246 protein-coding genes, 2 tRNA genes and 3 pseudogenes (1 of these 251 only partly in view) are annotated in these 225,395 nt (G+C 57.2%); 80 read left to right on the top strand and 171 right to left on the bottom strand.

What is annotated here, in order from left to right:
- The first annotated feature begins 132 nt into the window (after nt 1–132).
- On the top strand, nt 133–552 hold the full coding sequence (locus C1J05_RS03210) for a VOC family protein (protein WP_205389045.1): 420 nt from the start codon (nt 133–135) through the stop codon (nt 550–552).
- A 146-nt stretch (nt 553–698) separates the two neighbouring features.
- On the opposite strand, the gene C1J05_RS03205 is transcribed toward C1J05_RS03210, so the two are convergent.
- Complete coding sequence (locus tag C1J05_RS03205) at nt 699–923, bottom strand: hypothetical protein (RefSeq protein WP_114869006.1); 225 nt, start codon at nt 921–923, stop codon at nt 699–701.
- A 112-nt stretch (nt 924–1,035) separates the two neighbouring features.
- Between C1J05_RS03205 and C1J05_RS03200 the strand changes: the two genes are divergently transcribed.
- Nucleotides 1,036–1,899, top strand: coding sequence for a LysR substrate-binding domain-containing protein (locus tag C1J05_RS03200; protein ID WP_205389043.1), 864 nt, complete (start codon nt 1,036–1,038; stop codon nt 1,897–1,899).
- Nucleotides 1,900–2,269: 370 nt separating this feature from the next.
- Here C1J05_RS03200 and C1J05_RS03195 read toward each other — a convergent pair whose 3' ends face one another.
- A complete protein-coding gene (locus C1J05_RS03195; protein WP_114869004.1) occupies nt 2,270–3,220 on the bottom strand; it encodes a homocysteine S-methyltransferase family protein in 951 nt (316 codons plus the stop codon).
- Between the two features lie 210 nt (nt 3,221–3,430).
- Between C1J05_RS03195 and C1J05_RS03190 the strand changes: the two genes are divergently transcribed.
- From C1J05_RS03190 to C1J05_RS03180, 3 genes are all read left to right on the top strand, one after another.
- Nucleotides 3,431–4,021 (top strand): 2-hydroxychromene-2-carboxylate isomerase, encoded by a 591-nt coding sequence (locus tag C1J05_RS03190; protein WP_114869003.1) that lies wholly within the window; start codon nt 3,431–3,433, stop codon nt 4,019–4,021.
- Between the two features lie 444 nt (nt 4,022–4,465).
- Nucleotides 4,466–5,377 carry a hypothetical protein gene (locus C1J05_RS03185; protein WP_162797899.1) on the top strand — a complete coding sequence of 304 codons (912 nt, stop codon included), beginning with the start codon at nt 4,466–4,468 and terminating at the stop codon, nt 5,375–5,377.
- Nucleotides 5,374–6,138, top strand: a complete 765-nt coding sequence (locus C1J05_RS03180; protein WP_114869001.1) for a hypothetical protein — start codon at nt 5,374–5,376, stop codon at nt 6,136–6,138. The genes C1J05_RS03185 and C1J05_RS03180 overlap by 4 nt, the downstream gene beginning before the upstream one ends.
- Before the next feature lie 255 nt (nt 6,139–6,393).
- Here C1J05_RS03180 and C1J05_RS03175 read toward each other — a convergent pair whose 3' ends face one another.
- Nucleotides 6,394–7,236: an SDR family NAD(P)-dependent oxidoreductase gene (locus tag C1J05_RS03175; protein WP_114869000.1), complete on the bottom strand. Its 843-nt coding sequence runs from the start codon at nt 7,234–7,236 to the stop codon at nt 6,394–6,396.
- Between the two features lie 38 nt (nt 7,237–7,274).
- Entirely contained in the window at nt 7,275–8,087 is an 813-nt protein-coding gene (locus C1J05_RS03170; protein WP_114868999.1) for an SDR family oxidoreductase, read from the bottom strand.
- Nucleotides 8,088–8,248: 161 nt separating this feature from the next.
- Between C1J05_RS03170 and C1J05_RS03165 the strand changes: the two genes are divergently transcribed.
- Nucleotides 8,249–9,139: an AraC family transcriptional regulator gene (locus C1J05_RS03165; protein WP_114868998.1), complete on the top strand. Its 891-nt coding sequence runs from the start codon at nt 8,249–8,251 to the stop codon at nt 9,137–9,139.
- A gap of 95 nt (nt 9,140–9,234) precedes the next feature.
- Here C1J05_RS03165 and C1J05_RS03160 read toward each other — a convergent pair whose 3' ends face one another.
- From C1J05_RS03160 to C1J05_RS03150, 3 genes are read right to left on the bottom strand one after another with little or no spacing between them, the layout of a single operon-like run.
- Nucleotides 9,235–9,819, bottom strand: coding sequence for a peptidyl-prolyl cis-trans isomerase (locus tag C1J05_RS03160; protein ID WP_205389040.1), 585 nt, complete (start codon nt 9,817–9,819; stop codon nt 9,235–9,237).
- 35 nt (nt 9,820–9,854) lie between these two features.
- Nucleotides 9,855–10,268 (bottom strand): hypothetical protein, encoded by a 414-nt coding sequence (locus C1J05_RS03155; RefSeq protein WP_162797897.1) that lies wholly within the window; start codon nt 10,266–10,268, stop codon nt 9,855–9,857.
- 19 nt (nt 10,269–10,287) lie between these two features.
- Nucleotides 10,288–11,511: a carbohydrate porin gene (locus C1J05_RS03150; RefSeq protein ID WP_162797896.1), complete on the bottom strand. Its 1,224-nt coding sequence runs from the start codon at nt 11,509–11,511 to the stop codon at nt 10,288–10,290.
- A 140-nt stretch (nt 11,512–11,651) separates the two neighbouring features.
- On the opposite strand from C1J05_RS03150, the gene C1J05_RS03145 reads away from it, so the two are divergent.
- The 3 genes and pseudogenes from C1J05_RS03145 to C1J05_RS03135 all read left to right on the top strand — a co-directional run bounded on the left by C1J05_RS03145 (nt 11,652) and on the right by C1J05_RS03135 (nt 15,340).
- Nucleotides 11,652–13,157 (top strand): hypothetical protein, encoded by a 1,506-nt coding sequence (locus tag C1J05_RS03145; protein WP_114868994.1) that lies wholly within the window; start codon nt 11,652–11,654, stop codon nt 13,155–13,157.
- A gap of 192 nt (nt 13,158–13,349) precedes the next feature.
- Nucleotides 13,350–13,489, top strand: a pseudogene (locus C1J05_RS22210) (IS3 family transposase); the annotation flags it as partial.
- 96 nt (nt 13,490–13,585) lie between these two features.
- Nucleotides 13,586–15,340, top strand: a complete 1,755-nt coding sequence (locus tag C1J05_RS03135; protein WP_114868993.1) for an adenylate/guanylate cyclase domain-containing protein — start codon at nt 13,586–13,588, stop codon at nt 15,338–15,340.
- Between the two features lie 336 nt (nt 15,341–15,676).
- Here the strand turns inward: C1J05_RS03135 and C1J05_RS03130 are convergent, their stop codons facing one another.
- The 15 genes from C1J05_RS03130 to C1J05_RS03060 all read right to left on the bottom strand — a co-directional run bounded on the left by C1J05_RS03130 (nt 15,677) and on the right by C1J05_RS03060 (nt 31,880).
- A complete protein-coding gene (locus tag C1J05_RS03130; RefSeq protein WP_114868992.1) occupies nt 15,677–16,666 on the bottom strand; it encodes a glucokinase in 990 nt (329 codons plus the stop codon).
- A 112-nt stretch (nt 16,667–16,778) separates the two neighbouring features.
- The gene (locus tag C1J05_RS03125; RefSeq protein ID WP_114868991.1) at nt 16,779–17,552 is read right to left on the bottom strand and encodes an MOSC domain-containing protein; all 774 of its coding nucleotides are present in this window, start codon (nt 17,550–17,552) and stop codon (nt 16,779–16,781) included.
- Nucleotides 17,553–17,602: 50 nt separating this feature from the next.
- Nucleotides 17,603–18,904, bottom strand: coding sequence for a xylose isomerase (gene xylA / locus C1J05_RS03120; protein ID WP_114868990.1), 1,302 nt, complete (start codon nt 18,902–18,904; stop codon nt 17,603–17,605).
- On the bottom strand, nt 18,901–20,340 hold the full coding sequence (gene xylB, locus C1J05_RS03115) for a xylulokinase (protein WP_114868989.1): 1,440 nt from the start codon (nt 20,338–20,340) through the stop codon (nt 18,901–18,903). Before xylB ends, xylA begins: the two co-directional genes overlap by 4 nt.
- Nucleotides 20,340–21,473, bottom strand: coding sequence for a Gfo/Idh/MocA family protein (locus tag C1J05_RS03110; protein ID WP_114868988.1), 1,134 nt, complete (start codon nt 21,471–21,473; stop codon nt 20,340–20,342). The genes xylB and C1J05_RS03110 overlap by 1 nt, the downstream gene beginning before the upstream one ends.
- Before the next feature lie 12 nt (nt 21,474–21,485).
- Nucleotides 21,486–22,334, bottom strand: coding sequence for a sugar phosphate isomerase/epimerase family protein (locus tag C1J05_RS03105; RefSeq protein WP_114868987.1), 849 nt, complete (start codon nt 22,332–22,334; stop codon nt 21,486–21,488).
- Nucleotides 22,334–23,389, bottom strand: coding sequence for a sugar phosphate isomerase/epimerase family protein (locus tag C1J05_RS03100; protein WP_114868986.1), 1,056 nt, complete (start codon nt 23,387–23,389; stop codon nt 22,334–22,336). The genes C1J05_RS03105 and C1J05_RS03100 overlap by 1 nt, the downstream gene beginning before the upstream one ends.
- An 18-nt stretch (nt 23,390–23,407) precedes the next feature.
- A complete protein-coding gene (locus C1J05_RS03095) occupies nt 23,408–24,469 on the bottom strand; it encodes a LacI family DNA-binding transcriptional regulator (protein WP_254684689.1) in 1,062 nt (353 codons plus the stop codon).
- A gap of 6 nt (nt 24,470–24,475) precedes the next feature.
- Complete coding sequence (locus C1J05_RS03090; protein WP_114868985.1) at nt 24,476–26,098, bottom strand: dihydroxyacetone kinase subunit DhaK; 1,623 nt, start codon at nt 26,096–26,098, stop codon at nt 24,476–24,478.
- Between the two features lie 13 nt (nt 26,099–26,111).
- Entirely contained in the window at nt 26,112–27,110 is a 999-nt protein-coding gene (locus C1J05_RS03085) for an ABC transporter ATP-binding protein (RefSeq protein WP_114868984.1), read from the bottom strand.
- On the bottom strand, nt 27,103–28,200 hold the full coding sequence (locus tag C1J05_RS03080) for an ABC transporter ATP-binding protein (protein ID WP_114868983.1): 1,098 nt from the start codon (nt 28,198–28,200) through the stop codon (nt 27,103–27,105). The genes C1J05_RS03085 and C1J05_RS03080 overlap by 8 nt, the downstream gene beginning before the upstream one ends.
- A 4-nt stretch (nt 28,201–28,204) precedes the next feature.
- Nucleotides 28,205–28,393 carry a hypothetical protein gene (locus tag C1J05_RS03075; protein ID WP_114868982.1) on the bottom strand — a complete coding sequence of 63 codons (189 nt, stop codon included), beginning with the start codon at nt 28,391–28,393 and terminating at the stop codon, nt 28,205–28,207.
- Between the two features lie 100 nt (nt 28,394–28,493).
- A complete protein-coding gene (locus tag C1J05_RS03070; RefSeq protein WP_114868981.1) occupies nt 28,494–29,432 on the bottom strand; it encodes a carbohydrate ABC transporter permease in 939 nt (312 codons plus the stop codon).
- Nucleotides 29,433–29,517: 85 nt separating this feature from the next.
- Nucleotides 29,518–30,465, bottom strand: a complete 948-nt coding sequence (locus C1J05_RS03065) for a carbohydrate ABC transporter permease (RefSeq protein ID WP_114868980.1) — start codon at nt 30,463–30,465, stop codon at nt 29,518–29,520.
- Between the two features lie 95 nt (nt 30,466–30,560).
- A complete protein-coding gene (locus C1J05_RS03060) occupies nt 30,561–31,880 on the bottom strand; it encodes an ABC transporter substrate-binding protein (protein WP_114868979.1) in 1,320 nt (439 codons plus the stop codon).
- Between the two features lie 697 nt (nt 31,881–32,577).
- Here C1J05_RS03060 and C1J05_RS03055 point away from each other — a divergent pair.
- Nucleotides 32,578–33,069 carry a biotin/lipoyl-binding protein gene (locus C1J05_RS03055; RefSeq protein ID WP_114868978.1) on the top strand — a complete coding sequence of 164 codons (492 nt, stop codon included), beginning with the start codon at nt 32,578–32,580 and terminating at the stop codon, nt 33,067–33,069.
- Between the two features lie 3 nt (nt 33,070–33,072).
- On the opposite strand, the pseudogene C1J05_RS22205 reads toward C1J05_RS03055, so the two are convergent.
- Nucleotides 33,073–34,182, bottom strand: a pseudogene (locus C1J05_RS22205) (IS3 family transposase).
- A gap of 179 nt (nt 34,183–34,361) precedes the next feature.
- Between C1J05_RS22205 and C1J05_RS03045 the strand changes: the two are divergent.
- A complete protein-coding gene (locus C1J05_RS03045) occupies nt 34,362–35,162 on the top strand; it encodes a PRC-barrel domain-containing protein (RefSeq protein WP_114868977.1) in 801 nt (266 codons plus the stop codon).
- Between the two features lie 156 nt (nt 35,163–35,318).
- Here the strand turns inward: C1J05_RS03045 and C1J05_RS03040 are convergent, their stop codons facing one another.
- The 6 genes from C1J05_RS03040 to C1J05_RS21250 form a co-directional block, all read right to left on the bottom strand.
- The gene (locus C1J05_RS03040; protein ID WP_114868976.1) at nt 35,319–35,816 is read right to left on the bottom strand and encodes a pyridoxamine 5'-phosphate oxidase family protein; all 498 of its coding nucleotides are present in this window, start codon (nt 35,814–35,816) and stop codon (nt 35,319–35,321) included.
- Nucleotides 35,817–35,820: 4 nt separating this feature from the next.
- Complete coding sequence (locus tag C1J05_RS03035; protein WP_114868975.1) at nt 35,821–36,021, bottom strand: CsbD family protein; 201 nt, start codon at nt 36,019–36,021, stop codon at nt 35,821–35,823.
- A gap of 106 nt (nt 36,022–36,127) precedes the next feature.
- Entirely contained in the window at nt 36,128–37,690 is a 1,563-nt protein-coding gene (locus tag C1J05_RS03030; RefSeq protein WP_114868974.1) for a phospholipase D family protein, read from the bottom strand.
- A gap of 63 nt (nt 37,691–37,753) precedes the next feature.
- Nucleotides 37,754–39,541, bottom strand: coding sequence for a sensor histidine kinase (locus C1J05_RS03025; RefSeq protein WP_114868973.1), 1,788 nt, complete (start codon nt 39,539–39,541; stop codon nt 37,754–37,756).
- A complete protein-coding gene (locus C1J05_RS03020) occupies nt 39,538–40,119 on the bottom strand; it encodes an RNA polymerase sigma factor (protein WP_114868972.1) in 582 nt (193 codons plus the stop codon). Before C1J05_RS03020 ends, C1J05_RS03025 begins: the two co-directional genes overlap by 4 nt.
- Nucleotides 40,116–40,334, bottom strand: coding sequence for a NepR family anti-sigma factor (locus C1J05_RS21250; protein ID WP_254684688.1), 219 nt, complete (start codon nt 40,332–40,334; stop codon nt 40,116–40,118). The genes C1J05_RS03020 and C1J05_RS21250 overlap by 4 nt, the downstream gene beginning before the upstream one ends.
- 45 nt (nt 40,335–40,379) lie before the next feature.
- Between C1J05_RS21250 and C1J05_RS03015 the strand changes: the two genes are divergently transcribed.
- Nucleotides 40,380–41,195 (top strand): response regulator, encoded by an 816-nt coding sequence (locus C1J05_RS03015; protein WP_114868971.1) that lies wholly within the window; start codon nt 40,380–40,382, stop codon nt 41,193–41,195.
- Between the two features lie 85 nt (nt 41,196–41,280).
- Here the strand turns inward: C1J05_RS03015 and C1J05_RS03010 are convergent, their stop codons facing one another.
- Both C1J05_RS03010 and C1J05_RS03005 read right to left on the bottom strand, forming a co-directional pair.
- Nucleotides 41,281–41,778 (bottom strand): Dps family protein, encoded by a 498-nt coding sequence (locus C1J05_RS03010; protein WP_114868970.1) that lies wholly within the window; start codon nt 41,776–41,778, stop codon nt 41,281–41,283.
- Nucleotides 41,779–41,857: 79 nt separating this feature from the next.
- A complete protein-coding gene (locus C1J05_RS03005; protein ID WP_114868969.1) occupies nt 41,858–42,031 on the bottom strand; it encodes a DUF1328 domain-containing protein in 174 nt (57 codons plus the stop codon).
- Between the two features lie 177 nt (nt 42,032–42,208).
- Between C1J05_RS03005 and C1J05_RS03000 the strand changes: the two genes are divergently transcribed.
- Both C1J05_RS03000 and C1J05_RS02995 read left to right on the top strand, forming a co-directional pair.
- Complete coding sequence (locus C1J05_RS03000; RefSeq protein WP_162797894.1) at nt 42,209–42,544, top strand: DUF883 family protein; 336 nt, start codon at nt 42,209–42,211, stop codon at nt 42,542–42,544.
- A 4-nt stretch (nt 42,545–42,548) separates the two neighbouring features.
- Nucleotides 42,549–42,923: a phage holin family protein gene (locus C1J05_RS02995; protein WP_114868967.1), complete on the top strand. Its 375-nt coding sequence runs from the start codon at nt 42,549–42,551 to the stop codon at nt 42,921–42,923.
- A gap of 31 nt (nt 42,924–42,954) precedes the next feature.
- Here the strand turns inward: C1J05_RS02995 and C1J05_RS02990 are convergent, their stop codons facing one another.
- The 18 genes from C1J05_RS02990 to C1J05_RS02905 form a co-directional block, all read right to left on the bottom strand.
- Entirely contained in the window at nt 42,955–43,146 is a 192-nt protein-coding gene (locus tag C1J05_RS02990; protein ID WP_114872070.1) for a PLD nuclease N-terminal domain-containing protein, read from the bottom strand.
- Nucleotides 43,147–43,347: 201 nt separating this feature from the next.
- On the bottom strand, nt 43,348–44,253 hold the full coding sequence (locus C1J05_RS02985; protein WP_114868966.1) for an FAD:protein FMN transferase: 906 nt from the start codon (nt 44,251–44,253) through the stop codon (nt 43,348–43,350).
- Nucleotides 44,250–44,765, bottom strand: coding sequence for a nitrous oxide reductase accessory protein NosL (locus C1J05_RS02980; protein WP_114868965.1), 516 nt, complete (start codon nt 44,763–44,765; stop codon nt 44,250–44,252). Before C1J05_RS02980 ends, C1J05_RS02985 begins: the two co-directional genes overlap by 4 nt.
- On the bottom strand, nt 44,762–45,586 hold the full coding sequence (locus C1J05_RS02975) for an ABC transporter permease (RefSeq protein ID WP_441351681.1): 825 nt from the start codon (nt 45,584–45,586) through the stop codon (nt 44,762–44,764). The genes C1J05_RS02980 and C1J05_RS02975 overlap by 4 nt, the downstream gene beginning before the upstream one ends.
- Nucleotides 45,583–46,482, bottom strand: a complete 900-nt coding sequence (locus C1J05_RS02970; RefSeq protein WP_114868964.1) for an ABC transporter ATP-binding protein — start codon at nt 46,480–46,482, stop codon at nt 45,583–45,585. The genes C1J05_RS02975 and C1J05_RS02970 overlap by 4 nt, the downstream gene beginning before the upstream one ends.
- A complete protein-coding gene (locus C1J05_RS02965; RefSeq protein ID WP_114868963.1) occupies nt 46,472–47,731 on the bottom strand; it encodes a nitrous oxide reductase family maturation protein NosD in 1,260 nt (419 codons plus the stop codon). Before C1J05_RS02965 ends, C1J05_RS02970 begins: the two co-directional genes overlap by 11 nt.
- A 3-nt stretch (nt 47,732–47,734) precedes the next feature.
- A complete protein-coding gene (gene nosZ, locus C1J05_RS02960; RefSeq protein ID WP_114868962.1) occupies nt 47,735–49,648 on the bottom strand; it encodes a TAT-dependent nitrous-oxide reductase in 1,914 nt (637 codons plus the stop codon).
- Nucleotides 49,649–49,669: 21 nt separating this feature from the next.
- Nucleotides 49,670–51,850, bottom strand: a complete 2,181-nt coding sequence (locus tag C1J05_RS02955) for a NosR/NirI family protein (protein WP_114868961.1) — start codon at nt 51,848–51,850, stop codon at nt 49,670–49,672.
- Nucleotides 51,847–52,311, bottom strand: a complete 465-nt coding sequence (locus tag C1J05_RS02950; protein WP_114868960.1) for a DUF2946 family protein — start codon at nt 52,309–52,311, stop codon at nt 51,847–51,849. Before C1J05_RS02950 ends, C1J05_RS02955 begins: the two co-directional genes overlap by 4 nt.
- Before the next feature lie 160 nt (nt 52,312–52,471).
- On the bottom strand, nt 52,472–52,927 hold the full coding sequence (locus C1J05_RS02945; RefSeq protein WP_114868959.1) for a YbaN family protein: 456 nt from the start codon (nt 52,925–52,927) through the stop codon (nt 52,472–52,474).
- Between the two features lie 3 nt (nt 52,928–52,930).
- Nucleotides 52,931–53,203 carry a DUF6522 family protein gene (locus tag C1J05_RS02940; protein WP_114868958.1) on the bottom strand — a complete coding sequence of 91 codons (273 nt, stop codon included), beginning with the start codon at nt 53,201–53,203 and terminating at the stop codon, nt 52,931–52,933.
- Nucleotides 53,200–53,433, bottom strand: coding sequence for a hexameric tyrosine-coordinated heme protein (locus C1J05_RS02935; protein ID WP_114868957.1), 234 nt, complete (start codon nt 53,431–53,433; stop codon nt 53,200–53,202). The genes C1J05_RS02940 and C1J05_RS02935 overlap by 4 nt, the downstream gene beginning before the upstream one ends.
- 27 nt (nt 53,434–53,460) lie before the next feature.
- Complete coding sequence (locus C1J05_RS02930; protein WP_114868956.1) at nt 53,461–53,880, bottom strand: Rrf2 family transcriptional regulator; 420 nt, start codon at nt 53,878–53,880, stop codon at nt 53,461–53,463.
- Nucleotides 53,881–53,980: 100 nt separating this feature from the next.
- Nucleotides 53,981–54,739, bottom strand: coding sequence for an SDR family NAD(P)-dependent oxidoreductase (locus C1J05_RS02925; protein ID WP_114868955.1), 759 nt, complete (start codon nt 54,737–54,739; stop codon nt 53,981–53,983).
- A gap of 27 nt (nt 54,740–54,766) precedes the next feature.
- The gene (locus C1J05_RS02920; RefSeq protein WP_114868954.1) at nt 54,767–55,579 is read right to left on the bottom strand and encodes an ABC transporter permease; all 813 of its coding nucleotides are present in this window, start codon (nt 55,577–55,579) and stop codon (nt 54,767–54,769) included.
- 6 nt (nt 55,580–55,585) lie between these two features.
- Nucleotides 55,586–56,437, bottom strand: coding sequence for an ABC transporter permease (locus C1J05_RS02915; protein WP_114868953.1), 852 nt, complete (start codon nt 56,435–56,437; stop codon nt 55,586–55,588).
- Between the two features lie 24 nt (nt 56,438–56,461).
- The gene (locus C1J05_RS02910) at nt 56,462–57,619 is read right to left on the bottom strand and encodes an ABC transporter substrate-binding protein (protein ID WP_114868952.1); all 1,158 of its coding nucleotides are present in this window, start codon (nt 57,617–57,619) and stop codon (nt 56,462–56,464) included.
- 34 nt (nt 57,620–57,653) lie between these two features.
- A complete protein-coding gene (locus C1J05_RS02905; protein ID WP_114868951.1) occupies nt 57,654–58,802 on the bottom strand; it encodes an ABC transporter ATP-binding protein in 1,149 nt (382 codons plus the stop codon).
- A gap of 104 nt (nt 58,803–58,906) precedes the next feature.
- On the opposite strand from C1J05_RS02905, the gene C1J05_RS02900 reads away from it, so the two are divergent.
- Nucleotides 58,907–59,695, top strand: coding sequence for a helix-turn-helix transcriptional regulator (locus C1J05_RS02900; RefSeq protein WP_254684687.1), 789 nt, complete (start codon nt 58,907–58,909; stop codon nt 59,693–59,695).
- Between the two features lie 24 nt (nt 59,696–59,719).
- Here C1J05_RS02900 and C1J05_RS02895 read toward each other — a convergent pair whose 3' ends face one another.
- The 3 genes from C1J05_RS02895 to C1J05_RS02885 all read right to left on the bottom strand — a co-directional run bounded on the left by C1J05_RS02895 (nt 59,720) and on the right by C1J05_RS02885 (nt 62,865).
- Nucleotides 59,720–60,859 carry a glycine cleavage T C-terminal barrel domain-containing protein gene (locus C1J05_RS02895; RefSeq protein ID WP_114868949.1) on the bottom strand — a complete coding sequence of 380 codons (1,140 nt, stop codon included), beginning with the start codon at nt 60,857–60,859 and terminating at the stop codon, nt 59,720–59,722.
- Between the two features lie 164 nt (nt 60,860–61,023).
- Nucleotides 61,024–61,515 carry an Lrp/AsnC family transcriptional regulator gene (locus C1J05_RS02890; RefSeq protein ID WP_114868948.1) on the bottom strand — a complete coding sequence of 164 codons (492 nt, stop codon included), beginning with the start codon at nt 61,513–61,515 and terminating at the stop codon, nt 61,024–61,026.
- Between the two features lie 390 nt (nt 61,516–61,905).
- The gene (locus C1J05_RS02885) at nt 61,906–62,865 is read right to left on the bottom strand and encodes an IS5 family transposase (protein WP_114868636.1); all 960 of its coding nucleotides are present in this window, start codon (nt 62,863–62,865) and stop codon (nt 61,906–61,908) included.
- Nucleotides 62,866–62,967: 102 nt separating this feature from the next.
- On the opposite strand from C1J05_RS02885, the gene C1J05_RS02880 reads away from it, so the two are divergent.
- From C1J05_RS02880 to C1J05_RS02825, 12 genes are all read left to right on the top strand, one after another.
- The gene (locus C1J05_RS02880) at nt 62,968–63,342 is read left to right on the top strand and encodes a hypothetical protein (protein WP_114868947.1); all 375 of its coding nucleotides are present in this window, start codon (nt 62,968–62,970) and stop codon (nt 63,340–63,342) included.
- Between the two features lie 110 nt (nt 63,343–63,452).
- Entirely contained in the window at nt 63,453–63,740 is a 288-nt protein-coding gene (locus tag C1J05_RS02875) for a coiled coil domain-containing protein (protein ID WP_114868946.1), read from the top strand.
- Nucleotides 63,741–63,756: 16 nt separating this feature from the next.
- Entirely contained in the window at nt 63,757–64,224 is a 468-nt protein-coding gene (locus tag C1J05_RS02870; protein WP_114868945.1) for a hypothetical protein, read from the top strand.
- An 8-nt stretch (nt 64,225–64,232) separates the two neighbouring features.
- Nucleotides 64,233–64,718: a bacterioferritin gene (locus C1J05_RS02865; protein WP_114868944.1), complete on the top strand. Its 486-nt coding sequence runs from the start codon at nt 64,233–64,235 to the stop codon at nt 64,716–64,718.
- Between the two features lie 268 nt (nt 64,719–64,986).
- The gene (locus C1J05_RS02860; RefSeq protein WP_162797892.1) at nt 64,987–65,550 is read left to right on the top strand and encodes a hypothetical protein; all 564 of its coding nucleotides are present in this window, start codon (nt 64,987–64,989) and stop codon (nt 65,548–65,550) included.
- A gap of 114 nt (nt 65,551–65,664) precedes the next feature.
- The gene (locus C1J05_RS02855) at nt 65,665–68,337 is read left to right on the top strand and encodes a cation-translocating P-type ATPase (protein ID WP_114868942.1); all 2,673 of its coding nucleotides are present in this window, start codon (nt 65,665–65,667) and stop codon (nt 68,335–68,337) included.
- A 171-nt stretch (nt 68,338–68,508) separates the two neighbouring features.
- Nucleotides 68,509–68,724 carry a dodecin family protein gene (locus tag C1J05_RS02850; protein WP_114868941.1) on the top strand — a complete coding sequence of 72 codons (216 nt, stop codon included), beginning with the start codon at nt 68,509–68,511 and terminating at the stop codon, nt 68,722–68,724.
- 96 nt (nt 68,725–68,820) lie between these two features.
- On the top strand, nt 68,821–69,267 hold the full coding sequence (locus C1J05_RS02845; RefSeq protein WP_114868940.1) for a DUF305 domain-containing protein: 447 nt from the start codon (nt 68,821–68,823) through the stop codon (nt 69,265–69,267).
- Nucleotides 69,268–69,448: 181 nt separating this feature from the next.
- The gene (locus C1J05_RS02840) at nt 69,449–69,682 is read left to right on the top strand and encodes a hypothetical protein (RefSeq protein ID WP_254684686.1); all 234 of its coding nucleotides are present in this window, start codon (nt 69,449–69,451) and stop codon (nt 69,680–69,682) included.
- Between the two features lie 17 nt (nt 69,683–69,699).
- A complete protein-coding gene (locus C1J05_RS02835; protein ID WP_162797891.1) occupies nt 69,700–70,290 on the top strand; it encodes an HPF/RaiA family ribosome-associated protein in 591 nt (196 codons plus the stop codon).
- The gene (locus C1J05_RS02830) at nt 70,287–71,732 is read left to right on the top strand and encodes a dihydrolipoyl dehydrogenase (protein WP_114868938.1); all 1,446 of its coding nucleotides are present in this window, start codon (nt 70,287–70,289) and stop codon (nt 71,730–71,732) included. Before C1J05_RS02835 ends, C1J05_RS02830 begins: the two co-directional genes overlap by 4 nt.
- A gap of 26 nt (nt 71,733–71,758) precedes the next feature.
- A complete protein-coding gene (locus C1J05_RS02825) occupies nt 71,759–72,196 on the top strand; it encodes a baeRF12 domain-containing protein (RefSeq protein WP_114868937.1) in 438 nt (145 codons plus the stop codon).
- Between the two features lie 276 nt (nt 72,197–72,472).
- Here the strand turns inward: C1J05_RS02825 and C1J05_RS02820 are convergent, their stop codons facing one another.
- Complete coding sequence (locus C1J05_RS02820; protein ID WP_114868936.1) at nt 72,473–73,384, bottom strand: MBL fold metallo-hydrolase; 912 nt, start codon at nt 73,382–73,384, stop codon at nt 72,473–72,475.
- A gap of 122 nt (nt 73,385–73,506) precedes the next feature.
- Nucleotides 73,507–74,973 (bottom strand): annotated as a pseudogene (locus C1J05_RS02815) (YfcC family protein).
- 191 nt (nt 74,974–75,164) lie between these two features.
- On the opposite strand from C1J05_RS02815, the gene atpD reads away from it, so the two are divergent.
- The 9 genes from atpD to C1J05_RS02770 are packed head-to-tail and all read left to right on the top strand — an operon-like array spanning nt 75,165 to nt 81,731.
- Nucleotides 75,165–76,565 carry a F0F1 ATP synthase subunit beta gene (gene atpD, locus C1J05_RS02810; protein ID WP_114868935.1) on the top strand — a complete coding sequence of 467 codons (1,401 nt, stop codon included), beginning with the start codon at nt 75,165–75,167 and terminating at the stop codon, nt 76,563–76,565.
- Entirely contained in the window at nt 76,555–76,950 is a 396-nt protein-coding gene (locus C1J05_RS02805) for a F0F1 ATP synthase subunit epsilon (protein WP_114868934.1), read from the top strand. The genes atpD and C1J05_RS02805 overlap by 11 nt, the downstream gene beginning before the upstream one ends.
- Nucleotides 76,947–77,237, top strand: a complete 291-nt coding sequence (locus C1J05_RS02800) for an AtpZ/AtpI family protein (RefSeq protein ID WP_114868933.1) — start codon at nt 76,947–76,949, stop codon at nt 77,235–77,237. Before C1J05_RS02805 ends, C1J05_RS02800 begins: the two co-directional genes overlap by 4 nt.
- Entirely contained in the window at nt 77,227–77,523 is a 297-nt protein-coding gene (locus C1J05_RS02795) for an N-ATPase subunit AtpR (RefSeq protein WP_162797890.1), read from the top strand. Before C1J05_RS02800 ends, C1J05_RS02795 begins: the two co-directional genes overlap by 11 nt.
- The gene (locus tag C1J05_RS02790) at nt 77,514–78,239 is read left to right on the top strand and encodes a F0F1 ATP synthase subunit A (RefSeq protein WP_114868931.1); all 726 of its coding nucleotides are present in this window, start codon (nt 77,514–77,516) and stop codon (nt 78,237–78,239) included. The genes C1J05_RS02795 and C1J05_RS02790 overlap by 10 nt, the downstream gene beginning before the upstream one ends.
- Nucleotides 78,240–78,241: 2 nt before the next feature.
- Nucleotides 78,242–78,520, top strand: coding sequence for a F0F1 ATP synthase subunit C (locus tag C1J05_RS02785; RefSeq protein WP_114868930.1), 279 nt, complete (start codon nt 78,242–78,244; stop codon nt 78,518–78,520).
- A gap of 4 nt (nt 78,521–78,524) precedes the next feature.
- Complete coding sequence (locus C1J05_RS02780) at nt 78,525–79,322, top strand: F0F1 ATP synthase subunit delta (protein WP_162797889.1); 798 nt, start codon at nt 78,525–78,527, stop codon at nt 79,320–79,322.
- Nucleotides 79,323–79,324: 2 nt separating this feature from the next.
- Nucleotides 79,325–80,863 (top strand): alternate F1F0 ATPase, F1 subunit alpha, encoded by a 1,539-nt coding sequence (locus C1J05_RS02775; protein ID WP_114868928.1) that lies wholly within the window; start codon nt 79,325–79,327, stop codon nt 80,861–80,863.
- Nucleotides 80,850–81,731 carry a F0F1 ATP synthase subunit gamma gene (locus C1J05_RS02770; RefSeq protein WP_114868927.1) on the top strand — a complete coding sequence of 294 codons (882 nt, stop codon included), beginning with the start codon at nt 80,850–80,852 and terminating at the stop codon, nt 81,729–81,731. The genes C1J05_RS02775 and C1J05_RS02770 overlap by 14 nt, the downstream gene beginning before the upstream one ends.
- Nucleotides 81,732–81,738: 7 nt before the next feature.
- Here the strand turns inward: C1J05_RS02770 and C1J05_RS02765 are convergent, their stop codons facing one another.
- From C1J05_RS02765 to C1J05_RS02755, 3 genes are all read right to left on the bottom strand, one after another.
- The gene (locus C1J05_RS02765; RefSeq protein WP_114868926.1) at nt 81,739–82,752 is read right to left on the bottom strand and encodes a bifunctional enoyl-CoA hydratase/phosphate acetyltransferase; all 1,014 of its coding nucleotides are present in this window, start codon (nt 82,750–82,752) and stop codon (nt 81,739–81,741) included.
- Nucleotides 82,753–82,848: 96 nt separating this feature from the next.
- Nucleotides 82,849–84,732: a PHA/PHB synthase family protein gene (locus C1J05_RS02760; protein ID WP_114868925.1), complete on the bottom strand. Its 1,884-nt coding sequence runs from the start codon at nt 84,730–84,732 to the stop codon at nt 82,849–82,851.
- A 105-nt stretch (nt 84,733–84,837) separates the two neighbouring features.
- A complete protein-coding gene (locus C1J05_RS02755; protein WP_114868924.1) occupies nt 84,838–85,107 on the bottom strand; it encodes a hypothetical protein in 270 nt (89 codons plus the stop codon).
- A 354-nt stretch (nt 85,108–85,461) separates the two neighbouring features.
- Between C1J05_RS02755 and C1J05_RS02750 the strand changes: the two genes are divergently transcribed.
- Complete coding sequence (locus C1J05_RS02750) at nt 85,462–86,619, top strand: M24 family metallopeptidase (protein ID WP_114868923.1); 1,158 nt, start codon at nt 85,462–85,464, stop codon at nt 86,617–86,619.
- A gap of 2 nt (nt 86,620–86,621) precedes the next feature.
- A complete protein-coding gene (locus C1J05_RS02745; protein ID WP_254684685.1) occupies nt 86,622–87,410 on the top strand; it encodes a carbon-nitrogen hydrolase family protein in 789 nt (262 codons plus the stop codon).
- A 72-nt stretch (nt 87,411–87,482) separates the two neighbouring features.
- Here C1J05_RS02745 and C1J05_RS02740 read toward each other — a convergent pair whose 3' ends face one another.
- The 7 genes from C1J05_RS02740 to C1J05_RS02710 form a co-directional block, all read right to left on the bottom strand.
- The gene (locus C1J05_RS02740) at nt 87,483–87,908 is read right to left on the bottom strand and encodes a GlcG/HbpS family heme-binding protein (RefSeq protein WP_114868921.1); all 426 of its coding nucleotides are present in this window, start codon (nt 87,906–87,908) and stop codon (nt 87,483–87,485) included.
- 27 nt (nt 87,909–87,935) lie between these two features.
- Complete coding sequence (locus tag C1J05_RS02735) at nt 87,936–89,141, bottom strand: CaiB/BaiF CoA transferase family protein (protein WP_114868920.1); 1,206 nt, start codon at nt 89,139–89,141, stop codon at nt 87,936–87,938.
- A complete protein-coding gene (locus tag C1J05_RS02730) occupies nt 89,138–89,911 on the bottom strand; it encodes an enoyl-CoA hydratase/isomerase family protein (RefSeq protein WP_114868919.1) in 774 nt (257 codons plus the stop codon). Before C1J05_RS02730 ends, C1J05_RS02735 begins: the two co-directional genes overlap by 4 nt.
- Nucleotides 89,908–91,188 carry a TRAP transporter large permease gene (locus C1J05_RS02725; RefSeq protein ID WP_114868918.1) on the bottom strand — a complete coding sequence of 427 codons (1,281 nt, stop codon included), beginning with the start codon at nt 91,186–91,188 and terminating at the stop codon, nt 89,908–89,910. Before C1J05_RS02725 ends, C1J05_RS02730 begins: the two co-directional genes overlap by 4 nt.
- Nucleotides 91,188–91,754, bottom strand: a complete 567-nt coding sequence (locus tag C1J05_RS02720; RefSeq protein WP_114868917.1) for a TRAP transporter small permease — start codon at nt 91,752–91,754, stop codon at nt 91,188–91,190. Before C1J05_RS02720 ends, C1J05_RS02725 begins: the two co-directional genes overlap by 1 nt.
- Nucleotides 91,755–91,866: 112 nt before the next feature.
- On the bottom strand, nt 91,867–92,847 hold the full coding sequence (locus tag C1J05_RS02715; RefSeq protein WP_114868916.1) for a TRAP transporter substrate-binding protein: 981 nt from the start codon (nt 92,845–92,847) through the stop codon (nt 91,867–91,869).
- A 74-nt stretch (nt 92,848–92,921) separates the two neighbouring features.
- The gene (locus C1J05_RS02710; RefSeq protein WP_114868915.1) at nt 92,922–94,079 is read right to left on the bottom strand and encodes a pyridoxal-phosphate-dependent aminotransferase family protein; all 1,158 of its coding nucleotides are present in this window, start codon (nt 94,077–94,079) and stop codon (nt 92,922–92,924) included.
- A gap of 153 nt (nt 94,080–94,232) precedes the next feature.
- Between C1J05_RS02710 and C1J05_RS02705 the strand changes: the two genes are divergently transcribed.
- Both C1J05_RS02705 and C1J05_RS02700 read left to right on the top strand, forming a co-directional pair.
- Nucleotides 94,233–97,130 carry an FAD-binding and (Fe-S)-binding domain-containing protein gene (locus tag C1J05_RS02705; RefSeq protein ID WP_114868914.1) on the top strand — a complete coding sequence of 966 codons (2,898 nt, stop codon included), beginning with the start codon at nt 94,233–94,235 and terminating at the stop codon, nt 97,128–97,130.
- 13 nt (nt 97,131–97,143) lie between these two features.
- Nucleotides 97,144–97,839 (top strand): GntR family transcriptional regulator, encoded by a 696-nt coding sequence (locus C1J05_RS02700; RefSeq protein WP_114868913.1) that lies wholly within the window; start codon nt 97,144–97,146, stop codon nt 97,837–97,839.
- A gap of 137 nt (nt 97,840–97,976) precedes the next feature.
- On the opposite strand, the gene C1J05_RS02695 is transcribed toward C1J05_RS02700, so the two are convergent.
- Genes C1J05_RS02695 through C1J05_RS02685 form a run of 4 tightly spaced genes read right to left on the bottom strand, consistent with a single transcriptional unit; the run spans nt 97,977 to nt 100,753 of the window.
- Nucleotides 97,977–99,323, bottom strand: a complete 1,347-nt coding sequence (locus tag C1J05_RS02695; RefSeq protein WP_114868912.1) for a hypothetical protein — start codon at nt 99,321–99,323, stop codon at nt 97,977–97,979.
- Nucleotides 99,324–99,377: 54 nt separating this feature from the next.
- Nucleotides 99,378–99,848: a glutaminase gene (locus tag C1J05_RS22055; protein ID WP_368073741.1), complete on the bottom strand. Its 471-nt coding sequence runs from the start codon at nt 99,846–99,848 to the stop codon at nt 99,378–99,380.
- 13 nt (nt 99,849–99,861) lie between these two features.
- Nucleotides 99,862–100,311, bottom strand: coding sequence for a glutaminase (locus C1J05_RS22050; RefSeq protein ID WP_368073727.1), 450 nt, complete (start codon nt 100,309–100,311; stop codon nt 99,862–99,864).
- Nucleotides 100,295–100,753 carry an alanine:cation symporter family protein gene (locus C1J05_RS02685; RefSeq protein WP_368073740.1) on the bottom strand — a complete coding sequence of 153 codons (459 nt, stop codon included), beginning with the start codon at nt 100,751–100,753 and terminating at the stop codon, nt 100,295–100,297. Before C1J05_RS02685 ends, C1J05_RS22050 begins: the two co-directional genes overlap by 17 nt.
- Nucleotides 100,754–100,866: 113 nt before the next feature.
- On the opposite strand from C1J05_RS02685, the gene C1J05_RS02680 reads away from it, so the two are divergent.
- Nucleotides 100,867–101,571: an IS6 family transposase gene (locus C1J05_RS02680; RefSeq protein WP_114868910.1), complete on the top strand. Its 705-nt coding sequence runs from the start codon at nt 100,867–100,869 to the stop codon at nt 101,569–101,571.
- 150 nt (nt 101,572–101,721) lie between these two features.
- On the opposite strand, the gene C1J05_RS21245 is transcribed toward C1J05_RS02680, so the two are convergent.
- Complete coding sequence (locus C1J05_RS21245) at nt 101,722–102,804, bottom strand: hypothetical protein (RefSeq protein WP_162797888.1); 1,083 nt, start codon at nt 102,802–102,804, stop codon at nt 101,722–101,724.
- A gap of 4 nt (nt 102,805–102,808) precedes the next feature.
- Entirely contained in the window at nt 102,809–104,392 is a 1,584-nt protein-coding gene (locus C1J05_RS02675; protein ID WP_162797887.1) for a ShlB/FhaC/HecB family hemolysin secretion/activation protein, read from the bottom strand.
- A gap of 210 nt (nt 104,393–104,602) precedes the next feature.
- On the opposite strand from C1J05_RS02675, the gene C1J05_RS02670 reads away from it, so the two are divergent.
- Nucleotides 104,603–105,064 carry a hypothetical protein gene (locus C1J05_RS02670; protein ID WP_162797886.1) on the top strand — a complete coding sequence of 154 codons (462 nt, stop codon included), beginning with the start codon at nt 104,603–104,605 and terminating at the stop codon, nt 105,062–105,064.
- Nucleotides 105,065–105,128: 64 nt separating this feature from the next.
- On the opposite strand, the gene C1J05_RS02665 is transcribed toward C1J05_RS02670, so the two are convergent.
- The 7 genes from C1J05_RS02665 to C1J05_RS21635 form a co-directional block, all read right to left on the bottom strand.
- Nucleotides 105,129–105,455 (bottom strand): hypothetical protein, encoded by a 327-nt coding sequence (locus C1J05_RS02665; protein WP_114868907.1) that lies wholly within the window; start codon nt 105,453–105,455, stop codon nt 105,129–105,131.
- Nucleotides 105,456–105,457: 2 nt separating this feature from the next.
- Complete coding sequence (locus tag C1J05_RS02660; protein WP_205389038.1) at nt 105,458–105,985, bottom strand: hypothetical protein; 528 nt, start codon at nt 105,983–105,985, stop codon at nt 105,458–105,460.
- Nucleotides 105,986–106,452: 467 nt separating this feature from the next.
- Nucleotides 106,453–107,223, bottom strand: a complete 771-nt coding sequence (locus tag C1J05_RS02650) for a hypothetical protein (RefSeq protein WP_114868906.1) — start codon at nt 107,221–107,223, stop codon at nt 106,453–106,455.
- 74 nt (nt 107,224–107,297) lie between these two features.
- On the bottom strand, nt 107,298–107,804 hold the full coding sequence (locus C1J05_RS02645; RefSeq protein ID WP_254684684.1) for a DUF805 domain-containing protein: 507 nt from the start codon (nt 107,802–107,804) through the stop codon (nt 107,298–107,300).
- A 341-nt stretch (nt 107,805–108,145) separates the two neighbouring features.
- Complete coding sequence (locus C1J05_RS02640; protein ID WP_114868905.1) at nt 108,146–111,460, bottom strand: ATP-binding protein; 3,315 nt, start codon at nt 111,458–111,460, stop codon at nt 108,146–108,148.
- Nucleotides 111,461–111,897: 437 nt separating this feature from the next.
- Entirely contained in the window at nt 111,898–112,917 is a 1,020-nt protein-coding gene (locus tag C1J05_RS02635; RefSeq protein ID WP_114868904.1) for an IS110 family transposase, read from the bottom strand.
- Between the two features lie 505 nt (nt 112,918–113,422).
- Nucleotides 113,423–113,599, bottom strand: coding sequence for a hypothetical protein (locus tag C1J05_RS21635; RefSeq protein ID WP_205388955.1), 177 nt, complete (start codon nt 113,597–113,599; stop codon nt 113,423–113,425).
- Nucleotides 113,600–113,840: 241 nt separating this feature from the next.
- Between C1J05_RS21635 and C1J05_RS02630 the strand changes: the two genes are divergently transcribed.
- The 3 genes from C1J05_RS02630 (at nt 113,841) to rsgA (ending at nt 117,018) form a co-directional block, all read left to right on the top strand.
- Nucleotides 113,841–114,569: a gamma-glutamylcyclotransferase gene (locus C1J05_RS02630; protein ID WP_162797885.1), complete on the top strand. Its 729-nt coding sequence runs from the start codon at nt 113,841–113,843 to the stop codon at nt 114,567–114,569.
- A gap of 1,148 nt (nt 114,570–115,717) precedes the next feature.
- Entirely contained in the window at nt 115,718–116,290 is a 573-nt protein-coding gene (locus C1J05_RS02625) for a DUF6880 family protein (RefSeq protein WP_254684683.1), read from the top strand.
- 140 nt (nt 116,291–116,430) lie between these two features.
- Complete coding sequence (rsgA, locus tag C1J05_RS02620) at nt 116,431–117,018, top strand: GTPase RsgA (protein ID WP_114872065.1); 588 nt, start codon at nt 116,431–116,433, stop codon at nt 117,016–117,018.
- Here the strand turns inward: rsgA and C1J05_RS02615 are convergent.
- The 7 genes from C1J05_RS02615 to C1J05_RS02585 form a co-directional block, all read right to left on the bottom strand.
- Nucleotides 116,966–117,136 carry a MerR family transcriptional regulator gene (locus C1J05_RS02615; protein WP_254684682.1) on the bottom strand — a complete coding sequence of 57 codons (171 nt, stop codon included), beginning with the start codon at nt 117,134–117,136 and terminating at the stop codon, nt 116,966–116,968. The genes rsgA and C1J05_RS02615 overlap by 53 nt on opposite strands.
- Nucleotides 117,137–117,243: 107 nt before the next feature.
- Nucleotides 117,244–118,212, bottom strand: coding sequence for a hypothetical protein (locus C1J05_RS02610; RefSeq protein WP_114868902.1), 969 nt, complete (start codon nt 118,210–118,212; stop codon nt 117,244–117,246).
- 16 nt (nt 118,213–118,228) lie between these two features.
- Nucleotides 118,229–119,395: a tyrosine-type recombinase/integrase gene (locus C1J05_RS02605; RefSeq protein ID WP_114868901.1), complete on the bottom strand. Its 1,167-nt coding sequence runs from the start codon at nt 119,393–119,395 to the stop codon at nt 118,229–118,231.
- Between the two features lie 150 nt (nt 119,396–119,545).
- Nucleotides 119,546–119,622: transfer RNA gene (locus C1J05_RS02600), tRNA-Arg, on the bottom strand.
- A gap of 54 nt (nt 119,623–119,676) precedes the next feature.
- Nucleotides 119,677–121,062, bottom strand: coding sequence for a sensor histidine kinase (locus C1J05_RS02595; protein ID WP_114868900.1), 1,386 nt, complete (start codon nt 121,060–121,062; stop codon nt 119,677–119,679).
- A 16-nt stretch (nt 121,063–121,078) separates the two neighbouring features.
- Complete coding sequence (locus tag C1J05_RS02590) at nt 121,079–122,497, bottom strand: dihydrolipoyl dehydrogenase family protein (protein ID WP_114868899.1); 1,419 nt, start codon at nt 122,495–122,497, stop codon at nt 121,079–121,081.
- Nucleotides 122,494–123,243, bottom strand: coding sequence for a TVP38/TMEM64 family protein (locus C1J05_RS02585; RefSeq protein WP_114868898.1), 750 nt, complete (start codon nt 123,241–123,243; stop codon nt 122,494–122,496). Before C1J05_RS02585 ends, C1J05_RS02590 begins: the two co-directional genes overlap by 4 nt.
- Nucleotides 123,244–123,542: 299 nt before the next feature.
- Here C1J05_RS02585 and rpmH point away from each other — a divergent pair, with 299 nt between their 5' ends.
- The 4 genes from rpmH to C1J05_RS02565 all read left to right on the top strand — a co-directional run bounded on the left by rpmH (nt 123,543) and on the right by C1J05_RS02565 (nt 125,422).
- Complete coding sequence (gene rpmH / locus C1J05_RS02580) at nt 123,543–123,677, top strand: 50S ribosomal protein L34 (protein WP_114868897.1); 135 nt, start codon at nt 123,543–123,545, stop codon at nt 123,675–123,677.
- A gap of 22 nt (nt 123,678–123,699) precedes the next feature.
- Nucleotides 123,700–124,119: a ribonuclease P protein component gene (gene rnpA, locus C1J05_RS02575; RefSeq protein WP_114868896.1), complete on the top strand. Its 420-nt coding sequence runs from the start codon at nt 123,700–123,702 to the stop codon at nt 124,117–124,119.
- The gene (yidD, locus tag C1J05_RS02570) at nt 124,116–124,364 is read left to right on the top strand and encodes a membrane protein insertion efficiency factor YidD (RefSeq protein ID WP_114868895.1); all 249 of its coding nucleotides are present in this window, start codon (nt 124,116–124,118) and stop codon (nt 124,362–124,364) included. The genes rnpA and yidD overlap by 4 nt, the downstream gene beginning before the upstream one ends.
- A gap of 137 nt (nt 124,365–124,501) precedes the next feature.
- Complete coding sequence (locus tag C1J05_RS02565) at nt 124,502–125,422, top strand: calcium/sodium antiporter (protein WP_114868894.1); 921 nt, start codon at nt 124,502–124,504, stop codon at nt 125,420–125,422.
- Between the two features lie 39 nt (nt 125,423–125,461).
- On the opposite strand, the gene C1J05_RS02560 is transcribed toward C1J05_RS02565, so the two are convergent.
- Nucleotides 125,462–126,436 (bottom strand): alpha/beta hydrolase, encoded by a 975-nt coding sequence (locus C1J05_RS02560; protein WP_114868893.1) that lies wholly within the window; start codon nt 126,434–126,436, stop codon nt 125,462–125,464.
- A 118-nt stretch (nt 126,437–126,554) separates the two neighbouring features.
- Nucleotides 126,555–127,085 carry a DUF3833 domain-containing protein gene (locus tag C1J05_RS02555; protein ID WP_114868892.1) on the bottom strand — a complete coding sequence of 177 codons (531 nt, stop codon included), beginning with the start codon at nt 127,083–127,085 and terminating at the stop codon, nt 126,555–126,557.
- Between the two features lie 109 nt (nt 127,086–127,194).
- Between C1J05_RS02555 and ttcA the strand changes: the two genes are divergently transcribed.
- The 9 genes from ttcA (at nt 127,195) to C1J05_RS02510 (ending at nt 135,982) form a co-directional block, all read left to right on the top strand.
- Entirely contained in the window at nt 127,195–128,043 is an 849-nt protein-coding gene (gene ttcA, locus C1J05_RS02550) for a tRNA 2-thiocytidine(32) synthetase TtcA (protein WP_114868891.1), read from the top strand.
- A 101-nt stretch (nt 128,044–128,144) separates the two neighbouring features.
- Nucleotides 128,145–129,689 carry a putative bifunctional diguanylate cyclase/phosphodiesterase gene (locus C1J05_RS02545; RefSeq protein WP_254684681.1) on the top strand — a complete coding sequence of 515 codons (1,545 nt, stop codon included), beginning with the start codon at nt 128,145–128,147 and terminating at the stop codon, nt 129,687–129,689.
- A gap of 157 nt (nt 129,690–129,846) precedes the next feature.
- Nucleotides 129,847–131,667, top strand: a complete 1,821-nt coding sequence (gene yidC / locus C1J05_RS02540) for a membrane protein insertase YidC (RefSeq protein ID WP_114868889.1) — start codon at nt 129,847–129,849, stop codon at nt 131,665–131,667.
- Nucleotides 131,664–132,419, top strand: coding sequence for an MOSC domain-containing protein (locus C1J05_RS02535; protein ID WP_114868888.1), 756 nt, complete (start codon nt 131,664–131,666; stop codon nt 132,417–132,419). The genes yidC and C1J05_RS02535 overlap by 4 nt, the downstream gene beginning before the upstream one ends.
- Nucleotides 132,416–133,063 carry a ribosome biogenesis GTP-binding protein YihA/YsxC gene (gene yihA / locus C1J05_RS02530; protein WP_114868887.1) on the top strand — a complete coding sequence of 216 codons (648 nt, stop codon included), beginning with the start codon at nt 132,416–132,418 and terminating at the stop codon, nt 133,061–133,063. Before C1J05_RS02535 ends, yihA begins: the two co-directional genes overlap by 4 nt.
- Nucleotides 133,064–133,112: 49 nt before the next feature.
- A complete protein-coding gene (gene argB / locus C1J05_RS02525; RefSeq protein WP_205389036.1) occupies nt 133,113–133,976 on the top strand; it encodes an acetylglutamate kinase in 864 nt (287 codons plus the stop codon).
- Between the two features lie 67 nt (nt 133,977–134,043).
- A complete protein-coding gene (locus C1J05_RS02520; RefSeq protein ID WP_114868886.1) occupies nt 134,044–134,838 on the top strand; it encodes a sterol desaturase family protein in 795 nt (264 codons plus the stop codon).
- Nucleotides 134,835–135,488, top strand: a complete 654-nt coding sequence (locus C1J05_RS02515; RefSeq protein WP_114868885.1) for a ferredoxin — start codon at nt 134,835–134,837, stop codon at nt 135,486–135,488. The genes C1J05_RS02520 and C1J05_RS02515 overlap by 4 nt, the downstream gene beginning before the upstream one ends.
- The gene (locus C1J05_RS02510; RefSeq protein ID WP_114868884.1) at nt 135,485–135,982 is read left to right on the top strand and encodes a SixA phosphatase family protein; all 498 of its coding nucleotides are present in this window, start codon (nt 135,485–135,487) and stop codon (nt 135,980–135,982) included. The genes C1J05_RS02515 and C1J05_RS02510 overlap by 4 nt, the downstream gene beginning before the upstream one ends.
- Before the next feature lie 58 nt (nt 135,983–136,040).
- Here the strand turns inward: C1J05_RS02510 and C1J05_RS02505 are convergent, their stop codons facing one another.
- The 29 genes from C1J05_RS02505 to rpmC form a co-directional block, all read right to left on the bottom strand.
- Nucleotides 136,041–136,811 carry an amino acid ABC transporter ATP-binding protein gene (locus C1J05_RS02505; protein ID WP_114868883.1) on the bottom strand — a complete coding sequence of 257 codons (771 nt, stop codon included), beginning with the start codon at nt 136,809–136,811 and terminating at the stop codon, nt 136,041–136,043.
- 15 nt (nt 136,812–136,826) lie between these two features.
- Nucleotides 136,827–138,122, bottom strand: coding sequence for an amino acid ABC transporter permease (locus C1J05_RS02500; RefSeq protein ID WP_114868882.1), 1,296 nt, complete (start codon nt 138,120–138,122; stop codon nt 136,827–136,829).
- A 1-nt stretch (nt 138,123) separates the two neighbouring features.
- Complete coding sequence (locus tag C1J05_RS02495; protein WP_114868881.1) at nt 138,124–139,338, bottom strand: amino acid ABC transporter permease; 1,215 nt, start codon at nt 139,336–139,338, stop codon at nt 138,124–138,126.
- A 120-nt stretch (nt 139,339–139,458) separates the two neighbouring features.
- On the bottom strand, nt 139,459–140,475 hold the full coding sequence (locus C1J05_RS02490) for an amino acid ABC transporter substrate-binding protein (protein WP_114872063.1): 1,017 nt from the start codon (nt 140,473–140,475) through the stop codon (nt 139,459–139,461).
- Between the two features lie 191 nt (nt 140,476–140,666).
- Complete coding sequence (locus tag C1J05_RS02485) at nt 140,667–141,404, bottom strand: ATP12 family chaperone protein (RefSeq protein ID WP_114868880.1); 738 nt, start codon at nt 141,402–141,404, stop codon at nt 140,667–140,669.
- A complete protein-coding gene (locus tag C1J05_RS02480) occupies nt 141,401–142,084 on the bottom strand; it encodes an HAD-IA family hydrolase (protein WP_114868879.1) in 684 nt (227 codons plus the stop codon). The genes C1J05_RS02485 and C1J05_RS02480 overlap by 4 nt, the downstream gene beginning before the upstream one ends.
- Entirely contained in the window at nt 142,081–143,124 is a 1,044-nt protein-coding gene (locus C1J05_RS02475) for an RluA family pseudouridine synthase (RefSeq protein ID WP_114872062.1), read from the bottom strand. The genes C1J05_RS02480 and C1J05_RS02475 overlap by 4 nt, the downstream gene beginning before the upstream one ends.
- On the bottom strand, nt 143,121–143,501 hold the full coding sequence (gene crcB / locus C1J05_RS02470) for a fluoride efflux transporter CrcB (protein WP_114868878.1): 381 nt from the start codon (nt 143,499–143,501) through the stop codon (nt 143,121–143,123). The genes C1J05_RS02475 and crcB overlap by 4 nt, the downstream gene beginning before the upstream one ends.
- A gap of 31 nt (nt 143,502–143,532) precedes the next feature.
- Complete coding sequence (locus tag C1J05_RS02465) at nt 143,533–144,843, bottom strand: replication-associated recombination protein A (RefSeq protein ID WP_254684680.1); 1,311 nt, start codon at nt 144,841–144,843, stop codon at nt 143,533–143,535.
- A gap of 4 nt (nt 144,844–144,847) precedes the next feature.
- Nucleotides 144,848–146,230, bottom strand: coding sequence for a trypsin-like peptidase domain-containing protein (locus C1J05_RS02460; RefSeq protein ID WP_114868876.1), 1,383 nt, complete (start codon nt 146,228–146,230; stop codon nt 144,848–144,850).
- A 78-nt stretch (nt 146,231–146,308) separates the two neighbouring features.
- Nucleotides 146,309–146,701, bottom strand: a complete 393-nt coding sequence (locus tag C1J05_RS02455) for a YybH family protein (RefSeq protein ID WP_114868875.1) — start codon at nt 146,699–146,701, stop codon at nt 146,309–146,311.
- A gap of 117 nt (nt 146,702–146,818) precedes the next feature.
- Nucleotides 146,819–147,238 carry a 50S ribosomal protein L17 gene (gene rplQ, locus C1J05_RS02450; RefSeq protein ID WP_114868874.1) on the bottom strand — a complete coding sequence of 140 codons (420 nt, stop codon included), beginning with the start codon at nt 147,236–147,238 and terminating at the stop codon, nt 146,819–146,821.
- 116 nt (nt 147,239–147,354) lie between these two features.
- Entirely contained in the window at nt 147,355–148,371 is a 1,017-nt protein-coding gene (locus tag C1J05_RS02445; protein WP_114872061.1) for a DNA-directed RNA polymerase subunit alpha, read from the bottom strand.
- Between the two features lie 112 nt (nt 148,372–148,483).
- Nucleotides 148,484–148,873: a 30S ribosomal protein S11 gene (gene rpsK / locus C1J05_RS02440; protein WP_114868873.1), complete on the bottom strand. Its 390-nt coding sequence runs from the start codon at nt 148,871–148,873 to the stop codon at nt 148,484–148,486.
- A gap of 15 nt (nt 148,874–148,888) precedes the next feature.
- On the bottom strand, nt 148,889–149,257 hold the full coding sequence (gene rpsM / locus C1J05_RS02435; protein ID WP_114868872.1) for a 30S ribosomal protein S13: 369 nt from the start codon (nt 149,255–149,257) through the stop codon (nt 148,889–148,891).
- A gap of 218 nt (nt 149,258–149,475) precedes the next feature.
- Nucleotides 149,476–150,120, bottom strand: coding sequence for an adenylate kinase (locus tag C1J05_RS02430; protein ID WP_114868871.1), 645 nt, complete (start codon nt 150,118–150,120; stop codon nt 149,476–149,478).
- Nucleotides 150,117–151,478 (bottom strand): preprotein translocase subunit SecY, encoded by a 1,362-nt coding sequence (gene secY, locus C1J05_RS02425; protein ID WP_114872060.1) that lies wholly within the window; start codon nt 151,476–151,478, stop codon nt 150,117–150,119. Before secY ends, C1J05_RS02430 begins: the two co-directional genes overlap by 4 nt.
- A gap of 109 nt (nt 151,479–151,587) precedes the next feature.
- Nucleotides 151,588–152,061: a 50S ribosomal protein L15 gene (gene rplO / locus C1J05_RS02420; protein WP_114868870.1), complete on the bottom strand. Its 474-nt coding sequence runs from the start codon at nt 152,059–152,061 to the stop codon at nt 151,588–151,590.
- Nucleotides 152,062–152,443: 382 nt separating this feature from the next.
- Nucleotides 152,444–152,632, bottom strand: a complete 189-nt coding sequence (gene rpmD / locus C1J05_RS02415; RefSeq protein WP_086053265.1) for a 50S ribosomal protein L30 — start codon at nt 152,630–152,632, stop codon at nt 152,444–152,446.
- A 2-nt stretch (nt 152,633–152,634) separates the two neighbouring features.
- Nucleotides 152,635–153,216 carry a 30S ribosomal protein S5 gene (rpsE, locus tag C1J05_RS02410; protein WP_114868869.1) on the bottom strand — a complete coding sequence of 194 codons (582 nt, stop codon included), beginning with the start codon at nt 153,214–153,216 and terminating at the stop codon, nt 152,635–152,637.
- 112 nt (nt 153,217–153,328) lie between these two features.
- Nucleotides 153,329–153,688 (bottom strand): 50S ribosomal protein L18, encoded by a 360-nt coding sequence (rplR, locus tag C1J05_RS02405; protein WP_114868868.1) that lies wholly within the window; start codon nt 153,686–153,688, stop codon nt 153,329–153,331.
- 11 nt (nt 153,689–153,699) lie between these two features.
- Nucleotides 153,700–154,233 (bottom strand): 50S ribosomal protein L6, encoded by a 534-nt coding sequence (gene rplF, locus C1J05_RS02400; RefSeq protein WP_114868867.1) that lies wholly within the window; start codon nt 154,231–154,233, stop codon nt 153,700–153,702.
- 10 nt (nt 154,234–154,243) lie between these two features.
- On the bottom strand, nt 154,244–154,636 hold the full coding sequence (gene rpsH / locus C1J05_RS02395) for a 30S ribosomal protein S8 (protein WP_114868866.1): 393 nt from the start codon (nt 154,634–154,636) through the stop codon (nt 154,244–154,246).
- A gap of 12 nt (nt 154,637–154,648) precedes the next feature.
- Nucleotides 154,649–154,954 (bottom strand): 30S ribosomal protein S14, encoded by a 306-nt coding sequence (gene rpsN, locus C1J05_RS02390; protein WP_114868865.1) that lies wholly within the window; start codon nt 154,952–154,954, stop codon nt 154,649–154,651.
- Between the two features lie 18 nt (nt 154,955–154,972).
- Entirely contained in the window at nt 154,973–155,536 is a 564-nt protein-coding gene (gene rplE / locus C1J05_RS02385) for a 50S ribosomal protein L5 (RefSeq protein WP_114868864.1), read from the bottom strand.
- Entirely contained in the window at nt 155,529–155,840 is a 312-nt protein-coding gene (gene rplX / locus C1J05_RS02380) for a 50S ribosomal protein L24 (RefSeq protein WP_114868863.1), read from the bottom strand. The genes rplE and rplX overlap by 8 nt, the downstream gene beginning before the upstream one ends.
- Nucleotides 155,840–156,208, bottom strand: a complete 369-nt coding sequence (gene rplN, locus C1J05_RS02375; protein ID WP_007118848.1) for a 50S ribosomal protein L14 — start codon at nt 156,206–156,208, stop codon at nt 155,840–155,842. Before rplN ends, rplX begins: the two co-directional genes overlap by 1 nt.
- A 71-nt stretch (nt 156,209–156,279) precedes the next feature.
- The gene (rpsQ, locus tag C1J05_RS02370; RefSeq protein WP_114868862.1) at nt 156,280–156,519 is read right to left on the bottom strand and encodes a 30S ribosomal protein S17; all 240 of its coding nucleotides are present in this window, start codon (nt 156,517–156,519) and stop codon (nt 156,280–156,282) included.
- 14 nt (nt 156,520–156,533) lie between these two features.
- The gene (gene rpmC, locus C1J05_RS02365) at nt 156,534–156,737 is read right to left on the bottom strand and encodes a 50S ribosomal protein L29 (protein WP_114872059.1); all 204 of its coding nucleotides are present in this window, start codon (nt 156,735–156,737) and stop codon (nt 156,534–156,536) included.
- Between the two features lie 225 nt (nt 156,738–156,962).
- Between rpmC and C1J05_RS02360 the strand changes: the two genes are divergently transcribed.
- Complete coding sequence (locus tag C1J05_RS02360) at nt 156,963–157,583, top strand: TIGR02466 family protein (protein ID WP_114868861.1); 621 nt, start codon at nt 156,963–156,965, stop codon at nt 157,581–157,583.
- Between the two features lie 39 nt (nt 157,584–157,622).
- Nucleotides 157,623–158,234 (top strand): NYN domain-containing protein, encoded by a 612-nt coding sequence (locus C1J05_RS02355; RefSeq protein WP_114868860.1) that lies wholly within the window; start codon nt 157,623–157,625, stop codon nt 158,232–158,234.
- Nucleotides 158,235–158,360: 126 nt separating this feature from the next.
- On the opposite strand, the gene rplP is transcribed toward C1J05_RS02355, so the two are convergent.
- The 13 genes from rplP to rpsL all read right to left on the bottom strand — a co-directional run bounded on the left by rplP (nt 158,361) and on the right by rpsL (nt 167,611).
- Complete coding sequence (gene rplP, locus C1J05_RS02350; RefSeq protein ID WP_114868859.1) at nt 158,361–158,774, bottom strand: 50S ribosomal protein L16; 414 nt, start codon at nt 158,772–158,774, stop codon at nt 158,361–158,363.
- A 13-nt stretch (nt 158,775–158,787) separates the two neighbouring features.
- Nucleotides 158,788–159,495 (bottom strand): 30S ribosomal protein S3, encoded by a 708-nt coding sequence (rpsC, locus tag C1J05_RS02345; protein WP_114868858.1) that lies wholly within the window; start codon nt 159,493–159,495, stop codon nt 158,788–158,790.
- The gene (rplV, locus tag C1J05_RS02340) at nt 159,495–159,875 is read right to left on the bottom strand and encodes a 50S ribosomal protein L22 (RefSeq protein ID WP_114868857.1); all 381 of its coding nucleotides are present in this window, start codon (nt 159,873–159,875) and stop codon (nt 159,495–159,497) included. The genes rpsC and rplV overlap by 1 nt, the downstream gene beginning before the upstream one ends.
- Nucleotides 159,876–159,878: 3 nt before the next feature.
- Entirely contained in the window at nt 159,879–160,157 is a 279-nt protein-coding gene (gene rpsS, locus C1J05_RS02335; RefSeq protein WP_114868856.1) for a 30S ribosomal protein S19, read from the bottom strand.
- A 3-nt stretch (nt 160,158–160,160) separates the two neighbouring features.
- Nucleotides 160,161–161,003: a 50S ribosomal protein L2 gene (gene rplB, locus C1J05_RS02330; RefSeq protein ID WP_114868855.1), complete on the bottom strand. Its 843-nt coding sequence runs from the start codon at nt 161,001–161,003 to the stop codon at nt 160,161–160,163.
- Between the two features lie 170 nt (nt 161,004–161,173).
- Nucleotides 161,174–161,470: a 50S ribosomal protein L23 gene (locus C1J05_RS02325; RefSeq protein WP_114868854.1), complete on the bottom strand. Its 297-nt coding sequence runs from the start codon at nt 161,468–161,470 to the stop codon at nt 161,174–161,176.
- Nucleotides 161,467–162,084, bottom strand: coding sequence for a 50S ribosomal protein L4 (rplD, locus tag C1J05_RS02320; protein ID WP_114868853.1), 618 nt, complete (start codon nt 162,082–162,084; stop codon nt 161,467–161,469). Before rplD ends, C1J05_RS02325 begins: the two co-directional genes overlap by 4 nt.
- On the bottom strand, nt 162,081–162,947 hold the full coding sequence (gene rplC / locus C1J05_RS02315; RefSeq protein WP_114868852.1) for a 50S ribosomal protein L3: 867 nt from the start codon (nt 162,945–162,947) through the stop codon (nt 162,081–162,083). Before rplC ends, rplD begins: the two co-directional genes overlap by 4 nt.
- A gap of 18 nt (nt 162,948–162,965) precedes the next feature.
- The gene (gene rpsJ / locus C1J05_RS02310; protein ID WP_108838874.1) at nt 162,966–163,280 is read right to left on the bottom strand and encodes a 30S ribosomal protein S10; all 315 of its coding nucleotides are present in this window, start codon (nt 163,278–163,280) and stop codon (nt 162,966–162,968) included.
- 94 nt (nt 163,281–163,374) lie between these two features.
- Nucleotides 163,375–164,550: an elongation factor Tu gene (gene tuf / locus C1J05_RS02305; RefSeq protein WP_114868835.1), complete on the bottom strand. Its 1,176-nt coding sequence runs from the start codon at nt 164,548–164,550 to the stop codon at nt 163,375–163,377.
- A gap of 59 nt (nt 164,551–164,609) precedes the next feature.
- Nucleotides 164,610–166,733, bottom strand: a complete 2,124-nt coding sequence (fusA, locus tag C1J05_RS02300) for an elongation factor G (protein WP_114868851.1) — start codon at nt 166,731–166,733, stop codon at nt 164,610–164,612.
- A gap of 23 nt (nt 166,734–166,756) precedes the next feature.
- On the bottom strand, nt 166,757–167,227 hold the full coding sequence (rpsG, locus tag C1J05_RS02295; RefSeq protein WP_114868850.1) for a 30S ribosomal protein S7: 471 nt from the start codon (nt 167,225–167,227) through the stop codon (nt 166,757–166,759).
- Nucleotides 167,228–167,239: 12 nt separating this feature from the next.
- Nucleotides 167,240–167,611, bottom strand: a complete 372-nt coding sequence (gene rpsL / locus C1J05_RS02290) for a 30S ribosomal protein S12 (RefSeq protein WP_011570072.1) — start codon at nt 167,609–167,611, stop codon at nt 167,240–167,242.
- Nucleotides 167,612–167,953: 342 nt separating this feature from the next.
- Here rpsL and C1J05_RS02285 point away from each other — a divergent pair, with 342 nt between their 5' ends.
- Nucleotides 167,954–168,763 (top strand): putative rhamnosyl transferase, encoded by an 810-nt coding sequence (locus C1J05_RS02285; protein ID WP_114868849.1) that lies wholly within the window; start codon nt 167,954–167,956, stop codon nt 168,761–168,763.
- Here the strand turns inward: C1J05_RS02285 and C1J05_RS02280 are convergent.
- The 13 genes from C1J05_RS02280 to C1J05_RS02220 all read right to left on the bottom strand — a co-directional run bounded on the left by C1J05_RS02280 (nt 168,752) and on the right by C1J05_RS02220 (nt 184,355).
- On the bottom strand, nt 168,752–169,618 hold the full coding sequence (locus C1J05_RS02280) for a DMT family transporter (RefSeq protein WP_114868848.1): 867 nt from the start codon (nt 169,616–169,618) through the stop codon (nt 168,752–168,754). The genes C1J05_RS02285 and C1J05_RS02280 overlap by 12 nt on opposite strands.
- Entirely contained in the window at nt 169,619–170,425 is an 807-nt protein-coding gene (locus C1J05_RS02275; protein WP_114868847.1) for a glycosyltransferase, read from the bottom strand.
- A 118-nt stretch (nt 170,426–170,543) separates the two neighbouring features.
- A complete protein-coding gene (gene rpoC / locus C1J05_RS02270; protein WP_114868846.1) occupies nt 170,544–174,785 on the bottom strand; it encodes a DNA-directed RNA polymerase subunit beta' in 4,242 nt (1,413 codons plus the stop codon).
- Between the two features lie 53 nt (nt 174,786–174,838).
- Entirely contained in the window at nt 174,839–178,975 is a 4,137-nt protein-coding gene (gene rpoB / locus C1J05_RS02265) for a DNA-directed RNA polymerase subunit beta (RefSeq protein WP_114868845.1), read from the bottom strand.
- A 239-nt stretch (nt 178,976–179,214) separates the two neighbouring features.
- Nucleotides 179,215–179,595 carry a 50S ribosomal protein L7/L12 gene (gene rplL, locus C1J05_RS02260; protein ID WP_114868844.1) on the bottom strand — a complete coding sequence of 127 codons (381 nt, stop codon included), beginning with the start codon at nt 179,593–179,595 and terminating at the stop codon, nt 179,215–179,217.
- Between the two features lie 73 nt (nt 179,596–179,668).
- Entirely contained in the window at nt 179,669–180,184 is a 516-nt protein-coding gene (gene rplJ, locus C1J05_RS02255) for a 50S ribosomal protein L10 (protein WP_114868843.1), read from the bottom strand.
- 269 nt (nt 180,185–180,453) lie between these two features.
- A complete protein-coding gene (gene rplA / locus C1J05_RS02250; protein WP_114868842.1) occupies nt 180,454–181,152 on the bottom strand; it encodes a 50S ribosomal protein L1 in 699 nt (232 codons plus the stop codon).
- A gap of 1 nt (nt 181,153) precedes the next feature.
- Nucleotides 181,154–181,579 carry a 50S ribosomal protein L11 gene (gene rplK, locus C1J05_RS02245; RefSeq protein WP_114868841.1) on the bottom strand — a complete coding sequence of 142 codons (426 nt, stop codon included), beginning with the start codon at nt 181,577–181,579 and terminating at the stop codon, nt 181,154–181,156.
- Nucleotides 181,580–181,682: 103 nt separating this feature from the next.
- Nucleotides 181,683–182,216, bottom strand: a complete 534-nt coding sequence (gene nusG / locus C1J05_RS02240; RefSeq protein ID WP_114868840.1) for a transcription termination/antitermination protein NusG — start codon at nt 182,214–182,216, stop codon at nt 181,683–181,685.
- Nucleotides 182,217–182,439: 223 nt separating this feature from the next.
- Nucleotides 182,440–182,637, bottom strand: a complete 198-nt coding sequence (gene secE / locus C1J05_RS02235; protein WP_114868839.1) for a preprotein translocase subunit SecE — start codon at nt 182,635–182,637, stop codon at nt 182,440–182,442.
- A gap of 153 nt (nt 182,638–182,790) precedes the next feature.
- The gene (locus C1J05_RS02230; RefSeq protein WP_114868838.1) at nt 182,791–183,351 is read right to left on the bottom strand and encodes a hypothetical protein; all 561 of its coding nucleotides are present in this window, start codon (nt 183,349–183,351) and stop codon (nt 182,791–182,793) included.
- Between the two features lie 144 nt (nt 183,352–183,495).
- Nucleotides 183,496–183,571: transfer RNA gene (locus tag C1J05_RS02225), tRNA-Trp, on the bottom strand.
- A gap of 136 nt (nt 183,572–183,707) precedes the next feature.
- Nucleotides 183,708–184,355 carry a CatB-related O-acetyltransferase gene (locus tag C1J05_RS02220; protein WP_114868837.1) on the bottom strand — a complete coding sequence of 216 codons (648 nt, stop codon included), beginning with the start codon at nt 184,353–184,355 and terminating at the stop codon, nt 183,708–183,710.
- A gap of 298 nt (nt 184,356–184,653) precedes the next feature.
- Here C1J05_RS02220 and C1J05_RS02215 point away from each other — a divergent pair, with 298 nt between their 5' ends.
- Nucleotides 184,654–185,220 carry a lysophospholipid acyltransferase family protein gene (locus tag C1J05_RS02215; RefSeq protein WP_368073726.1) on the top strand — a complete coding sequence of 189 codons (567 nt, stop codon included), beginning with the start codon at nt 184,654–184,656 and terminating at the stop codon, nt 185,218–185,220.
- 202 nt (nt 185,221–185,422) lie between these two features.
- On the opposite strand, the gene tuf (C1J05_RS02210) is transcribed toward C1J05_RS02215, so the two are convergent.
- The gene (tuf, locus tag C1J05_RS02210) at nt 185,423–186,598 is read right to left on the bottom strand and encodes an elongation factor Tu (RefSeq protein ID WP_114868835.1); all 1,176 of its coding nucleotides are present in this window, start codon (nt 186,596–186,598) and stop codon (nt 185,423–185,425) included.
- Nucleotides 186,599–186,714: 116 nt separating this feature from the next.
- A complete protein-coding gene (locus C1J05_RS02205) occupies nt 186,715–187,314 on the bottom strand; it encodes a hypothetical protein (RefSeq protein WP_114868834.1) in 600 nt (199 codons plus the stop codon).
- Between the two features lie 119 nt (nt 187,315–187,433).
- Between C1J05_RS02205 and C1J05_RS02200 the strand changes: the two genes are divergently transcribed.
- On the top strand, nt 187,434–188,789 hold the full coding sequence (locus C1J05_RS02200; RefSeq protein ID WP_114868833.1) for a cytochrome P450: 1,356 nt from the start codon (nt 187,434–187,436) through the stop codon (nt 188,787–188,789).
- 39 nt (nt 188,790–188,828) lie between these two features.
- Here C1J05_RS02200 and C1J05_RS02195 read toward each other — a convergent pair whose 3' ends face one another.
- Genes C1J05_RS02195 through C1J05_RS02185 form a run of 3 tightly spaced genes read right to left on the bottom strand, consistent with a single transcriptional unit; the run spans nt 188,829 to nt 193,490 of the window.
- Nucleotides 188,829–189,926 (bottom strand): M48 family metallopeptidase, encoded by a 1,098-nt coding sequence (locus C1J05_RS02195; protein ID WP_114868832.1) that lies wholly within the window; start codon nt 189,924–189,926, stop codon nt 188,829–188,831.
- Nucleotides 189,923–191,257 (bottom strand): DUF898 family protein, encoded by a 1,335-nt coding sequence (locus C1J05_RS02190; protein ID WP_114868831.1) that lies wholly within the window; start codon nt 191,255–191,257, stop codon nt 189,923–189,925. Before C1J05_RS02190 ends, C1J05_RS02195 begins: the two co-directional genes overlap by 4 nt.
- Nucleotides 191,178–193,490 carry a DNA topoisomerase IV subunit A gene (locus C1J05_RS02185; RefSeq protein WP_114872058.1) on the bottom strand — a complete coding sequence of 771 codons (2,313 nt, stop codon included), beginning with the start codon at nt 193,488–193,490 and terminating at the stop codon, nt 191,178–191,180. The genes C1J05_RS02190 and C1J05_RS02185 overlap by 80 nt, the downstream gene beginning before the upstream one ends.
- A 187-nt stretch (nt 193,491–193,677) precedes the next feature.
- Between C1J05_RS02185 and C1J05_RS02180 the strand changes: the two genes are divergently transcribed.
- The 6 genes from C1J05_RS02180 to C1J05_RS02155 all read left to right on the top strand — a co-directional run bounded on the left by C1J05_RS02180 (nt 193,678) and on the right by C1J05_RS02155 (nt 197,900).
- The gene (locus C1J05_RS02180; RefSeq protein ID WP_114868830.1) at nt 193,678–194,262 is read left to right on the top strand and encodes an SH3 domain-containing protein; all 585 of its coding nucleotides are present in this window, start codon (nt 193,678–193,680) and stop codon (nt 194,260–194,262) included.
- A 68-nt stretch (nt 194,263–194,330) separates the two neighbouring features.
- Complete coding sequence (locus C1J05_RS02175; RefSeq protein ID WP_114868829.1) at nt 194,331–195,158, top strand: SDR family NAD(P)-dependent oxidoreductase; 828 nt, start codon at nt 194,331–194,333, stop codon at nt 195,156–195,158.
- Nucleotides 195,159–195,266: 108 nt separating this feature from the next.
- Nucleotides 195,267–195,476, top strand: coding sequence for a twin transmembrane helix small protein (locus tag C1J05_RS02170; protein ID WP_114868828.1), 210 nt, complete (start codon nt 195,267–195,269; stop codon nt 195,474–195,476).
- A 1-nt stretch (nt 195,477) separates the two neighbouring features.
- Nucleotides 195,478–196,050 (top strand): cob(I)yrinic acid a,c-diamide adenosyltransferase, encoded by a 573-nt coding sequence (locus C1J05_RS02165; protein ID WP_114868827.1) that lies wholly within the window; start codon nt 195,478–195,480, stop codon nt 196,048–196,050.
- 165 nt (nt 196,051–196,215) lie between these two features.
- The gene (locus tag C1J05_RS02160) at nt 196,216–196,974 is read left to right on the top strand and encodes an electron transfer flavoprotein subunit beta/FixA family protein (protein WP_114868826.1); all 759 of its coding nucleotides are present in this window, start codon (nt 196,216–196,218) and stop codon (nt 196,972–196,974) included.
- Nucleotides 196,974–197,900 (top strand): electron transfer flavoprotein subunit alpha/FixB family protein, encoded by a 927-nt coding sequence (locus tag C1J05_RS02155; RefSeq protein WP_114868825.1) that lies wholly within the window; start codon nt 196,974–196,976, stop codon nt 197,898–197,900. Before C1J05_RS02160 ends, C1J05_RS02155 begins: the two co-directional genes overlap by 1 nt.
- A gap of 62 nt (nt 197,901–197,962) precedes the next feature.
- Here the strand turns inward: C1J05_RS02155 and C1J05_RS02150 are convergent, their stop codons facing one another.
- On the bottom strand, nt 197,963–198,784 hold the full coding sequence (locus tag C1J05_RS02150) for a DUF6473 family protein (RefSeq protein WP_114868824.1): 822 nt from the start codon (nt 198,782–198,784) through the stop codon (nt 197,963–197,965).
- A 173-nt stretch (nt 198,785–198,957) separates the two neighbouring features.
- On the opposite strand from C1J05_RS02150, the gene C1J05_RS02145 reads away from it, so the two are divergent.
- Nucleotides 198,958–199,833 carry a 3-hydroxybutyryl-CoA dehydrogenase gene (locus C1J05_RS02145; protein WP_114872057.1) on the top strand — a complete coding sequence of 292 codons (876 nt, stop codon included), beginning with the start codon at nt 198,958–198,960 and terminating at the stop codon, nt 199,831–199,833.
- 9 nt (nt 199,834–199,842) lie between these two features.
- Here the strand turns inward: C1J05_RS02145 and C1J05_RS02140 are convergent, their stop codons facing one another.
- The 7 genes from C1J05_RS02140 to C1J05_RS02110 are packed head-to-tail and all read right to left on the bottom strand — an operon-like array spanning nt 199,843 to nt 205,284.
- Nucleotides 199,843–200,736 carry a lysophospholipid acyltransferase family protein gene (locus C1J05_RS02140; protein WP_114868823.1) on the bottom strand — a complete coding sequence of 298 codons (894 nt, stop codon included), beginning with the start codon at nt 200,734–200,736 and terminating at the stop codon, nt 199,843–199,845.
- A 36-nt stretch (nt 200,737–200,772) separates the two neighbouring features.
- Complete coding sequence (locus tag C1J05_RS02135; protein ID WP_114868822.1) at nt 200,773–201,042, bottom strand: HPr family phosphocarrier protein; 270 nt, start codon at nt 201,040–201,042, stop codon at nt 200,773–200,775.
- Between the two features lie 24 nt (nt 201,043–201,066).
- A complete protein-coding gene (locus tag C1J05_RS02130; RefSeq protein ID WP_114868821.1) occupies nt 201,067–201,462 on the bottom strand; it encodes a PTS sugar transporter subunit IIA in 396 nt (131 codons plus the stop codon).
- Nucleotides 201,459–202,364, bottom strand: a complete 906-nt coding sequence (rapZ, locus tag C1J05_RS02125) for an RNase adapter RapZ (RefSeq protein ID WP_114868820.1) — start codon at nt 202,362–202,364, stop codon at nt 201,459–201,461. The genes C1J05_RS02130 and rapZ overlap by 4 nt, the downstream gene beginning before the upstream one ends.
- A 2-nt stretch (nt 202,365–202,366) precedes the next feature.
- The gene (locus C1J05_RS02120; RefSeq protein ID WP_254684679.1) at nt 202,367–202,840 is read right to left on the bottom strand and encodes an HPr kinase/phosphorylase; all 474 of its coding nucleotides are present in this window, start codon (nt 202,838–202,840) and stop codon (nt 202,367–202,369) included.
- 3 nt (nt 202,841–202,843) lie between these two features.
- Entirely contained in the window at nt 202,844–204,553 is a 1,710-nt protein-coding gene (locus C1J05_RS02115) for a sensor histidine kinase (protein ID WP_205389033.1), read from the bottom strand.
- Between the two features lie 29 nt (nt 204,554–204,582).
- The gene (locus tag C1J05_RS02110; protein WP_114868819.1) at nt 204,583–205,284 is read right to left on the bottom strand and encodes a response regulator transcription factor; all 702 of its coding nucleotides are present in this window, start codon (nt 205,282–205,284) and stop codon (nt 204,583–204,585) included.
- 338 nt (nt 205,285–205,622) lie between these two features.
- Here C1J05_RS02110 and C1J05_RS02105 point away from each other — a divergent pair, with 338 nt between their 5' ends.
- The 4 genes from C1J05_RS02105 (at nt 205,623) to C1J05_RS02090 (ending at nt 210,146) form a co-directional block, all read left to right on the top strand.
- A complete protein-coding gene (locus C1J05_RS02105; RefSeq protein WP_114868818.1) occupies nt 205,623–207,221 on the top strand; it encodes a phosphoenolpyruvate carboxykinase in 1,599 nt (532 codons plus the stop codon).
- A 217-nt stretch (nt 207,222–207,438) separates the two neighbouring features.
- Entirely contained in the window at nt 207,439–209,124 is a 1,686-nt protein-coding gene (locus C1J05_RS02100) for an acyl-CoA dehydrogenase family protein (RefSeq protein WP_114872054.1), read from the top strand.
- A gap of 67 nt (nt 209,125–209,191) precedes the next feature.
- Nucleotides 209,192–209,728, top strand: a complete 537-nt coding sequence (locus tag C1J05_RS02095) for a TetR/AcrR family transcriptional regulator (protein WP_114868817.1) — start codon at nt 209,192–209,194, stop codon at nt 209,726–209,728.
- 28 nt (nt 209,729–209,756) lie between these two features.
- A complete protein-coding gene (locus tag C1J05_RS02090) occupies nt 209,757–210,146 on the top strand; it encodes an META domain-containing protein (RefSeq protein WP_114868816.1) in 390 nt (129 codons plus the stop codon).
- On the opposite strand, the gene recO is transcribed toward C1J05_RS02090, so the two are convergent.
- From recO to folK, 11 genes are all read right to left on the bottom strand, one after another.
- Complete coding sequence (gene recO / locus C1J05_RS02085; RefSeq protein ID WP_114868815.1) at nt 210,130–210,852, bottom strand: DNA repair protein RecO; 723 nt, start codon at nt 210,850–210,852, stop codon at nt 210,130–210,132. The genes C1J05_RS02090 and recO overlap by 17 nt on opposite strands.
- Before the next feature lie 58 nt (nt 210,853–210,910).
- Nucleotides 210,911–211,240 carry a DUF1491 family protein gene (locus C1J05_RS02080; RefSeq protein ID WP_114868814.1) on the bottom strand — a complete coding sequence of 110 codons (330 nt, stop codon included), beginning with the start codon at nt 211,238–211,240 and terminating at the stop codon, nt 210,911–210,913.
- On the bottom strand, nt 211,237–212,142 hold the full coding sequence (gene era, locus C1J05_RS02075; RefSeq protein ID WP_114868813.1) for a GTPase Era: 906 nt from the start codon (nt 212,140–212,142) through the stop codon (nt 211,237–211,239). Before era ends, C1J05_RS02080 begins: the two co-directional genes overlap by 4 nt.
- Nucleotides 212,139–212,822, bottom strand: coding sequence for a ribonuclease III (gene rnc, locus C1J05_RS02070; RefSeq protein ID WP_114868812.1), 684 nt, complete (start codon nt 212,820–212,822; stop codon nt 212,139–212,141). Before rnc ends, era begins: the two co-directional genes overlap by 4 nt.
- Nucleotides 212,819–213,655: a signal peptidase I gene (lepB, locus tag C1J05_RS02065; RefSeq protein WP_114868811.1), complete on the bottom strand. Its 837-nt coding sequence runs from the start codon at nt 213,653–213,655 to the stop codon at nt 212,819–212,821. Before lepB ends, rnc begins: the two co-directional genes overlap by 4 nt.
- Before the next feature lie 54 nt (nt 213,656–213,709).
- Nucleotides 213,710–214,111: a holo-ACP synthase gene (gene acpS / locus C1J05_RS02060; protein ID WP_114868810.1), complete on the bottom strand. Its 402-nt coding sequence runs from the start codon at nt 214,109–214,111 to the stop codon at nt 213,710–213,712.
- The gene (locus C1J05_RS02055) at nt 214,108–214,857 is read right to left on the bottom strand and encodes a pyridoxine 5'-phosphate synthase (protein WP_114868809.1); all 750 of its coding nucleotides are present in this window, start codon (nt 214,855–214,857) and stop codon (nt 214,108–214,110) included. The genes acpS and C1J05_RS02055 overlap by 4 nt, the downstream gene beginning before the upstream one ends.
- Nucleotides 214,858–214,890: 33 nt before the next feature.
- A complete protein-coding gene (locus C1J05_RS02050; protein WP_114868808.1) occupies nt 214,891–215,547 on the bottom strand; it encodes a DUF2062 domain-containing protein in 657 nt (218 codons plus the stop codon).
- A gap of 13 nt (nt 215,548–215,560) precedes the next feature.
- The gene (locus tag C1J05_RS02045; protein ID WP_114868807.1) at nt 215,561–217,705 is read right to left on the bottom strand and encodes a RelA/SpoT family protein; all 2,145 of its coding nucleotides are present in this window, start codon (nt 217,703–217,705) and stop codon (nt 215,561–215,563) included.
- Between the two features lie 30 nt (nt 217,706–217,735).
- Entirely contained in the window at nt 217,736–218,089 is a 354-nt protein-coding gene (gene rpoZ, locus C1J05_RS02040; protein WP_114868806.1) for a DNA-directed RNA polymerase subunit omega, read from the bottom strand.
- A gap of 88 nt (nt 218,090–218,177) precedes the next feature.
- Nucleotides 218,178–218,786, bottom strand: coding sequence for a 2-amino-4-hydroxy-6-hydroxymethyldihydropteridine diphosphokinase (folK, locus tag C1J05_RS02035; RefSeq protein ID WP_114868805.1), 609 nt, complete (start codon nt 218,784–218,786; stop codon nt 218,178–218,180).
- A 96-nt stretch (nt 218,787–218,882) separates the two neighbouring features.
- On the opposite strand from folK, the gene C1J05_RS02030 reads away from it, so the two are divergent.
- The 6 genes from C1J05_RS02030 (at nt 218,883) to C1J05_RS02005 (ending at nt 222,676) form a co-directional block, all read left to right on the top strand.
- On the top strand, nt 218,883–219,458 hold the full coding sequence (locus C1J05_RS02030; protein WP_114868804.1) for a LabA-like NYN domain-containing protein: 576 nt from the start codon (nt 218,883–218,885) through the stop codon (nt 219,456–219,458).
- A gap of 115 nt (nt 219,459–219,573) precedes the next feature.
- Nucleotides 219,574–220,524, top strand: a complete 951-nt coding sequence (gene ispH / locus C1J05_RS02025; protein ID WP_114868803.1) for a 4-hydroxy-3-methylbut-2-enyl diphosphate reductase — start codon at nt 219,574–219,576, stop codon at nt 220,522–220,524.
- 14 nt (nt 220,525–220,538) lie between these two features.
- On the top strand, nt 220,539–221,000 hold the full coding sequence (locus tag C1J05_RS02020) for a DUF3429 domain-containing protein (protein ID WP_205389032.1): 462 nt from the start codon (nt 220,539–220,541) through the stop codon (nt 220,998–221,000).
- Entirely contained in the window at nt 220,997–221,590 is a 594-nt protein-coding gene (locus C1J05_RS02015; RefSeq protein WP_114868802.1) for a class I SAM-dependent methyltransferase, read from the top strand. The genes C1J05_RS02020 and C1J05_RS02015 overlap by 4 nt, the downstream gene beginning before the upstream one ends.
- Nucleotides 221,583–222,056, top strand: coding sequence for a ribonuclease HI (gene rnhA, locus C1J05_RS02010; RefSeq protein ID WP_114868801.1), 474 nt, complete (start codon nt 221,583–221,585; stop codon nt 222,054–222,056). Before C1J05_RS02015 ends, rnhA begins: the two co-directional genes overlap by 8 nt.
- The gene (locus C1J05_RS02005; RefSeq protein ID WP_114868800.1) at nt 222,053–222,676 is read left to right on the top strand and encodes a trimeric intracellular cation channel family protein; all 624 of its coding nucleotides are present in this window, start codon (nt 222,053–222,055) and stop codon (nt 222,674–222,676) included. The genes rnhA and C1J05_RS02005 overlap by 4 nt, the downstream gene beginning before the upstream one ends.
- A gap of 54 nt (nt 222,677–222,730) precedes the next feature.
- Here the strand turns inward: C1J05_RS02005 and C1J05_RS02000 are convergent, their stop codons facing one another.
- The 6 genes in view from C1J05_RS02000 to def (C1J05_RS01975) are tightly spaced (at most 41 nt apart) and all read right to left on the bottom strand, a layout consistent with a single transcriptional unit that may run on beyond the window.
- Nucleotides 222,731–222,967: a GlsB/YeaQ/YmgE family stress response membrane protein gene (locus tag C1J05_RS02000; RefSeq protein ID WP_114868799.1), complete on the bottom strand. Its 237-nt coding sequence runs from the start codon at nt 222,965–222,967 to the stop codon at nt 222,731–222,733.
- Nucleotides 222,968–222,972: 5 nt separating this feature from the next.
- Nucleotides 222,973–223,209, bottom strand: a complete 237-nt coding sequence (locus tag C1J05_RS01995; protein ID WP_114868798.1) for a hypothetical protein — start codon at nt 223,207–223,209, stop codon at nt 222,973–222,975.
- 1 nt (nt 223,210) lies between these two features.
- The gene (fmt, locus tag C1J05_RS01990; protein ID WP_114868797.1) at nt 223,211–224,125 is read right to left on the bottom strand and encodes a methionyl-tRNA formyltransferase; all 915 of its coding nucleotides are present in this window, start codon (nt 224,123–224,125) and stop codon (nt 223,211–223,213) included.
- Between the two features lie 41 nt (nt 224,126–224,166).
- On the bottom strand, nt 224,167–224,661 hold the full coding sequence (gene def / locus C1J05_RS01985; RefSeq protein ID WP_114868796.1) for a peptide deformylase: 495 nt from the start codon (nt 224,659–224,661) through the stop codon (nt 224,167–224,169).
- Complete coding sequence (gene def / locus C1J05_RS01980; RefSeq protein WP_114868795.1) at nt 224,658–225,155, bottom strand: peptide deformylase; 498 nt, start codon at nt 225,153–225,155, stop codon at nt 224,658–224,660. The genes def (C1J05_RS01985) and def (C1J05_RS01980) overlap by 4 nt, the downstream gene beginning before the upstream one ends.
- 4 nt (nt 225,156–225,159) lie before the next feature.
- A protein-coding gene (gene def / locus C1J05_RS01975; protein WP_114868794.1) for a peptide deformylase crosses the window boundary here: on the bottom strand, nt 225,160–225,395 show its end. It continues 283 nt past the right edge of the window; the window shows 236 of its 519 coding nt (coding positions 284–519); the start codon falls outside the window, past its right edge; its stop codon occupies nt 225,160–225,162.

The following is a 225,395-nucleotide window of genomic DNA, read 5'->3' as shown; positions in this document are numbered from 1 at the left end:
AGCGCCGCTGTAACTTTGGGCTCGGAGCGGGCATCCGTTAGTTTCTACCCAATGACCGTTGCGCGGTCCGAGCAGCCTTTCGGATCAGCATATGGTATTGTCCACGTCGAAGATATTAGGGAGATCGATGCCATGACAGAACTGCTACTCCATCACATTTCGTATCCCGTGAGAGATGTTGAGGTGTCGGCCTCTTTCTACGAAGATCTTTTCAAACTGGAGCGCTTGCCTCGCCCGCCATTTCCGATACCAGGCGTGTGGTTGGGATGTGGCGATCGGCAAATCCATCTCGTGCTGAATGAAGCTGGAACTTATCGAAGCGCCCCGTCTCCCAACATCGCCGACGTGCACTTCGCATTCTGCACCGACGACTTCGAGGGAATGGTCGAACACTTGGAGGCGGCTGGTTTTCGAGAAGATCTGCCCGAAGGTGACAGAAAAAGAGTTCTCATGATTCGTGAAGGCCTCGCCGGCTTCCCGCAACTCTATCTGTTAGACCCCGATCTCAACACGATCGAAGTGAACGCAGCCCAAATGCCGGGAGAAACGTGAGATTACAGTTCTATCGCTACCGCTATGGGCTCGATGCGGTCATTCGACTGTTTTTCTCTGATGACCGGTCGCCGCACTGTGCACGAACTGGTAAGACGCGGACGAAGTCGACATTCCCGATATCATTCATACCGCACCTTTTTGCCTCATCGGATCAAGGGTGCATTGGTCAACCGGCGCCGTTCAATTTCCAGATCGTCAATTCCAGCGTCTCGGAGAAGTCGAGCGGGCAATCGGTCTACCTGATAGCTCTTACGGAATAGGCCACTCAATTTCGCAATACCCGCCTTCGCAAACGCAACAACGCCAGCGCGTGCTCTCAAAATAGGTGCTTCGCCGACTTCAAACTCTGTGTGATTGATAACTTTCATAATCGCCTCCTTGGTTCGACTTGCGCCAAATTTACCGCACCGCACTCAACAGGTTCAAACGCCGTTCCTTGACATCCATTGTTCCAAAAAGTCACAAAGCAGGATGCGACTCTTGCCCCCACTGAACGCGTTACGTGCCTTCGAGGCAGCGGGAAGGTTGGGCAGTTTTACGAAGGCCGCCGAAGAGTTGAACGTGTCTCATTCCGCAATCTCTCGGCACGTGCGCGGTTTGGAGGGGCGTCTGGATGTCCACCTCTTTCGCACGCACAACACAGGTGTTGTCCTCACCGATCAAGGGCGCGCGTACCTGTCAGAGATCACGCCCGCACTCGATCGCATTGCACATGCAACCGAGGCGCTTTCGGTTCCACCCAAAGGCATTGTCACCCTGACGACAGAAAACACAGTTGCCCAAAAGTGGCTGATCCCGCGATTGGCCAGCCTCAAAGCGCGCCACCCCGATGTTGACCTAAAGCTGTCTGTCTCGACCCAGTTGATGGATATCGAGGCGCACGACTTTGACATGGGCCTGCGGTACTTACGCACTAAGGCAGATGACGACGACCATCTTCTGTTTCAATGCGGTGTCAGGGCGTACGCGGCACCCGGCTTTGCGCCGTTGTCGAATGGAGCTCTGGATCTTTCGGCGCTGGCCAAAGGCCCCCTGCTTGTTGATGCGACATTCGGCCTTTGGCCCGAATGGTTTGAAAAAGCGGGCCTTACCAATATCCCGAACCTGAACCTGCTCCACCCCCTTGGCGCCATACTCTCAATACAGTCCGCGGTGGCAGGATTGGGTGCGGTACTCATGGACAAGAACCTTTGCGAGCCAGAGCTACAGTCCGGCGCGCTTGTCGAATTGAGCCCAGTCGAGATCGAGTTTGGGGGATACTATCTTGTCGTCAACAAGCGCGCCAAGCGCCGAAAGGCCGTGCGCGCTATCTGCCAATGGCTGCTTGAAGGACCGTCAAAGTGATCTGAGAAAAAGCTAAGCTCAACGCCCTAAAGGTTCAAAGAGGTCATGTCGGAACATCCAACCCTGCCATGGTTAGACTTTCCATGAGCTTGTTCACGAGAACTTTTTCCATACCACGTGCCCGGAATGGCTGTCTCGGATCTTCCGCATAGTCGGGTTTCAATTCAAGAACTTTTTCCAATGTCCTTTCGGCCATCTCTTGGTCCCCGTTCATGGCGCCGTGCAATGTCCACGACTAACCAAAACTTCGAATTTCCGGTTGTGAACGGCTGCTTAACGCGACGAACCGGTCATCAGAGAAAAACAGTCGAATGACTGCATCGAACCCGAAGTTGCCATTTTCGTCGTCAGAACATGCAAGAGCTGAACCCTAGCCTGAGACTTCCCGCCTCGAAACGCACTGAGCGGCGAGCGCGGCGATGTGTTCGGTCGAGGAACCACAGCAACCGCCAAGATAGGCAATTCCGAAATTCTCGTGCAGGGCCGAGACGTTCCTACCAAAATCATCAGGTGCTTCGGTATCAATCTCTGATAGCCCGTCGAGTTCTTCAGGGGTCTTCGCCGAAGTGTTGGCGTCTATGCCAAGTACACGCTCGGCAGCGGTCGCATTGCGATCATGGATCATCTCATAAGCTGAGGAGAAAACCGATGTGTGCACGCAATTAACGGCGTAGCTTGCCGGCGGGATTTGTGTTTCGTCGTCTATTGCATTGATGGCTAGATCGAGTGGCGTGCCGTCGAGGACGCAACCGTCTCGGCAAACTACGAAGCTCAGAACATAAGGTAGGCCAGTTGAAGCGAGCACTTTGGCAATGCCGCGTGCTTCAGCGACACTCGGTAGCGTCTGTACCCGGAAAAAATCGATGCCCGCCTCGGCGAGTTCGGCAATTTGTGGACTATGAAGATCGATGGCCGCTGCAGTGCCTGGAGCCTCTTCCGGCTTATACCCATCCCCGAAGGGACCGGTTACGCCCGCAATCAATATGGGCGCGGCTTTAGGTCCATAGCTTTCACGGAGTGCCTTCATGAAATCGCAGGCATCGGCGTTTATTGTTTTGCCGACGTGGGCTGACTTCGCGACACGAGCAGCATTTGAGTGCCAAGTTGGCGTGCCCGCAACCATAGGCAGCCCATATCGCTGACCAATATCAAGATACTCGCGATGCGTAGCTGCCAGCATGTCCCTACCGATATCATCGTACAGCATACCAGCATAGGCGATATCGGGGTCAAACGCCTCGCTTCCGCCACGCCGAAGGCGCTCGTACATGGACCCTTCACCTAAGATAATCGGAAAACTGTCAAGGAAAGCTCGGCTCATGATTGGCCCCAACGCGCGATATCGCAGGTATATACATTAACCGCGAACGGGAGAATTACCAAGTTCGGGATTGTCCGGCACAGCAGTCATCGGCGCAAGTCGCAGCGACCCGTTGAAACCACAGCCCAAAGCGGGCCTTTTGGGGGCGGATAGCCCGACGATTGTCTTTAATGTAAACAGGAATAGAAAATACCGGATTAGGGGTGCGACATGGTGAAAATTGAGTTTTGGTATTCGATCGGAAGCACCTACAGCTACCTGACGGTAATGCGGCTTCCCGAAGTTGAAAGAGCACTCGGTGTTGAAATTCGGTGGCGCCCGTTCAACGTCCGGCGCGTTATGATCGAGCAGAACAATATCCCGTTCAAGGACAAACCTGTGAAGACGGCCTACATGTGGCGCGATATTGAGCGTCGCGCTGGTCGATATGGTCTTTCCCCGCAAATACCGGCACCCTATCCGATACCCGGCCTTGTGCTTGCCAACCAGATCGCAGCGCTTGGGGTCGAGGAAGGTTGGGTGTCAGACTACACCCGCGCCACTTATCGGCGCTGGTTCGAACGTGGCGAACCGGCTGGCGAGGAACCAAACCTCACTGGAAGCTTGGAAGAAATCGGTTGCGATCCAAATCGTGTTTTGGCGGCGGCTCAGTCTGAACGGATTATTGATGCCCTTGCACAAGCCACCGATGAAGCGATGGAGATTGGCGTATTCGGCTCACCCACATTTGTAGTCGATGGCGAGGTGTTCTGGGGTGACGACCGACTTGAGGACGCGTTGCTTTGGGCCAATCGAAACTAACCTAGATAATCCGAAAAGTCCGCAAGGCGGTCATTATTGCAGAGTGCAGCGAACATCTGGTGCCGGTGAAAGCAGTCGTTTAGAACCAAAACTTCGAATTTCCGGTTGTGAACGGCTGCTTAACGCGACGAACCGGTCATCAGAGAAGAACAGTCGAATGACTGCATCGAGCGGCGGTCATTCGCCGCAATTTGCACCAATGTCTGCTCCCCCGGGATCGAATAACGTGATTGCAATACCAAACGCCTGCTGAGAAGTTTGACGCATGTGTTGCGGCGACCAGTTGAAACCACACCGCAAAGCAGTCGTTCACGTCGGCTCCAGCGAACGGCGAACTCCAAACAGGCGCTCTGGCAATTCCAGCATGGCCACAGAATAACTGGATTTTGAAGTTGGTCCGCTTGAGGCGAGCCGCTAATGTGCAGGGGAGGCCAAGTCTCAACTTTGGTAGAAGACCTGCATTTTGGCATTGAACTTGCGGGCAATGGGGGAGTTTGGATGGTATCGTGTCGCAAGTTCTTAGCGATCGTATTTGGCGCTGTGTTTGCGGTTTTGCCTGGGTGCGGTGGCAACGCTCAGGATCAGGGAAACGAAGGTGGAGCACTTGGACAAAGCGAAGCGGTAAATGTTTCGGCCATTCAAACGGCTGTTGTTGATCCGAAAACGTATGCCGGGCGCATACAAGTGAAAGTGGATTCTGCCATCCCCCTTCGCGACACTTCTGTTCCCATCTCAGTTTATGCCGGACTGGAAGAAGCCGGTCCGACGCGGCTCCGTCTTCGGGCACTTGTTGATCTTCGCGATCTACAATTGCAGGCGCCGGAGATCCTGACCGGGCCACTGGAAGAAAGTTGCAACCGTCAAATATATCTGGAGATCAAAAAAATCTCTGCCGAAGGTGATACGGTGCGGGTCGAAGGAACCACACGCGCTCAGTTTTCGAGATGTAATCGCAATCAAGAACCCGGGCTAAGATATTTTGGGGCAACGGTAGATGCGGTGGCGGTCGGCAAGGCGGAAGTAAAGGACCAATGCCTTTTCTTCAGCCTCCAAGAAGTCGAGCTTGACCCTCACGGTATCGTTGGTGGCACTGCCAATCTCTTCGGCATTACAAACCGCATCAGGACAGCCATTCTGGAAAAAGCTGGGGAGTTCCTGACCGCCAACCCGGTATGCCCGCCTTTGCCCGAAAGCTTTTCTGTACTGAACCCCAATTATGAATCTGGTGGAACGCGCGAGATCGTGCCTGGTGCCATGGGAGGCGTCATTGTTGGCTCAGTTGATGTGAGTGCCGAAACTTTGGTAACGCTCCTTGCCGGCCTGCAGGAACGTGGTGCGCTGGAGTTTGCGGAATGAAAAACTGGATTGTCGCCTTAGGTCTTTTGATGTGTTGTCTTGGCGTCCGTCCGTCTGGTGCCCAGCAGGTCAATTTCGTGGTCGAGAACTTTCTCAAGGCAGGTGATTTAGAACTGCCCTACACACTCAACTTGGATCTGAGCGCTGCAGCACCCACCCGCGTTGGGGTGAAGGCGTTACTAGATCTGCGTGAAATACAAAAATTCGTACCCCAGCGATTGGCTGATAACGCACTTGTCGACACCTGCGGTCTGCAAGTGAAGCTTGATGACCTCTCCATCTTGGCGGAAGATGACGCAATCGCGCTAGACAGTTTATTGGGGATTACGCGTTTTGACTGCGTTCGCACAAGCAACAGGGACTTCCGTCGCGGCGATCAAATAGGATCATTCACGGCAAAACTTTCCACCCGTGTTTCTGTCGAATTGCGGGACAACTGTGCCTATCTGAAAGTGCCCGATCTCACCTTGAGCGCTCCGGAAACAACGAGGGAGAAGTTGCTAAAAGAAAACACTTTAGCTGAGGTGAAGAGCTTTCTGCTTGCCGCAATAGATCTTGTCTTAAGTGAAACGCCCCTTTGTCCCAAATTGCCGGACGAACTCGCCTCTCTTGATCCAAACTATGAAAAGGGTGGGCCGCGAGAAATCGGCGAAGGTGGCCTTGGTGTGTTGTTGAACGGTTCACTTGATGTAAGTCCATCAACGATAATCGATGTTTTACTGGTGCTGCAGCGAGAAGATGTCATACCTGCTCCACCTTAGCACCTTTGCCAAACCGAACTGACTGCCTTGCACCTATCTCACTCGGCACCCCATTTCAGTCGATTTGTGCCATTTGTACTTGATTACTTTGGCTCGTCGCCGCGAAAGCATTCCCTACGCACTCAATAGAAAAACGCGCGATCTTATTCACCGGGTTTCAAAATGAAGTGTAAGCTTTTTAAATAGGCAACAGCCTTACCCGCTCCATCCAACGGCACTTTCGGTGTATTTTTCACGAACTCACTTTTGGTGCGGCTATTCCGAGGCCTCGTGTGCTGCAAAGGCATCAGCATAATCGGGATGCCAGCGTGAAAGAGCCGGGCGATTGTTGATAATGTCCCCCACGGCCCATTCAGCGCGCTTGACGTCACGCGCTTCGGACACATCGTTGTCCGGGCAGAGAATATAGAAATCTCCGGCCGACATACGTTTCAGCAGGTAGTCAATTGTTTCTTCGCTCGTCCAGGCGGCGGCAGGTTTTTCGGGCATGAATTTCTGAATCATACCGGTATAGGTGAAGCCCGGCACGAACAGATGGGCGGTAACTTCCGCCTTGGCCTGTCGCAAGTCGTGAGCCAGCATTTCCGTCATGACCTTCACGGCGGCTTTACTGGTATTGTAAGCAGGATTTCCGGGTGGTGTGGTGATCCCCTGTTTTGACCCCGTGTTGATCACCACGGCCGGGCGCGCAGCTTTGATCATGCGCGGGAGGAAAGCATGCACACCGTTCATGACGCCAAAGAGATTGACGTCTAAAAGTTTGCGCCAGTTTTCCACGTTTTCCCAACTGCTGGTCGGTAACGCGATACCGGCATTGTTCATCAGGACTGCAACTTCGCCGAGCGCAAAGGCCTGATCCGCCAAGGCATTCACGGCAGTGTAGCCGGTGACATCGGTCGGAACGGCCTGAACGGTTGCGGACGCACCTGCCTGATCGCGCAATTCCGCCTCGGTTCTATCCAGGGCCTCACCCGCCAGATCGACCAGCACAACTCCTAAACCATCTTGTATAAATCGTTGCGCTGCGGCTTTGCCGACACCGCTTGCCGCCCCGGTTACAACGGCCAGACCACCTTTTTCGATTGCTTTGCGGTACATGGATCATCACCTATTTCTATGAATGACTGGGCGGCCCCTCAGAGAGCCATCTTGTGCTTGATGCCACCGATGAACGTCTCGTCATCCTGTTGCTTGCGGGCATCAAGCAGGTTTTCGGCATCAGGTCCGGCGCGAAAGCGCAGGCGACTTCCTTTCTCGTTGGCAGCATCCCAAATAACCTGCGCGACGGTTTCGGGCGCAGAAGGGTTTGTGGACAGCTTGCCAAACAGGCGCCCCATGGCTTCGGCCATTGGTGCGTAGTCTGGCAGATTCTCATCCATCGCGAAATCGAAAGAACTGCCACCAAAGTTCGTCCTTATCATGCCAGGTTGGACGATACGGACGCGAATGCCGAGAGGCTCCAACTCGTAATGCAGTGCCTCTGAAAGCCCCTCTACTGCGAACTTGGTGCCGTGATAGAGCGCGCCGAGCGGAAATGTGATCTGTCCACCGATGGACGAGATATTGATCACCGTGCCAGACCGGTTCTGACGGAAATGAGGCAGAACCGCCTTGGTCACTTCCATCAACCCGATCACGTTGGTGTCGAACTGACGCCGGATGCGATCCATCGTGAACGCCTCCAACGCGCCATAGGCGCCGTAGCCTGCATTGTTCAGCAGAACATCAATATGCCCAAATCGCTCGATGCCTTCGCTCACGGCTGTTGTAATTGAGTCTGCATCAGTCACATCCAGCCGGGCCGTATGGACGTTCTCCAAAGCCGCGAGACCCGTGTCGCCCGCGGGCTTGCGCATCGTGGCAATGACATTCCAACCGTTCGTTTGAAAATGACGTGCGGTTGCCGCGCCGATACCGGACGAGGCCCCGGTGATAAGAATGGTATTCATATCTTTGTTCCTCAGGTTAATTTACACACGATAATCATCCAATGCGGATATATCTTTCAATTTTCTCCGTTTTTATTGTATATTCCTCTAGATATAGCATCTTTTGGTAAGAGCATTTATTGATTCAATGCTAACGATGGGGCGAACCACAGGAGGCTTTCATGGGCCCTCAACCATTATTGGACTACGTTCGGACGCTGCTTCACAATGCGGGGATTGCGCAGGGTGTGCTGACGCATAAGGAGAGCGGGACGGTTTTTCTCACCCACCCGGCGACCACTCAACACGACGCAAATGTTTACCGCCCGCTGTTGTGCTCTGTCTTGCAGGGCGCAAAAGAGGTTGGGACCAGCACCAGAACGCTCTCCGTGCAGGCCGGGCAGTCGCTTATCGTCAGCAACGCGTTGCCCGTTGTCTCAAGGATCACCGATGCCACTCCCGAATATCCCTACGTTGCTCTCGTGTTCCCACTTGATCTGGATCTTCTACGCGCCCTGGCCCCGTCCCTGCCGCAGTCATCCGCCCACCGAGTGTCGGATCCTTTTTCAATTTGTCTCGCAGACTCCGATGACGAGATGGAAGGCGCCCTGTTGCGATATTTTCTGCAGAGCGAAACCGAAGAGACGCGACACGTGCTGGCACCGATCACGGCGCGGGAAATCCATGCCCGCCTGCTGATAGGACAGCATGGCGGCACGCTTCAGAAACTGGTGTGGCACGAGAACACAGCCAGCCGGATTTTCGCAGCGACGCACGAAATCCGGTCAGATCTGAGCAAAACCCTCGTTGTCGGAGAGCTTGCCGGAAGAGTAGGTATGAGCAGTTCGGCCTTCTTCGAACAATTCAAGGCCGTCACGGGAACCTCGCCGCTGCAATACCAGAAAGACCTGCGTTTGCTACATGCCCGCAACAAGCTTCAAACCACCGGCTCAAAAGTGTCGGAGATTGCCTACGGGGTGGGATACGAAAGCTCGGCTCAGTTCTCGAGAGAATATGCCCGCAAATTCGGACGCGCCCCCAGACAGGATCGAGTTCATAAAACTGTCCGATAAGGCCGCAAAGAACTAAATTCAACCGCGGCAACCCAGCCACGAACAAAGGCTTTCGGCCCGACCAGTTTCCGAAAGCAGCCCCTAAACGGGCCATCTCAATCCAAGCTGACCGCTGCCTTGGCCTTCCAAACCTTGCCTGCCTGTGTCGCATGGCGCGAGGCCACCGTGTGCGCCGCCGTTTCATCCGGCAAAATGATGTCATAGCCTTGGGCAAACTCGGAGATTTGATCTTTGAAAACAGCGAATTCCTTGTTCTTTTTCCAATCTTCCCGCAATCGAGACTGCATCTCTTTAGCGGGCAGTGCCTCGGGTTCATGAACTTCTTCGACACGGACGAGATGGACACCTCTTGCTGATTGAATGGGCTTTGACCACTCGTTCAAGGGCAAGTCCATCAACTGTTTCACGAACTTGTTCCCCAGAACCGTCAGCGACTGGCTTGCAGAATACTTTTCCATCCGACGGCCCAGCCAGAAAATATCACCCACATCAGTCGGGATTTCACCGTGCGAGAGAGTGGTTTGATACCATGCATCGGCTTCGGACACATCGCCTTCAAAAAACACGTGCTCGAACGTAATTCTTCTTGGCGTCATGTATCTTTCGCGGTTTTCTTTCAGGTGTTCTGTCAGTTCTGCGTCGGTGGGTTCCCGCACGCTGGTGGACATGACGTGCTGCATCAATGCCACCATGTGTTTGCGTATGTCCGCATCTTTCAGATGAATATCCAGACGTGCATCGGAGCGCGCATTTCCATGGGGCCATAGGACTGCACGCGCATTCCGTTATACATTTCGGCGCCAAAGATCGCGACTTCGACTTGTCCCGCCTGAAGGTCTTCGGGTGTCAGCGCAACGGGCAAATGGAAGAACGTCAGCATGCCCTGCCACGGAAACCCTCCTGTGAACCGCTGAATGTTGATGGGTCCGGGTTCGCGTCCTTCCGAGATGTCTTCACGGATCTTTTTCCAGATATCATAGCTGGGGTCATCCGCATTCAATCGAATAAGCGGCTCAACCCCCTGATCTATCGGGTCTTGTTCGTTGGGCTCGTCCAAACTCACGACTTGCGCCATTGCGATCGTCGGAAGTATCGCAGCGAGTGCGCAGCTTAATAGCAGTCTTTTCATGATGAATCCTCATTCTGTGTCATAGGTTAAGTCGCAATCGCAGACCAAAGATGACTTCGCTGCTTTCATTGCTAAGCGCTGGGTCGTCCACAAACTGCACATTTGGAGTGATCTGGAGATACGGGCTGACCTGAGCTCTGTAGAAGACCTCAAACCCTCTCTCGTCATTCAGGCTGTTGTCGGTCGGATCGCCCCACCATGCTCCAACACCGATCCTGTCATGTTCAAAACCGAAAGGTTTCTTCACTTGAAAACCGACAGCAACCCGGCGTTCGAAATCTCGAATGGTGTTGTCCGCTTCGGCATAGCGGAAAAATCCACCAAATCTTTCGCCAAAGTCTTGATCCAGACTCAATGACCAGGTTTCCATGCGCGGCAAACTGGCATTCGCCTCGTCAAGAGACCAGGTCAGCCGATACACGCCCGCACCAACGCCTTTGATTTCCGGAGTTAGGGCATATTCGATTATGTAGCCCCGATCACCGTCACGCCAAGCATCGGTCGAAAGCCCAAGGTCGGTATCCGGTGCACGTACAAGCCCCGACAAAGACCAGTTATCCGTTTGGTATTGGCCGTATACCCCAATGCCCAACAACGCTGTGTAAGGCACAACCCGGTTATTGCCGAGCATGGGCGAGAAAAACGTTTCGCTGTCGCCATGTGCATATCGGTTCAGGTTCAATAGTGTACGCAGCGCCAGTTTGCCGGCCTGAACCCGCCATCTTTCGTCCGGACTAACATATTCCACAGCAAACATCTGAAGAATTTGGTTCGAGGTGTCAGGACCAGAATTTCCCCCGTTCAACGGCGACAGAACACCTAAGTCGCTTTGAAACTCTGCCCCCGTATTTCTGCCCAAGGTGTTGGCAAACTGCCCCCAGATGTTGAAGGAAAATTCTCCAGGTACACTTCCAAGAAAATCCTGTCGCGCGATGAGGTTAAGCTCGTTGTCGTATATGTCAGTACCGTCACCCCATTGCATGATCAGCCGGTTTTCAATGAGGTAGGACAGACCGTATTTCTTGGAAAAGTTCTGCTTCCAATCACTGTAGGAACCAAAAGCAACATCAATCAAACCAAATGAAAGATATCCGTCTCGTACACCTGCCGGTTCGAACAATCCTTCAATCTCACCGTAGTCAAAGGCGGTTTCTTCGGATCTGGCGGACAAGGGAAAACAAACGGAAACTGATGCAACCAACAGCATAACGCGTTCAGACAATGTATCAGTTTTGAAACGCAATATCTGCGGCTCCCCAGATTTTTCCTTGAGACAGGAAAAACCTAGGAAGAACGCGGTTCGCTTATTAGTTACATAACGTTACAAACGTGCTATTCTGAAGCTGGCATCAGATATGGAATTTTGACTTCAAGGCGATCTAGATGGTTCAATCTGTACTAACGTCCGACTCTGAAACGGATCGGGTGTTTGAAGCCGAGGTTGATTTCATTCTGGGGCATCCCTCTCAGATGTTCAGCGCCCAAAACTGCCGCATTCTCAGGTTTCTCACCAAAACGGAGTTTGAGGTTGGCGTCAGTCAATACGATATTGCGTTTGAATGCCTGGAGCTTGATCAGGCGCTCCAGCCAGATATCGACGCACATGTGCGCGTCGCGGTATCCCGCCTCCGAAAGGCCTTGGCGCAATTTTATGAGGGTCCAGGCCTACTGCGCCCACGCGTTCTGTTTATTCCGCGTGGCAGCTACTGTCTGAAACTAAGGACGAATTTTGCCGAACATGGAACGATCGCCCACCACGAGGCTGAAACCCCGAGTTTTGCATGGACCGTAACCTCCGAGACATCTCTCGAAAGCCGGAAAACCGGCTTTCAAATCGAAAAAGGCTTTGCGTCATTATTGACGCAAGCACCCTTGCTTCACGATGGGGCAATCAGAAGCGTTTGGTTGGCATCACAATCGACCGAAGACGCACTGGAAAATGCCCAAAGGGGGGCGTTAGGGTTTCTGGCCGAATTGATCGTGGGCAAGCCGCACGATCCGCTTGTCATTAAAGTCTGGAATACACGGCAAAGGACACCAATCTGCAAAACGCAATTGTCCGCGTGTATGGCCAGGACAGGCATCGCGCGACAGTTACAAGATGCGATTGTGTATCTGACCGACCCGTTGACAGGCGTACTGCCCACTGTTCTTGCCGACATTGCGCCCAAAAGCCGTCTGGCAGTTGCGAAAAGCTTCTTTCGTTTCATCGCGACACAAGACAGAACCTTGCTGGCTTCGGCACATCAAAACCTGCTTGATGTCAAAGGATCGGCTTTGGACTCTCCGTTGCTGACTGCGCTGCGGGTCGATTCCCTTCGGGCAAATTATTGCTTTGCGACGGGCGCGGTCGACACCATTTGCAAAAAGCATCTTGATGAAGCGGAACGCGCCGTTGAAATGGACCCTTTTCAACCCTATGCGCGCCTTGCGCTCTCCTACTATCAACTGGTGGTGAATGGCGCATCTGCCCTGGATCCGGCCGGCGACGAAGGAGAGCAGATAAATTGGGTCGGCTCCGCGCAGGCAGATCTCTGTTTGCACCGCGCACTGGTTGGTCGACAGGACCCATCATCGACAGCGACGAAAGGCATGAATTCATTCTTTTCATCTGCATCGGCTTTTTTGACGAGCTTTGGTAAGGAAGATTTTCACACCGCCGATGCTTATGCTTTCAGTGATCACGTTGAGCAGAATTTCTGGACGCGTGCCTTTCAATGCGCTGTCGCCGTTCAGCTTGGTCACAAAAAGCGCGCCGCTTGCTCGTACTCCTCCCTGCAATCCGAGGTGCCCGGTTTCGAAGACTTTGCCGATCGTGCGCTGTTGAGCATGTTGCCGGACAAAGCCGTAAGCGAAAGAATTAGCTTCAACCTTGCTTCGTTAACATGAGTACAAGGCCTGTTCGTTTGCTTGGGCAAGCGGCGCGCTTTCTCAGCTCAACAGCCATTGGCGCAAGCCGCAGCGAATAATAGCTGCGCTTTGCCGGATGAACTGGAGGGATTGCGCGGGACGCACATCGCCAACACAAACAAATGCATGAAGATGCAGACAGGACATCCATTGAGAATTTCGGTGAGCACAGGAATGCCGCGCATTGATGCGATCAGGCGGGCGCAGATGCCGGGCGAATAAATTATCGATGGCGTAAGCCGTATGGTGGCATGGGAACCGACCGACTGAAGGAACTAAGGCGCCTTCAAAAGGAGATTGACCGATTACGCTGAGCGGTGTCGGATTTGACTCTGAGCAAGCTCATCCTGTCGAGCGCGCGTTAACGAAACGTAGAGAAGTTCTCAAATTTTCTGTATGATTGAAGAATGGAAAGACGTCTTTCAGCACTCTTGGTGGCGGATATCGTCGGATCAACGCCAGCTATGGAAGCTAACGAAGAGCAGGCGTTGGTTAGCAATAATGCCTGCCTTGATGAGATAAGACAGGCAGCTGAAGCGAAGTCTGGCAGGGTATTTGGCACAGCCGGAGATTCGATATTGGCTGAATTTTCTAGTCCTGTGAACGCATTGCAGGCGGCCATTGAAGCACGTGCTGCGATAGCTCGGAACAAACGATGCTCGCAATCTGTTATCAGGATTGGATTACATCTTGCCGACGTCGTGGTTCAGGGTACAGATCTTCGTGGCGACGGGGTGAATGTTGCTGCGCGGATCCAGACCAATGCAGCGCCCGGCGCGATAGATGTATCGCCCCCCTTTTTCGACCAGGTCAAAAGAGTTTCTCCGTGTGTTTTTGACGATCTGGGTGCACAGCACTTCAAGGGTGTTTCAAGCCCGATGCAGATCTTTCGCGTTAAAACAGCGGCTGACAGGGCCAGATACGGCATCGTGCCAACAGCATCACCTCAGATCGCTACGAAGCGGCCCAATTCTGTGCTGGTGATGCCGTTTTCGACAGCGTCTTCCGCAAATGAAGATCAGGAATTTCTCGCCGAAGGGCTGACAGATGATCTGACACTGGAACTGAGCAGAATTCACGGGCTTTTCGTGCTTTCACGGTCGGCCGCGGATGCAAATACGAAAACCAATGTGGTTGAGATTGGTGACTCGCTGGGCGTTGAGTACGTTCTTTCCGGCTCGATCCGAAAAATGGGACCACAAGTTCGGTTCAACACATCTCTTGCCGAGACGACACACGGGCAAATCATCTGGTCGGACCGGATGCAGGGCAATTTTGAAAGTGTCTTTGACATGCTTGACGAAATTACTGGGCGAGTAACCGCCACGGTTGCGGGCAGAATTGAACACACGGCCATGCGTGCGGCGCAGCTAAAGCGACCCGAGAACATGTCGGCGTATGAATGCTACCTGCGCGCAATAGATCTGCACCGCTTAGCTGGAGTCACGAATAAACATGTTTTTGAGGCCCTGGAATGGTTTGACAAGGCAATCAAGCTGGATCCGAATTTCGGGCGCATTTATGCGATGCGGGTTTGTACCGCGTCGTATCTCGCAGATTTCGATATTCTGAAGGCTGAACGCGACACAACGAAGGCGCTTGAACTGGACCCGACAGACCCCGAAGCGCATCGTATCATGGGTATAATCAAACTGAAAAACCACGGCGATTTCGAAGCCAGCCGATATTATCATGAGAAAGCTGTGCAGTTGGCCCCTAATGATGCCTATATTCTGGGTCGATGTGCTGCGTTTCATACTTTTGCCGGAGCGCCTGAAAAAGCCATGGAGCTATTGGACAAGGCTAGTGTGCTCGACCCTTTCTTGCCAGTTTGGGTGACAGAGGAACGCTGTGCGGCGCATTATGCTTTGGGTCAGTATGAGGAAGTTTTGACCGCGGGGCGCACATTGGCGCATCAGACCCGGCGCAGTCGCATTTATCAGGCAGCGGCACTGGTTGCCTTGGATCGGATACTGGACGCGCGGGACCAGATCAGCGCTTCGATGCTGGAAGATCAGAGTCTGAGCGGCGACTACATCATATCGCAGGAACTGTTTCAGGATAAGTCGTTGTTGGCACAACTCGTGGCGCGTGCGCATCAGGCCGGCTTACCGTTGGGATCAGCGAAAGCTCTCGAACCATTGGCCGTTGCGAAAGGCTGAGTACAGTTCAAACCTGAGACGCGGTTGATCAACAGCCATCACAACACTCCAGCCCGTCAGCTGAAGTTCTCGCCACGAGGCATTTTGGTTCAACCAGACTGGGATGGAAAGCTTTTGCCGCGTCCGCACGATCGAAATTTGGAAGAGGTCTGCTCTGGGCTTCGAGCGGACATGCCGCCCGCCGCAATTCTTAAAGGTCGATTTTTTAGATAATGCTCAGCGCATCTTAATGTTCAATGCCAAGGCGACAACTCATTGAAAGTAAAGAACCGCATGGCATTTCAAACAGGTTGATGTTTCCTGACGTTTGGCGCGGGCCAATTCAAAGGCCGAGGATCAATCTCTCTGCCCGGCGTCATCAGCCCAACGCGATGCAAGGTAGTTGCGGGCGCCAATCAGGCCAAAATCAGAGTTTCGGTAAAGATAGAGCGGCAGTTGCTTGCGCCAGTGACTGTGGCGGCCACCCGCGTTGAACGCATCCAGAAAGGCCTGATCGAATATCCATGGGTTGGAGATCGCAAGCCCGCCCGTTACAAAAACGCCGCCGCTGGCCCCGTAGACCAGCCCCAGATCACCTGCCATCGCACCAAGATATCTGCGAAAAAGATCAACGGCGATCTGCGCGGCTTCGTCCGTTCCGGCGCGGGCGGCATCGAAGATTTGTTTGGCGTTGCGTATTTCGTCTGATGTTTTATGCACCGCAGCAATTGCACGATAAAGAACCGGAAGCCCGGTGCCGGATAAAACCGCTTCTGCCTCGACGGCTATGCCTTGCCCCATGCGCACGTCTGGCCAAAGCCGAACCAGGTGTTCGAAATAGTTAAGATCGTCAGCAGAGCGGGGCGACAGGCTTATATGGCCGCCTTCACCGGCAATGACATGTGGCCGATCATGCGCCCGGATCAACGCCCCGACACCCAGACCCGTGCCCGGCCCGATGATCACACGCGGTCCGGCCGGGATATCTACCGGCCCCTGCAAGCAGGTTGTATCCGCGTCGGTCACGCTCACCAGAGACCAAGCGGCCGCTTCAAAATCATTCAGTATGGTGACGTCTGCTGTTGCGCAGACACGGGCCAAATCGGACTCGGAAAAGGACTGGTCTGAATTGGTAAGCCGCACAGCACCGTTCGTGACCACTCCGGCGGCAGCTACGACCGCGGCCGCTGGTGTGCTTTTTCGTTCAGCGATCATTGCCTCGCAAGCGCTCAGAAATCCGGCACCACCCTTGGACGGAAAAGATTTCTGATCAAGGATATCACCGGCACGCGACGCCGCCGCGATCCGCATATGTGTGCCGCCAACATCCGCCAACAGGTTCCACATGAATTATCCTTTTCTAAAGCCGCCGCTTTAAACCCGGCATGACAGACGGGCCTGACTGTCGGGACCAAAGTCATTGCAGAGGCTTTCAACCTGAACAACAAACTTCACCCTTTCACAACAGGCGCAAAGCATCGCCGGGGCGGATGCGCCCTGCCCTTTGCACTTCGGCGTAAACACCCATATCAGAATGGCCGTAATGCGCCCTCAAGAGCGACGGCACATCATGGTCGCGCGCACCGGTCACAGGATCGACTTCGGTTGCCGGGCAGCGTTTCGTGCGCATAACCACCTTCAGACGGACATCACCGATTTCCAGAATTCGGTCGGTCAGATCCAGTTCCGAAAACGGGGGCAATCCGGAGAAATGGATGTTGCCACGAAACCGGGCCGGGCTGATGTGGTATCCGAGCGTTTCTGAAAACGCGGCGACACTGTCCAGATTGATCAGCGAAACCGCGTTCATCATTGCGGGCGACACCACGGAAACGTCTGTAAACCTGTGCGGGTCTGCCGAATAAAGCGTTGGCTGCATATCCGCTGGAAACGCCAGATGTTCGGTCAGCAAAGCCGCAGCATCCATACGCCCTTCGGGCTTTGCCAGATCGAACTGATAGGTCTTGCCCTGCTTCAGGATTTTCAGACAACCCGTTTGCGGATCAAAATGGGTCATCAGTGTGGCCAATGCGGCATCGCGCGCAAGAACCACGAATTTGGTTTTCGGCAGCGGTTTGGGGTTTTCGGGATCAAAACCGCTATCGGGTCGCGCAAACCCGAACACCCGGTCAAAGGGGAACCCCTGACCGGCAACCAGATCAACCATATCCAGCGGTTGCGCGCTCAACCCTTTGACGGGGTAGTGGAACAGACCACAAATCGTGCCTTGCATGGCGTTTTGGTCCTTTTTCTACAGGGTCCGAGCCCGCCGGATATAAACGTTCAAACAAACCTGTTGATCAGGTTCTCAAGTCTTTCCTGCCGGCCGGATCGGGGTTCGGGCGACAGGCTATTCTGGATCACGTAGTCAAAACATCCATCCAGACCGTTTGTCAGATGCTGTTTAGCGGCTGCAGTATCCCATCCGCTATAGCGCTCTTGTCGCGCGTCTTCCAAACCGCCGTCTTCCAGCATCCGTGCCGCTGCCTTCAAACCACGCGCGCAGACATCCATCGCACCGACATGGGCCAAAACCAGATCGGCCGGATCCAGCGATTGCCGCCGCAGCTTGGCATCGAAATTGGTGCCGCCGCTTGAAAACCCGCCGGCTTTCAGAATTTCATAATAGGCCAGTGCGATTTCGGGTACGTTGTTGGGAAACTGGTCGGTGTCCCAGCCCGATTGATAATCATTCCGGTTCATATCGATCGAACCAAGAATACCCATCGACGCGGCCATCGCCAGTTCATGTTCGAACGAATGCCCAGCCAGAATGGCGTGACCCTGTTCGATGTTCATCTTCACCTCATTCTCAAGCCCGAATTCCCTGAGAAAGCCATACACGGTCGCCACATCATAATCGTACTGATGTTTTGAAGGTTCCTGCGGTTTCGGTTCGACCAGAATGGCCCCATTGAAGCCGATCTTGTGCTTGTATTCGACGACCATCTGCAAAAAGCGCCCGGCATTATCGCGTTCGCGTCTGAGGTCGGTGTTCAACAGGGTCTCATAGCCTTCGCGCCCGCCCCACAGCACGTAATTCTCGCCCCCAAGTTTCAGCGTGGCATCCATGCAGGTTTTCACCGTTGCCGCTGAATAGGCAAAGACATCCGGATCCGGATTGGTCGCTGCGCCGGCCATGAACCGGCGATGTGTGAACAGATTTGCCGTTCCCCAAAGCAGTTTTGGGCCACCGGCTTCCATTTTTTGCCCGATGTAATCGACAATCTCTTCCAGATTGCGGGTGGCTTCCGCAAAATCGGCGCCTTCCGGGCGAATGTCTGCATCGTGAAAACAAAAAAAGGGCTGACCCAGAATTGCGAACAACTCGAACGCGGCGTCTGCCTTCATGCGCGCCAAATCCATGGTTTCACCGAACCAAGGGCGTTCGAATGTCGCGCCACCGAACGGATCGCCCCCGGGCCAGGCAAAGCTGTGCCACCAGGCGACGGCAAAGCGCAGATGATCCTCCATCCGCTTGCCCAGAATCATTTCATCGGCGTTGTAGTGACGATAGGCAAAGTCGCTGGTGCCTTCCTCACCCTCAAAGGTAATAGCGGGAATGCCTTGGAAAAAATCAGTCATGGCAGCTCCTTCAGGGCGCGATAGGTTTTCTTGTAACGGTCGTAGGTTTCGCTGAATGCGTCCGACAATGCGCGTTCGGGTTCGATTGTTTGTTTGATTTCGGGCGGGTGCGCCAGTTCGATGCCGCCCTGTCCGGCGGCCATCATGGCAAGACGTGCCGCGCCAAACGCAGCCCCGAAATCGCCTTTTACCGGAACGTCGATCGGTAAATTCAGAACCGTTGCAATGGCCTGTAACCAATACTGCGATGCGGCCCCACCGCCCACGGCTGTTAGACGCGAAATCCGGGTTCCGGTGGCATCCATAGCTGCATGACAATCCCGAAACGCAAAGGCGACCCCTTCCAGCACGGCGCGGGTGGCGGCGTCACGGTCTGTGGCGTGTTCCAGGCCCAGAAACGCGCCGCGAATATGCGCATCGTTATGCGGTGTCCGTTCGCCCCCCAGATAGGGCAGGAATATGGGCCGGCCGGGGGCGCGCAACGGCCCCAAACCGTCCGTCAACTGTGAAGCCGTCCCACCCACCAGACGGGCATACCACGCCAGCGCGTCCGTGGCGGCAAGGATCACCCCCATCTGGTGCCAGCGCCCCGGCAAGGCATGGCAGAATGTGTGCAGCGCTGTATCCGGGTCGGGCGCGTAACCATCATTGGCCGCAAAAAGAACACCGGACGTTCCCAGCGAAACGAATGCCTCGCCTGCGCGCACCACACCGACACCAATGGCCGAAGCGGCATTGTCACCCGCGCCACCCGCGACGGGGATACCCGGTTTCAGACCGAACCGTTTTGCGATTTCAGGTCGCAGATCGCCCGACACGTCGGACCCTTCAATCAGCGCCGGCATGTGATCACAGGTCAATCCGGTGGCGGCCAGCAATTCATCATCCCAATCGCGTTTTTTTGTGTCGAGCCAGCCGGTGCCCGCAGCATCGGACATTTCCGACACATAGGCACCGGTCAGCCAAAGCCGCAGATAATCCTTTGGCAGCAGGACTTTGGCAATCTGGTTGAAAATGTCAGGCTCGTGCCGCTGGCACCACAACAGCTTGGGCGCAGTAAAGCCCGGAAACACGATATTGCCTGTCAGTGCACGGAATTTCGGGTCTGCATCCAGGTTGGCAGCCTCGGCATGGGCGCGGGTGTCGTTCCACAGAATGCACGGTCGCAACGGCTGGTCCGCAGAGTCTAACAGGGTCGCTCCGTGCATCTGGCCCGACAATCCGACACCCCTGACCGCTGACAAATCACGCGTCGCGCCCAGTGCCGTCAGCGCGGCCGTTGTGGCATCAAGCCAATCCGCCGGGTCCTGTTCGGACCAGCCGGAATGCGGACGCGAAACGGCCAAAGGGGCCGTGGCATCCGCAATCACTTCCTGATCATCGCCAATCAAAAGCGCCTTGACACCTGACGTGCCCAGATCAAGCCCCAGAAACATCAGTGATCCAGCTTGACCCAGGCCGCATCGCGGGCCGATGACTTGACGCAAGCCGATACAAACTGAACACCCTTCAACCCGTCCATGACAGTCGGATAGAGAACCGCGCCGGAAGGGGCTTTGCCGCTTCGCGCAGCAATGATTGCCTCGGCTGCTTCGGAATAGATATTGGCAAACCCTTCCAGATAGCCTTCGGGATGGCCCGGTGGTACGCGACTGACACGGGCGGCGGTTTCACCGGCACCGGCGCCATTTCTGGTGATCAGGCGTTTAGGTTCGCCAAAAGGCGTGAACCACAAATAATTGGGGTCTTCCTGCGCCCATTCCAGCCCGCCCTTTTCGCCGTATACGCGGATGCGCAGCGCGTTTTCATTGCCCGGGGCAACCTGGCTTGACCACAGCATTCCGCGCGCGCCGCCGGCAAACCGCAGCATCACATGCGCATTGTCATCTACCAGACGTCTGGGAACGAATGCCTGAAGATCGGCGCTCAGGCTGTCGACCTCCAATCCGGTCACAAAGCACGCCAGGTTGAACGCGTGCGTCCCGATATCGCCGGTCGAACCGCCCGCACCAGATTGGTTGGGATCGGTGCGCCAGTTGGCCTGCTTGAAATCTTGTTCGACGCTTAGCCAATCCTGTGGGTATTCCACCTGCACCACGCGGATCGCACCCAGATCGCCATTGGCGACCATCTCGCGTGCTTGCCGGACCATGGGATAACCGGTGTAATTATGGGTCAGCACAAAAAGGGCATCAGAGGCTTCTGCCGCTTTGACCAGCTTCTTGGCATCGCTCAGGGTAGATGTCAGCGGTTTGTCACATATGACGTGAATGCCGCGTTTCAGAAACTCGCGCGCGGCTGCGAAATGTACGTGGTTTGGCGTGACGATACTGACCGCCTCGATCCCGTCCTTGCGCCGCGCCTCGCGGATCGCCATCTGCTTGAAATCATCGTAAATGCGCGGCACGCCCAGCGCCTCGCCGCTGGCGCGGGATTTTTTGGGGGTCGAACTAAGCGCGCCTGCCACCAGTTCGTATTTGTCGTCAATCCGCGCGGCAATCCGGTGGACGGCGCCAATAAAGGCATCATTGCCGCCACCGACCATGCCCAGTCTGATCCTGTCACCCATCTCGTTCTCCTTTCAAGCGGCGGCCCAGCCGTCGCGTATCGTCCGGATGCCGCCCGACAGCACATCCTGTTCATCCTTGAAAAGCGGGCGCCAAACCCGCGTTGCCGCGGCCAGATCCGGCAAGGCATGACCAAATGCCTCGACCACCAGCCAGCCATCATAGCCGGTGGATTTCAGCGCCGCGAAAGCTTCGGCGAAATTCATGTGGCCTGCGCCGGGCGCACCGCGATCATTTTCCGACACATGCACATGATTGATCGCAGGCCCCGCCGCGCGGATCGCCGCGCCAACGTCACGTTCTTCGATGTTGGCGTGGAACGTATCAAAAAGGCAGCCATAGTGCTCCGCACCCACCTGTTCGACCAGCCTTGCCGACTGGTCCAGCGTGTTAAGCGCGTAGCATTCAAACCGGTTCAGCGGCTCAACCGCCAGTGCCACACCTGTACCCGCCGCATGATCGGCCATTGCCTTGTGAGCGGTGACCAATCTGTCCCATTCCGCGCGGGTGGCCCCGGTTCCCGAAAAAACCGCCAGCGGCTGAAAGAAGGGGCCGCACAGTGTTTCAACACCCGCTTCTGCCGCGCAATCGACCATCCATTTCAGAAAATCGATACCGGCCTCGCGATGATCGGCCTGATCACTGATCGGATTGGCCATTTCGGATTGAACGACCGCAACCGCAGTGCGGCGCAAGCCCATATCGGACAGGCGCTGACCAATCGCGCGATAATCCGGGGCGGACCCTTCGAAAATCGGAATTTCGACACCGTCATAGCCTGCATCGCGCACGGCCTGACATTTCGGCATCAGGTCATCCGTCAGATGGGTGCCCCATAACAGCAGGTTGAACCCGGCCAGCATCACCCGATCCCCAGCATTTTCCTGTTTGCAGCGTCATCCGTGCCACCATCGGCGAAATCGTCAAAGGCGCGCTCGGTTACACGAATAATATGGTCAGACACGAACTGTGCCCCTTCCCGCGCGCCGTCTTCGGGGTGTTTGAGGCAACATTCCCATTCGACCACAGCCCAGCCATCAAAATCATTGGCCGCCATCTTGGAAAAGATCGCCGCAAAATCGACCTGCCCATCGCCCAGCGACCGGAACCGCCCTGCCCTGTCGACCCAGGGCTGATATCCCGAATAAACCCCCTGGCGTCCCGTCGGATTGAATTCGGCATCCTTGACGTGGAACATTTTGATCCGGTCTTTGTAGATGTCGATATTGTCCAGATAATCCATGCATTGCAGCACATAGTGGCTGGGATCATAGAGCATGTTGCAGCGTGCATGATTGTCGACCCGCTCCAGAAACATCTCGAATGTTGCGCCGTCGTGAAGATCTTCTCCGGGGTGGATTTCATAGCAGATGTCGACGCCGTTTTCTTCGGCATGATCCAGAATGGGCCGCCAGCGCGCGGCCAGTTCGTCAAAGGCGGTTTCGATCAATCCGGCAGGGCGTTGCGGCCACGGATAGACATAAGGCCACGCAAGCGCGCCGGAAAAGGTAACGTGCGCACCGATGCCCATATTCCTGGATGCCGTGATCGCTTTCATCACCTGATCTACGGCCCAGGCCTGTCGCGCCTTCGGATTGCCGTGAACCGACGGATCGGCAAATCCGTCGAAAGCTGTGTCATAGGCCGGATGTACCGCCACAAGCTGGCCCTGAAGGTGGGTCGACAATTCGGTCACCTCGACCCCGTTGGCTGCGGCCTGACCTTTGAACTCGTCACAATATGTCTTGCTGTCCGCAGCCTTTGCCAAATCAAACAGTCGCGCATCCCAGCTGGGCACCTGAACACCTTTGTACCCGCAGTCTGCCGCCCATTTTGTAATGGAATCCCAGCTGTTGAACGGGGCGTCGTCGCCCGCAAACTGCGCCAGAAACAGCGCCGGTCCCTTGATGGTTTTCATAATCTGATCCTCCCGTTCTCAGAATTTTGCCGCGGGCATGTTTTCCCGCAGATAAATGTCGATGCGTATGCGTTCTTGTGTCTGGTCGAACGGCGCCTGATCAGCCGTTGCTTTCAGCAACCGCACAGCCGAACGCACCAGATGCCCGGTGTCCTGCGAAATGATCGCGTCGAACACACCGCTTGCCAGCGCCGAACGCGAGGCGGGCGTCAATTCGTGCGCAATCACCACCAGATTGTCCTTGGGGCCGCTGGATTCAAGAAACCGGATCAAACCGGGATTGCCCGCCGCCGACGAATAGATGCCGCAGATATCGGGATAGGCCTCAAAAACGCCGGGCAGCATTTTCAGGATCAGTTCGGGGTCATCGCGCCCCTCGATCGAGGCAACGACTTCAAGATCGGGGAATTCTTCGCTCATCAAGGCGTCAAATCCTGTGCGCCGCTCAAGATGGTCGCGGGCCAGACGTGAACCGGTGATGACCAGAATACGCCCCGGCCCACGCACGAAACGCCCCATCAGGCTGGCGGCGGTGCGTCCGGCGGCGATGTTGTCGATGCCGACAAAATGGTGCCGGTCCGACGTTGGCAAATCCGACACGAACGCCACAACCGCTATTCCACGGGCGCGGGCGCGTCTGACCGCATCGCGCACCGAAGGCGTTTCGGGACCAAATACAGCCACACCGTCTGTGTGCCCGGGATCAAGACCGTCCAGAGCATCAACTATTGCCTGCGGATCAAACGGCGGAACCGACAGTGTTTCAAGGGTCGTGCGCAAGTGGTGCAGTTTGGCGGATTGTTCGGCAATCGCCTGTTCCAGCGCCACGACAAATTCATTGCCGGTTTCGGGCAGGATGAACAGCAGCCGGTAAAACCGCTGACGGGCAAGATTGGCGGCAGCGGTATCGCGCACATATCCCAGTTGTGCGATGGCCGAATTGACCTTTTCAATCGTGACAGACCGCACGCCGGGGCGCATGTTCAGCACACGGTCGACCGTGGCAAGCGACACGCCTGCCACGCGGGCAATGTCGTTCACCGTCGGTTTCTTCAACGATCTGATATCCTGATCAATCAAACAGGTTCACTCCTTCAGGGAACTGGCCAGCCCTTCGAAAACCAGCGCAACGGCTTCGGCGCCGGGGTCGTTGTGACCTTTCAGGTTTTCGGACGGCACATAAGCCGCCCGCCCTGCCTTGGCCCGATGTATACCCGCTGTGGCATCCGCACCGGCGCGCGCCGCCAGGGCCGCACTGGCCAGACCTTCGCGCAGGGCATCCAGTGCAGGCGACAGCGCATCAATCATGGTTCTGTCGCCAACCCGCGCACCGCCCACATCGCTGACCCTTTGCAACCCTTCGCGCAAGGCGCGTTCGACCGGGGCACCATTGGCACATGCATCCCCCGCGGCGTTGAAATAGATTGCCAGGATCACCCCCGAAGAGCCGCCCATTGTCTGGCTCAACTCGTTGCCCAGCGCCGGGAAAAGCTGCGTCAGATCGGCCAGCGGCATCCTATCCAGACTGCCCTTAAGGGCGTGCGCGGCCGTGGCCAGCGTGCTGCCGGTGTCGCCATCCCCGGATTTCGCGTCTAGTTCGTTCAATCTGGCCTCAGCGGCCATCAGCAGATCGGCCACATGTTCTATCGTGGCCCGCGTCCGGTCATTGACCGACGGGATCGGTTCAATCGGCGTCAGGCTGTCGGGCAACGGCACGACCTGAACCTGACCCAGTTCGTGAATGCCGGGCCATGCCGCCATCGGCACAGGCGCGGCCAGCGCCGCCATCTCTGCATCGTTCACCGGCAACACAGAAATCGAAAACCCGTGCATATCCAAAGACGTCATCATCGGTGCGGGGCCAATCACATGGCTTGCCAATCCCGACTGGGCCAGTGCATGCGACAGGACAGACATTTCCAACGGTGTGGTCGACCCAAGGTTGTTCAGAAGCGCCACACACGGTCCGCCCGTCACGTGCGGGCGCAGCTTGTCCAGTACGATCCCCATTGCGTCCTCGGCCCCCGAAAAATCGACCTGCTGCACACCCGGTTCGCCATGGATGCCAAGCCCCAGTTCGGCTTTGCCCGCCGGTATCCGGCTTTCCTTGGGCGATCCGGGGACGGTGCAGGTATCAAGGCTTTTGCCGATCGAAGCGACGTTTGCGATGACCCGGCGCGCGGCGGCTGTGACCTCTTCCAGCGGCTTGCCCTGCTCGGCCAGCGCACCGGCGATCTTGTGAACAAACAGCGTACCCGCCACGCCCCGCGGCTGTGGCAGATCAGGCAGTGCGATGTCATCATCCACAACCACCATTTCAACCTTGCGTCCAAGGGCGCGCGCACGCTCCATCGCCAGACCGAAGTTCAAACGGTCCCCGGTGTAATTCTTGACGATCAGCAGACATCCCGCTGCGCCCGTGACCGCCAGAATACCAGCCAGAACGGCATCGACCGAGGGCGACGCGAACACTTCGCCACAAATCGCAGCTGTCAGCATGCCGGGGCCAACAAAGCCCGCGTGAGCAGGTTCATGGCCCGATCCGCCGCCCGAAATCAGGGCGACGCGCGAACGATCCCAATCCGACCGGAAAACAACTTTGATATGGGGATATCCATCCAGCCGCGCCAGCGTGCCGCCCGAACAGGCAAGAACACCGTCAATGGCTTCTTTGACCAGATCATCCTTTGCGTTCACAAACTGTGCCATATGATATCCTTTCTCAGGTTATGCGCGCGCCCCGGGCGTCAAAGAAAAGCGGATTCTGGGGCGCAATCTGAATGGTTTCGCCCGGCACCAGTGTCGAATGCGGATCTGTCAGCGTGGTCACATCGTGATCATTCAGCTTCAGGTGCAGGCGGGTCTGATCGCCCAGATGCTCAACCCGCACAACGGTGGCGTCGCGCCCGTCACCGTGCCGGATGTTTTCGGGGCGCAATCCGACCTGATGCGCGCCCGGCGGGGCTTTTTCCCCAAACAGCCCCACCGGCAACAAATTGATCCGGGGCTGGCCCAGACGGGCGGCCACATAGGCTGTGTTGGGGTTCTCGTAAATTTCGCGGGGGGTTCCGAACTGAACCAGAAGACCTTCGTTCAATACGCCCACATGGGTGGCCATTGTCATCGCTTCGATCTGATCGTGGGTGACATACAGAAGGGTCGAGGCAAGCTCGGCATGAATGCGTTTCAATTCGATCCGCAGATCGGCCCGCAATTTGGCATCCAGTGAACTCAGCGGCTCGTCCATCAGGTATATCGCAGGGTCACGCACAAGTGCGCGCCCGATCGAAACGCGCTGCATTTCGCCCCCCGACAGTTCAGTCGCCTTGTTGTCCAGCTTGTGAGGGATGTGCAGCACTTCGGCCACTTCCTGCACTTTGCGGGTAATTTCGGCTTCGGGTGTCTTCAGGATCGGGGACCGCAATGGGAACGCCAGATTTTCGCGCACTGTCAGATGCGGATAAAGTGAATACTGCTGAAACACCATCGCCACATCGCGCTGTGCGGGCGTTTCGGAATTCACGCGGCGCCCGCCGATGCGGATGTTGCCCGCGTCGCATTTTTCCAGCCCCGCGATCAGGCGCAAGGTGGTTGTTTTTCCCGCCCCGGTCGGCCCCAGCAACACAACAAAAGATCCGTCCGGCACTGTCAGGTTCATGTCGGTGACAGCTTTGGTCGAACCAAAGGACTTCGAGACGTTTTCCAGTTCGACTTCAGCCATTGGCCAGCACCCCTTCGTTCAGGGCAGAGCGCAGGGCCCGACCGGATGCGCGATCAAAAAGCGTAATCGTGTGATCCAGAAAACTTAACCCGACAGTTTCGCCCACGGTCGCAGGCTGCTCTGATCCGATGCGCGCCTTTATATCGCCGTTGCGCGTGGTCAGAGTGACGATCTGCGTCGTGCCCAGATATTCGGTTGCAATCACCTTGGCGCGGTAGCCGCCTTCGCTGGACAACCGGATGTGTTCGGGGCGCACGCCGAATGTCAGATCACCTTGGGCCGGCTCGCGTAACGCCGGCACGCCCATTTCTTCGCCATCCAAAGCGACCGAGGTTGCACCAATGCCATAGGAACCCGAAAATTCCAGAAAGTTCATAGACGGAGAGCCGATGAAATCGGCAACGAACCTGGTGGCCGGTTTATCGTAGATTTCCTGCGGCGTGCCGAATTGTTCGACGACCGCATTGTTCATCACGACAATCTTGTCGCCCATCTGCATTGCTTCCAGCTGATCATGGGTCACGTATACAGTTGTTGCCCCCATCCGGTCATGCAACGCACGCAACTCTTCGGCCATGTGTTCACGAAACTCGGCATCCAGTGCGCCCAATGGTTCATCCATCATGAACGCTTTGGGTTCCCGCACAATCGCACGCCCCAGCGCCACACGCTGGCGATCCCCGCCCGACAGACCGCCAACCGGTTTTTTTAGAATGTCGCGGATGCCCAGAATTCCCGCGACCTCGTCAACCTTGGCACGCACTTGTGCGCGTGGCATGCCCTGACTGACCAAAGGATAGCTTAGGTTCTTGTATACGTTCAGATGCGGATAAAGCGCAAACATCTGGAACACGAATGCGATGTCACGTTGCGATGGCGGGCGCTGGCCGATCTCTTCTCCGTCCAGAAAAATCTCGCCCGAAGTCGGCAGTTCCAGCCCGGCAATCATACGCAGCGTGGTGGTCTTGCCACAGCCCGACGGGCCAAGCAGCATGAAAAACTCACCATCTTCGATCGTGAAGGAGCTTTCCTTGACCGCAACGAAATCGCCGAATTCCTTGCGCACGTTTTTGATGACGATCTGAGCCAAGGGATTACTCCGGAAAATGCGAAACGATGATGAACATCACCGTGCCGACAAGCGTTGTGATGAATGAATAGGTGAACGCCCACATGACGAAGGGTTGCATCAGCATAAAGACCCCAAGGCTGATGATGATGGTCGCCAGCATTTCCCACGGTCCCCGGCGGAACCGCAAAAGTCCGTTGATGAACCACGTCATATTGATGCTCCTGTATGGCGGGTAGGCTTGCGCAAGCTTGCGACGTGCGTGGCATTCAGGGCTATGGCATAAACCGCGTAGGGAAGTGGGGCGGACAGGATCATTTGCGCACCGCCCCGAATGTGATCCCGCGCAGCAAATGTTTGCGCAACAGGATGGTAAAGATCATCACCGGCAGCAGGAAAATTGTGGCCCCTGCGGCGACCGCCGGCCAGTCAAGCCCGCCAACGCCGATAATCGTCGGGATAAAGGGCGGCGCGGTCTGCGCCGTTGCCGAGGTCAGCAAGACCGCAAATGCATATTCGTTCCACGCAAAAATCAGACAGAAAATCGCCGTTGACGCGATGCCGGTGGCGGCTTGTGGCAGGACGACTTTGTAAAAGGCCTGAAACCGTGTGTACCCATCGATCAGCGCGGCCTCTTCATACTCGCGCGGGATTTCATCGATGAATCCTTTCAGCAACCAGACCGCAAGCGAGATGTTCACTGCTGTATAAAGCAGGATCATACCCAGATGCGTGTCTGACAGGCCGATATTTCGATACATTAGGAAAATCGGGATCGCGACCGCGATGGGGGGCATCATGCGCGTACTCAGGATGAAGAACAGCAGATCATCAGCCAGCGGAATTTTGAACCGGCTGAACGCATAAGCCGCCAGCGTGCCCAGAAAAACCGACAGAAACGTCGAGCCAAACCCGATAATAACCGAGTTCATGAACCGCTCTCCGAATTTCGAGGGCCCGACGATCACCATGTCGTACTGGCGCACAATTTCGTCTGCCCAGTTTTCCGGGGGGTTGTTGGCCAGAAAGTCCTGCGTTTGCCGTGTTCGGGTGGTGAACAGGTTTACATACCCTTCCAGCGTAGGTTCAAACACCATTTTGGGGGGATAACTGATCGCGTCAGCGGGTGATTTAAACCCGGTCAACATGATCCAGGCCAGCGGCAACATTGTGACCAGCGCATAGAGGATCACCAGTGACCCGGCCAGCCATTTGGAGCGTTTTGACGGTTCGGTGACGGAAAAGCTGCTCATGACACGCTCCGAGTTCCTGAGCGGGACAAAGTGGAAGCCACCTGATCGCTGCGGGTCGCCGTGGATGTGAAGATTAACCAGTGCATCACCGCTCCTTCACCTTGTTCAGCGCCTTGACGTAGATACTGGCCAGTCCGAACACCGTAACAAACAGAATGATTGCATAGGCCGAGGCATAGCCCGTTCGCCATTTCTCGAATGCCTCGCGTTTGAGGTTGATCGACGTCAGTTCCGTCGTTGAACCGGGCCCGCCGCCAGTAAGCTGCACAACCAGATCGAACATCTTGAAATTTTCGATGCCTCTGAACAGGACCGCCAACATCAGGAACGGCAGCACCATGGGGATTGTGATGGTAAAAAACTGCCGCAGTTTCGACGCCCGATCAACTTCGGCGGCCTCGTAGATGTAATCTGGGATGGATCGCAGACCGGCAAGACAGATCAGCATCACAAACGGCGTCCACATCCATGTATCCACGATCACGATGGACCACGGGGCAAGTTGAACAGACCCCAGCATTTCAAAGCTGGACGGTTCCTTACCTGTGAAAAACGCCACGATGTAGTTGAAAAGCCCGATTTGCGGCTGATACAGAAATTTCCAGAAATTCCCGACGACGGCAGGCGACAGCATCATCGGCAAAACGATGATCGTCGTCCAAAGATCATTGCCCTTGAATTTCTTGTTGATCAGCCATGCCAGTGTGAAACCGATCAGCACCTGAAAAAAGATCGTCCAGAACAGAAAATGCGCCGTCGCCTGCATGTTCAGCCAGATGTCTGAATCGTTCAGGATCCGTTCATAATTGCGCAGTCCGATGAACTCCGGCTCGCGCGTCAAGCGGTTCGCCTTATAGTTGGTAAAGCTAAGCTGGATCGTCCAGATCAATGGAAAGATGTTGATGGCCAGCAACAGGAAAATCGTGGGGGCCACAAATATCCAGGCAATGGCCCGGTCAGACAGGCCGCGAATCTTGCGGGCCACGCGCGGGGGCGTTGCGGTCGCAGCTTTGGTAAGGGGGCTGTCTGTCATCGGGTAAAGCAATCCTGTCGACCGGCGGGATGGCACCCGCCCGGCCGTTTGCAGTTTGGTGTGGGGCGGGCGCGTCCCGCCCCACGGTATTGGTTTTAGAGTTTGCCTTCGTCTTCAAAGACTTCGGTCCAGTCTTCGATCAGCATATCAAGCGCTTCCTGTGCGGTACCCTGATCGGCCACGACATAGTCATGGATCCGCTTTTGCATCGCCAGAAGCAGTTCGGCATATGCCGGTTCCTGCCAAAAGTCCTGTACGGCGCCCATCGCTGTCAGGAAATCACCCGCGAACGGTTGACTGTCGACAAAACCGGGATCGTTCAGCACCGAATTATGCGCAGAGTACCCGCCCAGTTCCCACCATTTGGCCTGAACGTCCGGGTTCGCAAACCACTTGATGTATTCCAGCGCCGCATCCTGTTTGTCAGAATAGGCCACCACGGAAATCCCCTGCCCGCCCAGTGTCGAACCTTCCTGGTTTTGTGGCGGGTTCACGAAAAAGTCGATCTTGTCGCCACCGGTATTGGGATCGGCATAAAGACCGGGGAAGAACGCAAACCAGTTCATCGCCATCGCGACCTGACCGGATTTGAACGCATCCAGGCTTTCACCCATATACGAGTTCGTGTAGCCCGGCGGTGTAGCAGTTTCGTAGAATTCTTTATAGAATTCCAACGCTTCGACCGCTTCGGGCGAGTTTACAGCGCCTTCCATATCGTAGGAACCGGGGGTGTTTTCGTATTTGAAGCCCCACGGATACAGCGCAGATGTCACGCCCATGGTAATCCCTTCGGACCCGCGTTCGGTAAAGATCGCGGCGCCGTAGACGGTCTTGCCGTCAATTTCGCGGCCCTGAAAGAATTGTGCGATTTGCAGCATTTCCTTTTGGGATTCCGGCTCGCGCAGATCCTGGCCAGTGGCCTCTTTGTAGGCTGCCTGAATATCCTCGCGGGCGAACCAGTCCTTTCGATAGAACCAGCCGTTTGCGTCGCCCATGGCTGGCAGCGCGTAGTAGTTCGGTGTGCCCTTGGGCCACGTGGAATAGGCATAGACAGTCGCAGGCGCGAAATCGTCCATGCTGATGCCTTCTGCATCGAAAAAGTCGTTCAGCTTGACGTAGTGGCCGTTCTCGGCCCCGCCGCCGATCCACTGGCTGTCGCCGATCAGCAGATCACAAAGCTTGCCGCCAGAGTTGAGTTCGTTCAGCATCCGGTCGGCGAAGTTGGGCCAGGGAATGAACTCAAAGTTCATGCTGTGACCGGATTGCGCCTCGAATTCCTTGCTGAGTTCAACCAACGCGTTGGCCGGATCCCATGCGGCCCAGCACAGTGTCAAATCTTCTGCGGCAGCCATCGTGGGCACGCTCACAGAACACATCAGCGCCGCGCCGACGGCGGCTGCGTTCAGATTCTTCATAAGTTCCTCCCTAACCGGACACATCTCCAGTGCGCCCTGTCAAAACGCTAAATGAGCTACGTACATCAAGTCAAGGAATTGTTGAGGTACGAACATCAAAACTGCGAAACCCTGCGAGCTAACTACCTACAATTCACTGTTTTACATAATTTTATTCCCACATTTTTCGATGTGCTCGAATGCGTGCCGGCGAGACATACCCGACAGTTGTTTCTGCGTCTTCACCCCTGCCACGCACCTGCGACCGGTCCGACAACACCGGCAGGTACCGAATCTATACCCATCATCATGACCGGCAGCGGTACCGTCACGGGCCAGGAACAGCAGTCTCTTGAAGGGGTGTCATTTTACCACTGATCAGAGCGGCAAGATTATCCAGCCCACCGCGCGCCGGTTCGTTTTGATCCAACCCAATTCACCGGATGTCCTTATGTGGTAGGAAACCGCGCGGAACAGGACCAAGCATAATTCTCGACACGACGAAAAGCCCAATACATCCAGATGAAACAGATGATCGGCGTCAGTGGCCATTGCGAAATTGATCCACTAAAAAGACGCTGTTCTGAAGTCTTATATCTTTACAAGAAGAACAGAAAAGATGCCTGCACCTAACGACGAACAATCGCAATCCTTGCCGTTGTCGGACAACGGGATTGCCAAGCCCGCCCCTTCCTAGGCGCCCAAGTCAAGCGGCCGCATGCGGCTGCTTTTGATTCCCCTGTTTCTGCTGACACTGTTCACCGGCGCCGTCATCGGGATGTATTTCCAGCCGCCGGGCCTGCGGGCATTCTTTCATGCGACTGGTCTGCAACCCGGCGCCGGAACCGACACGCCCATCGCTATTGCCATTCAGAAAGTGACTGCACAGGAACAGATCGCAGTCGTCAGTGAAGGTGATGTTGTGGCTTTGGGCCGCATCATCCCCTTCGGCGATGTCATCAGCGTGGCGACCCCATCAGGTGCTGGTGACGCCCGCATCGCCGAGGTCCGCGTCGCGATCGGTGACAAGGTCGAGGCGGGCGATGTTCTGGCCGTTCAGGACAACCTGCCGCAGTTGCAAAGTGCGGTGGCGTCGGCGCGCGCAAACCTGCGTGTGCGCGAGGCAACGCTGGCCCAAACCAAGGCATCGACTCAGGCAAGTCAGGCCGAAGCTCAGGCTGATCGGCCCCATTTGAGTGGTCCAGTTTGAATGTTAGTGCATGATTGGTCTGGTTGCCATCGGAACGATGGTTTCCGGAGCCGGTGGGCGGTCGCCCAAAGCACTATGTGGTCGTTTGGTGTTGTAGTGTTTCCTCCATTGTTCGATCAGGATTTGTGCTTCGCGAAGCGAGTAGATGACCTCACCATTCAACAGCTCATCCCGGAGCCTTGCGTTGAAGCTTTCGCAATATCCGTTCTCCCAGGGCGACCCCGGCTCGATGTAGGCGGTCTTGGCCCCGACGGCTGTAATCCAGTCTCGGACGGCCTGAGCAATGAACTCGGGCCGGTATCTGACCGAATGTAGGCAGGAATGCCCCGCAGGATGAACAGGTCGGTCAGGGCGTCGATCACCTCGGCCGAGTTCAGCTTGCGGTTCACCCGGATCGCAAGGCACTCCCTGCTGTGTTCGTCCAGAATGTTCAGGGTTCTAAACGCCTTCCCATCATCAGTTCTGTGATGGACGAAGTCATATGACCAGACATGGTCACGATACTCCGGCCGCAGCCGAACACACGAGCCATCGTTCAGCCAGAGTCGCCCTTTCTTCGGTTGTTTCATCGGCACTTTGAGCCCTTCACGTCGCCACAGGCGTTCGACCCGCTTGTCGTTCACCAACCAGCCTGCATCCCTCAGCAAGGCTGGTATCGACCATACCGGCGGATCAGCTCGATCATGTCGGCAACCAGCCGGTCTTCATCGGCACGGCCCCTCGGAGCCTTGCGCTGCGTCGAACGATTTTGACGCAACACTCGGCAGGCCCGCCGCTCTGAGATGTCGAACTGACTTCGCACATGTTCAATGCAGGCACGACGACGCGAAGGGCTCAGTAGTTTCCCCGTGCAGCCTCAGACAGGATGAGCTTGTCCAGCGTCAGATCGGACACGGCGCGACGCAGCCGATCATTCTCCTTCTGAAGACGTTTGAGTTCCTTCAGTTGGTCCGTTCCCATTCCGCCATATTGCTTGCGCCAGCGATAAAATGTCTGCTCTGCTATCTGCACCTGGCGGATAGCATCAACACGCGGCATCCCTTGGCCACATAGCACCTCAACCTGCCGTAGCTTCGTGACAATCTCTTCCGGCTTGTGTCGCTTGATTCCCATCTTTGATCCTCCGTTTCCTAACTATAGGGGCGGACCACTTCAAAGGGGGAGGATCAAAACAGGCAATGCCGGCCTCCCGCTTTTTTTCCTGAATCCAGAAACTTTCACCCCCGCTCTGTGTTGATTTATCAAGCAGGGATGCGCCCTGCCTGAAAAGGAATTCAAGAAAGGAGTACACAATGAAACGCCTTTTAATAACCACAGCCCTTGTCGCGATGGCCTCTGGCCCAGTTGCGGCCGAGCAGTCGGTAAGCGACCTGTCGAAATCCGACATCATGCAATCCCAGGGCCACATGACGATCAAGGCATCCAACCTGCTTGGTCACCGCATCTATCTGCCCGGCTCGGATGATGCTGCAAACGCAGCCGGCACCTCACTGACCGAAGTACCGGATAACTGGACCATGGCCGGCGAAATCCGCGACGTTGTCCTTTCAAAAGATGGCCAAGTCGTAGCGCTGATCGTGGATGCCGGCGGATTCCTGGGTGTTGGCGAAACCGAGCGTAGGATCGATATCCAGAACGTGTGGTTCGCCCCAGATGTAGACGACACCGGAGAGCTTTTTATAGTCTACAATGGTGGCGAAGCCATGTTCCAGAAAACCGCCCGCTTTGACGATGAACTTGCCGAAAACGCAGGCGAGATGCGAGGCACCGAAAACATGGTTCTGAACCGTCCCGAGCCGGCAACCGTTGCCTTTGCCGATGTAACAACTGAGGATCTGCTGGGTGCAGCCGTATACGGCAAGAATGACGAATGGGTCGGCGAAGTCAGCGAGCTGACACTGGCCGAAAACGGCAAGATCGATGCGGTCATCATCGACATCGGCGGTTTCCTTGGCATCGGTGAAAAACCCGTTGCGCTGAGTGTGGATCAGGTCGATCTGCGCCGCGTCGAGGCAGAGGACACATTGCGTGCCTATGTCGATATGACAGAAGATCAGCTGGACGATATGCGCACCTGGAAAGGTGAAAGCTGAGTTTTAGGAACGTGGCGACACGTTCGTATCGAAGACAAACAACAGGGGGCGCGGATATCCGTGCCCCCTTTTTCACGTCTGGTTTCCCGCAGACAAAAAAACACCCGGCTCGGGGTCAAATCCCAAGCCGGGTGGCAATCTGCAAAAACAGTGTTTTCAGAACCGGACGACAGTATGTGCTCCGATATCGGGCTTTGCGTCCTTGTCCAGATTGGCACAGGCTATTTCAAGCCCGAACTGAAAGCGGCTGTTGGTCGCGCTCCAGACTTCGGCATCACGCAGCGACATTTCCAGCAACAACAGATCCGGATCATCGCGCCCTGTGAACCACGCGGCCGCAACCGCGTTCCACAACTCGTCCAGCATTTCGGAATTGTCGCTTTGCCGGATGGCTCCGCGCAGACACGCAAAATATCCTGTGTCTTCGCCCACAAGGCAGTAATGCGCTGTTGCGCCCTGCCCCACCTGGGCTGCCAGATCAGTTTTACGCGACGTGATAAACCACAAGACAGCTTTGCCCGCGTCGGCAAAATGGGTCATCGGGCGCATATGTGCACCCGACCCTTCTATCCCAAGCATTCCGGCGCGCACATGCGACAGCTGATCGAACAATTCTGATTTTGGTTCGTTTTCTGTGCGATATGTATCAGGCATGGCTTCAGCTTTCCGTCATGGACCAGCTATCGACTTCACGTTCCGCCTGTTCGCGGGTCTTGCCATAGCGTTCCTGAATTTTGCCAACCAACTTGTCGCGGTTGCCATCAACCTGCTGCAGATCATCGTCCGTCAGTTCACCCCACTGGGTTTTGACTGCACCTTTAATCTGCTTCCACGTTCCTTCTATTTGATCGCGGTTCATGACTGATCTCCTTTCATTTGGATAACTCTGAAAGAACAACGCACAACCCGCTGCGTGGTTCCCGACAAAGCGAAATACCAGACCAATGCTAGGGGCGCGATCGGGATCAGACGATGTCTTCGGTTAAACCCGGCATCGCGCGACCGAACTGTTCGGCGGGTTGCGTATCATGGGGCACCAGAAAGCCGGTGCGTTTGTCCGGCGCGCAGGTTGCATTCTGTTCCACCAAACCGCGCCACGCGACCACCGCCCTTAGCGGATCATAAAATTCCGGTCCTGCGTCCTGCCCCAGCCAGTGGCCGAACACACGTTGCCTTATCGCCCGGACGGTCGCGGCATCCTCGATCAGTACGCCGGCTTCGGTATCCCAGTAAAAGCTGCGCCCGTTCAGGTTGGCCGAAGATATGATGGCCGCGTCTTCATCGAAAACAGATACCTTTGCATGCACGTAGATGATCGGCGATCCGCACAGTTCATCCCGATCCCCGGTGGACGATGTATGCGGGCGCACGGGCGAACAGATCACCACACGATCCCCGAACCCCGCCTTGAGCGTGGCAAGACATTTTGCCTGTAGGTTTTCGCCATAACGTGCATCCGTCGATGTCGAACCTTCAAAGGCCACATCGTCAGGGGCTGCGGGCAGGGTCAGGATCAACGACAGTTCGGGGCGCAAACGAGCGGCCCGTGCCAGCGTTTTTGCAAACTTTTGATCCCGGAAGTACTGGGTTTCAAGATAGATCAGGTTGCGGGCCTCTCGGGCCAGACGATGGTGCGTTTGCGCCAGCCCTGTTGCCACGGGATGCGGCGACAAATACGGAAAATTCATTTTGCGCGGCACCGACAGCGTGGTCAGAAAACGGCTGTTGGATGGCGCGGCTTTCGCGCCGACTCCCATGTACAGAAAATCCTCCAGATGCTTCTGGGCGTCTTTGACAACCGCCCCTTCGCACATCATCTGCACATCGTGCCATGTTTCATCACGCTGCCTTTGATGATGCAGGTCGTCATAGCGCCGTTCATCCAGATCAAGCCCGCCGATGCACAAGGTCTTGCGATCGAACACTGCCATTTTCTGGTGGTGGGTTGCGGGCACGATCTCGCACGGGGGCCAAGGGCGTGCGGACAGTACGTCATCGTTCTTCCACCTCAGCAAAATGCGCAGACCGGGGCTGCATTCCAACACCCGTTCTCTTGAATCCTCGTTCATTGCGTTCAGCCTATCCGCATGTTCACGCAACTTTTTGTACATGCCCGGCCACAACAGCGCTTTGGGCAACAGCCCGGCGCGGGCCGTGTGAAGCGCATTGATGACGCGCAAACGTGCACGTGGCCCCGCCACTTCGGCGGCGGCAACAAAAGCCCGCCGCGACCGCCACGAGGTACAATGCAGGTCATGCCCGACCACAGGATCGAAGTCCGACAGGACCATGTGCACCGCCACACCGCGTTTCAGCACATGCACCATCAGATCAAACCAGTCTGTTCCGATGCGTTGTGCCGCCTTGCTGCGTAACCGCGTGGACAGATCAAAGATGCGGTAGCCGGCCCAGATTTCTTCGCGCGCTTCCAGAAACGCCTGCTCCATCGCCGGATAGGCTTCCTCGGCGGTGATCAGAAGACGCACGTTTGTAACCGGCGTTTTCAAAGAGATATCTGAGGAATTCATAAGCCAACCTGACACGAAACAAAATCTTGGACTAGTCCGATGACCCGACAGTTCGATCGGAAATCAGGCGTTTTCATCCTCGGGATGGAATGCCTCGAACGGGAAGGTCACAACGAACACGTAACGCCCGTTTTCCAGTAATTGTTCCACCGTGCCCCCCAATTGCTGGGAAAACGTCCGGATCAATTTGCGGCCCAGACGGACAGCACCCTGATCCGTGACTTCCTCGGAAACGGAATTGGCAAGTTCAAGGACAATGTCAGACCCGTCCGCCGTATCGGTTTGTTTCAGGCGAACATTGATAAACAATTCTCCGTCGCGGTTTTTCCCTGAATATTTCAGCGCGTTTGTGAATGCTTCGGTTGCAAGCATCGCCAACGGGCTGGCCTGATCGGGCACCAGCGTCACCGGATCCATATCGGTGGTCAGTTTGATCCCGCGCACTGTTTCGGACCCGATCGCAAGCAGCTGGGAAAACAGGCTTTCCAGAAGCACATCAATCCGCACATTCGACAGTTCGGTTGTCTGGTAGAGTGCCCGGTGCACGGTGGCGAGGCTTGACAATCTGTCCTGCACCGTGCGCAGCGCATCCCGTGCCTCTTTCGATGTGGCCTGCCGTGACTGCAAGTTCAGGATCGAAGATATCAGTTGCAGGTTGTTCTTGACCCGATGATGCACTTCCTTCAGCAGCACTTCGCGTTCGAAAACCCGGTTTTCCAGATCAGCCTCGTCGTTCAGAAGCTTGAATGCAACGCTATGGAAGGTGCGTGCGATCTGCTGAATCTCGGCCGGCGAATCGTTCAGCGCGTCACCGCGAAACGCAATTCGCTTGTCGGCGAAATCATGCATACTGCGCCCGAGCCTGCGCAACGGGCGGATCACCTGACGCTGGATCGCCATCAACCCGACCAACAGGCTGGTGATCCACATCAGGATCGGGAACATGATCGTTGCAGACGCGTATTTGACGCTTTGCACCAGTGGCGTCTCAGGTTTCCAGACACCCAGCGCATAGGCCTCTCCCGGGATGATCGGGACAAGGGCAAAATCGCGTTTGGTTCCCTGAACTGTCGGGGCGGTGAAGGCCTGTCTTGGCAGGCCGACCAATTCGCTCAGGGACCGGTCCACCGGCAACAGTTGCGAAACCTCCTCTTTGGGAACATCCGAGGTCAGTATCGTTCCTTCGGCATTGAAGGTCACAACGGTCGCTTCCCGCGCGATATCGATCCTGTTGCGTTCCCGCACCATCGGCTGTCCGGAAAAAGACAATGATACGAACCCCAGAAAATCCTGTTCCTTTCCATAGACAGGCTGACTGACAATGATCACGGGAATACCCGTCACTTCGCCTGACGGATTGAAAGACACCCGTTCCTGCGGGTTTTCAAACAGCTCTTTCGAGGACGGGTTATCGGAAAAATCATAGCGCTTGTCGAAATTGTTGCACACCGAAAGCCCGTCTGAATTGGTAAAGCCGACGAACAGGGTGTGCGGCGTGCTACGGGCCGCACGCTGCATCAGCGCAACACAATCTGTTGCAGCCGGATCAAGAACCGCGACCGCATCGGCCAGCCCGTTGGCCGCGCCAAAGGCGGCAATGATCATTTCACGTTCCGGTCTGACGATATCCGAGGTCTGCGCCTGCAAACTGGCCTGATAGGTCTGACGGGCGGCAGTGATCGCTTTTTGCGTCTGCACAACTGCCAGTAACCCAAGCGGCAACAACGCCAACGTCAAAAGGATCGCGACACGCACCGATAGCGATCGGGCGAGGCCGCTGGCCTTTTCCGGCGCGGCACCCGCCAAGGCGTTCAGGGGCTTTGACTGCCCTTGGCTGTGATCCTCGCTCATCCGGATCTTGGGTTGCTTGCGATGACGCCGATTGTGGCCTGATCGGTCAGTTCCAGCGCATCGTCATCGTTTAGCTTCAGCAACTCTACCAGAGTTTTGCGGCCGCGGTTGACCCGGCTTTTGATGGTGCCCACGGCCACCCCGCACATCTGTGCCGCATCGATATAGGAAAATCCCTGTGCCCCGACCAACATCAGAGCCTCGCGCTGTTCATCGGGCAGTTGTTCGAACATCTTGCGGAAATCGGCCATGGCCAGACGCCCGTCATGCGCCGGTTTTTCCGCGATCTGGTCCGTCAGCACACCGTCAATATCGGCGACTTCGCGTTTGGCCTTGCGGCGTTCGGAATAAAACGTGTTGCGCAGGATTGTGAACAGCCAGGCGCGCATGTTCGTGCCGGGCTGGAACTTGTCGATATTGGTCCAGGCCTTGACGACGGTATCCTGGACCAGATCGTCGGCGCGGGACACATCGCGGGTCAGGGACAGGGCAAAGGCCCGCATCGATTTGAGGTGTATGGCGATCTCGTCGCGCGGATCAAGCCGGGCGGGATCGTCTTCAGACAGCGCAACGTTCATTTGTCACCGCCTTGCTCTTTCAACTGGCGCAACAAAATCTTGAACCTTTCGGGAACCTCTTCATCTATGATATCATCATAGACGCGCTTGAGGTTCTCGCCGATCTGATCCTTTTGTCCGGCGCTTTTTTTGTCGGCGCCGCCGTCTTTATCTGTTGGCCCGGTCATGAATACACGTGCTACCTTTTTTGAAGTTACATGGAACCTAACGCTCAACTTGCGCGTTGGTTCCCGCGAAGTCATGAAAAATTTGGAGGGTTAATGAAAACCACGGAACCAGAGAACGATGTGACAGCACAGATTGCGGCACATCTTCCTTATCTCAGGCGCTATGCGCGCGCATTAACCGGCACACAAACCACCGGCGATGCCTACGCAGCCGCCACGCTTGAGGCGATCCTGCACGACCGATCCGTGTTCGAAACCGGTTTACCCGCACGCGTCGCCCTGTTTCGCGCCTTCCATCTTGTCTGGAACAGTGCCGGCGCGCCCGCCGATGCGCCAGAACAGGGGCTGGAACAGGCGGTGCACAGCCATATCGGTGTGCTGGCGCCTGACACGCGACAGGCGCTGCTGCTGAACAGCGTTGAACAGTTCAGCGTTCCCGACATCGCGCAAATCATGCAGATTTCGCAAGATCAGGTGGAATACCTTATTGATCTTGCCCGCCGCGAGATTGACGCAAGCGTCGCCGGCAAGGTTCTGGTGATCGAGGACGAGGCCATTATCGCAATGGATATCCACGACATCGTCACCTCAATGGGCCATCACGTGACCGGCATCGGGCGCACCCAGAAAGGTGCGCTGAAGCTCGGGCTTGCCGAGGCGCCCGATCTGATCCTTGCCGATATCCAGCTGGCGGACAACTCGTCCGGGATTGATGCGGTCAACGATCTGCTTGAACAGATCGGCCAGATTCCGGTGATCTTCATCACCGCGTTTCCTGAACGGTTGCTGACCGGTGAGCGCCCGGAACCCGCCTTTGTTATCGCAAAGCCCTATTCCGAAGATCAGGTGCGCTCGGCGGTCGGGCAGGCGCTGTTCTTTTCGTCAACCGAAACGCTAAAGGCGGGCTGACAAAAAAAGACCCTGCCGAAGGATACGGCAGGGTCAGGTAAAAGGGGCCGGGAAAAAGGGACGGGATCCGGCCCCGATCAAACCCTTATTCCGAGGCGATGGCGCGCAGCATCCATGCGGCCTTTTCATGAAACGCCGACCGCGCTGTCAGAAGATCCGCCGTCACGTCGTCATGTTCTTTTTCCGCGATCTTGATCGCGGCATGCATCCGGTGCGCCAGGCGCGCGTGATCCTTGACCAGATCTTCGACCATTTCGCGTGCGGATGGTGTCTGATCCAGATCATCAATCACACTGTCATGGGCAAGTGTCGCGAAGGACATTGGCGTCAGCTTGCCCAGAGCGCGGATACGCTCGGCCATCACATCAACGGCGCCAAACATCTCTTCGTACTGTTCTTCCGTCAGCTTGTGGATCGAATAGAACAGCGCACCTTCCACGTTCCAGTGATAGGCGTGGGTCTTGAAGATCAGCCGATAGGTGTCGATTACGGTATCCGACAACGCTGCGGCCACCGGTGCGGTATCTCTGACACCTGTGCCGACTTCGTTTTCTTCGGGAACGACGGTGAGGGCATCTGCCATGATGAAACTCCTTGTTGGTTAAACTCTGGTTTGCCTCCGGCTGGGCCAAAGGACAGTATTTAGGGAAAGTGGTGTTGTTCTAGCGCGGGGTGTTGCCGCGCAGCGCACGGGCGACCATGGCAATGACGAACAACGCCAGAAAGATGAAGAACAGGATCTGTGCGATCCCGGCTGAGGCTGTCGCGATACCGCCAAATCCGAAAACGGCGGCGATCAGGGCAACGACAAAGAAAACTACGGCCCAATAAAGCATGTCTTGGTTCCTTTCATATAATACGCGCCTCTCTGGCGCTCACTGCCCTATAAACGTGCGATGCACCGCGAAGTTCCGCAGAACGGGAAAAAGAATGGTTGGGCAACGGGCGGAACTTTATTGTCCCGTCTGCGTTGGCTGTGAGAAATGACAGTTGAAAATGAAAAGGAGACCACCATGGCCAGCACGCAAAAAAAATCTAATGGTTCTGTTTCGGCCCCGACAGCCGAAGATTTGGGGCAACAGCTTGAAACTCTGAAAGCGGACATCGTCTCGATCACGCAATCGCTGGGTGATATGGCAAAGGCGCAAGGCAATGATCTGAGCGCCGCCGCCAAGGAACGTGTCGCCGACGCCAAGGCCAAGGGTTCGGAACATATCGCGGATCTGAACGCACAGGCAGAGCATCTGGGCGCGCAGGCCGGTGAGTTCGTTCACAGGAAACCGGCTGTCGCGCTTGGAATGGCAGCAGGGCTGGGCTTTCTTGTTGGCCTCATGTCCCAGCGCCGGTAAAGACATGACCGGAGTTATTGATCATCTCAAGGCGCGCTCGGCCCATGCGGCCCGGCGCGCCGCGCTAGGGGCAGGCGCAACGGCCCTTATCATCGTGGGCGCAGGATTTCTGACCTCTGCAGCGTGGATGCTTCTGGCGCAAATGCAGTCGCCCCTGTTCGCGGCGACGATTATCGGCAGCGCCTATGTAGGCGTCGGATTGGTTTGCATTGGCATTGTCCTATCTTCATCCGATCAGACACCTGCGTCAACAGCCACATCGCACAGTTCCGAAAACGCAAACCGTGCAGCGGACCTGCCGCCTTTGGCCGAAGCATTCGTGTTTGGCCTCAATGCCGGATTATCCGCGGATCAGCGGCGCGCAAAAAGACCGCATTGATCAGATCAATGCGGTCCATCCGCTTGGCACGTCAGGCGCGACCCGGCGTAGAACGCGGACCCGCGAACAGCCAGATAATGAACCCGAGGATCGGCAGAATAAGCACCAGCAAGGTCCAAAGCACCTTCTTGCCCGTCGATGCGCCCGATCCGACGATTGATATTATGGCCCAGATGTCCAGAACCAGAACAATCAGTCCGCCAACTCCAGTGATTTCCACCATTTTCTTCTCCTTTTTTGCCGAATGGCTTTGTTGCATCGGACCAGAAGGTGAAACACGCCGCATGTAATGCAGGGCAGTTCGCTTTGCTTTTGTCCGGCACATCCCTGTTACAACGCGCAATCTGTCCCTTGGGTTCCATGCCAATTGGTGCGGGGAAAAGCGACACGACTTCCCGACATGTTCCGGCAAACCGTTTGTCTGTTATAGCATGACTTCGATTTCAGCGCCGCCAAAGGCCGCTACCGCAGCGCGCGCGGCATCTGCAACCAGCAGGCAACAGGCTGTCGACAGCCCGTCTGCCACAGCGGCAGAAGGGGCGCTGACCGAAACAAGCTTGTGTTGCGTACCGTTCAATATTGCTGTCGGATCAATAATGTGACCTGCGTTATCCGCCGTTGGGAAAATCGTTCCATCAGGCGCCGAAGTTGCAATTGCGCGATCGCGCAGCGCCACATGGTGCACAATCCTGCCGTCAGGCTGGCTGACCCCCGCCCGCCAGTCACGGCCATCGGGTCTTGGGCCTATCGCGGCGATTTCACCCATGTCGATCAGCACATTGTCCAGCCCGCGATCACGCAGCAATGCCGCAATCCGGTCAGTGATATAGCCTTGGGCAATCCCGTTCAGGGTCAGCGCCATGTCCGCACGCGTGAAGCGCACCATGCCGGCATCGAATTCAACATGCTGCCATCCAACCGCAGATCGTGCCGATGCGGGATCATCGCCCTTGGCCAATGCACGCCAGACCGGCTGAACGGTGGGATCAAATGCACCCAAGGTTGCCGCATTCATCGACCCGGACAGGCTGAGCACATGCAATAAATCGGCCGAGGGCGCGGCAAGTTGCCCGCTGGTGTTGAGCCTGACGATTTCGGATCCGTCACGATACAGGCTGAAGATGTTTTCCAGCCGGTTCAATTCCTGCTCGACCGCGCGGATCACCGGGTGCGCCTGATGCTGGGACAGCCCGCTTAACTGCATCGAGGCGCCAGCGCCAAGAGCGCGGCCCTGCCAGCGAACAACTTCTGTGGCCTGAGCTTGTGTGGCACACAATGTGCAGGCCGCAGAAATGGTCAGAAACCGGCGGCGGGACAGTGTCTGGGTCATGCGGGTGTCTCCAGTGGCTGTTCAAGGTCGACCGGCCCAAGGGCCGCGTCGTCTGGTATTGATCCGAAAGTCACCGCCTCGCCTCCGTAGGTGGCAATGAACGCCTCGGCCGCAGTCGCATCGGCGAACGGCACGATTTCGGGCGCGCCCATCCCACCTGCAACCCCCGCTCCGACCACAAAAACCGCGGTGTCAGCCACGATCCAGTTGCCGATACCGGGCTGGTCCCAGGATGGCGCCACGCCCATATCGCTGACATAAACCACCTTGATAGGGGCGTCCCTTTCCGGGCTTTTCACATAGGCAATTAGATCGCGCACCTGAGCAAAGAAAATCGGCTGCTCCATTCCGGCCAGATGGATCTGTCCTTTTGGCCCGCCATGTTCGGAAATGTTCATCTGGCAGAAATAACTCAGCGCTTCCTGGGTCAGTGGAACCGGATCGGGAATGGCGATTGTCTCTTCCTTGCAGGCGGCAAATGCGAGTATCGGGATCAGGATCAGGTGTTTCATGGCTCGACCCGTCTGAAGGCAGCGCAGGCCAATCCGAACCCCAAAAGCGGCCAGCTTAACAGTGACAGGGGGGCGGCCCAGACCGGTAGCATCTGCGCCGCTCCGGCCATACCACTTGCAAGCGCCACACCGTCCGAGGCAGCTACATTCCAGACCCGGAAGGCATCAGCCGGATTTGCGACCATAACCCATGGAAAAATCTTCTGGGTAAAGACGCCACCGTCATCCAGAACCACCGCGCCCAACAGGCCCAGATCAAACAAAACCACAAACACCAGCCAAAGCCCGGCAGCCAGACCGGCAGCGGCAGCGGGCGATTTCGCCAGTGACGACAGCGCGTATCCAAGCAGGACAAACACCGCCCCCAACAGCGTGGCCGTCACGATCAGACGGAACAGGGCCAGCACACTTTCGCTTCCGGCTCCGCCCGCCAGTGCGGCAACAACACCCGCGCTGCCCAAGCCAATGCAGGTCGCAATCCCGAGGGCAGCCAGATGCGCCAGAAACTTGCCGATCAAAATCTCGCCCCGCCCGGCCGGATAGGCCAGCAGCAAACCCAGTGTGCCGCGGTCCCGCTCTCCGGCGATCGTGTCAAATGCGATCATCAGTGCCAGAAGCGGCGCAAGGTATACGGCCAGCGTGGTCATCGACGATACAGATACCGTCAGCATATCGACGCCAAGCGTACCCGTCGGCGCGGACCCGGCAAAGGTCAGCGCCAACGCGAAAAGAACCATAATCGCGGTGGCCAGCACCAGCCACCAATTCCGCCGCAAGATCAGCATTTCGGCGCTGGCAATGGCAAAAACCCTTGGGATCATGTGTTTTCCCCTTTTGCATAGTGCCGGTACAAGTCTTCAAGGCGCGGCGGGATCATTTCGATATCGGCCACCGTGTCGCCCATCGCCGCGATCCGGCGCAGTTCTTCCATCTTGCGGTCCGCCTGACAGTAAAGCTCGACCGATGCGCCGTTGATCCGCGTGCCCCCAGTCGCATGTGCGATCTGGTCCGCCTGCCCGTCCCGTACCAGAATGCGCAGCCGCGTTGGCAGGCCTGCCACACGCGACAGGTTGGCCAGCGTGTCATCCGCAACCTTGACGCCCTGACGCAGAATCGCGATGCGGTCCGTCTGGGCCTCGACCTCGGTCAGGGCGTGGCTGGCGATCAGGACAGCAGTGCCTTGCGCCGCCAGTTCATCGATAATGGCATAAAGATCCTGACGCGAAATCGGATCAAGCCCGCTGGTCGGTTCGTCCAGCAATGCAACCTTGGGTGTGCCAAGCAGAACCTGGGCCAGACCCAGACGCTGCCGCATGCCCTTGGAATAGGTCCCGATGCGGTTGTCGGTGGCACCGGCCAGCCCGACCCGCTGCAACAGCGCTTCGATATCGGGCTTGGGCCCGCCTGTCAGGCGCGCAAACAACGTCAGTTGCTCTCGGCCTGTCAGCGTCGGATGGAAATTCACAGACTCGGGCAGAAAGGCGACGGCGGCGCGTCCCGCGCAGCTTCCGGGGCGGGCCCCGTTGATCGAAATTTCGCCGCTGTCCAGGGATGTCAGGCCAAGGATCAGCTTGATCAGTGTTGATTTTCCAGCGCCGTTGTGCCCCAGCAAAGCCACACGTTCACCCGCGCCAACACGCAGATCGATTTCGTTCAGCACCTGCATCTTTCCGCGCGTTTTACAGACTGACCGGATTATCAGCGTTTCATCCTTCATTGGGCACCTGTTCATTTACCGCCGGCATGTCAGCGTTCATTTTTGGGAAACTGTCGATCACCCCGCCGGGCAGCAGGGCCGGAAACGCGGCCTGTGACCATCTGACCAACTGGACTGCGGGCGAGCCAAGCAACAACTTGGCAGCGGGCTGCGTCCACAAAACGTGATCCATACTGTCATTCGGACGATAGGCGGTATCAGCGACACCGTCACCATCCAGATCATAGGCGGCAAAATCGCTCCAGAAATTGCCCTCCCCGTCTTTTGACCATTCGTCCCATTTGGTGCTGACATATTTCACCTGCGTCCTGTTGCCGACAAACGCGTTGCCGGTGATTTCGTTGTCAGCAGATCCGGCGGTGAAATGAATGCCGATATCACAGCGTTCAAACCAGTTGCCGGAAAAGGTGTTCTTGTTGGAATTGTACAGAAACGCACAGCGGTTTTTTCCGTTTCGAACGACGTTACCGGTGATTTCCGAATTGTTGGTGTAATTCATCATGATGCCATGTTCGCGGTCGTTCAGTGACAGGTTGTTGGTCACCTTGACCCGCTTGGAAAACATCACCGCATAGCCCAGATCGTTGCCGATCGACACGTTTCCGGACACTTCGGATTGGTTCGCATACATGTAATGCACGGCAAAACGCAGATCGCGAAAGCGGTTGCCGGTGAAAATGTTGCGCTTGGATGAGTTGACAAAAATACCATCCCGACCCCAGCGCACGTCGTTGCCTTCAACCACTGCGCCCGGTGCGTTCCAGACATAGATGCCGTTGCCACGGTCGTTCATGCGACGATCCTGTCGGCCTTCTATGCGGTTATCGGCGACCCGGGCATCGCGCGCGCCATGGATGTCGACGCCGTAAAGATTGCCCAGCAAAACGTTGTTGCGGACAATGGCGCCGGTTGCACCAGCTGTAAGCTGCACACCGGAATCGATGGTTTCGTGATCAGATCCGGACCCCACGATGGTCAGATCCTGTACCACCACATCAGGCACCGTCACGGTGACAACGCTGCCGTGTCCGCCGCCGTCCAGCGTGGCGTGGCCCTGCCCGTCAAGCGTAACGGGTTTGTCCAGCACAACGGTTTCGAAATAGGTGCCGGGCCGCAAGAGCAAAGTGTCGCCCGGTGCGGCCCGGGTCAGAGTTTCAGCGATGGCCCCCGTGCGCGCCGGTACATCCCACTCGGCCGCCCAAAGCGGCAAAGCAGTCAGAACCAGTGCAAAGGTCAGGGGCCAGCGCATGATTCAGCTTGCCCGCGGTTCGACGAACATGCGGCCGCGCATTTCCATGTGCAGCGCGTGGCAGAACCACTGGCAATAGTACCAGTGCACACCCGGTCTTGCTGCGGTGAAGGTCACCGATGCTGTCGCCTGCGGCCCGACTTCCATTGCGACGCCAAAGTTGGCCAGACAGAACCCGTGGGTGACATCGTCAACATCGTCCATGTTGGTGACATAGATTGTGACTTCATCGCCTTCCTGCACGGTGAATTTCTCCATTGAGAATTCCGGTGCGACCGAGGACATATAGACCCGGACCTTGTTCCCGTCGCGGATGATCTCTTCATGTCCCCAATCCAGATCGACGCCATCGGCTTCGGCCTGCTTGCGGGCGTCTTCCCACATCGGATCGGCACGATCCCATACATCAACCGGGTTCACGATATCCGCCCGCACGATGATACTGTCATGTGGTTCCGCAAAGGTTGGCCCGTCATGGACAACCCGCAACTCGCTTTCGGACAGGTCGATCACCTGTTCATTTTCGGGTTTCAGCGGCCCGGTGTTCAGGAACCTGTCTTTCGAGAACTTGTTCATCGAAATCAGCCACTTGCCATCGGCCTCTTTGGTTTCGCCCATCGAGGTAGAATTGTGACCGGGCTGGTAATGCACATCGACCTTCTGTTCGATCGGATCGACATCTTCGCCAGCATAGGCGCGCAACGCCTTGTCGATGTTCCACTTGACGATCTGGCTGTCCAGAAACAGCGTGGTAAAGGCGTTGCCCTTGCCATCGAACGCGGTGTGAAGCGGCCCAAGACCCAGCTGTGGCTCTGCGACGATGCACGATCTGGGGTCGGCATCGCTTTCGAACAGGGCATCAACCTTGGTCACGTCGATCACCGAAACTGTCGGTGACAGCTTGCCGTTGATCATGACGTGCTTGCCGTCAGGCGCGGTGTTACAGCCGTGTGGACTGTTCGGGATCGGGATGTAGCGTGTGTAGTTCTTGTTCTGGCCCTTGCGCCCGTCAATCACAGGCACGCCGTTCAGAACCTGCACGTCGCCATTGGCCACGCCTTCCTCGATTGCCTTGATGTTGAACACGACCACATGATCCATCTCGTTAGATGTCATTTCGGCCAGATTCATACCCATTTCCGAGTTGTAGCTGGTCGAAAAGGCGTATTTGCCCTGATAGTCGCAATCTGTGTTGTCAAGGTTCCCCGACACGATCACCTGCCACGAAATGGTCATTTCGTCACCGTCGATGGCGGTGAAGATGTTCACGTATTGCGACGGATCGTCCAACACCTTGCCGTCGTTGACCAGCGGCGCTTCGTGTTCGCCATTGGCAAAAACATAACCGGTGCGCGGATATTTCTGCGGGCGCATGCCGTGGATGTCATGCGCGTTCGGAATTTCGATGATCTTGTCGCATTTCATCACGTCACAGCGCACTCGGGCAACGCGCGTGTTGGCCTTGTCGTTCATGAACAGATAGCGCCCGTCATAGGTACCATCGGTGAAAGACATGTGCGGATGGTGCAAGTCACCGTTGTCATAGGTAACCTTGCCATTCGCAGCGAGGAATTCCTTGGTTTCGGGCAGCAGGCCCTCGGTCAGCACCTTCAGGCTTTCGTTGGTCTGGCCCCAACCGGTGGCCGAGCAGCGGTTGAACACCGGCACCCGCATCAGTTCGCGCATGGACGGAAAGCCCAGAATGCGCAGTTCGCCGGTCTGGCCGGATGACCAGAAGCCGTAATACTCGTCCAGCTCGCCGGGTTCGAGGTTGATCTTGCCCGATGCCTGCGCCGCGGTGCCCGCACTGTTCATCAGACTGCCGCCGATGCCGGTTCCGGCCAGCATTGCGCCCGTTGCGGTCGCGCCCAGCATGGCGCGCCGTGTCAGGGCGAGTTCCTTGAAAGATTTTGACATTATGTAGTCCTCCTTTGAAGTTTAGGTTTCAGCCGGCTTTTGGGGCGGGCCTTTTTTCAGAATATCGTCGCTGACCTTTCCGACAGCGGCGCGTCGTTTCAGTTGCCGGATCACGACCGGGCATTTGGCATCAGACTGGTAAAGCACCTGGCAGTGCAGACAGTTGACGCATTCGTTGGGGTTAATTTCGCCGGTGGGGTGGATTGCCTGAACCGGGCATTCGTTGGCACAGGTCTGGCACGGGCTGCCGCATTCCTTGTAGCGGCGCAGCCAATCAAACATCCGCATCCGTGCGGGGATCGCAAGCGCACCGCCCAGCGGGCAAAGGTAGCGGCAGTAAAACCGTTCCACGAACAGGCCGATGACCAGAAGGCTGACGGCGAACACGACAAACGGCCAGTCGCGCACGAATTTCAGGATGATCGCCGTTTTGAAGGGCTCCACTTCGGCCAGCTGTTCTGCCAGCGGGATCGATGCCAGCGACACACCAAAGAGGCCCAGGAATATCATGTACTTGATTGGCCACAGACGCTCGTGCAGACCCCATGGCACTTCCCATTGGGGCAGTTTCAGCGCGCGCGCGATCTGGTTGGTCAGTTCCTGCAGCGCACCAAACGGGCACAACCAGCCACAATAGGCTCCGCGACCCCAGAACAGCAGGGCCGCGGCGATGGCGAACCACTGGATGAAAACCAGCGGATCAAGCAGGAAGGCATCCCATGTGAAACCGCTGCGCAGAGATCCGGCCAGCGCCATCAGGTTGACGACCGACAATTGCGCATTGGCATACCACCCGATGAAAAACAGGCTCATCGTCAGAAATCCGATCCGCACCCAATAGAACACCCGCGGGTTGGCGGTCGCCTGAAATTGGAAGAAAAAGATTCCCGTCAGCGTTAATAGCATCACGCCAAGGATCACGATTTCGACAATCCGGTCGCGCCAGATGCGTTGCCACAGCGCCGCCTTGGCCGCTGCTTCGGCGCTGGCATCTTCGACCAGCGGTGCGGCGGTCGCGGGCAGCGGCAACAGATATCTCTTGGGCAGGGTATAGCCCAGATCAAATGTCAGAAACGTCTTTTCAACCGCACCGATGGCACGCTGCACCAAAAGTTGCAGGCGAAACGGTTCGGTCGGATCGAATTCCGCGTCGGCAGGGATTTTGAAGATATCAAGTTCTGTAAAACTGGGTGCATCCGGCGCCGCCAGACTGCCCAGACGTCTTTGTTGTTTGTCAAAGAAACGAACCGAATTGTCGCCCTGGATCATCTGAATCCGGTCGAAAATGCCGCCCCGGACATACCCAGAGCCTTTGAACGAATAAGAGCCGCGACCAAGCACCAGAATGGCGTGTTCGCCGTCTTCTAGCCAGTTTTTCAGGTTTTTGTATTCGGCCTCTCCCAGCAGCGACCGGCCAATGGACGGTACCGAAACAAGCGCCAGATGCATGTCGATAAAGGTTTCTTCTGCATCGCCCGGTTCCGGGCGTTTGATGGCACGGGCATCGCCTGTTGCCTCAAACGCGGCATTCACCTGCCCAACGTCCAGCGTCAGGCGGCGCACCGATCCGTCGCCGGACAAGGTGGTCCAGTCGTAAATCTCGTCCTGCGCCATATCCAGTTCGCGCCGTGGTCCTTCGGCCTGATGCGGTGCAAGCCCGCCCAGCGCCAGCGCCCGCGCAACCTTGATCCCGGCGCGCACAAGACTGTCGTCTATGATCATGATCGTCACTGTCGCACCAGAGATGATATCCAGATCATGCGCATCACCACCCGATGCGGCTTCGGCCTTGAGATCAAGACCTTTGTAACCTTCGGTCAGCGCCGTTATCTTCGAATTGGGAATACCAATCAGCACGATAGGTTCAGAGTGCTTGACCAGTTCTACGCCCGTCAGAACCGCGTCTGCATCAATTGCCGCAACCACATGGATCGGCTTGCCCGAATACCCTGTCGTGCCGACAAAATCGGATGTCAAAAAGGCCCAGGCGACAGTTTCGCCACCCTTGAGGACCGGTGCCACGGCGATATCATCACGCACCGGGCCAAAGGCGTCGGCCTCCGGATGCATCTGGGTCGGATCAAGTTTTGGAAGGAAGCTGGCCAGCGTTTCCGCTTGGGCTGGCAGGGTCGCGGCAAAAAATGCCGAGATGATGATTATCAAGGCTGTAAACCAGCCTCTTGTGGCACGCATGGCTGTCATGTTGCCGCTCCCACTTCTTGGGTTGACGACACCATGGGCGCGCAACTTGGTTGATATGCTGCATCTGCTTTGCCCATAGGGGGCCCGCGGCTATCGGGCCAGAATTGCGCAGTGTTTCTTACAACGGGGTCGGGCGTTTTGGGCGTCAGCTGCAATGCCATCGCACCAAACGGGCCAAATTCGCTTTTCTGCTCTGGCGCAACAGCCTGACTCAACGCGCACAAGGCGCAAACCGGGCAATCCGGCACGTTTCTGTCTTGGCTGGCATCGGTTTCGACCAGCACCTCGACTGCGCCAAACTCGCTGCAAATCGTCATCCAGACGCCACCGTTCGACGCTTGCGCGACCAGCGGTGAAAACAGTTGCACCAGCAACAGGAATATCCCGGCAGCAGCCCCATAACGGCTGCCGAACCGGGCGCGCCGGTGCAATGCGTACTGGAAGCCAGATTTCAGGGACATGAGCGGGAGAGAGCCTTGATCGATCAGAAGATGCCCTCAACCTACAGCCACGAATCTAGGTGAGCCTTGATTTTTGTCAGGTCGAAGCCGATTGGTTTGCTGGCTTGCCCCATGCCGTGCGGTTGTAGGAAACCTTGCACAGGCCCAATTTGCCGACAGCCTAGCTGGGGCGGCTTAGAATAAATATCGCCGCTGCGATCAGGCAAACCGCCTGCACGGCAAGAATGCTGATAGGGACAGACATCGCGACGGACAAGCCAAAGGCGAAACACATCATGGCCATGGCGATGCGTTTATAGCGCGGCGCAATGGCGCCTCGCGCTTTCCAGTCAGCAATGGCAGGCCCAAAGGCGCGACTGTTTTCCAGCCGCATTTGCAGGGAGGGCACGCTTCGCGAAAACGCAAATGCGGCAAGAATTGCAAATGGCGTTGTAGGCAACACCGGAAGAACCACGCCCAGAACAGCAAGCCCAAGTGCTGCGCCACCCAAAACCTGCCACGCCAGTCGCCGAACAAGACCGCCCTGACGGATCAATTCCGGCTGGCATTCGGAACGTCCGGCTTGGCGGTCTTGGGGACACGCAAAGGCAGCAATCTGATCCCGCTGCAAATCCATAGTCTATTTCGTCCCTGCATTGCGACGCGGCGCATTGAACGTCGACTGACTGAGTATTTGCCCGCTTCCATCAAGGGTAAGCCGCAACGCCCGGTCTTGATGAAAGAACGTCAATCTCCAGCGCCCTTCGTCTTCATCAACGCCCTTTGCGCACCGCGACGTCATACCACCGGATTTCATCAGTTTCTGAACATCAGCTTCGGTAAGAGCGAACGCTTTGGCCACCAGACCCGCATCCACAATGAACCCGTCACTGCCAACATCAACATTTGTCACGGCGTATCTTTCCAGTAGTTGTTGGCTGCCGCCACGGTTGCGAAATGGGTGGCGACAACGTGGCTTGCCGCGATCAGGGCATCCGAATCTTCGGCATATTCAGGCCGCAGGCGCTCACGCGTTTCCGCGTCCGGCTGCGTCAGCTTGACCGCAACACGCGAAAGCTTGATCGCCAGTTCATAACCTGCTTGCGGGGTTTCGGTGATCAAAGTCGGGAGCCATTCAGACATGGTTTATCCTTCCGATTTTGTCAGGGATCAGGCCGGCGTTAAACTGTCGGCAAGTGCAATATCGGCAAGTGTGGAACGATCGAGATCGGCAAGAAACGCCTGCTCGGCTGCACGCAGACGCACCTTCAATCGGCATCGCCTGCTGATCGTGCAATCACTGTGCGCGGACCCGAAACATTCGACGATCGGCTGGTCTTTTTCCAGCACTGCAACAATGGTGCCCAAGCGCAATTGATCCGCCGGTTGCGCCAGCACGGCCCCGCCACCGCCGCCGCGTCTTGTCCTGACGATTTCCGCACGGGCCAGACGCTGCATGATCTTGCTCAGATGGTTGCGTGACAGCCCGAATTCCTCTGCCAGCTCGGCGGTGGAAAACGCGCGCTCCGGTGCACTGGCCATTCGCATCAGCATGCGCAAACCGTAGTCGGTAAATGTTGTCAGACGCATCAGATATCCTCTGGCCTCAATGGGTATTTAAAATACCTATTAACAGATACGCTGAGACGGACAAGTAAAATATGCCGTCTTTGGTCAGGTCAGTGCCCGTTCAAATACTTTCGCCGCCGTCAATGACCAATGCGTGCCCCGTCATGAACGAGGAATTGTCCGACGCCAGAAAAACGATACCGGCTGCGATCTCTTCCACGGTGCCAAAACGGCCCATCGGTATGGTTGCGTGTACATAATCTTCCAGCTTGTCGCGCCCGCCCATCTGGATTTCAAACCCGCGATTGAACGGCGTATCGACAAATCCGGGGCACAGCGAATTGAAACGAATGTTTTCCTTGGCGTAATCGGCCGCCATCTGGCGTGTCATCGCCAACACCGCATGTTTGGTGGTGGCATAGGCGATCATTTCACGGTCGTACTGAACTCCGGAATTTGACGAAGTGATGATAATGCTTCCGCCTCCCTGCGCGCGCATGGGGGCAATAGCGGCTTGCGCCGCGACAAAATGCGCCCGCACATTCAGCGCCCAAGATGCATCCATGTCGGCAACCGCCACTTGCTCAAGTTTGCCTTCAACCTGAAGGCCGGCATGGGAATGCAAAATATCCAGACGGCCTTTGGATCGGGCGGCCTTTTCGATGGACGCGATCAGGGCCTGATCGTCGGTCACATCCAGATGGATCGCTTCGGCGGCATATCCGGCCGCGATTATGGTTTTCACCAATGACTGCGCAGAGGATGCGTTGCAGTCCGTTACAAATACATATGCTCCTTCGCGGGCCATCGCCTGCGCCCCGGCCGCACCAATGCCGGATCCAGCACCGGTGACAAAAGCAACCTTGTTCTCAAGCAGCAAACCGAATTCCTTTCGAAACAGAAAAGGTCATCTTTTTGCCCCGCGCCGCAGAATAAGCTGCGCGATCACAAGCATGATCAGCGAGGCAAGCATTACCATGGTCCCGATGGCATTCACTTCCGGGGTGATACCGCGCCGAATGGACGAAAAGATATAGATCGGCAGTGTCGTTTCCGATCCGGCTACGAAAAAGGCAATGATGAAATCGTCAAAACTGAAGGTGAAACTGAGCAGAAAACCAGCAAGGATGGCCGGCGCAATCAGCGGCAGTGTAATCTGGCGGAACGTTCCAAAGGGCGTCGCGTAAAGATCCGCCGACGCCTCGTTCAGCGCCCCTTCCAAGCCGGCCAGTCGGGCACGCACAATGATCACCACAAGCGCCAGGGTAAACATCGTGTGCGCCGCGATCAAAGAGCCCATACCCATCGAAAGCGTTGGCGCCGATGCAGTGGTGGGCCACACCGCAGCCAGCCACGGGTTCACGACACCAAAGACAGTCACCAAAGCAATCAGGGTCGCGATACCGATCACAATACCCGGGATCATCACAGCTATATAGATAAGCGCATCAAATAAGGCCCGTGCAGGGCCGCGAATACCCTGCAATCCCACCGCAGCTAATGTACCCAGTATGCTGGCCAGCGTGGCCGAGACGAAGGCGACGAACAGGCTGTTTCCAAGTGCATCCATGACAAAAGGATTGTTCAACGCACGTCCGTACCACTGGACAGACAGGCCCTCTAGCTGGCTGGCACTGCGCCCCGCGCTGAAACTGAACAACGCGATGATTGCGATGGGCGTATAAAGAAAGATGTAAACACAGATAGCGTATATGCGCATGTCGCCTCACATCAGCGGAGCATCGTCGCGCTGAACATTCAGCCGCGAAATCAGACGCATATATAGGGTGACAGTCACTAGCATGATCACGATCAGCATCACGGCGACCGCAGATCCATAAGCCCAGTTGCGCGATTGCAGGAACAGGTCAACCAGCGCGTTGCCGACGAAAAACACCTTGCCGCCCCCCAGCAGTGCCGGGATCAGAAACTCTCCCATCAGCAGGATGAACACGAGCATGCACCCAGTGGCGATACCCGACAGGGACATTGGAAGTGTGACCGAAAGGAATGTCGTAAGCGGAGGTGCGCCAAGATCCGAGGATGCCTCGAGCAGGCGTTTGTCCAACCTGTCAAGGCTGACGTAGATTGGAAAGACCATCAGCGGCAGGTAGCCATAGATGATCCCCACCAAAACCGCGAATGGCGTATTGATAAGGCGGATGCCTTCCAGACCGACGATATCCAGCAGCGCAGGAATACCACGCCCGCCAAGGATAAAAATCCACGCGTAGCTGCGAATCAGGATTGACGTCCAGAACGGGACGATAACCAGTACCAGCAGCAGTGTTTTCCATTTATCGCTGGTACGCACGGCAAGTTGATAGGCCAAGGGATACGCGATCAGCAGCGCCGCCAGTGTGCCCAGTGGCGCCAGCATCAGCGTGTTTTTGAACGCCGTGAACCGCGCTGGCAGGTTGGCATATTGTTCAAAGGTAAACGCCGGTACATATCCGCCCGAAGGCGCTCGTTCACCGAAGCTGAAAACAAATACGACAGAAAGCGGCAGCACCAGCATTACCAGCAGCCAGGCGCCCGCCGGGGCGACCAACAACCAATTTCTTGCGCGCTGGGTCATAAGCTGCCGCTTTCTTGTTCTGGATCAGGCCGATTTGAACCGCGCCATCAGTTCGGCACGATTGGGATCGGTCAGGGTGGCAGCGGCACCAAATTCAAGAGCATTCAACAACTCTGCTGCCGGATAGAGGATCGGATCGTTCAGAATCTCCTCGGGCAACAGTTCATTGGTGCGACTGTCCGCGACCGGATACCCGTGTGCCAGCACTTCACGCGCGTTGACTTCGGGATCCAGCATGAAGTTGATCAGCGCATAGGCAGCCTCCGTATGGGGCGCGCCTTTGGGAATTGCGTAATAATCGCTCCACAATTCGCCGCCCTCTTTGCCTAGGATATACTGGATTTCGGTGATGTCGGTATTCAGTTGCTTACCATCACCTGTCCAGCAAATCGTCATCCAGGCATCGCCTGAACGCATTGCAGGCTGATAATCGGAAGATATTGCAAAAAGATGCGGTTTGACTGCTATCAGCAGTTTTTCCGCGTCTGCCAGTTCGCTTTCATCAACCGAGTTGAACGAATAGCCATGGTAATTCAGGGCGGCCCCGATCGTGGTCAGCTGATAGTCATGCACCATTGTCCGGCCCGAGAAATCATCCATGGTCCGGTCAAAAAAGTCCTTCCAGCTGTCCATACCATTGCCACCGGTGTGGCTGGTATTCAGCGCAAATCCGGTTGTGCCCCAGTTCTTTGGAACAGCATAAAGAACACCGTCTACGGTACCCGCATCGGAAAAACGGGGATCAAATGCGCTGGCATCGTAATTGGGCAACTTGGACACATCGAGAGGTTCGATCAATTCTTCTTCGACATAGGTCGTGATCGTGTAATTCGTTGGAACAAATACATCCCAACCGCTGCCGCCAGCCTGAAGCTTCGCAAGCATTTCTTCATTCGAACCAAAGACGTTCACTTGCATGAACGCACCGGTCTGTTCGGTGAACATGTCGAAATTCGCCTGATCGTGGTAGTTTGGCCAAGTGGCCAAGACGACACGATCGCCAATATCGCCAGCCGCATAGGCCGGGTTTGCCCGAAGGCCCGGCAGGGCCGTTCCGATCACGGCAGACGCAGCGCCCAGACCTGTAACGCCAAGGAAATGCCGCCGCGTGACCGAGCCTTTCTGGTAGCGGCGCAGTTCTTCCATGAACTTCTTTTTCGAGATTGAGGTATCTTCTGACATTGTTCAGTTCTCCTTGTTGATTGGATTCTTGGTCTTAGTCATTCTTCAGGATCAAAGCGGCATCGGGGGACCAGTGGACCCATGCGGTATCGCCTTTCTGTAACGTGTCCAAACTGCTGTGGGATTGGCGCGGTGCCATAACGGCGATGCTGCCAAGCTTGGCGTGCCGGACAAGGTATTCTGTATGTTCACCCAGAAAAATCCGGTTCTGGATCGTAACTTGAAGCGTTCCGGGCGCTTCGACATTGCTCATCAGGATCTGTTCGGGGCGGATGCTGACACAGGCCGCTTCGCCTTTGGCGAAAGCCCCTGTGCTGACCGCATCATAGCTGCGCCCGTCAGCCAGGGATACTTTCACTGTTTGGCCTGTGACCGACGCAATCTTGCCGTCGAAGAAGTTCGATGTTCCGACGAAATCAGCCACATATCTGCTTTGGGGGCGATCATACAACTCGCGGGGCGTCCCGATCTGCACGATCTCTCCCGCGCGCATCACACAAATGCGGTCACTAAGCGACAGCGCCTCTTCCTGATCATGGGTGACAAGGACGAAAGTGATATCCAACTGGCGTTGCAAATCCTGAAGCTCGATCTGCATCTCTTTCCGAAGTTTCCGGTCCAGCGCGGCAAGAGGTTCATCAAGCAATAGCAGCTGCGGCTCGTTGACGATCGCACGCGCGAGGGCGACGCGCTGTTGCTGCCCACCGGACATTTCCCAGATACGCCGGTCTTTGAAATCCGACAGGCGTACAGTATCCAGCGCGCGCTTCACTTTTTCCTGTATTAAGGCGGACGCCAGTCTGGGCCGCTGTTGTTTCAGGCCATAAGCAATGTTCTGGCCAACCGTGAGGTGCGGAAACAACGCATAGCTTTGAAAGACCATGTTGACCGGGCGTTGATAGGCCGCCAGCCCTGACACATCTTTCCCATCTATCAAAACGGTCCCGGCAGTCGGGGATTCGAACCCGGCAAGCATACGCAGAGCCGTGGTTTTGCCACATCCGGACGGCCCCAGAAAGGAAAGGAATTCGCCCGGTGAAATGCTAAGGTCGAACTGGCGGACAGCTTGAACATCGCCATAGCTTTTTGACACGTTTCGAAGTTCGGCCACCGGACCGGAAAGCGGTTCGGGCGATTTTCCGGCGTATCCATCGGTTTGGATGATTTCAGCAGCTTTTGTCATTTATAACATATCTCACTCATGACCTAATCTGAAGAAAATATACTCTTTATGTAAATATTCTTTTTGTTATACATATCGCGAAATAGGAGCGAGGGTCCGGCATTTTGACCAAATGGAATACACAAGCCGCACGCATTATCGACAACCTGGAAAGCGATGCGCTGCCGGCTGTCCTGTCTCAGGCACTGAACAGCATTGTTGAATTCGACTTTACCGTGATCTTTGGCTACGTCGGCAATGCTCGGCCTCTGGCTCTTTTTGATGATTTTTCACCGAAACGCCGCGTGATGCATGTAGATGATTACCAGGAGGGACCATATCTGCTTGATCCGTTTTATCTGGCGGCGACCGGAGATGTTGAACCCGGCCTTTGGCGTCTTAGCGAAATTGCCCCGGACAGATTCTATCAGGGTGAATATTTTCGCAGCTATTATGCGCGGACTGGCCTTGCCGAAGAAATCGGCTTTCTCGTCAATGTTCATGAAAACCTGACAACCGTCCTGTCATTGATGCGCAAAGACCGCAAGTTCAGCAAAACCGAAATTAAGACCCTGAACTCTGTCTGGCCTGTGGTGGACGCCGCCTGCCGCAGGCATTGGCGCGACACAGCGACCGAAATGCTGGAACCCGTCCCGCTTGCAGACATGAACATCGAACGGGCATTTCGTGAAATCGGCGAGGGTGTGCTGACCCCGCGCGAACGCGAGGTCGTTGAGCTTACTCTTCGAGGACACTCGGCAGACGCCCTTGGAAAGTTGCTTGGCATTTCCTCGGGGACCGTCAGAATCCACAGAAGGAACATCTATGCCAAGCTGCGTATCAGCTCGCAAGGAGAGCTTTTTTCCGTGTTTATCGCCGCCCTCGCGAACTCGTCCCTGAACGCCGCAATCTAGCCAGAGGCGTTTTGCAACAGCGCGCTAAGCGGCCGCGATCTGTTTCTTGGGGTCGTAAAAAGGACGTTCGACAATGGTTGCGCGGACAGGTCCGGAATTGGTCACAACCTCGACGTTCATCCCGATATTGGCGTGCTCTGCCGATACTATTGCCAAAGCGATGTTCCGCTCCAGCCTTGGGGAATAGACAGCCGATGTAACCTTGCCGATTGCATCACCACCAAGATTTATCGCCCAGAACGTCGTGTTCGGACCCTTGAGCGGCTCACCGTCAATAATCAGACCGACCTGATTGCGGCTGACACCTTGTTCCTTGATACGCCGCAGCGCCGATTTGCCTATGAATTCTGCTTCCATGTCCAGATTCACAAGCCGATCCAGACCCAGTTCATAGGGGTTCGTGTTCATGTCTGCATCCGCGTGGTAGGATAACATGCCGCCTTCGATCCGGCGGATCGAAGACGTATGGCCGGGTTTCAACCCAAAGGGCATGCCCGCCGCCATAATGGTTTCCCACAAAAGATCGCCTTTGGAACCGTCGCGAAGGTAAATCTCATAGCCCAGTTCGCTTGACCATCCGGTACGCGAGACGATCAGAGGAATGCCGTCAAGCTCGACCTCGCGCAGCCAGTAATAGCGCAAATCAGCGATATCACTGCCGAACAGCGCCTGCATGATCTCACCTGATTTTGGGCCCTGCAATTGCAGCGGAGACACGTCGGGCTCTCGGATCGTGACATCAAGACCAGAATTCACAGCCACGCCTTGCGCCCACAACAAGATATCGCTGTCCGCAAGCGAAATCCAAAAATGGTTTTCAGCCAGACGCAGCAAGATCGGATCGTTCAGAATTCCGCCATCCGCATTCGTGATCAGGATGTATTTGCATTGCCCTACAGACATCTTGGACAGATCGCGACATGTCAGCATCTGGGTAAATTTCGCCGCATCCGGCCCGGTAATTTCTACCTGACGCTCGACGGCTACATCACACAGGATCGCATCGTTCACGAGAGTCCAGAAATTCATCTCCGGATCGCCGAAATCGCGCGGGATATACATGTGGTTGTAGACCGAAAACCCTTGCGCGCCCCAGCGGACCGTTGCGTCAAAGTAAGGGGATTTGCGGATCTGAGTACCAAAACCAAAATCATCTGCTTGCATTGTAACGTCCTCCCGTTTTGCCAGCGCTTCTGTCGGTCAAAATCTACGTAGACCTGAAGGTCATTTAGTGCAGGTGGGGGTGTAAAAGCAGGCCAATAAACTCGAGATATCGGACCAAACAGACTGTTTTTCAGCCACCAGACGGTCCGTTCGGACCGACGGCGCTATTTCTCGTTCGTGGCGGCAAGTTTCGCAAGGTTCGGTTGGGTCGATTTCACCCGACGAGTCGCGATGTAAGTCATATACCGGTCGATACCCAGATCTGCTGCGAGAAACGACTCCATCAAAGTCTGGAAGGATGACAGACTTGGGCAGACGACTTCCATGACATAGTCCATGCCTCCGCCAGTGGCGACGCAGTCCGTAACCTCATCCAGATTTTTGATGAAAGCCTCGAACCGGTCAAAATCGGCCTTGCGGTGATGAGTCAGCGAAACAGTCACGATCACCTGCGTAAAATCGGAAATTCGGTCCAGCGCGATTTCCGCATTGTATCCTTTGATATAGCCTGCAGCCTTCAGCCTGTCCAAACGGGCCCAGCACGGGGTGGGAGAAATGTTGCAAATCTCAGCCAGCTTGGTCTTGCTCAACTGTCCGTTTCGCTGAACCGCGCTGAGTATGCGAATATCAGTCGCATCTAGGCTAAGTCTTTTCATTCACTCGAAACTTTCATTGCGTCTTACTCCCACAGGGGCAAAAGCGCGTTGCTGCTGACGTTTTGAATGCCTTCTTATCCTATCAAAGCCAGATCAGTGACCAGTTTTGCGACCAAATCTGACACACCGGCGTCGGTGTCTTTTTGATCCTGCATGCGCAGGCGGGCAACCACACGTTGCCACCGCAATCAGGATTGATCGATGTTAATGCGATGCAGCGATCGGAATTTCACCATACGGGCAGTTAAGGAACGTCTGATCAACGCCTTCGGCTTCGCCGCCGTGCCGGCTTGAAGGTAGTTTGGGGCGTCAGACGTCCCATTTCCAGCGATTTTCCCGCTGTTTCGGCCGCCTGAGTGGCGGTTTCGGCGTTTTTGGGCAGACTCTGCCTCATGCTGCCAGCTTTCTCCGGGTCATGAACAGGTTGCCGAGGGCGAAGAGCGTGAACAGATGCGCCCGGTTCTTGGCCAGCCCACGGTAGCGCGTCTTCACGTGGCCGAACTGGCGCTTCAGGATCCGGAACGGGTGCTCAACCTTGGCCCGGACCTTTGCGATGATCCGGTTGATCTGCACGTCGAGCGGATCCAGTTCGCCACCTTTGGGTGCCTTGCGCATCACGCCCCAGAACCGGCCTGCATCCTTGGTGAAGGCCGCCTCTCGTTCGGAATGCACGTAGCCCTTGTCCGCCCAGACGGATGTTTCGTTGCCGTGCAGCAGTTCGTCCCAGACCTGGCTATCGTGGGTCTTGGCAGTGGTGGTCTCCAGGCTGTGGACGATGCCGCTGTCTGCATCGACGCCAACATGGGCCTTCATGCCGAAGTACCAGTCATTACCCTTCTTGGTGGATGACATCTCGGGATCGCGGGCCTTGGCTTCATTCTTGGTCGAGGACGGCGCATCGATGATCGTCGCATCCACCAACGTGCCAGAGCGCAGCGTGACGCCCTTGTCGGCAAGATAGGCATTCACCTCGGCAAACAGCTTCTCGGTCAGCTGATGCTTCTCCAGCAGGTGCCGGAAGTTCAGGATCGTTGTTTCGTCGGGGATGCGGTCATCGCCAAGCTCGATACCGGCAAACCGGCGCATGGCCTCGCTGTCATACAGGCTCTCTTCGGCCATCGGATCGCTCAGCGCGTACCAGCTCTGAAGGAAATACACTCGCAGCATCGTCTCCAGTGGCATCGGTGGCCGACCACCCTTTGACCCAACCTTCGGATAGTGCGGCTCGATCAGCGCCAACAGACGACCCCAAGGCACCACCGCATCCATCTCCGACAGGAACTTCTCGCGGCGCGTCACCTTCTTCTTCACCGCATCACCAAGGCCGGGAATGGCAGGCTGTTTGGGCATCGGCGGGCTCCTCTCTCATCCGCAGAAACCATACCAAATCACGCCAAAATGGGGGAGTTCTTCAGAGATTCCTTAAGATGTACCCAGGAACGGAGGCCCGACATGGTCAGGTCAGTTGATTCCGCACTTGCTGATGTAATGAAGCAAACGCAAGCGGCGGTTATGCTCAGTCCCGCGCTGCGCCCATGGGGCAAACAGTACTGGCAGGCACAGGCCAAAATGCTTGAAGAGGCCGAGAGCTTTGCCGAACGCTGGTTCGAGCGGCGGCACACAGCGACAAACACCGCATTGAAAGCGGTCGATAACATTACAAACGGGGCATCAAACCCGTCAGACGCGCTCAAGATCGTATCGGACTGGCAGCGCTATTCCATGGAACGCATTGTGCAGGATTTTCAGGAATGGGCCGAATTGTGCACGCGCTGCGCATGCCATGTGTCGGCCGCCGAAACCGAAACCGGGAACGAAGCGCCTTAAAAGATCGCAAACAAGGTGGCACGCGGGTCCGAAGCGAAACACGCGACGCCAGTGTGTTGACGCTCCATCCCGGAAATTAATGAAACCCAAAGGAGCAAGGAGACGACCAAATGGATGACAAAGACGCATATGCAGACAAGCTTCAGGCGCGGCTTGACCAGTGGCGCGCCGAAATCGACAAGCTTCAGGCCAAGGCAAAAGAGGCCAGCGCAGACACAAAGCTGACCTATCAAAAGCAAGTCGACGACCTTCGCGAAAAGCAAAAGGAAGCCGAGAAAAAGCTGGACGAACTTGGCGAGGCGCAGGGCAAGGCGTGGGAAGACTTCAAAGCCGGTGTCGAAGCTGCCTGGGATGATCTTGGCAAGGCTGTTCGCAGCGCTTCGGATCGGTTCAGTTGATCAGGGAGGCACTGAAATGACTATTGGAAAACAGACCATTGCCGCCGCCGTGCTGGCCATCGGGATGGTGACGCATGGTTCGGCATGGGCCCAGTCAAACGAACCGATCACGATCGGCGATGTGCAGGCCGAACTGTCTGATGTGTACGGAGCAATCGCAAGCTATTCGTCGCAGCAACGGGATGAAGCGTTGGACGCTATCGGCAATTCGCTTGATCGCATCGACGCCGAAATTGAAGTGCTTGAAAACCGCGCCCGCGAAAACTGGGCCGACATGTCCGAGGCCGCGCAAGACAGAACATCCGCCGCGCTGCAAGAGTTGCGCGCCCGCCGCAACAGGCTGGGCGAGATGTACGGTGCCATGACCCAAGGCACCGATGCGGCATGGGACGAATTGATCAGCGGGCTTGGCCGCGCATGGGACGAACTGAACACGGCATGGAGCGCCGCCGTCGACGATGCAAACAGCAACACGAACGAATGAGAAAAATTATGAAAAACACGAAGAACAGCATTGATAATCTGCAAAAAGCACTGGGCATGGAACTGACGGCAATCCAACAGTATCTGCTGCACGCTCATGTGCTTGACGACTGGGGTCTTGACGTGTTGGCAAACCAGATGCGCACCGAGATGACCGAAGAGCTTGGCCATGCCGGCCGCTTTATCGAACGCATCCTGTTTCTGGGTGGCGATCCGGTTCTGGAAGCGACCAGGACTCCGAAACGTTCGGACTCGCTTGAACAGATGTTCAGTGCTGACCTTGAAGAAGAAAAAGGCGCCATCGAATTCTATACATCTGCCGCCAAGGCAGCGGACGATGACAGGGACATTGGCACAAGGATGCTGTTTGAAGCCATTGTGATCGACGAAGAAGGCCACATGGATTGGCTTGATCGCCAGCTTGGCCTGCTCGACCGTATGGGAGAGCCGACCTATATCGCGAAAAACACCAGCGATGCGGCCAGCGGCGGTTGAATTCGCATTCGTGGTCTTTGACCCTGCCCTGATCCGTACGGAAGACTTTCAGGCTGGAACATCAGTTTCTTGTGGCGTGAGCCAGAGGTTTTTCTGAAACACCGGAACCATTTCGGGCGTATCGCCGTTATTGGTAAAAAAGCGTTTAGAACCGGGGAAAGACCTTATCGGCTCTTTTTACAAAGGCCGACATGCAATTCTTTGCCGCGGATCAGGAAGCCGATGCTTGCCAATGGCTGAAAAGCGCGCCCTTGGATCAGGAGCCGACATGACAACAGACAAGGGATCGCCACGGCCAGAGCCCAAACCGGAATATGAAATTGAAAACTCGGTGCTGATGGCTCGGGCCGAAACCGGATTTATCCGGCTGGCTGCCGTGGTCTATGCCGCCGCCGCGCTTGCGATGGTGTCTATTTCCGTGGGGTTGATCACTGTCTCTTTTCTTCGGGTCTACGATGCCTTCCGACACCACAACAACGCCGAAAGTGCGTTGCTTGAAGCGGTCAGTTCCCTTGTAATTTCCGTCGCAATTCTGGACGTGGCGAAATACGTGATGGAAGAAGAAGTGCTGCACAGCCGCGAATTGCGCAACCCGTCAGAAGCGCGCGAAGCGGTTACAAAATTCATGGTGATCATTGCGTTGGTGGTGGCCATCGAAGGTATCGTTCTGGTGTTTGAACTGGGCAATTCCAAACCTGAACTTCTGCTTTATCCGATCTTCTTGCTGGCCATGTCGGTCATCATCGTGGTGGGGCTGGGTGTGTTCCAGCGGCTCAGCCTGCAGGCAGAGGAACGGCTGGCTGATGCCAAGGGCGACCCCGAAACCCGTTAGGCCCGGTGTGTAATCCGGCGCAATTGTTTAATCTGCGTTAAGACACGAGCGCGCGCGCAAGGGCACTATCGCGTCACACGGTGCCGCTGGGCGCACCTTGGCAAATGGAGAATTATGGTGCGCAAGGGTTCCAGCGATGCCGCTTACTGCATGTCTGTTCAGGCTCTTGCCGGGTCTCTGGGCTCTGATCCAAAGACAGGATTAAGCGACAACGAGGCAAAGAAGCGGCTTGCGGCGCACGGACCGAACCGCCTGCGTCGCCAGAAGCGGAAAAGCGCGCTGACAATCCTGTTGCATCAGTTCAGCAGTATCATTGTCTGGCTTCTGACAGCGGCGGCTGCGATGTCCTTTGTTCTGGGGGATATCGCCGAAGGCGTCGCCATCGCCTTTGTGCTGATCCTCAATTCGGCCATCGGTTTTTTCACCGAACTCAAGGCCGCCCGCTCCATGGAAGCACTGATGCGCATTGCCGAGGTGCGCACACGCGTGCGGCGCGATGGCAAGGTGCGCATGATTGACGCGCACGGACTGGTGCCCGGGGATGTGGTGATTGTTGAGGCGGGTGACGTCGTCACCGCTGATCTGCGACTGAGCGAGGCATCGAACCTGCAAGCGGATGAATCCGTGCTTACGGGCGAATCCGCCCCGGTGGCGAAAAACACGGACCCTGCGGACAAGGACACCGCCTTGGGTGATCGCTTTGGCATGGCATACAAGGGCACGGCAATCACACAAGGCTCCGGTGAAGGAATTGTAACCGCAACCGGCATGGAGACCGAACTTGGCCGGATCAGTGATCTGGCACAAAGCGCTGAGGGCGAGGTTGCGCCGCTGGAACGGCGTCTCGACAAACTTGGCCATCGTCTGGTCTGGCTGACACTGGCCCTTGCTGCGCTGACCATCGGGGCTGGTGTCCTGCGCGGGCACGAAGTCACCGTTATGGTGCAAACCGGTGTCGCGCTCGCGGTGGCCGCCGTGCCCGAGGGACTGCCGGTTGTGGCAACGCTAAGCCTTGCGCGCGGCATGTGGCGGATGAGCCGGCGCAATGCACTGATCACCCGGTTGTCTTCGGTCGAAACGCTGGGGGCAACAACGGTGATCCTGACCGACAAGACCGGCACTTTGACCGAAAATCGCATGACGGTTGTCCGGTACCTTCTGGCCAAAGACGATGTGGATGTCGAAGATGCAACCCAACAGCCCGAAGCTGAAAGCCCGATGGGCTGGGCATTACGGATCGGGGCGTTGTGCAATAATGCCGAACTTGGAGACGGCACAGAGGATGGTCGCTCTGGCGATCCAATGGAAATCGCGCTGTTGGCGGCCGCCAATGACCTGGGTACGTCCCGACAGACACTTCTTGACGATATGCCCGAGGTCAGGGAACACGCCTTTGATCCGGACACCAAGATGATGGCGACGGTGCACCAGGCCAAAAGCGGGTTTCTGTTTGCCGTCAAAGGCGCGCCCGAGGCAGTGATCAAAGCCTGTACCCGCGTGATGTGGAATGGCGGCCCGCAGGACATAACCGAAGAGAAGCGCGGGGAATGGACAAAGCGCAATGCCACAGCGGCACAGGACGGTCTGCGCCTTCTGGCTCTTGCGATGAAAGAAGATGCGGCGGCGGACGGAAAGCCTTACGAAAACCTGACTCTGGTTGGACTGGTGGGTTTTCTTGATCCCGTGCGCGAGGACGTTCCCGCCGCGATAGAGGCCTGCCGCGCGGCCGGTGTGCGGGTGATCATGCTGACCGGTGATCACGCGGACACAGCCAAGACCATCGCGCACGAGGCCAGCCTTGGCGACAGCGACATGACCGTGATCGAAAGTGGCGAACTGTCCGGTCTGGATGCGGAAACACTCAGCGACAGTGATCGCACCCGCATTCTGGAGGCAGATGTGTTTGCCCGCGTCTCACCCGAAACGAAACTAACCCTTGTGTCGGTGTTTCAGAAGGCAGGACACGTCGTTGCCATGACAGGTGACGGTGTGAACGATGCCCCGGCTTTGAAAAAGGCCGATATAGGCATCGCGATGGGCCAGCGCGGCACACAGGTTGCGCAGGAAGCTGCGCATATGGTTCTGCAAGACGATGCCTTTGCAACCATCATTGCGGCCATGCGGCAGGGCCGGGTGATCTTTGACAACATTCGCAAATTTGTTGTGTACCTGATGTCATGCAATGTCAGCGAGGTTCTGGTCGTGGGGCTGGCCGTGGGTGCGGGGTTGCCCGCGCCGCTTTTGCCCCTGCAAATCCTGTTTCTCAATCTTGTTACCGACATCTTTCCCGCCTTTGCGCTGGGGCTGGGCAAGGGTGATGAAAACGTGATGACAAAACCCCCGCGCAACCCGGCAGAGGCCATCATAGATCGACCACGTTGGGTTCTGATCGGCGTTCTTGGCGCGTCAATCACCATCGCAACGCTTGGCGCTTTCGCTGTCGCGCTGTTCTGGCTGGGTGTTGAAACCGGCCCGGCGGTGACAGTGGCCTTTCTGACACTTGCACTGGCGCAGCTTTGGAACGTGTTCAATGTGCGCGATACCGATTCAAACCTTTTTCGAAACGAGGTCACGCGCAACGGATACGTCTGGGGTGCAATCGTGCTGTGTCTGGGGTTGATCGGCCTCGCGCTTTGGTTTCCGCCGCTGGCCGGCCTTCTGGGTTTGCCGACCCCTGGGATCACCGGACTTGCCCTGGCGGCTGCGGCAAGCTTTGTGCCGCTGCTTTTTGGACAGGTATGGGTCTGGCTGGGCGAGCCTTCGGATCGGGTAGGCCGCGAGCGCTGAATTTTTGTTACCTTTAATGGCATGGCGCGTTCGGCGCGACCATCCTGCGCGGCAAACTTCATAGTCTCAGGTTCGATTAACACCCGTCAATGCGGCCCAGATGATTGTAGATCACGCTGGCAACCTGCGGATGCTTAAATTGCATCCCTGAAACACGAAAGGAGAGACCCGATGTCAATGCTCAAGGTTATCGAAGTTCTTGCCGAATCCGATGAAGGGTTTGACGCCGCCGCACGCGCTGCGGTCGCGCAAGCTGCGCAAAGCGTGCGCAATATCAAATCTGTGTACATCAAGGAAATGAACGCCCAGGTCGATGGCGACGTGATCACGCGTTACCGCGTGAATGCAAAAATCAGCTTCTTGCTTGAAGACCAGACCGCAGGCTGACCGGTTGCCTAGGTGGATACGCGTTTTCAGCCGTGGACCCACCATCCCACGGCTGAGAAACCCACGACGAAAATTCAGCAAAGGAGGCCAATCACCATGAGCTACATCAGATTCGTCGCCATGATCGCGACATCCGTCGTCGCGATGTATATTCTCATGTATCTGAATACCTACAGCTTTGATCATATCTATTGGAGCCAGACACGCGGCTGGATGGCGCTTTACATGGGCGCCGTGATGGCGCTGATCATGTTGGGCTATATGCTGGCGATGTATCGCAACCGCGCCGCAAACATTGCCATACTCATACTGGGTGTCGGCGTTTTCAGCGCCTCGCTTTATCTGTTGCGCAGCCAGAACACTGTCGATGACGTTTCGTGGATGCGGGCCATGATCCCGCACCATTCTATCGCCATTCTTACATCTGAACGGGCAAAGATCACCGATCCGCGGGTGCGCGCGCTGGCAGATGAAATTATCGCAACCCAGCGCCGCGAAATCGAAGAGATGCAGACGCTGATCGACGATCTGAAATCCAGATAGCGAGAACAAGGTCGTCATCACCCAGCCATCCATACGCGCATCGCTTTAACAGCGATCAATCCTGTAGCGGCAGTCTTGGTGCATATTGAAAAAGAACGCCCAAAACGCGGAAGGAACTCATGAAAGTTCAATGTGAAAAAGAAACGCGCAAGGTGCTGCCGGAGGCGCGCGGTCTGCTCCAGTGATCCAGTCGCGGGATATCCTTGGCCGGCGCAACCGCGCGCGACTGCGCTATTTTCAAAGCTGCGCACGCCGCCGCATCCCGCCGGGGCTGCGTACGATTCTGGGGGTGATCTGCGTGGCACTTGGGGTCGTCGGATTTCTGCCCATTGTCGGCTTCTGGATGTTCCCGCTTGGCATAGCGCTTGTCTGGCTTGATCTGGGCCCGCTTCTGCGGCTCCGCAAAAGCCGTTGAATACGAAAGGAAATATCATGGAAACACCGCTTGAACTGGCCTTTCACAACATCGAGCCTTCTGACGACATCAAGGCTCTTGTCGCTGAAAAGGTCCGGCATCTCGAAACCTTCTATAACGGAATAACAAGTTGCCATGTGTTCATTCGCGCACCGCACAACAGCCAGCAAAAAGGCGGTTTGTATGAGGTGACGATCGAAGTGCGCGTTCCCGGTGACGAACTTGTCGTACGCTACAATCAGAACGATGCGCCTGCACATGAACATATGCCCGTCGCCTTGCGCGATGCGTTTGCCGCAATGACGCGGAAAATCAAACGGTGGAAGGACAAGGCAAGCGGCGACGTCAAGGTACATGACGGACCGCTTCAGGGTCGGGTGGTCGAAGTGCACCACGACGCTGGCTATGGCCAGATCATCGCAACCGACCAACGGCTTGTCTACTTCCACAAGAACAGCGTGGTCGATGGAAGTTTTCGGAACCTTCAGCCGCGCGATACCGTTGAACTGGTGGTGCAGACAGAAGAAAGCGAAATCGGACCGCAAGCCAGCACCGTGCGCAAGATCAGCCCGATGAAACACGATCCGAAGGCAAGACCCGCACAATGACGACAAAAGACATATACGTTGCGATCATCGGGGCCGGCACGGCCGGGCTGTCGGCCCGTTCGGAAGTGGCGAAAGTGACGGACAGTTACCGCGTTTTCGATCCCGGTCCCTTGGGCACAACCTGCGCGCGCACGGGCTGCATGCCATCCAAGGCGTTTCTGCAATCCGCACACGATTATCATCGTCGTGAAGCCTTTGGGGCGCTTGGCCTTGACGGCGCGAAAGACGTGCAGGCGATCGGGTCCGCCGTTCTGGCCCAAACCCGAGAGTTGCGTGACGATCTGGCAGGCGGCGTTGTCGACGGGATGGAAAGCTGGCAAGCCACGCATCTGGTGAAAGAAACCGCCGCGTTCACGGCAGACGGCACGCTTCGGGCGGGCGATGCGGTATTTCGGCCACGTGCGACGGTGATCGCCACCGGAACGCGCCCCGTCGTTCCGGAAAAATGGCGCGATGCACTTGGCGACCGGCTGCTGACAACCGAAACCTTTTTCGACATGCCTGACCTTCCTGCCCGTATCGCTGTGATCGGCCTTGGCCCGGTCGGGCTGGAACTCGGTCAGGCGCTGGCCCGGCTTGGGGTGCACGTCACCGGCTTTGATCCGTCCCCGATGCAGGGCGGGATCAGCGATCCTCTCCTGCAGGAACATCTTGAGGAATCGATTGGCCGTGAAATGCAGATCGTGCAGGCCAACGCCGACCTCAGTCTGGCCTCTGACGGTTCGGTCACCGTGTCATGGGAAGACGGAGAAATCTCGGTTGATCGCGTTCTGGTGGCGATCGGGCGCAAACCCAACACGGACACCCTGAAACTTGATTGCGCTGGCGTGATGCTTTCGGATGCCGGGCACCCTGATTTACCGCCCGGACAGCTTAACGTGCCGGGCACATCGGTGTATTTCGCCGGCGATGTCTCGGGCGGCCCCGCGCTGCTGCACGAAGCCGCAGACGAGGGGCGGGTCGCGGGTTTTTACGCCGCACGCATGAAAGACGCCACTTTCAGCCGCCGCGTACCGTTGCGGATCGTGTTCAGTGATCCGCAGATTTCCTCGGCGGGCGAAACGTTCGAAACCCTGCAAGAAGAAGGTGACAGTATCGCCATGGGCTCGGCCAGTTTTTCTTCTGCTGGACGGGCGCGTTTGGCGCGTGACAGCGGCGGCGTGGTGCGCATTTACGCAGAAAAGGCAACAGCCCGCCTGCGCGGGGCCGCCATGATCGCGCCCGCGGCAGAACATCTTGGCCACCTTCTGGCCTTTGCCATATGCAACCGGGCGCAGCTTCAGGATCTTTTGCGCATGCCCTTTTACCATCCGACACACGAAGAAGTTCTGCGCCGAGCCATACGCGCCGCTCTGGCCGAATGCCAGGTTGAGCAGGAGGCGCTTGAAGGCACCCGCTGCCACGACACTCCGGTTGATGCGCCCGCAGACAAGACGACTTAAAAAAAACACCTGAAAGGACACGAAGAATGAAACTTGAACACGACGCCTGGATCATTGTCGCCGATGGCGCAAAATACTTGGTACTGCGAAATAACGGCGACACGCAATTCCTGGATCTGCGCGTCATCGCCAAGGAAGACATTGATAATCCGGCTGCACGCGAGCTTGCATCTGACAGACCGGGACGGATGCCCGATGATGGCCATGGGCTGAGCGCCCTGCAAGAAACAGATTGGCACGAGGTTGAAAAGCAGCGCCTGTGCGCAGAGTTGGGGACAAAGCTTGTGTCTTGGGCCGCGCAGGACCGGTTCCGGAAACTGGTTGTAGTCGCAGACCCGAAAACGCTTGGCGGGCTTCGCAATGCGTATGGCGACAAATTGCAGAACAAACTGGTTGCGGAAATCGACAAGGACCTCACGAATATGCCGGTCAAGCAGATCGAAGCGGTGCTTGACCAGCACTAGATATTGTCAATCCGGTACACCTGTTGAGTGCAAAATCAACAAGAGTTGATGCAATGAGCGACCCTTTCGACGAGAGTTGAGACGGCGGCAACGTAGGTGAAATCAGCTGTGCCGGTGATCGAGCGCACATAGGCGCCCTAGAAGCTCGGCAACCCAGCCGGAGCGTCGAGGTCAAGGCGGGCGCATGATCCTTCAATTGACCCAGACCCGTCACTAACGATATTTTCCGCACTTGCGGTCCCGGCCGGCTCCAATACAGTCCTAAACTCAAGTCCATCAGAATTTGTCGACAGGTATCTTCAGATACGAATGCCCGTCGCTTTCCGCGTCTGGCAACTGACCAGCCCGAAGGTTGATCTGCAGGGCCGCCAGCATTCTTTCCGGCAGCGCCAGCTTGGCATCACGCGTTTCTCGGGCCTTGATATACTCCGATTTACTGGTGCCGTCTTTCACATGCTTGTTGTGCGCCTTGTGGTCGGCCACACTTGCTTCCCATGCAGGTTCATCCCGGCCTTCGGCACCGTAGTCATGACCCACGAACAGGCGCGTTTTTTCAGGCAAATTCAGGATCGTCTGGATCGTGGTCCAAAGCTCGTCTGCCGATCCGCCGGGAAAATCGCAGCGACTGGTGCCAGAGTCGGGCATCATAAGAGTGTCGTGCACAAAAGCCGCGTCGCCGCAGATATAGGTTACCGAACCAAGCGTGTGACCCGGCGACAGCATCACGCGCAGGTCAAGCTCACCCACCGCGAACGTCTCGCCATCCTCAAACAGACGGTCGAAATCACCCTGCGGATCGAACGCATCGGGCATGTTGTAGATCTTGCGCCACAGATCGGCGATTTCGCGCACCTTGGCGCCGATCGCATTGGGAACATTCAGGCGTTTCTTCAGATGATTTGAGGCCATCAGGTGGTCGGCATGGGGATGGGTATCAAGAATACAGCTGATGTTCAGCCCGTTTTCCTCGGCCAGGGCAACGACCTGATCCATACTGCCTGTGTCGGTCGCAAAGGAAACCGGATCAAAGTTCCAGACCACATCAATCAGTGCTGCGGCCTTTGTCGTTGGACACGCACAGATATACTGGATCGATCCGGTGTCGGGTTCGTAGATGCCCCAGACATCGGGGCTGCCCTTGCCGGTGGACGGGGAATGGCGAACAACGGGTTCGTTCAGATTGGTCATTCAAAAAATGCTCCTTGGCTGGATGTACAAAAATATGGGGCGCGCAGTCCTTAAGGCAGGTTCTACGGCGTTGATCTGGTGCAACGTGCCAGATTCGATATGGATGCCGGGGACATCGTCCCTCAGGCCACGCCCGTTGTGCCGAACCATGCCCCGATGGCGAGCGTGCCCATGATGAAAACTGTCAGTATGACCAACAGTGGCCAGATAAAAACGATCCAACGGTCATAGCCCACACGCCCGATGCTTAGCCCGCCGATCACAACCGCAAAGGTCGGGTTGATCAGGTTCACAAGGCCGTTGGCGGACTGATACGCAGTGACCACCAGATCGCGCCCGACGCCGGCAAAATCAGCCAGCGGCGCAAGGATCGGCATCTACAGCACGGCCAGGCCAGACGAGGATGGCACAAAGAAACTCATGCCGACCTCGATCCCGAACATTGTCGAGATGAAGGCGATGCCTGGCAGATCGCCCAGCGTCTGGGCCGATGCATTTAGGATCGTATCCGCGATCAGGCCCTGTTCCATGACCACGACAATGCCGCGGGCAAGCCCGATAACCAGCGCCACCCCCAGAAGATCGCGCGCGCCATCGACAAATGCGCCTGTCAGACGTTTTTCACCCAACCGGCCGATCAGCCCAATCCCGATGGCCGCCCCCAGAAACAACGCGCCCATTCGTGCCATCCACCAGCCCTGCGAGGAAACGCCCCAGATCATCGCCACAAATGTTGCGGTAAAGACCAAAAGGATGATTTTCTGAGTACCGCTCAGCGTATCGTCGGTATTTTCTTCACCGCTGTCTTTCAGGAAATGCTGCTCGTGCGCCTGCCATTGATGGGACACAACGGACCGGTCGCGATCTTCTTTTACGCGACTGGCATAGCGCATCACATAGGCTACGCAGATCGCCAGCCCGCCTATAAGTATTACGAACCGCAATATGATGCCGTCGGTAAAGGGGATCGACGCTGCATCCGATGCAATGATCGTGGCAAACGGGTTTATGGTCGAGCCCAGAACGCCGATACCGGCACCGATCAGAATAATGGCAACGCCCGTCACCGCGTCAAACCCGGCCCGCAGCACCACCGGCAGCAGGATGGCATAAAAGGCCAGCGTTTCTTCGGCCATGCCATAGGTCGTGCCGCCTGCCGCAAAAAGCGTCATCAGGATGGGCACCATCCAGATCTCGCGCCCCTCCATCGCGCGCATCGCCGAACGGATGCCGGTGTTGATAGACCCCGTGGCGTTCACGACCCCCAGAAACCCGCCCAGAAGCAACACGAAAAGGGCCACGTCGATGGCATTGGCGGCGTAACTGTCGGGATCATAAAAACCGCCAATCGGGGCCAGCAACACATCAATCGGGCCTTGTGGATTGGCCTCGACTGTCTGGTATGTGCCGGGCACTGCAACCTCGCGGCCAACCTCTTCGTTCATTTCCCGGTTATACTGGCCAGCAGGTATAATCCATGTCAGGGCGGCCACGAAAATGATCAACAAGAACAATATGGTATAGGCGGTGGGAAACCAGGATTGCAGATCCGGGTCTTGGTCTGCCTCTTCAGTGACAGTATCGCTCATCTTGTTTCCTTTCGGCGGCCGGACAACTGGCCTTTGCGTCCGGCCAAGTGTTTGCCTCTGGCCCTGCTGCCGCATTAATCTGCGTTAATCCTTCACTCGGCAGGTCACTTTGGGCGGCAGTTAACTTCGATCAATGCCCTTATGACTGGCGCCACTATTCTGATCCGCAATAACCCGGATCAAGGATCAGCATGGCATCGTCCGAACCCAATATTGGCCATATCGTTGCAATCGAAGGCGGTATTGCAGACGTGCGCTTTGAAGCCGGGTTGCCGTCGATCGCCACACGTCTTGTCACGCTGACCGATCCGGAAATCTCGATCGAGGTCGCCAGCCTGCCGACAGCCGAAATCGCGCGGGGTCTGGTTCTGAACCCGTCGCCAGACCTGCGTCTGGGCCTTGCTGTACGCGATACCGGACGCCCCATTGACGTGCCGGTTGGCGATGCGGTTCTGGGCCGGATGTTCAATGTGTTCGGCGACACGATAGACGGCAAGGACCCTTTAAGAGATGTGCATCGCCGGCCGATCCTGCACGATCCGGTCCCGCTGTCGGAACGCCGCGTCGAAGGTGCTATCTTTGAAACCGGGATCAAGGCCATTGATCTGCTCAGCCCCTTGGAACGTGGCGGCAAGGCCGGGCTTTTCGGCGGTGCCGGTGTCGGCAAGACGGTTCTGATCACCGAAATGATCCACAACATGGTGGCGGAATATGACGGAGTAAGCCTGTTTTGCGGGATCGGCGAACGATGCCGTGAAGCCGAAGAGCTATACCGCGAGATGGGCGAGGCAGGTGTTCTGGAAAACACCGTGATGGTGTTCGGCCAAATGAACGAAAGCCCCGGTGTCCGGTTCCGCGTGGGGCACGCCGCATTGACGATGGCGGAATATTTTCGCGATGATTTGCGGCGCAATGTGCTGGTTCTGATCGACAACATTTTCCGCTTTGTGCAGGCCGGATCAGAGGTTTCGGGATTGTTGGGCCGTATTCCCAGCCGTGTGGGTTATCAGCCGACGCTTGGCACCGAACTTGCCGATCTGGAAGAGCGTATCTGCTCGACCGACCGCGGCGCCATGACCTCGATTCAGGCGGTTTATGTACCGGCCGATGATTTCACCGATCCTGCGGCAACGCACACCTTCTCGCATCTGTCTGCCTCGATCGTGCTGTCGCGCAAAAAGGCATCAGAAGGGCTTTATCCGGCCATTGACCCGCTGCAATCCTTTTCAAAGATGCTGACCCCCGGCACTGTCAGCGAACAGCACTACCGTGTGGCCCGCGGCGTGCGCAACACGCTGGCCGAATATGAAGACCTCAAAGACATCATAGCGATGCTGGGTCTGGAAGAGCTTTCGCAGAAAGACCGCGCCACCGTCCGTCAGGCGCGCCAGATCGAACGTTTTCTAAGCCAGCCTTTCTTTTCGGCCGAAGCGATGACCGGCAATGCCGGCAGGTTCGTCTCGCTTCAGCAGACACTTGATAGCTGTGAACGCATTCTGGCCGGTGAGTTCGAAAACCGGGACGAAGGCGATTTCTACATGATCGGTTCGGTTGACGACCTTGATACGCCGGAGAGCGAAGATGCGGCTTAGGGTGATCACGCCAAAAGAGGTTTGCGTGGATCGCAAGGTCACTCGTCTGGTGGCCGAGGCGCCTGACGGGTTCTTCGGAATACGGCCCCATCATATCGGCTTTGTGACGCAACTGGTCCCCGGCGTTCTGGTCTTTGAACCCGAAGAAGGTGGCATCGACCGTTTCGTCGCAATCAATTCCGGCACATTGGTGAAATGCGGTGAAGACGTGAACGTTGCGGTCCGCGGTGCCATCGAAGGAACCGATCTGGCCCGTCTGCGAGAGCGCGTTGAAACCGAATTCCGCCAGCAAGAGGAAGACGAGCGCGAAGCCCGCTCGGCGCTTACGCGGCTGGAAGCGACCATGATCCGCCGGTTTCGCGATCTGGAAAAGGTGGACCGATGACAAAGGAAGAACCCAACGAGACTGAAATCATCTCGTACAAGGCAAGGCGCATGGCAAAGGCCCGCAAGCACCGCAAGCAAAGTGCGTGGTACGGATTTGGTATGTTCGGCCTTGTCGGCTGGTCCGTGGCCGTACCGGTGATCGCCGGCATCGCCCTCGGCCTCTGGATCGACAGGCGCTGGCCGGGCGAAACCTCCTGGACACTGGCACTGCTTCTGGCCGGTGCGGCGCTCGGCAGTCTGAATGCCTGGTACTGGGTACAACGGGAGGGACGAAATGACAGGTGATATTGGCACCATACTGGCATCTGTTCTGGCCGGGGCTGTGATTGGGGGCATATATCTTGGCCTTCTGCGGCTTGCGGTACACGCGCTTACGCATCGGCAAAGCGCGCTGATCTTCGTCGCACTTGGCATTGTCCGCGCGGCGCTTGTCATCGGTGCAATTGCGATGGCCTTAAGCTTCGACGTTCCTTTGATGGGCATCCTTGCCGCGCTTGCAGGCTTCACGGCCGTTCGGTTTGTTCTGGCGCGCGCGGCCAATCCAATTGCCGGAGCAATCCCATGGAAATAAGCCCCGACAGCTGGATATTGTACGAATGGAACGGATGGAAACTGAACGCGACCGTTGCATTCACCTGGGTTGTCATGGCGCTTTTGGTTGTCGGGTCGCGGGCGATTACCGCGCGCCTCAGCGTCAAAGAAACCGTATCGCGCTGGCAGCTCATGCTAGAAGTCATCGTGAGCTCGATCCGCGACCAGATTGACGAAATCGGCGCTGAAAATCCGGGGCGCTACCTGCCCTTTGTAGGTACGCTTTTTCTGTTCATCGCCACCGCCAACATTCTTAGCATCGTGCCCGGATACCAGCCGCCCACTGGTTCACTTTCAACCACCGCCGCACTTGCCATTTGCGTTCTGATTGCGGTGCCGCTGTTCACAATCTCGCGGCGCGGATTGCGGGCGTATCTCAAGACCTACGTACAGCCCAGCCCGTTCATGCTACCGTTCAATCTCGTCAGCGAGGTTTCCCGCACGATAGCCCTGGCGGTGCGGCTTTACGGGAATGTGATGAGCGGGACAGTGATCGTGGGCATCCTGATCAGTGTCGCGCCGTTCTTTTTCCCTGTGGTCATGCAGCTTCTCGGGCTGCTGACCGGTCTGATTCAAGCCTACATCTTTGCCATTCTGGCGATGGTCTACATCGCCTCTGCCAGCAGGTCGGGCCGCGCGGTTTCAGCAGATGACGACACTCAAAACGACACCTCCCAGACTGGAAAAGGAGACTGAACATGGATCCCTCAACGCTGATCGCCGCCGTTTCGATCGTGACCGCAGGTCTGACCATCGCCATCGGGTCCATTGGTCCCGCGTTCGCCGAAGGGCGGGCAGCGGCACAAGCGCTTCAGGCACTGGCGCAACAGCCCGATGCGTCCGACACGATCACCCGGACACTTTTCGTCAGTCTGGCGATGATTGAATCGACTGCCATCTATTGCTTTGTCGTTTCGATGATCCTGATTTTTGCCAACCCGTTCACGGACATGGTGCAACAGGCCGCCGGGGGATAAGACCGTGCAGATCGACTGGATCACCGTAGCTGCGCAGATCGCCAACTTTCTTGTTCTGGTGTGGCTGTTGCAGCGGTTTCTTTACAAGCCCATCACACAGGCCATGACGCGGCGGGAAAAGGAAATCGAAGACCGGCTGGCCGAGGCCAAGGATGCCAGACAGGCGGCAGAGGAGGAGGCCGAAACGCTGCGCGCCAGGCAGGCGGAACTGGACAGCGAAAAAGACCAGATACTGGAAGATGCCAGACAAGAGGCTCAGGCGCTTCGCAAACGTCTGGAAGCCGACCTGCGAGAGGACATGGAAGGCCGCCGCGAAACCTGGCGCAGCCATCTTGAGGAAGAGCGCGAAAGCTTTGCCAAGACGCTGCGCCGCCGCGCCGGCCAACAGGTGATCGCCATCACCGGGCACATGGTGCAGGAATACGCCCGATCCGATCTGACGACAGAGATTGCCAGCGGGTTCGTGGCGCGTCTGGAAGACATGGAAGAGGAAAAACGCGAAAAACTTGCCGATGCGGCGGCGCGTTCGGACGATGCAGCCCGCATCGAAAGCAGCGTTGCGCTGAAACCGGGTGCGCGCAGACAGATCTCCCGCGCCTTACACAAGGCGCTGAACACCGATATCGACGTCCATTACGAACGAAACGAAGATCTTGTGATGGGTGTCCGGCTGATCATCGGCGAACAGACATTGGAATGGTCGGCCGCCCGCTACCTCAAACGGCTTGAGGGCGTACTGGATGAGGTAATAGACAGCGCCGGTCCCGCGCAGCGCCATGCAACAGACAAATCGGGCAAATAACCATGGGATTGCTGGATACCTTATCCGAAACGCTGTTCGATCCGCTGGAGCGGGCACGCGAGCAAGTTGAAACCCGTTTGGAAATGGCCGAAATCGCGCATGTCCTGTCTGTGGGGAACGGCGTCGCCCAGATTGCCGGGTTTACCGACCTCTACGCTAATGAACTGGTGTCCTTTCCCCATGGCATTGTGGGCATTGCATCAAACCTGCGCCAAGACCGCATCGGCGTCATCGTGCTGGGCGATACCGACAGGCTGCGCCCCGGCAACGCGCTGCGCCGGACAGGCCGCGTTGTGGACGTACCTGTAGGCGCAGAACTGTTGGGGCGTGTCGTGGATGGATTGGGCCAGCCGATTGACGCAAAAGGGCCGATTGATACCAAAGACCGCCTGCCGGTCGAACGCCCTGCCCCGCCGATCATGCATCGTGCTCCTGTCGTCGTGCCGCTTCAGACCGGGATCAAGGCCATCGATGCGGCCATTCCCATCGGACGCGGACAACGCGAACTGATCCTGGGCGACCGGCAAACCGGAAAGACGGCTGTTGCTGTCGATGCGATCCTCAATCAGCACGACACGGGCGTCGTGTCGATTTACTGCGCCATCGGTCAGCGCGCCTCGGCCGTGGCCCGCGTGATCGCGGATCTGCGCAAGGGCGATGCGATGGACCGTACAATCGTCGTTGTCGCGGGCGGGGATGATGCGCCGGGCCTGCAATTTGTGGCGCCCTATGCCGCGACAACAATGGCCGAATACTTCATGGCGCAGGGGCGCGATGTTCTGATCGTCTATGATGATCTGACACGCCATGCGCGCGCCTATCGCGAATTGTCGCTGCTGTTGCGCCGCCCGCCGGGCCGCGAGGCTTATCCCGGTGACATCTTTTACATTCATTCCCGGTTGCTTGAACGCGCGACGCACCTGCGCGATGAACATGGAGGCGGTTCGCTGACAGCCCTTCCAGTGGTGGAAACGCAGGCCCAGAACATATCGGCCTATATTCCGACCAACCTTATCTCGATCACCGATGGTCAGGTTTATCTTTCGCCTGACCTGTTCGAAAAAGGGCAACTGCCGGCCATCGACATCGGGACATCGGTCAGCCGGGTGGGTGGCAAGGTGCAATTGCCCGCCTTCCGCGCTGTCGCGGGGAACCTGCGGCTGATGTATGCGCAGTTCGAGGAACTGGAAAGTTTCGCGCGCTTTGGCACCCAGTTGGACGATGAAACGCAGGACAAGCTGACCCGCGGCAAGCAGGTGCGCGAAGTGCTGAAGCAACGCGAACATCAGCATCTGGCGGTGCCCGAACAGATCGCCGTGCTGCTGGCCGCAACGGAAGGCTTGTTTGACGCAATCCCCGTGGATGACATTCCGGACGCGGAAAAGACCGTGCAGGATGCAATCCGAAAGGCCCATCCGGATCTGTGCGAAAAGATGGAAGATGGCGAGGATTTCAGCCAGGACGACCGTGACGCGTTGATCGAAACCATGCGCAAGGCGTTGGACCCCAAGAAGAACGAGACCGCAGATGGAAACGCTTGAAAGCCTGTCTGACGCGCTGAACACCACGAAAGACATCCAGTCGATCGTGCGGACGATGAAGTCGCTTTCAGCGGTCAGCATCCGGCAGTACGAGCGCGCAGAAGACGCTTTGGCCGATTATGAGCGCACGATAGATCTGGGGTTTGCGGCTGTTCTTGAGGAAACGCGCGCCCTGAGTATTGCGCCGCACCGCAATCGCACCAGAGATACAGACCGCGAGGCCCTGATCGTGATCGGTTCGGACCGAGGGCTTTGCGGGCGCTACAACGAAGTCGTCAGCCGCTTTGCCGCAAACCATTTATCCGGCACAGAACCGATGCTGGGCGTTCTGGGTGTGCGGGCGGCGGCGCGGCTTGATGCGGCGGGGTATGCGGCAGACACCCTGTTCACGGTGCCGGGTTCAATCGACGGTTTCAACAGCGTCGTTCAGTCCGTGATCATCACGATTGACCGATGGATCACACAGCATGGCGTGTCACGTGTGAGGGTTGCCCACAACCGGCGGCGAGGGGCCAACACTGCGCAGCCGTTGATGCGCCAGCTTCTTCCGATACCAGAGGAAGGCCTTGAAAACGCGGCGAAAACCACTTGGCCCGTGCGCGGACTTCCTGTGTTCAGTATGGAGCGGGATGCGTTGCTGTCCTGGTTGATCCGTGAACGGCTTTTTCTGGTGCTGTACCGCGCCCTGGCAGAAGCGCTGGTCAGTGAACACGCCACGCGTCTTGCCACCATGCAAAACGCCGAACGAAACATCGAAGAGCGGCGCGAAGACCTTACGGGCGCGTTCCGTCAAAAGCGGCAAGAAAGCATCACCCGCGAACTGATGGATGTGATTGCCGGCTACGAGGCGGCAGGCCCGGACGATTGATTAAGCTTCACTGGTGGTTTGATCCGGCCGCTTGCGATGGGCCTGTTTGATTGGCGGCGGCGACAATGCAAAGCAACGCCGCCGATGCGCGCCGTTCGGCTGTGGTATCGGCCCGGCTTGTCAGTGCAATCGGCACAGCAGCCCCCATCACGATCCCTGCCGCTTCGGCCTCGGCCAGGTAATCCAGATTCTTGGCCAGAATATTACCCGACACCAGGTCCGGCACAATCAGCACATCAGCATGTCCGGCAACCTTTGATCTGATGCCCTTGATGGCTACGGCGCGCGGCGACACGGCCAGATCCATCGCCAACGGCCCGTCAATGTCTGCCCCCGTGATCGTTCCGCGATCCGCCATCTTGCAGATCGCTGCGGCCAGTATCGTGGACTCGATTTCTTCATCGATGTTTTCCGTCGCAGACAAAAGCGCCACCTTTGGCCGATTGATCCCAAGCGCGTGGGTCAGGGTGATGGCGTTGCACACGATATCGCGCAGACATTTCAGATCGGGGCGTACGTTCAATGCAGCGTCCGAAATAAACAGCAACCGGTCAAAATCCGGCACATCCATAGCGAACACATGGCTCATCCTGCGGTCTGTGCGCATGGCTTTTTCCGTGACAATGGCGTGCATCAACGCCTTGGTGTGCAACGCGCCTTTCATCAGGCCGCGCACTTTGCCGGAAACTGCCATTTCCACCGCCTTTTGCGCAGCCTCCTCCGGACTCGAAGCCGAAACAATTTCAAGCGCGCCAAGCGACATGCCTTCCTTGTCCGCGACGGCTTTGATCCGATCTTCGGGGCCCACAAGTACCGGCGCGATCAGGTCTGCCCGCCAGCTTTCCAGTGCGCCTTGAAGGCTGGGCGCATCGACTGGCCACACAACCGCAACGGGCACATTTTCAAGGGTTCTGGCCATATCTTCCAGACGCGAAAACCGATCAGGCCGGTGCCTGTGGGCCTTCTCATCTTTCTGTTCCAACTCGTGCAAGGCCTTGGCTTCGTCTTCTTCAAGAGGCATGAATTTCACCTTCCTTCAAAACCTTATTTTGGCTTCGTTGATGGATCAGCCAATACAGCGCGCACCCGGCGTTGCCGCCTAAAAAGGCGTTTCGCGTCACTTCTGAAAGACATAGGAACCCGGTGCGTCATCATTGGCCTTGAAACGGCCCGAACGTGCACCCAGACGGGGCGGCTCTGTCTCGCCGGTGGAATGTTTGTCCAACCATCCGACAAGTTCGGGCCACCAGGATCCTTGCTGTTCCTCTGCCGCCGCCTCCCATGCATCAGGCGCCTGATACGGGTCATCCCTGCCGGTTGTCGAAATACGGTAAGTACGCCCCGCATGCCCCGGTTCACTGATGATGCCCGCGTTATGCCCGCCGCTTGTCAGCACAAAGGTAATATCGGTGTCTGCCAGAAGGTGCAGTTTGTACACAGACCGCCAGGGCGCAACATGATCCGAAGTTGTGGAAACGCAAAACAGCGGTATGTCGATATCGCTGATCGCAACGGGACTACCCCCGATCTGGTATTGCCCCTCGGCCAGTTCGTTGTTCATGAAAATATGGCGCAGATATTCGCTGTGCATCTTGTAAGGCATACGGGTGGCATCGGCGTTCCACGCCATCAGATCGAACATCTCCTGCCGACGGCCCATCAGGTATTCGTGCACGTAGCGCGACCAGATAAGATCGACCGAGCGCAACAGCTGGAAGGCCCCCGCCATCTGCTTGGTATCCAGATAACCCTGATCCCACATCATGTTTTCCAGAAACGATACCTCGCTTTCGCTGATGAACAGTTGCAGTTCATCGGGTTCTTCAAAATCCGTCTGCGTGGCGAGTGAGGTGAACGTCGCAAGCCGGTCATCGCCGTCACGGGCCATCTGCGCGGCCTTTGCCGACATCAGGGTTCCGCCCAGACAATAGCCCAGCGCGTGTATTTTCTGGTCAGGCACGATTGCCCTGACTGCATCCATCGCATCATCGACGGCCTTCAGGTAATCGGCCACCCCCATATCGCGGTCTTCCGCCGTGGGGTTGCGCCAGGAGGCGATGAAAACCGTATATCCCTGCTCTACAAGATAGCGCACCAAGGAGTTTTCGGGGCTGAGATCAAGAATATAATATTTCATGATCCAGGCCGGGATGATCAGGAGCGGTTCGGCTTTTACCTTTTTCGTCGCGGGTGCGTATTGGATCAGTTCCAGCAGGCGATTGCGAAATACCACCTTGCCGGGCGTCACCGCCACATCCCTGCCCGGCAGATAGTTTTCCGTCCCGACCGGCAGCTTGCCGGAAACGGCGCGTTCCCAATCCTCTACAAAATTCTGCCAGCCATGCAGCAGAATGGCACCGCCCTGGCGCACAGTCTCTGCCGCGACTTCAGGGTTTGTTGCGATAAAGTTTGACGGGGACATCAGATCAAGCATCTGTCGCGTGACGAATGATACAACCTGTTCCTCGCGGTCCGACACCCCGTCGATATCGCGGGCGGCGTTGTACCACCACTGCTGGGTCAGCAGGAAATTCTGGTAGATCAGGTTATAGGGCCAGCGCTGCCAGCTTTCATCCTTGAAGCGTTTATCGTGGGCCAGCGGTTCGATACAGGGATCACAGCCGGGATTGCGCGCGGCAGTTCCGGCATAGACAGCCAACCGGGCCGCTTTGCGTACCGCTTTTTCGATCAGTTGCGCCTGCTTGCCTGGCGCGCCCATCAGGTGGACACCCCAGGTGAAGAATGTTGACGCCAGCCCATAGGGCGACACGCCCAGCGTGAACCTTGCCAGATGCGCGTCGGTTGCCCTGTCTATGCTTTTCGTGCTGTAGCGGTCCGGGGTCTCGAACGGAGCAGAACGCTCGAATTCCGGCGGCTCCGCATCCAGCCCGGCACGATCCTCTCCGTTGGGGGCGCCTTGCTGCTCTGAGGTATCATCCTTTGAGTGGGCGGGCGGTATAGATGTTGCATCCGTTTCGGTTTCGGTTCCTGTCTGCTCCATAATGGTCCTTTTCTCTTTGCCCGTCGGACAGACCCGCGCCGCCAATCCATCCGTTTGCCGCTATTCGCGGCCAGTAGTGCGATCCGTGATATTCAGCGTTCTCTTTCACCGGTTTGCGGCTTGGGTTTCTTGATAATCAGTTCGGTTTGCATTTGGCGCACCTGGTTTGCTGCTTTGCAGCCTCCAGTGCGGTGTCTTTCGCTTGATCGGGCGTGACATCAAGTAGGCGGCAGGCCACGCGAGCAGTAGCCGCGCGAGCGCTGCGCCCAAGACCGACTGCCAAGTATAAAGACCGATGACCAACACTGTGATCACCGACCCGCCCATCAGGACAAACGCCGCCAACAGGGTCAAAATGATACTCAGGCGATCCATGAAACCCTCCTTTTCGCATCAGTGTCTTCAAGCACGAAACTTTTCGCATACGGCAGATGCGGGCATTAACGCACGTTAAGAAATGCTACTTTCATCCCTGCGCGAATGGGACGGTGTGCAGTTTTCGCAGCGCTACACCACAGCGATCAATCCCACAGCCGCTTACAAGTGTTCGCGACACCTTGGCCTTTTCCCGCAAGACGGAGCATTGATTGTCCACTGTCACAGGTTTCGGAAAGCGCGAGCCGGCTCGCAATATGCGACACGGATCGTCGGTAATTCTATATCAGCCGGTGCGAAGCCGGTTAGACTGGCGGTCAGATCGCAATGGGCGAAGCGAGGGTATGACCGGATATGTTGGACGAAGCGATTGCGCGAACCAAGGTGTTGCAAGACCGGATGCAAGAACTGGGCATTTCCCATGCGGTCTTCACCTCTGAAAGTTCCATAGCCTATCTTGCAGGGTTCTGGGGTTATCTGGGCATTGAATTCGGCCGCCCGACCATGCTGGTTGTTCCCGCCGATGACCTTCCCACTGTGATCACGCCACTTATGGAAAGTGAAATGGTTGCAGAAATGACCTGGGTCGATGACGTGCGCACCTGGGAGGACGCAGGTCATCGAAGCTGGAGTCGCGCCTTGTCCGAGGTCTTGCCCGAAACCCCGCGTGAAATCTGGATCGAGCGATCGGACATTCCGGCAATCGTGCGCAACTATGTCGACGAACGCTATCCTTCTGCTGTGCTCAAGGATATCGGGCCGGTTCTGGGCGCGCAGCGGATGATTAAATCACCACTGGAAATCTCTGTGATGAAACAGGCAGGAGAGGTTGCCGCCGCGATGATGGCTGCGGCGCACGGATCGCTCGCAATCGGGGCGCGCGAATACGAAAGTGCTCTGGCGGTTATTGAAGCAGGCACCCGGCGCGCGGCGGGTTTCCTGTCTGCGAAAGGCTGGGAACGGTTAGTCTCTCCGATGATCCATAATCTGCAAATCCTGCAAAGCGGCAGGGACGCGTCTATGGTCCATCGGCGCGCATCGGTCAAAACATATGAACGCTATGATCCGGTCTATTTCTGTTTCTGCAACATGGCGCAGTTCAAGCAATACAAGCTAGGATTTGACCGGATGTTCCACATCGTCGACGTGACGGACGAAGCGGCACAAGTACAGCAGGCCGCAATAGATGCGCAGCAAGCCGCCATTGCCACGATACGACCGGGTGTTGCGGCCCAGGACGTGGCGGCAGCGGCCAACGCGGTTTATGCCGAACGCGGATACCAGACAGGGTACCGCACTGGCCGGTCTATCGGCATCGCCTATCTTGAGGCCCCCGAACTCAAGGCCGGAGATACCACAGTTCTGCAACCCGGAATGACCTTTGCGGTGGATGGCGGGATTTCGATTGACGGGGTGACGGCCGGACGGATCGGTGACAGCATCGTGGTGACAGAAGACGGCTGTGAATACCTGACCGACTATCCCCGACAGTTGCTTGTGACAGAATGCTGAGTGTGCAGCCCGTGTTTCGTCTGGCCGTAGCCCAAGCCCCGGCTGACCTGAACTCTCCGACAGACAGGTTGGACTGGTTGCGTTCAATTCTGCCCGATATTGCGAATTCGGGCGCCGACCTGTTGCTGCTGCCGGAACTGTTTGCCTGCGGATACAACATCGGGGATGCGATCAGAACCCGCGCCGAGGTCGCGGATGGACCGACCTTTGCCGCCATTGCCGACATGGCGCACGAAGCGGGTGTTGCGATCCATTATGGTTTTGCGGAACGTTCGGAAGATGCTCTATACAACGCGGCTCTGTGCGTTTCTGCGGATCGCACCGTGTTGTGCCACCAACGCAAACTGGTGCTGCCACCCGGTTTTGAAAAGGCGTATTTCACGCCCGGACGCGGGTGTCATCTGTTTGAATACCACAAGCTGAAAATCGCGACGCTGATCTGTTATGATGCCGAGTTTCCGGAAACGGTGCGCCATGTTGCCCAGCTTGGCGCCGATCTTGTTCTGGTGCCGACAGCGCTTGGGTCGGATTGGTCATGGGTGGCCCATACAATGATCCCGACGCGGGCCTACGAAAACGGTGTCTACCTTGCCTATGCCAACAGCGGGGGTGTGGAAAACGGCAGTGAATTTCTGGGCGCGAGTGTCATCGCCGCCCCGGATGGTATCGAAGTAGCACGCGCCGGCGCATCTGCGACCATCATTTACGGCGATATAGACAAGTCGCGCGTGGCTGCCGCCCAGAAAAGGCTGCCCTATCTGAAGGATGGTTTGACGATAGATCTGTCCTAGCCGTTGGCGGTGTCGGATCATTTCGAACCCGTTTCGGAAAGGTTTGGCCGCGTGACTCTGCAACGACAGGCTTCAGCCGCCATCAGCAACAAAACCGGCTTTTTCGATCGCTGCAATTGCGCACGCTTCGTCATTGTCCGAGTTATCGCCGGTGATGCCGACTGCACCAAGGATGATGCCATCCTGTTTGATCAAAACGCCCCCGGCGACCGGCACAAGCGATCCTTCCGACAAGGCATTCATCGCCTGAATAAAAAACGGTTCAACCTTTGCGCGCTCGAACAAGGCCCGCGACCCCAATCCCATCGATACGGCCCCGCGGGCCTTGCCTTGCGCAATTTCCGGCCGCAGGTTGCTGGTTGTGTCCTCACGCGCGAGCGCCACAAGATAGCCACCTCTGTCCAACACCGCCACGGTAAGCGGCTTTAGCCCGTTCTTCTTGCGCCATTCAAGGCAATCACTGATGATGGACTGGGCCTGATCCAGGGTAATGGTCATCTGTTCTCTCCCGTTTCTGGGGGGTATTTACGCGGCAATTACGGCCTGCGAGCGAAGCAGCGCTTCGATCTGCGCGTTTTCATACCCCATTTCGGCAAGCACTTCCCGCGTGTGCTGACCAAGCAGCGGGGCGGCATGGTTAACCTGCGCAGGGGTGCGGCTGAATTTTACAGGATGGCCAATCGTTTCAACCTTGCCGGCTGTCGGGTGATCCAGTTCAACAATCATATCGCGCGCGCGCGCCTGCGGGTCTGCATGCATCTGAAGGATGTCATTGACCGGCCCGGCAGGGAGATGTGCCTCTTCCATTCGGCGAAGCCAGTTTTCGGTCGTGTCCTGACCCAGATATCGATTCAGAATTTCGACCAATGCAGGCAGGTTCTGAATGCGCTGGGCATTCGATGAAAACCTGGGGTCATTATCCAGTTCAGGGGCGTTGATCACATCCAGAAACCGAAGCCAGTTGCTTTGGTTCGCAGCGCCGACATTGATCCAACCGTCGCTTGTCTGAAACGCCTGATAGGGCGCGTTCAGCGGATGCGCCGATCCAAGCGGTTCAGGTTTTTCACCGGTGGCAAATGCGATGGCAGACTGCCAATAGGTCTGGGTGATCGCCGCCTCGAACAAAGAGGTGTCGATCTTTTGGCCCAAACCGGTTTGCAACATGTTCGCATATGCCGCCGAAACACCCATCGCCCCCAGAATACCGGCATTGATATCCGAAATCGGCGCGGCAACCTTGACCGGCGGGCGGCCCGGCCCTTCGCCAGTGATGGACATCAGGCCTGACATGCCCTGCGCAATCAGATCAAAACCGCCACGTTCGGCATAGGGGCCTGTGCGCCCAAAGCCCGATATTTCGCAATAAATCAGACGTGGGTTGACCGCTGACAGATCCTCGTAGGACAGGCCCAGCTTTTCCATCGTTCCTTTACGGTAATTCTCGATCACGACATCGGCCGTGGCCAGAAGTTTGCGCAGGATATCAACAGCCTGCGGATCCTTGAGGTTCAGAGAGATGCCCCGCTTGTTGCGGTTCATCATCATATAGGCCGCAGCTTCACCGCCGATCTGGGGCGGGGTAAACCGCCGGCTGTCATCGCCGGTTGGTTTTTCCACCTTGATAACGTCGGCGCCCATATCCGCCAGCATCAGACCGCAAACAGGGCCTGCCATGATATGGGCAAGCTCGATAACGCGCATACCGCTAAGCGGGCCAGATCGTGTGCTCATTTGCCTGTCCAAACCGGCTTGGTCTTGCCCAGAAATGCTTCCATCCCGATGCGGAAATCATCACTCATGTAGCAGGAGATAATCAGGTCGGAATCTTCCACCTCGGATGCCATGCGGTTGCGCCGCAGCGCTTCCTTGGTGGCGCGCAGTGTCAGCGGTGCCATCGAACCCACGCGTTCCGCAAGCACAGCGGCACGCGCCATCAACGCCTCTTCGTCAGGCAAAACTTCACTGATCAGCCCGATAGAAAGCGCCTCGTCAGCTTCGATCAGCCGCGCAGTAAAAATGATCTCTCGTACCCGCCCCGCGCCGATCAGTTCGGACAACCGCGCAAGATTGCCCGCAGCCAGGCAGTTTCCCAATGTACGCGCGATTGGAAAGCCGAACTTGAGGCTGGCAGACGCAATCCGGATATCGCAGGCCGCCGCGATCGAACCGCCGCCCCCTGTACAGGCGCCGTTTACCGCTGCAATCGTCGGCACCGGGCACCGTTCGACAGCGTCAAGCACAGCGTCGATCTGGTGTTCATAATCCAGCGCATCCTGCGGTGTTTCAAAGGCGCGAAACTGGGTCATGTCCGTCCCTGCGGCAAAGGCCTTGCCGCCCGCACCCGAGATCACGACCGCACGTACAGACCCATCTGTCGGCATGTCACGGCACAGTTGGGCCAGCCGTTCGTACATGCCAAAGGTCAGCGCATTGCGTGCCTGTGGCCGATCAAAGGTAATCCACAGGATACCGTCACGCAGTTCATTTGTGATGTCGGTCATCGATAGAAATACTCCACAAGGAACATCGGAACGGCAGGTACGTAAGTGCACAACATCAGCACCAGCAAAAGCACCCCGACAAACCAGATGTTGACCTTGGACACTTCCCAGATATTTGCCCGCGCCACCGAACAGGCAGTGATCAGAACCGAGGCCACGGGCGGGGTTTGCTGCCCGATTGCAAGGTTAAGCGTGACCACCAGACCAAAATGTACCGGATCGATCCCGGCCGCAGTGATCAGCGGAATGACGATCGGGATCACCAGAATAATGGCCGCAGCAGAGTGCAGGAAAAAACCCACGATCAGGAAGAAGAAGTTCAGGATCAGCAGGATCGCCCATTGCTGGGTTGTGATCGACAAAATGCCTTCGGCCAGTTGCTGGGGGATCTGCGCGCGGGTCAGAAAACCACCCATCAACACCGATGCCGCGACAAGCAGCATCACAACAGCGGTTTGGATACCACCGTCCAGCATCGCGCGACGCAGGTGTTTGACATCAAGATTGCCGTACCATGCCGACACAACCAACGAGGCGAGGACGGCCAGACCCGCGGCCTCGGTCGCGGTGACGTAACCACCAAAGATACCACCCAGAATGATAACTGGCAGGGTAAAGGCGGGCAGCGCCTCAACGAATGTTACGCGAAGGCGCGCAAAATTGAACGCGTCCTCGGTCGGGAAATTATATCGTTTGGCAAAGAGGTAAGCGACCACCATCAACCCGGCGGCGCCCAAAAGGCCCGGCACAATGCCTGCCACGAACAACTGCTCTACCGACGTGTTCGCGGACGCTGCATAAAGGATCATCGGGATAGAAGGCGGAATAATGATCGCCAGAGATGCCGAGGAAGAGGTAACCGCCGCCGAAAATTCCTTGCTGTAGCCACGTTTCTTCATCTGCGGGATCAGGATAGACCCCATTGCCGCCACGTCCGCCACAGCCGACCCCGAGATTTCGGCAAAAAACAGCGATACGCCGATGTTTACCATCGCAAGGCCGCCACGGATGAACCCGATAATGGCAGATACGAAATTGATCAGCTTGTCGGTGATGCCGCCCGCGTTCATGATCGCGCCCGCAAGCACGAACATCGGGATCGCGATCAGCGAAAACTTGGTGGATCCGTCATACATATCCAGCGCGATGGTCACCAGGCTGCCGGACCCTTCGGTCAGAAGCAACCCAAGAACACCACACATGGCCAAAGCCACCGCAATGGGGATGTTGATGCAGATCATGATCAGCATCGCTATGAAAATACCGGCCATAAGCATCAGTGGCGATCCTTGTTCTTTTCAAGTTCGGTTTCGACTTCTTCCTCGATCTCGGCATGTTCAAGCGAGACACCGGCAGCCGTCAGTTTCAGATACATCGGCAGGCTGAGCATCTGGCAGATCATGAACAGGACCGCGCCGATCGGAATGACCGATTGTGTGACCTGAATTGGCATCCAGGTCAGCGAGATAAGCGTATCCCCGGCCAGCACGTCGAGCACCTGAAGCCCTGCGCGCGCCATAAGAAAGAAAAACAGAAGAACGATGGCCTCTCCGACCAGCAAGGCGACAATCCGAACCCTGACCGGTAACGCCAGCAGCACCGTATCAAAGCCGATGTGGCGGCGGTGCAATGCGGCCAGCGCCGACCCGTAATAGGTAATCCACGCCAGCATGATTGCGGCCACTTCGTCATACCATGAAAAGCTTTGCCCCATCAGCCGGGCAAGCACCGCCATGGTAACCACCAGCGTTAGCAGGATCATCAGGCTGATCGTGATCCACTCAAGAACCGTACTGAACACACGATTGATGCGTGACAGCGTGGAATAGTCTTCATTTTGCATGACTGGCTGACCTGTTGGATATCAGAGATCCAGAGCGGGCACTGGTTGCGCCCGGATGAAACACGTAATTCTTGGAAAACAGGGCGGCGGGATATCCCGCCGCCCCGAATGATTAACCCGCGTTACCAAGCCCAAGGACCGTATCTATCATCTCTTGCCCGCCTTCCACTTCGTCGGCGAACTGTTTGTAGATAGGTTTGGACGCTTCGATGAACGCGGCCTTGTCGGCAGTGTTGACCTCAACTCCGGCGTCTTCGATCACCTTCAGCAGGCTGGCTTCCAGCTCGGCTGCTTTTTCGTAGGTGAAGTCCTGGGTTTTGTTGGCACATTCGGTCAGACCCGCCTGAACGTCTGCTGGCAGACCGTCGAATTTGCTTTTCGACGTCAGGATATAGGCTGGCGTGTAGACGTGCCCGGTGATCGACAGATACTTTTGCACTTCCTGAAACTTGGCCGAAGCGATCTGCGCATAGGGGTTTTCCTGTCCGTCAATCACGCCGGTTTGCAGCGCGGTAAACACATCGGAAAAGGCCATGGGCGTGGGGTTTGCCCCGTATTCCTGGAACATTTTCAGGCGCCAGACACCATTGGGCGTGCGCAGTTTGATCCCGGCCAGATCGGCGGGCAGATTGATCGGCCGCACGTTGTTGGTGATATGACGAAAGCCGTTTTCAGCAAGTCCGACGATGTGATAGCCATTTGCCTGTGCGGCATTCTGGAATGTGTCCATCATCGCGCCCTGAACCCGGCGCATGTGGTCACGATCGGTGATGATATAAGGCATCTCGAAGATACCGAATGAATCGTCAACCGATGACATCACTGACGAAGGCAGCGCGAAATCGACCTGCCCCAGCTTGAGCTTTTGCAGCAACTCCTTGTCCTTGCCCAACTGTGACGAACCAAAGGTCTGCACTTCGACCTTGTCGGGCATTGCGCTGTTCACGCAGGCGGCAAAGTTATCAACCGACGCCTCAAACAGTGAACCCGGTGCGCCGACATGGCCGAATTTCATTGTCATTTCAGCCGCATATGCACCTGTGGCCATACCAATGGCGGTGGTTGCAGCAAGAATTTTTGCGATTACTTTCATAGTAGTCTCCTCCCAAAGATTGTCATTTGATGTGTTCATTTTTGTCCTGGCCCCTCTTGCCGGGAGCGTTCGCGCTACTTGAGCATTTTCATTGCCGCCTGCACTCCACCCTCGGAATGCGGGACGTTCGCCTGTTTCAATCCCATCTCGACACCTGCCAGGGTCGCAACCAGCATCAGATCGTTGAAGTCACCCAAATGGCCGATCCGAAAGACCTTGTCCGCCACTTTGGACAGACCGTTGCCCAGAGATATATCATAATGTTCCAGAGTGGTGGCGCGGAAGGCGTCAGCGCTGTGGCCATCGGGTACTTTTACCGCCGTCAGCACGCCGCTTTCCTGACCTTGCGTGGCACACAGAACCTCAAGGCCCCAGGTGCGCACGGCGGCGCGGGCCGCAGCGCCATGTCGCGCATGGCGCGCGAACACGTTTTCAAGCCCTTCTTCATGCAGCATATCGACAGCTTCGTTCAGCCCATAAAGCAGGTTTGTCGCAGGCGTGTAGGGGAAATACCCGGTCTTGTTGGGGCCAACCATTTCAGCCCAGTCCCAGTATGACCGTTGCAATGTCGCCGATTTATTGGCCGCCATCGCCTTTGCGCTTGCGGCGTTGAACGATAGGCCCGGCGGCAGCATCAGCCCCTTTTGCGACCCTGAAACGGTAACATCGACGCCCCATTCATCGTGCTGGTAATCAAGCGAAGCAAGGCCCGAGATCGTATCAACCATGAAAAGCGCGGGATGGCCCGCGTTGTCGATGGCCTTGCGTACTGCTGCGATGGGTGAAACCGATCCGGTCGATGTTTCGTTGTGCACGACACATACCGCTTTGATCTGATGCTCCTTGTCCTCGGCAAGATAGGCTTCGATTTTTTCGGGGTCGGCGCCACCGCGCCAGTCGCCTTGAATGAATTCAGCCTGCAAGCCCAGCTTTTCGGCCAGCTTTTTCCACAGCGTCGCAAAATGGCCTGTCTCGAACATCAAAACCCTGTCACCCGGTGACAACGTGTTGACCAGCGCCGCCTCCCACGCGCCCGTACCGGATGCGGGATAGATAAAAACGTGCTCTTTGGTTTTGAAAATCGTTTTCAGCCCGTCCAGCGCACGCTTGCCAACGTTGGCAAAGTCGGGCCCGCGATGGTCAATGGTCTGTTGGCCTATTGCGCTTAGAATGCGGTCGGGCACAGCACTTGGTCCGGGAATTTGCAGAAAGTGTCGGCCAGCTTTTCTCATGACAATCGATCTCATTTTGGCGTTTGGGCATTGGGCCAGCGCATCTGTCTGTGCAATGCGATTTGCTTTTTTATTGAATCAACGTAATTTTGAATTCATAATTAAGTCAATGAAAATTATCCCGCACGCCGCCCTAGTCATACTGGAAAAAATATGTCCCAGCTCTCCGACGCTCTGAAGAAACGCGTTCAGGGTGATCTTATGTTCGACAGGTTTTCGCGGGGTCGGTATGCGACGGATGCATCGCTTTATCAGATGATGCCGCTTGGGGTTTTGTCCCCAAGATCAGAGGATGATATCCGCGCAGCCATCGACATTGCTGGCGAACAGGGCGTGCCGGTCTTGGCGCGCGGCGGCGGCACATCGCAATGCGGCCAGACGGTCAACGAAGCGCTTGTTCTGGATAACACACAGCACTTCAATGATATTCTCGAGCTGGACGTGGAAGGACAGCGTTGCGTTGTGCGCCCCGGCATCGTGCTTGATGATCTGAACCGCGCCCTGAAACCGCACGGTCTGTGGTTTCCGGTCGATGTTTCAACCGCGTCGCGCGCGACCATCGGCGGAATGACCGGTAACAATTCGTGCGGGGGAAAATCGCTGCGTTACGGCATGATGCGTGACAATGTCCTGTCGATCGATGCGTTTCTGGCGGACGGAACCAAGCACCATTTCGGACCTCTGGACAACGCCCCCTCTCCGGCTTTGGCCGCGTTGAGAGACGACCTGCTGGAACTGGGCGCGCGCGAAGCCGCCGAAATTGGCGCCCGATTCCCAAAGGTCATGCGCCGCGTCGGCGGATACAACATTGATGCACTGGTCCCCAAAGACACGCCAAACAATCTTGCGCATCTGCTGGTCGGTTCAGAAGGGACACTGGCCTATTCCACCGCGATCGAACTGAAGCTTTGGCCACTGGTGTCTCAGAAAGTTCTGGGCGTTTGCCATTTCCCGACATTCCATCAGGCGATGGATGCCGCGCAGCATCTGGTCACGCTGAAGCCGCAGGGCGTTGAACTGGTCGATGCCACTATGATCAAGCTGGCCCGCGATATTCCGATGTTCCGCCAGACAATCGAGGAATTCGTAACCGGCAAACCGGACGCGCTTTTGCTGGTCGAGTTTGCCGAGGATGATCCCAACCTGCATCCCCAAAAGCTGAAGCAGCTTGAAGAGATGATGGGCGATCTGGGGTATTCATGGACGGGGCGCGGCAAGAATTGGGGTGGCGTGACCGCTGTGCCAGACCCCGCGATGCAGGCCCGTATCGCGGATTTGCGCAGTTCGGGTTTGAATATCATGATGTCGATGAAGGCAGACGGGAAACCGGTGTCTTTCGTTGAAGACTGTGCTGTCGAATTACCCGATCTTGCGGCCTATACGGCTGGCTTGACAGAGATATTCGAAAAGCATGGCACACGCGGCACGTGGTACGCGCACGCTTCTGTCGGCTGTCTGCACGTGCGGCCGGTACTGAACCTCAAGCTGGATCAGGACGTGCGCAAGATGCGCGCGATCGCCGAAGAATGCTTTGATCTGGTTGCGAAGTACAAAGGGTCTCACTCGGGGGAGCATGGCGATGGTCTGGTGCGGTCGGAATTTCACGAAAAGATGTTTGGCGCCCGCATGGTGGCCAATTTCCGTGAGGTGAAAAAACGGTTTGACCCTGACGGGCTGTTCAATCCCGGCAAGATCGTGGACGCGCCGAAAATGGATGACCGGCGCCTGTTTCGCTACAGTCAGGACTATACTGTTCCCGAATTCCGAACCGAACTGGACTGGTCCGCCTGGACAGGCAGCGGCGGCGGATTTCAGGGCGCTGTCGAGATGTGCAACAACAACGGCGCCTGCCGCAAGCTCAAGGGCGGCACGATGTGCCCGTCGTTTCGGGTGACACGCGAGGAAAAAGACCTAACACGCGGACGCGCCAATACGTTGCGGCTGGCGATATCGGGGCAGTTGGGGCCCGACGCGCTGACATCTGATGAAATGGCCGATACGATGAAGCTGTGCGTGTCCTGCAAGGGCTGCAAGCGCGAATGCCCGACCGGCGTCGACATGGCTGCGATGAAGATCGAGGTGCAGGCCGCCAGCGCCAGAAAACATGGGCTAAGGTTGCACGACCGGCTGGTTGCCTATCTGCCACGCTACGCGCCATGGGCGGCGCGACTGCCGCTTATCGCCAACCTGCGCAACACCGTACCCGGGCTGGCCAAACTGACCGAACGGCTTAGCGGGTTTACCGCGTCACGTGATCTGCCAAAATGGAACGCGCGGCCCTTCAAAGACACCGAAGCGGAACAGAACGCGGCCCCCAAGGCGGTTTTGTTTGCCGATTGTTTCAACAGATATTTTGAACCGGAAAACCTGCGCGCCACACTGAATGTGCTTGGGGCGGCCAAGGTTCCGGTCCAGATCGCTGCGGCCCCCAAGGGGGAACGGCCCTTGTGTTGCGGCCGCACATTCCTGTCTGCCGGTCTGGTGGACGAGGCCAGGACTGAGGCGCGGCGACTGGTGGATGCGTTGCTGCCCTTTGCAGAACAGGGCCTACCGATTATCGGGCTTGAGCCAAGCTGCCTGCTGACCCTGCGCGACGAGATACCGGCAATGCTGCCCGGTGCGGAGACTGCTTTGCTGGCCCGACAGGCGCGCATGCTTGAGGAATACATCGCTGATCAGGACGACGATCCGGCGTTTCAGTTGCCTCTGGTTTCTCCTGCACCGCGAATATTGCTGCATGGTCACTGCCACCAAAAGGCGATGGGTGTGATGTCGAGCATTGAAAAGACACTGTCGCGCCTGCCCGACACGCAGGTTGATGTCGTTGAAACAAGCTGCTGTGGTATGGCAGGTTCCTTTGGCTACGGTATCGAAACGCATGAAATTTCCCGTAAAATGGCGGAATTGGATCTGGCACCGGCGGTCAGAAACGCGGACAAAGACACATTGATCGTTGCCGATGGCACGTCCTGTCGGCATCAAGTGGCGGATACGACCGCGCGCAAGCCTGTTCATGTTGCGCGCCTTCTTGAAATGGCCCTGAAACGATGAGGCGAGAAACTACATGATGCAGGCAATTCAAACACAGGAAATCATGCGCAAATCCTTGCACCACGAGCTTGTCGATCGTCTGCAGATGCTGATCATTCACGCCGAACTCGTACCGGGCGCCAAGGTGCCCGAAAAACTGTTATGCGACCGGTTCGGCGTGTCACGCACCCCGCTCCGGGAAGCCCTGAAGGTACTTGCCTCAGACGGGCTTGTCCGGCTGGAACCCAACCGCGGCGCCTGGGTTACTCAGGTTACATTGGACGAAGTTCAAGATGTTTTTCCGGTTCTGGGCGCGCTTGAAGCCCTATCTGGCGAATTGGCCTGCAACCACATCACAGACACCGAAATAGATGAAGTGCAGGCGCTGCACGACCAGATGATGCAAAGCTATGAACGAAGGGATCTCGACGCCTATTTCGATATCAACCAGAAAATCCACCGTGCCATTCTGTCTGCCGCACGCAACAGCACCCTGACCACGTCTTGTCAGGCGCTGTCATTGCGCATGCAGCGCGCGCGTTATCTGGCAAACATGACGGAAGGCCGCTGGTACGCGGCGGTGCAAGAGCATGAAAAAATCATGAAATATCTGGCTGCGCGGGATGGCCCAAAGCTGGCTGCCACGCTTCTTGATCACATGGACGCCAAACGCGCCTCTGTTGTGCGATGGCTTGAGGCGCGCGAGGCGGCGGCGGAAGAAGAACAGTGATCGCTGATCAGGTCTGTGACACGGCTGGACCTGATTTCAGAAACGAACGCCGGTAATCTGTTGCACCACACGCGACAATACCGCCCTGCCCCATCGGCCTGAATTATGCGCCAAATTCTTTGCACGTTTTGAAAGAATTATTGAACAGGATAGGCTCTGGAAGCGAGCGGGGTCCGCTCCTCAATGTTCCAACCGAGTTCAGTCAATTCATCCCGTGCGCGCTTGCTCAGCTGACCATCAACAAAGACGAGCGGTGCAACTGCCGATTGGTCGCCAAAGCTGGACGCGAAACGATCCAGCAATGGTGTCCAGCTCAGATAATCGACCGGGGCCGCGATCACCGGCTGCCCTGCCTGAGACATTCCCAAAATGGTTCCCTGTACCTGCAATTCGGACAATGGTTCGCGCTCTGTGTGGTATATACTGAGCATATCAATCGTCTGCACAAGAAACCGGGCCTGGCCTTCCGAGGCGACACTTAGAACCAGCGGTATCACATCGGCACGTCCTTCCACACCATCAAGTGCTTGCATCGAAGCCGTGAGCGCGGCCTGCATGCTTAAGGTATAAAAGCTATGCCTCAAAAGCTGATCAGTTTCCGATTGTCCGACCCCCATGGACAAAAGCGCGTTCTCTATTTCCACCCGCAGATCACCCGGCGCAGTATCCCAAACCCAATCGCTAAGGCGCGAGGAAGTGGAGAGTACGAACCCACCTGGCACAAGGCTCGTCAAAACATTTACCCCAAGACCTCCGGCAAAAGCGGCCCAGGTCACCTCGTCAAGTTTTTCTGAGAGTATGCGGTTTGTCGAATAGGGATCGACCGCCAGTTCCTTCGCCAGCCGCCGACGTTGTTTGTCAAAGCCAAGAATATTGATTGCTGTGTCTCCCCCCGCTCGCGCGACACTCTCGGTTAAACTGACACCCGGGTTGTTTTGAGCAGGCGTTCCCCCCGGAAGATTTTCCGCGGTATTCTCTTCCACTCCGGGCAAGCGACCCTCTCTGACGTCCCCTATTTTTTGCAGGCCGGTCTTTAAGGTGCGCCCTGTTCGGTCAAAGAATCGGCCGACACCATCTGGAACGCCCTGCACTGTTTCCTTGGGGTTTTCGATAAACTGGCGCAGATTTGAAACCGCTTCTTTTGCCGTGCTTTCAGCCGCTTCGGCAAAACGGTCATCTTCCTGCATGATATCCAAAGCTGCGAGCGCTTTGATCTCGTTCAGGCGAGAGGCCAGCATACCGGGACCCGAAGCAGTAAATTCACCATAGGGCGAAGTGATCGTGAACACGGCCATGAACCCGTCAGTGGGTACATCCTGATGAATTTCGTAGGTGTCAGTCTTCAAGGGCAGATCCAACACAGTGTCTGACGCAGGCAGAACGGCCGGCACCTCGTAATCGTCACACATCCCGAAAGTCGGCAACCATATCGCCAACACGGCACCAGCCGAAACCAGTCGACTGCATGAATAGCGTTTTTCCATGTCCGTCCTTTCAAATACCGTTGGGCAATTCTGTTCAGATTCTGATGAAGAAAATCAAAAAACTGACCATTCCAGTCTGCGCGCCACCTCTTCCACCGCCTTGAGGGCAAGAACCGAATTCCCCTTGCTATCCAGACCTGGGCTCCAGGCGGCAATCGACGCAACCCCCGGCGCGATTGCCAAAATCCCGCCACCGACACCACTTTTACAGGGTAAGCCGATGCGAAAGGCAACTTCCCCAGAGGCATCGTAACAACCGCATGTCATCATCAGGGCATTGATGCGTCGTGCGCGTTCCGGCGTAACTGCTGCATTTTCCCCGGCTTTGCCTTTGCCACCCGCGGCCAAGAAGCGCGCAGCCGTCGCAAGCTGCCGGCAGCTCATGGCGATGCTGCACTGACGGAAATAACTTTCTGTCACGGCCTTTATGTCGCTTTCAATGTTGCCTTCCGCAGACATGAAATATGCCAACGCCCTGTTTCTGTCGCCGGTTTCAACTTCGGACGTAAAAACCTCTTCGTTGATAAAAACCTCGGGATCATCGCCTGCACAAACTTAGAACCGGGTGCAGATGGTCCTTGGCAGCGGAATTTTGAACAATCACGTCTGACACAACAATGGCGCCCGGATTGATGAAAGGATTTCTGGGTTTGCCGCGTTCAAATTCAAGCTGTACGATGGAATTGAACGGGTCGCCTGATGGCTCGCGCCCAACGCGGCGCCACAGGTTGGACCCGACACAGTCCAGTGCGACCACCAAGCCAAAAACCTTCGAAATGCTTTGAATGGAAAACGGGATATCTGCCGCGCCTCCCTCAACCAGCGCGCCCTCCAAGGGGGCAACGGCAATCCCGAATTGGTTCGGCGACACCTCTGCCAGTTCGGGAATGTAACTTGCAACCTCTCCGCGGTCGGTTTCTTCCGCCATACGCCCCGTTATCTCATCAAGAACGCTTTGAACGTATTTCGGATCAAACTTTTCCGGCATTTGCTTTTTCCGCCCAGATTTCCTGTGATATGCCGCGGGTCGGCCCGGTGAAACTTTTTGCATCAAAAGTGGGCTCTATGCCTGCCCGTCGCTGCCCAAAATAGTCTTTCGTCAGACGATACACCGTTCCGGAAAGCAACAGAATGGCGATCAGATTGATAACAGCCATCAATCCCATCGCGGCATCGGCAAAGTTAAATACGGTTGTCACTGTTTGCACGGCGCCCCAAACGACCATACCCAAACACGCCCCCCGCAAGATCGTCATTCCCACTTTGCCTTCAAGTCCAAGGAAGGTCATCGCGTTTTCGGCATAGGAATAGTTTCCAAGAATAGACGTAAAAGCAAAAAAGATTATGGCAATCGCAATGACATAAGTACCAATGGCACCCAGATGTTCATCAAGTGCGTTCTGAGTGAGTTGCATGCCGGTAACCTTGATCAGCCCTGCGCACCGGCTGTCCGATCACACCCTGCCGCGCCAGCCAGACTTTCCAGGGCTCTGTCAGAAGAAACTGACTTGAGCCGGGCAGGACGGTTTCGTAACGTCTGAAGATGACCAAACCTGACCCATTTCGCTATTTCAAAACGAGCCGTGAGATCATCCGCCTGGCGGTAATGCTGTATGTCCGGTTTCCTCTGTCCCTTCGCAACGTGGAAGATCTGCTGCATGAGCGTGGCATAGATGTGAGCCATGAAACTGTGAGATTCTGGTGGCATCGGTTCGGCCCGATGTTTGCTGCGGAGATAAGAAAGCGCCGGATTACCGGCATGAAATCCAGCCGGTGGCGCTGGCATCTGGACGAGATGTTCGTGAAGATCAACGGCGAACAGCACTATCTCTGGCGGGCCGTCGATCATGAAGGCGAAATCCTGGAAAGCTTCGTCACAAAGGCACGTGATAAGAAGGCTGCGTTGAAATTCCTAAAGAAAGCAATGCGTAAGCACGGCAGTCCCGACATGATCGTGACGGACGGGCTGGCATCGTATGGCGCGGCTCTGAAGGAGATCGGCGCTGCAGACAGACAGGAAACGGGTCGCTGGTTGAACAACAGAGCAGAAAACTCACACCTGCCGTTCCGACGACGAGAGCGAGCGATGCTGCGGTTCAGGCGCATGCGAAGTTTGCAGAAATTCGCCGCCGTTCACGCTTCCGTCTATAACCACTTTAATCAGGAACGCAGCCTCTCAAGTCGAACGAATTTCAAGCTCAACCGTGCCGCCGCTCTGGCTGAGTGGCGCGGTCTCGGTGCGGCATAAGGATCAGCCTTACTGTCCTTGCAGAGACTGGTTCGAATTCGTCTGACAGCACCCAGATGACTGCCTTGAGCCCAATCCGGAAATACTCTTTTCGCCACACTCACAGGTGCAGCAATGGATCGGTTGAAATCCCTCGCTTAGGACAAAATCTCAGTTCGCGCGACGTTTGATCGATATGATGCAATCAGCATGCTGCGGGTGAAGAGCTGGTAAGTCTCGGCCCAGTACATCAATTGAACCGATATGGCGCAACGCTCCAGAGACTGAAACACGCTGATCAACGAGCGATTTTCGCTGTCCATGGCCACTGGCAACACAGCGCCACGGTTGTCCGCCCTCCAATGCTTCAAATTCTGGTAAATTGTGCTGTTCCTGTCGGCCGGGGCTTCTCGTAATATGTTGTTTTTTGAGTGCGGGAGCCGTTGTCGCCAATTGGTGAGACGTTGCCCCCCCTTTTGCAACAGGTTTTTGTGCAGTCGGTCGAGGTTTCGGCCGCGGTACCATAATCGGTTTGGCCTGCTGTGCCTTCGGGGGACTGATTGAAGGCGTTTTTCCGTTGGTCTTGCTTGGTATGAGCGACGGTATCAAGTATGGTGTTCCCTGCGGTGTTTTTGACGGAATAGCTGTTGGTATTTGTTGTGGTATCTGCTGCGGTACCGGAAAGGGGATCGCACCGGTTGCCGTAAAACTGGGTTGTGCTATGGGCTGTACTATGATCGTTGCCGGAACTTTTCCGTAGCCGACAAAGGTCTGCGGAGGGTTGGGTTGAATTGTCACAACCGGCAGGCCATATCCGGTAAAGGAAGGTGCAAGCTGTGAGGTTACTGTCGTTACGGGCGATGTCCCTGTGATTATTTGCGGTGGCAGAGGACGCAGCGTGATAGTCGGCTTCCCAGCGCCTGTTATTGTAGGTCCCGGCTGCCCGACGATTGGCGGCACCTGACCAGTCCCGGTGATCGTTTGCCCCGGTTGCGGAGTTACCACAATGACCTGGGTAGGCAACCCACCAGGTGTTTGCGGATTTGTGGGGCCTGTTGCAGGTTTTTGATTGGCAGTTGGCACGCTTGAAGGTGTCTGGCTAGGTTGCGTTGAACCCGAGCTTCCACAACTTGGACCACGGTGCGGATTGCCTACACCGTTACACCATCCATAGTGATTACCATTGGCTGAACCCTGTGCCGCGACGATTGCGGCAACAATGGATAGAATTGCGGCGGATATATAGCGTTTCATAAGGTCACCAGCTTTTGGAAAGGGCAAGATAGAAGGCAGGATCACCCGAGTCCGTCTCAGAACCGGATGTCATCGGTACGGCGACATAAGCCTGTGCGAAGAACCTGTTTTCAAACTCAAGATCGAGTCCAACACCCACAGAGGACAGGAATTCTCCGTCTATTTCTCCAACGGACGGTTCATTGTTGTCCACGTAACCTACATCAACAAAACCAAAGGGTCGAAACCGTCTGACAACTTTAGATTGGGGAAAGAAGTCTCTTCCAGCTTGCAAAACTGCGGAGAAACCGGAATCTCCCTGGACTTCTGCGAAAGCGTATCCACGCTCATCGTCGATTCCACCAAGGTAGAACTGTTCAATGCTTGGAAGACGATCATTCGTATACTGCCCCCATAATTCGGCGCGAAAACTGGAGTTCTCACCGAACCAGGATACGGGTTGTTGGTATCCGAAACCTACGCGCAGGTGCCAAAAGTCCTTGTCACCATCACTAAATCCAACCGCATCGCTTGTGCGCGAACCGACCGCAAAGTTTGTGGCATATTCAAATGCTCCACCGTTTTGCAGGGCGCGACCGTAAATCCACGACGCGGCAATTACATTAACGGTGCTTTCAAAGTCCGTGCTGACGCCATCAACATCACTGTCGGAACTTGATCTGCGTGCCTCAAGTAGCGCGTACCCGTAAGTATCCACGTCGCGGATAACCGGGTGACCGATCGCAAGGATAGCAGTATCCCCGTCAAGGTCCGTTTGGCGCAGCGTTCCGGTAGCATCGCGATCTCCAACAGCGTTGCCCAGATAAACCTCGCCGTAGGTGCCCGAGAAACCAAGGGGCGCGCGATATATGACGGAGCCATACAGATCGTTCTCGTCGCCGTCGAAGGCTGCGGTGCCAGATAATTCAAAGCGAAACAGATCACCGGGTGTGAACAAGCTGACAAATTCCTGACCAAAGGTCAGTGTTGCCGCATCCCCGAACTCGCGCGCAGGGTTGTCCAGCGTTACATAGCCAGAGCTTGTGTCTTGCTGTTCGGCCACAACACGGACATGTGCTGTTTCCTGTCCATCGGGGTAGTAAATTTCGGCCGAGGCGGCAACGGATTGGATATCTTCGGTCAGCATCACGGCGCGCTCGAACTGTGCGAGCGTCACACCCTGCTTGCCGACAACGGGACGGAAATAACCGTTGATGAGATTGAACGTCCTCTGGTCCACGCCTTCAATGGAAACAGAGCCAATTTCGCCTTCATCGACAATAATTGTGTTCCCGTCGCGGCTGACGCGCGCTTCCGCAAGGAAATAACCGTCTTCACGGTATATTGTCTCGATCGTGCGCGCGATCCCTGCAGCGGTAACAGCACCGGTTCTTTGCAGTTCAAGCTGTGCGGCAAAGCTCAGGATTTCTTCTGCATTGTAAGCGCCCGCTCCTTGCAATTCAAAAGTTTGCGTTTGAGCCTGAACGTCTGTGACACCGACTATCGTCAGGATCGTAGCAGTTAATAGGCACACAATCGTATTTGCTGCTTGCAGCTTGTGTCGGACATAATGTTGCAAATGCTCAAACCTCAGCATGTTTTTAGACAAGTATACAACTAAAAACCAAGGCGAAACTATGGCAAATGGTGACCTGCTCAGTTTTCATTTTGATTGATATCAAAACATCACAACCAAAGATCAAAAGCGCTTCTTTAATGCGTGTGTGGCATCAGTATACTAGATGGCCTTCGCGCTCATGATATTTTGCCTTAAATTGTTATCAGCGCAAGTCAGCCACTTCGCGAAAAGGACAAACAAATGTATCGTTCACTATTAGCACCACTGGTTTTGATAGGGATCCTGGGAGGTCCTGCATCTTCTCAACCTCTTTTGGAGGAGCCTATGGCTTTCAATCCTTACAGTGAGACTGCAATGGCGATCACGGGACCGGTAATCTTGTCTACCACAAAGATGGTTTTCGAGACCGGCAAGTTTATTGATCTCGAAATGTTACACTCTCAGAATTCTGGTGGTTGGGGTGCTTCCGGTGATGTGCCAGTTGCTCAGGTATTTCGGGTCTTAGGTAACCCGGGGCCGTTGCGACGTGGGAACATGCTCTGTGGTGATCAGCCGGTGACATACATGGCGGCCTGGAATGAGGAAAACTCCGGATTTGAGACCTTGGGCATTGCAATGTTTACTGGGCTGGATGTGCCGACAGGTGTCGCCGCCCAAGGTATTTGCGCGACCTATTTTTTCTCGATGGATGCCCTGAATTAAGTTGTCGGGCAGATCATTCTATTGGGCTGTATCTATCGTTTACTGATGTCGAAAAGAGTTTGGTTCAGCGATAGGGAATGCTGAAAAACGTGTAGCTGTTCGTCTGGGTGAGCGTTCCCGCTCCTGTCTCCGCCATTAAACTGGACATAGACGCGCTTCCAGTCGGGCAAGCAACAAGATCAGCTGCGTCATCTAGGAACTCGGAGGTGAAGGCGCTTTCACCAACAAGTTGGCATTCATCTGTTGGGCCACGGTATCCACGGACAAATAAAAGCTCGGGATCGGGTTCGCTGATTGCAAGATCCGGTGCAGTCTCGACACAACCCGTCACTAGCGTTGTCATGACCACGGCAAGCAGGGTGATAATGAGAGGCTTGAGGTTATCAGTCATTACTATTCCCACTTTGCTACAGTGCTGCGCCACATCATTTCGTCATCGTCCCAAACGCTAGCCACAACGCAGGGGCTTGGGCTGATCCCGTCGCACTGCGAATAGTGCACATTCGCCAAGAGAACCCTGTGGGGACCGATCTGTGCCATATCCCAACCCTGATTGAGAAGTGAGCCGATATTATAGCCAATCAGGAAATGAGAGACACATCCCCCTGTGCCGCAATACATTGAAGGTACAGAAGAGCAGGCGAACCCGGCTTCGTCCAGCACCCAGTCGCTATAGAGGTCACCATCAAGATCAACCCTGTGCACGGCTCCGAATTCGACGGCGAACTGCCCGTTGTCCAAATCTGAACATGCCCGCTGCGCTGCCTCCACTTTTTCAAGTAACTGCGCGGGTAGAGCGGACCAATCCTGGGCATTCGCCGAGACGCCGACGAACGCCACGCCGACGACTGTCAGGAAGACAGCCCGGCTGGCTTTGACATTGGTTTTGCCGACTGACCACACTTTTGCTCTATCCTCCATTCATAAAGCCTGCGTCAACCATTCAACTGCGATGAGGGGCTCGCGCCTGTGTCCGAACCATCCCAAAAGTGCCAACCGCCCAGATGAAAAGGGCGATGGCATTTGTCGCTATTGATGCCCGGAAGGCGGCGCGCCACGGCTGCGTCAGAGGAAGCCTTCGTCTGTCAAAGACATGATGCCTTCGGTCGTTCCATCTCCGTAGGTGATACACTGCCAAGGTGCTGCATCTGGTCCAACGCCGACGATTACTCGGATATTGGCCTCGCGCGCCTCGGACGACAGAACCCTAACTTGACTATTGCCCGTCGCTTGGGCGACTGCTGTCAAACAATCCTGGTTCGCGCGACTTGGAGTTGAGCTTGTGGAGCCGGTATCTTCTACGCAAGCCGTCAGCAAAGTTACCAGGAGCAAGCCTGGAACGAGTTTATGTGCTTTTTTCACGTTGTATGCCTTTCTTGTTCGACGTGTCAGTTGCATTGTTCGTAGGTGTAATCGCCGAATTCTATCCAGTTCCGCCCCCCATCGCTGAAGACGAGAAATTCGGACCGGTCTTCGCCGAGGAGCGCGACTTGGAAGCCTGCCGGCGGCTGTGAGTTTCCGAAGAAGCTGTACGAGGTCATCGCGCGGATGGTTTCGCCATTGACGGTCACGATCGCATCCCATTGGTCGCCCGGCTGGCCCACGATGGCGTATTCAATAACTCGCTGCACAGCACCGCCGCCGCAATAGACAATGCCTTCAGGCGCTTCCATGGACTGCGACGATGACGCGTCGGAGGTACAGGCCGCGCGTAGCGAGCGCACCGCGGCTCCGGACCCTTTCAGCGTGAAGATGCCATAGGACACATCCTGGTCAATCATCGATAGGTTCAAGACGGCATTCTTTGCGATCTGGTCCAGCACGAAATCATAATCTGCTTGGTCGTCGAACCGAACCTCGACAGGATAATTGTCCACGATTGAGATATCCGAATTATCTGATCCCGCTTGGAACGCGCCAACCTCAGATGCACCGTTCTCCATAAAACGGAATGAGAGGCCTTGCTTGGCGGCTATGTCTTCAGAATCCTCATATCCGGCGGGAGCGAACCGGACCCTGTCGCACTGCAACTCAAGGCTCATGTTGCCGGTCTGGATAAAGGCGTTGGGATTTGGTTGCCCATTGAAACTCCAGTCCGCAGCTGCAGCGGATGACATCATGACCATGAGGATCATAGTGGCAATTAGATGTCTCTTCATAAGTAATCTCCCAGGCAACCAAGCCATGTTTCATCATGCCACAGCGAACCCCCAGACTGGTCCACATCATCGGTTTATACTACAGGCGGACCATATTCATTCGTAACTTCCTGTGAAGGCCTACTAAGCCACCAGATCATAAGGAGTAAAAGTATAAGCTGAAGAACTGCGACAACCATTAACCCAGTGACGCCAAGCAAGGCTGCTGGACCACGCAGCGCTTCAGGGTCGTCCGCTCCTTGTTCAAGAACTGAAAAAACAGCAACGCCGCTGAAAAGCATGATCATCGTTACAATGCTCAATGCCGCGGGCAAAAGCAGATACCAGCCAGGCCTTCCGGTGTCATGCAGCCGACGCCACCCGGCAGCAAGCATGGGTATGGCTACCGCGAGCTGGAAGATCGGGGTCAGGACTTGCACGCCTTCACCGGTATCAGGGTTAACACCGAACAACGAAGTATCGATCACTGCGAAAACAACGCTGACGACAAAGACGAACAGAGCAAACCACCAATACTCGGAGCGTGCCGCCCGCCCTGAAAAAAACGAAGTATTTTGCAAGGCACGTTTTGGTTGCTTCAATGAAACCCATGTTTGCGTTCTCCCAAGATAAGATAACGAAAAGTTTCAAACACGTGGAAACAATTTGCAAGCATTTACATCTAATAAACTACCCAGATGCTGCACCAGCATCAGGCGGCTTCGTCCTGCGTTGCAGTCATTAATGGACGACATAGCGAACGGCAGTTCAGAGCCCAAAGTTCCCCAAAATCTGTGTCGCAGCGAACGTCTGCTATCGCGGGACACCCAAAAACTTCAGAAACGGCTTCGGTTATGAGCGGGTTTTTGAAATAACTTGAATGACGGCTGAAGCTGTCGTTTGCGATGCTTCAGGTTAGGTTTGGTTTTGCACCGGAATTTTTTCAAGCTATGCCGAGAGCCCGGTTGATGGCAGGCACTGCGGACACGAGTCCGATCCGCTGGGCTTCGTCCCGTAAGCGGTTGAGCGTGGCTACCGCCTCATCATCGCGCGCGCCTTGCTCCCATGCGGTAAGCCCGCGCGCCCGCGCCGAGTAGTATTCCGACCATGGGAGAGTTTCGCCCGGCGGAAACGCCGCAAGAGCATCGGCATAGCGGCTGACATCGTTCCAGTCGCCCCGATCAAGCATGACTTCGATGGCATCCCGGAAGAAAAAAGGTTGGTTATGTCCGACACAGCCGCTTTGGATGATCGCTTCGGCTTCTGCCAGCGCATCATCTTGTTCATTCGTATCTTTTGTAATTCGAGAAAGATGTCCCAGCATTCTGGGTCCACCGAAAGAGAAACCCAGTTCCCGCGCCGCTGCGATCGACGTTCTGATCTTGGAAAGTGCCTCAGCCGACCGGCCCTGCGCATTCAGCCGGACACCCATAAATGCCATCGCTTCTTGGCTGAAACGCACAGATCCGAGCTTTTCTCCAAGAGCCGAAACATAGTTCCCGTACTCTTCGGCCGTCGACCAGTCGTTCAGTTCTGTAGCGGCGAACAGGCAGGCCGTCGCGGCGTTGAGTTCGGCCCTGTCATGTCCGACGCGGCGCGCTGCCTCAATGACCGTTTTCCCAAGTTTAATGGCCTCACGGAGTTCGAGCCGAAAAATTTTAGTCTGGCATATCTGCGCGGCGTTTGCGACTTCCGTGCGACCGAAAGCGTGCTCTCGACAGATTTCGACACATTCGGAAAGCACGTCATGTGAAGTGCTCATACGACCGGCTACGTAGGCCGCGTCGCCTAGCCCGCCCAGCCCGCGCGCCTCCCCTTCGGCCGATCCGATTTGCCTTGCGAGATCGATGCTGTGTCTGTGACTGGCTTCGCAGCCAGTGATGTCGCCTTTCGGGAACAACAGATTACCCCGCAAATGATGCAGGCGCATCAGGACGTCCTTGAGATCTTGCGCTTCGGCGATTGGTTGCGCCTCGTCCACAAGAGCAAGCGCTTCGTCTATGCGTTCAACGATGCGCATTGCTTCGGCGATACCCAACAGGGCGATGCTCCGTTCCGTTTGGTTGCTGTGCCTGGCAAGCGCCTTTTGCCAAGCGTCAATCGAACGCTCCGGTTCACCAAGCTCTCGCAGAAGTTCGCCTAGCATTGCGTTGAGGGCAAAAACGGTCGACGGCTCCACCGCAAGCGCCAGGCCGCGCTCTGCCAAGCGACGGGCGTGTTCGAGCCTGAGAGATTTTACCTGCGCCTCGGCCGCTGCGCGGTAAGCTTCGGCGGCACCCTCATGCCCGGCCTGTTCCAGATGTTCGGCACGCAATGGCAGATCGCTCTCTTTAAACCAATCTGCTGCGGCGAGGTGCAGCTCATTTCGTCGGGATCTCAGCAGCGAGCCATATATGACATCCCTGACAAGCGCATGCACGAATAGAAAATCTTCGCCTTGCTCCCGGACAAGCTGGTGCAGTGTAAGCCGTGAACAGTCGTAGCCGGTATCGTCAATCAAATGCTGCAACGCGACAAGGGTGAAGCGCTGACCGAGAACCGATGCGGCCTGAACGACAGCCTTGTCTGCGATCGGCAGCCTGTCGATGCGCGCCTGTACGATGCTCTGAATCGAACCGGGAACCTGAAACTCGCCGGTTTCCTCGGCACTCCGAAGAAGCTGTTCGAGGAAAAGCGGGTTGCCTGCAGCCCGTTCGATGCAGGTTCGTGCGAACTTGTTTGCCGTACCGACAAAGTTTGCCGCCATCCCCATAGCGTCGGCAGGGCTCAGCGGACCGAGATCAAAGGTCATGAAGGACGTGCTGGCGATCTGACCCCGCCAAGACGGACCAAGCGGATCGCCTTCGATTCTCGAAGTCAACACAATCAAAATGGAGGCGTCAGAAGCGCCACGACCAAGTTCGGCGATCTGCTGAAGCACGATCTTTTCCGCCCAGTGCAGATCCTCAAAAACGATCAGTCGTGGACGTTTGTTACTCAAGTGGCGGGCCAGGGTGACTACCGTCTGCAGCTTCCCGACATTGCGAGTGAGATTGTCCATCGCATCGTACATTGCCTGGCTCTCCGCCGACTGCGGCAGATCGAGAAGGTCGTTGAGGTGGGCCTCACTTTTTTCCGAAACTGCTCCGTCGGAGATTGTCTGCCGCATTGCCGCCTGTCTGCTTTCCAGATCACCTGCGGCGGGCAGGTCGAGGAGACTGCGCACCAAAATCCGCACAGGGTCCTGTCCCTTGCCGACACCGAAGTCGAGGATCTGAGAGCGATGACAGACGAAGCCGCGATCAACAGCGAGGCGGCAAAATTCAGTTGTCAGACGGGTCTTTCCGATTCCAGCATCGCCCCGGATATGGATGAGCTGTCCCTGTCTGGCGTCCTCGCAGGCTTCAAGTGCGATCCTGAACTGCCGGGTTTCTGCCAATCGGCCTACGAACGGGCGTTCAGGAGGCGCATCAGACGAGTTTTGGCTTCCGTGCACTGAATAAACACGAACCGGGACGGCCAGTCCCTTCACCGAGATTTCTCCCATATCAGTTGCTGCGAGTGCGGTTCCAACAGCCCGACGGACTATTTCAGAGACATACACATCGCCTGCCAGCGCCTTGTCTGTAAGCCTTGCGGCAAGGTTCACGGAATCTCCGGTTACCGTGTAATGGCTGTCTGATCCGAATCCGCTCGCTACGACTTCTCCGCTGGCAATCCCTATATGGGCCTCCAAAGGGCGGCCAATGCGCTCCGAAATGCCGGGCATTGCCTCCTGAATCGCGACTGCAGCCCGGACGGCTCTTTCCGCGTCGTTCCCATGCGATACTGGCGCGCCGAATACGGCCATCACGCTGTCGCCGACATGCTTGTCAACTGTTCCTCCGAAGTCGCGGATGAGTCCATCGACTACTTCAAAATACACAGCAAGTAACTCATGCACTTCCTCAGAATCTATTGACGATGACAGTCTGGTGAACCCAGACAAATCAGCAAACAGAACCGTCACTTGCCGTCGTTCGCCCGTGTGTTTCTGCGCAATTACCCCAGGGTCCTGCGCACCAACTGCAACGGCCTCATCTGGTTGATCATCAGCACCGAGGCTTGCAATCGCTTCCAGTAGCTTGCGTCTGTGTCCCACCGCGGTGACACCGATATCCTTCAGATCATCAGCCGTTAGATGAGCGAGCACCTGCCCATCGACACGGTTCTCCTCAAAGGCGAAGAAATATTCGCCAAGCCCGAGACCTTCAAGCCAAGCGCGTATATCGATCTCCATGCGGACGATATCCTTAGTCTGTTTGTTGTCTGTACCAGAAAATGTGTCGTTGGGTCTATTGCGAAGGGTCAAAAGGCCCGGTCGACGACGTCAGCGAGCGTCCGAAGGCGGCTGAATGCGCCATTTGGAAAATCTGAGCGAACGACCGCAAAGTCCGCAACTGAGACCTTCGTTGTGACTGCATTGAACGTCCTCTGTGGATGGCTCCTGCATTGCAAGACATTTTTGACGTTTATTGCGGCATTTAATCAGTACAGTCGTCTGTCCGGCCTGTTCACGTGGTGATCTGCCACTGGCCTTGATGATTTCCGCAAGCGAGGTTCCAATCGGCTTCACGGCCTAAAGAGGCCATCGTCATTCCCGGAGTGTCCTCGCTCTTGGTTGACTTATTCCGCGTCATCACATCATGCGTCTTGCATTTCTGGCAGGTTTCCCGATCAGGTGATCGGCTGCCGGTAATTCTCCTGCCTCGTCAGCATTGCCCAGATCACGCGCGCCGTTTTGTTTGCCATGGCAACTGTTGCAAGCCGAACCGGCTTTCCAGCGAGCATCCTCGCGGTCCAGATATCGACTTTCTCGGGATGAAGTTTTGCCATCAATGCGCGCGATGTCATGCCAATGATAAGGAGTTTCCTGAGGTAATGATCACCTTTCTTGGTAATCCGCCCAAGCCTCTCTTTGCCGCCACTGGACTTATTGAGTGGGGTTAAGCCCAGCCAAGCGGCCAGATCTCGTCCGGTTTTGAACTGTTTGGCGTCGCCGACGGTCGCCACGATGGCTGACGCCGTAATCGGGCCAATCCCAGGCACCTGCATCAGTTGGCGTGCGTTGGCATCTCGTCGAGCATGGCTCTCGATCAACTTGGAAAAGCCTTCAATTCGGGCGCTGAGCCCAAGGAGTTGATAACACAAGGTGCCGAGAACCCCGTTCGCCAGTTCGGGAATTTTAGGTTGATCACCTTCCAGGTGGCTTTTGGAAAAGCGGACCACAGCCTCAACCCCGGTTGGGAGAACATAGCCAAACTCACGCAGCATCCCCCGTATCATGTTTGAGACCTGGGTTCTCTGGCGGACGATGAGTTCGCGCGTGCGGTGAGCGGTCAAAAGAGCTTGCTGGTCTTCGGTCTTGATCTCAACAAATCTCATCGTCGGGCGGCCAACCGCTTCGCAGATTGCCTCTGCATCCACTGCGTCGGTCTTTCCGCGTTTGACGTATGGCTTGACGTAAGTTGCTGGCATCAAACGGACATCGTGCCCTAACTTGCTAAGTTCTCGACCCCAATGATGGGCCGAACCGCAGGCTTCCATACCGACCACACAAGGCGGTAGGCCCTCAAAGAACTCTAACAGTTTTGCGCGTTTGATCTTCTTGTTGAAGACCTTGTCGCCTGTCACAGAAACTCCATGAACCTGGAAAACATCCTTGGCCAGATCCAGTCCTATGGTTTTTACTTGCATTGGGTGGCTCCTCTCAAAAGCAGATTCTGACACCTGCATTATGGCGCATTGCGACGCCGGGTGGAGCAGGAGCCATCCACTTCATCCGCTTTGGCGAATATCGGCGCGGTGCGCGTATGTGAAAACCTACAAGCCTGTAGTCTATCCCGTCAGATAACTGATCGGAGCGACCAGGAAACCAGCAATGACTTGCACTAAGGATAGACCAGATACCTGCGAAGGGGGGGTATAAAAGTTCAAAGCATTCAGGTCAGGGGACCGGCGTGGGTAGACAGATTTTTCCGAGTTTACTTTTAGAGGGGGGGCTTCTGTAAAGGCAACAGGTGTGATGGCAAAATGGACCGCAAAGAACTCTCGATCAGCATCCGGGACAACCATTCTGCAAAAAAACGTCGGCTTCAAATCGGATGCTGCCGCAAAGGCAGCCACCCGTTACATGCGCGGCTCGGTGCGCCACAAAAAAGCAAGTTTCAAATGTGGGCAAATCTGCTTCTGGCGCACTAGATCACTTCTTATCCCGTGCCGACTTTTCTTCTTTGGTCAGCTTGTTGTTCCAAACATTGTTACTCAAACCCAGTTCGGCTTTTAGCGGTTTGGTTTTTCCGATGTCCACCTTGCCGCCTTTGTTCAGAAACTCCTGAATTAAGGCATCATCTGTCGTTTTCTTTGGGATTTGTTTCATGAATACATACTTACTCGCTTGATTGCATTCTTGTCACGCATCATCTGAGCGGTCAGGCGGGGTCAGCTGATTTGTTGCATTGACGGGTCTGATGCACGAAACAGCAGGATCAATGCACAAGGAGATTGTGACATGATGATCTACGGATTACCCCGCACGCTTCCTGATGCTTTTTTGGCGACGGTGTCCTGCAGCGCATTCTACTCTGGTCATCGGTGCTGAAAACCAACAAGACTGCTCTATGCCTTTTCCAGAACATGTCTTTCAACACACCCCCGCCCTTCGCGATCTAATCACCCATCCAGAGTCCTCGGAGATGCGTTTCGGGCATGAATATTTCGATGAACTGGATAAGCAAGCTGAGGCCGAGGGTTGGCCACCGGGATGGCGCATGGACCACGACGCGCGAGAAGCCAATCGCCAAACGGTCCTAGCGGGACGATGGTCTCGGGATCTTTGGGTTTTCGCCTATGGCTCTTTGATCTGGGATCCTGCGGTTTATGTCGAAGAATACCGGCGTGGCGGTTTATCAGGCTGGCGTCGCAGTTTTTGTATGCTGCTGGAAGGCGGCCGCGGCAGCCATGATCGGCCCGGGCTTATGGCCGCGCTTGATCAAGGTGGGCAATGTGACGGTGTTGCCTTCAGGATCGCTGCAGATTTAGTGGATCGCGAGACAAAATTCATGTGGCACAGGGAGATGTTTGCCGGTGCTTACTGTCCTGTGTTTCACGAAGTTGAAACGTCTCAAGGGTCAGTAGAAGCATTGGTCTTCGTCATGGACCGAACGAACCGCTGCTATATGCCGCATCTGACCGTCGAGGAAGCGGCTCGGATGATTGCAGTCGCCGAAGGCGGGCTTGGCCCAAATTTCGATTACCTTCAGTCGTTGGTCATGCATCTAGACGAATTGGGCATCCAAGACGATGACATGAAGAGACTGCACGCTTCTGCTCGTGCATTCCGAAAGTAACTTGGTCGAGCGCCGTTTCCGCATGTTTTCTCGGATTTCTGTTGACCTATTCTCAACTTCAGCGAAGAAAGACGATCGAAGTTGCTCGAATTGTCTAATTGTGCATTTGCCTTGGGCTGGTTGCGCCGATTGATGTTCGGCGGCGAGGTGTCGAAAACCGGTAGTGCCAGTATTGCCACTTTGAGCCGTTCTAGATTTCACTTTGACCCCGAAGCACATGAAGAAAACCAGCACTATAAGTCGCGGTTTGAAAACAGATTGTTTCCTAAAACGGGATAGACATAGTTTTGCCACAATTTAAAGTGGTGTGGGGGCAGCGTGCTTGCGTAGCATGTATGACGATTTTTCCGAAGTAATTCGATTTGAGCTCGCATGCTCCCCCACGAAACTTCCCATGTTTAAATCTTCTTGGCAGGCCTTGATTCAGACTGCAGCGCACGACTGCTCCGCGGGACAAAAACGGATTTTAACCCGTCCAGCACGATCCTGACCGTCTATTTGTAGGCAATTCAAGAATAAGTAGACCCAGGCCTTCATGCTCTCGGTGCCCTCAACAGTTGATACAAACGCCGCACGAGTTTACCCTAGACTTAAGTGGATCGTAGATCGTGGAGGGGACTATATGCTTGTCGAATTGCAAACCAGACGTCGAGCCCTTGAACTAGCATATCGCAAATACGTGGTAGCCGACAATGCTTGGAATCTTTCGACTTTAAAAGCTATGAGTTGGTTTCCAGAAACTCGCCAAGCCCACGTCGCGATAATAGGGAACCCGGGCTCCAATGTTCGGCGGTTGTACAAGCAACGCGAGAGAGCAATGCTCCAGTTGGAGACCGCGCGTTTAAAGCTTGAAGTCGCGAAATCCCGATTGATGAAAAGACGTCATCACACGACCATGGAAACGCTTCTAATTGGCTGTTCTCAAACGTAAAGACTTCACTGTCTGACCTTTTGCACCGTTGTTGGGGTTTCAAACTGCAAAGCGTCAAATCCAGGTGCGTTGGTTTCGTCTGCAACGATACTTTCCAGAACAGTCAGCGCGTTGCTGAGGGAGCGCCCGGCCTCACCACCATCCGCGCCCGCAGACCACGGACACCCGTGACGGAGCTATCCTTTCCTTTCTCTGCGACCGATGGCAAAAAGCCTCCATGTCGAAAAAGACCCTCAACAAGGATAATCTGACCGCGCTGGGCGCCGAACGTCTGGCCGACCTGTTGCTTGAGGTCAGCACTGGCAGCGCCGAGATAAAGCGACGGCTGCGGCTTGAACTGAGCCACAATGTTGGTCCGAAAGAACTTGCACGCGATGTGCGAAAGCGGCTCGGGTCGCTGCGCAAATCGACCAGCTTTGCCGGGTGGCGCAAGCGCAAATCCCTGATCAAAGACCTCGACACCCAATTGGACATGATTACCGAAAAGATCGCACCTGAAGAGCCGACAGAAGCTTTTGATTTGCTGTGGCAGTTCATCGAGCTAGCACCGTCGGTCTACGAGCGGGTGGATGACAGCCGCGGCGATGTCGGCGATGTCTTTCGGTCTGCAGCGTTGAGGTTTGAAGATATTGGCCCCCGTGCAGTTCTCGATCCAACAGCTTTGGCATCCCGCATTTGGGATGCCTTACGTGATAACGGCTATGGCGAATTTGACGGAATTATCGGACGGCTTGCGCCGACGCTGGGAGACGATGGCTTAGAGCACCTAAAAGGCTTGGTGATACACTAAGGCTTGCGTCGATCTGATGCAGTGTGCATTAGATAATCGTGACGGATTTACTCAATCAGGATTCAGAGCCTTTGGCCGCTCTCGGCTGGTCGGAGTTTTTTGCTGTCCAATTAACACCCGACGAGACCGGATATTCCCGGATGCGCATTGCGACCGTGCACCGGTCCCGAATGACAGCTGAATCCGAAGTAGGTTCCGTAAAGCTTAGCCTTCCTTCCCAAACCAACACGACAAATTTTGCCGTTGGGGACTGGGTCCTGGTCGACCCTATAACCCGCGCGCTAGTTCGTCGGTTGGAAAGACGTACTCTGCTGCAGCGTCGTACCGCGGGTGCTCGGACCCGGCAACTGATCGCTGCAAACCTAGATACGATTCTTATCGTGACGTCCTGCAATGACGATTTCAATCCCGCCAGACTAGAGCGATACCTTGCTCTCGCAAATGAAGCCGGAATAACCCCGGTGATTGTCCTGACAAAAGCAGATCAGGTGGCTCATGCGGGGCCCTATCAAAAGCAGACCGCGGCCCTTCAGTCTGGACTGGATGTCGTTTCGTTAAACGCGAAAACGCACGAAGCAGTGACGGCTCTGACTCCGTGGTGCGGACCCGGACAGACCGTTGCTCTTGTGGGATCATCCGGAGTGGGAAAATCAACGCTGCTGAACACGCTGGCGGCTAAGTGTTCAGATCGGTGCCGTGGTAGCCGATCCTGCGGCCAATGCGGATGAAGGCAGGTCCCACATTGCGGTGCCGCCACTGCGCCAGTTTTTCAATGGAACCAAACACCCGCATCTCAGGGTCTTCGGGAAAGTGGATGCGGTCTGCGTCGAAGATATTTGCCATCATTGGAACCTCTTGGGTTAGGTGTGATGGCTTTGCATTATGGGCAGATTTACTCGCCTGTCATCAAGCGATATCGTGGCCTTAAGCGTCTTCCAGAAATTGGAAATCGCTTAAGCGTTTTTACGGAAGACCGCTTCAAATCGGGATTTGAACGGTTCTTCTGATCGAAGCTCAGTTCCATAGTCTTCAAGCGTTTTTCTTGATTTTGGCATGTTGGACTCGCGATTCTTGGCTGCTTCAAAAGCCTGTTCGACGATACGGTCTTCGCTGATCAAGCCGACGGCACCAGAGAGCTTTTCGATTTCTTCAATCAGCACTTCAAGGTTAGCCAATCGGCGCTTGCGGGATGCTTCGCCACCACTTTTTCCAGCGGCTCTCCGCGCTTCCAGAGATTGCATCGCAATCCTTTCCGCGCCTCCATGCGCTTGTTCAAGTTCTCGCGACGCATAGCCAGCATCGTAACTGTCTTGCGCGATGAAATCGGCGACTATTACTCTCGCAGCCAGAGTCGCCAACGACGTCGGATCGAACTGTTTTACGCAATACTCGAGAGCCGCGACGGCACTCCAATTTTCTCCAAATCGCTCCGACAATTCGCGTTTACCGTCGTCGCCGATCCACGCCAAAACCTCTTCGCTTAATTGATGGTAGTTTTGGACTCCAGCGCCCTGCAGTATTTCGTAAATCAAAATGTACGGAGGTTCTCCTCGCCTATAGACTGAGAGTTCGGTGGCCAAGCTCAAATTACTAGCGTCAAATTTATTTGAGGTGGACTTCAGGAAATCAGTTTGGGCATACTCGCTTCCGACTGTATATTCGGCCTTCGCAGCTTCCGCGCTCTCTTTCGAAGCGAACCAACAATTCGAGCACTGCTCTTCGTCGAAGCCGATACGGAAGAAAATAGCTAACCTCCAAACGATGTCCCCATTCGCGACTGCTCGCAATAATTCCGAATCTCTAAGGTTCGACAATTGTTCTGCGCGAGGTCTTCCCAAGCTACCATCAGGCAATTCCATCAAATCCGTTCGGACTACCGAAGCTTTGCGGTTAGCTTTCGTATAAAAATCTTTGTCTTTCATTCTAGAGGCATTTTACTCAACGTATCCACAAAGACCATTTTTCCATCAACGCCCGCCTTCTGTCCAACAAATCCGACCGTGCATAAGCGCGCTCAACATCCGATCCGACCTGATGCGCCAGTGCGGCCTCCGCCAGTTCCCGCGGCGCGCCCGCATCCTCCGCCGCCCAGTCGCGGAAGGAACTGCGGAACCCGTGCACCGTAACATCATTCCGGCCCATGCGGCGCAATAACATCAGCATCGACATATTGGAGAGCGGCTGGTGCCGTTTCTGCCCTTCAAAGACATAAGTTGAGGCCATCGCTTTCAGCGGCTCCAGAATGGCCAGCATTTCATTTGTCAGCGGCACACGATGCTCTACACCGCCTTTCATGCGCGCGGCGGGCACCGTCCACAGCCGAGCGTCAAAATCGACCTCGGACCATGTCATCTCCAGCACTTCGGACGTGCGCGCAGCTGTCAGGATGGTGAACTGCAACGCCTTGGCCGCCATCGCACTGCGCGTCGTCAGATCTGCGTAGAAGGCAGGCACTTCGCGCCACGGCATCGCGTCGTGATGCTCCACCTGCTTTTTCACCGGTGGTAGCACGCGAGCATCGCGAATGGCCGTCACCGGGTTCTCGCCCGACCGGTAGCCCTTGGACTTGGCTACATCCAGCACCGTTTTGATCCTTTGCGCGAGACGCTTGGCCGTTTCGTGCTTAAGTGTCCAGATGGGGGCGAGGCACATCAACACCTCCGGCTGGTCGATGCTGTCCACCGGCATCCGCCCGATCTTGGGAAAGGCATAGTCCCGCAGTGTGTTCACCCACTGCTGGCCATGCTTGGCGTTCTTCCACGTGGGCAGACGGTCGATATGCACCTGACGGCTGATTTCTTCAAAGGTGGGGATTTCACGCTGCGCATTGAAACGCGGGTTCAACCCGGATTTCGCCATGCGCCGATACTCCAGCGCCCGCTCTCTTGCTTGGTTCAGTGTGACAACATCGGCCCCGCCCAACCCGAAGTCAGTCCTTAGCGGTGCACCCTTGCGGTTTTTCTGCCCTTTAACGGTCACCCGCACAATCCAGCGTCGCGCACCGGAGGGGTCAACGACCAAGTACAGTCCCGCGCCGTCGCCATGCCGACCGGGGCCAAGATTCTCAACGAGCCTCTTTGTCAGTTTGCCGTTCAAGGCTGCCATTTAAAAATACCACGATATATACCACTCAATGAAAGTATACGGGTACATCTGAGTGAAAGCTAGATAAATGCCAGATGTGGGTTTAAGCTATGAAAATATAGCATTATTATAGCTGAATAGAGTTGAATGAAACGCTGTGAAATGTGGAAGTGGCGGACCGAGGAGGATTCGAACCCCCGACCCCTTGATTCGTAGTCAAGTACTCTATCCAGCTGAGCTATCGGTCCACTGGGCGCGGTTTAGACATTGGCTGTGGCGAATGCAAGCCCCAAAACCGCGCGTTACACAGTGCCGTCACTTTTGGGCAGACAGATCGAGAAAACGGTGCCGTCCGGCCCTGTGCGGATCAGGTCCAGCGTTCCGCCATGGCCTTTGACAAGCTCGGCTGAAATCGCCAGCCCCAGACCAGACCCGCCCTTGCGCGCGCCGCCCTGAAAGGCCGTGAACAGGTGTTCCTTGGCTTTGGGCGGCAATCCGGGCCCGGTATCCGTGATGTCGATCCACCAGTGATCACTGTCTTCGCGCGCGGAAACGTTCACCTCGCCCGGCTGGCCAGCAGCCACAATCGCCTGCCGGGCATTGCGCACCAGATTGGACAGGATGCGATACAGTTGCTCAGGATCGGCGCGCACTTGCATCAGCGGCGGAATATCCTCGCTGAAACTCAGATCGTGATCGCCGATGGCCAGCCGTTCGCTGTCGATCACATCTGCAACGGTTTCGATCAGGGGCACCATGGTCAGGGTCGGGCCGGGTTCTTCCGCCTTGCCAAAGGCCAGCGTGCTTTCACACAGATGCACCGCGCGGGTGATCGACCCGACCAGTTTGGGTGCCAACCGCCGCACTGTCGGGTCCTGACTGCTTTCGATGCGGTCGGTGAACAATTGCGCACTGGTCAGGATGTTGCGCAGATCATGGCTGACCTTGGCGACGGCCCCACCCAGTTGCGCCAGTCGTTCTTTCTGTTTCAGGGCTTGCGTCAACTGGGTTTGCAGCGTCAAAAGTGCATCTTCGGCCTCGCGCAGTTCGGTGACACCGGCAGAGGGTTTGATGATCCGGCGCGCGTCTTCGGGCGCATCTGCATAGCGCTGCATATGGCCGATCACACCCTTGATCGGTTTCACCAGAATGGCGCGTACGGCCAGAAACAACAGCACGGCGGTAAAGATCGAAATCACCGCCGATAACAGCAGAATACGCAGACCGTAATCAATCATCGCCTCGCGCAGCGGCGCGGTGTCCATTGTCACTTCGATCTCAAGCCCGGCCTGGCGCACGGGGCTGCCGATGACGCGTATGACCTGCGGCGCGGGGTTGAAAAACCGCAGCATTGCATCGCGGATCAGCACCATCGCGCTGGCATCGCGGATGTCAAAGGTTGCATCAATCGGGTGCGGCAATGGCGATGACAGCACAAGCTGGCGTGCTTCGTCGCGCCGCAGCACGACGTTGAACACTTCGGCGTTGCGCAGCAATTCGGCTTCCAGTTCGGTTTCCAGCATGTCATCGGCCAGCAGCGCCAGCGATGCGATCTGCGCCCGTTCCAGCCGGTTGATCAGGTAATCCTCGCGGAAGCGTGCAACAGACGGCACGAAGATCAGGATTTCCGCCAGCATCACAAACAATGTTGTCAGGATCAGAAACCGACCCGAAAGGGAATTCAACATGCACCTACCATTCCTGTCACGGCAGCCATTTCTGCACCAGCCGCACCACTCTTTTAACGTTAGGATTATCAAAAAGTCTGGGGGAAAAGTAAGCCCCCGCAACACGTTTGTTCACTTCGGAAATCGTGGGATAGGGCGCAACCATGGCCGCGATCTGGCGCATTTTCATATCATTGGCCAGCGCCAGCGCCCAAAAGCTGATCAACTCGCCCGCCTGATAACCGACAATGCTGGCACCCACGGGGCGGCCCTTGACCACCATCAGCTTGATCAGGCCGTTGGTCTTGCGCTCCGCGATGGCGCGGTCGTTATGGGTGTATTCATGGCGCACCACTTCCAGCTTGTTGCCATGACGCGCGCGCGCCTGCTCTTCGTTCAATCCCACCTGCGCCAGTTCGGGATCAGTATAGGTGGCCCACGGAATATGCGCGGTTTTCGCCGTTGACGGCAGACCGAACAGAATGGAGCGGATCACCACGCTGGCGTGATACCCCGCGACATGGGTGAATTGCAGACCGCCCGCAATGTCACCGATGGCATAGACCTTCTTGTTGGTGGTGCGCAGGCTGTCATCCACCCTGATGCCCGTCCGCGTGGTTTCGATGCCTGCTACCTCCAGATCAAGACGGTCGGTATTGGCCTTGCGCCCGACCGCCATCAGCAGATGGCTGCCCTTGAACACGCGCCCGTCCTTGGCTTCGATCTCGATCGCGCCTTTGGTGCTGCGCACCTGTGCGGCCATCGCGTTTTCCGCAATCTCGACACCTTCGGCGCGCAGACTGTCCAGCACGACGGCAGCCAGTTCCGGATCATCCTTGCCCAGCGCCTTGTCGCCTTCGATCACCGTGACCTTGCTGCCCAGACGGATATGCGCCTGCGCCATTTCCATCCCGATCGGTCCGCCCCCGACAATCAACAGATGGTCGGGTTTTTCACGCAGATCGAACAGGGTTTCATTGGTTTCATAAGGCACATCCTCCAATCCGGGGATCGGCGGCACCAGCGGCGATGATCCGGTGGCAATCACGATCCGGCGGGCGCTGATCACAGTGTCACCGGCCTGCACTTCTGTCGGAGAGATGAAGCGCCCGAATTCACGGATCACATGCACGCCGAAACCTTCGAACCGCTCCTGGCTGTCGACAGGCGCGATTGTGGCGATCACATCGGCCACGTGATCCTTGGCGGCGGCATAATCGGCTTGTGGCACCACATCGGCCACTCCATATGCGCTGGCATGGGCCTGCCCGTATGCGGCCTTGCCGCTGGCGATCAGCGCCTTTGACGGTACGCAGCCGTAATTCAGGCAATCGCCGCCCATCTTGTGGCCTTCCAGCAGGACAACATCGGCCCCCATCTGGCTCGCACCAGCGGCAACAGACAACCCGCCCGATCCCGCGCCGATGACCAGAATATCGGTTTTGATCTGCTTCATAGCGGGCCACCGTTCTTTTTGCGCAACGCCTTGATCACCATCGGCATCGCGGCCAGCGCGCACAGCCCAAGGATCGGGCCAAGGATCATCGGCTCCCATAGCAGCGACAGGTCGGGGCTTTCGCCACGATCAAACACCTCGCCCAAGCCGACGCCGATCCAAGTGAACACCAGAGCGCCCGGGATGATGCCCAGCGCCGTTGTCCATACGAAGTTGCGGAAATTCACCCCCACCAGCGCCGGCAGCAGGTTGGCAACGAAAAACGGCACGGCAGGCACCAGTCGCAACAGGAACAGAACACTGATCTCATGTTCGCGCAGCCCGTCTTTCAGCGTTTTCAGCTTGCCGTCCGATGCCTCGATCTTTCGGGTCAGGGCGGCGCCCAATCCCCAGCGCGCCGCCAGAAAGATGGCGCTGGCCCCGACCGTTGCGGCAGCCACATTGAAGACCGTGCCAAAACCCAACCCGAAAAGGAACCCGCCGGTGACCGATGCCACTGCCGCGCCGGGCAGGGAAAAAGCAACGATCAAGACGTAAACGAGGATAAATAGCCCAGCCAACGCTGCAAAATGCGCATCACGGTACGCCAGCAGCGCCTCGCGGTTGGCACGTAGCGTCTCAAAACTCAGATAATCGCGTAAGGTAAACGCCCCGATCACCGCAACCGCCACAATAGTAATCAGCGGCAGGTGCCGCAGAAACGACGGTTTGTCGATCGGATCGGGTGTATCTGCCATATCAGTCATCACAGTGCCTTTGTTTCGCTGCGCTTACAATCTGCACCTTACATGACGCTGCGGGGCGCGCGGCGATAGGGCGATCACGCGCGCTTGATACCAGGTGACAGTTGGCGTGATGATTTCAGCGGTTCTTTCGGATATTGAAACAATTGGTGTGGGGCGCGAGCGGACTTTTGTTGCAAAAACCCGGCGAAATGGCGCGACAATGGTTTGACTTACCCTTTCCACCCCCTTAAAGGACGGGCTTCGAATACACATCCAGGGCCGAATCCGCGAGCCCGGAACCGAATATTGGAGACGGAGCGATGAAACGCACCTATCAACCTTCGAACCTGGTCCGCAAACGGCGTCACGGGTTTCGCGCTCGCATGGCAACCAAGTCGGGCCGCCAGATTTTGAACGCACGCCGCGCCCGTGGGCGCAAGTCGCTGAGCGCATAAAGCGCCCACCGACCGTTCAGGCATGACACCGCCGGAGGCCCCCGACGCAGGAACACCTGCAGCAGGGGATACGCCCCCGGCGGTTTCCGTTTGTCTGACAATTCTTTCCCAACGCAGCGATTTTCTGCGCGCCGCGCGGGCCAGACGGCAGGGCACGCCCGGCATGATGGTGCAGGCCCGCCGCCGCCAGCCCGACGAACCCCACAAGGGTATCCGCGTCGGGTTCACCTGTTCCAAGAAAGTCGGCAACGCTGTCGCGCGCAACCGTGCCAAACGGCGCCTGCGCGAAGTGGCGAGCGCGCTGCTGCCCGAACATGGCAAACCCGGCTGGGATTACGTGCTGATCGGGCGCCCCGATGTGACCGCGACCCGCGATTTCACCGATCTGAAATCCGATCTGGTCAATGCCCTAAACAAGATCCACAAGGATCGCGGCACATGACCCCGCTGGCACATATCGTCGCCCTGCCCGTGCGCGCCTACCGGCTGATCTTTTCCCCGTGGGTCGGGCACAACTGTCGCTATCAGCCCACCTGCAGTGCCTATGCGCTTGAGGCACTTGACCAGCACGGGGCGATCAAGGGCAGCTGGCTGGCGGCGCGCCGCATCGCACGCTGCCATCCCTGGGGCCGCGATGGCTATGATCCGGTCCCCGGGCGCAAGGAGCGCGACAGGCCCGGCAACTAGCCTCAATGCCCCGTATCCGGGACGGTCTGAACATCTGATCGCACCCTGCATAGTTTTTCTTTGGCAGGCTCTGTTGCGGTCCCAGAGCAGTACCTAATTACACTGCGGGCAGATCATCTGCCGCAGAGGATTTTCAATTGGATTACGCCTACGTCGTCGCCGGATTGGTCGGCCTGTTCTTTGGTGGCGAAGCGCTGGTCCGAGGCAGTGTCGGAATTGCCCGAAGCCTCTCTATCCCGCCACTGCTGATCGGGTTGACGATCGTCGGGTTCGGCACATCCACGCCAGAATTGCTGGTTTCTGTTGATGCTGCATGGCGCGGCGTCCCTGACATCGCGCTTGGTAATATTATCGGATCAAACATCGCCAATATTCTTCTGATCGTCGGGCTGACATCGCTTATCTGGCCAATCCGCGTTTCCGGGGCCACATTGCAACGGGACACATTTGTGATGACCGCGGCCACTCTGGTATTGGTCCCTGTCTTTTTATCCGGATATCTGGAACGGTTTACAGGGTTTGTGCTGGTGTCAGCGTTGCTGACGTATCTTACATGGGCATACCGCAATCCCGGTGTGAACATGCCGCAAACGCCAGAAACCTCCAGCCCAGCTTCGGTGCCTGTATCTTCGATGTGGGTTGTTGCCGGGCTGGCCTTGGTCATGCTGGGCGCGCGGTTTCTGGTAGACGGTTCCGTGTCAATCGCACGCGGTCTTGGCGTTTCAGAAGCGTTTATCGGCCTGACAATCGTGGCTGTCGGCACATCCCTGCCAGAACTGGCGACATCGGTCATTGCTGCGATCCGGCGTCAATCGGAAATCGCGATCGGCAATGTGATCGGATCAAACATCTTTAATGTTCTGGGCATACTGGGTGTGACCGCGCTGATCACACCCGTTCCGGTGGCGCACAGATTTCTGGTGTTTGATCTGCCCGTCATGGTGGCGCTGTCTCTGGTTCTGACCGGTGTGTTGCTGACACGCGCTGTTGTCGGGCGTTGGATCGGCGCGATGTTTCTGGCCGGATATGCGGGCTATATCTGGGCAGCCCAAGGGTAATCTGCTGCGGGTCCGGAACGTATGCGCCTGCGCCCGCCCCTAGCCCGGTTTTCGCAGCATCAGTTGGCTGTGGGTTCCGATCCGGGTTGTAATCTCGTTCCGGTCTACGTGGCCTTCGATGGTTTCAAAGGCATCGCGCATGAAGGTCTGATCGTAGAAATACCAGATGTGATCATCGTTGTTCAGATGATCAAACGCATCCTTGTGGGCGTTGTAATGTGCACCACAATCCACATTCACCGCCTTGGACGGGCGCACATCCGGCAACCCGATGCGCCCCGCGCGGGGAGACACACCGACGCGCTTGATGTTTGACAGCGACAACACGGAATCAAACGGATTGTGGTAATTGGTCAGCCGCACGCAATGGCGGTAAAGTGAGCTTGTCTTGGGGTTGTCACTGCCCATCGAGGATGCTGAGATATCACCCGAAATCAGCATGATCTGGCTGACCGACCAACTGGTGGCCGCAACGGCAGGCCGGTCATCGGCATCGTCGAACGCTTCGCGCAGGACATAGCTGCCCATCGAATGGGCCAGTATATGCAGGTTGATCTCGCAGTCCTGGGTCTGGCGGGCGGCAAATCCGGAAATCCCCGCATCCACCAACAGGCGGGCGCTGGTTTTTGCATCGCTGCGATCTTCCAAATAGTTCAGCGCCGAAGCCGCAGAAGGCCAGTCAAAGCTGACCACGCTGCCCTTGTACCCCTGATCGCCCAGCCCTTTCTTGATCAGCCTATGGCGTTGCAACATCGTGGCCGTAGGGGTGTTGAACCCGTGAATGTAGATGACAATATCGCCCTTGGGCTGGCCGGTGCGCGGGTTGACACCTGATCGCGCTTCGGCAAGGACGGCGTTTGCCCATTTGTCAGGCATGTTGCCACCGGCAGCCCCGATCCGTTGGTCTGGTCCGATATCGCCAGCGTTGTCGGGTACGGCCAGAAAATACGTGCTGCCCGGTTCATCATCAAACGCACCTTGACGCACACGGCGCGCGCTAAAAACATAATCCATTGCTGATCCCCTTTGTGATCCGGCACCCCCGCCCTGATGGGTGAACTGTGCCCGATCCCGAAGGTGACGCAAAGTAAGGTATCACCTACCTTCCGGCGAAACCTTGCCAATATCCGTGTCAGGGGCGTTTTTCAAAGGTGATGATCACTTCGCCAATCGGCACGCCAAAGCGTTTCATATAGGCGCGGTTCAACAGGCGATCGTCACTTAGCAACCACATCCAGTCGTCAAAGGTGACGCGCAATGTGCCATCGGGGACCGGCAGATCGATTTCGTACTGCCAATTGAAACTGTCACCGTTTTCCTGCCCGGTTGCGGTGCCGATCACGCCGGGGGCCGTGCCCTGCCAGCTGTCCGGCCCGGTTTTGACCAGCGACCACACGCGCTGTTCCGTCGATCCGTCCTCATAGAGGAAATCTTCGGTCAGGGTCAGGGTCTTGCCATCCCAGTCTCCGGTTATATCCACCTCGAACCGGCGGCGCACGGTGCCGAACACATCCTGAAACTGGCCATAGGCCACTGTCTCTCCGGCAAAGAACTCTTCCAGATTCAACTGGCGATCCGACAGCGTATCATCGTTCAGCGACGGTTTTCCGACGCAGGCGGCAAGGCCAAGCACGGCAAGAAGGGCAAAGGTAAGGCGGCGCATGAGTGATGTTTCCTTTTTCCGTTATACGCGACCCGCCGCGTTTCGGTTTACCCAAAGCGCAAAATCTCTTGCTCTTGTTTGACCTGCGCAACTCTACTAAAGCCAAGCCATGCTGGACGATAACCAAGATATCCACCCTCTGTTTGCCGGTGCGCCCCGCAGCACCGAATTCAAGAAGTTGCGCAAACGGATCGTGCGCCACACCCGCGAGGCGATCGAACAATATGGCATGATCGAACGCGGCGCGCGCTGGCTTGTCTGCCTGTCGGGCGGCAAGGACAGCTACACCCTGCTGGCCGTCCTGCACGAACTGCAATGGCGCGGGCTGTTGCCGGTTGATATCCTTGCCTGCAATCTGGATCAGGGCCAGCCCGGCTTTCCCGCCACCGTCCTGCCCGATTTTCTGAAACGCATGGATGTGCCCCACCGCATCGAATATCAGGACACGTATTCCATCGTGATGGACAAGATACCACAAGGGCGTACCTTCTGCGCGCTGTGCTCAAGGCTGCGGCGTGGCAATCTTTACCGGATCGCGCGTGAAGAAGGGTGCAGTGCCGTCGTTCTGGGCCATCACCGCGACGATATTCTTGAAACTTTTTTCATGAACCTGTTTCACGGCGGGCGTCTGGCGACGATGCCGCCAAAGCTGCTGAACGAAGAGGGCGATCTGTTCGTCTATCGCCCGCTGGCCCATGTGGCGGAGGCGGATTGCGAAAAATTCGCCGCCGCGATGCAATATCCGATCATTCCCTGCGATCTGTGCGGATCGCAGGACGGGCTGCAACGCCAGCAGGTCAAGGCGATCCTGGATGAATGGGAAACCCGCAGCCCGGGGCGGCGTCAGGTGATGTTCCGGGCCCTGATGAACGCCCGCCCCTCGCATCTGCTGGATCCGGCGCTGTTCGATTTTGCCGGGCTGACCCGTCTCGCCGGCGACAATTCGGAACAAGTTTAGGCAAAGACCTGCAAGTTCCTGTGCCGGCGTTAACCCCGCCCTGATCCTTGCGGCCCTATTTTGCGCGACGTGTTGTTCACCGTCGATCGAAAGGCCCGCTTATGCACCGGCATTCCAAATCCAAAACGGCCCCTTTGCGCGACAGGATGCAATCGGTGCTGCTGTCACCAGCCTTGCTGGCCTTTTTGCCGGCGGCAACGCTTGCGGCCTACTGGGTCGGTGGGGAACTCGCCTTGATGGCCGTGGCGCTGGCCATTCCGCTGGTGTTCGCGCTGGGGGGTATTTTCCCCGTTGTGCAGCGCGGCATGACCCTGCCGCGCGACAGCGTGTCGGGCTTGCTGCTGCGGGACGGGTTTGACGGCATTGTGTCTCAGGTGCACGAGGTGACCGCGCAATCGGGGCACCATTCCGCGGCCTTTTTGCTGGAACTGGATGACTATCGCGACCTAGTTACACGCCACGGGCAGGCCGCCGCCGATCACGTAGTCGCGCGCACCGGCGAACGCATCGTCGCCGTTCTGCGCGACAATGACAGCGTCGCGCGCTATGGCGACAGCCAGTTTGCGATCTGCCTGATGCCGGTGCGCCAGCTTGATCTGGAACTGTGCATCCAATTGGCAGGACGGTTGCAATCTGCGGTGGAAGAACCGGTTTCAGTCGACGGCACGGCGCTTTACATGTCCTGTTCGGTCGGGTTTTGCCTGCGCAGCAAGGCGGCGGGCAAAACGGCAAAGGGCTGGGTACAGGCCGCCGCCTCTGCCCTGGCCGAGGCACAACGCCACGGGCCCTCTTCGATCCGGGCCTATTCGGCAGACATGCAGCGCCGGGAGACGTTGAAATCATCCCTGCGCGAAGATGCAGCCAAGGCGCTTGAAACCGGCCAGCTTCAACCGTGGTATCAGCCGCAGATTTCAACCGACACCGGCAAGGTAACCGGGTTCGAAGCGCTGGCCCGCTGGACCCATCCCGAGCGTGGCCTGATTTCACCAGAGGAATTCCTGCCTGTGATGGAACAGGCGGGGTTGCTGGAACGGCTGGCCGAAGTGATGATGTATCACGCGCTGACAGCGCTTAAGGCTTGGGATGGGGCCGGCGTCAGCGTGCCGCAGGTTGGCGTCAATTTTGCCGGCCCCGAACTGCACAATCCCCGCCTTGTCGAAAAAGTAAAATGGGAGCTGGACCGGTTTGACCTGACGCCGGACAGGCTGGCGGTGGAAATTCTGGAAACCGTTGTCACAGACTCGCCCGATGACACGGTGACACGCAATATCAACGGGCTTGCGGCCCTTGGCTGTCCTATCGATCTGGATGATTTCGGAACGGGACACGCCTCAATCTCGTCGTTGCGGCGCTTTGCCATCAGCCGGATCAAGATTGACCGGTCCTTTGTGATCAAGGCCGACCGCGACGCGGAACAACCACGCATGATCGGCGCGATCCTGACAATGGCGGAACGGCTGAACCTTGAAACGCTGGCCGAAGGTGTGGAAACGGTGGGCGAACATGCGCTGCTGGCGCAATTGGGTTGCGATCATGTGCAGGGGTTCGGTATTGCCCGCCCGATGCCGTTTGACCAGACACTGGACTGGATCACCCGCCACGAGGCGAAACTGACCGATCCGCCCCGCATCGGCGGCACGGCCTGAAACAGGCGAAAACCGGCATGTTTGCGATGCTCTTGCACCGGTTTCACGCGAAATTGCCCTCTCAAACCGGCCGAATCTGCTTGACCTTTGGGGCCGCACTCTGTTGAACCGGCCTGACCCGTAATTGGCCCCAATCAGCAGAAGGCAGCAGTCCCCGATGGACGATCAGAACAAGAACCTCATTGTCGCGACCGCGCTCAGCTTTATCGTCATTCTTGTCTGGTTCATCCTGTTCCCGCCGCCCGAACCCACGCCGACAGACGTTACAACACCCGCTGCCGTCTCCGATACCGGCGTGCCCGTGGCCGATACACCAGCGGCCCCTGCCGGCACCCCTGTGACAGCCGCAACAGCCGAAGAAACCCGCGCGGCCGCACTGGCCGATGCACCGCGCGTTCCGATCCAGACCCCGCGCGTGCGCGGCACGATTTCCCTGCTGGGTGGCCGGATCGACGATCTGTCGCTGTCCGATTACCGCGTTACCCAGGATCCGGATTCCGAGATTGTAACAATGCTGTCGCCCGTCGGCAGCGACAAAGCCTATTATGCGTTGTTCGGCTGGGCCCCCGGTGCCGGCCTGACGCTGGAGGACGTGCCCGGCGCCAATACGCAATGGGCCATCGAAAGCGGTGCCACGCTGACGCCCGACACCCCCGTCACGCTGGTCTGGGACAACGGCAAAGGCCTGATTTTTCGCCGCACCATCGCGGTGGATGCCGACTATATGTTCAAGATCACGCAGGCCGTGGAAAACACCGGCGATGCCCCCGCCAGCATGGCCCCCTACGGCATTCTGGCGCGCCATGGCGAACCTGACGGCCTTAAAAACTTCTTTATTCTGCACGAAGGCGTGGTTTCGATGGCCGACGGCGAACTGGCCGAAATCGACTATTCCGATATGCCCGATTTCGCGGTCGACGAGCGTGAAGGCACACCGGCAGAGCGGATTGACGGCGTAACCGAAGGCTGGATCGGGTTTACCGATCACTTCTGGATGACGACCCTGATCCCCGATCAAAGCGCTGCGTTCCGTCTGACGGCGAAATATGTCGCCAAAACAGATATCTACCAGACCGAGATCGTGAAACCGACACAAACCGTTGCCCCCGGCCAAAGTGTTGAGGTGTCATCGCAACTGTTCGCCGGCGCCAAGGAATGGGAAACCATCCGCGAATACCAGAATGCCGGGGTTGCCGGCTTTATCGACAGCATCGACTGGGGCTGGTTCTTTTTCCTGACCAAGCCGATCTTCTGGCTGCTGCACGAATTGAACAAGCTGATCGGCAATATGGGCTGGTCGATCATCGGCCTGACGCTGATCATCAAGGCGCTGCTGTTCCCGCTGGCCTATAAATCCTACGTGTCCATGGCCAAGATGAAAGAGCTTCAGCCCCAGATGGAAAAGCTGAAGGAAGCGGCAGGCGACGACAAGCAGAAGCTGCAACAGGGCATGATGGAAATGTACAAGAAGGAAAAGGTAAACCCCGCCTCGGGCTGTTTGCCGATCCTGCTGCAAATTCCGATCTTCTTTTCGCTCTACAAGGTGATCTTTGTCACCATCGAATTGCGTCATGCGCCATTCTTTGGCCCGTTTCAGGATCTGTCTGCCCCCGACCCGACCAGCCTGTTCAACCTGTTCGGCCTGCTGCCTGTCGCGGCACCAGAGCCGGGCACAATCATGGCGCTGATCTTTATCGGGATCCTGCCGCTGTTGCTGGGCATTTCCATGTGGTTGCAGCAAAAGCTGAACCCCGCCCCCACAGACCCGACACAGCAGATGATTTTTGCGTGGATGCCTTGGGTGTTCATGTTCATGCTGGGCGGCTTTGCCAGCGGTCTGGTGGTTTACTGGATCGCGAACAACACGATCACATTTACCCAGCAGTACCTGATCATGCGCTCGCAAGGGTACAAACCCGATGTGTTCGGCAACATCAAAGGCAGCTTTAAGAAAAAGCCGAAACCAGACGCGAAATGACCGGCGCTGTCACCTCTCTCTGGCGTCATCCGGTCAAAAGCCACGGGCGCGAAGCGCTGGAGACGGTGATTTTAAGCGCGGGTAGAACCATGCCGGGGGATCGCGTGTGGGCCGTCACCCATGACAACAGCGCCTATGCCGGCGGCGACTGGGCACCTTGCCAGAATTTCATGATCGGCACACGCGCGCCTGCTCTGGCCGGATTGTGGGCGCAGTACGACGCGGCACAACAATCGGTGACGCTGCGCCATGACACATTGGGCGAATTGCGGTTTTGCCCCGATGACCCGGAAGATGCCAAACGGTTTCTGGACTGGGTGCGCCCCCTGGCACCGCAAAACCGTGCACAGCACAATGCCGTGGTCAAAGCCACCGATCGCGGCATGACGGATTCCGATTTCCCTTCGGTTTCGATCATGAACATGAGTTCGCACCGCGCGGTCAGCCAGAAACTGGGCCGCCCGCTGGAGATCGAGCGCTGGCGCGGCAATATCTGGTTTGACGGTCTGGCCCCGTGGGAAGAATTCGACTGGATCGGAAAAACCGTGCAAATCGGCGATGTTGTGTTTCAGGTCAAGGAACGCATCGAACGCTGCATGCACACCGCCGCCAATCCCAGAACCGGCCTGCGCGATGCCGACACGCTGGGCACGCTGAAAACCGGTTGGAACCATCAGGATTTCGGCGTCTACGCCGAGGTTGTGGAGGGTGGCGCCTTGTCTGTCGGTGATCCGGTGAAAGGAACGATATGACCCTGCCCTTTCCCATCGCCGAAACGCCCGATGCCGCCGAGGCCGAACTGGGCCGCATCCTGTTTGCGGGCCAGACCGATTTCCTGAAAGGCGTGGTTGCCATGTCGGGCCTGCCCCCCGCCGACCGGACCGAGGTGTGTTTCGCCGGGCGTTCGAATGTGGGGAAATCAACGCTGATCAATGCGTTGACGGGCCGCAAGGGGCTGGCGCGGGCTTCAAATACACCCGGACGAACGCAGGAAATCAACTTTTTCACGCTGGCCGATAGCCACTATCTGGTCGACCTGCCGGGATACGGCTATGCCAATGCGCCGCTGCCGGTGATCGAAAAATGGCAGCGGCTGCTGAAACAGTACTTGTCGGGCCGTCAGACGCTGCGCCGCGCCTTTGTGCTGATTGACGCGCGCCACGGGATCAAATCGGTCGATCAGGAAATTCTGGCCCTTCTGGACGGCGCGGCCGTCACATTCCAGTGCGTGCTGACCAAGGCCGACAAGGTCAAGGCCCGCGATCTGGACAAGGTTCTGGATCAGGTTCGCGCCGCGCTTGCCAAACATCCGGCCGCCTTTCCCGAGATCGTGCTGACCTCATCCGAAAAGGGCGACGGGATCGCCACATTGCGCAATATCATCGCCACGCTTTAGTGGTAAGTTGCGGTTGTTTTCGCTACCCCCTGTGCAAATGGGTCAAAAGATGAAGAAACAAGACATGAACCGTGACTGGATCGCCACTGCCCGCACCCTTAATCAGGCGCTGCCCTATTTGCAGCGCTACGCTGACGCGACCATTGTGATCAAGCTGGGCGGTCACGCCATGGGTAGCGACGAAGCGATGGATGAATTCGCCCGCGATGTCGTGCTGATGCGGCAGGTGGGGGTCAATCCGGTGGTGGTGCATGGCGGCGGCCCGATGATCAATGCGATGCTGGACAAGCTGAACATCAAATCCGATTTCGTGCATGGCAAACGGGTGACCGATGCCGCGACGATGGATGTGGTCGAAATGGTGCTAAGCGGTCTGGTCAACAAACGGATCGTGCAGGCCATCAACGCACAGGGCGGGCGCGCGATCGGCCTGTCGGGCAAGGATGCCGGATTGATCACCTGCACACCCACCCACCCCGATCTGGGCTTTGTTGGCACGCCCGATACTATCAACCCGCGCGTGCTGCGCGATCTGGGTGAACGGGAATACATCCCCGTTATTGCGCCGCTGGGCGTGGGCGTGGATGGAAAAACCTATAACATCAACGGCGATACCGCCGCCGGTGCCATTGCCGCCGCGCTTAAGGCAGATCGGTTGTTGCTGCTGACGGATGTATCGGGCGTCAAGGATGACAGCGGCGAAGTCGTGACGGAACTAACCGCGACGCAAATCCACGAGATGACCAAAGCCGGCACCATCGTCGGTGGCATGATCCCGAAAACGGAAACCGCACTGGATGCATTGAACGGGGGCGTGCGCGCCGCCGTTATTCTGGACGGACGCGCGCCCAATGCCTGCCTGCTGGAACTGTTTACGGAACACGGTGCAGGCAGCATCATCCGTGCCGGTTAGGCCCGGGCCAACGCGAATGTGTGACCGCGCCCCTTGCCTGCGCGCCCCCGGTGGTTAGGTTCATTTCATGGAACACGAAGCCGCCATACGTCTGGGGATATTTCTGGGGCTGTTTGCCCTGTTTGCCACGCTTGAGGCGCTGGCCCCGCGGCGCGACCGCCGCCAGCCGCGCCGCACCCGCTGGATCACGAACTGGGGCATCACCATCCTGAACACACTGACCCTGCGCGCGCTGGCCTTTGGCCTGCCGCTGCTCGCGGTGGGCGCGGCGCTGGATGCAAGCGCGCAAGGCTGGGGCCTTTTCAACATCGTCGGCTGGCCCGTCTGGTTCGAGGTGGTGCTGGCCGTTCTGATCTTTGATTTCGCGATCTGGTTGCAGCATCTGATCACCCACAAGGTGCCGCTGTTGTGGCGGCTTCACCGCGTGCATCACGCCGATGTCGATATTGATGTGACCACCGCGATCCGCTTTCATCCGGTGGAAATCGCGCTGTCTATGGTGCTGAAAATCGGGCTGGTCTATCTGCTGGGGCCCGCCGCGCTGGCGGTGATCCTGTTTGAAATTCTTCTGAACGGAACGGCAATGTTCAACCATGCCAATATCCGCCTGCCCCTATGGCTGGACGCGATATTGCGCAAGGTTCTGGTGACGCCGGATATGCACCGGGTGCATCATTCGGTGCATCGCGCCGAACATGACACAAATTACGGCTTTGCCCTGTCAGTGTGGGATCGGCTGTTCGGCACTTATCTGGCGCAACCTGCCGCAGGGCACACACAGATGCAGATTGGTCTGGAATGGCAGGATGACCGGCCCAGCCGGCTGGGCTGGTCCTTGCGCCTGCCGTTCCAGCGCAAATGACCTATGACGATCTGGAACAGGCGGCACTGGCGCGCCAGCTGACCATTTTGGGCGGGTTTCATCCCGATGCGGATGATCCGGATCTGTCAAACTGCAAGACGCTGCTGCTGCTGGGGCCGAACGAACCTGCGTTCTGGCCGCACCTGCAATCGGAACCCGAAGGCCGCGACGGGCTGCCCGACCCGGTTGATCGCTGGTCGGCGCGCGTGATCGGCGGCTGGGCAGATGAAATACAAGGCACGGCGCTGTACCCGTTTGGCGGGCCGCCGCATCTGCCGTTTTTCGAATGGGCCACCCGCACTGGCCGATTGCACCCGTCGCCCATTCTGTTTCTGGTGCATGACCGCGCCGGATTGTTCGTGTCAATCCGTGGTGCGCTGGCGTTGCCTGTGCATATCGATCTGCCCACGCCGCCTGATGCGCTCTGCCTGACCTGCACGGATCAACCCTGTCTGTCGGCCTGTCCGGTCAGCGCCTTGTCGGGCAGGGAATATGACGTGGCGCGCTGCAAAAGCCATATCACAACCGAAGACAGCGTCGCCTGCATGACCAGCGGGTGCGCCGCGCGCCGCGCCTGCCCCGTATCGCGCAGCTTTGGCCGCCTGCCGGCACAATCGGCCTATCACATGCAAAGGTTTATCGCCCCATGACCCGCACCCTGATCCTGATGCGCCACGCGAAATCCAGTTGGGATGATTTCATGCTGTCCGATCATGACCGCCCGTTGAACAAACGCGGTATCGCCTCGGCCCGCGCTCTGGACGACTGGCTGCGCACCAAAGGATACCTGCCCGATTGCGTGATCAGTTCAACGGCGACGCGCACGCAGGAAACGGTCGAGGGGCTGAACCTGTCCGTCACGCCCGAATACACCCGTGCGCTGTACCATGCCGGTGCCGAACGAATGCTGGATGTGCTGCAGGGGGCCGATGGCAAATGCGTGCTGATGCTGGGGCACAACCCCGGCATTGCCGACTTTGTCGAACGTCTGGTCAACGCATCACCTGCGCATCCGCGATTTCTGGATTACCCGACCGGCGCGACCACCGTTATCCAATTTGACGTGGACAACTGGCGCGATGTCAGGATCGGGCAGGGCACGGTGCAGGATTTCGTGATCCCGCGCGAATTGCCCGGCGTCTGAAAGTAAAAAAGGCGGGCACTGGCCCGCCTTTAATCGTCTTTTGGTCCCGATCCGCCCGTCAGTGGCCCAGAATCTGGCTGAGGAACAGCTTGGTTCTGGGGGATTTCGGGTTGTTAAAGAACTCTTCCGGTTCGTTCTGTTCGACAATCTGGCCTTCGTCCATGAAGATCACGCGGTTCGCCACCTGACGGGCAAAGCCCATTTCGTGGGTCACACACAGCATCGTCATGCCTTCTTCGGCAAGCTCGACCATCGTGTCCAGAACCTCTTTGATCATTTCGGGGTCCAGCGCCGATGTCGGTTCGTCAAACAACATGATGCGCGGGCGCATGCACAGCGACCGTGCAATCGCCACCCGCTGCTGCTGTCCGCCCGACAACTGGCCGGGGTATTTGTTGGCCTGATCGGGGATCTTGACCTTTTCAAGGAAGTGCATCGCGATTTCTTCGGCTTCCTTCTTGGGCGTTTTGCGCACCCAGATCGGGGCCAGCGTGCAGTTTTCAAGGATCGACAGATGCGGAAACAGGTTGAAATGCTGGAAACACATTCCGACCTCGGACCTGATCTTGTCGACGTTCTTGAGATCGGAGGACAGCAACGTGCCGTCCACCGTGATGGAACCCTGCTGGTGTTCCTCAAGCGCATTGATGCAGCGGATCAGCGTGGATTTGCCCGACCCCGACGGGCCCGCAATCACGATCCGTTCGCCTTGATACACTGTCAGATCGATATCGCGCAGCACGTGGAAGGTGCCGTACCATTTGTTCATTTTCTCAATCGAAATGGCGACTTCGTTCGAGATTTTCATTTCTTGTGCTTGTTCAGCCATTTTATCAGCCCTTCCTTATCGGTGGCCGGTCTGAAGCTTGCGCTCCAACCATTGAGAGTATTGCGAGATGCCGTAGCAGACGACAAAGAACAGCCCGGCCGCAAAGGCCCAGAGTTCCCAGTAGACGCCCGCCCAGTCTGTTGATGACAGGATGGGCCCGCGGATCATGCCGACAAGGTCGAACATCGAAATCACGGACACAAGCGTGGTGTCCTTGAACAGACCAACCGCCACGTTCACGATGCCCGGGATCGAGATTTTCAGCGCCTGCGGCAGAATGATCAGCCGCATGGATTGCGCGTAATCCAGCCCCAGACTGTCCGCCGCCTCGTACTGGCCGCGTGGCAGGGCCGCCAGCGCGCCCCGGATCACCTCTGCGATATAGGCCGACGAGAACATGGTGATCATGATGATCACACGCAGGATCAGATCAAGCGCCGTGCCGGGCGGAAAGAAATAGGCCAGAACCACGTTTGCCACGAACAGCAGGGTGATCAACGGCACACCGCGCACGAATTCGATGAAGACAACGCAGATCCATTTCACAATCGGCAGATGCGATTGCCGCCCCAGCGCCAGCATGATCCCGATGGGCAAGGACAGCGACACACAGATCGTGCCCAGGATCATGTTGAGCATGAAGCCCCCCATATCCCGGCTGGCCACAGGTTCAAGTGCCACAAACCCCGACATTGCGCCGGTCACAAAGCCACCAACCCACCACGTGATTACCGTGGCCACCAGACCCAGGCCAAGCCCGGCCATAAAACCGATACGCTCGAAGCGCTTGAAGGCGAAGTAACCCACGATCAGGCCCACAGCCGCAAGAATCGGCACAAGGATCGAGCCGCCCCAGATCAGCCAGAAGGCCAGAAACGGATAGATGCCGGTAAAGATCAGCAGTTTTCGCGGCAGATGCATGAACAGCACCGGAGCCACGGCAACGAACAACAGAATGAAGGCCACCGTCGGACGCCAGTACTGATCGCTTGGATACTGGAATCCGAACAGCATCTGCTGCCAGCGCTCCTTGATCACGGCGAAACAGCCGCCGCCGGTATCCCCGATCATCGTGCGGCATTCGCGGATGCTGTCTGCCGTCCAGACGCCGTTCACGATCCACGGAAAGATACCCGCGGCCAGACGGTAGATCACATAAAGCGATATGACCGTCATGATCGTGTTGAACCAGCCTGAAAACAGGTTTTCACGCACCCATTTTACAGCCCCGGTTTCACCCGGAGGGGGATCCATCTGGGGCAGTTGAGTTTCGCGTACGAAGGCGACGGTATGTGCATGTGTTTCACTCATTTCACCGCTCCTTCAGTTTCATTTTGTTGTTGTAGACGTTCATGATCGCCGCAATCGACAGTGAGAACGTGAGATAGAACAACATCAGCAACAGCACGCATTCGATCGCGCGGCCTGTCTGGTTCAGCGTGATGCCGCCCAGTGTACCGGTCAGATCCATGTACCCCACGGCAATCGCGAGGGACGAGTTCTTGGTGATGTTGAGATATTGCGAAATCAGCGGCGGGATGATCACCCGCAGCGCCTGCGGCAGGATCACAAGGTTCATGATCCGGCGCGGGCGCAAGCCCAGCGCAGCCGCAGCTTCGGTCTGGCCCTTGCTGACGGCAAGAATACCGGCGCGAACGTTTTCCGCGATAAAGGCACCTGTGTAGATCGCCAGCGCGAACCACAGCGCGATGAACGATGTGCGCAGCTGCAACCCGCCTTCGAACCGGAACCGGCCCATCACCGGCATGTCGAGTGCGATCGGACGCCCCAGCGCGTAATAGGCGATGACGGTGGGCACGATCAGGATGGCGATGGACGGCCATAGAACCGGAACCACCTTGCCTTCGTTGAACAGTTTCAGTCGTGCGTGGCGGCGTACCATGAAAACGCCAAAGATCGAGGCGATAAACACCCCGAACACCGCCCAGCCGCCGGCTTCGAATATCAGGGCCGGAACAAACACGCCCTGGTTGGTAAAGGCCATGCTGCCCAATAGCAGCGACCGTTCAGGATCGTCCCCGCGGTAATCCGAGATGTTGGGAAAGATGTTGGCCGTGATCGTAAAGATGATGATCAGCCAGATCAGAACCGGAATGTTCCGGAAAATCTCGACGTAAACACTCATCAGTTTGGCGACGATCCAGTTGTTGGAAAGACGCAGAACACCGGCGATCACGCCCAGCACAGTGGCCGTTACACAGGCCAGAAACGCGACAATCAGCGTATTCAGCGCGCCAACGATAGATGCACGCAGATGCGTGTCCTGGCTGTTATAGGGGATCGGCTGCTGGTTGATATCATAGCCCGCCGGATTCCTAAGGAATTCGTAAGAAATATTCAGGCCGGCATCGCGCAGGTTTTGCGCCAGATTGCTGCCAAGGTATGAAAAGGACACGATCAGGGCCAAAAGCGCCAGAGCCTGAAATGTGTAAGACCTGTAGCGCGTATCGTTGATCAGCATCGACAGGTTGAACGAACCCCGTGGAGGGTCAGAAAGCGTTGTCATCTAGGAACTTCCCCGTTGTGCGGCCAGTTATTTTTTTCAGCTCTTGCGGCTGTTTGGCAATCGCGGTCGTCTGATGTGCAAAGGGCGCAGACATGATCTGCGCCCTTTGACAAGTTTGTCTTACCGGAAAGGAGGCGAGTAGATCAGGCCGCCTTCGGTCCATTGTGCGTTCAAACCACGCGCCAGACCGATTGGTGTTTCTTCGCCGATGTTACGGGCAAAGATTTCGCCGTAGTTGCCGCCAGCCATGATGGCCCGCTTGGACCAGTCTGCGTCAAGACCCAGCATTTCACCCAGCGTTCCTTCGGAGCCCAGCAGACGCTTGACTTCGGGGTTGCTTGAACCGGTTGTCATTTCTTCGGCGTTCACCGATGTCACACCCAGTTCTTCGGCTGTGATCAGCGCGTTCAGTGTCCAGCGAACCAGATCACCCCATTCGTTGTCGCCGTGGCGGACCAGCGGGCCCAGCGGCTCCTTCGAGATGATTTCGGGCAGCAGCGCGTGATCTGCAGGGGTTGCAAAGTTTGCACGCTGCGCCGCCAGAGCGGAGGCGTCAGTTGTGTAAACATCACATGCACCGGCCAGATACTGCTGTACCGCTTCGGCACCTGTTTCAATCGGAACAGGCTCGTAGTTGATGTTGTTGGCACGGAAGAAATCGGCCAGGTTCAGTTCGGTCGTTGTACCGGTCTGGATACAGACAGTTGCACCGTCCAGATCCTTGGCCGACGAAACGCCAAGCGCCTTGGGAACCATAAAGCCCTGACCATCGTAGTAGTTTACACCTACGAAATCGAACTTCAGGTCAACATCGCGGCTGAATGTCCATGTGGTGTTACGGGCCAGCATGTCGATTTCACCCGACGCCAAAGCCGTAAAACGTGTCTTGCCGGTTGTCGGAACGAATTCAACGGCTGTTGAATCCCCAAGAACAGCGGCTGCAACAGCGCGGCATACCGCAACGTCAAAGCCCTGCCAAACACCATTTGCATCCGGCTCTGCGAAACCGGGAACACCGGTTGTTACGCCGCAATTCAGCTTGCCGCGCGCCTTGACATCATCAAGCGTCCCTGCCGCAGCGACACCCGCTGCCAGACCGGCGATCGTTAGCGCGCCAAAAAAAACGGATTTTTTCATTTTTACCTCTTCCTGAGTGTCCGCCACCTTATGGGGCGGTTCATCCGACATGTTAGCCGGAGGCGATACCGAAAACGGGCGATACCCCGTCGGTGGTACCGAGTTTGGTCGGATTCATCACTAAACGTCAAGGGGATGATCACCGAAACTGACGAATCCCGAAACCGGCTCAGGCGCGCCCCGGCGGCGGGTTATGCAGCCGGACGCGGGTTGTCTGGCAGGCTTTGGCAAAGATCGAAAAACCTTTTGGAGGCAAAAAACGCCTCGGCCTTTATTGCAGCGGCGGCTTCGGCTTCGTCGTCTTTTCCCCATTGTTCCTGCTGCCAGATTTCATCCAGCCGCGACACTTCCCACAGCGTTTGTGGCGGCAAATGGCCTTTGATCGCGGCAAATGCGATGATCAGCGAGCCGGACAGACTGACCAGATCGTGAAATGCGGCCAGTTCAAATGCGTTCAGCGCATGGGTGCGCTGGCGCAGTTCTTGCAAAGATTCCGGTGATTGCGCCTGATGCATGACGCCTGCAACGGTGACAAGACGGGCGTTCAGCGCCGTTTCCGCCCAGTCCAGCAACGGATCCCAAAAATCGGCCTGACGTTCGGTCAACTCGTCCGGGGATGTGGCGCGGTAGCACAGCAGGTCCGAATCACCATAGGCGGCAAGCATATCGGCAACTTCGACGAACTGCGGCGTGACCTTGTCGATGGCGGCATTCGCGGCACGGGTCACAGGCATCGTATGCGGTTTCACAAGATCTTCCTGCGCATCCCATTCCGCCGCAATCGCATCGGCAATCGCACGTGTCGGAACGATCAGCCCGGCCTTGACCGGCGTTTTGATCGCGCGACCATCCAGATGCACCGTAAACCCGTCCGCGACAGGCACGGTTTCGGCCTTTTTCCAGAACCGTTTCTGTTTCCACTCGCTCATACGCGCGCCCCCAAAATGTCCTGCAATGCCTCGTCAAGCGCCGGAAAACTGTCAACAATCCGGTCAGCCGCATGCAGGCGCGAAATATCGTGATATCCCCAACTGACCCCGATGGCACCGACGCCCGCCGCCTTTGCCATGTCCATATCAAAACTTGTATCGCCGATCATCACGGTTTGCGCCGGCCCTACCCCGATGTCGCGCATCGCCGCTTCGATCATCGAAGGGTGCGGCTTGGACGGATGAAAATCGGCGACCTGCTGGGTCAGAAACAGTTGTTCCATGCCATGCGCCGCCAGCAGCTTGTCCAGACCGCGCCGTGATTTGCCCGTGGCGACGCCCAGAATGTTTTCCGGCACGGCATTCAGCATCGCCAGCGTGTCCGCCGCGCCCGCATAAAGCGGCGAAGAAAGAGCCGCACCGGTTTCGGCACGTAAAGCGATATAAGCGTCCTTGTATCCGTGTACCATCTGCACACGCTGATCTTCGGGCGCATCCGGCACCAGCCGGGCCATGGCCACATCGAGCGACAGCCCGACAATCGAAAGAATATCGCTGTGGGGCGGGTGCGGCAGGCCAACCCCGTCAAACGCGCGTGTCATGGCCGCGATAATATCGCGCTGGCTGTCCACCAGCGTGCCATCCACATCAAAAATGATCAGTCGCTGCGCAGACGTCATTCAAAATCTTCAAACGGATCGACAGGGACATCATTCGCCGACCACTGGAACAGGTTCCAGGTCTGCTCCATATGCGGGGGCAGCGGGGCGGTAAGGTGCAGGATTGCCTTGGACACCGGATGCTCCAGCGTCAGCGAACGCGCATGCAGATGCAGTTTCTTGCTGACATCGCCGCCCAGATTGGCGCCCCAGCCATCGCCCAGATTGTCCTGCCCCGACCCGCCATATTTTCCGTCACCGACAATCGGATGGCCGATTTCAGCCATATGCGCACGCAACTGGTGGGTGCGGCCCGTCACCGGGATCATCGCGACCCAGGCGGTACGCTTCGCGGCGGCCGCCAGCACGGTGTAATCTGTGGTGGCGCGTTTTGCGCCATCGGTACTGTCCACGTCGCGCGGATGCACGCAATACATCTTTTCGCCCTCGCCACCGTCACCGTGCCCGCGTGCCTTGACCAGCCCGTATTTGATCACGCCGGATTGCGGATGCGGCACACCGGCCACGGCAGCCCAGTAGATCTTGCGGGTTTCACGATGCCGGAACGCGGCTGTCAGCGCGCTTGCCACGCTGCGGGTGCGCGCCAGAAGCAGAACACCCGATGTATCCTTGTCCAGCCGGTGGACCAGTTTGGGTTTTTCATCCAGACCGAATTTCAGCGCCTCGGCAAGTCCGTCCACGTGACGCACCTGTTTGCTGCCGCCCTGCACCGGCAGGCCGTGCGGTTTGTTCAGCGCAATGATGTGATCGTCGCGGTAGATCACACAGGATTGTATCATCTTGGCGTCTGCCGCACTGATCGAGGTTTTGGCCTGCGCGCTGATCTGGCCCGCTTCGGGCAGCGGCGGGATACGCACCTGCTGACCCGCCTGAACGCGGGTCGAGGCCTTGACCCGTCCGCCATCAATGCGCAGATCGCCCTTGCGGCACATCTTTTCGATGCGCCCCTGACTGACCTGCGGAAACAGGCGCCGCATCCAGCGATCCAGCCGCTGGTCGCTGTCGCCCTCTTCTACGGTGACGGTTTGTACCCTGCTCATGCCCAGACCCCGCGCGCGCACCACAGGCCCAGCAACAGGCCCGCGATGGATAAAACAACCGACAATACGACATAGGCTCCGGCCATTCCGAATTGTCCCTTTTCGATCAGGTTCACCGTCTCAAGCGAAAAGGACGAAAAGGTTGTGAAACCGCCCAGAACGCCAACTGCCAGAAACGGGTTCAGATGGGTCAGACCCTTTTGCGCGGCCAGCACCACCAGAACACCCATCAGGAACGACCCGATGATGTTGACGCTGATCACCCCAAGAGGAAAGCCGGTTGGCCCGAATGCACGGAGCAGCCACACGCCAACGCCGTAACGCAGGCTGGCCCCGATTGCGCCGCCAAGGGCAACTGAAAAAAGCGATGTCATCATGTGCGGTCTGTCGCGCCTTGCGCGGGTGATGTCAAGTTTTGCGCTTGGCGCGCAGGCCCGCGAAGAACTCCAGCCGCTTTTTCAGCTCGCGTTCAAAGCCGCGTTCGACCGGGGAATAGAGAACCGGCCGCTTCACCCCGTCGGGAAAATAGTTCTGGCCGGAAAACCCGTATTCGGCGTCGTGATCATAGGCATAGTCTTTGCCATAGCCGATATCCTTCATCATCGCCGTGGGGGCATTCAGGATGTGTTTGGGCGGCGGTTCCGATCCGGTTTTCCTCGCCATCGCCATCGCACCTTTGAAGGCGACATAGCCGGCGTTGGATTTGGGGGCCAGCGCCAGATAGGCCACCGCCTGCCCCAGCGCCAGTTCGCCTTCGGGGCTGCCCAGCCGTTCATAGGTTTCCCATGCATGCAGGCACACTGTCTGGGCCTGCGGATCGGCCAGCCCGATATCTTCGACCGCCATGCGGGTGATCCGGCGGGCCAGATAACGCGGGTCTTCGCCCCCGGTCAGCATCCGCGCGAACCAGTAAAGTGCTGCATCCGGATCAGAGCCGCGCACGGATTTGTGCAGCGCGGAAATCAGGTTGTAGTGTTCTTCGCCGCCCTTGTCGTATTTGGCCGCGCGCCGCATCAGGCGGGTGCCCAGCGCCTCGCGATCCAGCTTGGTATCGGTTTTCCATGCCGCCACCTGTTCGATCAGGTTCAGCAGGGCGCGCCCGTCACCATCGGCCATTTCCTGCAACACCTCGCGCGCGTCGCCGGTCAGCGGCAACGCCTTGCCCAATTCCTTTTCCGCCCGCTGTGTCAGCCGTTCCAGATCGGACAGGTCCAGCCGTTTCAGCACCAGAACCTGCGCCCGCGACATCAGGGCGGCGTTTAATTCGAACGATGGGTTTTCGGTGGTGGCCCCGACCAGCAAAATGGTTCCGTCTTCCATAAAAGGCAGAAACCCGTCCTGCTGGGCCTTGTTAAAGCGGTGGATTTCATCGACGAACAGCAACGTGCCCTGCCCGTTCTGACGGCGGATGCGGGCCGCTTCGAACACTTTTTTAAGGTCGGGCACACCGGTGAAAATAGCGCTGATCTGAACGAAATGCAGATCGGTTTCATCCGCCAGCAGTCGCGCGATCGTGGTTTTGCCCACCCCGGGCGGCCCCCAGAACACCAGCGAAGACAGGCTGCCCGATGCCAGCATGATCCCCAAGGGCGCATCCGGACCAAGCACCTGATCCTGTCCGATCACCTCGGCCAGTGTTTTGGGGCGGAGACGGTCCGCCAGCGGTCGATGCGCGGACGGGACAGGATCAGCCCCCGGTTGATCGAACAGATCCGCCACGGCGTCAGCGCCTGAACCGCAATTGCGCGCGATTTGTGCCGCGCTGGATATCAAACACCAGACCACGACCTGACCGGCGCAGGGTTTTGCGCACATCCGGCGGCGTTTCGATCACATCGCCGTTGATGGCCAAAATTACATCGCCGGTTCGCAATCCGACACGCGGAGCTACGGGGCCGGCGTCGGACACCACCACGCCGCCCGCCAGCAATGGCAGGTTGAACTCGGCGATCACCGCCGGATTGATCTGTGACACGGCCAACCCCGGCAGGCCACTGTCATCGCCCAACAGAACCGTATCGCGGGGCGGCGTTTCGGGCGCTGTCATCAGGGTTACAGCAACATCGTTCGCGGTGTCGCCGCGCCAGCGCGTGATACTCACATCCTGCCCCAGACCGGCCACGCTCATCCGGTAGACCATTTCAGCGGGTGTGTTCACGGCAGCACCGTCAACAGCGGTGATGACGTCGCCAACTTCGAAGCCTGCGGTTTTGAACGGGCTGACGGGGTGCAGCGCTGACACCACGATACCGCCGGGCACATCCAGGCCCAGCGTTTCAGCCATTTCGGCATCCACGACCTGACCACTCATGCCGGCCCATGGGCGTTCGAACCCGCTGTTTCCGGCGCGGGCCTGATCGACAAAGGCCGCAACCAGATCGGCGGGAATGGCAAAACCGATGCCGTTTGATCCCCCCGACCGCGTCAGGATCGAGGTGTTGATCCCGACCAGATTGCCCTGCATGTCGATCAGCGCACCGCCTGAATTGCCCGGATTGATCGGCGCATCGGTCTGGATGAAATAGCCGTGCCCGGCACCGCCCGCCCCGCCAGAGCGTGCCAGCCCCGAAATGATACCACTGCTGACGGTCTGGCCCACGCCAAACGGGTTGCCGATGGCCAGCGCCAGTTCGCCCACCTCGACGCTGTCACTGTCGCGCAGGGCAAGGCTGGGCAGGTCCGCCGCGCCATCCAGTTGCAGAATGGCCAGATCGCTGTCCTTGTCGCCCAGCAACACGCGGGCGCTGAATTCCCGCCGGTCAGCAAGCACGACGCTTATGTCGGTGGCCATGCCGACAACATGGTAATTGGACACGACAATGCCGTCCGATGACAGGATCACGCCTGATCCCAGAGAGTTCTGAACGCGGGGTTGCGGGGCAGCGAAATCCTGAAAAAAGCGGCCAAAAAACGGATCACTGGAAAACGGGTTGGGGCGGGCCTCGGTCACGAAACGGGCATAGATGTTGACCACCGCAGGCGCCGCCTGCTTTACCAGTGGCGCGAAACTAAGCTGCATTTCCTGCTGGGAATTTGGAACACGCGTTTCAGCCGCCGCAAAAGGGGCAGGCAAAAGGCACAGCAGGAAAAGCAGAATTCGGATCATCAGGCCCCCCGTATGAGTGCCCCTGATATGCGCGCGACCGGCGCGAATTGCAACTGCACTGCACGCAGCACCGGCAGGTCAGGCGTGGTCTGGCGTATCGCTTGTCAGGCTGGTGATATGGATTTGCCAATGTCCGTCGACATGGCGCTTCAGCACGTTGACCGACACGCCGCTTTCGGTGATCAGGCTGCCCGCATCGTCGGGAAAATCACCCGCGTAATGTATCACGCAATAGGCCAGATCGCCCTTGCCCTCGGCGCGGATCACGCGCATCCGCTTGTTTTGTTCGTTCGCGCCAAACCAGTCCTTGTGCGCCTGCATCACTGCCGCGTGGCCCAGCGCGGCCGGACCATAGGGCGAATAAAGGGCTGCCTTTTCTGTGTACATGGCGCCAATCGCCACCAGATCGTGCCGGTTGTACGCATCGACATAGCGATCGATGATTGCCTGCATTTCGGTTTCAAATGACATCGCTGATCCTGCCTTGTTCGTATGATGCGACAGCCTATCGCCCGAACCCCTTGGCGCAAAGAAAAACCCCGCCCAGTGGACTGGACGGGGGTAAATATTCAGGCGTTTCGCCAGTTTTTAATCTTCGGCGGCTTCTTCTGCGGCCAGACGGGCCTTGTCGCCGGCGCCTTTGGCGTCGCGATCACGATCAACGAATTCGATGATCGCCATCGGGGCCATGTCGCCATAGCGGAAACCGGCCTTCAGCACGCGCACATAGCCACCTTGGCGGTCTTTGTAGCGCGGGCCCAATACGTCGAACAATTTGGCGACATACTGGTCTTGTTTCAGCTTGGACGCGGCCTGACGGCGGGCGTGCAGGTCGCCGCGTTTGGCCAGCGTGATCATCTTTTCGATGATCGGGCGCAGTTCTTTTGCCTTGGGCAAAGTTGTCTTGATCTGCTCATGTTCAATGAGCGAGCCTGCCATGTTGGAAAACAGAGCCTTACGGTGCTCATGTGTCCGGTTCAGGCGGCGGTAACCACGTGCGTGACGCATTTTCTTGATCCTTCTACAGGTTTATACTTTGTACGGCCCATGATGCGTGTCACAGGCTCTGTTGGGGCGGAATTGCCCGGTTTTCCCCGCCAGCGCGGGCATTGACGAAGACGCGTTTAAAACGCGTCTTCGAATTTCTTGGCCAGATCCTCGATATTGTCGGGTGGCCAGTCTTCGACGTCCATGCCCAGATGCAGGCCCATGCCTGACAGCACTTCCTTGATCTCGTTCAAGGATTTGCGGCCAAAGTTCGGGGTGCGCAGCATTTCGGCTTCGGTTTTCTGGATCAGATCGCCGATGTAAACGATGTTGTCGTTCTTGAGGCAGTTTGCCGAACGCACAGACAGTTCCAACTCGTCCACTTTCTTGAGCAGCAGCGGGTTGAATTCCAGTCCGTCATCATCATCCTGACGCGACGCGCTTTCTGGTTCGTCGAAGTTGACGAAAATGCCCAGCTGATCCTGCAGGATGCGCGCGGCAAAGGCCACGGCATCATCCGGCGTGATCGACCCATCGGTTTCAACCTTCATGGTCAGCTTGTCATAATCCAGAACCTGACCTTCGCGGGTCGGTTGCACATCATAGCTGACTTTTTTGACCGGCGAATAGATCGCATCAATCGGGATCAGACCGATGGGTGCGTCTTCGGGTTTGTTCTTTTCTGCCGCGACATAGCCTTTGCCGGTATTCACGGTCAGTTCCATGAACACGTCGGCGCCATCGTCCAGGTGGCAGATGACATGATCGCGGTTCAGGATTTCGATGCCGGAACTGTCGGAAATATCACCCGCAGTCACAACACCGGGGCCCTTGGCCGAAATCGAAAGACGCTTTGGCCCTTCAACTTCCATGCGCAGGGACACGCCTTTGAGGTTCAGGATGATGTCGGTCACGTCTTCACGCACACCGGCAACACTTGAAAACTCGTGCAGCACATTGTCAATCTGCACCGATGTGATCGCGGCCCCTTGCAGGGACGACATGAGAACGCGGCGCAACGCGTTGCCCATCGTCAGACCAAAGCCGCGTTCCAGCGGTTCTGCCACAACGGTTGCCTGACGCGCAGGATCGTTGCCGGGTTTGACATCAAGTTGTGTCGGCTTGATCAATTCAGCCCAATTTTTATGGATCATGCGTCCCTCCATTCTTGCCAACATCCCATGTCCAAATAGATGCCAGCGCCCGAGGTTTCAAAATGACAAACTGAGGCCGGGCAAAAGGCGCGGCCTCAGAGCAATAAAGTGCTTAAACGCGGCGGCGTTTCGGCGGGCGGCAACCGTTGTGTGCCATCGGGGTCACATCACGGATTGACGTGATGTTGAACCCGACTGCTGCCAAAGCGCGCAAAGCACTTTCGCGGCCGCCACCGGGGCCTTGCACTTCGACTTCCAGCGTCTTGACGCCGTGATCCTGTGCCTTTTTGCCTGCATCTTCTGCGGCCATCTGGGCGGCATAAGGTGTCGATTTGCGCGACCCCTTGAAACCCATCGTGCCTGCCGACGACCAGGCAATCGCGTTGCCTTGAACGTCCGAGATCAGGATTTTTGTGTTGTTGAAAGAAGAGTTCACATGCGCAACACCTGCTGCGATGTTCTTGCGCTCTTTCTTCTTGGTGCGTGTCTTTTCGCGTGCCATCGGTCCGAGCCTCCCTTATTTCTTCTTGCCGGCAATGGCCTTTGCGGGGCCTTTGCGGGTGCGAGCGTTGGTATGGGTGCGCTGACCGCGAACCGGCAGGTTGCGACGGTGGCGCAGGCCACGGTAGCAGCCAAGGTCCATCAGACGCTTGATGTTCATCTGGGTTTCACGACGCAGATCACCTTCGACGCTGTAGTTCGCATCGATGTGTTCGCGCACGGCCAGAACTTCGGCGTCGGACAATTCGTTGACCCGACGGGCCTGATCAATGCCGACAGCATCGCAGATGGCCTTGGCCGAGGAATTACCGATTCCGGTGATATAGGTAAGGGCGATTGGAACCCGCTTTGCAGTCGGGATGTTTACGCCGGCAATACGTGCCACGTGTCATATTCCTTTTCGTTGCGGGTCCGTAATGCCAGACCCTTTTTTCACAACGTAAGCCCGAAGCGTTTTATGGCATCGGGCGTCAGCTGATCAGGTGATCTTGCCCGTCGGGTGCGACCCTGTAGGCAAATTGATTCTCTTGCGAGATAGCGCGTGTTATGGGCTTTTGCCGTGGGCGTCAAGGCACCTGCCCTGAAAGCGCGGGAAACAGCAAATCAGGCGTCCAGAACCGCCGCGATTTCGCCCCGCACCGCATCAATCGAACCCAGCCCGTCCACTGTCGCCAGCATGTCCTTGGCATAGTAATAGCCGATCAGGGGCGAAGTTTGCTTGTAATATTCCATCAGGCGGGTTTTCAGGCTGTCTTCGTTGTCATCCGCACGGCGTTTGAACTCGGTGCCGCCGCAATTGGTGCATTTGCCATCCGCCGGAACCGGCTTGGTGTTGTCATTGTAAACCTCGCCGCACATGGCGCAGGTTGAACGGGCGGTGATGCGCGCGACAAGGGCTTCGTCATCCACCCGCATCTCGATCACCTTGTCCAGCGCTTCACCCTGTGCCGCCAGCAAATTGCCCAGTGCGTCAGCCTGTGCCAGCGTGCGCGGGAAACCATCAAAGATAAAACCGTTGGCCTTAACCGTTTCCAGCTTTTCGCGGATCAGGCCAATCACGATCTCGTCGGTGACAAGCGCGCCGCGCTCCATCACATCGGCGACGATCTTGCCCATTTCGGAGCCGCTGTCCTTGGCTTCGCGTAGCATGTCGCCGGTGCTAAGCTGCACCATGCCGCGTTGTTCGACCAGATGACGTGCCTGCGTGCCCTTGCCCGCACCCGGTGGCCCCAGAAGAATGATATTCATCGGCGCGCCAGTGTGCGTTTACCACGCTTTTTCGATTTGCCACGCAGTTGCGATTTTTCGATCAGACCTTCGTATTGATGCGCCAGCAGATGGCTTTGGACCTGCTGGATCGTATCCATGGTCACCGACACAACAATCAGAACCGATGTTCCGCCAAAGTAGAACGGAATGGCGAATTGTCCGCGCAGGATTTCGGGCAACAGGCAGACCGCGGCCAGATAGGCAGACCCCAGCACCAAGACACGGTTGACGACGTATTCCAGGTAATCGGCGGTTTTTCTGCCGGGACGGATGCCCGGGATGAACCCGTTCTGGTTCTTCAGGTTGTCGGCCACATCGTCCACCTTGAACGATACGTTGAACGTGTAGAAATAGGCAAAGAACACGATCATCGCGACAAAGAACAACAGATATAGAGGCTGACCCGGCCCGAAATAGGCCAGAATGGTCGACATGATCGGGCCCGTCGAATTGCCCGAAAACGTGCTGATCGTGATCGGCAGCAACAGCAGTGAGCTGGCGAAGATCGCCGGAATAACACCCGACGGGTTGACCTTGACCGGCAGGTGGCTTGATCCGCCATCATACATTTTCATACCCACCTGACGGCGCGGATACTGAATGTGGATCTTGCGCAGGGCGCGTTCCATGAACACCACGAACGCAATGGTGGCCACCACCATCACAATCACACCCACAATCACCGCGGGGCTGATCGCGCCCGAACGGCCGCTGGCAAAGAACTGCGCCATGGCGGCAGGCACTTCGGCAATGATGCCGACAAAGATGATCAGCGAAATACCGTTGCCTATGCCGCGCGCGGTGATCTGTTCACCCAGCCACATCAGGAACATGGTGCCGCCGACCAATGTGATCATGCAGGAAATGCGGAAATAGAGGCCCGGATCGGTTGCCAGATCGCCCGCTTCAAGGCTGACGGCAAGCCCGTAGGATTGCACCGTGGCCAGCAAAACCGTGCCGTAGCGCGTATACTGGTTGATTTTCTTGCGGCCCTGTTCGCCTTCTTTTTTCAGCTGTTCCAGCGATGGCACCATCGACGTCAGAAGCTGAACGATGATCGAGGCCGAGATATAGGGCATGATACCAAGGGCAAAGATCCCCATCCGCCCCAGCGCGCCGCCGGTGAACATCGACACCATGCCGCCGATGCCCTGCCCCGCCTGTTCCATGAATTCACGCAAGGCCGCACCGTCGATGCCCGGAACCGGGATAAACGTGCCCAGCCGGTAGACGATCAGAAGACCCAGGGTGAACAGGATGCGGTTGCGCAGATCGGTGGCTTTGCCAAGGGCCGACCAGCTTGTGTTGGCGGCCATTTGTTCAGCTGCTGATACCATGAGGCGTTTGTCCTTAATGACAACGCCGCCAAGACCGTTTCCCGGCATCGGCGGCGTTTGGAAAACCTTGGTTGTGTATGTAAGCGGCGAATACGCCGCTCACAACCCGTTACTCTGCCGCAGACGCAGTTGTGACCGTCAGAGCACCACCGGCCTTGGCCACCGCATCAATCGCGGATTTGGATGCGCCGGTGACTTCCAGTGTCACCTTGGACGTCACATCGCCCTTGGCCAGAACGCGGATACCGTCCAGCTTGCGACGGACCAGACCGCTTTCGATCAGTACGTCTTCGGTGATCGGCTTTTTCGAGTCGATCTTTTTCGCGTCTATGAATTTCTGGATCAGGCCCAGATTGACAACGGCAAAGCTTTTGCGGTTCGGCTTGTTAAAGCCGCGCTTTGGCAGGCGTTGGTACAGCGGCATCTGGCCGCCTTCGTAGCCACCGATGGCCACACCCGAACGGGATTTCTGACCCTTGACACCACGGCCACCGGTTTTACCCGTACCCGAGCCGGGACCACGGCCAATGCGCTTGCGCTTTTTGGTGGCGCCATCGTTGTCGGAAAGTTCATGCAGTTTCATTGTCGCTTCTCCTTTGCCGGAAATGTCCCCCAGCGACGGGAGCGGACAAACGCGGCGTTTCAGATATGATTCTTGCAGACGCAAGCGCCCACCGCGTGCGTATAGACGAGCGGTGTTGGGGGATCAAGGGCGGTGTTGGGGTGGGTGTAACAAAGGGCTGCGTGGGGCGGGCTTAGGAAGGGCCAGTGTGATTGTCCCACGCCAAAGGTTTGCCGAAAGGTGGAAAGGCTTTCGGCGGGTAATCGCGATTGAGAGGGGTTTTAAGCGGGTTGCGTTAAGACAGGGTGACACAACCGCGCGCGCGGCCACCAAAACGCACAACGCCCCGCAAATCCTTGCGGGGCGCTGGTAATGTCACGAACGCGGGTCTGCCCCGCGGTCTTTATCCACGCTCTTCGATGATCTCGACCAGGTGGGGGATGCTGTTGACCATGCCGCGCACGGAAGGGGTGTCTTCCAGTTCGCGGGTCTTGTGCATCTTGTTCAGGCCCAGACCAACCAGCGTGGCACGCTGTTTTGCGGGGCGGCGGATCGGCGAACCGACCTGTTTTACAACGATTGTCTTAGCCATGATCAAGCCTCCTCGGCCACTTGGGCGGACGCCTCGGGGGCGTCATCGCGCTTGGGCAGAATGTCAGACACTTTCTTGCCGCGGCGTTGCGCGACGGAACGGGGCGATGCCTCTTTCAACAGACCGTCCATGGTGGCGCGGATCATGTTGTAAGGGTTCTGCGAGCCGATGGACTTGGACACAACGTCTTTGACGCCCAGCATTTCGAAAACGGCACGCATCGGACCACCGGCAATAATTCCGGTACCTTCCGGCGCGGTCCGCATCACCACTTTACCGGCGCCGTGACGGCCTTCCATGTCGTGGTGCAGGGTGCGGCCTTCGCGCAGCTGCACGCGGATCATCTGGCGCTTGGCCTGCTCGGTGGCTTTGCGAATGGCCTCTGGGACCTCTTTCGCCTTGCCTTTGCCGAAACCGACGCGGCCCTTCTGATCGCCCACAACCACCAAAGCCGCAAAGCCGAAGCGCTTGCCACCTTTTACGGTTTTGGACACACGGTTGATCGCCACAAGGCGGTCGGCGAATTCCGGGGTTTCGTCGCGTTGGTTGCGGCGGTTGCCCCCACGGTTGTCATCTCTTGCCATAAGGCATCATCCTTTCGGTGCGGCGCGTCAGCGCCCTGATTTGGTCAATCCAGGTGGGTGCTGAACACCCCCGGATCATCGAGGCGGCCCACAAAAGGCCGCCTGCGCTGTCTTAGATTTTCAGACCGCCTTCGCGGGCTGCTTCGGCCAAAGCCTTGACCTTGCCGTGGAACAGGAAACCGCCACGGTCAAAATATGCTTCTTCCACACCGGCCTTTTTCGCACGTTTCGCGATTTCAGCACCGACCTTGGCGGCCGCTTCGATGTTGTTCTTGCCGACAACGCCCAGTGTTTTTTCAAGCGACGAGGCAGAGGCCAGAGTGACCCCGTTCACGTCGTCGATCAGCTGGACGCTGATGTTCTTGTTGCTGCGGTGGACCGAAAGACGCGGACGTCCTGCGTTCACTTTGCGAAGTTTGTTCCGAACGCGCAGGCGGCGCTTCAAGAACAGTTGTCTTTTGCTGTTTGCCATTTGTCCGTTCCTTACTTCTTCTTGCCTTCCTTGCGGAAGATAAACTCGCCCTTGTAGCGAATGCCTTTGCCTTTGTAGGGCTCGGGCTTGCGCCACGCGCGGATGTTGGCCGCGACCTGTCCGACGAGTTGCTCATCAATGCCTTCAACCACAATCTCGGTCTGCTTGGGCGCGGTGACTGTAACGCCGGCAGGCGGCACATAATCCACGTCATGGGACAGACCCAGGTTGAGTTTCAGGGTGTTGCCGGTCATCGCGGCACGATAACCAACACCCTGGATTTCCAGCTCTTTCTTGAAGCCTGTGGTCACGCCTGTCACCAGGTTGGCAACCATTGTGCGGCTCATGCCCCATTGCTGGCGGGCGCGCTTGGACGAGCCACGCGGCATAACCGAAACCGAGTTGTCCTCGATCGAGATGGTTACATCGTCGGTGGCGCGGAAGCTGCGCGTGCCTTTGGGGCCTTTGACTTCGATCGTCTGACCCGACATTGACGCTGTTACGCCAGAGGGCAGATTAACCGCTTTTTTACCGATACGAGACATCTTGCCCTCCTTAGAATACGGTGCAGAGCACTTCGCCGCCAACGTTGGCGCTGCGTGCTGCGGCATCCGACATCACACCTTTGGGGGTGGAGACAATCGACACACCAAGGCCCTGACGGACCGACGGGATGTCCTTGACGCCCATGTAAACGCGACGACCGGGTTTTGAGACCCGCTTCAGTTCGCGAATGACAGGAGTGCCTTCGTAATATTTCAGGCTGATTTCGAGGGCCGGATGACCATCGGAACCAGTGACTTTTTCGTAGCCACGGATATAGCCTTCGTCCGCCAGCACATCCAACACCCAAGCGCGCAGTTTGGACGCCGGTGTGATCACCGTCGATTTGCCGCGCATTTGGCTGTTGCGGATGCGGGTGAGCATATCTGCGATAGGATCGTTCATACTATCTCTCCCTTACCAGCTGGATTTGACCATACCGGGGATCTGGCCGCTTGAGCCAAGGTCCCGCAGTGCGATCCGTGAAATTTTAAGCTTACGATAGTAAGCATGCGGACGACCTGTCAGCTGGCACCGGTTGTGCAAGCGTGTTGCCGAGCTGTTGCGCGGCAGTTTGGCCAGCTTCAGGCGCGCTTTGAAACGCTCTTCCATCGGCTTGCTCTGGTCATTTGCGATCGCTTTCAGCTCGGCCCGTTTGGCGGCATATTGCTCGACCAGCTTGGCGCGCTTCTTTTCGCGTTCGATCATTGATTTTTTAGCCATTACTCTCTCTCCCCGCGCTTAGCTGTTGAACGGCATGTTGAAATGCTTCAACAGCGCCTTGGCTTCAGCGTCGGTAGGTGCAGTGGTGACCATGATAATATCCATGCCCCACACTTCATCGACCTTGTCATATTCGATTTCCGGAAACACGATGTGCTCTTTCAGGCCCATCGCATAGTTGCCGCGACCATCAAAGCTTTTGCCCGAAACGCCGCGAAAGTCGCGGATACGGGGCATTGCAATGGTGATCAGGCGATCCAGAAATTCATACATACGATCGCCACGCAGGGTTACTTTGGCCCCCAGCGGCATTTCTTCACGGACGCGGAAACCGGCAATGGATTTCTTGGCCGTTGTCGTCAGGGCCTTCTGGCCTGCGATCGTCGACAGATCCTCAACCGCGGATTTTGCTTTCTTGCTGTCACGGACAGCTTCTGCACCGCAGCCGATGTTCAGAACGATTTTATCCAGACGCGGGATCTGCATATCGTTCTTGTAGCCGAACTCTTCCTTCATGGCGGCGCGGATATTTTCCACATAAGCCGCTTTCAGGCGCGGGGTATAGGTTGCCGTATCAAGCATCGATCACGTCCCCCGTGGTTTTGGCAAAGCGCACTTTCTTGTCGCCGTCCGTTTTAAAACCGACGCGCGTGGCTTTGCCTTTGGCGTCCAGCATCGACAGATTGCTCAGGTCGATTGGCATGGGCTTGGGAACGCGGCCGCCCTGATCGGACTGGCTTTGTTTGGTGTGACGGATGGCGACATTCACGCCTTCCACGACAGCTTTGCCGGCTTTGGGGTCAACCGAGGCGATGGTGCCTTGTTTGCCCTTGTCCTTGCCAGCAAGCACGATGACCTTGTCACCTTTGCGGAGTTTGGCAGCCATTACAGCACCTCCGGAGCAAGCGAGATGATTTTCATGAAGTTTTTGGCCCGCAATTCGCGCACGACCGGTCCAAAGATCCGGGTGCCGACAGGTTCGTTATTGTTGTTCAGAATAACGGCTGCGTTGCGGTCAAAGCGGATGGCGGTGCCATCGTCACGGCGAACTTCTTTGGCGGTGCGTACGACAACGGCCTTGCGGACGTCGCCTTTTTTCACGCGACCACGCGGAATGGCTTCCTTGACCGAGACGACGATGATGTCGCCGACGGATGCGTATTTACGCTTGGAACCACCCAGAACCTTGATGCACTGAACACGGCGTGCGCCGCTGTTGTCAGCAACATCCAGGTTGGTCTGCATCTGGATCATTTGGTTTCTCCCGACCTTTGGGGGGCGATGCGTGCCTGATCCCCAGGGTTTCGATTAAGATGTTCGGTGCTTCAGGCCTCGGCGGCTTGCAACACTTCCCAACGTTTGGTTTTCGATCGTGGTGCACATTCGATGATGCGGACGGAATCGCCCACCTTGAATGTGTTGTTCTCATCGTGGGCCCGGTATTTCTTGGACTTGCGGATGGTTTTCTTCAGAACCGGATGCGTGAAACGGCGTTCCACCGATACGGTTACGGTTTGTGCGTTGGCGTCGCTTGTCACGGTGCCGGAAAGAATTCGCTTGGGCATCTGTTCAGGCTCCCTTATTCAGCGGCCGCAGCAGCGGCTTTTTCGTTAAGAATGGTTTTTACACGGGCCACATCACGGCGAACCGTTTTCATGCGGGCTGTGCCTTCCATCTGGCCGGTAGCTTGCTGAAAGCGGAGGTTAAAGCTCTCTTTTTTCAGGTTGACCAGTTCTTCACGAAGCTGGTCCGGCGTTTTTTCACGCAGTTCTTTGGCGTCCATCGCCCTATTCCTTTCAACATCACCAGCAGGCCCCATAAGGGTGACCATGATTCTGGTGGAGTGGGTTCAAAGTGCGCCGTATAGGAGGGTTCGCACTTTGGCGCAACCCCTAAGAGACAAAAGCGGATATACCACCTTTTTCGCGCCTGTGCGACCCGGCGAAATTCCGAAGATTTCCGCCGGTCAGCCCTGTTTCGCGAACGCGTTGTGCGATATGGAAACGGCATGACACAGATCACATCCCTTTTTGTTACCCGCCTTTATCACGCGCGCCTGTCCGATCTTGGCAAACCCCTTGATCCGGACGAGCTGGAAGATTCCTGCTTGTCCATCGCCGAAGACGACACCGCCGGGCAAGACTGGAGCGCGGAAAACGGCTTTCCCGGGTACACCAGCTATGCGTCACTGACCGACCTGCCCTGGCGGTTCCCGATATTCAAAGACCTGAAAAAGGTGCTGGACAAGCATGTGAAATCCTTTGCCAAGGATCTGGAATTTGATCTGGACGGCAAGAAGCTGCAGCTGGAAGATCTTTGGATCAATATCCTGCCGCACGGGGGCATTCACACCTCGCATATCCATCCCCATTCGGTGATCAGCGGCACGACCTATGTCGCGGTGCCCAAAGGGGCAAGCGCGATCAAGTTCGAAGACCCGCGTCTGGCGATGATGATGGCTGCCCCCGCGCGCAAGAAAGACGCACGCGATGAGATGCGCAGCTTTGCCTATGTCGCGCCACAGGTCGGTGACGTTCTGTTATGGGAAAGCTGGCTGCGCCACGAAGTGCCGATGAACATGGCCGAAGATGACCGGATTTCTGTGTCGTTTAATTACGGTTGGGGATAGCGGCCGAAGAAACGTCTTGTCCCTGCCGAGGTAGCAACTTTGAAAATTCCTTTTGTCTTTTTCATCATATCGCTGGCTGTCAGCCTTGTTGCGCTTGCCAAACCCGATCTATCAAACGTGATACTGCTATCCGGACCGTGTGCCCTGGCAAGCCTAGTGCTTTGGTTGCGTGCGTGGCTGAGACCTTCCCAACCTTCTTCTTCAGACAAACAGAACTGTGTCGTGATTGACGGTTCGAACGTGATGCACTGGCGAAAAGGCATTCCAAGTATCGAACCTGTTGTCGAGGCGATCCGGAATCTGGAGGTATCGGGGTATACACCTGGCGTTGTCTTTGATGCCAACGCTGGCCATCTGCTTGCAGGCCGTTATTTGCACGACAACGATTTTGAAAAAATATTAAAACTGCCACGCCACCGGGTGATGGTCGCTCATAAAGGTACATCGGCCGATCCATTGGTCCTCACTGCGGCACGCACCTTGTCCGCGCGTATCGTTTCGAACGACCGGTTCCGCGATTGGATTGCAGCCTACCCGGAAATTTCCGATCCGGGGCATATTATCCGGGGAGGCTATCGTTCGGGCAAAGTCTGGCTGAACCTCGACGCGCCCGACACCGCAGCACAAAGCCAGCCGCAGACCACCGCCTGAGCGCAGAAGCCAACGGGCCGGTGAAAACAAAAGCCCCCACCGGTTTCCCGGAGGGGGCTTTTCTGTTCACCTAGGTGCGGCCCGCAGGTTTTCTAGGAGAACCCGCTACACCGCCCGCGTGAGGATTTACCAATCCTCACGGACCACAATGCGTGTCTTGATCGGCAGTTTCATCGCGGCAAGGCGCAGGGCCTCGCGGGCGACGTCATCGCCGACACCGTCGATTTCGAACATGACACGGCCGGGTTTGACCTTGCAGGCCCAGAAATCGACAGACCCTTTACCCTTACCCATCCGGACTTCGGTGGGTTTGGATGTGACTGGAACATCCGGGAAGATCCGGATCCAGACACGGCCCTGACGTTTCATGTGACGGGTCATCGCGCGGCGGGCCGCTTCGATCTGACGGGCTGTCACACGCTCTGGCTGCGTGGCTTTCAGGCCATAAGTGCCAAAGTTAAGATCGGATCCGCCTTTGGCGAGGCCCTTGATCTTGCCTTTGAATTGCTTACGGAACTTCGTGCGCTTTGGTTGAAGCATTTTCTATTCCCCCTTAGCGACGGCCACCAGCGCCACGGGGCGCAGGACCATCCTGGAGTTCTTGTGCTTTACGGTCACGCGCAGCTGGATCGTGTTCCATGATCTCGCCTTTGAAGATCCAGACCTTGATCCCGATGATGCCATAGGCGGTCATCGCTTCGACGTTTGCGTAATCGATGTCGGCACGCAGGGTGTGCAAAGGCACGCGGCCTTCACGGTACCATTCGGTCCGGGCAATCTCGGCACCGCCCAGGCGGCCCGATACGTTGACCCGGATGCCCAGGGCACCCATACGCATCGCGTTCTGCACGGCACGCTTCATCGCGCGACGGAACGAAACACGACGTTCCAGCTGCTGGGCGATGCTTTCGCCAACCAGCTGTGCGTCCATCTCGGGTTTGCGGACTTCAACAATATTCAGATGCAGTTCGCTGTCAGTCATCTTGGCAATTTTCTTGCGCAGGGTTTCGATGTCTGCGCCTTTCTTGCCGATGATGACACCGGGGCGGGCTGTGTGGATCGTCACGCGGCACTTTTTGTGCGGACGTTCGATGATCACACGGGCCACACCGGCCTGTTTGCATTCTTCGTTGATGAAATCACGGATTGCGAGGTCTTCCAGCAGAAGATCACCGTAATCCTTGGTGTCGGCATACCAGCGGCTGTCCCAGGTGCGGTTGACCTGCAGGCGCATACCAATCGGATTGACTTTGTTACCCATTAGGCTTGCTCCTCAACTTGACGGACTTTGATCGTCAGTTCCGAAAACGGCTTTACGATCTTGCCAAACCGGCCACGGGCACGCGGACGGCCGCGTTTCAGTGTCAGGTTTTTGCCAACATACGCTTCGGCCACAACCAGCTCGTCCACATCCAGGTTATGGTTGTTTTCGGCATTGGCGATTGCGGATTGCAGACATTTCTTGACGTCTTCCGCGATGCGTTTCTTGCTGAACGTGAGGTCCGTCAGGGCCTTGTCCACTTTCTTGCCGCGGATCATGGCCGCTACAAGGTTCAGTTTTTGCGGGGAAGTACGCAGCATACGCAGTTTTGCCATTGCTTCGTTATCTGCCACGCGGCGGGGATTTTTATCCTTGCTCATGGCTTACTTCCGTTTCGCTTTTTTGTCGGCGGCGTGGCCATAATAGGTGCGGGTCGGCGAATATTCACCGAACTTCTGACCAATCATGTCTTCCGTGACGTTAACAGGGATGTGTTTGTGACCGTTGTAGACGCCAAAGGTCAAACCCACGAATTGCGGCAGGATTGTCGAGCGGCGCGACCAGATCTTGATCACTTCGTTGCGGCCGCCTTCGCGGGAGGCTTCGGCTTTTTTGAGGACATAAGAGTCGACAAAAGGCCCTTTCCAGACTGAGCGAGACATATCTTAACGTCCCTTCTTCTTGGCGTGCCGCGAGCGGATGATCAGCTTGCTGGACGCTTTGTTCTTGTTCCGGGTTTTTGCACCCTTTGTCGGCTTGCCCCATGGCGTCACCGGGTGACGACCACCAGAGGTCCGGCCTTCACCACCACCGTGCGGGTGATCGATCGGGTTCATAACCACACCGCGCACAGACGGGCGGATGCCCTTGTGACGCATACGGCCGGCTTTACCGAAGTTCTGGTTGGAATTGTCGGGGTTGCTGACCGCACCAACGGTGGCCATGCATTCCTGACGCACCATGCGCAATTCGCCCGACGACAGGCGGATCTGGGCATAGCCACCATCGCGGCCCACGAACTGGGCATAGGTGCCGGCTGCGCGTGCAATCTGGCCGCCTTTACCGGGCTTCATCTCGATATTGTGGATGATTGTCCCGATCGGCATGCCGGAAAACGGCATCGCGTTGCCCGGTTTGATGTCGGCCTTGGTGGCAGACACAACCTTGTCGCCCACAGCCAGTCGCTGCGGCGCCAGGATATAGGCCTGTTCGCCATCTTCATATTTGATCAGCGCAATGAATGCAGTCCGGTTCGGGTCATATTCGATCCGTTCAACGGTGGCTGCAACATCGACTTTGTTACGTTTGAAATCAACGATCCGGTAAAGGCGTTTCGCCCCGCCGCCCTTGCGGCGCATCGTGATCCGTCCGGTGTTGTTCCGGCCGCCATTCTTTGTCAAACCCTCGGTAAGGGATTTGACAGGACGTCCTTTCCAAAGCTCCGAACGGTCGATCAGCACCAGCGCGCGCTGGCCCGGCGTCGTCGGCTTATACGACTTGAGTGCCATGCTTTCTGTCTTCCGTTTAGCTTCGGCGGGTGTTTCCCGCCGTGCGAGAGATGTCTCGCTATGTTGAAGGCCCCCGAAGGTGCCCGTGTTATAGGGCCCCGAAGGTCCCCGGCTTTAAACGGTCATGGCCCCGGTAAAAACCGGGGCCAGACCAGATTCGTGGCTCACTATCAGAGACCGGTGGTCACGTCGATAGTGTTTCCCTCTTCGAGGGTGACATAGGCCTTTTTCACGTCTTTGCGCTTGCCCAACTGGCCGCGGAACCGCTTGACCTTGCCTTTTGTGATCGTGGTGTTCACCGCTTTCACCTTGACCCCGAACAGCGTTTCAACCGCTTCCTTGATCATCGGCTTGTTCGCTTCCATCGCCACTTCGAACACAACCGCGCCGTTTTCGGATGTCATGGTTGCCTTTTCAGTGATGATCGGCTTGCGGATCACATCGTAATGTTCGTGCTTGGCAGTCATTTCAAACGTGCCTCCAGTGCTTCGATACCCGCTTTGGTGATCACCAGGGTGTCACGCTTGAGGATATCATAAACGTTTGCACCCATTGTCGGCAGGATATCCAGACCTTCAATGTTGCGTGACGCCTTCAGGAACTCTTCGTTCACCGACGCGCCGTCGATGATCAAAACGCGCTTCCAGCCCAGATCCTTGACCTGCTTCGCCAAAGCGGCAGTTTTACCGTTCGAGGCCGCTTCGTCGATCACAAACAGCTGACCGGCCGCCATTTTGGCGGACAGGGCATGTTTGAGACCCAACTTGCGGAACTTCTTGGGCAGATCGTGGCCGTGGCTACGCGGTGTCGGGCCTTTGTAAACGCCACCCCCGCGGAAGATCGGTGCAGAGCGTGCGCCGTGACGTGCGCCACCGGTGCCTTTCTGACGATAGATCTTCTTGGTTGAATAGCTGACTTCGGACCGGGTCTTGACCTTGTGTGTGCCGGCCTGCGCATTGTTGCGCTGCCAGCGGACGACGCGGTGCAGGATGTCGGCGCGCGGCTCCAGACCGAACAGGTCCTCGGCCAGATCGACGCTTCCGGCTTTCTTGCCGTCCAGTTTGATGACGTCGAGTTTCATTCTTCGCCTTCCTTCTTCTGAGCTTCGGCAGCTTCTGCCTCGGCAACCGTATCAGGCTTTGCTTCCTCGGCGGCAGCAGCCTCTATTGCGGCGGCTTCGGCTTCTGCGGCGGCGGCTGCCGCGGCTTCGGCTTCGGCGGCAGCTTCGGCAGCAGCGGCTTCGGCAGCGGCGGCGGCTTCTGCGGCAGCAGAGCGCAACCCGGCGGGCAGAATGGCATTTTCAGGGAACGGCTTTTTCACCGCGTCCTTGATTGTCACCCATGCGCCTTTGGACCCGGGAACAGCGCCCTTGATCATGATGATGCCACGGTCGGCATCTGTTTTCACGACCTGAAGGTTCTGCGTGGTCACTTTGGCAGCGCCCATGTGGCCGGCCATTTTCTTGCCTTTGAAAACCTTGCCGGGATCCTGACACTGGCCGGTCGAACCGTGCGAACGGTGCGAGATCGAAACACCGTGCGATGCACGCAGACCGCCAAAGTTGTGGCGCTTCATCGCACCCTGAAAACCCTTGCCGATCGATGTGCCGGACACGTCGACGAACTGGCCTTCAAAGTAATGATCTGCAGTGATTTCCTCGCCGACATTGATCAGGTTTTCAGCGGCAACGCGGAATTCCGCGACTTTACGCTTGGGTTCAACCTTGGCGGCGGCAAAGTGGCCGCGCATTGCCTGGCTGACACGTTTCACCTTGGCGGTACCTGTGCCCAGCTGAACAGCGGAATATCCGTGCTGGTCTGCCGTGCGTTGGGCCACAACCTGAAGATTGTCGAGTTGAAGAACGGTGACAGGGATCTGCTTGCCGTCTTCCATGAACAGCCGGGTCATGCCGACTTTTTTTGCGATAATACCAGAGCGCAACATATCTGGTGCCCTCCTAAATTACGATTGCAACTTGATCTCGACATCCACACCAGCGGCCAGGTCGAGCTTCATCAGCGCGTCTACGGTCTGGGGGGTCGGATCAACGATGTCGAGCAGACGCTTGTGCGTGCGGATCTCGAATTGGTCACGGGATTTCTTGTCAACGTGGGGACCACGCAGAACAGTGAATTTCTCGATCTTGTTCGGCAGCGGGATGGGCCCGCGCACCGATGCGCCCGTACGCTTGGCAGTGTTGACGATCTCTTGGGTGCTGGCGTCCAGTACCCGATAGTCAAATGCCTTGAGCCGGATACGAATATTTTGGCTTTGCATGTCTTCAGCCTTTCAGCGGCTTTAGAGTTGATAGGTGGACCACCGGCTCATCCGGTGGCCCACGTCGAACCCGAAGGTTTTTTCTTGGTCCCGCTTACGCGAGGATTTTGGACACGACGCCGGCGCCGACGGTGCGGCCGCCTTCGCGGATGGCGAAACGCAGGCCCTGTTCCATCGCGATCGGCGCGATCAGTTCAACGCCAAAGGACACGTTGTCGCCCGGCATCACCATTTCCGTACCTTCGGCCAGTTGGACCGTGCCTGTCACATCCGTGGTGCGGAAGTAGAACTGCGGACGGTAGTTGGCAAAGAACGGCGTGTGACGGCCACCCTCTTCCTTGGTCAGGATATAGGCTTCCGCCTCGAACTTGGTGTGCGGTGTCACCGAACCCGGCTTGCACAGAACCTGACCGCGCTCAACGCCGTCACGGTCCACGCCGCGCAGCAGCGCGCCGATGTTGTCACCCGCTTCACCGCGATCCAGCAGCTTGCGGAACATTTCAACACCGGTACAGGTGGTTTTCTTGGTGTCGCGGATGCCGACGATTTCAATCTCGTCGCCCACGTTGATCACGCCACGCTCCACACGGCCGGTCACAACCGTACCACGGCCAGAGATCGAGAACACGTCCTCGACCGGCATCAGGAACGGCTGGTCTACCGCACGCGCGGGTGTCGGGATGAATTCGTCAACCGCCGCCATCAGCGCACGGATCGAGTTCTCGCCGATCTCGGGATCCCGGCCTTCCATCGCGGCCAGAGCCGAGCCGGGAATGACCGGAATGTCATCGCCCGGATAGTCATAGGACGACAGCAGTTCGCGGATTTCCATTTCGACCAGTTCCAGCAGTTCCGCGTCGTCCACCTGATCCACCTTGTTCATGTAGACAACCATGTGCGGGATGCCGACCTGACGGCCCAGCAGAATGTGCTCGCGCGTTTGCGGCATCGGGCCATCGGCTGCGTTCACAACAAGGATCGCGCCGTCCATCTGCGCCGCGCCGGTGATCATGTTCTTCACATAATCCGCGTGACCAGGGCAATCCACGTGCGCGTAGTGGCGCGCATCTGTTTCATACTCAACATGCGCTGTCGAAATCGTGATCCCGCGCGCCTTCTCTTCCGGCGCACCGTCAATCTGGTCATAGGCTTTGAAATCGCCAAAATACTTCGTAATCGCAGCCGTCAGCGTCGTCTTGCCGTGGTCAACGTGACCAATCGTGCCAATGTTAACGTGCGGTTTATTGCGTTCAAACTTTGCCTTAGCCATGGTGGCCTCCTTCAGTGTTCAAGGCTGTTCGGGGCAGTGCCCGAACAGCGGTTATTCGATTAGGCGTATTTTGCCTGAATTTCGTCAGAGATATTCTGCGGCACCGGTTCGTAGTGGTCGAACTGCATGGTAAAGTTCGCACGACCCGACGACATGGAGCGCAGTGTGTTGATGTAGCCGAACATGTTGGCCAGCGGCACAAAGCAGTCGATCGCGATGGCGTTGCCACGTGTATCCTGCCCCTGTACCTGACCGCGACGCGAGGTCAGATCGCCGATGATGCCGCCGGTGTATTCTTCCGGTGTCACCACTTCGACGCGCATGATCGGTTCGAGCATTTTGGCGCCCGCCTTTTTCATGCCTTCGCGCATGCCCATGCGGGCCGCGATTTCAAACGCCAGAACCGACGAGTCAACATCGTGGAACTTACCGTCCAGCAACGCGACCTTGAAGTCGATCACAGGGAAGCCGGCCAGAGGTCCGCTGTCCATCACCGACTTGATGCCTTTTTCAACACCCGGGATGTATTCCTTGGGCACGGCACCACCGACGATGCGCGATTCAAACGAATAGCCTTCGCCCGGTTCTGTCGGCGAAATCAGCAGTTTGACTTCGGCGAACTGGCCTGAGCCACCCGACTGTTTCTTGTGGGTATAGGCATGTTCGACTTCGCGGCTGATGGTTTCACGATACGCCACTTGCGGTGCACCGATGTTCGCTTCGACCTTGAATTCGCGTTTCAGGCGGTCCACCAGAATATCAAGGTGAAGTTCACCCATGCCTTTCATGATGGTCTGACCGGATTCGATGTCGGTTTCGACGCGGAACGACGGATCTTCAGCCGCCAGACGTGCCAGACCTTGCGACATTTTTTCCTGGTCTGCCTTGGTTTTCGGCTCCACGGCAATCTCGATCACAGGATCGGGGAAAGTCATGGTTTCCAGTACCACCGGATCTTTGGGATCCGACAATGTGTCACCTGTCGTGGTGTCTTTCAGACCGGCCAGCGCGATAATGTCGCCGGCAAACGCTTCTTCGATCTCTTCGCGGTTGATCGAGTGCATCATCATCATCCGGCCAACGCGTTCTTTTTTGCCTTTGGTCGAATTCAGCAGTGTGTCGCCTTTTTTCAGCACGCCGGAATAGATGCGTGTGAATGTCAGCGAGCCGACAAAGGGGTCGTTCATGATTTTGAACGCCAGACCCGAGAACGGCATCGCATCATCCGCGCGGCGCGGAATATCACGTGTTTCCGTTTCGTCGCCGGGTTTGAAGCCCATGTAATCGACAACGTCCAGCGGGCTGGGCAGGAAATCGATCACGGCGTTCAGCAGCGGCTGGACACCCTTGTTCTTGAAGGCAGAGCCACACAGAACAGGAATGAACTTGATCCCGAGAGTACCCTTGCGGATCAGTTTGCGCAGCGTGTCCACGTCAGGCTCGGTGCCTTCCAGATACGCTTCCATCGCATCGTCGTCCATGTCGACGGCGATTTCGATCATGTTGGCGCGCCATTCTTCGGCCTGGTCCTTCAGGCTGTCACGGATCGGCTTTTTGACCCAGGACGCGCCCAGATCTTCGCCTTCCCAAACCCATTCTTCCATGGTGATCAGGTCAACGATGCCTTCCAGTTCGGTTTCAGCACCAATCGGGATTTGCACCGGGCACGGCGTCGCGCCGGTCCGGTCCTTGATCATTTTCACACAGTTGAAAAAGTCCGCGCCGATTTTGTCCATTTTGTTGACGAACACGATCCGCGGCACTTTGTACCGGTCGGCCTGACGCCAAACGGTTTCTGTTTGCGGCTCGACGCCGGCGTTGGCATCCAGAACGGCAACCGCGCCATCCAGAACAGCCAGCGACCGTTCGACTTCGATTGTAAAGTCAACGTGGCCGGGTGTGTCGATGATGTTCATCCGGAACTTCGTGTCGGATGTCCCTTCGGCGGTCGGCTCTTCCTGACGCTGCCAGAACGTGGTTGTCGCAGCAGACGTGATGGTGATACCACGCTCCTGCTCTTGCTCCATCCAGTCCATTGTGGCTGCGCCATCATGCACTTCGCCGATGTTGTGGGACTTGCCGGTGTAAAACAGGATCCGCTCGCTGCAGGTGGTTTTGCCTGCGTCGATATGGGCCATGATGCCGAAGTTACGGTAACGGGTTAACGGATAGTCGCGTGCCATGGGTCAGTGCCTCAGTGTAAAATTTACCAGCGGTAATGGCTGAATGCTTTGTTCGCATCGGCCATCTTGTGGGTGTCTTCGCGCTTTTTCACAGCGGAACCACGGGAATTCACAGCATCCAGCAGCTCGCCGGCAAGGCGTTCTTCCATTGTGTTTTCGTTGCGCGACCGCGCGGCTTTGATCAGCCAGCGGATGGCAAGCGCCTGACGGCGCTCGGGGCGCACTTCGACCGGAACCTGATAGGTGGCACCACCCACACGGCGCGAACGAACCTCGACAGAGGGCTGGATGTTGTCCAGCGCTTCGTGGAACACTTCGACGGGTGCGCGTTTGATCTTGTCTTCGACACGATCCAAGGCGTTATACACGATGGTTTCGGCAACCGACTTTTTACCGTCGATCATCAGGTTATTCATGAATTTGCTCAGAACCAGATCGCCGAATTTGGCGTCGGGCAGAATTTCGCGCTTCTCAGCGGCGTGACGACGGGACATACCAGTCTCTCCTTACTTCGGACGCTTGGCGCCGTATTTCGAACGACGTTGTTTACGATCTTTAACGCCTTGCGTGTCCAGAACACCCCGCAGGATGTGATAGCGCACACCGGGAAGGTCTTTGACACGACCGCCGCGGATCAGAACAACCGAGTGTTCCTGAAGGTTGTGGCTTTCACCCGGAATATAGCTGATGACCTCAAACCCGTTTGTCAGGCGCACTTTGGCAACCTTCCGCATGGCCGAGTTCGGCTTTTTCGGTGTTGTTGTATAAACCCGTGTGCAGACGCCGCGCTTTTGCGGGCACTCTTGCAGGTGCATGGATTTCGAGCGTTTAATTTTCGGCTGGCGCGGTTTGCGGATCAGCTGTTGTATCGTTGGCATTCCGGTTCTTTCCCCGTTTCGCAACACATGTGTCATGCGGGGCGGCCCCGCGGTTTCAAATCACTCACTTTACGCGTCCGCAAAGCGAAAAGACCGCCACGTTTCCGTACCGGGGAAACGACGCGGTGGGCTTACAGAGGATCGGACCAGCATTAGGTCGGATCGTGACCACTTAAGTTCTGATTTCGGACAGAAAGGGCGAACCCTTGTTCCGAGATAGCGCGCGTATAGGGGGAGTCGCACCCCCTGTCAACAGCCCCTCGCCGCTTGCGTGCGCGACACAGCCCTGCAATGTTGACATAGGCGGGTTTAAACCAAACCCAGGCAGGAGCGACGGACAAAATGCAGGTGATCGGGCTTTGCCGTTTTTCATATCCCGGACTTGGCGGGTTTCAGGTGGAACATGACGATCTGCAATCCCGTATCGCGTATCTTTATGATGAAACTCGGTTGGAGGAAAGGTTCCGGTTTTTCGAAACCTTCACCCTGCCCTGCCTGCGCGCCCAGACAGATCCCGATTTCACCTATCTGATCGTGATGGGAGAGTCCTTGCCCCAAGCAGATCGCCAGCGGCTTGAGGCGCTGGTTGCGGACATGCCGCAGGTGGTGGTGCAGGCCCATCCGCCGGGCCGGCACCGGCAGGTGATGCGCGACGCCATCAATTCTGTCCGCAAATCTGATGCCGAACCCTGTTTGCAATTCAGGCTGGATGACGATGATGCCGTTGCAACCAGCTTTATCGCGCAGCTTCGCCAGGCGGCCGCCGATGTGGCGGGCCTGCTGCGTGACAACCGCCATATCGCGATTGATTTCAATCAGGGGTACATCGCCCAGCCCGGACCGGAAGGCATTTCAGCCTGTGCGATCCGGAAACCCTATTGGACTGCAGGGCTTGGGTTCATGTTTCGCCCCGATGTCGATCTGTCGGTGATGAATTTCAGCCATCAGGCGGTTGTGCGCCGGATGCCGACCGTGACGTTCAGCGGCACCGACATGATGTTGCGCGGCCACAATGATTTTAACGATTCCCGCCAAAAGCCGAATGTGCAGCCCGTCACGCTGGCACCGCTGGACGCTGCGGGCGAAGCTCTGTTCCAAGAGACGTACAACATCAGCGCCGATCATGTGCGGCGCGTGTTTTCAACGCCGTAACAGCGCCCGTTCGCGATAGAGCGAAAACAGCCCTGTCGATACGACGATGCCCGCGCCCAGCAGCGTCAGCGGCGTTGGCCAGTCGCCGAACATGAACCATCCCAGCACCAGCGCCCAGACCAGCCCGGTATAGCGGAACGGGGCCACGAACGACACATCGCCCGCACGCATAACCATCACGCTGAACAGGTAACCGCCCAGAATAAAGAAAGAGGCCGCGGCGATCAGTTTGGCATTATGTGCGGATACCGGCGCCCAGTCGGCGCCAAGCGATGCAAGACCTGCGACGGTTGTGATAGTCAGGGACGCAACCAGTGTCACTGTCATTGACGGCACACCCGAGGACAGTTTGCGCGTCGACAGATCGCGCACAGTCACGCAGGCCACCGCCCCCAGCGCGTAAAGCGCATATATGTTGAACCCGTCAGGTCCGGGACGGACGATCAGCAACATTCCGGCAAACCCGACGATAATGGCCAGCATCCGCCGCCAGCCGATGGTTTCACTGAACACCAGCGCACTGGCCAGCGTCACGGTCAGCGGCAACACCTGCAGCACCGCCGTGACATTCGCCAGCGGCATATTGAACAGCGCCGTCAGAAAGAAATAGGTCGCGCCGATTTCGGCACTGCTGCGCAGGGCGATCAGGCCCCAATCGCGCCGCGCGATACGCAGGTGGATCGTGCCCAGATACCGCGCCAGACCGAAGATTAGAACCGATGCCAGAACGCCGCGCAGAAACACCAACTGGAACAGGGGAATGTCACCGTTCGTCAGCTTCATGAAGGCATCGTTCAGGGTAAAGGCCGCCATGCTGATCATCATGAACAACGCGCCTTTAAGGTTTGCAGACATTCAAAGCGCCTTGAGATCGGTCAGGGACAGCGCGAAATGGCGCCGCAGGTTGCGATCTATCACATCATCCCCCTGTTTGCGTGTGATCCCCATCTGGGTCGGTCTGGATTTGTTGTCACCGTGAATTGTCCGGATAAAACCCGGCATAGAAATATCGGAATAGAGATTAAAGTGCTGCGCCAGCGCGCGGTGGTTGTAACGATAAGGGTTACGGGCAAACCCGACAGGCGCCAGCAGCGCGGTGCCCGTAGACAGGGGCGCGCGTTCGCAGGCATCGAACACATCAACCGCGCCGCCCGTCAGATCAGCGTAATAGCCGCGGTTAAAGGAAATCGCGGTTGGCAGATCGGGGTTGCCCAGCGCCAGCAACCCATTGGCAAGACGTTTGGTCCGTTCCACAAACCCCAGATCAACCGCATCATCATCATCCAGTCGGAACAGGATCTTGTGGCTGGCATCCCCTGTCGGGACGGATTTATAGCCTTGTTTGATCAACTGGTAATGCCGTTCGGTCCCGACCGGCCGGCAGGTGATATGCGGATAGGGTGCCAGCAGCGTTTCCAGCCGCTTTTTGTATACTTCCGGCATCGTTTCGGCGGTCAGCACAACGCAGTGAAAATCCGGATCGGTTTGCTGCACGAGCGACGGCAGGCACAGGTTTTCGAACAGGCGGAACCGCAGAGCCATCCGGTCATCGGAAAACAGGTGCTCTGCCGCCTTGTCGAGTGTTGGAAAACGTTCGGAATAATAGGTGGGCGTCAGGACAGAAAACCGCAGCAAGCCGATCATGATCGTCTTATGTGTCATCCCGTTCCCCAATTGTGCAGATGTGTCCGCGCCTACAAAGCACGTCTTTTCGGACAAAGAAAACCCCCCGCATCACGGTGGATGCGGGGGGCAAAAGTTTCTCAGTTCGGGGCGCGGATCAATCGCGGCTGTCGGTGCTTTCGACAACCGTATCGAACACATCGCCACCTACCACATCATCCTCGGCCGGGGCCGCTAGGGCGGCGGCGGCTTCGGCTTCTTCGCGGCGGGCCTCGATCACGACGTTGTCGCGATCTGTTGCGATCTTGCGAACGTGCTGGGTTGCCCCGCCTGTACCGGCAGGGATCAGGCGGCCCACGATCACGTTCTCTTTCAGGCCGACCAGTTTGTCACGTTTGCCCTGAACCGATGCTTCGGTCAGAACCCGCGTGGTTTCCTGGAACGACGCCGCCGAGATGAACGACCGTGTCTGCAAAGACGCCTTGGTGATTCCCAGAAGGATCGGTTCGCCCGAAGCAGGGCGCCCGCCTTTCTTGATCGCCTTGGCGTTGGCCTCTTCAAACTCGGCCTTGTCGACATGCTCGCCTTTCAGCAGCGTGGTTTCGCCGCTGTCCAGAATTTCCCATTTCTGGAGCATCTGGCGCACGATCACTTCGATATGCTTGTCGTTGATCTTAACACCCTGAAGGCGATAGACGTCCTGAACCTCGTCGATCATGTAATCGGCTAGCGCTTCGACACCCATGATGGACAGGATGTCATGCGGCGCGGGATTGCCGTCCATGATGTAATCGCCCTTCTGGATAAAGTCGCCTTCCTGCACCGGAATATGCTTGCCCTTGGGCACCATGTATTCCGCCGGATCAAGGCTTTCGTCCGCAGGTTCGATGCTGATGCGACGCTTGTTCTTGTAGTCACGTCCAAAGCGCACATAGCCGTCGATTTCGGCGATGATCGCGTGGTCTTTGGGGCGACGTGCCTCGAACAGTTCGGCCACACGCGGCAGACCACCGGTGATGTCCTTGGTCTTGGCGCCTTCCCGCGGAATACGCGCGACAACGTCACCGGCTGCGATTTCCTGGCCGTCTTCGACCGACAGAACCGCATCGACCGACATCGGATAGGTCACCGGATTTCCCGCATCGTTGCGGACCGGTTCGCCATCTTCACCCACCAGAATGATCTCGGGCTTAAGCTCGTTGCCCTTGGGGGCCGCGCGCCAGTCGATCACGATCTTCTGGGTCATGCCGGTGGCATCATCGGTTTCGTCGCGCACGGCGATGCCCGATACCAGATCGACATATTTGGTTGTGCCGGACTTTTCGGCAATGATGGGCAGCGTGTAGGGATCCCATTCAAACAGTTTGTCGCCGCGGGTAACGGTATCGCCCTCTTTGATAAACAGTTTGGTGCCGTAACCCAGTTTGTGATTGGCGCGTTCTTCACCGTTTTCGTCAAGGATAGACATTTTCATGTTCCGGCCCATGACCATGGTTTCACCCGCCGAGTTTTTCAGCGTCTGGGCGTTTTCAAAGGCGACTTTACCGGATTGCGATGCTTCCTGGAACGATTGTTGTCCGCCCTGTGCCACGCCGCCAATGTGGAACGTCCGCATTGTCAGCTGTGTACCGGGTTCACCGATCGACTGTGCGGCGATGATGCCCACGGCTTCGCCGGTGTTGACCATTGTACCGCGTGCAAGATCACGACCGTAACACATCGCACACACGCCTTCTTCGGCCTCGCAGGTCAGCGGGCTCCGGATGCGGGCGCTTGCAACGGCTGCCTCGTCGATGGCATCGGCCATCAATTCGTCGATCATGGTGCCGCGTGCAACCAGCACCTCTTCGGTTCCGGGGCGCAGGATATCTTCTGCGGCGACACGGCCCAGCACACGTTCGGCCAAGGACGCAACAACCTCACCATCGTTCACCGCAGCTTCGGCGGTGATCGAGGCATCGGTTCCGCAATCGCGCATACGCACGATGCAGTCCTGTGCCACGTCCACCAGACGCCGCGTCAGATAGCCCGAGTTGGCCGTTTTCAGGGCCGTATCGGACAGGCCCTTGCGCGCACCGTGTGTCGAGTTGAAGTATTCAAGAACGGTCAGACCTTCCTTGAAGTTCGAGATGATCGGCGTTTCGATGATGTCGCCGTTCGGCTTGGCCATCAGGCCGCGCATGCCGCCCAGCTGTTTCATCTGGGTCACAGAACCACGCGCACCGGAGTGAGCCATCATGTAAACCGAGTTCGGCTCCATTTCGGCACCCGCTTCGTCGCGGCGGCTGGCCGAGATCGACCCCATCATCGCTTCGGTGACCTTGTCGTTACATTTGGACCATGCATCGACGACCTTGTTGTACTTTTCACCCTGAGTGATCAGGCCATCCATGTACTGTTGTTCAAAGTCTTTCACCTGTTCGCGGGTTTCATCCACGATCGGCCATTTGGTATCGGGGATCAGCATGTCGTCCTTGCCGAACGAAATGCCCGCCTTGAACGCCTCGCGGAAGCCCATAGTCATGATCTGATCACAGAAAATGACCGATTCCTTCTGTCCGCAATAGCGGTAGACGGTATCGATGACCTGCTGCACTTCTTTCTTGCGCAGCAGACGGTTGACCAGGCTGAACGGTGCCTTGGCATTCAGCGGCAGCAAGGCCCCCAGACGCACGCGGCCCGGCGTGGTGTCAAAGCGCACCTGCACTTCGTTGCCTTCGTCATCGATTTGCGGAATGCGCGCCACGATCTTGGAGTGCAGGTGTACGACACCGGCATCCAGTGCGTGCTGCACTTCTTCGATTGATGCAAACGACATGCCTTCGCCGACCATGCCTTCGCGTTCCAGCGTGGTGTAGTAAAGGCCAAGGATCATGTCCTGCGACGGAACAATAATCGGTGCGCCGTTGGCGGGCGACAGAACGTTGTTTGTCGACATCATCAGCACACGCGCTTCCAACTGCGCCTCAAGGCTCAGCGGGACGTGCACGGCCATCTGGTCGCCGTCAAAGTCGGCGTTGAAGGCCGAACACACCAGCGGGTGCAGCTGGATCGCCTTGCCTTCGATCAGAACGGGTTCGAACGCCTGAATACCAAGACGGTGCAGCGTAGGCGCACGGTTCAGCATGACGGGATGTTCGCGGATGACTTCATCCAGAATATCCCAGACTTCGGGGCGTTCTTTTTCGACCAGCTTCTTGGCCTGTTTCACAGTGCTGGACAGGCCTTTGGCTTCAAGACGCGAATAGATGAACGGCTTGAACAGTTCGAGCGCCATCTTTTTGGGCAGACCGCATTGGTGCAGTTTGAGTTCCGGCCCAGTCACAATGACCGAACGACCCGAAAAGTCGACGCGTTTACCCAAGAGGTTCTGACGGAACCGGCCTTGTTTGCCCTTCAGCATGTCAGACAGCGATTTCAGCGGGCGCTTGTTGGCACCGGTGATCACGCGGCCACGGCGGCCGTTGTCAAACAGAGCGTCGACAGATTCCTGCAACATCCGCTTTTCGTTGCGCACGATGATATCAGGCGCACGCAGTTCGATCAGACGCTTAAGACGGTTGTTCCGGTTGATCACACGACGATAGAGATCGTTCAGGTCGGACGTGGCAAAGCGGCCACCATCCAGCGGCACCAGCGGGCGCAGTTCCGGCGGGATCACTGGGATCACGGTCAGAACCATCCATTCCGGGCGGTTGCCCGATTCAAGGAAGGATTCAACCACTTTCAGGCGCTTGATGATCTTCTTGGGCTTCAATTCGCCAGTGGCTTCGGCCAGATCGGCGCGCAGTTGGTCTGCTTCGGCTTCCAGATCGATCTGGGCCAGCATTTCACGGATCGCTTCGGCACCGATATTAGCGGTAAACGCGTCCATGCCATAGGCATCCTGCGCGTCCATATACTCTTCTTCGGTCATCATCTGACCATAGGTCAGGTCCGTCAGGCCGGGTTCGATCACCACATAGTTTTCGAAATAAAGAACCCGTTCCAGATCGCGCAATGTCATGTCCAGCATCAGGCCGATGCGGGAGGGCAGCGATTTCAGGAACCAGATATGCGCAACGGGAGCGGCCAGTTCAATGTGGCCCATCCGCTCGCGGCGGACCTTTTGCAACGTTACTTCGACGCCGCATTTTTCGCAGACAACACCGCGGTATTTCATGCGTTTGTATTTGCCGCACAGACATTCGTAATCTTTGATCGGGCCAAAGATACGCGCGCAGAACAGGCCGTCACGTTCGGGTTTGAATGTGCGGTAGTTGATGGTTTCGGGTTTTTTGATCTCGCCGAAGGACCAGCTCAGAATACGCTCGGGCGAGGCCAGCGATACTTTGATCTCGTCAAACACCTTGGGCGGCGTCAGCGGGTTAAACGGGTTGTTTGTCAGTTCCTGGTTCATTTTCAATTCCTTGAATTGGGAGCGTGGAGAGTGAGATGACGGGGATTAACCCGTCACTCGTCTTCCTCCGCATCCAGGAGTTCCATGTTCAGGCCAAGGCCGCGGACTTCTTTAACAAGCACGTTAAAGCTTTCCGGAATACCGGCTTCAAAGTTGTCTTCGCCTTTGACGATGCTTTCATAGACTTTCGTCCGTCCGGCCACGTCATCCGATTTCACGGTAAGCATTTCCTGCAGGGTATAGGCCGCGCCGTACGCTTCCAGCGCCCAGACTTCCATTTCCCCGAACCGCTGGCCACCGAACTGCGCTTTACCGCCCAACGGCTGTTGGGTGACAAGGCTGTATGGCCCTGTTGAACGCGCGTGGATTTTATCGTCCACAAGGTGGTGCAGTTTCAGCAGGTATTTCACGCCGACGGTCACAGGGCGGGCAAACTGCTCGCCGGTGCGGCCATCAAACAGAACCGACTGGCCCGATGTATCAAAGCCCGACCGCACAAGCGCGTCGTTCACATCGGCCTCTTTTGCACCGTCAAAAACGGGCGTTGCAATCGGCACGCCGTGGGTAACGTTCCCTGCCGCTTCGATCAGGGCGTCTTCGTCCATGCCGGCAATGCCTTCATCGTAGACATCATCGCCATAGGCCAGTTTCATCGCCTCACGGACCGGTGTCAGATCGCCAGAGCGCTTATATTCCTTAAGCGCTTCGTCGATGTTCACACCCAGGCCGCGTGCGGCCCAGCCCATATGCGTTTCCAGAATCTGGCCGACGTTCATGCGCGACGGCACGCCCAGCGGGTTCAGACAGAAATCAACCGGCGTTCCATCTGCAAGGAACGGCATGTCTTCCATCGGGACAACCTTGGAAATCACACCCTTGTTGCCGTGACGGCCGGCCATTTTGTCGCCCGGTTGCAGCTTGCGCTTTACCGCCACGAACACCTTGACCATTTTCATCACGCCCGGGGGCAGATCATCGCCACGGCGGACTTTTTCGACCTTGTCCTCAAAACGGGCATCAAGAGCGCGCTTTTGCACCTCGTACTGCTCGTTCAGGGCCTCGACGATCTGGGCGTCCTTTTCGTCTTTCAGGGCCAATTGCCACCACTGGCTGCGGATCAGCATTTCCAGCATGTCTTCGGTGATTTCAGACCCGGCTTTGACACCTTTGGGGCCTTTGACAGCCACTTTGCCCAGAATAAGCGTTTTCAGACGCGCATAGATATTGCGATCCAGAATGGCCAGCTCGTCGTCCCGGTCACGGGCCAGACGTTCGACTTCTTCACGCTCGATCTGCAGGGCGCGTTCGTCTTTTTCCACACCGTGGCGGTTAAAGACGCGCACTTCCACGACCGTACCGAAGTCACCCGGCTTCACGCGCAGCGATGTATCGCGCACGTCCGATGCCTTCTCACCAAAGATGGCGCGCAGCAGTTTTTCTTCCGGCGTCATCGGGCTTTCGCCCTTGGGGGTGATCTTGCCCACCAGAATATCGCCCGGTTCCACATCCGCGCCGATGTAAACGATGCCCGCCTCGTCGAGGTTGCGCAGCGCTTCTTCGCCGACGTTGGGAATGTCGCGGGTGATCTCTTCCGGCCCAAGCTTGGTGTCACGGGCGGCGACTTCGAATTCCTCGATGTGGATCGAGGTGAACACGTCATCCCGCGCGATCCGCTCGGAAATCAGGATCGAGTCTTCGTAGTTGTAGCCATTCCACGGCATGAACGCGACAACGACGTTCTTGCCAAGCGCCAGTTCACCGATATCGGTGGACGGACCATCGGCAATCACTTCGCCTTTCTGTACCATGTCACCCACTTTGATCAGCGGACGCTGGTTGATACAGGTGTTCTGGTTCGACCGCTGGAATTTGCGCATGCGGTAAATGTCCACACCCGCATCGCCCAGTTCCAGATCTTCGGTCGCGCGCACAACGATACGTGTCGCATCGACCTGGTCGATGATGCCACCGCGTTTGGCCATGATGGCCGCGCCGGAATCCCGTGCCACAACTTCTTCGATGCCGGTCCCCACCAACGGGGCTTCGGCCTGCAACAGCGGAACCGCCTGACGTTGCATGTTCGATCCCATCAGGGCGCGGTTGGCGTCATCGTTTTCCAGGAACGGGATCAGCGATGCAGCAACCGACACCAACTGTTTCGGGCTGACGTCAATCAGATCGACGTTTTCCGACGGCGCAAGCGTGTAATCGCCCGACTGACGAGTCGACACCAGATCGTTCTTGAACTTGCCGCTTTCGTCCAGCTGCGCGTTGGCCTGTGCCACAGTGTGGCGCATTTCTTCGGTCGCGGACATATAGTGGACTTCGTCTGTCACCTGACGGTCTTTGACGACGCGATAAGGTGTTTCGATAAAGCCGTATTTGTTCACGCGGGCAAAGGTGGCCAGCGAGTTGATCAGACCGATGTTCGGACCTTCCGGCGTTTCAATCGGACACATCCGGCCATAGTGGGTCGGATGCACGTCGCGCACTTCGAAGCCGGCGCGTTCGCGGGTCAGACCGCCCGGTCCAAGCGCGGACAGGCGGCGCTTGTGCGTCACTTCGGACAGCGGGTTGGTCTGGTCCATGAACTGCGACAACTGGCTGGAGCCAAAGAATTCGCGCACGGCGGCGGCTGCCGGTTTGGCGTTGATCAGGTCCTGCGGCATCACAGTATCGATCTCGACGCTGGACATGCGTTCTTTGATCGCACGTTCCATCCGCAACAGACCGACGCGGTACTGGTTTTCCATCAGTTCGCCAACCGAACGCACACGACGGTTTCCAAGGTGGTCGATATCGTCGATATCGCCCTTGCCGTCGCGCAGTTCGACCAAGGCCTTGATGCAGGCCACGATGTCTTCCTTGCGCAGGGTGCGCTGGGTGTCTTCCGCATCCAGATCAAGACGCATGTTCATTTTGACACGGCCCACTGCGGACAGGTCGTACCGTTCGGAATCAAAGAACAATGTGTCAAACAGGGCACTCGCCGCTTCGACGGTAGGCGGTTCACCCGGACGCATGACGCGATAGATATCCATCAGCGCGGTTTCGCGGTTCAGGTTCTTGTCGGCGGCCATGGTGTTGCGCATGTAGGGACCGACATTGATGTTGTCGATGTCCAGAACCGGAATGTCGGTGATACCCGCATCCATCAGTTCCTTGACCGACCCACCGATCAGATCGCCGCCCTTGTCGTATTCAAGCGTCAGCTCATCGCCCGCTTCGACATAGATCGCGCCGGTTTCCTCGTTGATGATGTCCTTGGCAACAAAGCGGCCAACGATATTTTCGAACGGAACTAGCAGATCCTTGACCTTGCCGTCGTCGATCAACTGCTTGACCGCGCGCGGCGTCACTTTCTTGCCGGCTTCGGCAATCACTTCTCCGGTTTTTGCATCGACCAGATCATAGGTCGGGCGGGTGCCGCGCACGCGCTGCGGGAAGAACGGCGTGACCCAGCCTTTGCCTTTTTTCAGCTTGAACGGGATGGTTTCGTAATACGCATCCATGATCGCTTCCTGGTCCATGCCCAGCGAATACAGCAGGGTGGTCACAGGCAGTTTGCGGCGGCGGTCGATCCGCGCGAATACGATATCTTTTGCGTCAAATTCAAAGTCGAGCCAGCTGCCGCGATAGGGGATAATGCGGCAGGCGAACAACAATTTGCCCGAAGAGTGGGTTTTGCCCTTGTCGTGATCAAAGAACACACCGGGCGAGCGGTGCATCTGCGATACGATCACGCGTTCGGTGCCGTTCACGACAAATGTGCCGTTCGGCGTCATCAGGGGCATATCGCCCATGAACACGTCTTGTTCCTTGATATCCTTGACCGATTTCGCGCCTGTATCTTCGTCGATATCGAACACGATCAGACGCAGGGTGACCTTGAGCGGAGCGGCATAGGTCATGTCGCGCTGCTGGCACTCTTCCACATCATATTTCGGCTTTTCCAGTTCGTATTTCACGAATTCAAGCACGGATGTTTCGTTGAAATCCTTGATCGGAAAGACCGACTGGAACACACCCATGATGCCTTCCCCTTCGGTCGGGGTATCGGCATCACCGGATTTCAGGAACAGATCATACGAGGATTTCTGGACCTCGATCAGGTTTGGCATCTCCAGAACTTCACGGATTTTGCCATAGTATTTACGAAGACGTTTCTGGCCAAGGAACGATTGAGCCATATCAGGTGTCACCTTTTTTGTTTCTCACCGGACAAGACTGCCGTCGGGCTACGGCATCTCGCCCATACGAGACGGTACGTTTCGATCTATTCATGGCTTCCGTCCCACCGGAGGCCTCCCGATCATTGAACCGCACCTTAGAAAACGCTTTGTCACAAAGCCCTTGCTAAGACAGGTTCGGCTGGGCACGCATTCACGTGCCCAGCCTTCCCATCAGGTCCGGGTTGCCCCGGCACCGATCACTTCAGTTCGACCTCTGCGCCAGCTGCTTCCAGCTTGCCTTTGATCTCTTCTGCTTCTTCTTTGGACGCGCCTTCTTTGACAGCTTTGCCGCCGGCTTCGACCAGATCTTTTGCTTCTTTCAGGCCCAGGCCTGTGATCGAGCGTACTTCTTTGATGACGTTGATCTTGGATGCGCCAGCGGCGACCAGGATAACATCAAATTCTGTTTGCTCTTCAGCTGCCGCGCCGGCGTCGCCACCTGCAGGGCCGGCCATCATCACTGCGCCGCCAGCGGCGGGCTCGATACCGTATTCGTCTTTCAGAATTGTTTTCAGTTCTTGTGCTTCCAGCAGGGTCAGACCAACGATCTCTTCTGCCAGTTTTTTCAGATCAGCCATGATTAGCTCTTTCCGTTTCTACTAAATGTGTTCCAACGACGTAGTTTCAACCACCCGTCGGTCTTTCAGTTGCTCAGGCGGCCGCCTTGTCCTCGATCGTGGACAAGATGGACGCGATGTTGCTAGCAGGTGCGCCAATGGCCCCGGCAATGTTGGATGCAGGTGCACCGATCATGCCAGCGATTGTCGCGATAAGCTCATCGCGCGACGGCATTTTCGATACGGCCTCAACACCGGCCCGGTCCAGAGCGTTCGAACCCATTGCCCCGCCAAGAATCTCAAACTTCTTGTTATCCTTGGCAAAGTCCTCGGCCACCTTGGCTGCTGCCACGGGGTCTTCGGAATAGGTCAGAACGGTCATACCCGAAAGGAAGCTGGCGATGCTTTCGCATGGCTGTCCCTCAAGGGCGATTTTGGCGAGCCTGTTCTTGGCAACACGCACAGATCCACCCGCGTCGCGTGCACGCGCGCGCAGATCCTGCATCTCGGCAACTGTCAGACCGGCGTAGTGGGCTACCACAACGACGCCAGAGCTTTCGAAGATCTGGCCGAGTTCCTCGACCAATTTTTCTTTCTGGGCTCTATCCACAGTTTCACTCCAATTATGGGGGTTTCCCCCCGGCTCAGTTCAGTTCCGGATCAGATCCGGAACGTTTCGGGTCCAACTTCAGGGTCCCGAGGCCAAAATCACCCGAAGGCGAAAAATGTCTCGTTTCCCATCTCAGGAAGGAATTATGCAGCAGATGCCGCACCCTCCGTCTCGGACAGAAGCCGGGCCGGTCGTCTGGCCCAACTATCCGGCACAAAAAGTGCCGAATTCTTGCAGGGTCGCGCGCCGTTCAGTCGGCGCGCCTTCCCTTATTCCGCCATTGCAGAATCAACAGACACAGACACGCCCGGACCCATTGTCGAGGTCAGCGAGATCTTTTTCATATACGTGCCTTTTGATCCGGTCGGCTTGGCCTTGGACACGGCACCAACAAAGGCGCGGATGTTTTCAACCAGTTTGGCCTCGTCAAATGACGCCTTGCCAACACCTGCGTGCACAACTCCGGCCTTTTCGACCTTGAACTGCACTTCGCCGCCTTTGGCTGCTTTCACTGCGTCCGCCACGTCCATTGTAACCGTACCGACCTTGGGGTTCGGCATCAGGTTGCGCGGGCCAAGAACCTTACCCAGACGGCCCACAACAGGCATCATGTCCGGTGTCGCGATGCAGCGATCAAATTCGATCTTGCCGCCTTGCACGATTTCCATCAGGTCCTCTGCGCCAACGATGTCGGCGCCTGCTTCCTTGGCTTCGTCGGCTTTCGGTCCGCGGGCGAATACGGCAACACGCATGGTTTTGCCGGTGCCGTTGGGCAGGCCGACCACGCCGCGCACCATCTGGTCTGCATGGCGCGGGTCAACACCCAGGTTGACCGAGATTTCGACAGTTTCGTCGAATTTCGCGGTCGCATTGCCTTTGATCAGCGCAACGGCTTCTTCAACCGAAAGGTTGTCCTTGCCAGCGAGTGCCGCGCGTGCCGCGACTGTACGTTTTCCAAGTTTCGCCATCTTACTTAACCTCGATGCCCATAGAGTTCGCCGACCCGACGATGATCTTCATCGCGCCTTCGATATCGTTTGCGTTGAGGTCTTTCATTTTCGCCTCGGCGATTTCGCGGACCTGCTTGACGGTGACGCTGCCCACAGTCTCACGCGACGGGGTTTTGGAACCGGATGTCAGACCAGCAGCCTTTTTCAGGTAATGCGACGCCGGCGGCGTCTTGATTTCCATCGTAAAGGACTTGTCCTGGTAATACGTGATCACGGTCGGGCACGGCGCACCGGGCTCCATGTCTGCGGTCTTGGCGTTGAACGCCTTGCAGAATTCCATGATGTTGATACCGCGCTGGCCCAGTGCGGGGCCGACGGGGGGCGATGGGTTGGCTTGACCAGCTTTGACTTGCAGCTTCATCGTGCCGACGAGTTTCTTGGCCATTTGGCCTCTCCTTTTTCAACACCACCCGGACGCGTCGGGGTGGCTTACGGTTGTGTGGTTCGGTCCGGACATCGCGATGCCCTCGCCTCCCACAGTGCTCGACTCAGGATTGTTTCGTGACCTGAGTGAATTCCAGTTCGACCGGTGTTTCGCGTCCGAAAATGGACACGGACACCTTGAGCCGCTGATTGTCGTCATCAACTTCTTCCACAGTACCGTCGAAATCCTCGAACGGACCATCGTTGACCTTTACCTTTTCGCCGACCTCGAAATGGATCAGCGTTCTTGGGGCATCCTCGCCCTCCTGAACACGGTTCAGGATCGCATTTACTTCGGCATCGCGCATCGGCATCGGGCGCCCCTGCGGCCCCAGAAACCCTGTGACGCGGTTGATAGAGTTGATCAGGTGATAGCCCTGATCCGACATCTCCATGCGCACCAGCACATAGCCGGGCATAAAGCGGCGCTCTGTCGTCACCTTCTTGCCGCGCCGCACCTCGATCACCTCTTCGGTTGGCACCAGCACTTCTTCGATATCGTCCTCAAGGTGCTGTTCAGCGACCGAGGTCCGGATTTGTTCGGCGATCTTTTTCTCGAAATTCGAGAGCACGCTAACCGAATACCACCGTTTCGCCATCTGCCAACTCGCCTTTGTTCTTGTACAATTCCGGATCAAACCGGGCCAAAATTCTCACTCAATCACAAGCGGTTACCTGTTCATGATCGCCTGTTCACCCACAATAAAAATCGGCGCGCAGCACGAATCGCAGCACGCCATTGTCTGAAGGTAGGCCGTCACCTAACGCCGCGCTGCAAAATGATCAAGAGGGCAACGGCATTTTTCGCCTGCCAGAACGGGATCAGCCGAAGTAGCCCAGAAGTGTCTGAAGCCCGCCGCGAATGATCAGATCAACCAGCGCAAAGAATACAGCCGTCAGTGCCGCCATGATAAAAACCATGACCGTGGTCAGAAACACTTCGCGACGGGTTGGCCAAATAACCTTGGACACCTCGGCGCGGACTTGCTGAAGGAACTGGAACGGGTTCGACGTGGCCATTTTCGGTATGCTTTCTGCTAGCGATGGGGCGCATGTAACCGGCGACGGCGACGAATTCAAGGCGGCAAAACAGAAATGGCTGACAGACAGGCGCGTTCCCCTTCGTTCAGGTGGCACAAATGTCACCCGGACACGATCCCGGGGCAACCGGACTCAGGCTGTTTTTTCGACGTCGCTTGCCACCTGTTGCAGCCGCTCGAACGGATCGGGACGATCATCAAACGGATCGTGCTGTGCTGGCGGATCGAAATCCGGCAGATACAGCCCCGATGTCCAGCGCGCAGGCAGTTTCTCAAGCATCTTTTCCATCCGGCGCGAGGTGCGCCGCGCCGCAAGCCTGATTTTTTCAGCTGACGCAGGGCTTTTGCGCAGCAACCAGAGATAAAGGCGCGTGATCTTGTTGGTCCAGAAATCCGGACCAAGCGAGAAATAGAGGATAGTCGCCAGAGCAAAGAACAACAGGCTGCCCCACAACACCAGCCACGGGCGCATAATCGCCGCTGTCACCAGCGCGATCAGAATAAAATGTCTTGGCTTGAGGCCCAGTGCGGAAATCCGGCTGCGGGGCTTCGCCTCTTTGTCTTTTGCAACGCCTTGCGCTTCGGGTTCGATCAGCGGTGGCAGTTTCTTGCGCGACTCAAGCTGTTTGGAGGTGCTGTGCCCAGTTTCGCGCAACAGCATTCGGATGGCTTCATCAGTATTTGTATCGGTCATAGGGCAGACTCCAACTCGAACCATAAAGAAACAAGAACGCAGGCAGGCAGCCAAAACAACAGCTGCACGTTCGCGAATCTGATTAAGGTAAAATTACGGCAATAATGAGGCGGCGCGCCTGTTTCGCGGTCTGACCTGTGGTCGTGGCAGGGGCTGAGGGACTCGAACCCACGACCCTCGGTTTTGGAGACCGATGCTCTACCAACTGAGCTAAACCCCTCCGACCACGCATGCTGGTACGGGATGGCTGATCCAAGATCAAGAGGCAGTCTTGCCGAAACCGCTGTGCCCCGTCTTTTTCACGCGGCAGGCGAATGAACTGTGCCCGACGGAACACGCGGCCACGGCCGTAGCCGTCAAAGCCGCGCCAGATCGTCAACCCGCCCACCCACAATGGCATCTTCATGGGCCGCTATCTTTTCGATTGGCCAGTGCCACCATGCGATCCGGTTCAACGCGGCAATATCATCAGGCGAAAATCGCATCCGCACAATCTGGGCGCGGTTGCCCGCCACGATCGCGTAATCAGGGATGGTGCCCGCCACCACCGCGCCAGCCCCCACAATAACCCCGTTTCCCAACTGTGCACCGGGCAGAATCACAGAGCCATGACCCAGCCAGCAATCATGCCCCACAACGGTGTCACGGCCCGCTGCCAGAGTCTGGCGATACCCGGCAATCCGGTCCGGATCGAAAATCGCAAACGGATAGGTGGACGGCCCGTCCATGCGATGATTGGCGCTTTGGGTGATGAACTGCGTGCCGTGGGCAATCTGGCAAAACCGACCGATGCGGATTTTTTCGGGGGCGCCGGCAAACAGATAGGGGGCCAGACGCGCCGCACAATCCGCAGGCTGCCCGATCGGATCAAAGCTGCTGAAATAGTTGAAATCCCCGACCTGAATATTGGGATGATCCAGTATCCGGTTCAGGTAAACCGTGCCGGAATACTCGGTCCCGTCCGCAAAACGCACAGGTCGGGTTTGTGTCGGGTCAAGCGGCATGCCCAATCCTCTCTGGTTTTTGTGGCGCACTGAACGCCCAAGGTGCGCTGATCCGGTGCCGGATCACAAGCCAGATGTCCTGTTTTCATGTAACGAGCTCGCCAGGCAGGGGGGCACGCGCTTGCGTTGGGAACAGGTTTGACTATGACTGGCGCGTCAACTGTGGATCGGTGATGTGAGCCTTCGAAGAAAAATAGCAGACAGTGAAACACTCGCCCGGGGTCTGACCGCTCTGTTCAAGTGGTATTTGCGGTTTTGCTATCGCACGGCGCGCTGGCGTCGCGATGGGTTTGAAGACATGGACGCGCTTGTCAAAAGTGGTGAACCGGTGATCATCGCCATCTGGCACCAGCGCCTGATGATGGCGCCGTTTATCGTCGATCTGTCGCTGGGCCCGGTCTGTACCCTGACTTCGTCCGCGCGGGCCGGAACTATGGCGGGCCGCCTGCAAAAGGCGTTTGGCTTTGACAGCATTTCGATGTCCAGCCACAAGCGCCACGTCGCCCTCTCGCGCGAGGTTCTGGGGCGCATCCGGGACGGTGTTTCCATTGGGATCGCAACCGACGGTCCGCGTGGGCCTGCGCGGGTGGCTTCGACCGTTCCGCTGGTCTGGGCGCGGGTGTCGGGCAAACGCGTGTTTGTCGTATCTTTTGCCGCCAGCCGTGTGGTTGAATTTCCCACATGGGACAGGATGATGATGCCGCTGCCTTGGACAAGCGGTGTCATGCTGTGCCGGGAATGGCAGGAAAGCGTGCCGCGCAAATGCGATGATGCCACACTGGAAACATTGCGGGTGTCCTTGCAGGCCGCACTGGACGAAGTAACCGATGCCAGCGATGCGGCGTGCGGGCGGCCCGGCCGGTAGCACCTTGGCTGTTTTTTCCGCCCGCTTCTTCTGTTTATAAATATCCTCGCCGGAGGCGTGCTGCACAAACGCTTGGCCAAACCCTGTTGCGCAGGTTCGTGCGCACAGGTCAGCAACGCGCACAAAAAAAGGCCGCCGGAACCTCCGGCGGCCTCATTTGAATTGGCATCAACACGCGATTGACCGCGCGTCGCGGTCCCGCTTACGCGAGGATTTTGGACACGACGCCGGCGCCGACGGTGCGGCCGCCTTCGCGGATGGCGAAACGCAGGCCCTGTTCCATCGCGATCGGCGCGATCAGTTCAACGCCAAAGGACACGTTGTCGCCCGGCATCACCATTTCCGTACCTTCGGCCAGTTGGACCGTGCCTGTCACATCCGTGGTGCGGAAGTAGAACTGCGGACGGTAGTTGGCAAAGAACGGCGTGTGACGGCCACCCTCTTCCTTGGTCAGGATATAGGCTTCCGCCTCGAACTTGGTGTGCGGTGTCACCGAACCCGGCTTGCACAGAACCTGACCGCGCTCAACGCCGTCACGGTCCACGCCGCGCAGCAGCGCGCCGATGTTGTCACCCGCTTCACCGCGATCCAGCAGCTTGCGGAACATTTCAACACCGGTACAGGTGGTTTTCTTGGTGTCGCGGATGCCGACGATTTCAATCTCGTCGCCCACGTTGATCACGCCACGCTCCACACGGCCGGTCACAACCGTACCACGGCCAGAGATCGAGAACACGTCCTCGACCGGCATCAGGAACGGCTGGTCTACCGCACGCGCGGGTGTCGGGATGAATTCGTCAACCGCCGCCATCAGCGCACGGATCGAGTTCTCGCCGATCTCGGGATCCCGGCCTTCCATCGCGGCCAGAGCCGAGCCGGGAATGACCGGAATGTCATCGCCCGGATAGTCATAGGACGACAGCAGTTCGCGGATTTCCATTTCGACCAGTTCCAGCAGTTCCGCGTCGTCCACCTGATCCACCTTGTTCATGTAGACAACCATGTGCGGGATGCCGACCTGACGGCCCAGCAGAATGTGCTCGCGCGTTTGCGGCATCGGGCCATCGGCTGCGTTCACAACAAGGATCGCGCCGTCCATCTGCGCCGCGCCGGTGATCATGTTCTTCACATAATCCGCGTGACCAGGGCAATCCACGTGCGCGTAGTGGCGCGCATCTGTTTCATACTCAACATGCGCTGTCGAAATCGTGATCCCGCGCGCCTTCTCTTCCGGCGCACCGTCAATCTGGTCATAGGCTTTGAAATCGCCAAAATACTTCGTAATCGCAGCCGTCAGCGTCGTCTTGCCGTGGTCAACGTGACCAATCGTGCCAATGTTAACGTGCGGTTTATTGCGTTCAAACTTTGCCTTAGCCATATTTTGGGCGCCCTTTTTGCATTATGGGGTCCTCGCGACCCTGTTTCCTCTGCGCGGGCGACATATGGCGTTCCGTTGGGAAAATCAAGCTGTTACTGTCAGCGAACCGGCCCGGATCAGGAGGGTGACTGCAACACCGCTTCGTTGGTTTCATCCTCGGCCGGCATCACGCGCTCATCCGGGCCGAACCAGCCGTATTTTTCCTGGCCTTCCAGCAGCCATGTTTCGATGGATTTGGCGGCGTTGAAAGACAGGCCATCCAGCTGCTTTTGCTTGTTGCGACCCCATCCGGAACCAACCAGAACGGACTCGCCACTGGTGGTTTCCAGCACCGCGATCTGGTGCGCCGCCTCGTTCAGTTTGCGCCCGTCAGTGTCATCCCATAACGTGGCTTTGACGATCAGTACCGATTTGGGCGTGTAGACCACCGGCACGCCGGGCGGGGCCAGCATGAATGCCTCGATGCTGACACCCAGATGATAAAGCTGTTCCCCGTCGTAACGTCCGAAACGATCCCCGATCGCCTTGGTCATTGAAGCGACCCATTCTTCTTCGGTCGCCGCACGCGACACCGGCCCCTGCTGCATCTTGCTGGCGACCACCACATTGTGCCCCAGTTTGAAATCCCCCAGCGGCACGGGCGGCCCCTCCAGGGTTTGCGCGCCGCAGGCGGTCAAAAGCAACAGGGCTGTCAGCAAGGCGAAAATCCGGGGCATGTGATCTCTCGTTCTGGGGTTACCCCTGTCAGATAGCCCAGTGCGGCCAGGGGTGCAAACCTTTGCCGTTCGCTGCGCTACACCTATATGTGAAGTTGAATCATGAAAGGCCCGTGCGCATGAACATCGAAAACAGGCAACCGGTCAAAGTTCCCCTTGTGCGCGAGCCGTGGGGTATCTTCAAAAGCCTGAATGCCGCGCGCCAGAACGTGCTGAGCATCATCCCCGAAATTGCCACCCGGCAACCTATGGTGTCGGGCAAAACCGGCAAACGCTGGCATATGGTGATGGACCCGGAAGCGATCCGGATCATGTTGCTGGAACGGCTGGATCAATATCCCAAGTCACTGGTGACAAAGAACCTGTTGCGACCTGCAATCGGGGAATCCCTGTTCATTGCAGAAGGCGCGCACTGGCGCTGGCAGCGGCGGACCGCCGCGCCGGTGTTCTCGCATCGCAACGTCATGAACCTTGCCCCGATCATGACCGGTGCGGCAGACCGTGCCGCCGCGCGCGTTGCAACGGCCGGCCCCCGCGCCGTGGATATGCTGGACGAAATGGTGACAACCACCTTTGACGTGATTTCGGATGTCACGTTTTCAGGCGACGGATCGTTTGATCGTGATAGTGTGCACACGGCCATTGACGCCTATATTTCCGAAGCCGGCAAGATTTCGCTGTTCGACATTCTGGGCGCGCCCGACTGGGTGCCGCGCCCGGGAAGAATAATGTCCGGCAAGGCGCTGAAGCAGATGAAGACCGTGGCCGACACCGCAATTGACGCACGCGCGGCACGCGGTGCCGATGGCGTTCCCGATCTGCTGGATTTGCTGCTGGACGGCGAAGACCCGAAATCCAAACGCAAGATGAACACCGCAGAACTGCGCGACAACCTGCTGACCTTTATTGTGGCCGGTCACGAAACCACTGCTCTGACGCTGGCATGGTCGCTGTATCTGTGTGCCTTTGATCTGGATGTGCAGGATCGCGCCCGCGCCGAGATTCAGGCGGTGTGCGCGGATCGCCCAGTGACAGGCGAAGATGTGTCAAAGCTACCGTTTGTGCGCCAGATCATCGACGAAGCGCTGCGCCTTTATCCGCCTGCCGCAATGGTGTCGCGCACGGCGATGGCGCCGGACACGTTGTGCGGGCGCGAAATACGCAAGGGCGATACGGTGATCATCCCGATCTATGCGCTGCATCGCAGCCATGTCTTGTGGAAGGATCCCGATGCATTCAATCCAGACCGGTTTGCCGATCCGAAAGCCATTGACCGGTATGCCTATCTGCCGTTCGGGGACGGGCCGCGCGTCTGCATCGGCGCATCCTTTGCGCTGCAAGAGGCGGTGATCATTCTCGCCACTTTGCTGGGACGGTTCCGGTTCCATCCGGTCGCGGGCAAGGATCCCAGCCCCGTCATGATCCTGACACTGCGCCCCGAAGGCGGTGTCTGGCTGACGGCGGAACCGGTTTAGAGGCCGCATTCGCCGCCAATGCCGTGAACCGACCGACGCCTAGTCACACACCGTTTGCAGCGCCATCCAGTCCGTAGCTGACAGGATTGGCGCGAAGGTTTGTCCGTCTGGCGCTGCGGCGCGGGCAGCGGCAATTCGGTCGCTAAGCGCGGGATGCGACAGAAAATGCGCCACGATGCCTTCGCTTTCGCCGTATTTGGCGCGCAACCGTTCGAACATATCGCCCAGCGCCGCCGGAGATACGTCTGCGGCCCCTAAACGCCCGTAAGCAAATTCATCCGCCGCTTTTTCCGCCCCTTGGGAATAGCGCGCATCAATCAGCCGTTCGGTCAGGAACAGTACGACCGCCCCACCGGCAAAATCCCCGAACAAAAGGCCCAGCACCCCGATCGATCCGGCCGAGCGCAAGGCGTGCCGTGTTGGATCGCGGCTCATCACATGGCCGATTTCATGGGCCAGCACGGCAGCGACTTCGTCAGGGCCTTCTGCCGCGTCGATCAACCCGCGAAACAACACGACAAAACCGCCGGGAAGCGCGAAGGCGTTGACCATGTCATGATCCAGCACAAACACCGACAGGTCCGCATCGGGCGAAAGGCCGAGTGTCAGCTTTTGCTGCATCCGATCCAGCGCCGCCAAGCCCAACTGGTTTTCGCAAAACGGGACAGGCGCAAAGCCGGTGTCGTCCAGCGCATCGCGGATTTGATCCAATGTGGTCTGGCCAAGGGCGCGTTCGCCTTCGGGCGGGATATATGCCGCCAACTGGTCGGCTATTTTGGGCACCAGAACACCCACGATCAGGGCCACCGATGCCACAGCGGCCAGCGCCCAGCCCAACAACCGGCCCCGCCCTTTTGGTGGCGCGGGACGGTTTTTGTTGGGCAAACTGGCAAGGATCGAGCGATCTGTGACAATCAGGCGTGCCACCGGATCGGTTTTCAGGCGCAGCACGAATTTGTCGCGGCCCGCCTGATCGGGTACCAGCCGGATATCAGACGCGGGCCAGATCAATGGTGGCTGCCCTTCCACAGTAATGCGCAGGTCGCGGTAATCGGAACTGAACTGCAAGGTGGCGGCACGTGCCACCGCGTTGTCACCATCGAAGTAACAGGTGGCTTTTGGCGCAATGCCGTTCATATCGCTGCCCCCAGATCCAACGCTTCGGCAAAGCCTTCGGCTTCGGCAAATTCATCGCGTGCGCGCTGGCTGATGGCGGTCAGCGCAGCCGGGTTCACGATCTGGAGCGTTTGCGCGTAATGGCGCATCAACGGAAAGGTCACGAATACATGCGACAGCACCGACCACATCAGAAAGACGCCGAAATAGACCAGTGCAAGGATACCGATGGCCATCCAGCGCGGCACGTTCATCTCCGAAACCGGGCTGTCGCCGCCAATCGCCAGCAACCCGTCCAGCCCGATCAGCGGAATGGCCAGCAAGAACAACCCCACCAGCCCCAGAACAAGGGCCAGATAACTGATCGTGTTGCCCCAGGAATAGATGCCGAACACGCGTGTCGGGCGCAGGTGCGAAAACAGCGCAATACCGTCTGCCGTTTTGTGATTGGCCAGTATCCGGGTGCTGGCCGCGTTGTAATGCACCGCCCCATAGACCAGCAACAGCAACGCCAGGGGCAATAAAAACAGACGCTGCGGCGCGTTCAGATCATTCTGGCCCGCTTCGTTAAACACATCATCAATGGTCGCAAACACATTGGCCCCGACGGGAACAACCGGATCAAACCATAACACCCAGACGCCGCCCAGAAACAGGATCATGACCGCCACAGCGACGGGAATAGCCGCAGGGTAAAGCATGCGCCAGGCACCGCCCTGATGCAGCTTGGCAGAGCCGTAAAAGGTGCGGTCCGTCTTGTATTTTTCCAGCGCGAAGGTCATGCGTGGCCACAGCATCCCAAGGGTCAGGATGGTGATGCCCCAGTGCACAAGGGCGCGCAGCGCATAGCCCCATGCCCCCGGTTCCAGACCAAACCGCACGCCCTGCCAGCGCGTCCGCCCCAGAACGTATCTGCGGGCGCGGTAGCGGGCATAGAACCAGATCGGGATCACACCGACAAAGCTGACCAGGTAGGCGACGGCGTTGCCCTGAAACAGCGAAAAGCTGGCGAACATCAGCAGCAGGTTCACAATGCCGATATAAAAGGCAAGGATCACGACCGCGATGAAAAACCCCAGCAGCTTTTCGATCGGATCGCCGACATATTCCAGCGGCTGGCCGCCGGGCCGGATCGCCGACCAGTACCAGCGCCGCAACCGTGTCTTCATCCAGAAGCGGTAAATCCCCAGTGTCAGCACCGACAAGATGCCGGTTTTCAGCGCCAGCCAGAACAGCGCGCCGCGTCTTCCGACAAATTCGGTATCCCAGCAATCAGGTGAATTTGTTGTCGCGGGGGAAACCGCGCGGGGCCATGCGGCCTGCGCTGGCGCGTTTTCCGGTCCATTCGCCAAGGTCGGTTTCGGTTCGGGTGCGTCCGGCCGGGTCGGACCAGCTGAGGCCTTCTGCCAGGGTGAAACTGGTCGCATCACTCAGACCTCCGTCCTTGTATTTTTGCAGACGCACACCTTTTCCACGCCCCATTTCAGGCAGTTCATCAGCCATGAACACCAGAACCTTGCGGTTTTCGCCAACCACTGCAATCGCATCGCCCGCCACCGGGGTACAGACCAGTGCGCGCACGCCATCGCGCACGTTCAGCACCTGTTTGCCGCTGCGGGTTTGCGCCACAACATCATTTTCCGGCACGATAAATCCGTCACCCGCCGAAGAGGCCACCAGAAGCTTGCGATCCGGTTTATGGATGTAAAGCCCCACGATTTCCGCATCATTTGGCAGATCGACCATCAGGCGCAACGGTTCGCCCATGCCCCGCCCGCCGGGCAGGTTGGCGCCAGACAGGGTGTAAAACCGCCCATTGGCCCCGAACACAAGCAAACGGTCGGTGGTTTCGGCATGAAAGGCGAAACGCGGCCCGTCGCCGTCCTTGAATTTCAATTCACGCGTCAGATCAATGTGGCCGGTCATGGCCCTGATCCATCCCATCTGGCTGCACACCACGGTGATCGGCTCGCGATCAATCATCGCCTCGATCGGCACATCTTCGACTTCGCCCGCGATGGCGAATTGCGTGCGTCGTGCGCCGCCTTCGTAATCCTTGCCGAACAGCTTTCTGGTTTCGCGCAACTGGTTGGCGATGCTGTCCCATTGCAGGTCAGGGCTGTCCAGCAAATCCTCTAGCCCGGCGCGTTCTTCCATCAGGGCGCCTTGTTCGCGCAAAAGCTCCATCTCTTCCAGACGGCGCAAGGAGCGCAGACGCATGTTCAGGATCGCTTCGGCCTGCACTTCGGACAGGGACGGTTCTTCTTCGGGGCGCACCACGGGGGGCACATAATCGGCTTCGTCCTGGGCACGGGGATGATCCTTTGACCAGTCTTCGTACATCAGGCCGGCCTTTGGATCGTCATCATAGCGGATGATGTCGATCACGCGGTCCAGGTTGAGGAAGGCGATGATGAAACCTTCCAACACCTCCAGCCGGTGGTCGATCTTTTCCATCCGGTGCGTCGAACGGCGGATAAGAACCTCTTGGCGGTGGTCCAGAAACGCGCGCAGCACTTCCTTCATGCTGCACACTTTGGGCGTCAGACCGTCGATCAGCACGTTCAGGTTCAGGGAAAACCGGATTTCCAGATCGGAATTGCGAAACAGCATGCCCATCAGCACTTCGGGATCGACATTCTTTGACCGTGGTTCCAGCACCATTCGGATGTCATCGGCGCTTTCGTCACGGATATCGGCCAGAATCGGCAACTTTTTGGTCTGGATCAGTTCCGCGATTTTTTCGATCAGCTTGGATTTCTGTACCTGATAGGGGATTTCCGTGACCACGATCTGCCACTGGCCGCGACCCAGATCCTCGACCTCGTATTTGCAGCGCAGACGGAATGACCCGCGCCCTGTGCGGTAAGCCTGTGCAATGTTTTCCGGGGGTTCGACGATGATCCCGCCGGTCGGAAAATCCGGCCCCGGCACATATTTCAGCAATGTATCGTCGCGTGCATCCGGCGTTTTGATCAGGTGGATACAGGCGTCACACAGTTCGGCGATGTTGTGAGGCGGGATGTTGGTGGCCATGCCCACCGCGATACCGCTTGACCCGTTGGCCAACAGGTTCGGGAACGAAGCAGGCAGCACCACCGGTTCGGTCAGGGTGCCATCGTAATTGTCGCGGAAATCCACCGCGTTTTCGTTCAACCCTTCCAGCATCGCCTCGGCGACGATGGTCATGCGGGCTTCGGTATAGCGCGACGCGGCGGGGTTATCACCGTCGATATTGCCGAAATTGCCCTGCCCGTCGACCAGCGGATAGCGCACGTTGAAATCCTGCGCGAGACGCGCCATCGCATCGTAAATCGCCGCATCGCCATGCGGGTGGTAATTACCCATCACATCGCCGCTGATCTTGGCCGATTTGCGGTAACCGCCGTTGCTGGACAGGCGCAGTTCGCGCATCGCGTAAAGAATGCGGCGATGCACCGGCTTTAGTCCGTCACGCGCATCGGGCAGCGCGCGGTGCATGATCGTGGACAGCGCATAGGTCAGATACCTGTCCCCGATCGCGCGGCGCAGCGGTTCTGTCAGATCGGGTGCGGGCAGGCCTGTATCGTCTGTGATGTCGTTCATGCCCATCTGATACGCTGTGACCGCAGCAGGGTAAAGCGAGGACGTGCCTGTTTTATGCACGAAGAAGGGGAATTATGCGCGGTTTTTCCGCTGCCGAATCCGCGCCCGATTTGATAATGTACCACGATGCGATAGTTTCAAATGGGTCGCGGCAAGGCTGATCCGCAATCACAAAGGAAGGAGCGTTATGAACCGGTTTGTTTTTCTGTCGTTCCTTTTCATGGGCTGGGCGTTTTACGAGCTGAGCGGCGGGGCTGACTTCGTACCGGCCAGCGCGCGGCTTGAGGCCGAAGCAGAAAGCGCGTCCAAGCCGGAGCCAAGCCCTCGTGCCACAACGAGCCGCGCGCCTGTTTTTGTAGAAGGTTCGAATACCGCGCCCGATCCGTCCAGAACGCGCCTGGTTCTGGGCAATACCCCGCCTGAGCCCGCGCCCGAACCCGTCGCAGCGCCCGAGCCGACACCGGAACCCGAGCCGGTAGAAACCGCCGAGGTTGCGCCCGCCGCCCCTATTGCGGATGTCGTGTTGTCGCTGGCGGCATTGGACAGCATTTCGGACGGCACATTTCCAGCGCCCGCAAAAGACATCCGGATTATAGATGGCACGCTGGTCAATATCCGGTCCGGCCCGGGCATCGATTATCCGGTGATCCTGCAACTGCAGGGCGGCACCGAGGTTGAGGTGCTGGAAGACCCCGGCACGGGCTGGATCAGAATGCAGAACCCCGAAAGCCGCGAAATGGGTTGGATTTCAGCCAATTTGTTGCGGCAGTGACACCCGACGGTCCGTACCGGTTGCGCTTTGGTGCGCGACAGGTCAGAACAGGCCGAAAAGGGTAAGAAATGCAGAAATCCATACTGATTACAGGCTGTTCGTCCGGCATCGGATATGACGCGGCGCAAGGGCTGAAGTCGCGGGGATGGCGGGTGTTTGCCGCCTGCCGGCGGCCCGAAGACTGCGCGCGCCTGATCGCTGAAGGGTTTGAAAGCCCGCTTTTGGATTACACCGACCCCGCCACGTTGGAATCCGGACTGGCCGAGGTTCTGGCGGCCACCGGTGGCACGCTGGATGCGCTGTTCAACAACGGCGCGCATGGCCTGCCCGGCGCAGTTGAAGACCTGCCGGTTGACGGTTTGCGCGCCATATTCGAGGCGAATTTCTTTGGCTGGCACGATCTGACCTGCCGGGTCATTCCGGTGATGCGCGCGCAGGGGCATGGCCGGATCATTCAATGTTCGTCCGTGCTGGGCTTTGTCACGCTGCGGATGCGCGGGGCTTACAACGCCACCAAATTCGCGCTGGAAGGTCTGACCGACACGATGCGCATCGAAATGCGCGACACGCCGATCAAGATTGTCCTGATCGAACCGGGGCCCGTCACATCGAAAATTCGCGTCAATTCGATCCCGCATTATGAACGCTGGATCAAATGGCAGGACAGCCCGCGCGCGTCTTTCTATGAAAACACCCTGCACAAGCGCCTCTATTCAAGCAGCGGGCCCGACACGTTCGAACTGCCCGCAAGCGCCGTTACAAAAAAACTGGTACACGCCCTGGAATCGCGGCGCCCCAAACCGCGTTATTACGTCACTACACCAACCTATCTGATGGGCGCACTGCGCCGTCTGTTGCCCACAAGAGCATTGGATTGGGTATTGGCCCGAACCTGAAGCAGCAGATACCGGCCTTTGGCGCTGGCCTACGCACAAAGAAATCGGTTCGCTTTTTTGTCGTGGGCGGCTACATGACCGCTCAGACCCGAGAAAAGGACAGTTTATATGCCATCAGACCCGCTTTTTGTACTTGTCGTTCTGGCGGTTCTGGCCGTTGTCGTCATTTTGATGCTGGGAATCGGCGGTTTTGCCAAGGGCGGCGAAACCAACCGGAAATATGGAAACAAGATGATGCGCTATCGGCTGATCGCGCAGTTTATCGCTGTGCTGCTGATCTGTCTTTATGTGTATCTGCGCGGAACAGGAGGGCAGTGACATGGTTGTTCTGAACAAGATTTATACAAAAACCGGTGACGCGGGTGAAACCGCACTGGGCAACGGCGCGCGGGTGGCAAAGCACGCGCTGCGGGTGTCGGCCTATGGCACTTCGGATGAATTGAACTGTTTTGTGGGCGTCGCCCGTTTGCACGCCACCGGCGACATGGACCTGCAATTGTCGCGCATCCAGAACGATCTGTTCGATCTGGGGGCTGATCTGTGCCGCCCTGATATGGAACAGGACGCCGAAGCGGAATACCCGCCGTTGCGCATGGCGCCGCAACAGGTCGAACGTCTGGAAGCCGAGATTGACCGGATGAATGATATTCTGGAACCGCTGCGCAGCTTCATCCTGCCCGGCGGTGCGGCGCTGGCTGCGCATTTGCATGTCTGCCGCACCGTCGCACGGCGGGCCGAGCGGCTTGCCGTGGAACTGGCCACCGTCGAGGCGATCAACCCCTCGGCGGTCACATATCTGAATCGGTTGTCAGACTGGTTTTTTGTCGCCGCGCGGATCGCGAACAACGACGGAAAGGACGATGTACTGTGGGTGCCGGGGGCCAACCGATAGGGTCAAAACCTTTGCAAAAAAACGGGATAAGCAAAAAACGCGACGTCCCTAGACCTTGGGGTGACGATTTTACCCTGTTTCGCGGACACACCTGTCGCTATCAACAGCGGGAATGATTTAGACCGAGTCGCCCCGGCGATTTATCAAGTAAGGAGAGAAACGCCCATGAAGGTTTTGGTACCTGTCAAACGCGTGATCGACTATAACGTGAAAGTTCGTGTGAAAGCGGATGGATCGGGTGTTGATCTTGCCAATGTGAAAATGTCGATGAACCCATTTGACGAGATCGCGGTCGAACAGGCGATCCGTCTGAAAGAAGCCGGCGCTGCGGAAGAAGTGATTGCGGTGTCGATCGGCGTCAAGCAAAGCCAGGAAACGCTGCGCACCGCGCTGGCGATGGGCGCAGACCGCGCCATTCTGGTGGTGGCGGCAGAAGATGTTCACAACGACATCGAACCGCTGGCCGTTGCCAAGATTCTCAAGGCGATTGTTGACGAAGAACAGCCAGGTCTGGTGCTGTGCGGCAAGCAGGCGATCGATAATGATCTGAACGCCACCGGCCAGATGCTGAGCGCATTGCTGGGTTGGTCGCAGGCGACCTTTGCATCCGGTCTTGAAATCTCGGGCGACAGCGCAACCGTGACCCGCGAAGTCGATGGCGGCTTGCAGACCATCAAGGTCAAGATGCCCGCCGTTGTGACGGTTGATTTGCGCCTGAACGAACCGCGCTATGCATCGCTGCCCAACATCATGAAAGCCAAGAAAAAGCCGCTGGATGAAAAAACCGCAGCGGATTACGGCGTTGATGTCACTCCGCGTCTTGAGATCGTGAAAACCGGCGAACCCGAAAGCCGCGCGGCTGGTATCAAAGTGGGCTCGGTGGACGAACTTGTCGAGAAACTCAAAGAAGCGGGGGCTGTGTAATGGCTGTTTTACTCCTTGCCGAAGTCAATGATGGCGAACTGTCGCTGGATGCCACCTCCAAGGCGGTAACTGCGGCGGCGCAACTGGGCGATGTGACTGTGTTGTGCGCGGGCGGGTCTGCGGCGGCGGCGGCAGCCGAAGCTGCGAAGATTTCCGGCGTGTCCAAGGTGCTGTGTGCCGAAGATCCCGCATTGGGCCACCGTCTGGCGGAATCGACCGCCGATCTAATCGTATCGCTTGCAGGGGACTACGAACATATCGTAGCGCCCGCGACGACCGATGCGAAAAACGTGCTGCCGCGTGTCGCGGCTTTGCTGGATGTGATGGTTCTGACCGACGTGTCCGGTATCGTTGACGCCAACACGTTCGAGCGCCCGATCTATGCGGGCAACGCGATCCAGACCGTCAAATCCAGCGATGGCAAAAAGGTTGTATCGTTCCGTGTATCTACCTTTGACGCCGCTGAAATGGGCGGGTCTGCATCTGTCGAAACCATCGGTGCCGCCGGCAATCCGGGTCTGAGCGAATGGGTCGAGGACAAGGTTGCGGCCAGTGACCGCCCCGAGCTGACATCGGCCGGTGTGGTCGTGTCGGGCGGGCGCGGTGTGGGATCGAAAGACGATTTCGCGCTGATCGAAACACTGGCGGACAAGCTGGGTGCGGCTGTTGGTGCATCGCGCGCAGCGGTTGACAGTGGCTATGCCCCGAACGACTGGCAGGTCGGCCAGACGGGCAAGGTTGTGGCCCCTGATCTGTACGTTGCCGTTGGCATTTCCGGTGCGATCCAGCATCTGGCCGGTATGAAAGACAGCAAGGTGATCGTGGCGATCAACAAAGACGAAGAAGCGCCGATCTTTCAGGTTGCCGATTTCGGTCTGGTCGCCGACCTGTTCACAGCTGTGCCGGAACTGATCGAAAAACTTTAAAAATACCAAAACAACCTGCGTTTTGGCGCATTTCCAAGGCCCGCCCGAAACGGCGGGCCTTTTCATATCAGGCGGTTGATACTGCGGGAAACGGCATCGGCCGCTTCCTGATGCGCAGCCGGCCCCATGATGTGCCCGGCTGCGGGCGCTTCCATCTGGGCAAAGATCATACCGCGCGTGCCCTGCGCCTGTGCTGCCGGGCTGGCAACCACCTCGACAATATCGGCGACGTGCGGGCGCAGGCTTTCGATCATCTTGCGGGTCACGAACATCGGGTCGCTCGTCGTACTAAAACCGTCTTCATCGGGGCTGTGGCGCGCGAACCAAAGAAGAATGATCTTTCCGCCCAGTTTGGACAAAAGCAGTTCCATCCGCGCCTGCCACGCCTGTTGCAGTTCCCGCCGGACACAGGAAAACCGGTCGGCCGACAGCGCCATCAGCGATCTGATCAGGTGCTTTGTGAAATGGAATTCGGTGAAATCTACATCGCCATACACCGCCTGCATCATCTGGCTGGCCTTGACGAACCTGTCATTGCGTCGCGGATGCACCGTATAGAACCGGTTCGACATGTTCTGGGCACCCATCACCTGCACCACGCTGATCTGTGCACCGGCGGCGGCTACCGGCACAAACGGATCGTGCATGAACACATCGATCCCCGCATTGGGAAAGCCCAGATTAACGCATGGCATCCCAATTTCGCGTTCGATTATGGACGGATACGGGCTGGCCAGGAATTTGCCATAGGTTTCGGTGCCGCCGACAAAGGCACAATACGCCGTTGAAAGATCGCGCCGTGGCCCACGGAACAGCAGTTTTGACGCACCATACCGGCACGGAAAATAATCAAGGGCACGCGTGCCCAATCCTTCATAGGTCATCTTGCCCACCTTCGTTCTCACCCGGCCCCAGAATGTGCAACCGGCCTTACCAAAGCCCTAACCCAAGCGCGCCAAGCCCCGCCAAATTGCCACAAGTTTGATCGGTTTACGGCCCTTGCGGCCCCCCTGCCATGCCCCGTATGTTAGGGCCTGAACACAAGGGAACACGCGACATGGACATTCAGAGAATTGGCATCGTGGGTGCAGGCCAGATGGGCAACGGCATTGCACATGTTATGGCGCTTGCCGGATATGATGTTCTGCTGACAGATATCAGTTCCGACGCACTACAGGCCGCGATCGATCTGATCGACCGCAATCTGGAACGGCAGGTTGGCCGCGGCAAGATCGAAGAGGCCGAGAAATCCAAGGCGATGGCGAGGATCAAGACCACTGTGACCCTGACAGAACTTGGCCAGACCGATCTGGTGATCGAAGCGGCAACAGAACGCGAAACCGTCAAGCAGGCGATTTTCGAAGATCTTTTGCCGCATCTTAAGCCCGATACGATCCTGACATCGAACACATCGTCGATTTCGATCACCCGTCTGGCCAGCCGGACGGACAGGCCCGAAAAATTCATGGGGTTTCATTTCATGAACCCTGTGCCGGTGATGCAGCTTGTCGAATTGATCCGTGGCATTGCAACCGATGAACCCACCTATGCCGCGTGCAAATCCGTAGTGGACCGGTTAGGGAAAACATCCGCGTCAGCCGAAGATTTCCCCGGATTTATCGTCAACCGCATCCTGATGCCGATGATCAATGAAGCGGTATACACTCTTTACGAAGGGGTCGGATCTGTCCTGTCAATTGACCAGTCGATGAAGCTGGGCGCAAACCATCCGATGGGTCCGCTGGAACTGGCTGATTTTATCGGGCTTGATACCTGTCTGGCCATCATGAACGTGTTGCATGACGGTTTGGCGGACACCAAATACCGCCCCTGCCCGCTGCTGACCAAATATGTCGAAGCCGGCTGGCTTGGGCGCAAGTCGCAGCGCGGTTTTTATGATTATCGCGGTGAGATGCCGGTGCCGACCCGTTAAAGGCAGGGATCAGGCCTTGTCACCCAGCGAGAGCGTATGCGCGCGAAGCCACGCCATGAAACCGCGCGGGTCGGTTTCCAGCATGGCCATCTGTTCATCGCTTAGCGGTGCGCCGATCACGGGGGCCTGTGGTTTGTTGCAGGACCGGACGATTTCGTGCAGCAACAGCCCTTGCCGCAGGATAGGTGAAATCCGGTTGGCGATCTGATACCAGCGCGAATTGCGTCCCGGATAGAAAATCGGAACCACCCGCGCGCCGGAACGGCGGATCATTTTCGCGGTGAACAGGCTCCACTCGCGTTCGATCGCGGGGCCGAACCACGTATCGGACGACATCACGACACCTGACGGGAACAGGGCCACGACGCCGCCGTCTTTCAGATGGGCCATCGCCTTGGCGCGCATTTCAACCATTTTAGCCTGGGCTTCGGGATCGTGCGGGAACGGCACCGGGATCATGAAAGATGTTGCCGCTTCGTCCAGACCGGTCAGCACCGACCGTGTAAGAATGCGATAATCCAGCCGCACGCGCCCGATCATGTCGGCAAAAATCATACCATCCACCATTCCGTGCGGGTGGTTGGCCACAACGACAACAGGCCCGCTTTGCGGAATATTGGCCAACTGCTCTGGCGGGGTCAGCAGATCTATACCCATGACGTTCAGCGCGCCACGCCAGAACTTCTGACCGCGATGCGCCTCGTTCGTTTTTTCGAACTTGTTGACCATCCGCAGGATCGTCAGCTTTCCGGTACACCATTCGATGGCACGGATCGCAAAACTGGTCCAGAGATCGTCAAAGGAGTTGGCATAGGTCAGGGTGCGGCGATCATAGATTTCGCCGGTATCCTTTTCAGAGTCTTTGGAAAGACCCGACGTGCTATCCTGAACCGTGTTTGCCACTACGATCTTTCTTTTGCCCGGGTGCGCATCGCGCGCCTAGTACCCTTCGCCGAATTTGTCAGCCACCAGCATTTCCAGCGCATCAGCCAAAGCATCAGCATCCGGCCCCGATGTTTGCACGTCAATAGTCGTTCCCTTGGACGCTGCCAACATCAAAAGCCCCATGATGCTGTCACCCGAGGCCGACATTCCGTCGCGCGACACTTCGGCTGTCGCATCAAACGCCTCGACAACCTCGACCAGTTTTGCAGATGCGCGGGCGTGCAGCCCTTTTTCGTTCACGATGTTCAAACTGCGCTGGGTCATAAGGGTATTACTTTCTTGAATTTCTTACGCATCCGAAGACACATTCTGGCTGTCGATGTATTTCTTGCCGGCTTCCAGCGCAGCCCGTACCGCATCGGATACCGGCAAGTCGCGGCTTTTGGCCAGTTTGATCAGCATCGGCAGATTAGCGCCGTAAATAATCCGGCGGTCTTCGGGTTTGCAGGCGCGCAAGCTCAGGTTTGAAGGCGAGCCGCCGAACAGATCGGTGACGACAACAACACCGTCGCCGGTATCGACCGCATCGGCCGCCACACAGATTTCAGTTTGCTTTGCGTCCCGATCATGGTCCGCTTCGATTGCGATAGCCCGAATGCCCGGTTGGCGGCCCACCACGTGTTCCACCGCCGACATGTATTCCTTGGCCAGCCCGCCATGCGCGACAATAACAATCCCGATCACGCCTGTTTCTTACCCTCTGCCGCGCGGCGCTCAAGCTCGCGATGCCTAATTGACACTTGCCACCCCTTCTCCGCAAGGGCTTGCGCCAATCTTTCGGTCACTGTGACCGATCTGTGCTGGCCACCGGTGCATCCAAAGCCGATTGAAAAATGTGCTTTGCCCTCTTCCGCGTAGGCGGGCAACAGGAATTCGGTGAAATCCAGCGTTTTTTCGAAAAACTGGGCAAAGCGGGCGTCTGCCGCAACATAGTCGGCCACCTGGGCATCGCGCCCGTCGAAACCGCGTAATTCAGGAACCCAATAAGGATTGTTCAGAAACCGGCAGTCAAAAACCATGTCGATGCCGCGCGGCAAGCCGCGTTTGTAGGAAAAGGAATGCAGCGAAACAGCCATCCGTCCGGGACCGACAGGCGCGAACCAGCGTTCGACCTCGGCGCGCAAGTGATGCACGTTCAGATCGGATGTATCGATCAGGATACTGGCGCGGGCGCGGATCGGGTCCAACAGATCGAATTCGCGATCTATCCCCACATCCGGGCTTTCGGCGGGGGCCAGCGGGTGGCGCCGCCGGGTTTCGGAAAACCGGCGCAGCAAGACATCGCGGCTGCAATCCAGATACAAAACCTCGGGGGACAGGTGTGACAGTCGGGCCAGATTTTCCACCGAGTCGATCAGCGCGGTGGTTGAAAAATCACGGTTGCGCGTATCAACCCCCAAAGCCATCGGGCGGTCTTCGGCGGGACCGTCAAGAAGGGTTGGCAGCAAGCGCAGCGGCAGATTGTCGATCGCCTCGAACCCCAGATCCTCCAGAACGTTGATCGCGGTGGATCGCCCTGCCCCGGAAGGGCCGGTGACAAGCACAAAGCGGCAGCGGTTCTGATCTGTTGGTCCGGGATCGGGCATGATCACTCCTTTCGACCGTGTAACAGATATAGTGCCACAGCGGCGGGAAAATGCCCGTTGTCAGATTTGTGAACCAGCGGAACAGTGTAGGGGCCTATCTGACAGGTGCGAAATGGCGGAATGCGTTCGGTTTCAACATGATCCATCGACACCACCAGCCTGATCGGGGCGCGTTTGCACACCGGCGCGTTCAACACACCTAGGCCGCGTGCTTCAATCAATCCGGCGATAGGCTCAGGGGCGGTGGCCGTGATGCCGCCGTCTTCATCTGAAAGAAGAACCCGGTCATCCGCCACCAGTTTGGCCCCAAGGGCGATAAGTTGCAGGGCCAGCGCCGATTTTCCGCTGCCCGCCGCACCCAGAACAAGCAATCCGCGATCCTGCATCGCGATGCATGTTGCATGAACCGCGCTGTCAAAAGGAGTGTCGCCCAAGGGCGAAACAAGGCTGGTTTCACGTTTGCCGGACCGCGCCACGTGTCAGACCGGAAGGCCCACAACAAACCGCGCGCCCAGGGGATCAGACGTGATATCCGCATCGGTCGGGCGGATGTTTTCGGCCCAGATCACGCCGCCATGCGCTTCGACGATCTGTTTCGAAATGGCCAGACCAAGACCCGAGTTATTGCCGAAATGCTCGTCCGGACGCTGGGAGTAGAAGCGCTTGAAAATCTTGCCCAGCGCCTGATCGGGAATGCCCGGACCGGTGTCTTCGATCACTACCAGAACACGGTTCTGCCGTTTGCGCGCCCAGACGCGGATCGCATCGCCGTCTTCGCAGAACGAAATGGCGTTGGTGATCAGGTTCACGAATACCTGGGCCAGACGCGCCTCAAGACCGTGCACGACGATCGGATCGCCGGGCAGGTCGGAAATGAAATCGATGCCTTTTGTTTTCGCCTCTTCACCCAGATATTCGCTCAGGTTTCCAAGCATCTTCAGCAGATCAAAGGGTTCTTCCTCTTCCTTGACCAGTTCGGAATCCAGACGCGACGCGTTGGAAATATCGCTGACCAGCCGGTCAAGCCGGCGCACGTCATGTTCGATGACTTCCAGCAGCTTTTCGCGTTGGTCATCGCGTTTGACGCGGCGCATCGTACCTACGGCAGACCGCAGCGATGCCAGCGGGTTTTTGATTTCATGCGCCACATCGGCGGCAAACTGTTCGTTTCCGTCGATGCGATTGTAGAGTGCGGCCACCATACCGCGCAGCGCACCGCTCAACCGGCCAATCTCGTCGGGGCGTGCCGTCAGATCGGGGATGCGGATACGCCCGGGGTTCATCTTGCGCGCGTCCTTGTCGCGGCCCAGTTCGGCAGCGGCGGCCAGATCGGAAATCGGGTTCGCAATCGTCGACGCCAGAACAAGGCTAAGCCCGATGGACACCAACGTGGCGATCACGAACATCTGCAACACGCGTTCACGTTCGCCACGTACAAGATTATCAATTTCGCCGGCAGCGCTGGTGATTGCGACTACGCCAATGGCCTGCCCGTTGTGCAAGATCGGCGTTGTGACACTGAACAGGATGCCGCCACCCGCATCCTGTGAGTTTTCCACCTGCGTGCCATTGGCCAGTGTCGCGGGTAAAAATTCCTTCAACTGTTCCTGAATCGGCGTGTCCGCATCACTTTGACCCGAGGAAAACACACGCGACACAGCGTTCCAGATCGACGACAGCCCGTCTGTAATCAGGGTTTTGCCGTTTTCGTTCGCTCTGGTGCCACCCAGCACACCGCCGTCGGTGCGCCCTTCCGTCATGGAAATCAGGGATTCGTCGGCGTTGAAAACAAAAACCTCGATGCCGCTGCGCAGATCAAGACCCGCCAATGTGCCGGAAACGTCCAGCACATCGGTATTGGTCAGATCGACAGCGGCGTCCGCAGGCAATTGCGCCTCGAACACGTCGGCGATCAATTCCGCCTCGCTGACCAGTGCATTTGCCCGCTGCAGCGCAAGGCTGTCGCGGGACGAGTTCAGGTAAAGGATGCCGGCAACCAGCACGTTCAGCGCGATCAGGTTGAACGTGATAATCTTGCGGGCAAGGGGCGATGCCTTGAGCGAGAAGAGCCCGCGCCGTTCACGGCGCACGCGCAACTCGTTTTCGACGTTGCTGTCCGGGGCGACCCAATCGTCGCCCAGAACCACATCACCATTACGCGTGGGTGGGGCCGTATCCCGCACGGACATCCTTTCGGCCAAAGCCTTCTTCTGCCTGTTTATTCTTCGTTATATCTGTAGCCGATCCCGTAGAGTGTCTCAATCGCAGAGAATTCATCGTCCGCGGTACGCATTTTCTTACGCAGGCGCTTGATGTGGCTGTCAATGGTGCGGTCATCCACATAGACCTGATCGTCGTAAGCAACATCCATCAGCTGATCACGGCTTTTGACGAACCCGGGGCGTTGGGCCAGCGCCTGCAACAAAAGAAATTCCGTTACAGTCAGTGATACGTCACGACCTTTCCAGCTTACAGCGTGACGCAGCGGATCCATCCGCAGTTCGCCACGTTCCATCACTTTGGTTTCTTCGGTATCGCCGACGATATCGCCGGCCACCGCATCCTGACGGCGCAGCAATGCGCGGATGCGTTCCACCAGAAGCCGTTGCGAAAAGGGCTTCTTGACGTAGTCGTCCGCGCCCATCCGCAGGCCAAGCACTTCGTCAATCTCGTCATCTTTCGATGTCAGAAAGATCACCGGCATGCTGGTTTTCTGACGCAGGCGCTGCAACAGATCCATTCCGTCCATACGCGGCATTTTGATATCAAGCACGGCCATATCAGGCAGTTTCTTGTTAAAGGCATCCAGAGCGGCCTGGCCGTCATTATAGGTTTCGACCTCAAAACCTTCTGCCTCAAGAGTCATGGATACAGACGTCAGGATATTCCTGTCGTCGTCCACCAATGCGATTTTCGACATGGTAAATTTCCTTATTCTGCTCGTTTTGCCTGCTTTTTTCGCGATACTTCACTTTTTCAGTGCTTAGAATCAATCTTTAACTGCGAATCGGCTGGGCAATCGTCTGCGATTTCTCCAAAAAATTCTTACGAATGACTAAATTGTCTCACAATCGGACATTTGTATGGCCAGTTTTGGCTATTGTTGCGAAAAACTAACCAATGGTGGCGCTAACTCGGAAAAAGCGTCCTGTTCATGCCTGAATCCGCCATGCTAAGAGGCCGCAACAGTGTAACACGCCTAATGCGGCGGCACGTGTTTGCCACAGTTCCGCATGCGCCCACAGGAGACCAAAGCACATGAGTTCAGGACGGGTTAACCCAAAATTTCGCCTCGAAGATCAAGGGATCACAGAGCTGGGCAATGTACATTACAACCTGATTGAACCATCCCTGATCGAAGCGGCACTGCGCAACAACGAAGGCACGCTGGGCAAGGGCGGCGCGTTTCTTGTGACAACCGGAAAATTCACCGGACGATCCCCCAAAGACAAGCATGTGGTCAAAACAGACAGTGTTGCTGATACGATCTGGTGGGACAACAACGCCGAGATGAGCCCGGAAGGCTTTGATGCGCTTTATGCCGACATGCTGGAACACATGAAGGGGCGAGACTATTTCGTGCAGGATCTGGTGGGCGGTGCCGATGCGGCCCATGCCATAGATGTACGCATGATCACCGAACTGGCGTGGCACGGGTTGTTTATCCGCCATATGTTGCGCCGCCCCGACCGTGAAGATCTGGACGATTTTGTGGCGGATTTCACTGTTATCAACTGCCCCAGCTTCTCGGCGGACCCAAAACGCCACAATTGCCGGTCGGAAACCGTAATCGCGATGAACTTTGACAAAAAGCTGATCCTGATCGGCGGCACGGAATATGCCGGTGAAAACAAGAAGTCGGTGTTTTCACTGTTGAACTACCTGCTGCCGGAAAAAGGTATCATGCCGATGCACTGTTCGGCCAATCATGCCCATGGTAATCCTGTGGATACTGCCGTGTTCTTCGGCCTGTCCGGCACCGGCAAAACCACCCTGTCGGCCGATCCGGCGCGCACGCTGATTGGCGATGACGAACACGGCTGGTCCAACCGTGGCACCTTTAACTTTGAAGGCGGGTGTTATGCCAAGACCATCAACCTCAACCCCGAGGCCGAACCCGAAATTTACGCAACCACCGAAAAATTCGGTACTGTGATCGAAAACATGGTGTTCGATCCCGACACCAAGGAACTGGATTTCGAAGATGACAGCCTGACGGCGAACATGCGCTGTGCCTATCCGCTGCATTATATATCTAATGCTTCCGCGACGGCGTTGGGTGGCCATCCGAAAAACGTGATCATGCTGACCTGTGATGCATTTGGCGTTCTGCCCCCGATCGCGCGGCTGACACCAGCGCAGGCGATGTATCACTTCCTGTCTGGCTTTACATCGAAAGTGGCAGGAACGGAACGCGGCGTGACAGAACCGGAACCGACGTTCAGCACCTGTTTCGGAGCCCCGTTCATGCCCCGGCGCCCAGAGGTTTATGGCAACCTGCTGCGCGAAAAGATCGCAACACATGGTGCTACATGCTGGCTGGTGAACACAGGATGGACCGGTGGCGCCTATGGCACGGGCAGCCGGATGCCGATCAAGGCGACACGCGGCCTGCTGACGGCTGCTTTGGAAGGATCGCTGGCCAACGCGACCTATCGCAAGGATGCAAATTTCGGATTTGAAGTGCCCGTTTCGGTGAACGGAGTTGCGGATATCCTGCTGGATCCACGCAGAACATGGGACAACCCGGAAGCCTATGACCGTCAGGCCGCGAAACTGGTCAAGATGTTTGCGACCAACTTTGAGCAATACGTGCCTTATATAGATGACGACGTGAAAGCCGCTGCAATCGGCTGATCGACAGACAGGGGCCGGATGATCCGGCCCTTTTCCGTTGCGGCATCAGGATTGCGCGGTTTTTGGGCTGAAATTGCGCAGATGCCCGACCGAGAATTCAAAAATTACAAAAACTCGCGCGCAACAATTGAACAAATGGCCGCACGTCCTAGCATTTAAGTTGCGCTGCACCTGCGAAATGATTATCGGGGTGCGAGCCGGAAAAAGGATGTTTGCTATGCCCCACGACGGACAGGATATTTCGATGACTGCCACACCTGTGTTGGACAACCTGATCACATTGACCGCCAAGGCGCTGCCGCCTGTTCAATCCGTACTTGAGACAGCGCGGACCAAGGTTCTGGACCTGGTCAGCGAGGATGGCCGCGTTTCGGGCGCGCAGGTGGAAGAAAACCAGACCGCCGCACACGGGCTGGCGTGGCTGGCCACCTATGTCCAGTCGCTGCAACAGATGCAAAACTGGGCCGAACGCCTTGTGGCCGATGGCAAGTTTGGCGAAACCGAACAAATCATCCACCAGATCGCATTCGGCGAATACCTCTGGCAGATTTATGGTGGCATCCCGATGTCGCAGGGCGAAATGCTGCGCCCGCAGGATATCGGCCTGTCACAGGACGATATGCGCGCCATGATGACCCCCGAGGTTCAGACACTTACCCAATCGGGCAACACCCAAGCCGCGCGCACGCGGCTGGTTGAACTTATGCAGGAACATTCGGCAAATACCATGGTCGGCACATCCGGTCTGGATGACGAGCTGGAAATGATCCGCGAGCAGTTCCGCCGCTTTGCCGTGGAAAAGGTTGAACCCCACGCGCATGACTGGCACCTGAAGGACGAACTGATCCCGATGGAGATCATCGAAGAGCTGGCCGAAATGGGTGTGTTCGGCCTGACAATTCCTGAAGAATACGGCGGCTTTGGCCTTTCCAAGGCCTCTATGTGTGTCGTGTCCGAAGAATTGTCGCGCGGTTATATCGGGGTCGGATCGCTGGGCACCCGGTCGGAAATCGCCGCCGAACTGATCCTTTGCGGAGGCACGGAAGAGCAGAAACAAAAATGGCTGCCGCGTCTTGCCTCGGCTGAAACCCTGCCCACAGCCGTATTTACCGAACCCAACACCGGATCAGATCTTGGGTCTTTGCGCACCCGCGCGGTGAAAGACGGTGAAGATTACAAGATTACCGGCAACAAAACCTGGATCACCCACGCGGCGCGCACCCATGTGATGACGCTGCTGGCGCGCACCAATCCCGACAGCACCGATCATCGCGGGCTTAGCATGTTTCTGGCGGAAAAAACGCCCGGTACGGACGAACACCCGTTCCCGACCGATGGTATGACCGGCGGCGAGATTGAAGTGCTGGGATATCGCGGGATGAAGGAATACGAACTCGCCTTCGATGGTTTCCACGTCAAAGGTGAAAACCTGTTGGGCGGGGAAGAGGGCAAGGGTTTCAAGCAATTGATGGAAACCTTTGAATCCGCCCGTATCCAGACCGCTGCGCGCGCCATCGGTGTGGCGCAATCCGCGCTGGATATCGCAATGCAATACGCGCAGGACCGCAAACAGTTCGGCAAACCGCTGATCGCGTTCCCGCGTGTCTCCGGCAAGCTGGCGATGATGGCGGTGGAGATCATGATCGCGCGCCAGCTGACCTATTTCAGCGCCAGTGAAAAAGACGAAGGACGTCGCTGCGATCTGGAGGCGGGTATGGCCAAACTTCTGGGCGCGCGCGTCGCATGGGCCTGCGCCGACAACGGATTGCAAATTCACGGCGGCAACGGTTTCGCACTCGAATACAAGATCAGCCGCGTGCTGTGCGATGCCCGCATTCTGAACATCTTTGAAGGTGCGGCAGAAATACAGGCACAGGTAATTGCGCGCCGTTTGCTGTCATAGCGTCAAACATACGTATACGTATGTATTATCGTATTGCGCCTCACCATACGCTATCGTACGGTAGGGCATGAGCAAACCACGCCTGACAAAAGAAGCCTGGATCAACGCCGGACTTTCCGCCCTGAAAGAACACGGGCCGGACGCGCTTAAGGCCGAGGCGCTGGCCCGCAGGCTTGGCACCACAAAGGGTTCGTTTTACTGGCACTTCAAGGATATTCCAGCCTATCATGACGGGCTTTTGGATGTGTGGCTGGCCAGTGCCGTGGATGATTTTTCCGCGACCCTGAACGCCGCCGAAACCGCGCCACTGCAACTGCGCCAGATTGCGAAGGCACCTGATGGCGACACGGCATTATCAGACCCGCAAACCGAAGCCGCCCTGCGCGCATGGGCGCAGGGAAACCATACGGTTGCGAATGTTATCGCCGAAGCGGATGAACGACGCACGCAGATGATCACGGATTTGCTGCGCCAGTTGGGTGTGACAGATAGTGATTTTGCCGCTGTCCTGTTTGCCGCCCGCATCGGGCTTCAGATGCAGGACCATCCGCGCCAGAGTGAGGCCATCGAAAAGCTGGTTGATCTGATCCTTGCCCTGCGCTGAGGCACCGACGAAAAGGGAAGTATTGAAAATGCGTCTGACACTCTGTGCCGCAGCTGTTGCACTGTCCGCCTGTCAGGGCGATGAAACCGTAACGGCCTATGGCGGTGCGGGAAAAACATGGGTGCTGCGCGAAATTGACAACGCACCGTTCACGGCGCGGACAACGCTGACCTTTCCAGAGCCGGGTCAGATCACCGGCCAAGGCCCGTGTAACGGGTACAGCGCCACGCTACGCGTTCCCTATCCGTGGTTTGATGCGGAAAACCTGATTTCGACAAAAATGGCCTGCCCCAATCTGGCGCAGGAAACGGTCTATTTTCAGTCTCTGGATGCCATGAGTCTGATCGAAGTGCTGGGCGATGTCATGTTGCTGTCCAACGAGGCGGGGCGACAGATGGTGTTCAAAGCCGGCGGTTGAAGGCCGCTACAAATCTGGCACGCGCATCGGGCAACGGCTTGTTGCCCAGTTCGGGCGCCAGCCGCTGTTCCAGAAAGTAACCTGTTGTATCAAAGGCCTGCGAGATTTCGGAATCCGGTGCCGTCCCGATCCCGCGCAGGCAATCGGGAAGCGCCAGCATCCGGTCAGCCCATTCGCCCGCCCCTGCACGCGACACCGCGCGCCCGCTGCGCGGCGATACATATACCAGATCGTCCGTGGCCCCCGTTACCGCGCAAACGCTTAAATCCAGCCCGAACCCCATATCTTCCAGCAGGGCCAGTTCCCAGCGCAGATAGGCCAGCGGCCAGATATCGCCCTGATCCAGCAGGTCCAGCACCTGTTCGCTGCGCGCATAAAGGTTCTGATGCGCCTCGCGTTCGGGCAGACAGAACGCCAAAAGGGCGGTAACGGCGTTCAGTCCCGCCAGGGCCAACCGATCCGACATCGCGCCGGCACGGCTGCGGATTGGTTCGACCGTGTAACTGCCGATATGATCCTCAAGCCGCGCGCGCCAGGTCACATCAAGCTGCGCGCCCGGTTGCAGGATCGGGGCGATTTTCCGGCTGGTGCCGCCACGTACAACACCGGCATGCCGCCCGTGGCTTTCGGTAAACACCTCGACAATCGCCGAGGTTTCCCCGTGGCGTCGCACGTTCAGTAAAATGCCATGATCGCGCCATTCCATAGCGGTACTTTAGCGTGCCGACGTGCTGTACGTAAGCCGCCGGATCACAAGGCAGGCGCTATTCAAGGCCCGGTTCATCCAGCAAATGGCGCCCGTCACGATCTTCGACCTCGATCACCCAAAGATCGGGATCAAAACTGCGCTGCCGGGCGATGGCGCTGTCTACTTCCGGTTCCTGGCCGGACAAAAGGCTGTGCCATTGCCGCGCACCTGACATCAGATCAAACCCGCGTTGAAAGCAGGTTGCATTGCCATCAAGTGTGTTCAGCTTGACCAGAACCGCCCCCGCCGTGTTGTCGCCATGCGCCACCACGTAGGCGGGGATGTTGTATTGCCGCAACCGCGCCAGATAGGCCTGCACCCAGAATTCTGCCGTCAGGCGTGTCATTCATTACCGTCTTTGAAATCCAGCCCCATTTCAGAATAGCGTTCGGATTCCTCAAGCCAGTTGGGCCGCACCTTGACCTGTAGAAACAGATGGATCTTGCGATCCAGAAACGCTTCCAACTCGGCGCGGGCCGCCTTGGATACGGCTTTGATGGTTTCGCCCTTGTTGCCCAGAACAATGCCTTTGTGCCCGTCACGCATCACATAGATGATCTGATCGATCCGCGCGCTGCCGTCTTTGCGTTCTTCCCAGTTTTCGGTTTCGACCGTCAACTGATAGGGCAGTTCCTGATGCAGGCGCAGCGTCAGCTTTTCCCGGGTCATTTCCGCGGCAATCATGCGCATCGGCAGATCGGCAATCTGGTCTTCGGGATAGAGCCACGGACCTTCGGGCAGGGCTTCGGCCAGCCATTCGCGCAGGGCGTCGACGCCGTGGCCCTTTTCCGCCGAAATCATGAAGGTTTCGGCAAAATCAAAACGGTCGTTCAAATCCTTGGTCAGTCCCAAAAGCACTTCGGACGCAACGCGATCGATTTTATTGATGGCCAGCGCCACAGTGCGGCCTTTGCCGATTTCTTCAAGACCGGTCAGGATACGTTCCACCCCTTCGGTCACGCCGCGATGCGCCTCGACCATCAGCACGATTACATCCGCATCCGATGCTCCGCCCCAGGCGGCGGCAACCATGGCGCGGTCCAGCCGTCGTTTGGGCTGAAACAGTCCGGGTGTATCGACAAACACGATCTGGGTGTCACCCTGCATCGCCACGCCGCGCACGCGGGCGCGCGTGGTTTGCACCTTGTGGGTCACGATCGAAACCTTGGCCCCGACCATACGGTTCAGCAATGTCGACTTGCCCGCATTGGGCTCTCCGATCAGGGCGACAAATCCGGCGCGGGTCATGGTGTTTCCAATCGGGATAAAAGAGTCTTGGCAGCCGCTTGCTCGGCCTGCCGTTTCGATCCTGCGGTCGCGGTTTCGGTCTGCCCGTCAGCCAGCGAAACCTGAATGGTGAACACAGGCGCGTGATCCGGCCCGGTTCGCTTGACCTCGGTATAAGACGGGGGCACCTGCCCGCGGGCCTGCGCCCATTCCTGCAACGCAGTTTTGGCATCACGCGCGTCTTCTTCTACTGCGCCGATGCGACTGCCCCACAAGCGCAGGATCATCGCTTGCGCGGCATCAAAACCCGCATCCAGATAAACGGCTGCAATCACCGCTTCCATGGCATCGCCCAGCAGGGCCTGCTTGCGCCGTCCGCCTGATTTCATTTCGGACCGGCCCAGCTTCAGAACGGCGCCCACATCGATATCGCGTGCGATATCGGCGCAGGTTTCCTTGCGTACCAGCGCGTTATAGCGCGGCGCCAGCGTGCCTTCGGGCGCGGATTGATCATGTTCCAAAAGCGCCTGTGCCATCACCAGGCCCAGGACGCGGTCGCCCAGAAACTCAAGCCGCTGGTTATCGTCGCGCGTGGGCGAGGACATGGAAGAATGTGTGACCGCGCGCACCAGTAAATCAGGACTGGAAAAACGGTGCCCTATCCGCGTCTCGAACGCATGCAAGTCGGATGAAAGCTTCAATCGATCCTCTTGAAATACCGGTCCGACCGCCACGTCCAGAAAAACAGCATGGAACTGCCCGCTGACGAAAACATGATCCGGTCTGCCCGGCCAATCAGGTTTTCGTAAGGGACAAACCCGACGCCACCAACGCGCTGGTCAAGCCTGCTGTCCGAGGAATTATCGCGATTGTCGCCCATAAAGAAGTATTCGCCGGCCGGAACTGTAAACACACCCGTATTGTCAGAAGATTGTGTCGTCACGTTCAGAATGGCATGCGATACGCCGTTGGGCAGTGTTTCGATCTGTCGTGATTTCTCGCAGATGCCACCTTCGCCAACGGGGCCGTTTTCACAGCGCGGGCGCAGCCGTTGCGGGCCCTGCGCGATGGCGGGTTCGCTAAACACACCGTCGTCCTGCAACTCGACCGGATTGCCGTTGATGTGCAAAACAGAATTCTTCATCTGGATCGTATCACCGGGCAAGCCGATCAGCCGTTTGATGTAATCCTGACCGGATACGGGATGGCGGAACACCACAACATCACCGCGTTCGGGATCACCGCCAAACAAGCGGTTGTTGCTGCCTTTGAACACGCCGCAGATGTCTTCGGCGTCCACATTCAACCCGACAGACGGAATGATCAGGCTGGGGCAGGATGCATAGGAATAGCCATAGGCCATTTTGTTCACGAACAGGAAATCACCGATCAACAGCGTTTCCTTCATCGACCCTGAAGGAATCCAGAAGGGTTGATAGAACAACGTGCGAAAAACGCCGGCAATCAACAGCGCGTAAACGATCGTTTTGATCGTTTCGACAAATCCGTTTTCTTTCTTCGCCTTGGCGGACATTTTCGCCTCTCCGATGCCGGTGATATTGCTGCGCTACATGCGGGCGCAGCAGGGTTAAGTCAAGGGACGCGCCTCGATCAGGACAAAGGCCTGCGCCCAGGGGTGATCATCAGTCAGGGTGACGTGAATGATCGCTTCGTGCCCCGGCGGCGTCATTTCCGCTAGGCGTTGCGCCGCCCACCCTGTGACAGTCATCACAGGTTGTCCGCTGCGGATGTTGCTGACGGCCATATCCTTCCACGAAATGCCCATGCGCAATCCGGTGCCCAGCGCCTTTGAACATGCCTCTTTCGCCGCCCAGCGTTTGGCATAGGTGCCTGCGGTATCCTTGCGCCGTTCGGCTTTGCGCTGTTCGGTTTCGGTGAACACACGGTTGCGAAACCTGTCGCCAAAGCGATCGAGCGTGCCCTGAATACGTTCGATGTTGGCAAGATCGGTCCCGATGCCAAGGATCACTTTCGCGCCTCGTCCATCAATCTGCGCATTTCGGCAATCGCCGGTTCCAGCCCGCGAAAAATCGCCTCTCCGATCAGGAAATGGCCGATGTTCAGTTCCATCACCTCGGGAAAGGCCGCGACCGGCGCGACCGTATCATAGGTCAGCCCGTGTCCGGCGTGCACCTCAAGCCCCAGAGAGTGGGCGAACGCGGACATATCTTCCAGTTTGCGCAGTTCTGTCTGGCTGGATTTGAAATCACCTTCGGCGAAATGATCGCAATAGGCCCCGGTGTGAAGTTCGATTACCTGCGCCCCGATCCGGTGCGCGGCTTCGATCTGGCGCCGGTCTGCGGCAATAAAGATCGACACCCGGCATCCCGCATCGCGCAGCGGCGCAATGTAGTGGGCCAGATGGTTTTCTTCGCGCGCCACTTCCAGCCCGCCTTCGGTGGTGCGTTCTTCACGCTTTTCGGGCACGATGCACACCGCGTGGGGTTTGTGGCGCAATGCAATCTGTTGCATCTCGGGTGTGGCCGCCATTTCAAAATTCAGCGGAACCGTCAGAATGTCCATCAGACCTTCGATATCGGCATCGGAAATATGGCGGCGGTCTTCACGCAGATGTGCGGTTATCCCGTCCGCACCCGATTCCTGAGCGATACGCGCGGCACGCAGCGGATCAGGGTATTTCCCGCCACGCGCATTGCGCACGGTTGCCACGTGATCAATATTTACGCCCAGTCGCAATTTACCTGTCGATGTCATCCTGTGGCCCTTTCTGTCGTGTTACCGGCGCGCCTAATCCGCTTTGCGCTTGGCTTCGGCCTTGGCCGCGGCCTTTTTCTTGATCGCGTCAAACTTGGCCTTTATCGCGCCTTTTCGGCGTTTTTGATAGGCCCGGATCAGCGGCACACTGAGATAATACATTATGGTTGCAGTGATGACGCCGGGCAGTATGCCACCCACCAAATAGGGAAAGAACACTTCGTCATAAAAGACTTCAAGTCCGGTCCAGTCCATGTCCTGACTGGTAAAGAACGCCACAACGTTGTCTTTCAGATCACGCCCCGCATCAACAAATTTCCCCCCGAACGAACGGTGTTCGCCTTCTTGAAATTCAGTGCCCAGCATCCAGTGCCCTGTTTTCAGCGACACAACTCCGATCGGGACATAGGTAAGCGGATTGCCGAAAAACGTGGCCATCAACGCCGCCAGAATATTGCCCTGCATGATACGCGACACCAAGGCCGCCACAATGAAATGCAGCCCGTAAAACGGGGTAAATGTGGTGAACACACCTGCCCAGATGCCGCGTGCGATCCGTTCGGGAGAATCGGGTAAACGGCGCACCCGATGCTTTACATAGTGAAACGCCCGCGCCCAGCCGCCCTTGGGATAGACCATGTCTGCCGTCCCGCGCAGCAGGCTTTTTTTATCGCGACGTTTGAAAACCAAAAAACCGGCGTCCTTACTTCTTGTCTTGTTCCGCCACGGCCTGAACCGCAGCAGGATCACGGAAACGTTCTATTGCGGCGACATGACTTTCCGCTTCCAATGCCAGCATCACGGAATGCAAATGTTCAACATCCCTGAGTTCCACATAGATCAGCAGACGGTAAAAGTCAGGCTTTCTATCCAGAAATTCGAGATTCGAGATATTGGCCTTTTGCTCTCCGATCAATGTGCAAATCCGCCCAAGCACGCCAGCATCGTTGCTGATCGTCAAATCCAGCGTTGCAGTATAGATAGGTGGGTGGCTGCCGCTGTGCCAGTGCAGGTCCAGCCAGCGGTTTGGCTGGTCCTCGTATTCCGTCAGACGATCGCAATCAATGGCGTGGATCACAACCCCCTTGCCGCGAAAGGTGATGCCGACAATCCGTTCCCCCGGCAGAGGTTGGCAACAGGGCGCACGATCAAAATTCTGACCCACATCCAGACCGATAACGGCGCGGCGTTTGTCGATCTGGTCGCTCACATCCGGCACCAGATCAGGATAGACGGCCTGTACTACGCTGTGACCGTTCAGTTCCGCACTGCCCAGACGGGCCAACAATGTTTCGCGATCATCCAGCCGAAGATGCCGTGCGGCGGTTTCCAGAACCTTGTCGGTGGCCTTTTTACCAACATGTTCAAAGGCAGAGCGCGCCAGTTCGTGCCCCAGCTTGATGAACCTGTCCCGATCAACTTCGCGGAGGGCGCGCCGGATCGCCGACTTGGCCTTGCCCGTTGTGGCAATTTCCAGCCATGTCGCCTGGGGTATCTGGCCTTCGGCGGTGATGATTTCGACCGACTGGCCGTTTTTCAGTCGCGTCCACAACGGCACGCGCAATCCATCAACCTTGGCCCCCACACAGCCACTGCCGATGCGGGTGTGGATCGCATAGGCATAATCTATCGGGGTCGCACCGCGTGGCAGTTTGACCACATCGCCCTTGGGCGTGAAGCAAAACACCTGATCCGAATACATCTCGAGCTTGACCGCTTCGAGGAAATCCTCGTGGTCCTCTTCGGCATCGAACTGTTCCGTCAGCGACGAAATCCATTTGGCCGGATCAACCGCAAACGGGTTGTTGGCGCGTACGCCATCGCGATAGGACCAATGTGCCGCCACGCCGGTTTCGGCCACATCATGCATCTGGCCAGTGCGGATCTGCACCTCGACCCGTTTGCCATCACGGCCCGAGACCGTGGTGTGGATGGAGCGGTAGCCGTTGGTTTTCGGCTGGCTGATATAATCCTTGAACCGGCCGGGAACAGCCCGCCATCTTTGGTGGATCGCCCCCATCGCGCGGTAACAATCCTCTTCGCTTTCGGTGATCACGCGAAACCCGTAGATGTCGGACAGGCGCGAAAACCCCTGTTCCTTTTCCTGCATTTTGCGCCAGATCGAATAGGGTTTTTTGGCCCGCCCGAACACTTCGGCGAGTACATTCGCCTTGTCCAGTTCTGTACGCATGTCGCCTGTGATCCGGTGGATCACGTCTCCGGTTTCGCGTTGCAGCGTGATAAAGCGCCGGATGATGCTGGCGCGCCCTTCCGGATTCAGAACACGAAACGCCAGATCTTCCAACTCTTCGCGCATCCATTGCATCCCCATACGTCCGGCCAGCGGCGCATAGATGTCCATGGTTTCGCGTGATTTCTGCACCTGCTTGTCGGCGCGCATCGATTTGATCGTGCGCATGTTGTGCAGACGGTCGGCCAGCTTGACCAGAATGACGCGCAGATCCTTTGACATAGCAAAGAACAGTTTGCGGAAGTTTTCGGCCTGTTTAGTCTCGGTGCTGGACAATTGCAGATTGGTCAGCTTGGTCACGCCGTCAACAAGGATTGCCACCTCGTTGCCAAACAGATCGGCCACTTCGGAATAGGATGCCTTGGTGTCTTCGATCGTGTCGTGCAAAAGTGCCGTAATAATCGTGGCATCATCCAGACGCTGTTCGGTCAGAATGGCCGCGACGGCAACAGGGTGCGAAAAATAGGGTTCGCCCGAATGGCGAAACTGACCCGCGTGCATTTCCAGCCCGTAGTCATAGGCCGCGCGGATCAGGGTATCATTGGTTTTCGGGTTATAGTTACGAACCAGGGCAATCAGGTCGTCTGGTGCAATCATTTCCGGTTCGTGCCCTATTTATGGGCAGGCTTAGCCCTGCCCTTGCGCTTCCATCAAAGCGCGCAGCAAATTCTCTTCGGACATGTCGTCCTCTGCGGGCTTGTCCACTTCGGACCCCATCAAAAGCGCCATTGCGTCTTCTTCCGGTTCGTCCACTTCGATCTGGGATTGGTTGCTTTCGATCAGACGCTCGCGCAGTGCATCGGCCGATTGCGTTTCTTCCGCGATTTCACGCAGTGACACGACGGGATTCTTGTCATTGTCACGATCCACGGTCACCGCCGAGCCGGCCGAGATTTCGCGCGCACGGTGTGCCGCAAGCATAACCAGTTCAAATCGGTTCGGAACCTTATCGACGCAGTCTTCTACAGTTACGCGGGCCATGGATGCTCCAATGTCTCAAAAATCGGTCAGAAGAGGAGTATTTAAGGGGGTTCGGCGCCATTGACAAGCGCTTTTCCAAGTTAAAATGTCACAGTTTCCTGACTTCTGCCCGCGCGGCGTCGGGCAGCGCGGCCAACATCTCGGAAATCGTTGTTCCAAGAACCGGATGCACCCACTGGGCGGCCACATCTGCCAAAGGAATCAACACAAAGGCCCTGTCCTGTAGCCTTGGATGGGGCAAAACAAGCTGATCCGGGGCGGCATTTGACTGCGTTTCCGGGGGCAAGGCGCGCCAGTGGTCATGGGTTTTTCTATCCGGTATAACGGCGGTGTCATAGGCAACCAGATCAAGATCCAGCGTGCGGCGCCCCCACCGTTCGATTCTCTGTCGCCCGAACGAATTTTCGATTTCATGAAGCGCATCCAGCGTTTCGCGGGCCGTCAAACCTGTAGTTAACGCTACGGCAGCATTTATGTAATCAGGGCCGGCCCCTGCCGGAAAACAAGGTGTCTTGTAGAACCCGCTGATCGCGCGGATATTCAGGCCAACTGATTGAAATTGTTGTACAGATTTTGAAACAGTCTCGATGACTTCCCCAGCGTCAGATGGAATATTCCCACCAATCGCCACCAAAGCAAGCCTGTCCTGCACCGGCGAGAGACCGCCGATAACTGCGCTGCTTTGGGCTTGAGCCATGCCGAAAATATCCTAAATAATGAGCATCCGTTTCGCACATTTTAAAGCTCACTCACGGAAATCACAGGCGAAACGGGTTTTTTGAAAGGATAATTTATGTTCTACAAGGACGAACGGCTTGCGCTGTTCATCGACGGCTCCAATTTGTATGCCGCTGCAAAATCCCTTGGCTTTGATATTGATTATAAACTGTTGCGTCAGGAATTTATGCGTCGCGGAAAGCTTTTGCGGGCTTTCTATTACACGGCACTGCTTGAGAATGACGAATATTCGCCGATCCGGCCCTTGGTCGACTGGCTGAATTACAACGGGTTCTCGATGGTAACAAAGCCCGCCAAGGAATACACAGACAGCATGGGGCGGCGCAAAGTCAAAGGTAACATGGACATCGAACTGACCGTCGATGCCATGGAACTCGCGCCTCACATCGATCACATGGTTCTGTTTTCCGGCGACGGCGATTTCCGCCCGTTGCTGGAAAGCATGCAAAGACAGGGCGTGCGTGTTTCGGTGGTTTCGACCATTCGCAGCCAGCCTCCGATGATCTCGGATGATCTGCGTCGTCAGGCCGATAATTTTATCGAACTGAACGAATTGAAAGACGTGATCGGGCGTCCGCCGCGCGAACCCTATGTCGCGCCGGAAAGCGTGTACGATCTGGAAGCCACCTGAAGACCTGAACCGGAACGGGCCACTCACCCCGTTCCGGTTCGATCATTTTCGGCAGCATGCCTCCCTTTACGCACGGCCCGCAAAGATTTACGTGTTCCTTTCAGGAGACACGCACATGACCAAACCCGCCTTGACGCTTTACCTTGCCGCCCCGCGCGGATTCTGCGCCGGCGTGGACAGGGCCATCAAGATCGTTGAACTGGCGATTGAAAAATGGGGCGCACCCGTCTACGTGCGCCACGAAATCGTTCATAACAAATTCGTTGTGGATGCCCTGCGCGACAAAGGCGCGGTCTTTGTCGAAGAACTGTCGGAATGCCCCGATGACCGCCCTGTCATTTTTTCGGCCCATGGCGTGCCGAAATCGGTTCCTCACGCGGCAGAAGTGCGCAACATGGTCTATGTCGATGCTACCTGCCCGTTGGTCAGCAAGGTCCATATCGAAGCCCAGCGCCATTCCGATAACGGGCTGCAAATGATCATGATCGGTCATGCGGGCCACCCTGAAACCATTGGAACAATGGGCCAGCTCCCGGACGGCGAAGTGCTGCTGGTGGAAACAGTGGACGACGTTGCAAAGGTACAGGTGCGCGATGCGCAGAAACTGGCCTTTGTCACACAAACCACTCTTTCCGTGGATGACACCGCCGATATCGTCGCCGCGCTGCACGTCCGTTTTCCAGCCATCGTCGGTCCGCACAAGGAAGACATCTGCTATGCCACGACCAACCGGCAAGAGGCGGTCAAGGCAATGGCGCCGCACTGTGACGCGATGCTGGTGGTTGGCGCACCCAATTCATCCAATTCGCAACGCCTGGTCGAAGTGGGCCGCAAGGCGGGTTGCGGCTATGCCCAGCTTGTCATGCGGGCCGCCAATATCGACTGGCGCGCTTTGGATGGCATCCGCTCTGTCGGTGTTACGGCCGGCGCATCTGCCCCAGAATTGCTGGTGAACGAGGTGATTGACGCGTTCGAACAGCGCTATGACCTGCGGGTTGAGCGGGTGGAAACCGCCAGCGAAAACGTGGAATTCAAAGTTCCGCGCGTTCTGCGCGAACCGGCATAAAGGCACAGCCCGTTATGTCGCTGGTAAAACACATCCCTGCTGCGCCGCTTTATCTGGGTCTGGCAGGGCTTTTGCCGTTTGTCTGGGGTGCCGTCACCTATCTGCACGGGTCACTGGCCGACTGGACGGTTCAGGCGATCGGCCCGCGCTTTGTCGGCCCCTATGTCGGGCTGGCCTATGGCACTGTTATTCTCAGCTTCATGTCCGGTGTCCTGTGGGGCTTTGCCACGCGCGCATCGGGGCCGCAGGCCGCAACGGGCTATACGCTGTCGGTCATTCCGGCTCTCTGGGCGTTCTTCATGGTGGGGGGCGGGCCTGTCGCGGCGGGCATGAACCTGATGTTCGGATTTCTGGGGCTGCTGGTGCTTGATTTCGCCTTTTACCGCTGGGGTTTGACGCCAGTGTGGTGGATGCGCTTGCGTCTATTGCTGACCGCGGTGGTTGTCGCCTGTCTGAGTGTGGGAGTTTTTTTGTGAACGATCACGAAACCGTTCGGGTTTACGATACGCAGGCACAGGATTATGCGCGCATGACAGATCGCGACAATGCCACCGATCCGCGCCTGACAGCTTTTATCGCGAAACTGCCCAAAGGCGGCAGGGTGCTGGATCTGGGCTGTGGTCCCGGGGCGGCGGCGGCAGTGATGGCGCAGGCCGGATTGCAGGTGGATGCCACAGATGCGTCCGCGGAAATGGTCGCGATGGCGGCGCGCCAAAAGGGTGTCACGGCCTGGCAAGCCACGTTCCACGACCTGGACGCGCAAGATACATATGACGGTCTGTGGGCAAACTTTTCCCTGCTGCACGCCCCGCGCGCCGATATGCCGGTGCATCTGGATCAGATCGTTAAGGCACTTGTTCCCGGCGGGCAGTTTCATCTGGGGCTCAAGCTGGGCACCGGATCGGCGCGTGACAAGCTGGGGCGCCTTTACACCTATTACACGCAGGATGATCTGAACGCACTTTTGCAGACCGCAGGGTTCACCATCACCGAAGTCACGCTGGGGCGAGGAAAAGGGCTGGACGGCAGCCTGTCAGACTGGATATCTCTGGCCGCTCATGCCTGACGTGATTGCATATACAGACGGGGCCTGTTCGGGCAATCCCGGCCCTGGCGGCTGGGGTGTTCTGCTGCGCGCGATGCGCGACGGCAAGATCGTGAAGGAAAAAGAACTGTCCGGCGGAGAAGCCCTGACCACCAACAACCGGATGGAATTGCTGGCGGCAATCCATGCGCTTGAAACCCTTGATCGCGGCATACCCGTCACGATCGTCACCGACAGCACCTATGTCAAAAATGGTGTCACCGGTTGGATACACGGGTGGAAACGCAACGGCTGGAAAACCGCCGCCAAAAAGCCGGTAAAGAACGCCGAGCTGTGGCAACGGCTGGACGCGGCACAGGCGCGTCACGATGTGACATGGGAATGGGTCAAAGGCCACGCCGGCCACGCCGAAAACGAACGTGCCGACGCCCTTGCACGGGCCGGAATGGCACCGTTCAAACCAGCTGCGTCTGGCAAATCCACATGATCCTTCTGTCGCTTCTTGATTACGGATCGGTGCTTGTCTTCGCGCTGACCGGTGCTTTGGTCGCCAGCCGTGCGCAGCTTGATCTTGTCGGCTTTGCCTTTATCGCCTGCCTGACCGCTTTGGGCGGGGGCACCGTGAGGGATGTTCTGCTTAATCGCGATCCAGTGTTCTGGATCGGTCAGCCCGCTTATATCCTTCTGGCGGCAGCCGCCTCTGTGCTGGTGTTCTTTACCGCCCACCGCGTCGAAAGCCGCTATAACCTTTTGCTGTGGCTTGACAGTTTCGCACTGGCCATTGCTGTAGCTGCGGGAACCGGTGTCGCGCTGGCGTTGTCACAACCCCCGATTATCGTGATCATCATGGGTATTTCCACCGGGTGCTTCGGGGGTCTGTTGCGGGATGTGGTCTGCAACGAAGTGCCGCTTGTCCTTAGGCAGGGCGAACTCTATGTCACCGCCGCCTTCGCTGGCGCTGCTTCGGCGCTTCTTGTCCAGACACAAACAGATAACGCGCTGGCCGCTCTGGGGATATGTGCCGGTGTCACATGGGCTTTGCGCGCAGGGTCTCTTGCCTTTGGCTGGAAAATGCCGGTGTACAAAAGCCGCCCGCCGGCAAACTGATACTGCCGTCTCTTTTTGCCTCAAATACGGGCGGCGCCACGCTTGCCGCGCACGCTACTTGCGAAAGAACCTCTGCCAGCCCCACACCAGCAACAGCGCGCCCAGTACGGCCCCGACAAATCCTGCCATTGCACCCATCACGCTTAGCAATGCATGCAGAACCAGGCCCCCGATCAGCGCCCCGGCCATACCGATCACCACCGTGGTGATGATATCCGCTTCGACCTTCATCAACCGCGTCGCCAGAAAACCGGCGGCAGCACCAACGATGATCAACCAGATAATTGGCATACTCTCTATTTCCTCCAATGGGTCGGCACGATGACCAGCGCGCCGATGGACGACACGATCGCATTCACTCCGGGGCTGGAAAACCCGAACCCGAACATCAGGCGTACGAAATAGAACAGGAACGCGCCCCCAATGCAGATGATGATGGATTGCACGATGCCATTATGGGTAAAGCCTGATTTTTCCGACAGATAGCCAACAAGCCCGGCGATCACCACAGTACCCATAAGTGTCGGGAACATTTCAAACCTCCGATAGGCGGGTTCCCTTGGGCACCTGCCAGCCACGCAATAAATCTTCTGCATCCTGCGCCGCTTTGCCCGCCCGTTGCAAGCTCAGCAGTTGCACAGCCCCGGTCGCGCAGGCCACCCGCAACCTGTCGTCCAGCACTTCGCCCGGCGCGCCCTGCCCCTCTGCCAGACGCGATGTCAGAACCTTGACGCGTTCGCCGTTTATTTCACACCATGCGCCGGGAAACGGTGACAGGCCGCGAATATGGCGATCCACCATGCTGGCCGGCCGGTTCCAGTCCAGCCGCGCTTCGGCCTTGTCGATTTTCGCGGCATAGGTCACGCACTCGGCCGGTTGGGGCACAGGCGTGAGATCGGAAAGTTGATCCAGCGCGCGGATGATCAGGGCAGCGCCCATATGCGACAGGCGGTCATGCAAGGTGCCGGTCGTGTCATCCGCGCCAATAACGGTGCTTTCGCGCATCAACACCGGCCCGGTATCAAGGCCCGTTTCCATCTGCATGATGCACACGCCGGTTTCCCTGTCCCCGGCCATAATCGCACGGTGGATCGGTGCCGCGCCGCGCCATCGCGGCAACAGAGACGCGTGGATGTTCAGACAACCAAACCGGGGGGCGTTCAGCACCGGTTCCGGCAGGATCAGGCCATACGCGACAACGACAGCAACATCGGCATTCAGGGCGGCAAATTCTGCCTGCGCTTCGGCAGTTTTCAGGGACACCGGGTGGCGCACCGGCAGACCCGTTTTTTCGGCACAGACCTGCACCGGGCTGGGTCTGGTTTTCTTGCCGCGCCCTGCGGGGCGGGGCGGCTGGCAGTAGACCGCCGCAATGTCATGTCCGGCGTCAACCAGCGCCTGCAGGACAGGCACGGAAAATTCGGGCGTTCCCATAAAGACGATGCGCATTGCGGTTTGTTCCCTTCGGACTGGCCGGTATCCGGCTTTGCCTAACCCAGTTTTCGGGCGCGGCGCAAAAGCATGTCGCGCTTGACCTTGGACAGGTGATCAAAAAACATCTTGCCGTTCAGGTGGTCGATCTGGTGCTGCACCGACGTGGCCCACAGCCCGACATAATCGTCTTCCACAACCGTGCCTGTGTGATCCATGTAGCGCACCGTCACGGCACGCGGGCGTTTGATCCTGGCCCAGACACCTTTCAGGTTCGGGCTGCCTTCGTCATGTTCGCGCAATTCAACCGATGCATGCAGCACTTCAGGGTTGGCCATGCGCACCACGCGGCCCCGTTCGTTTGACGCATCAACCACAGCCAGGCGCAGCGACTCGCCGATCTGCGGCGCGGCCAGCCCGACACCAGGCACCGACTCCATCGTATTGATCATGTCCTGCCATATGGCTTTTATGTCATCCGTGATCGCCTCGACCGGTGCGGCCACCTTGCGCAGTCTTTTGTCTGGCCAGGGGATACAGCGCCGGATGCTCATTGCTGCGCCTGATAGGCCGCTTCAAGCGACGTGGGTGTCTCGCTGTCCAGATGGTCTAGCGTCACGATCCCGTCAAGATGATCCATTTCATGTTGCACACAGACTGCGGCAAACCCCTGAAACCCCTGAACCACGCGTGCACCTTCCGGTGTGATCCACTGCACCAGTACCGTGGCGGGGCGCTGCACCTCTGCCGTGATACCCGGCAGCGACAGGCAACCTTCGGTGTTGATTGCGGTTTCCTCGCCCAGTTCCAGAATGACCGGATTGATCATCACCAGAGGATCGGGTTTTCCGTCTTTCCAACCCGCATCCATCACGAACATGCGGTGCAGTTGCCCGACCTGTGGCGCTGCAAGGCCACGACCGGGGGCGGCATACATGGTGTCCAGCATATCACGTGCCAAATCCTGCACAGCGGCCACATCCCGAACGGGCGCGCAAATCTGCGCCAATATCGCGTCGGGCCATTTCAGGATTGGTAAAACGGCCACCGGATCAGGCCCGCGCCAGTTCGCGTTTCAGTTTTTGCATGCGGCGGGTGATCATCTGGCGTTTCAGCGGGCCCAGATAGTCAATGAACAGCTTGCCATCCAGATGATCAATCTCGTGCTGGACACAGGTGGCCCACAACCCGTTAAAGCCCTGTTGCTGCGCGTTGCCATCGCGATCGATCCACGCCACTTCAACCTCGGTGGGGCGGGTCACATCGGCGAATTGATCCGGGATCGACA

This window comes from Sulfitobacter sp. JL08, assembly GCF_003352045.1.
Taxonomy (GTDB): domain Bacteria; phylum Pseudomonadota; class Alphaproteobacteria; order Rhodobacterales; family Rhodobacteraceae; genus JL08.
The sequence above is the reverse complement of the archived record's forward strand: the minus strand, read 5'-3'. Positions and strand labels throughout refer to the sequence as shown.

Bases quoted from the DNA above. Each gene is read 5' to 3' on its own strand.
- ttcA (WP_114868891.1), top strand. From the start codon at position 127,195: ATGCTGGACGATAACCAAGATATCCACCCTCTGTTTGCCGGTGCGCCC.
- C1J05_RS02155 (WP_114868825.1), top strand. From the start codon at position 196,974: ATGGCTGTTTTACTCCTTGCCGAAGTCAATGATGGCGAACTGTCGCTG.
- C1J05_RS02625 (WP_254684683.1), top strand. From the start codon at position 115,718: ATGTCGAAAAAGACCCTCAACAAGGATAATCTGACCGCGCTGGGCGCC.
- rpsH (WP_114868866.1), bottom strand. From the start codon at position 154,636: ATGAACGATCCTATCGCAGATATGCTCACCCGCATCCGCAACAGCCAA.
- rpsC (WP_114868858.1), bottom strand. From the start codon at position 159,495: ATGGGTAACAAAGTCAATCCGATTGGTATGCGCCTGCAGGTCAACCGC.
- C1J05_RS02605 (WP_114868901.1), bottom strand. From the start codon at position 119,395: ATGGCAGCCTTGAACGGCAAACTGACAAAGAGGCTCGTTGAGAATCTT.
- rpsJ (WP_108838874.1), bottom strand. From the start codon at position 163,280: ATGCAAAGCCAAAATATTCGTATCCGGCTCAAGGCATTTGACTATCGG.
- C1J05_RS02875 (WP_114868946.1), top strand. From the start codon at position 63,453: ATGGATGACAAAGACGCATATGCAGACAAGCTTCAGGCGCGGCTTGAC.
- C1J05_RS02880 (WP_114868947.1), top strand. From the start codon at position 62,968: ATGGTCAGGTCAGTTGATTCCGCACTTGCTGATGTAATGAAGCAAACG.
- C1J05_RS02765 (WP_114868926.1), bottom strand. From the start codon at position 82,752: ATGCCTCTTGAAGAAGACGAAGCCAAGGCCTTGCACGAGTTGGAACAG.
- rpsL (WP_011570072.1), bottom strand. From the start codon at position 167,611: ATGCCAACGATACAACAGCTGATCCGCAAACCGCGCCAGCCGAAAATT.
- C1J05_RS02610 (WP_114868902.1), bottom strand. From the start codon at position 118,212: ATGAAAGACAAAGATTTTTATACGAAAGCTAACCGCAAAGCTTCGGTA.
- C1J05_RS03005 (WP_114868969.1), bottom strand. From the start codon at position 42,031: ATGCTTTATTGGGCCGTAGTTTTCTTTGTCGTTGCCCTGATCGCCGCC.
- C1J05_RS02705 (WP_114868914.1), top strand. From the start codon at position 94,233: ATGTCCCAGCTCTCCGACGCTCTGAAGAAACGCGTTCAGGGTGATCTT.
- yidD (WP_114868895.1), top strand. From the start codon at position 124,116: ATGACCCCGCTGGCACATATCGTCGCCCTGCCCGTGCGCGCCTACCGG.
- secE (WP_114868839.1), bottom strand. From the start codon at position 182,637: ATGGCCACGTCGAACCCGTTCCAGTTCCTTCAGCAAGTCCGCGCCGAG.
- rpsE (WP_114868869.1), bottom strand. From the start codon at position 153,216: ATGGCAAGAGATGACAACCGTGGGGGCAACCGCCGCAACCAACGCGAC.
- C1J05_RS02795 (WP_162797890.1), top strand. From the start codon at position 77,227: ATGACAGGTGATATTGGCACCATACTGGCATCTGTTCTGGCCGGGGCT.
- C1J05_RS02800 (WP_114868933.1), top strand. From the start codon at position 76,947: ATGACAAAGGAAGAACCCAACGAGACTGAAATCATCTCGTACAAGGCA.
- C1J05_RS02910 (WP_114868952.1), bottom strand. From the start codon at position 57,619: ATGTCAGAAGATACCTCAATCTCGAAAAAGAAGTTCATGGAAGAACTG.
- C1J05_RS03015 (WP_114868971.1), top strand. From the start codon at position 40,380: ATGAAAACCACGGAACCAGAGAACGATGTGACAGCACAGATTGCGGCA.
- C1J05_RS03145 (WP_114868994.1), top strand. From the start codon at position 11,652: ATGGTTCAATCTGTACTAACGTCCGACTCTGAAACGGATCGGGTGTTT.
- crcB (WP_114868878.1), bottom strand. From the start codon at position 143,501: ATGATGACATCGCTTTTTTCAGTTGCCCTTGGCGGCGCAATCGGGGCC.
- C1J05_RS02830 (WP_114868938.1), top strand. From the start codon at position 70,287: ATGACGACAAAAGACATATACGTTGCGATCATCGGGGCCGGCACGGCC.
- rpmC (WP_114872059.1), bottom strand. From the start codon at position 156,737: ATGGACGCCAAAGAACTGCGTGAAAAAACGCCGGACCAGCTTCGTGAA.
- C1J05_RS02920 (WP_114868954.1), bottom strand. From the start codon at position 55,579: ATGCGCATATACGCTATCTGTGTTTACATCTTTCTTTATACGCCCATC.
- rpsN (WP_114868865.1), bottom strand. From the start codon at position 154,954: ATGGCTAAAAAATCAATGATCGAACGCGAAAAGAAGCGCGCCAAGCTG.
- C1J05_RS02835 (WP_162797891.1), top strand. From the start codon at position 69,700: ATGGAAACACCGCTTGAACTGGCCTTTCACAACATCGAGCCTTCTGAC.
- C1J05_RS02820 (WP_114868936.1), bottom strand. From the start codon at position 73,384: ATGACCAATCTGAACGAACCCGTTGTTCGCCATTCCCCGTCCACCGGC.
- C1J05_RS02700 (WP_114868913.1), top strand. From the start codon at position 97,144: ATGATGCAGGCAATTCAAACACAGGAAATCATGCGCAAATCCTTGCAC.
- C1J05_RS02175 (WP_114868829.1), top strand. From the start codon at position 194,331: ATGCAGAAATCCATACTGATTACAGGCTGTTCGTCCGGCATCGGATAT.
- C1J05_RS02755 (WP_114868924.1), bottom strand. From the start codon at position 85,107: ATGGATCGCCTGAGTATCATTTTGACCCTGTTGGCGGCGTTTGTCCTG.
- C1J05_RS03070 (WP_114868981.1), bottom strand. From the start codon at position 29,432: ATGAGCAGCTTTTCCGTCACCGAACCGTCAAAACGCTCCAAATGGCTG.
- C1J05_RS02205 (WP_114868834.1), bottom strand. From the start codon at position 187,314: ATGCCCCGGATTTTCGCCTTGCTGACAGCCCTGTTGCTTTTGACCGCC.
- C1J05_RS02285 (WP_114868849.1), top strand. From the start codon at position 167,954: ATGCAGGTGATCGGGCTTTGCCGTTTTTCATATCCCGGACTTGGCGGG.
- rapZ (WP_114868820.1), bottom strand. From the start codon at position 202,364: ATGCCCGATCCCGGACCAACAGATCAGAACCGCTGCCGCTTTGTGCTT.
- C1J05_RS02095 (WP_114868817.1), top strand. From the start codon at position 209,192: ATGAGCAAACCACGCCTGACAAAAGAAGCCTGGATCAACGCCGGACTT.
- C1J05_RS02045 (WP_114868807.1), bottom strand. From the start codon at position 217,705: ATGATTGCACCAGACGACCTGATTGCCCTGGTTCGTAACTATAACCCG.
- rplR (WP_114868868.1), bottom strand. From the start codon at position 153,688: ATGGCAAACAGCAAAAGACAACTGTTCTTGAAGCGCCGCCTGCGCGTT.
- C1J05_RS03190 (WP_114869003.1), top strand. From the start codon at position 3,431: ATGGTGAAAATTGAGTTTTGGTATTCGATCGGAAGCACCTACAGCTAC.
- C1J05_RS03135 (WP_114868993.1), top strand. From the start codon at position 13,586: ATGGAAAGACGTCTTTCAGCACTCTTGGTGGCGGATATCGTCGGATCA.
- argB (WP_205389036.1), top strand. From the start codon at position 133,113: ATGAAGAAACAAGACATGAACCGTGACTGGATCGCCACTGCCCGCACC.
- C1J05_RS03180 (WP_114869001.1), top strand. From the start codon at position 5,374: ATGAAAAACTGGATTGTCGCCTTAGGTCTTTTGATGTGTTGTCTTGGC.
- ispH (WP_114868803.1), top strand. From the start codon at position 219,574: ATGACCAAACCCGCCTTGACGCTTTACCTTGCCGCCCCGCGCGGATTC.
- C1J05_RS03110 (WP_114868988.1), bottom strand. From the start codon at position 21,473: ATGGGTGACAGGATCAGACTGGGCATGGTCGGTGGCGGCAATGATGCC.
- C1J05_RS02945 (WP_114868959.1), bottom strand. From the start codon at position 52,927: ATGGATTTGCAGCGGGATCAGATTGCTGCCTTTGCGTGTCCCCAAGAC.
- C1J05_RS03090 (WP_114868985.1), bottom strand. From the start codon at position 26,098: ATGGCACAGTTTGTGAACGCAAAGGATGATCTGGTCAAAGAAGCCATT.
- C1J05_RS03075 (WP_114868982.1), bottom strand. From the start codon at position 28,393: ATGACGTGGTTCATCAACGGACTTTTGCGGTTCCGCCGGGGACCGTGG.
- C1J05_RS02630 (WP_162797885.1), top strand. From the start codon at position 113,841: ATGCCTTTTCCAGAACATGTCTTTCAACACACCCCCGCCCTTCGCGAT.
- C1J05_RS02215 (WP_368073726.1), top strand. From the start codon at position 184,654: ATGGACGCGCTTGTCAAAAGTGGTGAACCGGTGATCATCGCCATCTGG.
- C1J05_RS02005 (WP_114868800.1), top strand. From the start codon at position 222,053: ATGATCCTTCTGTCGCTTCTTGATTACGGATCGGTGCTTGTCTTCGCG.
- atpD (WP_114868935.1), top strand. From the start codon at position 75,165: ATGGCATCGTCCGAACCCAATATTGGCCATATCGTTGCAATCGAAGGC.
- C1J05_RS02180 (WP_114868830.1), top strand. From the start codon at position 193,678: ATGAACCGGTTTGTTTTTCTGTCGTTCCTTTTCATGGGCTGGGCGTTT.
- C1J05_RS03160 (WP_205389040.1), bottom strand. From the start codon at position 9,819: ATGCAGCACGTCATGTCCACCAGCGTGCGGGAACCCACCGACGCAGAA.
- rpsK (WP_114868873.1), bottom strand. From the start codon at position 148,873: ATGGCACGCGAAAAGACACGCACCAAGAAGAAAGAGCGCAAGAACATC.
- C1J05_RS02520 (WP_114868886.1), top strand. From the start codon at position 134,044: ATGGAACACGAAGCCGCCATACGTCTGGGGATATTTCTGGGGCTGTTT.
- C1J05_RS02735 (WP_114868920.1), bottom strand. From the start codon at position 89,141: ATGAGCACACGATCTGGCCCGCTTAGCGGTATGCGCGTTATCGAGCTT.
- C1J05_RS02030 (WP_114868804.1), top strand. From the start codon at position 218,883: ATGTTCTACAAGGACGAACGGCTTGCGCTGTTCATCGACGGCTCCAAT.
- rplO (WP_114868870.1), bottom strand. From the start codon at position 152,061: ATGAAACTGCATGAACTTTCCGACAACGATGGCGCCACCAAAAAGCGC.
- C1J05_RS02105 (WP_114868818.1), top strand. From the start codon at position 205,623: ATGAGTTCAGGACGGGTTAACCCAAAATTTCGCCTCGAAGATCAAGGG.
- rplC (WP_114868852.1), bottom strand. From the start codon at position 162,947: ATGTTGCGCTCTGGTATTATCGCAAAAAAAGTCGGCATGACCCGGCTG.
- C1J05_RS02595 (WP_114868900.1), bottom strand. From the start codon at position 121,062: ATGTTGAATTCCCTTTCGGGTCGGTTTCTGATCCTGACAACATTGTTT.
- C1J05_RS02915 (WP_114868953.1), bottom strand. From the start codon at position 56,437: ATGACCCAGCGCGCAAGAAATTGGTTGTTGGTCGCCCCGGCGGGCGCC.
- C1J05_RS02975 (WP_441351681.1), bottom strand. From the start codon at position 45,586: ATGATCCCAAGGGTTTTTGCCATTGCCAGCGCCGAAATGCTGATCTTG.
- C1J05_RS02955 (WP_114868961.1), bottom strand. From the start codon at position 51,850: ATGACAGCCATGCGTGCCACAAGAGGCTGGTTTACAGCCTTGATAATC.
- C1J05_RS03060 (WP_114868979.1), bottom strand. From the start codon at position 31,880: ATGAAGAATCTGAACGCAGCCGCCGTCGGCGCGGCGCTGATGTGTTCT.
- C1J05_RS02855 (WP_114868942.1), top strand. From the start codon at position 65,665: ATGGTGCGCAAGGGTTCCAGCGATGCCGCTTACTGCATGTCTGTTCAG.
- rpoZ (WP_114868806.1), bottom strand. From the start codon at position 218,089: ATGGCCCGCGTAACTGTAGAAGACTGCGTCGATAAGGTTCCGAACCGA.
- rplK (WP_114868841.1), bottom strand. From the start codon at position 181,579: ATGGCCAAGAAACTCGTCGGCACGATGAAGCTGCAAGTCAAAGCTGGT.
- C1J05_RS02790 (WP_114868931.1), top strand. From the start codon at position 77,514: ATGGAAATAAGCCCCGACAGCTGGATATTGTACGAATGGAACGGATGG.
- fmt (WP_114868797.1), bottom strand. From the start codon at position 224,125: ATGCGCATCGTCTTTATGGGAACGCCCGAATTTTCCGTGCCTGTCCTG.
- C1J05_RS03020 (WP_114868972.1), bottom strand. From the start codon at position 40,119: ATGAACGTTGCGCTGTCTGAAGACGATCCCGCCCGGCTTGATCCGCGC.
- rpoB (WP_114868845.1), bottom strand. From the start codon at position 178,975: ATGGCTCAATCGTTCCTTGGCCAGAAACGTCTTCGTAAATACTATGGC.
- C1J05_RS02725 (WP_114868918.1), bottom strand. From the start codon at position 91,188: ATGCTTATGGCCGGTATTTTCATAGCGATGCTGATCATGATCTGCATC.
- rpmH (WP_114868897.1), top strand. From the start codon at position 123,543: ATGAAACGCACCTATCAACCTTCGAACCTGGTCCGCAAACGGCGTCAC.
- C1J05_RS02980 (WP_114868965.1), bottom strand. From the start codon at position 44,765: ATGAAACACCTGATCCTGATCCCGATACTCGCATTTGCCGCCTGCAAG.
- C1J05_RS02485 (WP_114868880.1), bottom strand. From the start codon at position 141,404: ATGAGCGAGTGGAAACAGAAACGGTTCTGGAAAAAGGCCGAAACCGTG.
- tuf (WP_114868835.1), bottom strand. From the start codon at position 164,550: ATGGCTAAGGCAAAGTTTGAACGCAATAAACCGCACGTTAACATTGGC.
- C1J05_RS02000 (WP_114868799.1), bottom strand. From the start codon at position 222,967: ATGCCAATTATCTGGTTGATCATCGTTGGTGCTGCCGCCGGTTTTCTG.
- C1J05_RS02495 (WP_114868881.1), bottom strand. From the start codon at position 139,338: ATGACAACGCTTTCTGACCCTCCACGGGGTTCGTTCAACCTGTCGATG.
- C1J05_RS02805 (WP_114868934.1), top strand. From the start codon at position 76,555: ATGCGGCTTAGGGTGATCACGCCAAAAGAGGTTTGCGTGGATCGCAAG.
- C1J05_RS02640 (WP_114868905.1), bottom strand. From the start codon at position 111,460: ATGGAGATCGATATACGCGCTTGGCTTGAAGGTCTCGGGCTTGGCGAA.
- C1J05_RS03040 (WP_114868976.1), bottom strand. From the start codon at position 35,816: ATGCCTGATACATATCGCACAGAAAACGAACCAAAATCAGAATTGTTC.
- C1J05_RS02055 (WP_114868809.1), bottom strand. From the start codon at position 214,857: ATGACATCGACAGGTAAATTGCGACTGGGCGTAAATATTGATCACGTG.
- C1J05_RS03165 (WP_114868998.1), top strand. From the start codon at position 8,249: ATGGGCCCTCAACCATTATTGGACTACGTTCGGACGCTGCTTCACAAT.
- C1J05_RS02635 (WP_114868904.1), bottom strand. From the start codon at position 112,917: ATGCAAGTAAAAACCATAGGACTGGATCTGGCCAAGGATGTTTTCCAG.
- C1J05_RS02150 (WP_114868824.1), bottom strand. From the start codon at position 198,784: ATGACCTATGAAGGATTGGGCACGCGTGCCCTTGATTATTTTCCGTGC.
- C1J05_RS02850 (WP_114868941.1), top strand. From the start codon at position 68,509: ATGTCAATGCTCAAGGTTATCGAAGTTCTTGCCGAATCCGATGAAGGG.
- C1J05_RS02445 (WP_114872061.1), bottom strand. From the start codon at position 148,371: ATGATCCATAAAAATTGGGCTGAATTGATCAAGCCGACACAACTTGAT.
- C1J05_RS02710 (WP_114868915.1), bottom strand. From the start codon at position 94,079: ATGAGAAAAGCTGGCCGACACTTTCTGCAAATTCCCGGACCAAGTGCT.
- C1J05_RS02280 (WP_114868848.1), bottom strand. From the start codon at position 169,618: ATGTCTGCAAACCTTAAAGGCGCGTTGTTCATGATGATCAGCATGGCG.
- rplD (WP_114868853.1), bottom strand. From the start codon at position 162,084: ATGAAACTCGACGTCATCAAACTGGACGGCAAGAAAGCCGGAAGCGTC.
- rplP (WP_114868859.1), bottom strand. From the start codon at position 158,774: ATGCTTCAACCAAAGCGCACGAAGTTCCGTAAGCAATTCAAAGGCAAG.
- C1J05_RS02750 (WP_114868923.1), top strand. From the start codon at position 85,462: ATGTTGGACGAAGCGATTGCGCGAACCAAGGTGTTGCAAGACCGGATG.
- C1J05_RS02590 (WP_114868899.1), bottom strand. From the start codon at position 122,497: ATGAAGCAGATCAAAACCGATATTCTGGTCATCGGCGCGGGATCGGGC.
- C1J05_RS03000 (WP_162797894.1), top strand. From the start codon at position 42,209: ATGGCCAGCACGCAAAAAAAATCTAATGGTTCTGTTTCGGCCCCGACA.
- C1J05_RS02430 (WP_114868871.1), bottom strand. From the start codon at position 150,120: ATGAATATCATTCTTCTGGGGCCACCGGGTGCGGGCAAGGGCACGCAG.
- nusG (WP_114868840.1), bottom strand. From the start codon at position 182,216: ATGGCGAAACGGTGGTATTCGGTTAGCGTGCTCTCGAATTTCGAGAAA.
- C1J05_RS02825 (WP_114868937.1), top strand. From the start codon at position 71,759: ATGAAACTTGAACACGACGCCTGGATCATTGTCGCCGATGGCGCAAAA.
- C1J05_RS02555 (WP_114868892.1), bottom strand. From the start codon at position 127,085: ATGCGCCGCCTTACCTTTGCCCTTCTTGCCGTGCTTGGCCTTGCCGCC.
- C1J05_RS03030 (WP_114868974.1), bottom strand. From the start codon at position 37,690: ATGAATTCCTCAGATATCTCTTTGAAAACGCCGGTTACAAACGTGCGT.
- rplL (WP_114868844.1), bottom strand. From the start codon at position 179,595: ATGGCTGATCTGAAAAAACTGGCAGAAGAGATCGTTGGTCTGACCCTG.
- C1J05_RS02510 (WP_114868884.1), top strand. From the start codon at position 135,485: ATGACCCGCACCCTGATCCTGATGCGCCACGCGAAATCCAGTTGGGAT.
- C1J05_RS02905 (WP_114868951.1), bottom strand. From the start codon at position 58,802: ATGACAAAAGCTGCTGAAATCATCCAAACCGATGGATACGCCGGAAAA.
- C1J05_RS03125 (WP_114868991.1), bottom strand. From the start codon at position 17,552: ATGCAAGGCACGATTTGTGGTCTGTTCCACTACCCCGTCAAAGGGTTG.
- rpoC (WP_114868846.1), bottom strand. From the start codon at position 174,785: ATGAACCAGGAACTGACAAACAACCCGTTTAACCCGCTGACGCCGCCC.
- C1J05_RS03210 (WP_205389045.1), top strand. From the start codon at position 133: ATGACAGAACTGCTACTCCATCACATTTCGTATCCCGTGAGAGATGTT.
- C1J05_RS02515 (WP_114868885.1), top strand. From the start codon at position 134,835: ATGACCTATGACGATCTGGAACAGGCGGCACTGGCGCGCCAGCTGACC.
- C1J05_RS02560 (WP_114868893.1), bottom strand. From the start codon at position 126,436: ATGGATTATGTTTTTAGCGCGCGCCGTGTGCGTCAAGGTGCGTTTGAT.
- fusA (WP_114868851.1), bottom strand. From the start codon at position 166,733: ATGGCACGCGACTATCCGTTAACCCGTTACCGTAACTTCGGCATCATG.
- C1J05_RS03105 (WP_114868987.1), bottom strand. From the start codon at position 22,334: ATGCTGGCCGGGTTCAACCTGCTGTTATGGGGCACCCATCTGACGGAT.
- C1J05_RS02115 (WP_205389033.1), bottom strand. From the start codon at position 204,553: ATGTCCGTGCGGGATACGGCCCCACCCACGCGTAATGGTGATGTGGTT.
- C1J05_RS02360 (WP_114868861.1), top strand. From the start codon at position 156,963: ATGACACAGATCACATCCCTTTTTGTTACCCGCCTTTATCACGCGCGC.
- xylA (WP_114868990.1), bottom strand. From the start codon at position 18,904: ATGACTGATTTTTTCCAAGGCATTCCCGCTATTACCTTTGAGGGTGAG.
- rplA (WP_114868842.1), bottom strand. From the start codon at position 181,152: ATGGCGAAACTTGGAAAACGTACAGTCGCGGCACGCGCGGCACTCGCT.
- C1J05_RS02860 (WP_162797892.1), top strand. From the start codon at position 64,987: ATGACAACAGACAAGGGATCGCCACGGCCAGAGCCCAAACCGGAATAT.
- C1J05_RS03085 (WP_114868984.1), bottom strand. From the start codon at position 27,110: ATGGCTGAAGTCGAACTGGAAAACGTCTCGAAGTCCTTTGGTTCGACC.
- C1J05_RS02500 (WP_114868882.1), bottom strand. From the start codon at position 138,122: ATGAGTGAAACACATGCACATACCGTCGCCTTCGTACGCGAAACTCAA.
- C1J05_RS02865 (WP_114868944.1), top strand. From the start codon at position 64,233: ATGAAAAACACGAAGAACAGCATTGATAATCTGCAAAAAGCACTGGGC.
- rpmD (WP_086053265.1), bottom strand. From the start codon at position 152,632: ATGGCTAAGACAATCGTTGTAAAACAGGTCGGTTCGCCGATCCGCCGC.
- C1J05_RS03155 (WP_162797897.1), bottom strand. From the start codon at position 10,268: ATGAAAAGACTGCTATTAAGCTGCGCACTCGCTGCGATACTTCCGACG.
- C1J05_RS02720 (WP_114868917.1), bottom strand. From the start codon at position 91,754: ATGCAAAATGAAGACTATTCCACGCTGTCACGCATCAATCGTGTGTTC.
- C1J05_RS03170 (WP_114868999.1), bottom strand. From the start codon at position 8,087: ATGAATACCATTCTTATCACCGGGGCCTCGTCCGGTATCGGCGCGGCA.
- C1J05_RS03195 (WP_114869004.1), bottom strand. From the start codon at position 3,220: ATGAGCCGAGCTTTCCTTGACAGTTTTCCGATTATCTTAGGTGAAGGG.
- xylB (WP_114868989.1), bottom strand. From the start codon at position 20,340: ATGTTTCTGGGGCTTGATCTGGGCACGTCAGGTGTCAAGGCGCTTTTG.
- rsgA (WP_114872065.1), top strand. From the start codon at position 116,431: ATGCGCATTGCGACCGTGCACCGGTCCCGAATGACAGCTGAATCCGAA.
- C1J05_RS02660 (WP_205389038.1), bottom strand. From the start codon at position 105,985: ATGGAGGATAGAGCAAAAGTGTGGTCAGTCGGCAAAACCAATGTCAAA.
- rpsS (WP_114868856.1), bottom strand. From the start codon at position 160,157: ATGTCTCGCTCAGTCTGGAAAGGGCCTTTTGTCGACTCTTATGTCCTC.
- rpsG (WP_114868850.1), bottom strand. From the start codon at position 167,227: ATGTCCCGTCGTCACGCCGCTGAGAAGCGCGAAATTCTGCCCGACGCC.
- yihA (WP_114868887.1), top strand. From the start codon at position 132,416: ATGACCCTGCCCTTTCCCATCGCCGAAACGCCCGATGCCGCCGAGGCC.
- C1J05_RS02275 (WP_114868847.1), bottom strand. From the start codon at position 170,425: ATGACACATAAGACGATCATGATCGGCTTGCTGCGGTTTTCTGTCCTG.
- C1J05_RS01995 (WP_114868798.1), bottom strand. From the start codon at position 223,209: ATGTTCCCGACACTTATGGGTACTGTGGTGATCGCCGGGCTTGTTGGC.
- C1J05_RS03130 (WP_114868992.1), bottom strand. From the start codon at position 16,666: ATGTGGAACCTGTTGGCGGATGTTGGCGGCACACATATGCGGATCGCG.
- C1J05_RS03025 (WP_114868973.1), bottom strand. From the start codon at position 39,541: ATGAGCGAGGATCACAGCCAAGGGCAGTCAAAGCCCCTGAACGCCTTG.
- C1J05_RS02475 (WP_114872062.1), bottom strand. From the start codon at position 143,124: ATGAGCAGGGTACAAACCGTCACCGTAGAAGAGGGCGACAGCGACCAG.
- def (WP_114868796.1), bottom strand. From the start codon at position 224,661: ATGAGCATCCGGCGCTGTATCCCCTGGCCAGACAAAAGACTGCGCAAG.
- C1J05_RS02760 (WP_114868925.1), bottom strand. From the start codon at position 84,732: ATGGAGCAGACAGGAACCGAAACCGAAACGGATGCAACATCTATACCG.
- C1J05_RS03055 (WP_114868978.1), top strand. From the start codon at position 32,578: ATGCGGCTGCTTTTGATTCCCCTGTTTCTGCTGACACTGTTCACCGGC.
- yidC (WP_114868889.1), top strand. From the start codon at position 129,847: ATGGACGATCAGAACAAGAACCTCATTGTCGCGACCGCGCTCAGCTTT.
- C1J05_RS02990 (WP_114872070.1), bottom strand. From the start codon at position 43,146: ATGGTGGAAATCACTGGAGTTGGCGGACTGATTGTTCTGGTTCTGGAC.
- C1J05_RS02845 (WP_114868940.1), top strand. From the start codon at position 68,821: ATGAGCTACATCAGATTCGTCGCCATGATCGCGACATCCGTCGTCGCG.
- C1J05_RS02455 (WP_114868875.1), bottom strand. From the start codon at position 146,701: ATGTCATTTGAAACCGAAATGCAGGCAATCATCGATCGCTATGTCGAT.
- rplV (WP_114868857.1), bottom strand. From the start codon at position 159,875: ATGAGCAAGGATAAAAATCCCCGCCGCGTGGCAGATAACGAAGCAATG.
- C1J05_RS02195 (WP_114868832.1), bottom strand. From the start codon at position 189,926: ATGAACGGCATTGCGCCAAAAGCCACCTGTTACTTCGATGGTGACAAC.
- C1J05_RS02160 (WP_114868826.1), top strand. From the start codon at position 196,216: ATGAAGGTTTTGGTACCTGTCAAACGCGTGATCGACTATAACGTGAAA.
- C1J05_RS02670 (WP_162797886.1), top strand. From the start codon at position 104,603: ATGTATCGTTCACTATTAGCACCACTGGTTTTGATAGGGATCCTGGGA.
- C1J05_RS03100 (WP_114868986.1), bottom strand. From the start codon at position 23,389: ATGAAAACCATCAAGGGACCGGCGCTGTTTCTGGCGCAGTTTGCGGGC.
- C1J05_RS02165 (WP_114868827.1), top strand. From the start codon at position 195,478: ATGGTTGTTCTGAACAAGATTTATACAAAAACCGGTGACGCGGGTGAA.
- C1J05_RS02740 (WP_114868921.1), bottom strand. From the start codon at position 87,908: ATGACCATTACCCTGGATCAGGCCCAGTCCATCATCAGTGATTGCCTT.
- C1J05_RS02650 (WP_114868906.1), bottom strand. From the start codon at position 107,223: ATGAAGAGACATCTAATTGCCACTATGATCCTCATGGTCATGATGTCA.
- C1J05_RS21245 (WP_162797888.1), bottom strand. From the start codon at position 102,804: ATGAAACGCTATATATCCGCCGCAATTCTATCCATTGTTGCCGCAATC.
- C1J05_RS02100 (WP_114872054.1), top strand. From the start codon at position 207,439: ATGCCCCACGACGGACAGGATATTTCGATGACTGCCACACCTGTGTTG.
- era (WP_114868813.1), bottom strand. From the start codon at position 212,142: ATGACCCGCGCCGGATTTGTCGCCCTGATCGGAGAGCCCAATGCGGGC.
- C1J05_RS02170 (WP_114868828.1), top strand. From the start codon at position 195,267: ATGCCATCAGACCCGCTTTTTGTACTTGTCGTTCTGGCGGTTCTGGCC.
- tuf (WP_114868835.1), bottom strand. From the start codon at position 186,598: ATGGCTAAGGCAAAGTTTGAACGCAATAAACCGCACGTTAACATTGGC.
- C1J05_RS02505 (WP_114868883.1), bottom strand. From the start codon at position 136,811: ATGGCTGAACAAGCACAAGAAATGAAAATCTCGAACGAAGTCGCCATT.
- C1J05_RS02110 (WP_114868819.1), bottom strand. From the start codon at position 205,284: ATGTCGAAAATCGCATTGGTGGACGACGACAGGAATATCCTGACGTCT.
- C1J05_RS02220 (WP_114868837.1), bottom strand. From the start codon at position 184,355: ATGCCGCTTGACCCGACACAAACCCGACCTGTGCGTTTTGCGGACGGG.
- C1J05_RS02585 (WP_114868898.1), bottom strand. From the start codon at position 123,243: ATGACTGATATGGCAGATACACCCGATCCGATCGACAAACCGTCGTTT.
- C1J05_RS02490 (WP_114872063.1), bottom strand. From the start codon at position 140,475: ATGAAAAAATCCGTTTTTTTTGGCGCGCTAACGATCGCCGGTCTGGCA.
- rplF (WP_114868867.1), bottom strand. From the start codon at position 154,233: ATGTCTCGTATCGGTAAAAAAGCGGTTAATCTGCCCTCTGGCGTAACA.
- C1J05_RS02135 (WP_114868822.1), bottom strand. From the start codon at position 201,042: ATGACCCAGCGCAGTTTGAACATCGTGAACGAAAAAGGGCTGCACGCC.
- C1J05_RS03045 (WP_114868977.1), top strand. From the start codon at position 34,362: ATGAAACGCCTTTTAATAACCACAGCCCTTGTCGCGATGGCCTCTGGC.
- C1J05_RS02995 (WP_114868967.1), top strand. From the start codon at position 42,549: ATGACCGGAGTTATTGATCATCTCAAGGCGCGCTCGGCCCATGCGGCC.
- C1J05_RS02665 (WP_114868907.1), bottom strand. From the start codon at position 105,455: ATGACTGATAACCTCAAGCCTCTCATTATCACCCTGCTTGCCGTGGTC.
- C1J05_RS02895 (WP_114868949.1), bottom strand. From the start codon at position 60,859: ATGCAAGCAGATGATTTTGGTTTTGGTACTCAGATCCGCAAATCCCCT.
- C1J05_RS02930 (WP_114868956.1), bottom strand. From the start codon at position 53,880: ATGCGTCTGACAACATTTACCGACTACGGTTTGCGCATGCTGATGCGA.
- C1J05_RS02985 (WP_114868966.1), bottom strand. From the start codon at position 44,253: ATGACCCAGACACTGTCCCGCCGCCGGTTTCTGACCATTTCTGCGGCC.
- rplE (WP_114868864.1), bottom strand. From the start codon at position 155,536: ATGCTTGATACGGCAACCTATACCCCGCGCCTGAAAGCGGCTTATGTG.
- C1J05_RS21635 (WP_205388955.1), bottom strand. From the start codon at position 113,599: ATGAAACAAATCCCAAAGAAAACGACAGATGATGCCTTAATTCAGGAG.
- C1J05_RS02090 (WP_114868816.1), top strand. From the start codon at position 209,757: ATGCGTCTGACACTCTGTGCCGCAGCTGTTGCACTGTCCGCCTGTCAG.
- C1J05_RS02615 (WP_254684682.1), bottom strand. From the start codon at position 117,136: ATGATGGCAAATATCTTCGACGCAGACCGCATCCACTTTCCCGAAGAC.
- C1J05_RS03175 (WP_114869000.1), bottom strand. From the start codon at position 7,236: ATGTACCGCAAAGCAATCGAAAAAGGTGGTCTGGCCGTTGTAACCGGG.
- C1J05_RS02935 (WP_114868957.1), bottom strand. From the start codon at position 53,433: ATGTCTGAATGGCTCCCGACTTTGATCACCGAAACCCCGCAAGCAGGT.
- C1J05_RS03065 (WP_114868980.1), bottom strand. From the start codon at position 30,465: ATGACAGACAGCCCCCTTACCAAAGCTGCGACCGCAACGCCCCCGCGC.
- rplB (WP_114868855.1), bottom strand. From the start codon at position 161,003: ATGGCACTCAAGTCGTATAAGCCGACGACGCCGGGCCAGCGCGCGCTG.
- C1J05_RS02950 (WP_114868960.1), bottom strand. From the start codon at position 52,311: ATGTCCCTGAAATCTGGCTTCCAGTACGCATTGCACCGGCGCGCCCGG.
- C1J05_RS02885 (WP_114868636.1), bottom strand. From the start codon at position 62,865: ATGCCCAAACAGCCTGCCATTCCCGGCCTTGGTGATGCGGTGAAGAAG.
- C1J05_RS22050 (WP_368073727.1), bottom strand. From the start codon at position 100,311: ATGCCGGAAAAGTTTGATCCGAAATACGTTCAAAGCGTTCTTGATGAG.
- C1J05_RS02230 (WP_114868838.1), bottom strand. From the start codon at position 183,351: ATGACCGATACAAATACTGATGAAGCCATCCGAATGCTGTTGCGCGAA.
- C1J05_RS02870 (WP_114868945.1), top strand. From the start codon at position 63,757: ATGACTATTGGAAAACAGACCATTGCCGCCGCCGTGCTGGCCATCGGG.
- lepB (WP_114868811.1), bottom strand. From the start codon at position 213,655: ATGTCCGCCAAGGCGAAGAAAGAAAACGGATTTGTCGAAACGATCAAA.
- rnhA (WP_114868801.1), top strand. From the start codon at position 221,583: ATGCCTGACGTGATTGCATATACAGACGGGGCCTGTTCGGGCAATCCC.
- secY (WP_114872060.1), bottom strand. From the start codon at position 151,478: ATGGTATCAGCAGCTGAACAAATGGCCGCCAACACAAGCTGGTCGGCC.
- rplQ (WP_114868874.1), bottom strand. From the start codon at position 147,238: ATGCGTCACGCACGTGGTTACCGCCGCCTGAACCGGACACATGAGCAC.
- rnpA (WP_114868896.1), top strand. From the start codon at position 123,700: ATGACACCGCCGGAGGCCCCCGACGCAGGAACACCTGCAGCAGGGGAT.
- folK (WP_114868805.1), bottom strand. From the start codon at position 218,786: ATGGCTCAAGCCCAAAGCAGCGCAGTTATCGGCGGTCTCTCGCCGGTG.
- C1J05_RS02890 (WP_114868948.1), bottom strand. From the start codon at position 61,515: ATGAAAAGACTTAGCCTAGATGCGACTGATATTCGCATACTCAGCGCG.
- rplN (WP_007118848.1), bottom strand. From the start codon at position 156,208: ATGATCCAGATGCAGACCAACCTGGATGTTGCTGACAACAGCGGCGCA.
- C1J05_RS03205 (WP_114869006.1), bottom strand. From the start codon at position 923: ATGAAAGTTATCAATCACACAGAGTTTGAAGTCGGCGAAGCACCTATT.
- C1J05_RS02730 (WP_114868919.1), bottom strand. From the start codon at position 89,911: ATGACCGACATCACAAATGAACTGCGTGACGGTATCCTGTGGATTACC.
- C1J05_RS02715 (WP_114868916.1), bottom strand. From the start codon at position 92,847: ATGAAAGTAATCGCAAAAATTCTTGCTGCAACCACCGCCATTGGTATG.
- C1J05_RS02460 (WP_114868876.1), bottom strand. From the start codon at position 146,230: ATGATCCGAATTCTGCTTTTCCTGCTGTGCCTTTTGCCTGCCCCTTTT.
- C1J05_RS02970 (WP_114868964.1), bottom strand. From the start codon at position 46,482: ATGAAGGATGAAACGCTGATAATCCGGTCAGTCTGTAAAACGCGCGGA.
- nosZ (WP_114868962.1), bottom strand. From the start codon at position 49,648: ATGTCAAAATCTTTCAAGGAACTCGCCCTGACACGGCGCGCCATGCTG.
- C1J05_RS02080 (WP_114868814.1), bottom strand. From the start codon at position 211,240: ATGACACGCCTGACGGCAGAATTCTGGGTGCAGGCCTATCTGGCGCGG.
- C1J05_RS02145 (WP_114872057.1), top strand. From the start codon at position 198,958: ATGGACATTCAGAGAATTGGCATCGTGGGTGCAGGCCAGATGGGCAAC.
- C1J05_RS02020 (WP_205389032.1), top strand. From the start codon at position 220,539: ATGTCGCTGGTAAAACACATCCCTGCTGCGCCGCTTTATCTGGGTCTG.
- C1J05_RS02965 (WP_114868963.1), bottom strand. From the start codon at position 47,731: ATGCGCTGGCCCCTGACCTTTGCACTGGTTCTGACTGCTTTGCCGCTT.
- C1J05_RS02325 (WP_114868854.1), bottom strand. From the start codon at position 161,470: ATGACTGCCAAGCACGAACATTACGATGTGATCCGCAAGCCGATCATC.
- C1J05_RS02200 (WP_114868833.1), top strand. From the start codon at position 187,434: ATGAACATCGAAAACAGGCAACCGGTCAAAGTTCCCCTTGTGCGCGAG.
- C1J05_RS03010 (WP_114868970.1), bottom strand. From the start codon at position 41,778: ATGGCAGATGCCCTCACCGTCGTTCCCGAAGAAAACGAAGTCGGCACA.
- recO (WP_114868815.1), bottom strand. From the start codon at position 210,852: ATGGAATGGCGCGATCATGGCATTTTACTGAACGTGCGACGCCACGGG.
- C1J05_RS02480 (WP_114868879.1), bottom strand. From the start codon at position 142,084: ATGACGTCTGCGCAGCGACTGATCATTTTTGATGTGGATGGCACGCTG.
- rplX (WP_114868863.1), bottom strand. From the start codon at position 155,840: ATGGCTGCCAAACTCCGCAAAGGTGACAAGGTCATCGTGCTTGCTGGC.
- C1J05_RS02535 (WP_114868888.1), top strand. From the start codon at position 131,664: ATGACCGGCGCTGTCACCTCTCTCTGGCGTCATCCGGTCAAAAGCCAC.
- C1J05_RS02185 (WP_114872058.1), bottom strand. From the start codon at position 193,490: ATGAACGACATCACAGACGATACAGGCCTGCCCGCACCCGATCTGACA.
- C1J05_RS02785 (WP_114868930.1), top strand. From the start codon at position 78,242: ATGGATCCCTCAACGCTGATCGCCGCCGTTTCGATCGTGACCGCAGGT.
- C1J05_RS02680 (WP_114868910.1), top strand. From the start codon at position 100,867: ATGACCAAACCTGACCCATTTCGCTATTTCAAAACGAGCCGTGAGATC.
- C1J05_RS02545 (WP_254684681.1), top strand. From the start codon at position 128,145: ATGCACCGGCATTCCAAATCCAAAACGGCCCCTTTGCGCGACAGGATG.
- rpsQ (WP_114868862.1), bottom strand. From the start codon at position 156,519: ATGCCCAAGCGAATTCTTTCCGGCACCGTGACAAGCGACGCCAACGCA.
- C1J05_RS02775 (WP_114868928.1), top strand. From the start codon at position 79,325: ATGGGATTGCTGGATACCTTATCCGAAACGCTGTTCGATCCGCTGGAG.
- C1J05_RS03035 (WP_114868975.1), bottom strand. From the start codon at position 36,021: ATGAACCGCGATCAAATAGAAGGAACGTGGAAGCAGATTAAAGGTGCA.
- C1J05_RS02770 (WP_114868927.1), top strand. From the start codon at position 80,850: ATGGAAACGCTTGAAAGCCTGTCTGACGCGCTGAACACCACGAAAGAC.
- C1J05_RS02695 (WP_114868912.1), bottom strand. From the start codon at position 99,323: ATGGAAAAACGCTATTCATGCAGTCGACTGGTTTCGGCTGGTGCCGTG.